This is a genomic window from Nitratireductor sp. (assembly GCF_017794765.1).
Taxonomy (GTDB): domain Bacteria; phylum Pseudomonadota; class Alphaproteobacteria; order Rhizobiales; family Rhizobiaceae; genus Nitratireductor.
In genome coordinates, this window is the sequence record NZ_CP051236.1 from 2393217 (window position 1) to 2623902 (window position 230686).

Annotated in this window: 214 protein-coding genes, 2 tRNA genes and 1 pseudogene (2 of these 217 only partly in view); 121 read left to right on the forward strand and 96 right to left on the reverse strand. The window is 60.0% G+C overall.

Annotation, left to right across the window (positions count from 1 at the left end; genetic code table 11):
• On the forward strand, positions 1–1413 hold the 3' portion of the coding sequence (locus tag HF949_RS11340) for an NAD-dependent succinate-semialdehyde dehydrogenase (protein ID WP_292895314.1). It extends 45 nt beyond the left edge of the window; 1413 of the gene's 1458 nt are visible here — the last part of the coding sequence; the start codon falls outside the window, past its left edge; it ends in the stop codon at positions 1411–1413.
• Positions 1414–1773: 360 nt separating this feature from the next.
• On the opposite strand, the gene HF949_RS11345 is transcribed toward HF949_RS11340, so the two are convergent.
• The gene (locus tag HF949_RS11345) at positions 1774–2652 is read right to left on the reverse strand and encodes a LysR substrate-binding domain-containing protein (protein ID WP_292895317.1); all 879 of its coding nucleotides are present in this window, start codon (positions 2650–2652) and stop codon (positions 1774–1776) included.
• A gap of 97 nt (positions 2653–2749) precedes the next feature.
• Here HF949_RS11345 and HF949_RS11350 point away from each other — a divergent pair, with 97 nt between their 5' ends.
• The 4 genes and pseudogenes from HF949_RS11350 (at position 2750) to HF949_RS11360 (ending at position 5612) form a co-directional block, all read left to right on the forward strand.
• On the forward strand, positions 2750–3454 hold the full coding sequence (locus tag HF949_RS11350) for an SDR family oxidoreductase (protein ID WP_292895320.1): 705 nt from the start codon (positions 2750–2752) through the stop codon (positions 3452–3454).
• Positions 3455–3494: 40 nt separating this feature from the next.
• Positions 3495–3623: pseudogene (locus HF949_RS17620) on the forward strand (DUF6552 family protein); the annotation flags it as partial.
• 305 nt (positions 3624–3928) lie between these two features.
• A complete protein-coding gene (locus HF949_RS11355; protein ID WP_292895323.1) occupies positions 3929–4384 on the forward strand; it encodes a FixH family protein in 456 nt (151 codons plus the stop codon).
• A 1-nt stretch (position 4385) separates the two neighbouring features.
• Positions 4386–5612: a cytochrome-c peroxidase gene (locus tag HF949_RS11360; RefSeq protein ID WP_292895326.1), complete on the forward strand. Its 1227-nt coding sequence runs from the start codon at positions 4386–4388 to the stop codon at positions 5610–5612.
• Here the strand turns inward: HF949_RS11360 and HF949_RS11365 are convergent.
• Positions 5599–6051 (reverse strand): Lrp/AsnC family transcriptional regulator, encoded by a 453-nt coding sequence (locus HF949_RS11365; protein ID WP_292895329.1) that lies wholly within the window; start codon positions 6049–6051, stop codon positions 5599–5601. The two genes, HF949_RS11360 and HF949_RS11365, sit on opposite strands and share 14 nt — an antisense overlap.
• Positions 6052–6210: 159 nt before the next feature.
• Between HF949_RS11365 and putA the strand changes: the two genes are divergently transcribed.
• Positions 6211–9825 carry a bifunctional proline dehydrogenase/L-glutamate gamma-semialdehyde dehydrogenase PutA gene (gene putA, locus HF949_RS11370; protein WP_292895332.1) on the forward strand — a complete coding sequence of 1205 codons (3615 nt, stop codon included), beginning with the start codon at positions 6211–6213 and terminating at the stop codon, positions 9823–9825.
• 47 nt (positions 9826–9872) lie between these two features.
• Here the strand turns inward: putA and HF949_RS11375 are convergent, their stop codons facing one another.
• Genes HF949_RS11375 through HF949_RS11400 form a run of 6 tightly spaced genes read right to left on the reverse strand, consistent with a single transcriptional unit; the run spans position 9873 to position 14787 of the window.
• On the reverse strand, positions 9873–10772 hold the full coding sequence (locus HF949_RS11375) for a cell envelope integrity protein TolA (RefSeq protein WP_292895335.1): 900 nt from the start codon (positions 10770–10772) through the stop codon (positions 9873–9875).
• A gap of 2 nt (positions 10773–10774) precedes the next feature.
• On the reverse strand, positions 10775–11185 hold the full coding sequence (locus tag HF949_RS11380) for an ExbD/TolR family protein (protein ID WP_292895338.1): 411 nt from the start codon (positions 11183–11185) through the stop codon (positions 10775–10777).
• Positions 11186–11190: 5 nt separating this feature from the next.
• Positions 11191–11580: a biopolymer transporter ExbD gene (locus HF949_RS11385; protein ID WP_292895341.1), complete on the reverse strand. Its 390-nt coding sequence runs from the start codon at positions 11578–11580 to the stop codon at positions 11191–11193.
• Positions 11570–12277 (reverse strand): MotA/TolQ/ExbB proton channel family protein, encoded by a 708-nt coding sequence (locus tag HF949_RS11390; protein WP_292895344.1) that lies wholly within the window; start codon positions 12275–12277, stop codon positions 11570–11572. Before HF949_RS11390 ends, HF949_RS11385 begins: the two co-directional genes overlap by 11 nt.
• A gap of 31 nt (positions 12278–12308) precedes the next feature.
• Complete coding sequence (locus tag HF949_RS11395) at positions 12309–12770, reverse strand: hypothetical protein (protein WP_292895347.1); 462 nt, start codon at positions 12768–12770, stop codon at positions 12309–12311.
• 1 nt (position 12771) lies between these two features.
• Positions 12772–14787 carry a TonB-dependent hemoglobin/transferrin/lactoferrin family receptor gene (locus HF949_RS11400; protein ID WP_292895350.1) on the reverse strand — a complete coding sequence of 672 codons (2016 nt, stop codon included), beginning with the start codon at positions 14785–14787 and terminating at the stop codon, positions 12772–12774.
• Positions 14788–15048: 261 nt separating this feature from the next.
• Here HF949_RS11400 and hemP point away from each other — a divergent pair, with 261 nt between their 5' ends.
• The 5 genes from hemP (at position 15049) to HF949_RS11425 (ending at position 19261) form a co-directional block, all read left to right on the forward strand.
• Positions 15049–15249, forward strand: a complete 201-nt coding sequence (gene hemP / locus HF949_RS11405; RefSeq protein WP_007006809.1) for a hemin uptake protein HemP — start codon at positions 15049–15051, stop codon at positions 15247–15249.
• 9 nt (positions 15250–15258) lie between these two features.
• Positions 15259–16317, forward strand: a complete 1059-nt coding sequence (locus HF949_RS11410; protein WP_292895356.1) for a hemin-degrading factor — start codon at positions 15259–15261, stop codon at positions 16315–16317.
• A gap of 115 nt (positions 16318–16432) precedes the next feature.
• A complete protein-coding gene (locus tag HF949_RS11415; protein WP_292895358.1) occupies positions 16433–17347 on the forward strand; it encodes a heme/hemin ABC transporter substrate-binding protein in 915 nt (304 codons plus the stop codon).
• A gap of 1 nt (position 17348) precedes the next feature.
• Complete coding sequence (locus HF949_RS11420) at positions 17349–18449, forward strand: FecCD family ABC transporter permease (protein WP_292895360.1); 1101 nt, start codon at positions 17349–17351, stop codon at positions 18447–18449.
• Complete coding sequence (locus tag HF949_RS11425) at positions 18449–19261, forward strand: heme ABC transporter ATP-binding protein (RefSeq protein WP_292895362.1); 813 nt, start codon at positions 18449–18451, stop codon at positions 19259–19261. Before HF949_RS11420 ends, HF949_RS11425 begins: the two co-directional genes overlap by 1 nt.
• A 35-nt stretch (positions 19262–19296) precedes the next feature.
• On the opposite strand, the gene rirA is transcribed toward HF949_RS11425, so the two are convergent.
• The gene (gene rirA, locus HF949_RS11430) at positions 19297–19758 is read right to left on the reverse strand and encodes an iron-responsive transcriptional regulator RirA (RefSeq protein ID WP_292895364.1); all 462 of its coding nucleotides are present in this window, start codon (positions 19756–19758) and stop codon (positions 19297–19299) included.
• Positions 19759–20034: 276 nt separating this feature from the next.
• On the opposite strand from rirA, the gene HF949_RS11435 reads away from it, so the two are divergent.
• Positions 20035–20499 (forward strand): MaoC family dehydratase, encoded by a 465-nt coding sequence (locus HF949_RS11435; protein WP_292895366.1) that lies wholly within the window; start codon positions 20035–20037, stop codon positions 20497–20499.
• A gap of 17 nt (positions 20500–20516) precedes the next feature.
• Here the strand turns inward: HF949_RS11435 and maiA are convergent, their stop codons facing one another.
• The 7 genes from maiA to eutB all read right to left on the reverse strand — a co-directional run bounded on the left by maiA (position 20517) and on the right by eutB (position 27477).
• Positions 20517–21167, reverse strand: coding sequence for a maleylacetoacetate isomerase (gene maiA, locus HF949_RS11440; RefSeq protein ID WP_292895368.1), 651 nt, complete (start codon positions 21165–21167; stop codon positions 20517–20519).
• A gap of 1 nt (position 21168) precedes the next feature.
• Positions 21169–21864, reverse strand: a complete 696-nt coding sequence (locus tag HF949_RS11445) for a fumarylacetoacetate hydrolase family protein (protein ID WP_292895370.1) — start codon at positions 21862–21864, stop codon at positions 21169–21171.
• An 81-nt stretch (positions 21865–21945) separates the two neighbouring features.
• Entirely contained in the window at positions 21946–23319 is a 1374-nt protein-coding gene (locus HF949_RS11450; RefSeq protein ID WP_292900139.1) for an aspartate aminotransferase family protein, read from the reverse strand.
• Positions 23320–23363: 44 nt separating this feature from the next.
• The gene (locus HF949_RS11455) at positions 23364–24848 is read right to left on the reverse strand and encodes an NAD-dependent succinate-semialdehyde dehydrogenase (protein WP_292895372.1); all 1485 of its coding nucleotides are present in this window, start codon (positions 24846–24848) and stop codon (positions 23364–23366) included.
• A 127-nt stretch (positions 24849–24975) separates the two neighbouring features.
• On the reverse strand, positions 24976–25470 hold the full coding sequence (locus tag HF949_RS11460; RefSeq protein WP_292895374.1) for an Lrp/AsnC family transcriptional regulator: 495 nt from the start codon (positions 25468–25470) through the stop codon (positions 24976–24978).
• 2 nt (positions 25471–25472) lie between these two features.
• Positions 25473–26465, reverse strand: a complete 993-nt coding sequence (locus HF949_RS11465) for a cyclodeaminase (RefSeq protein WP_292895376.1) — start codon at positions 26463–26465, stop codon at positions 25473–25475.
• Positions 26455–27477 (reverse strand): hydroxyectoine utilization dehydratase EutB, encoded by a 1023-nt coding sequence (gene eutB, locus HF949_RS11470; protein WP_292895378.1) that lies wholly within the window; start codon positions 27475–27477, stop codon positions 26455–26457. The genes HF949_RS11465 and eutB overlap by 11 nt, the downstream gene beginning before the upstream one ends.
• A gap of 221 nt (positions 27478–27698) precedes the next feature.
• Between eutB and doeA the strand changes: the two genes are divergently transcribed.
• Genes doeA through HF949_RS11485 form a run of 3 tightly spaced genes read left to right on the forward strand, consistent with a single transcriptional unit; the run spans position 27699 to position 30762 of the window.
• Complete coding sequence (gene doeA, locus HF949_RS11475) at positions 27699–28883, forward strand: ectoine hydrolase DoeA (RefSeq protein WP_292895380.1); 1185 nt, start codon at positions 27699–27701, stop codon at positions 28881–28883.
• Between the two features lie 3 nt (positions 28884–28886).
• A complete protein-coding gene (argE, locus tag HF949_RS11480) occupies positions 28887–30050 on the forward strand; it encodes an acetylornithine deacetylase (protein ID WP_292895382.1) in 1164 nt (387 codons plus the stop codon).
• 19 nt (positions 30051–30069) lie between these two features.
• A complete protein-coding gene (locus HF949_RS11485; RefSeq protein WP_292895384.1) occupies positions 30070–30762 on the forward strand; it encodes a GntR family transcriptional regulator in 693 nt (230 codons plus the stop codon).
• Here HF949_RS11485 and HF949_RS11490 read toward each other — a convergent pair.
• From HF949_RS11490 to HF949_RS11515, 6 genes are all read right to left on the reverse strand, one after another.
• Positions 30759–31658: a carbohydrate kinase family protein gene (locus tag HF949_RS11490; protein ID WP_292895386.1), complete on the reverse strand. Its 900-nt coding sequence runs from the start codon at positions 31656–31658 to the stop codon at positions 30759–30761. The two genes, HF949_RS11485 and HF949_RS11490, sit on opposite strands and share 4 nt — an antisense overlap.
• Positions 31655–32713: an ABC transporter ATP-binding protein gene (locus HF949_RS11495; RefSeq protein ID WP_292895388.1), complete on the reverse strand. Its 1059-nt coding sequence runs from the start codon at positions 32711–32713 to the stop codon at positions 31655–31657. The genes HF949_RS11490 and HF949_RS11495 overlap by 4 nt, the downstream gene beginning before the upstream one ends.
• A gap of 4 nt (positions 32714–32717) precedes the next feature.
• A complete protein-coding gene (argH, locus tag HF949_RS11500; protein WP_292895390.1) occupies positions 32718–34205 on the reverse strand; it encodes an argininosuccinate lyase in 1488 nt (495 codons plus the stop codon).
• Positions 34206–34212: 7 nt separating this feature from the next.
• Positions 34213–35016: a carbohydrate ABC transporter permease gene (locus HF949_RS11505; RefSeq protein WP_425286767.1), complete on the reverse strand. Its 804-nt coding sequence runs from the start codon at positions 35014–35016 to the stop codon at positions 34213–34215.
• A gap of 79 nt (positions 35017–35095) precedes the next feature.
• On the reverse strand, positions 35096–35989 hold the full coding sequence (locus HF949_RS11510; protein ID WP_292895395.1) for a carbohydrate ABC transporter permease: 894 nt from the start codon (positions 35987–35989) through the stop codon (positions 35096–35098).
• 54 nt (positions 35990–36043) lie between these two features.
• Positions 36044–37309, reverse strand: coding sequence for an extracellular solute-binding protein (locus tag HF949_RS11515; protein ID WP_292895397.1), 1266 nt, complete (start codon positions 37307–37309; stop codon positions 36044–36046).
• A gap of 148 nt (positions 37310–37457) precedes the next feature.
• On the opposite strand from HF949_RS11515, the gene HF949_RS11520 reads away from it, so the two are divergent.
• From HF949_RS11520 to HF949_RS11530, 3 genes are read left to right on the forward strand one after another with little or no spacing between them, the layout of a single operon-like run.
• Positions 37458–38657: an ROK family transcriptional regulator gene (locus HF949_RS11520; RefSeq protein WP_292895399.1), complete on the forward strand. Its 1200-nt coding sequence runs from the start codon at positions 37458–37460 to the stop codon at positions 38655–38657.
• A gap of 19 nt (positions 38658–38676) precedes the next feature.
• Positions 38677–41031 (forward strand): PIG-L family deacetylase, encoded by a 2355-nt coding sequence (locus tag HF949_RS11525; protein WP_292895401.1) that lies wholly within the window; start codon positions 38677–38679, stop codon positions 41029–41031.
• A complete protein-coding gene (locus HF949_RS11530; protein ID WP_292895403.1) occupies positions 41028–41915 on the forward strand; it encodes a DMT family transporter in 888 nt (295 codons plus the stop codon). Before HF949_RS11525 ends, HF949_RS11530 begins: the two co-directional genes overlap by 4 nt.
• A gap of 13 nt (positions 41916–41928) precedes the next feature.
• Here the strand turns inward: HF949_RS11530 and HF949_RS11535 are convergent, their stop codons facing one another.
• The 3 genes from HF949_RS11535 to HF949_RS11545 all read right to left on the reverse strand — a co-directional run bounded on the left by HF949_RS11535 (position 41929) and on the right by HF949_RS11545 (position 44969).
• A complete protein-coding gene (locus HF949_RS11535) occupies positions 41929–43464 on the reverse strand; it encodes a tripartite tricarboxylate transporter permease (RefSeq protein WP_292895405.1) in 1536 nt (511 codons plus the stop codon).
• Positions 43465–43479: 15 nt separating this feature from the next.
• Positions 43480–43911 carry a tripartite tricarboxylate transporter TctB family protein gene (locus HF949_RS11540; RefSeq protein ID WP_292895406.1) on the reverse strand — a complete coding sequence of 144 codons (432 nt, stop codon included), beginning with the start codon at positions 43909–43911 and terminating at the stop codon, positions 43480–43482.
• Positions 43912–43994: 83 nt separating this feature from the next.
• Positions 43995–44969, reverse strand: coding sequence for a Bug family tripartite tricarboxylate transporter substrate binding protein (locus tag HF949_RS11545; RefSeq protein ID WP_292895408.1), 975 nt, complete (start codon positions 44967–44969; stop codon positions 43995–43997).
• 168 nt (positions 44970–45137) lie between these two features.
• Between HF949_RS11545 and HF949_RS11550 the strand changes: the two genes are divergently transcribed.
• The 7 genes from HF949_RS11550 to HF949_RS11580 all read left to right on the forward strand — a co-directional run bounded on the left by HF949_RS11550 (position 45138) and on the right by HF949_RS11580 (position 55132).
• Positions 45138–45815, forward strand: a complete 678-nt coding sequence (locus HF949_RS11550; RefSeq protein WP_292895410.1) for a response regulator transcription factor — start codon at positions 45138–45140, stop codon at positions 45813–45815.
• On the forward strand, positions 45815–47224 hold the full coding sequence (locus HF949_RS11555; RefSeq protein ID WP_292895412.1) for a sensor histidine kinase: 1410 nt from the start codon (positions 45815–45817) through the stop codon (positions 47222–47224). The genes HF949_RS11550 and HF949_RS11555 overlap by 1 nt, the downstream gene beginning before the upstream one ends.
• Entirely contained in the window at positions 47221–48303 is a 1083-nt protein-coding gene (locus tag HF949_RS11560; RefSeq protein ID WP_292895414.1) for an ABC transporter substrate-binding protein, read from the forward strand. The genes HF949_RS11555 and HF949_RS11560 overlap by 4 nt, the downstream gene beginning before the upstream one ends.
• A 73-nt stretch (positions 48304–48376) precedes the next feature.
• On the forward strand, positions 48377–49777 hold the full coding sequence (locus HF949_RS11565) for a sigma-54-dependent transcriptional regulator (RefSeq protein ID WP_292895416.1): 1401 nt from the start codon (positions 48377–48379) through the stop codon (positions 49775–49777).
• Entirely contained in the window at positions 49770–51788 is a 2019-nt protein-coding gene (locus tag HF949_RS11570; RefSeq protein ID WP_292895418.1) for an ATP-binding protein, read from the forward strand. The genes HF949_RS11565 and HF949_RS11570 overlap by 8 nt, the downstream gene beginning before the upstream one ends.
• A 265-nt stretch (positions 51789–52053) precedes the next feature.
• Entirely contained in the window at positions 52054–53706 is a 1653-nt protein-coding gene (locus HF949_RS11575; RefSeq protein WP_292895420.1) for an OFA family MFS transporter, read from the forward strand.
• A 196-nt stretch (positions 53707–53902) separates the two neighbouring features.
• Positions 53903–55132, forward strand: coding sequence for an NAD(P)/FAD-dependent oxidoreductase (locus tag HF949_RS11580; protein WP_292900141.1), 1230 nt, complete (start codon positions 53903–53905; stop codon positions 55130–55132).
• A gap of 318 nt (positions 55133–55450) precedes the next feature.
• Here HF949_RS11580 and HF949_RS11585 read toward each other — a convergent pair whose 3' ends face one another.
• Positions 55451–56617 (reverse strand): MFS transporter, encoded by a 1167-nt coding sequence (locus HF949_RS11585; protein WP_292895422.1) that lies wholly within the window; start codon positions 56615–56617, stop codon positions 55451–55453.
• An 87-nt stretch (positions 56618–56704) separates the two neighbouring features.
• Here HF949_RS11585 and HF949_RS11590 point away from each other — a divergent pair, with 87 nt between their 5' ends.
• Positions 56705–58054, forward strand: a complete 1350-nt coding sequence (locus HF949_RS11590) for an aminotransferase-like domain-containing protein (RefSeq protein WP_292895424.1) — start codon at positions 56705–56707, stop codon at positions 58052–58054.
• 238 nt (positions 58055–58292) lie between these two features.
• Here the strand turns inward: HF949_RS11590 and HF949_RS11595 are convergent, their stop codons facing one another.
• Positions 58293–58910: a glutathione S-transferase gene (locus HF949_RS11595; RefSeq protein ID WP_292895426.1), complete on the reverse strand. Its 618-nt coding sequence runs from the start codon at positions 58908–58910 to the stop codon at positions 58293–58295.
• Complete coding sequence (locus tag HF949_RS11600) at positions 58911–59648, reverse strand: GntR family transcriptional regulator (RefSeq protein ID WP_292895428.1); 738 nt, start codon at positions 59646–59648, stop codon at positions 58911–58913.
• 176 nt (positions 59649–59824) lie between these two features.
• Here HF949_RS11600 and HF949_RS11605 point away from each other — a divergent pair, with 176 nt between their 5' ends.
• From HF949_RS11605 to HF949_RS11645, 9 genes are all read left to right on the forward strand, one after another.
• Complete coding sequence (locus HF949_RS11605) at positions 59825–60583, forward strand: SDR family NAD(P)-dependent oxidoreductase (RefSeq protein WP_292895430.1); 759 nt, start codon at positions 59825–59827, stop codon at positions 60581–60583.
• Between the two features lies 1 nt (position 60584).
• On the forward strand, positions 60585–61091 hold the full coding sequence (locus HF949_RS11610) for a TRAP transporter small permease subunit (protein WP_292895432.1): 507 nt from the start codon (positions 60585–60587) through the stop codon (positions 61089–61091).
• Between the two features lie 8 nt (positions 61092–61099).
• Positions 61100–62401 carry a TRAP transporter large permease gene (locus HF949_RS11615; RefSeq protein ID WP_292895434.1) on the forward strand — a complete coding sequence of 434 codons (1302 nt, stop codon included), beginning with the start codon at positions 61100–61102 and terminating at the stop codon, positions 62399–62401.
• Between the two features lie 47 nt (positions 62402–62448).
• The gene (locus tag HF949_RS11620) at positions 62449–63570 is read left to right on the forward strand and encodes a C4-dicarboxylate TRAP transporter substrate-binding protein (RefSeq protein ID WP_292895436.1); all 1122 of its coding nucleotides are present in this window, start codon (positions 62449–62451) and stop codon (positions 63568–63570) included.
• 78 nt (positions 63571–63648) lie between these two features.
• Positions 63649–64371, forward strand: a complete 723-nt coding sequence (locus HF949_RS11625) for an SDR family NAD(P)-dependent oxidoreductase (protein WP_292895438.1) — start codon at positions 63649–63651, stop codon at positions 64369–64371.
• A gap of 1 nt (position 64372) precedes the next feature.
• Positions 64373–65143 (forward strand): SDR family NAD(P)-dependent oxidoreductase, encoded by a 771-nt coding sequence (locus tag HF949_RS11630; RefSeq protein ID WP_292895440.1) that lies wholly within the window; start codon positions 64373–64375, stop codon positions 65141–65143.
• A gap of 5 nt (positions 65144–65148) precedes the next feature.
• On the forward strand, positions 65149–66873 hold the full coding sequence (locus tag HF949_RS11635; protein WP_292895441.1) for an FAD-dependent oxidoreductase: 1725 nt from the start codon (positions 65149–65151) through the stop codon (positions 66871–66873).
• A gap of 642 nt (positions 66874–67515) precedes the next feature.
• The gene (dusA, locus tag HF949_RS11640; RefSeq protein ID WP_441338366.1) at positions 67516–68541 is read left to right on the forward strand and encodes a tRNA dihydrouridine(20/20a) synthase DusA; all 1026 of its coding nucleotides are present in this window, start codon (positions 67516–67518) and stop codon (positions 68539–68541) included.
• Between the two features lie 86 nt (positions 68542–68627).
• A complete protein-coding gene (locus tag HF949_RS11645) occupies positions 68628–69449 on the forward strand; it encodes a sulfite exporter TauE/SafE family protein (protein ID WP_292895445.1) in 822 nt (273 codons plus the stop codon).
• 189 nt (positions 69450–69638) lie between these two features.
• On the opposite strand, the gene HF949_RS11650 is transcribed toward HF949_RS11645, so the two are convergent.
• From HF949_RS11650 to HF949_RS11685, 8 genes are all read right to left on the reverse strand, one after another.
• Complete coding sequence (locus HF949_RS11650; protein WP_292900143.1) at positions 69639–70379, reverse strand: NUDIX hydrolase; 741 nt, start codon at positions 70377–70379, stop codon at positions 69639–69641.
• A gap of 30 nt (positions 70380–70409) precedes the next feature.
• On the reverse strand, positions 70410–70856 hold the full coding sequence (locus HF949_RS11655) for a DUF983 domain-containing protein (protein ID WP_292895447.1): 447 nt from the start codon (positions 70854–70856) through the stop codon (positions 70410–70412).
• Positions 70856–73180 (reverse strand): ribonuclease R, encoded by a 2325-nt coding sequence (gene rnr / locus HF949_RS11660; RefSeq protein WP_292895449.1) that lies wholly within the window; start codon positions 73178–73180, stop codon positions 70856–70858. Before rnr ends, HF949_RS11655 begins: the two co-directional genes overlap by 1 nt.
• A 4-nt stretch (positions 73181–73184) precedes the next feature.
• A complete protein-coding gene (topA, locus tag HF949_RS11665; RefSeq protein ID WP_292895451.1) occupies positions 73185–75806 on the reverse strand; it encodes a type I DNA topoisomerase in 2622 nt (873 codons plus the stop codon).
• 474 nt (positions 75807–76280) lie between these two features.
• Complete coding sequence (gene dprA / locus HF949_RS11670) at positions 76281–77411, reverse strand: DNA-processing protein DprA (RefSeq protein ID WP_292895453.1); 1131 nt, start codon at positions 77409–77411, stop codon at positions 76281–76283.
• Positions 77411–78025, reverse strand: a complete 615-nt coding sequence (plsY, locus tag HF949_RS11675) for a glycerol-3-phosphate 1-O-acyltransferase PlsY (protein ID WP_292895455.1) — start codon at positions 78023–78025, stop codon at positions 77411–77413. Before plsY ends, dprA begins: the two co-directional genes overlap by 1 nt.
• A gap of 29 nt (positions 78026–78054) precedes the next feature.
• Entirely contained in the window at positions 78055–79341 is a 1287-nt protein-coding gene (locus tag HF949_RS11680) for a dihydroorotase (protein ID WP_292895457.1), read from the reverse strand.
• Positions 79338–80300, reverse strand: coding sequence for an aspartate carbamoyltransferase catalytic subunit (locus tag HF949_RS11685; protein WP_292895459.1), 963 nt, complete (start codon positions 80298–80300; stop codon positions 79338–79340). Before HF949_RS11685 ends, HF949_RS11680 begins: the two co-directional genes overlap by 4 nt.
• A gap of 203 nt (positions 80301–80503) precedes the next feature.
• On the opposite strand from HF949_RS11685, the gene HF949_RS11690 reads away from it, so the two are divergent.
• Entirely contained in the window at positions 80504–82132 is a 1629-nt protein-coding gene (locus HF949_RS11690; RefSeq protein ID WP_292895461.1) for an acyl-CoA dehydrogenase family protein, read from the forward strand.
• Here HF949_RS11690 and HF949_RS11695 read toward each other — a convergent pair.
• Positions 82114–83052 (reverse strand): AEC family transporter, encoded by a 939-nt coding sequence (locus HF949_RS11695; RefSeq protein ID WP_292895463.1) that lies wholly within the window; start codon positions 83050–83052, stop codon positions 82114–82116. The genes HF949_RS11690 and HF949_RS11695 overlap by 19 nt on opposite strands.
• A 163-nt stretch (positions 83053–83215) precedes the next feature.
• Here HF949_RS11695 and HF949_RS11700 point away from each other — a divergent pair, with 163 nt between their 5' ends.
• Together HF949_RS11700 and HF949_RS11705 are read left to right on the forward strand one after the other, a co-directional pair.
• Positions 83216–83788, forward strand: a complete 573-nt coding sequence (locus HF949_RS11700; RefSeq protein WP_292895465.1) for a hypothetical protein — start codon at positions 83216–83218, stop codon at positions 83786–83788.
• Positions 83788–84120 (forward strand): DUF6105 family protein, encoded by a 333-nt coding sequence (locus tag HF949_RS11705; protein WP_292895467.1) that lies wholly within the window; start codon positions 83788–83790, stop codon positions 84118–84120. Before HF949_RS11700 ends, HF949_RS11705 begins: the two co-directional genes overlap by 1 nt.
• Here the strand turns inward: HF949_RS11705 and ruvX are convergent.
• Entirely contained in the window at positions 84066–84551 is a 486-nt protein-coding gene (gene ruvX / locus HF949_RS11710; protein ID WP_292895469.1) for a Holliday junction resolvase RuvX, read from the reverse strand. The genes HF949_RS11705 and ruvX overlap by 55 nt on opposite strands.
• A 124-nt stretch (positions 84552–84675) precedes the next feature.
• On the opposite strand from ruvX, the gene HF949_RS11715 reads away from it, so the two are divergent.
• The 4 genes from HF949_RS11715 to HF949_RS11730 all read left to right on the forward strand — a co-directional run bounded on the left by HF949_RS11715 (position 84676) and on the right by HF949_RS11730 (position 88155).
• Complete coding sequence (locus HF949_RS11715; protein WP_292895471.1) at positions 84676–85383, forward strand: metal-dependent hydrolase; 708 nt, start codon at positions 84676–84678, stop codon at positions 85381–85383.
• A gap of 92 nt (positions 85384–85475) precedes the next feature.
• Positions 85476–85763, forward strand: a complete 288-nt coding sequence (gene gatC / locus HF949_RS11720; RefSeq protein WP_292895473.1) for an Asp-tRNA(Asn)/Glu-tRNA(Gln) amidotransferase subunit GatC — start codon at positions 85476–85478, stop codon at positions 85761–85763.
• A gap of 60 nt (positions 85764–85823) precedes the next feature.
• Positions 85824–87305: an Asp-tRNA(Asn)/Glu-tRNA(Gln) amidotransferase subunit GatA gene (gene gatA, locus HF949_RS11725; protein WP_292895475.1), complete on the forward strand. Its 1482-nt coding sequence runs from the start codon at positions 85824–85826 to the stop codon at positions 87303–87305.
• 40 nt (positions 87306–87345) lie between these two features.
• Positions 87346–88155 (forward strand): YdcF family protein, encoded by an 810-nt coding sequence (locus HF949_RS11730; RefSeq protein WP_292895477.1) that lies wholly within the window; start codon positions 87346–87348, stop codon positions 88153–88155.
• Between the two features lie 204 nt (positions 88156–88359).
• Here HF949_RS11730 and HF949_RS11735 read toward each other — a convergent pair whose 3' ends face one another.
• Positions 88360–88686, reverse strand: coding sequence for a hypothetical protein (locus HF949_RS11735; protein ID WP_292900289.1), 327 nt, complete (start codon positions 88684–88686; stop codon positions 88360–88362).
• Between the two features lie 60 nt (positions 88687–88746).
• Here HF949_RS11735 and HF949_RS11740 point away from each other — a divergent pair, with 60 nt between their 5' ends.
• From HF949_RS11740 to HF949_RS11755, 4 genes are all read left to right on the forward strand, one after another.
• A complete protein-coding gene (locus HF949_RS11740) occupies positions 88747–90147 on the forward strand; it encodes an L-serine ammonia-lyase (protein ID WP_292895479.1) in 1401 nt (466 codons plus the stop codon).
• A 71-nt stretch (positions 90148–90218) separates the two neighbouring features.
• Positions 90219–90653, forward strand: coding sequence for a DUF1489 family protein (locus tag HF949_RS11745; RefSeq protein WP_292895480.1), 435 nt, complete (start codon positions 90219–90221; stop codon positions 90651–90653).
• A 66-nt stretch (positions 90654–90719) separates the two neighbouring features.
• Positions 90720–91457: a VWA domain-containing protein gene (locus HF949_RS11750; RefSeq protein ID WP_292895482.1), complete on the forward strand. Its 738-nt coding sequence runs from the start codon at positions 90720–90722 to the stop codon at positions 91455–91457.
• On the forward strand, positions 91454–92149 hold the full coding sequence (locus HF949_RS11755) for a DnaJ domain-containing protein (protein WP_292895484.1): 696 nt from the start codon (positions 91454–91456) through the stop codon (positions 92147–92149). The genes HF949_RS11750 and HF949_RS11755 overlap by 4 nt, the downstream gene beginning before the upstream one ends.
• A 47-nt stretch (positions 92150–92196) precedes the next feature.
• Here HF949_RS11755 and HF949_RS11760 read toward each other — a convergent pair whose 3' ends face one another.
• Entirely contained in the window at positions 92197–93558 is a 1362-nt protein-coding gene (locus tag HF949_RS11760; RefSeq protein ID WP_292895486.1) for a D-alanyl-D-alanine carboxypeptidase family protein, read from the reverse strand.
• A gap of 352 nt (positions 93559–93910) precedes the next feature.
• Between HF949_RS11760 and clpS the strand changes: the two genes are divergently transcribed.
• The 4 genes from clpS to HF949_RS11780 all read left to right on the forward strand — a co-directional run bounded on the left by clpS (position 93911) and on the right by HF949_RS11780 (position 97914).
• Positions 93911–94240 carry an ATP-dependent Clp protease adapter ClpS gene (gene clpS / locus HF949_RS11765; RefSeq protein WP_229448042.1) on the forward strand — a complete coding sequence of 110 codons (330 nt, stop codon included), beginning with the start codon at positions 93911–93913 and terminating at the stop codon, positions 94238–94240.
• 8 nt (positions 94241–94248) lie between these two features.
• Positions 94249–96708 (forward strand): ATP-dependent Clp protease ATP-binding subunit ClpA, encoded by a 2460-nt coding sequence (gene clpA, locus HF949_RS11770; RefSeq protein WP_292895488.1) that lies wholly within the window; start codon positions 94249–94251, stop codon positions 96706–96708.
• Between the two features lie 109 nt (positions 96709–96817).
• Complete coding sequence (locus HF949_RS11775; protein WP_292895490.1) at positions 96818–97567, forward strand: AzlC family ABC transporter permease; 750 nt, start codon at positions 96818–96820, stop codon at positions 97565–97567.
• Positions 97564–97914, forward strand: coding sequence for an AzlD domain-containing protein (locus HF949_RS11780; RefSeq protein ID WP_292895492.1), 351 nt, complete (start codon positions 97564–97566; stop codon positions 97912–97914). The genes HF949_RS11775 and HF949_RS11780 overlap by 4 nt, the downstream gene beginning before the upstream one ends.
• A gap of 27 nt (positions 97915–97941) precedes the next feature.
• Here HF949_RS11780 and HF949_RS11785 read toward each other — a convergent pair whose 3' ends face one another.
• Positions 97942–98367, reverse strand: coding sequence for an HIT family protein (locus tag HF949_RS11785; RefSeq protein ID WP_292895493.1), 426 nt, complete (start codon positions 98365–98367; stop codon positions 97942–97944).
• A gap of 122 nt (positions 98368–98489) precedes the next feature.
• On the opposite strand from HF949_RS11785, the gene HF949_RS11790 reads away from it, so the two are divergent.
• Positions 98490–98819 carry a DMT family transporter gene (locus HF949_RS11790; protein WP_292895495.1) on the forward strand — a complete coding sequence of 110 codons (330 nt, stop codon included), beginning with the start codon at positions 98490–98492 and terminating at the stop codon, positions 98817–98819.
• A 6-nt stretch (positions 98820–98825) separates the two neighbouring features.
• On the opposite strand, the gene HF949_RS11795 is transcribed toward HF949_RS11790, so the two are convergent.
• From HF949_RS11795 to HF949_RS11805, 3 genes are all read right to left on the reverse strand, one after another.
• Complete coding sequence (locus HF949_RS11795; protein ID WP_292900145.1) at positions 98826–99998, reverse strand: GNAT family N-acetyltransferase; 1173 nt, start codon at positions 99996–99998, stop codon at positions 98826–98828.
• 83 nt (positions 99999–100081) lie between these two features.
• On the reverse strand, positions 100082–100792 hold the full coding sequence (locus tag HF949_RS11800) for a glycerophosphodiester phosphodiesterase (protein WP_292895497.1): 711 nt from the start codon (positions 100790–100792) through the stop codon (positions 100082–100084).
• On the reverse strand, positions 100792–101259 hold the full coding sequence (locus HF949_RS11805) for a RidA family protein (protein WP_292895499.1): 468 nt from the start codon (positions 101257–101259) through the stop codon (positions 100792–100794). Before HF949_RS11805 ends, HF949_RS11800 begins: the two co-directional genes overlap by 1 nt.
• Before the next feature lie 228 nt (positions 101260–101487).
• On the opposite strand from HF949_RS11805, the gene HF949_RS11810 reads away from it, so the two are divergent.
• The 14 genes from HF949_RS11810 (at position 101488) to lpxB (ending at position 115831) form a co-directional block, all read left to right on the forward strand.
• Complete coding sequence (locus tag HF949_RS11810) at positions 101488–102321, forward strand: cell envelope integrity EipB family protein (protein ID WP_292895501.1); 834 nt, start codon at positions 101488–101490, stop codon at positions 102319–102321.
• 162 nt (positions 102322–102483) lie between these two features.
• Positions 102484–103278 carry a 30S ribosomal protein S2 gene (gene rpsB / locus HF949_RS11815; RefSeq protein ID WP_292895503.1) on the forward strand — a complete coding sequence of 265 codons (795 nt, stop codon included), beginning with the start codon at positions 102484–102486 and terminating at the stop codon, positions 103276–103278.
• A 205-nt stretch (positions 103279–103483) separates the two neighbouring features.
• The gene (gene tsf, locus HF949_RS11820) at positions 103484–104407 is read left to right on the forward strand and encodes a translation elongation factor Ts (protein WP_292900147.1); all 924 of its coding nucleotides are present in this window, start codon (positions 103484–103486) and stop codon (positions 104405–104407) included.
• 91 nt (positions 104408–104498) lie between these two features.
• Positions 104499–105245: a UMP kinase gene (gene pyrH, locus HF949_RS11825; RefSeq protein ID WP_292895505.1), complete on the forward strand. Its 747-nt coding sequence runs from the start codon at positions 104499–104501 to the stop codon at positions 105243–105245.
• 12 nt (positions 105246–105257) lie between these two features.
• Positions 105258–105818: a ribosome recycling factor gene (frr, locus tag HF949_RS11830; RefSeq protein WP_292900148.1), complete on the forward strand. Its 561-nt coding sequence runs from the start codon at positions 105258–105260 to the stop codon at positions 105816–105818.
• A gap of 39 nt (positions 105819–105857) precedes the next feature.
• Positions 105858–106574 carry an isoprenyl transferase gene (locus tag HF949_RS11835; protein WP_292895507.1) on the forward strand — a complete coding sequence of 239 codons (717 nt, stop codon included), beginning with the start codon at positions 105858–105860 and terminating at the stop codon, positions 106572–106574.
• Positions 106575–106594: 20 nt separating this feature from the next.
• Entirely contained in the window at positions 106595–107434 is an 840-nt protein-coding gene (locus HF949_RS11840) for a phosphatidate cytidylyltransferase (RefSeq protein WP_292895509.1), read from the forward strand.
• Positions 107435–107627: 193 nt separating this feature from the next.
• Positions 107628–108767 (forward strand): RIP metalloprotease RseP, encoded by a 1140-nt coding sequence (gene rseP / locus HF949_RS11845; protein WP_292895511.1) that lies wholly within the window; start codon positions 107628–107630, stop codon positions 108765–108767.
• 215 nt (positions 108768–108982) lie between these two features.
• A complete protein-coding gene (bamA, locus tag HF949_RS11850) occupies positions 108983–111352 on the forward strand; it encodes an outer membrane protein assembly factor BamA (protein ID WP_292895513.1) in 2370 nt (789 codons plus the stop codon).
• A 65-nt stretch (positions 111353–111417) separates the two neighbouring features.
• Positions 111418–112479 carry a UDP-3-O-(3-hydroxymyristoyl)glucosamine N-acyltransferase gene (gene lpxD / locus HF949_RS11855; RefSeq protein WP_292895515.1) on the forward strand — a complete coding sequence of 354 codons (1062 nt, stop codon included), beginning with the start codon at positions 111418–111420 and terminating at the stop codon, positions 112477–112479.
• Positions 112472–112942 carry a 3-hydroxyacyl-ACP dehydratase FabZ gene (gene fabZ / locus HF949_RS11860; RefSeq protein WP_292895517.1) on the forward strand — a complete coding sequence of 157 codons (471 nt, stop codon included), beginning with the start codon at positions 112472–112474 and terminating at the stop codon, positions 112940–112942. The genes lpxD and fabZ overlap by 8 nt, the downstream gene beginning before the upstream one ends.
• Before the next feature lie 10 nt (positions 112943–112952).
• Positions 112953–113783, forward strand: coding sequence for an acyl-ACP--UDP-N-acetylglucosamine O-acyltransferase (lpxA, locus tag HF949_RS11865; protein ID WP_292895519.1), 831 nt, complete (start codon positions 112953–112955; stop codon positions 113781–113783).
• Entirely contained in the window at positions 113767–114666 is a 900-nt protein-coding gene (locus HF949_RS11870) for an LpxI family protein (RefSeq protein ID WP_292895521.1), read from the forward strand. The genes lpxA and HF949_RS11870 overlap by 17 nt, the downstream gene beginning before the upstream one ends.
• Positions 114656–115831 (forward strand): lipid-A-disaccharide synthase, encoded by a 1176-nt coding sequence (gene lpxB, locus HF949_RS11875; RefSeq protein WP_292895523.1) that lies wholly within the window; start codon positions 114656–114658, stop codon positions 115829–115831. Before HF949_RS11870 ends, lpxB begins: the two co-directional genes overlap by 11 nt.
• Positions 115832–115895: 64 nt before the next feature.
• Here lpxB and gltA read toward each other — a convergent pair whose 3' ends face one another.
• Both gltA and gltX read right to left on the reverse strand, forming a co-directional pair.
• Entirely contained in the window at positions 115896–117191 is a 1296-nt protein-coding gene (gene gltA, locus HF949_RS11880; protein WP_292895525.1) for a citrate synthase, read from the reverse strand.
• Between the two features lie 195 nt (positions 117192–117386).
• Positions 117387–118808 carry a glutamate--tRNA ligase gene (gltX, locus tag HF949_RS11885; protein WP_292895527.1) on the reverse strand — a complete coding sequence of 474 codons (1422 nt, stop codon included), beginning with the start codon at positions 118806–118808 and terminating at the stop codon, positions 117387–117389.
• 130 nt (positions 118809–118938) lie between these two features.
• Between gltX and HF949_RS11890 the strand changes: the two genes are divergently transcribed.
• Positions 118939–121359, forward strand: a complete 2421-nt coding sequence (locus HF949_RS11890) for a ComEC/Rec2 family competence protein (RefSeq protein WP_292895529.1) — start codon at positions 118939–118941, stop codon at positions 121357–121359.
• 105 nt (positions 121360–121464) lie between these two features.
• Here the strand turns inward: HF949_RS11890 and HF949_RS11895 are convergent, their stop codons facing one another.
• On the reverse strand, positions 121465–122265 hold the full coding sequence (locus HF949_RS11895; RefSeq protein ID WP_292895531.1) for a DUF72 domain-containing protein: 801 nt from the start codon (positions 122263–122265) through the stop codon (positions 121465–121467).
• 7 nt (positions 122266–122272) lie between these two features.
• Positions 122273–125197 carry an excinuclease ABC subunit UvrA gene (gene uvrA, locus HF949_RS11900; protein WP_292895533.1) on the reverse strand — a complete coding sequence of 975 codons (2925 nt, stop codon included), beginning with the start codon at positions 125195–125197 and terminating at the stop codon, positions 122273–122275.
• Between the two features lie 991 nt (positions 125198–126188).
• On the opposite strand from uvrA, the gene HF949_RS11905 reads away from it, so the two are divergent.
• Together HF949_RS11905 and HF949_RS11910 are read left to right on the forward strand one after the other, a co-directional pair.
• On the forward strand, positions 126189–126680 hold the full coding sequence (locus HF949_RS11905) for a single-stranded DNA-binding protein (RefSeq protein ID WP_292895535.1): 492 nt from the start codon (positions 126189–126191) through the stop codon (positions 126678–126680).
• 29 nt (positions 126681–126709) lie between these two features.
• Positions 126710–127123 carry a hypothetical protein gene (locus HF949_RS11910; protein WP_292895537.1) on the forward strand — a complete coding sequence of 138 codons (414 nt, stop codon included), beginning with the start codon at positions 126710–126712 and terminating at the stop codon, positions 127121–127123.
• 134 nt (positions 127124–127257) lie between these two features.
• On the opposite strand, the gene HF949_RS11915 is transcribed toward HF949_RS11910, so the two are convergent.
• From HF949_RS11915 to HF949_RS11935, 5 genes are read right to left on the reverse strand one after another with little or no spacing between them, the layout of a single operon-like run.
• Positions 127258–128466 carry a molybdopterin molybdotransferase MoeA gene (locus HF949_RS11915; protein ID WP_292895539.1) on the reverse strand — a complete coding sequence of 403 codons (1209 nt, stop codon included), beginning with the start codon at positions 128464–128466 and terminating at the stop codon, positions 127258–127260.
• On the reverse strand, positions 128463–128963 hold the full coding sequence (moaC, locus tag HF949_RS11920; RefSeq protein ID WP_292895541.1) for a cyclic pyranopterin monophosphate synthase MoaC: 501 nt from the start codon (positions 128961–128963) through the stop codon (positions 128463–128465). The genes HF949_RS11915 and moaC overlap by 4 nt, the downstream gene beginning before the upstream one ends.
• Positions 128964–128966: 3 nt before the next feature.
• On the reverse strand, positions 128967–129782 hold the full coding sequence (gene trpC / locus HF949_RS11925) for an indole-3-glycerol phosphate synthase TrpC (protein ID WP_292895543.1): 816 nt from the start codon (positions 129780–129782) through the stop codon (positions 128967–128969).
• Entirely contained in the window at positions 129779–130816 is a 1038-nt protein-coding gene (gene trpD / locus HF949_RS11930; protein ID WP_292895545.1) for an anthranilate phosphoribosyltransferase, read from the reverse strand. Before trpD ends, trpC begins: the two co-directional genes overlap by 4 nt.
• An 8-nt stretch (positions 130817–130824) precedes the next feature.
• Positions 130825–132711 (reverse strand): peptidylprolyl isomerase, encoded by a 1887-nt coding sequence (locus HF949_RS11935; protein WP_292895547.1) that lies wholly within the window; start codon positions 132709–132711, stop codon positions 130825–130827.
• Between the two features lie 175 nt (positions 132712–132886).
• Here HF949_RS11935 and tpiA point away from each other — a divergent pair, with 175 nt between their 5' ends.
• The 16 genes from tpiA to HF949_RS12015 all read left to right on the forward strand — a co-directional run bounded on the left by tpiA (position 132887) and on the right by HF949_RS12015 (position 148220).
• The gene (tpiA, locus tag HF949_RS11940; protein WP_292895549.1) at positions 132887–133633 is read left to right on the forward strand and encodes a triose-phosphate isomerase; all 747 of its coding nucleotides are present in this window, start codon (positions 132887–132889) and stop codon (positions 133631–133633) included.
• 257 nt (positions 133634–133890) lie between these two features.
• Positions 133891–134277 carry a preprotein translocase subunit SecG gene (gene secG / locus HF949_RS11945; protein WP_292895551.1) on the forward strand — a complete coding sequence of 129 codons (387 nt, stop codon included), beginning with the start codon at positions 133891–133893 and terminating at the stop codon, positions 134275–134277.
• A gap of 136 nt (positions 134278–134413) precedes the next feature.
• Positions 134414–136051, forward strand: coding sequence for a CTP synthase (locus HF949_RS11950; protein ID WP_292895553.1), 1638 nt, complete (start codon positions 134414–134416; stop codon positions 136049–136051).
• Between the two features lie 87 nt (positions 136052–136138).
• The gene (locus tag HF949_RS11955; RefSeq protein ID WP_292895555.1) at positions 136139–137044 is read left to right on the forward strand and encodes a VOC family protein; all 906 of its coding nucleotides are present in this window, start codon (positions 136139–136141) and stop codon (positions 137042–137044) included.
• Positions 137041–137871, forward strand: a complete 831-nt coding sequence (kdsA, locus tag HF949_RS11960) for a 3-deoxy-8-phosphooctulonate synthase (RefSeq protein ID WP_292895557.1) — start codon at positions 137041–137043, stop codon at positions 137869–137871. Before HF949_RS11955 ends, kdsA begins: the two co-directional genes overlap by 4 nt.
• Before the next feature lie 106 nt (positions 137872–137977).
• Positions 137978–139252 carry a phosphopyruvate hydratase gene (eno, locus tag HF949_RS11965; protein ID WP_292895559.1) on the forward strand — a complete coding sequence of 425 codons (1275 nt, stop codon included), beginning with the start codon at positions 137978–137980 and terminating at the stop codon, positions 139250–139252.
• A 76-nt stretch (positions 139253–139328) separates the two neighbouring features.
• Positions 139329–139649 carry an FtsB family cell division protein gene (locus HF949_RS11970; RefSeq protein WP_292895561.1) on the forward strand — a complete coding sequence of 107 codons (321 nt, stop codon included), beginning with the start codon at positions 139329–139331 and terminating at the stop codon, positions 139647–139649.
• Between the two features lie 210 nt (positions 139650–139859).
• On the forward strand, positions 139860–140921 hold the full coding sequence (pdhA, locus tag HF949_RS11975; RefSeq protein ID WP_292895563.1) for a pyruvate dehydrogenase (acetyl-transferring) E1 component subunit alpha: 1062 nt from the start codon (positions 139860–139862) through the stop codon (positions 140919–140921).
• Positions 140922–140973: 52 nt separating this feature from the next.
• Positions 140974–142329, forward strand: a complete 1356-nt coding sequence (locus tag HF949_RS11980) for a pyruvate dehydrogenase complex E1 component subunit beta (protein WP_441338405.1) — start codon at positions 140974–140976, stop codon at positions 142327–142329.
• Positions 142330–142341: 12 nt separating this feature from the next.
• Positions 142342–143667: a pyruvate dehydrogenase complex dihydrolipoamide acetyltransferase gene (locus HF949_RS11985; protein ID WP_292895567.1), complete on the forward strand. Its 1326-nt coding sequence runs from the start codon at positions 142342–142344 to the stop codon at positions 143665–143667.
• A 33-nt stretch (positions 143668–143700) separates the two neighbouring features.
• Entirely contained in the window at positions 143701–144339 is a 639-nt protein-coding gene (locus HF949_RS11990; protein WP_292900150.1) for an SGNH/GDSL hydrolase family protein, read from the forward strand.
• A 16-nt stretch (positions 144340–144355) separates the two neighbouring features.
• Positions 144356–144907, forward strand: coding sequence for an HdeD family acid-resistance protein (locus HF949_RS11995; protein ID WP_292895569.1), 552 nt, complete (start codon positions 144356–144358; stop codon positions 144905–144907).
• Positions 144908–144976: 69 nt separating this feature from the next.
• Positions 144977–146422: a dihydrolipoyl dehydrogenase gene (lpdA, locus tag HF949_RS12000; protein WP_292895571.1), complete on the forward strand. Its 1446-nt coding sequence runs from the start codon at positions 144977–144979 to the stop codon at positions 146420–146422.
• Between the two features lie 73 nt (positions 146423–146495).
• Positions 146496–146780: a GlsB/YeaQ/YmgE family stress response membrane protein gene (locus tag HF949_RS12005; protein WP_292900152.1), complete on the forward strand. Its 285-nt coding sequence runs from the start codon at positions 146496–146498 to the stop codon at positions 146778–146780.
• A gap of 7 nt (positions 146781–146787) precedes the next feature.
• Entirely contained in the window at positions 146788–147765 is a 978-nt protein-coding gene (gene lipA / locus HF949_RS12010) for a lipoyl synthase (protein ID WP_292895573.1), read from the forward strand.
• Positions 147765–148220, forward strand: coding sequence for a type II toxin-antitoxin system RatA family toxin (locus HF949_RS12015; protein WP_292895575.1), 456 nt, complete (start codon positions 147765–147767; stop codon positions 148218–148220). The genes lipA and HF949_RS12015 overlap by 1 nt, the downstream gene beginning before the upstream one ends.
• On the opposite strand, the gene HF949_RS12020 is transcribed toward HF949_RS12015, so the two are convergent.
• Complete coding sequence (locus HF949_RS12020) at positions 148217–148708, reverse strand: CinA family protein (protein ID WP_292895577.1); 492 nt, start codon at positions 148706–148708, stop codon at positions 148217–148219. The two genes, HF949_RS12015 and HF949_RS12020, sit on opposite strands and share 4 nt — an antisense overlap.
• Positions 148705–149952, reverse strand: a complete 1248-nt coding sequence (locus HF949_RS12025; RefSeq protein WP_292895579.1) for a bifunctional 2-C-methyl-D-erythritol 4-phosphate cytidylyltransferase/2-C-methyl-D-erythritol 2,4-cyclodiphosphate synthase — start codon at positions 149950–149952, stop codon at positions 148705–148707. The genes HF949_RS12020 and HF949_RS12025 overlap by 4 nt, the downstream gene beginning before the upstream one ends.
• Before the next feature lie 145 nt (positions 149953–150097).
• Between HF949_RS12025 and dusB the strand changes: the two genes are divergently transcribed.
• From dusB to hflX, 9 genes are all read left to right on the forward strand, one after another.
• On the forward strand, positions 150098–151096 hold the full coding sequence (dusB, locus tag HF949_RS12030) for a tRNA dihydrouridine synthase DusB (RefSeq protein WP_292895581.1): 999 nt from the start codon (positions 150098–150100) through the stop codon (positions 151094–151096).
• Positions 151093–152241: a two-component system sensor histidine kinase NtrB gene (locus HF949_RS12035; RefSeq protein ID WP_292895583.1), complete on the forward strand. Its 1149-nt coding sequence runs from the start codon at positions 151093–151095 to the stop codon at positions 152239–152241. The genes dusB and HF949_RS12035 overlap by 4 nt, the downstream gene beginning before the upstream one ends.
• Complete coding sequence (gene ntrC / locus HF949_RS12040) at positions 152238–153680, forward strand: nitrogen regulation protein NR(I) (protein ID WP_292895585.1); 1443 nt, start codon at positions 152238–152240, stop codon at positions 153678–153680. The genes HF949_RS12035 and ntrC overlap by 4 nt, the downstream gene beginning before the upstream one ends.
• A gap of 160 nt (positions 153681–153840) precedes the next feature.
• The gene (locus HF949_RS12045) at positions 153841–156093 is read left to right on the forward strand and encodes a sensor histidine kinase NtrY-like (RefSeq protein ID WP_292895587.1); all 2253 of its coding nucleotides are present in this window, start codon (positions 153841–153843) and stop codon (positions 156091–156093) included.
• A 3-nt stretch (positions 156094–156096) separates the two neighbouring features.
• Positions 156097–157458, forward strand: a complete 1362-nt coding sequence (ntrX, locus tag HF949_RS12050; protein ID WP_292895589.1) for a nitrogen assimilation response regulator NtrX — start codon at positions 156097–156099, stop codon at positions 157456–157458.
• Between the two features lie 208 nt (positions 157459–157666).
• A complete protein-coding gene (gene trkA, locus HF949_RS12055; protein WP_223020646.1) occupies positions 157667–159043 on the forward strand; it encodes a Trk system potassium transporter TrkA in 1377 nt (458 codons plus the stop codon).
• A 96-nt stretch (positions 159044–159139) separates the two neighbouring features.
• Positions 159140–160006, forward strand: coding sequence for a D-amino-acid transaminase (locus HF949_RS12060; RefSeq protein WP_292895593.1), 867 nt, complete (start codon positions 159140–159142; stop codon positions 160004–160006).
• Positions 160007–160154: 148 nt separating this feature from the next.
• Complete coding sequence (gene hfq / locus HF949_RS12065) at positions 160155–160403, forward strand: RNA chaperone Hfq (protein ID WP_007007454.1); 249 nt, start codon at positions 160155–160157, stop codon at positions 160401–160403.
• The gene (gene hflX, locus HF949_RS12070; RefSeq protein WP_292895599.1) at positions 160404–161780 is read left to right on the forward strand and encodes a GTPase HflX; all 1377 of its coding nucleotides are present in this window, start codon (positions 160404–160406) and stop codon (positions 161778–161780) included. It abuts the gene before it with no gap.
• A 44-nt stretch (positions 161781–161824) separates the two neighbouring features.
• Here the strand turns inward: hflX and mazG are convergent, their stop codons facing one another.
• Positions 161825–162646: a nucleoside triphosphate pyrophosphohydrolase gene (gene mazG / locus HF949_RS12075; protein ID WP_292895601.1), complete on the reverse strand. Its 822-nt coding sequence runs from the start codon at positions 162644–162646 to the stop codon at positions 161825–161827.
• Positions 162647–162764: 118 nt separating this feature from the next.
• Positions 162765–163811, reverse strand: a complete 1047-nt coding sequence (locus HF949_RS12080; protein ID WP_292895603.1) for a dipeptidase — start codon at positions 163809–163811, stop codon at positions 162765–162767.
• Positions 163812–164430: 619 nt separating this feature from the next.
• On the opposite strand from HF949_RS12080, the gene HF949_RS12085 reads away from it, so the two are divergent.
• Both HF949_RS12085 and HF949_RS12090 read left to right on the forward strand, forming a co-directional pair.
• Positions 164431–164694 carry a hypothetical protein gene (locus tag HF949_RS12085; protein WP_292895605.1) on the forward strand — a complete coding sequence of 88 codons (264 nt, stop codon included), beginning with the start codon at positions 164431–164433 and terminating at the stop codon, positions 164692–164694.
• Positions 164695–164991: 297 nt separating this feature from the next.
• Entirely contained in the window at positions 164992–165252 is a 261-nt protein-coding gene (locus tag HF949_RS12090; protein WP_404933077.1) for a DUF1488 domain-containing protein, read from the forward strand.
• A 13-nt stretch (positions 165253–165265) separates the two neighbouring features.
• Here the strand turns inward: HF949_RS12090 and HF949_RS12095 are convergent, their stop codons facing one another.
• Both HF949_RS12095 and HF949_RS12100 read right to left on the reverse strand, forming a co-directional pair.
• Entirely contained in the window at positions 165266–165604 is a 339-nt protein-coding gene (locus tag HF949_RS12095; protein ID WP_292895607.1) for a hypothetical protein, read from the reverse strand.
• A 437-nt stretch (positions 165605–166041) separates the two neighbouring features.
• Positions 166042–166224, reverse strand: coding sequence for a hypothetical protein (locus HF949_RS12100; protein WP_292895609.1), 183 nt, complete (start codon positions 166222–166224; stop codon positions 166042–166044).
• A gap of 482 nt (positions 166225–166706) precedes the next feature.
• Between HF949_RS12100 and HF949_RS12105 the strand changes: the two genes are divergently transcribed.
• From HF949_RS12105 to HF949_RS12190, 18 genes are all read left to right on the forward strand, one after another.
• Positions 166707–166913, forward strand: a complete 207-nt coding sequence (locus HF949_RS12105; RefSeq protein WP_292895611.1) for a cold-shock protein — start codon at positions 166707–166709, stop codon at positions 166911–166913.
• 282 nt (positions 166914–167195) lie between these two features.
• A tRNA-Ser gene (locus HF949_RS12110) sits at positions 167196–167285 on the forward strand.
• Between the two features lie 91 nt (positions 167286–167376).
• Positions 167377–167580: a hypothetical protein gene (locus HF949_RS12115; RefSeq protein ID WP_292895613.1), complete on the forward strand. Its 204-nt coding sequence runs from the start codon at positions 167377–167379 to the stop codon at positions 167578–167580.
• A 227-nt stretch (positions 167581–167807) separates the two neighbouring features.
• Complete coding sequence (locus HF949_RS12120) at positions 167808–168533, forward strand: FadR/GntR family transcriptional regulator (protein ID WP_292895615.1); 726 nt, start codon at positions 167808–167810, stop codon at positions 168531–168533.
• A gap of 45 nt (positions 168534–168578) precedes the next feature.
• Positions 168579–169541, forward strand: coding sequence for a Bug family tripartite tricarboxylate transporter substrate binding protein (locus HF949_RS12125; RefSeq protein WP_292895617.1), 963 nt, complete (start codon positions 168579–168581; stop codon positions 169539–169541).
• A 23-nt stretch (positions 169542–169564) separates the two neighbouring features.
• Positions 169565–170032, forward strand: coding sequence for a tripartite tricarboxylate transporter TctB family protein (locus tag HF949_RS12130; RefSeq protein WP_292895619.1), 468 nt, complete (start codon positions 169565–169567; stop codon positions 170030–170032).
• Complete coding sequence (locus tag HF949_RS12135; protein WP_292895621.1) at positions 170032–171540, forward strand: tripartite tricarboxylate transporter permease; 1509 nt, start codon at positions 170032–170034, stop codon at positions 171538–171540. Before HF949_RS12130 ends, HF949_RS12135 begins: the two co-directional genes overlap by 1 nt.
• Positions 171541–171544: 4 nt before the next feature.
• The gene (locus HF949_RS12140) at positions 171545–172249 is read left to right on the forward strand and encodes an SDR family NAD(P)-dependent oxidoreductase (protein WP_292895623.1); all 705 of its coding nucleotides are present in this window, start codon (positions 171545–171547) and stop codon (positions 172247–172249) included.
• Positions 172250–172263: 14 nt separating this feature from the next.
• Complete coding sequence (locus HF949_RS12145; RefSeq protein ID WP_292895625.1) at positions 172264–172959, forward strand: RraA family protein; 696 nt, start codon at positions 172264–172266, stop codon at positions 172957–172959.
• Positions 172960–173003: 44 nt separating this feature from the next.
• Positions 173004–173498, forward strand: coding sequence for a 2,4'-dihydroxyacetophenone dioxygenase family protein (locus HF949_RS12150; RefSeq protein WP_292895627.1), 495 nt, complete (start codon positions 173004–173006; stop codon positions 173496–173498).
• A 354-nt stretch (positions 173499–173852) separates the two neighbouring features.
• A complete protein-coding gene (locus HF949_RS12155; RefSeq protein ID WP_292895629.1) occupies positions 173853–175094 on the forward strand; it encodes a septal ring lytic transglycosylase RlpA family protein in 1242 nt (413 codons plus the stop codon).
• A gap of 156 nt (positions 175095–175250) precedes the next feature.
• Positions 175251–176354 carry a D-alanyl-D-alanine carboxypeptidase family protein gene (locus HF949_RS12160; RefSeq protein ID WP_292895631.1) on the forward strand — a complete coding sequence of 368 codons (1104 nt, stop codon included), beginning with the start codon at positions 175251–175253 and terminating at the stop codon, positions 176352–176354.
• Between the two features lie 125 nt (positions 176355–176479).
• Positions 176480–177145 (forward strand): dTMP kinase, encoded by a 666-nt coding sequence (gene tmk / locus HF949_RS12165; RefSeq protein ID WP_292895633.1) that lies wholly within the window; start codon positions 176480–176482, stop codon positions 177143–177145.
• The gene (locus HF949_RS12170; RefSeq protein WP_292895635.1) at positions 177145–178188 is read left to right on the forward strand and encodes a DNA polymerase III subunit delta'; all 1044 of its coding nucleotides are present in this window, start codon (positions 177145–177147) and stop codon (positions 178186–178188) included. The genes tmk and HF949_RS12170 overlap by 1 nt, the downstream gene beginning before the upstream one ends.
• A gap of 83 nt (positions 178189–178271) precedes the next feature.
• Complete coding sequence (gene metG / locus HF949_RS12175) at positions 178272–179831, forward strand: methionine--tRNA ligase (protein WP_292895637.1); 1560 nt, start codon at positions 178272–178274, stop codon at positions 179829–179831.
• Positions 179832–179836: 5 nt separating this feature from the next.
• Positions 179837–180625, forward strand: coding sequence for a TatD family hydrolase (locus HF949_RS12180; RefSeq protein ID WP_292895639.1), 789 nt, complete (start codon positions 179837–179839; stop codon positions 180623–180625).
• The gene (locus HF949_RS12185; protein WP_292895641.1) at positions 180622–181446 is read left to right on the forward strand and encodes an MBL fold metallo-hydrolase; all 825 of its coding nucleotides are present in this window, start codon (positions 180622–180624) and stop codon (positions 181444–181446) included. Before HF949_RS12180 ends, HF949_RS12185 begins: the two co-directional genes overlap by 4 nt.
• On the forward strand, positions 181443–181913 hold the full coding sequence (locus HF949_RS12190; RefSeq protein ID WP_292895643.1) for a YbaK/EbsC family protein: 471 nt from the start codon (positions 181443–181445) through the stop codon (positions 181911–181913). Before HF949_RS12185 ends, HF949_RS12190 begins: the two co-directional genes overlap by 4 nt.
• 214 nt (positions 181914–182127) lie before the next feature.
• Here HF949_RS12190 and HF949_RS12195 read toward each other — a convergent pair whose 3' ends face one another.
• The 6 genes from HF949_RS12195 to HF949_RS12220 all read right to left on the reverse strand — a co-directional run bounded on the left by HF949_RS12195 (position 182128) and on the right by HF949_RS12220 (position 188298).
• Positions 182128–183042 (reverse strand): aldose 1-epimerase, encoded by a 915-nt coding sequence (locus HF949_RS12195; protein WP_292895645.1) that lies wholly within the window; start codon positions 183040–183042, stop codon positions 182128–182130.
• A 63-nt stretch (positions 183043–183105) separates the two neighbouring features.
• Complete coding sequence (locus HF949_RS12200; protein WP_292895647.1) at positions 183106–184425, reverse strand: HlyD family type I secretion periplasmic adaptor subunit; 1320 nt, start codon at positions 184423–184425, stop codon at positions 183106–183108.
• On the reverse strand, positions 184412–186094 hold the full coding sequence (locus tag HF949_RS12205; protein WP_292895649.1) for a peptidase domain-containing ABC transporter: 1683 nt from the start codon (positions 186092–186094) through the stop codon (positions 184412–184414). The genes HF949_RS12200 and HF949_RS12205 overlap by 14 nt, the downstream gene beginning before the upstream one ends.
• Before the next feature lie 114 nt (positions 186095–186208).
• Positions 186209–186442, reverse strand: coding sequence for a hypothetical protein (locus tag HF949_RS12210; RefSeq protein ID WP_292895651.1), 234 nt, complete (start codon positions 186440–186442; stop codon positions 186209–186211).
• 162 nt (positions 186443–186604) lie between these two features.
• Complete coding sequence (locus tag HF949_RS12215; protein ID WP_292895653.1) at positions 186605–187027, reverse strand: toxin-activating lysine-acyltransferase; 423 nt, start codon at positions 187025–187027, stop codon at positions 186605–186607.
• Positions 187027–188298 carry a hypothetical protein gene (locus HF949_RS12220; protein WP_292895654.1) on the reverse strand — a complete coding sequence of 424 codons (1272 nt, stop codon included), beginning with the start codon at positions 188296–188298 and terminating at the stop codon, positions 187027–187029. The genes HF949_RS12215 and HF949_RS12220 overlap by 1 nt, the downstream gene beginning before the upstream one ends.
• Before the next feature lie 163 nt (positions 188299–188461).
• On the opposite strand from HF949_RS12220, the gene speD reads away from it, so the two are divergent.
• Both speD and speE read left to right on the forward strand, forming a co-directional pair.
• On the forward strand, positions 188462–188941 hold the full coding sequence (speD, locus tag HF949_RS12225; RefSeq protein WP_292895655.1) for an adenosylmethionine decarboxylase: 480 nt from the start codon (positions 188462–188464) through the stop codon (positions 188939–188941).
• Positions 188938–189801: a polyamine aminopropyltransferase gene (gene speE, locus HF949_RS12230; RefSeq protein ID WP_292895656.1), complete on the forward strand. Its 864-nt coding sequence runs from the start codon at positions 188938–188940 to the stop codon at positions 189799–189801. Before speD ends, speE begins: the two co-directional genes overlap by 4 nt.
• Positions 189802–189833: 32 nt before the next feature.
• On the opposite strand, the gene HF949_RS12235 is transcribed toward speE, so the two are convergent.
• The 8 genes from HF949_RS12235 to HF949_RS12270 form a co-directional block, all read right to left on the reverse strand.
• On the reverse strand, positions 189834–190469 hold the full coding sequence (locus HF949_RS12235; protein ID WP_292895658.1) for a glutathione S-transferase family protein: 636 nt from the start codon (positions 190467–190469) through the stop codon (positions 189834–189836).
• Between the two features lie 140 nt (positions 190470–190609).
• Entirely contained in the window at positions 190610–191686 is a 1077-nt protein-coding gene (locus HF949_RS12240; RefSeq protein ID WP_292895660.1) for a BMP family ABC transporter substrate-binding protein, read from the reverse strand.
• A 33-nt stretch (positions 191687–191719) separates the two neighbouring features.
• Positions 191720–192634: an ABC transporter permease gene (locus HF949_RS12245; protein WP_292895662.1), complete on the reverse strand. Its 915-nt coding sequence runs from the start codon at positions 192632–192634 to the stop codon at positions 191720–191722.
• A complete protein-coding gene (locus tag HF949_RS12250; protein WP_292900156.1) occupies positions 192627–193724 on the reverse strand; it encodes an ABC transporter permease in 1098 nt (365 codons plus the stop codon). Before HF949_RS12250 ends, HF949_RS12245 begins: the two co-directional genes overlap by 8 nt.
• Entirely contained in the window at positions 193724–195310 is a 1587-nt protein-coding gene (locus tag HF949_RS12255) for an ABC transporter ATP-binding protein (protein ID WP_441338406.1), read from the reverse strand. The genes HF949_RS12250 and HF949_RS12255 overlap by 1 nt, the downstream gene beginning before the upstream one ends.
• Positions 195311–195410: 100 nt before the next feature.
• Positions 195411–196136 carry a phosphatidylcholine synthase gene (pcsA, locus tag HF949_RS12260; RefSeq protein ID WP_292895666.1) on the reverse strand — a complete coding sequence of 242 codons (726 nt, stop codon included), beginning with the start codon at positions 196134–196136 and terminating at the stop codon, positions 195411–195413.
• 9 nt (positions 196137–196145) lie between these two features.
• Positions 196146–196760 (reverse strand): DUF1326 domain-containing protein, encoded by a 615-nt coding sequence (locus HF949_RS12265; protein WP_292895668.1) that lies wholly within the window; start codon positions 196758–196760, stop codon positions 196146–196148.
• A 16-nt stretch (positions 196761–196776) separates the two neighbouring features.
• Positions 196777–197667: a DUF2182 domain-containing protein gene (locus tag HF949_RS12270; RefSeq protein WP_292895670.1), complete on the reverse strand. Its 891-nt coding sequence runs from the start codon at positions 197665–197667 to the stop codon at positions 196777–196779.
• Between the two features lie 115 nt (positions 197668–197782).
• Between HF949_RS12270 and HF949_RS12275 the strand changes: the two genes are divergently transcribed.
• Entirely contained in the window at positions 197783–199012 is a 1230-nt protein-coding gene (locus HF949_RS12275; protein ID WP_292895672.1) for a UbiH/UbiF family hydroxylase, read from the forward strand.
• Here the strand turns inward: HF949_RS12275 and HF949_RS12280 are convergent.
• Entirely contained in the window at positions 198975–199937 is a 963-nt protein-coding gene (locus tag HF949_RS12280) for an AEC family transporter (protein ID WP_292895674.1), read from the reverse strand. The genes HF949_RS12275 and HF949_RS12280 overlap by 38 nt on opposite strands.
• A 163-nt stretch (positions 199938–200100) precedes the next feature.
• On the opposite strand from HF949_RS12280, the gene hspQ reads away from it, so the two are divergent.
• Positions 200101–200433 (forward strand): heat shock protein HspQ, encoded by a 333-nt coding sequence (gene hspQ, locus HF949_RS12285; RefSeq protein WP_007009885.1) that lies wholly within the window; start codon positions 200101–200103, stop codon positions 200431–200433.
• 74 nt (positions 200434–200507) lie between these two features.
• Here hspQ and HF949_RS12290 read toward each other — a convergent pair whose 3' ends face one another.
• Positions 200508–201134 carry an invasion associated locus B family protein gene (locus tag HF949_RS12290; protein WP_292895679.1) on the reverse strand — a complete coding sequence of 209 codons (627 nt, stop codon included), beginning with the start codon at positions 201132–201134 and terminating at the stop codon, positions 200508–200510.
• Between the two features lie 274 nt (positions 201135–201408).
• Between HF949_RS12290 and HF949_RS12295 the strand changes: the two genes are divergently transcribed.
• Positions 201409–203241, forward strand: coding sequence for an extracellular solute-binding protein (locus HF949_RS12295; protein ID WP_441338407.1), 1833 nt, complete (start codon positions 201409–201411; stop codon positions 203239–203241).
• 10 nt (positions 203242–203251) lie between these two features.
• Positions 203252–203929, forward strand: a complete 678-nt coding sequence (locus tag HF949_RS12300; protein WP_292895681.1) for a DsbA family oxidoreductase — start codon at positions 203252–203254, stop codon at positions 203927–203929.
• Between the two features lie 30 nt (positions 203930–203959).
• Here HF949_RS12300 and mfd read toward each other — a convergent pair whose 3' ends face one another.
• Positions 203960–207463 carry a transcription-repair coupling factor gene (gene mfd / locus HF949_RS12305; RefSeq protein ID WP_292895683.1) on the reverse strand — a complete coding sequence of 1168 codons (3504 nt, stop codon included), beginning with the start codon at positions 207461–207463 and terminating at the stop codon, positions 203960–203962.
• A 12-nt stretch (positions 207464–207475) separates the two neighbouring features.
• Positions 207476–207754: a succinate dehydrogenase assembly factor 2 gene (locus tag HF949_RS12310; protein ID WP_292895685.1), complete on the reverse strand. Its 279-nt coding sequence runs from the start codon at positions 207752–207754 to the stop codon at positions 207476–207478.
• A 107-nt stretch (positions 207755–207861) separates the two neighbouring features.
• On the opposite strand from HF949_RS12310, the gene recG reads away from it, so the two are divergent.
• The gene (recG, locus tag HF949_RS12315; RefSeq protein ID WP_292895687.1) at positions 207862–209970 is read left to right on the forward strand and encodes an ATP-dependent DNA helicase RecG; all 2109 of its coding nucleotides are present in this window, start codon (positions 207862–207864) and stop codon (positions 209968–209970) included.
• Here recG and HF949_RS12320 read toward each other — a convergent pair.
• The 14 genes from HF949_RS12320 to HF949_RS12385 all read right to left on the reverse strand — a co-directional run bounded on the left by HF949_RS12320 (position 209922) and on the right by HF949_RS12385 (position 225303).
• On the reverse strand, positions 209922–210626 hold the full coding sequence (locus HF949_RS12320; RefSeq protein ID WP_292900160.1) for a DUF502 domain-containing protein: 705 nt from the start codon (positions 210624–210626) through the stop codon (positions 209922–209924). The genes recG and HF949_RS12320 overlap by 49 nt on opposite strands.
• Positions 210627–210747: 121 nt before the next feature.
• Positions 210748–212571 (reverse strand): glutamine--fructose-6-phosphate transaminase (isomerizing), encoded by a 1824-nt coding sequence (glmS, locus tag HF949_RS12325; RefSeq protein WP_292895689.1) that lies wholly within the window; start codon positions 212569–212571, stop codon positions 210748–210750.
• Between the two features lie 137 nt (positions 212572–212708).
• The gene (gene glmU, locus HF949_RS12330; protein WP_292895691.1) at positions 212709–214070 is read right to left on the reverse strand and encodes a bifunctional UDP-N-acetylglucosamine diphosphorylase/glucosamine-1-phosphate N-acetyltransferase GlmU; all 1362 of its coding nucleotides are present in this window, start codon (positions 214068–214070) and stop codon (positions 212709–212711) included.
• Positions 214071–214142: 72 nt separating this feature from the next.
• Positions 214143–214901: a cytochrome c biogenesis CcdA family protein gene (locus HF949_RS12335; protein ID WP_404933051.1), complete on the reverse strand. Its 759-nt coding sequence runs from the start codon at positions 214899–214901 to the stop codon at positions 214143–214145.
• 171 nt (positions 214902–215072) lie between these two features.
• Positions 215073–215148 (reverse strand) — tRNA-Lys (locus HF949_RS12340).
• A 131-nt stretch (positions 215149–215279) separates the two neighbouring features.
• Positions 215280–216773, reverse strand: coding sequence for a glycerol kinase GlpK (glpK, locus tag HF949_RS12345; protein WP_292895695.1), 1494 nt, complete (start codon positions 216771–216773; stop codon positions 215280–215282).
• Positions 216774–216872: 99 nt separating this feature from the next.
• Entirely contained in the window at positions 216873–218603 is a 1731-nt protein-coding gene (locus HF949_RS12350) for an ABC transporter substrate-binding protein (RefSeq protein ID WP_292895697.1), read from the reverse strand.
• Between the two features lie 127 nt (positions 218604–218730).
• Complete coding sequence (locus tag HF949_RS12355; RefSeq protein WP_441338408.1) at positions 218731–219024, reverse strand: DUF2160 domain-containing protein; 294 nt, start codon at positions 219022–219024, stop codon at positions 218731–218733.
• Positions 219025–219034: 10 nt separating this feature from the next.
• Positions 219035–219835, reverse strand: coding sequence for a carbohydrate ABC transporter permease (locus tag HF949_RS12360; RefSeq protein ID WP_229446853.1), 801 nt, complete (start codon positions 219833–219835; stop codon positions 219035–219037).
• Positions 219832–220695, reverse strand: a complete 864-nt coding sequence (locus HF949_RS12365; RefSeq protein WP_292895703.1) for a carbohydrate ABC transporter permease — start codon at positions 220693–220695, stop codon at positions 219832–219834. The genes HF949_RS12360 and HF949_RS12365 overlap by 4 nt, the downstream gene beginning before the upstream one ends.
• Positions 220692–221783: an ABC transporter ATP-binding protein gene (locus tag HF949_RS12370; protein ID WP_292895705.1), complete on the reverse strand. Its 1092-nt coding sequence runs from the start codon at positions 221781–221783 to the stop codon at positions 220692–220694. Before HF949_RS12370 ends, HF949_RS12365 begins: the two co-directional genes overlap by 4 nt.
• 9 nt (positions 221784–221792) lie before the next feature.
• Complete coding sequence (locus HF949_RS12375) at positions 221793–222875, reverse strand: ABC transporter ATP-binding protein (RefSeq protein ID WP_292895706.1); 1083 nt, start codon at positions 222873–222875, stop codon at positions 221793–221795.
• The gene (gene glpD / locus HF949_RS12380) at positions 222868–224427 is read right to left on the reverse strand and encodes a glycerol-3-phosphate dehydrogenase (protein WP_292895708.1); all 1560 of its coding nucleotides are present in this window, start codon (positions 224425–224427) and stop codon (positions 222868–222870) included. The genes HF949_RS12375 and glpD overlap by 8 nt, the downstream gene beginning before the upstream one ends.
• A gap of 102 nt (positions 224428–224529) precedes the next feature.
• Complete coding sequence (locus HF949_RS12385; protein WP_292895710.1) at positions 224530–225303, reverse strand: DeoR/GlpR family DNA-binding transcription regulator; 774 nt, start codon at positions 225301–225303, stop codon at positions 224530–224532.
• A gap of 217 nt (positions 225304–225520) precedes the next feature.
• On the opposite strand from HF949_RS12385, the gene HF949_RS12390 reads away from it, so the two are divergent.
• Entirely contained in the window at positions 225521–225937 is a 417-nt protein-coding gene (locus HF949_RS12390) for a DUF4864 domain-containing protein (protein WP_292895712.1), read from the forward strand.
• Positions 225938–225972: 35 nt separating this feature from the next.
• Here HF949_RS12390 and HF949_RS12395 read toward each other — a convergent pair whose 3' ends face one another.
• The 5 genes from HF949_RS12395 to tgt all read right to left on the reverse strand — a co-directional run.
• The gene (locus HF949_RS12395; protein WP_292895713.1) at positions 225973–226701 is read right to left on the reverse strand and encodes a proteasome-type protease; all 729 of its coding nucleotides are present in this window, start codon (positions 226699–226701) and stop codon (positions 225973–225975) included.
• A 35-nt stretch (positions 226702–226736) separates the two neighbouring features.
• Positions 226737–227531 carry a transglutaminase family protein gene (locus HF949_RS12400; protein WP_292895715.1) on the reverse strand — a complete coding sequence of 265 codons (795 nt, stop codon included), beginning with the start codon at positions 227529–227531 and terminating at the stop codon, positions 226737–226739.
• Positions 227532–227541: 10 nt separating this feature from the next.
• Positions 227542–228483: an alpha-E domain-containing protein gene (locus HF949_RS12405; protein ID WP_292895717.1), complete on the reverse strand. Its 942-nt coding sequence runs from the start codon at positions 228481–228483 to the stop codon at positions 227542–227544.
• An 11-nt stretch (positions 228484–228494) separates the two neighbouring features.
• Positions 228495–229904 carry a circularly permuted type 2 ATP-grasp protein gene (locus HF949_RS12410; RefSeq protein WP_292895719.1) on the reverse strand — a complete coding sequence of 470 codons (1410 nt, stop codon included), beginning with the start codon at positions 229902–229904 and terminating at the stop codon, positions 228495–228497.
• Positions 229905–230055: 151 nt separating this feature from the next.
• A protein-coding gene (gene tgt / locus HF949_RS12415; protein WP_292895721.1) for a tRNA guanosine(34) transglycosylase Tgt crosses the window boundary here: on the reverse strand, positions 230056–230686 show its 3' portion. It continues 500 nt past the right edge of the window; only the last 631 of its 1131 coding nucleotides appear in the window; the start codon falls outside the window, past its right edge — the gene reads right to left on this strand; the stop codon is at positions 230056–230058.

Genomic DNA, 230686 nt, shown 5'->3' on the forward strand with positions numbered 1-230686 from the left:
GACGGAGCCTGGGTGAAGGCGGATTCGGGTCAGACCATTGATGTCGTCAATCCCGCCAATGGCCAGACGATCGGCACCGTGCCACGGGCAGGCACGGCCGAAACCCGGCGTGCCATCGAGGCCGCCGACGTCGCTTTCCGTTCCTGGAAAAGAACCTCCGCTGACCATCGTGCCAAGCTTCTGCGCAAACTGCATGATGCCATTATGGACAATCAGGACGCACTTGCCGAACTCCTGGTGATGGAGCAGGGCAAGTCCCTTGCCGAGGCCAAGGGCGAGGTGGGCATGTCGGCTGCCTACATTCTCTGGTACGCCGAAGAGGGACGCCGGGTCTATGGCGATGTGGTGCCTTCGCCCTGGGCGGACCGACGCATTCTGGTGACCAAGGAACCGGTCGGGGTCATCGGCGCGATCACGCCATGGAATTTTCCGTCCTCAATGCTGGCGCGCAAGCTCGGCCCGGCACTTGCATCCGGCTGTACTGCCGTTGCCAAACCCGCTTCGCAGACACCGTATTCCGGGCTCGCCTGGGGTGTTTTGTGCGAAGAGGCGGGGTTTCCAAAAGGTGTCGTGAACATCGTCACCGGCGCGGCTTCTGAAATCGGCGATGAGCTTTGCGAGAACCCGCTTGTCCGCAAGATCACGTTCACCGGTTCCACCGAGGTGGGAAAGACGCTGATCAAAAAGACGGCGGGGACGGTGAAGAAGGTGTCCATGGAATTGGGCGGAAACGCACCTTTCATCGTTTTCGACGACGCGGATATCGACCGCGCTGTCGAAGGTGCGATTGCAGCCAAGTACCGCAACTCCGGCCAGACCTGCGTCTGTACCAACCGGTTCTTCGTGCAGGCGGGCATCTACGACACGTTTGTAGAGAAGCTCTCGGCCGCTGCCGAAAAGCTGAAAGTAGGGTCGGGCCTTGAGGAAGGAACCCAGCAGGGGCCACTGATCGATGAGAAGGCGATCGAGAAGGTCGAGGAGCTCATTGCGGACGCCACCAGCAAGGGAGCCAAGGTCACTGCCGGCGGCGCGCGCCATCCACTGGGAGGCTCATTCTTCCAGCCGACCGTGATCTCCAACGCAACGCCCGACATGCGCTTTATGCAGGAAGAGATTTTCGGTCCCGTCGCGCCGGTGTTCCGGTTCGAGACGGAAGAAGAGGCAATCAATCTTGCCAACGACACCGTGTTTGGTCTTGCCTGCTATTTCTACACCGGCGATCTGGGACGGGCCTTCCGCGTTATGGAAGGGCTGAAATACGGCCTGGTCGGGGTAAACGAGGGCATTATCACCACGGTCGAAGCGCCGTTTGGCGGCCTCAAGGAATCGGGCCTCGGCAAGGAAGGCGGACATCAGGGCATCGAAGATTATCTCGATACAAAATATGTCTGCATCGGCGGATTGGGGCTCTAGGGGCAGGGGGCACGGATTGCTCCGGAAGATGATACATTGATGCGAGGCGATGCGAGGCAGGCCGCTGGCACGGGTGTCTGTGCACAGCGGTCATGTCCGCCTGCGATGCGCCGCCATTTCTGCAACTTTGTGAACATGTTCTCGGTCCACTCACGCTGCTCGAAGGGGGCGTTTGAAGAACGGCCCGGTGGGTTTCGTTCTTTCGGAGGTCGTGTTCACGCATTGTTTTATGCGGACCATCGGACGCGTGTTTGAACTCACTGCTGTCGTTGCCTCTTTTGCTGATGCGAATGACCGATTTGCGGGACCTAGTTGCCTTGCGTCTCGATGATTTGTGTGTCCGCTACCAGTTTAAAGACGTCAGGCATCTTCAGCGGAGCGCGTCTTTAACCACGACATGACCTCACTCACGGGCCGGTTGTACTTTGCGGTGCGAGGGATGAGGACGTAGAAGTCATTTCCGCTGGCCTCCCACATCTTACCAACCTCGACCAAACGACCGGCTTCAAGGTCTTGCGCCACCAGAAATCGACTGACCAAGGCCACACCCTGACCGGCGATGGCTGCATCCACTGCGAGAGAGGTCTGACTCAAGCGAAGACCGCGAGGCGATTGGTCTTGCACGCCCAAGAACGCAAGATAACTTGGCCATAGGTCGTGAGTATCGTGGATCTTCGGCTGTTTGGACAGAGCTTCAGGATCGAGCGGATGACTGCCGAGGCCTGCAAGCTTTGGCGAAGCAACCGCTATCAGTGTCTGCTTGAAAAGCAAAGTCACGTCCAACGACGCGCCAAATGGCGGCGATCCCTGCCGTACCGCAAGGTCGATCCCATCGCTGTGAAAGCTTGAAACTTTGTCGGTGGCCATGATCCGTAGATCGATATCCGGGTGCGTTGCCGTGAAGTCTGGAAGATTTGGAATCAGCCATTTTGCGGCGAACGTTGGGGTTACGCTGACGACGACTTTGTTGGGCTCCGGCTTCAACTCGGCGGTTGCCGCGCGAAGATCCGCGAAGACCCCTGCAATCCGGCTGTGAAAGCTGCGTCCGACCGATGTGAACACCAAGCCCTTCGGCACACGTTCGAACAAGATGACATCCAGATGGGCCTCGAGTTGGCGAACCTGTTGCGCAACGGCCCCTTGTGTGACGCCCAGCTCATCGGCAGCGGCGCGGAAACTGAGGCGACGACCTGCTGCATCAAATGCGCGCAAGCTGTTGAGAGGAGGAAGGTCAGTCATTGCACAATAGTAATTCTACAGGTTCAAAACAGCAAACCTGAATCGAAATCGCTCCAAATACATGCCATTTCTCCAGAAATCATAGAGGATTTCAATCATGGCAGTAGAAAAAGTGGCGCTGATAACGGCTGGAGGCAGCGGTATGGGTGCAGATGCAGCACGAAGGTTGGCCGCAGATGGGTTCAAGGTCGGCATCCTCTCATCGTCAGGCAAGGGCGAAGCGCTCGGTGCAAAGTTAGGCGGTTTTGGGGTGACCGGCTCCAATCTTGATGGCGAAGCCCTGACCGCGTTGATCGAGGGTGCTAAGGATCGCTGGGGCCGTGTTGATGTATTGGTGAACTCGGCGGGCCACGGGCCGAAGGGCCCGGTTCTGGAGATCAGTGATGAAGACTGGCATCACGGCATGGAAGTCTACTTGATGAATGTGATCCGACCGGCACGGCTCATCACACCACTGATGGAAGCGCAGGGTGGCGGAGCGATCATCAACATCTCAACCTTCGCGGCGTTTGAGCCCGACCCGCTCTTTCCAACATCGGGCGTCTTTCGGGCAGGGCTGGCAGCCTTCGCAAAGCTTTACTCAGATAAGTATGCGCCACAAAACATCCGTATGAACAACGTGCTTCCTGGCTTCATAGATAGTCTTCCCGAAACAGAAGATCGCAAGGCGCGCATTCCAATGGGCCGTTATGGCTATGCATCGGAAGTGTCTTCGCTGATTTCATGGCTCGCCTCTGAAGATGGAGGCTATATGACAGGCCAAAACCTGCGCATAGACGGGGGGCTGACTCGGGCCGTCTGAAATCATCGCCTGTGAATCATAGCGCGATCGCCCTGCTTTTGCGGTCAACTGGGGCGCATCTGCCGTTCAGATCATGGGATACACCGCGACAGGGTTTGGTTGGACTCCCGGGAACCTTTACCTTTTTCCTGTCGGTGTTGTGGGATGGTTCGCCGTCGGAGCACTATAGGATGACAAGGCGTTAATGCTTATCCATCTTGTAGCGCCCGGCGCGATGATTGGTGGGATGACGAGTAACTGACACGCGAGAATAGTCATTCGAGGAGAGCGCAATATTGTGCAGTTTTGGCCTCGGACTCGTCATGCGGCATCGTTGAGATCAAGGGGCTTGACCCCGATCCTCTATCCCGAGCAATAAACACCGTCAGCAACATGCCGGTTTTCCTTGGCTTTTTTAATGATGGGACAGAGTTCCTATGGCACCGGGTGGCGGCTGGGGGTTAAGTAGTGCACCTGACGAGTCGGAGGGACCAGATGCCGTTTCAGGACAAAACCGGGTCGAGGCGTTTCGTGCTTGCGAGTGTCGGGCTTCTAATGGCGGTTGCCGCAATCTATGCGGCTTACCGGCTCTTCACGCCACCCGCACCCGAAATCGACGTCGCCTACAACACGGTGAGTAGGGACGGTTTCTACCAGGTCATGTTCGAGACCGAAGCCCAGCCCATACCCGTACATGAAACCCATGACTGGGTGGTGACGATCACCACACCTGACGGCACGCCGGTCAACGATGCCTCCATATCGATCGATGGCGGTATGCCGGCCCACGGCCACGGTTTGCCGACAGAGCCGCAGATGGCGGAAGCTCTTGGAGATGGGCAATATCGTGTGGAGGGGATGCGCTTCAACATGGGCGGGCACTGGGAAATCCGAATTGGGATCTCGGCCGATCCGGGGCTCGATGAGGCGGTTTTCAATCTGGATCTGTGACATGAAGGCAGCACGCCGCCATGTTGCAATCGGCGCGCTGTGCGGTTTTCTTGCGTTGTCCGCCTGCGACGCGACTGCGCTGAGCGAGGACGAGAAGGCGAAGATCGCATCTCTTTCAATCGATGCGCTGGGGCCCGTGCCACCTGCACCGGGAAATCGCTTTGCGGATGATCCGCGGGCAGCAGATTTTGGCAGACTGCTCTTTTTCGATGAAGGGCTCAGCGAGAGCGGAACCATCTCCTGTGCCACATGTCATATTCCCGATCAGCAGTTTCAGGACGGCCGCCCGCGCGGTTTCGGAACGGATGAGACCGACCGACGAACGATGCCTCTGGAGGGGGCTGCATGGAATATCTGGCAGTTCTGGGACGGGAGGCGTGACAGTCTTTGGGCGCAGGCGCTCACACCTCTGGAGGACCTGCGGGAACATGCCGGAAACCGCACCGCCCATGTCCGTTATATCGCGGAAGCCCATGCGGATTCGTATGCGGAAATATTCGGAGCGCTGCCCGATATCTCCGGAATTCCGGAAAACGCCAGTCCGGTGGGAGGCGAAACCGAACGCGCAAACTGGGACGCGATGACCCCAACCCAGAAAGACGGGGTGAACCGGGTGTTTGCCAATATTGGCAAGGCAATTGCTGCCTTCGAACGCACGCTGATACCCACCGAAACCCGCTTCGACCGGTTTGCGAGGGCGGTTGCGGCGGGGAGCGAGCAGACAGGGGATGCGGCCTTCAGTGATCTGGAACTCGAGGGACTTCGGCTCTTCATCGGCAAGGCCAATTGTCTTGAATGCCACAACGGGCCGCGTTTCACGGACGACCACTTTCACAACACGGGTGTTCCACCTGTCGCAGGACTGCCGGAGGATCTGGGGCGGGCAGCAGGCATCGTTGCAGTGCAATCCGACCCGTTCAACTGTCTGGGGCGCTATAGCGACGCGATGCCCGATGCATGCGATGCCCTGCGTTTCATGAAACGCGATGCGACCGCGATGGAGCGCGCGTACAAGACACCCTCGCTGCGTGGTGTGGCAGGCCGACCGCCCTATATGCATGCCGGGCAGATCGCTACGCTTGAGGCGGTGATCGACCACTACAGCAGCGCACCCGCCGCGGCCTCGGGGCAGAGCGAAATTCGCGGCGTGGTGTTCACGGACCGCGGGCGGCAGGCGCTGATTGCCTTCCTCAATACGCTGGACACGACGCCCGTTAGCGATCCTTGACCGTTTCCATGGTCACGAAGGTCGAGGTGCGGGCGACATGGGGCAGGGCGGAGATACGCTCGCCCAGCACCTTGCGATAGCTCGAAATATCGCGCGTCCGCACCTTGAGCAGGTAGTCGAAGCCGGCGGCCGTCATGTGACATTGCTCGATCTCGGGCACGGCAAGAACCGCTTTGTTGAAGGCGGCAAGTGCGGATGAACGCGTGTCTTCCAACTCTACCTGAACAAAAGCAATATGGCCTTCGCCGATGCGTGCGCGATCAATGATTGCCGAGTAGCCACGAATATAGCCTTCCTTCTCCAGACGGCGCAGCCGGGCCTGAACCGGGGTCTTTGAAAGACCGACCCGGCGCGCAAGCTCGGCGATGGAAAGTCGGCCATCCCTGGTCAGGGCGTCGAGGATATTTCGGTCGATGCGGTCAACACGTTCTGTTTCCATATGAAATGCAGCTCTCAAGGTCCGATATTCGAAGGAAAGATAGCCCATATGACCTAAATAGAGCAATAGATTAGCCCGAATGGCCAAAGTCCCTGTGTTATGATCGCTGCGCTGAGGCGGTAGGAGCGCCGTAAGTGCCATTCCATAATCGAGGACATCATGCAGAAGAATGCGCCGCAAAAACTGCGAGAAGAAATCAGGGCTCACTACCTGGTCGATGAAGCGGAGGCGCTGCGGAGGCTGGTCGCCCTGGCCGACCTGTCGCACGAAGACAGAGACCGGATCTCGGCCAATGCAGCCGAACTGGTGCGGGCGGTGCGCTCTTCAAGCGACATGCACATGATGGAAGCGTTTCTCTCCGAATATGGCCTTTCGACCCAGGAAGGCGTGGCGCTGATGTGTCTGGCGGAGGCGCTGCTGCGCGTGCCTGACGCCGAGACGATGGACGATTTGATCCGCGACAAGATCGCGCCGCATGACTGGTCCGCTCATTCGGGTGAATCGGCATCGATCTTTGTGAATGCTTCGACCTGGGCGCTGATGCTGACGGGGCGTGTTCTGGACGATGAGGGAGACGGTGTTGAAGCGATCCTGCGCGGGCTGGTGCGCCGCATGGGTGAACCCGTGATCCGCACTGCCGTGTCGCGCGCGATGCGTGAGATGGGCGAGCAGTTCGTGCTTGGCCGAACCATCGAGGAAGCGATGAAGCGCGGCCGCTCCATGGTCGAAAAGGGCTACACCTACTCCTATGACATGCTTGGTGAGGCGGCCCGTACGGAAGCGGACGCGCTGCGCTATCACAAGGCCTACGCGGACGCCATCGCTGCTCTGAAACGCCACTCCAACCAGGACGATATTCGCGAGAATCCGGGTATTTCCGTAAAACTCTCCGCGCTTCATCCACGCTATGAGGCAACGCAGAAAGCACGCATGCTGCCGGTGATGATCGAGCGGCTGAAGAGCCTTGCCCTGGCGGCGCGGGACGCACGCATGGGCCTCAATATCGACGCAGAAGAGGCGGACCGCCTCGACCTCTCGCTCGACGTGATCGAAGCGGTTTTGGCCGATGAGGACCTTGCCGGCTGGGACGGGTTCGGTGTGGTGGTGCAGGCATATGGGCCACGCGCACCATTTGTTCTGGACTGGCTCCACGCGCTTGCAGAGCGGCTTGACCGGCGGATCATGGTGCGACTGGTCAAAGGCGCCTACTGGGACACCGAGATCAAACGTGCTCAGGTGATGGGGCTGGACGGCTTCCCGGTTTTCACGCGCAAGGTCAACACGGATGTGAGCTACATCGCCTGCGCACGTAAACTCCTGGGGATGACGGATCGCATCTACCCGCAATTCGCTACGCACAACGCCCATACGGCGGCTGCCATTCTCGCGATGGCCTCTGACAAGTCGCTTTTTGAATTTCAGCGCCTGCATGGGATGGGCGAAGCGCTGCACGAGACCGTGCGCAAGCGTGAAGGGACGCGCTGCCGCATCTATGCGCCTGTGGGTGCGCACCAGGATCTGCTTGCTTATCTCGTTCGCAGACTGCTCGAAAACGGGGCCAACTCCTCCTTTGTGCACCAGATCGTCGACGAAGATGTGAGCGCGGAAGTAATTGCCGCCGATCCCCTTGCAGCTGTGGAAAAGCCCCTGAATGCGGCCAATCCGGCCATCGAACGCCCTTCGGAGATTTTCGGCCCGAGCCGGAAGAACGCCAGGGGCTGGGACATCACGGACCCGGTGACCATGCTCGAGCTTGATGCAGCCCGGGGGCCGTTTGCCGCACCGCATCAATGGGAAGCGCGCTCCATCACCCCTGCAAAGGGAAAGGGAGACACGCGAAAAGTGATCAATCCGGCGCGGCTCTCCGAAACCGTGGGTACGGTTCGCGATGCCACGCGGGAGCAGGCAAGTGAGGCGGTGGACGTCGCATTGCAGGCGCAGCCCGGCTGGGCGAAAACGCCGGTGGCAGAGCGCGGCAGAATTTTGCGCCATATCGCCGATCTCTACGAGAAGCACGCAGCGGAGTTCTTCGCGCTTGCCACGCGCGAGGCCGGCAAATCACTTGCCGACGGCATCGCTGAGGTCCGCGAGGCGGTGGATTTTCTGCGCTACTACGCCCGCGAAGCCGAACATGTTGAGAAGGACACGCGGGCGAGGGGCGTGATCGTGTGCATTTCGCCGTGGAACTTCCCGCTCGCAATCTTTACCGGACAGATCGCAGCGGCACTCGTGACGGGCAATGCGGTCATTGCAAAGCCGGCCGAACAGACATCGCTAATTGCGGCCCGCGCCGTTGCAGTGATGCATGAGGCGGGCGTGCCGGCCCAAGTGCTGCAGCTTCTGATTGGTGATGGTCCGACAGTCGGTGGCCCCCTGACCGCTGATCCGCGCATTGCCGGCGTATGTTTCACCGGCTCGACGGAGGTTGCGCGGCTCATCGAGCGGCAACTTGCCGACAATGCCGGACCTGAGGCCATGCTGATCGCGGAGACCGGCGGGCTCAACGCGATGATCGTCGATTCCACCGCGCTCCCCGAGCAGGCCGTGCGCGACATAGTCGCCTCCGCCTTCCAGAGTGCCGGTCAACGCTGCTCGGCCCTGCGCATGCTCTATGTGCAGAAGGATGTGGAAGATCGGGTCCTCGAGATGCTGAAGGGCGCCATGCAGGCTCTCAGCATCGGCGATCCATGGGAGGTTTCGACCGATGTCGGTCCGGTGATCGACGATGAAGCACGCGAGACGATCAAAACCTATGCGCAGCGTATGACGGACAATGGTCGCCTCATCGCGGCGCTCGATGTGCCGGATGGCGGGCGTTTCGTGGCGCCGGCTGCCTTCAAAGTGTCTGGAATCCAGGAACTGGAGCGTGAAATCTTCGGGCCCATACTGCATGTGGCCGCTTTTGAGGCGGATGATATCGACAAAGTTATTTCCGATGTCAACGCAAAGGGTTATGGCCTGACGTTTGGGCTACACACGCGCATTGACGCGCGCGCTCAGCATGTGATCGATCGCGTGCACGCGGGCAACATCTACGTGAACCGAAATCAGATCGGCGCCGTCGTCGGCTCTCAACCCTTCGGCGGTGAGGGGCTTTCGGGTACAGGGCCGAAAGCGGGTGGCCCGCACTATCTGCGCCGTTTCCGGCGTGGTGCGGAGATTGAACAGGTAAAGCCTTCAGGGGCCGTGCTGGCTGCCGACGCGGTGAACCGCCTCCTGCCTGCAGTGGACACCAGGTGGACAGCGCGCGCGGACAGGCTCCCGGTCCTGCGCAAGCTCCTGCGTGGCAGGGCACAGGAAGCGATGGCAGCCTCGGCGGCGCTGGATCAGGGGCCTCTCGATCTGCCGGGGCCGACGGGCGAGGCCAACACGCTGATGTTGACACCACGTGGCCGTGCGCTCTGTCTCGGTGCAGATGAAGAGGTCCTGCTGGCGCAGGTCGTGCAGGCACTGTCGGCCGGAAACGCAGTGCTTGCAGTGCACCCGGAAGCGCGACGCATTCTCAAGCCGCTGCTGGGGCAGGGGCTTCCGCTGGAGGGCGCTGACGGCACGGTTTCTCCTGAAATCCTGACCGCTCTTGCCGTTGATCTGGTGGCCGCCAATGGCGAAGCTGAATGGCTGACGACCCTGCGCCGGACGCTTGCCGCGCGGGAAGGGGCGATTGTTCCTTTGATCGTGGAGCCGATCTACCCGGCGGCCTTTGCACATGAACGCGCCATCTGTGTCGACACGACGGCGGCCGGCGGCAATGCGAGCCTTTTGGCTTCGGTATAGGCTGAAAATTCACCGCGCAGCCCGGCGGCTGCGCGGACCGTGTGGGATCAGCGGCGAAACGCCAATGGCACAGTGAAGCCCCAGCTTGAGCGGCCCGCTTCTGCCGGTATCCGGGGGAAGGGAGCTGCGCGACGCACCGTCTCGAGAGCGGCCTGATCGAGGACGTTCGACCCGGAACTGCTAACAATGCGAATGCCGCTCACCGAACCATTCTGCGCGACCGTGAAGCGCACACGCACCTCGCCCTTCAGCCGCTGGCGTTTTGCTGCGCTGGGATAGCGAAGGGAACGCCGCAGTTTGGAGACAACCTTGCCGGGATAGTTGGAGACGCGCGCATTACCACTTTGCGTGGCACGCGCGACCTGTCGGCCCTTGGAGGCCTTTCCGGCGTGCTGCTTTCCCGACGCCGTTCCACGGCGCGCATCCTGAGTGTCGCGACCCTTTGAGCCGGCGCTGCGCTGTTTAGGCGGTGCCGTTTTGGCCTTGCGGACCGGCTTTTTCTCGATCTTTGGTTTGGGCGGCGGCGTGTAGGCGGGGCGGGGCGTTGGAACCGGTGCTTCCGACAGGGCTGCCACAATCTGCGCGCTCTCGACCGGTTCGACAGCCTCTGCTGTCTCTGCCTCCGTCACCTCGGCAACGGGTTGCTCCGCCTCCACGACCGGGGCCGGGGCTTCGTCAACCACGGTTTCGACCGGTGCCTCGGGCGGCACCTCTCTTGCCGTTTCGGGCTGAACCGGCTCTGTCTCCGGCTGCGATACCGGCACGATTTCCTCGGTTGTTTTACCGGCGGCAACCATATCGGCAAAGGCGTTGCCGGCGATCGCGATCTCCGTGGAGCCGCCACCGGCGATCTCGACATCTGTCGGGCGGCTCATCACATAGACTGCCGCCCCCGCGTGAAGGCTTAACGATACGGCCAGCGCCACGGCCCATTTCCATGCCCGCATTTTCATTCTGCCGCACGTTCCGTGATGATGCTGATCCTGCTGGCACCAGCCGCCTTGAGGGCGCCGACAATGTCGACGAGTTTGGTGGCCGGCAGATTGCGGTCCGCTGCCACCTTGATCTCGAGTTGTCTTGCAGCCTCTTCACCAAGGGTTTCTGCGCGCGCGAGCATGAAACCCTGTGCATCGGTAATCCTACCGCGCAGGCGAATCTCACCCTCTTCGGTGACGAACAGCGCATTCGGCGGCTCTGACGGATTGGCCTCGACGGTGGAAATCAGGCTGACATCATTGTCGAGCGGCGGCGTCAGCGTGCCGGCAACGAGGAAAAAGATCAGCATCAGGAAGACGATGTTGATCAGAGCGATCGTGCTTTCCCGCTGGCGGAGCTGCGTCGGACGGGCAAGGCGGAGCATGGAAATTACCTCGCGACGGAAAGGTTGAGTTCGGTGTTGCGGCGAATGTTTTCCACCGCCTCAACCAGCTGTTGGGATGTGAGCTCGCCGCGCACCAGGAGAACGGCGGTTTCCGCGCCGGCTTCCTTCAGGCGTGCGAGTTCGACGATGGCTGCCTCTTCGGCGAGCATCCGGCCATTGACGCGCCAGCCCGCCGGATCATCAACGCGGATCAGCACGTCTGGCGACTTGCCGCCAGTGGATGCCGAGGCCGGGCCGCCGGAAATCTCCACCCTTGCGAAGCGCGTGAAGGTCGAGGTGAGCATGAAGAAGAGCAATAGCAGGAAGATCACATCAATCAGCGATGTGAGCGACAGAGGCCTTCTCTTCCTGACTGCTGCGACGTCAATGCGCATGGGTTTCACCTGTCACCGGCCGCGGTGATCCGGCTTCTTCCGAGGCTGCGCGTGCCTCTGCTTTTTCAATTGATGCGTGGGAAAGGACTGTCGCCGTCATCGTTTCAATGGCGACACGCTCGTTCTCGATACGCGTCTCGAACCAGGTAAGAAGAAGTGAAACCGGCATGGCAACGGCAAGGCCGCAAGCCGTTGTCAGGAGCGCAACCCAGATACCGCCGGCCAGCAGTGACGGGTCTACCGAATTTCCGGCTTCCTGGAGCTTCTGGAAGGCTTCGATCATGCCAAGAACGGTGCCGAACAGACCAAGCAGAGGCGCCACCTGGGCGATCGCGTCCAGCGCGCGAAACCCACGTTGCAGATCATGCAGACGACCAAGCGCCAGGCGGCTGATTTCGTCTTCTATAGCGCCCCTGTCCGCCTTTGCAGCGGCAAGGCGCATGGTGGTTGCAAGGGTTTCCTCCAGCGGTGAGCGGGCATTGGCAAGCATGGACCGCGCCTCTCCCTGATTGTGGTGAAACCAGGCATGGAGCGCGCGGTTGGAACGCCCGTGCCGACCGACGCGTTCGCGCTGAAACTGCGCGAACTTCAGAAGGATCAGCGCCACGGCGAAGACCGACAGAACGAGCAGGATCGCGACGACCGGGCCGCCGAGCTTGAGAAAGGAGCCTATGGAAGAGATGACGCCGTCGAACATTGGGGCATTCCTGTCGGTTTATGTCTGGAGATTATTTGCCGAATGTGACTGAGCCGCGGCTGGTGGCTTCTAGCCGCGCGATACAGTCTCCAGGTTCAATCCCGTCGCCCTCGCAGGCCGAAGCGTCGTTGATGAGAACGCGGCCGATCTCATCGCAATCGGCTTCGGCCAGATCGAAACGGCGCACCTTGGTTTTCTCGCTGGGCAGGTCCTGAAAATCGAGGATGAGAAGCCGGTCAACGAGACCTTCCCTGGTGAAGAGGGCAATTTCATAGGCTGCCTTGGCAATATCCTTTCCCATCGCATTCTCGACCACGAATGCAATGCGACAGCCCTTTTCGCTTTTCTGGAGAGCGTTAAGCTCGAGCCTGATCGAACCGGCGACAGCGTCCTGCGCAGCCCCCGGCAAGGTCATTGCCAGGGGGGCGACCATCGCCGCCACGATACGGGCGGCGACGGACATATGAGCCAGAAGCGATAATCGAGATGACATCTTATCCTCCAAAACGCACGGTTGCACCGAGCTTTACGGTCAGACCAGGCTGCGCATGCATGCCATCGGAGACGTCGGCTATCGGCAGCACGTACCGCTTATCGAAAAGGTTGTCGACGCGGAAATCAAACCGGAGGTTTTCGTTGGGTTGATAGTTGGCGTAGAGATTCACCAGGGTATAATCTTCTGCAAAGGTCGATCCGCTGGGTGTCTTGTTGAACTCGACTTCGCCACCGAGTGTCAGGCGGCGTTCGAGGAAACGCATCCCTCCATCGAGCGTCACGCTGGCCGAAGGTATGGTCGTAAGGTCGGAGCGCACGCCGTCCCGGTCTGTCTGGTGTCCGTCAATGATGGAAATTCCCAGGCCTGCAAAGTAGCGCCCGGCGTCGTAGCGACTCTCCAGTTCAAATCCCTGAATCTCTGCAGCATAGACGTTCTGATACTGCGCACACATGGTGTGCCCGAGACTGGCGCACTCACTGCCCGGAATTGCCGGGAAGGTGGGTATCGTGATGTAGTCGTCGATATCGTTATGGAAATAGGCTGCCTTGATCCGGAGTGTATCCTCGGCATTGAAGAGGCCGTCAGCCTTGTAGTTCACCCCGGCTTCCCACGTCTTCCCTGTTTCGGGCTTCAAATCGGGATTTGGCAGGAATGCGAAGCTGAAGCCAGGGAACGAGTGCCCACCGGTGATATACGCCTCGGAAGTGTTGGGTGCCCGATAACCTTCGGAATAAGAGCCGTAGATCTGAAGGCCGGACAGGGCCCCCTCGTTGAACGGCGAAACACCGACACTGAGACGAGGAGAGAAACGGTCGCCAGAGCTTTTCTCAGAAGCCTCAAGCTCGTAGGAATCGTATCTTACACCAGCAACGATCTCGAGCCAGTCATAGGAAAGTTTGTCCTGCACATAGGCCCCCCACACACGTCTTGTGCCGGTTGGATTGTAGCTGTCCGATCCGCCAGAAGCCGCGCTGGAGGTGAAATCGTCATAGACCCAGTCGCCGCCGACGGTCAGTTCATGGGCAAACATCCCGGTATCGAAGTAGGATGTGTTCCAGATGTCGAAACTGGTCGTTCGCAAGTCGTAAGCGGATGTGCCGGGGCGAGAGCCTGTGTCAGTCTGGGTCAGATCTATATTGTTGACGGCAGCCTTGACATTGAGGTTCAGCCACTTCTCTTCGGCGTCGGACAGCTTGAACTCACCCGTGAATGTGTCGCTGTCGAGCAGATAGTCTCGCGTTTCGGTCGAAGACCAGTCATCGCGAGACCCGGTCCAGCCCAGTGTCAGTTCGCTGTTCTCGGTCGGTCTGATGGTTCCTTTGAGGTGGCCACTCAGCACGTCAAAGCCTGAATTGTCGACGCGCGTCCCGTCACCATCCTTGTAGTCGCCATAGTCGCGCCAAACGATGTTGCCGAGAATGGACGCAGCTTCGTTGAAGCGATAGGCGCCGATCGCGCTGGTGGTCCAGCCGGAACCGTTCGATTCATAGCGACCCGTAAGCGACAGGGCGTAATTCTCGTCATCACGCAGGAAGTCATCCGGTTTTTTTGTCTCGAAATAGACAACGCCGCCAATCGCGCCCGATCCGAACGTGTTTGCGCTCGGTCCGCGAATAACGTCCACCTGCTGGATGAGCATTGGGTCGAGCCAGAACATGCGGGAGACGTCGTGACCGGCCTTGTGGAAGTTCTGACGTGCGCCATCCACGATGACAGAGACGCGGCCGGCGTCCTGAAGGCCGCGGATGTTGATGTTGCTGACCGCCGGGCGGCCATCCGAGTAGACCGTGATCCCTGGAACACCGAAAAAGACGTCGTTGGCGTTGGTTGCCATACGGCGGTCGAGCTCTTCGCCGCTGATCTGGCTTACCGAAGCCATGGTTTCCAGAGCGCTTTCGCCGGTTCTGCTAACCACCGTTATGCGGTCGAGAAGGGTGACCCTGCCCGATGCCTCCGACAAAACCACCGGCGTTTCCTCCGCGCCGGCGTTCACCGCAAGGACCAGTGTCGCCATTGACGTTCCGCACAGCAGACCAAGGCTCGTGTATCGCGTGTAATTCCGCATATTCCAGATTCTCCAGCAATCAAACACAGCAAATGGCCGGCTGGCGCTGGCTTGCCGACGATTATCCGGCTAGGAAATTTATCTTGATAATTCCACTCCGGTATTGCGGTGGCTATAAAATATGATAATAAAAGTCAAGAAAGCGAATGGCAGAAAACATGCTGTCGATGTGAGCCCAAGCCAGTGACATGAAAATGGAGGTTCTTTCCAATGAAGACCTATTTGTCGATCGACCCGCGCGGACAGGCAGACATACAGCATCTGGCCGTCAGGCAAGGTGGCGTTACGCCTGACCGGACAATTTCCAGCACGGATCTGTTCGGAGGTCGCCGCGAAATCGGGATCGAGCATCATGGCGCGTATTACCGCCTGAAGATCACCCGTCAGGGAAAGCTGATTCTCAACAAATAGGTTTGTGGAATGAATGTTCATACAGCACGCGCGCCCGAGGCGATCAGGCGCGCCCGTGATGAAAACCCCAAAATGCGCGAGCGGGACCTGGCCGAGATGCTGGGCATTTCGGAAGCAGAATTGCTTGCCGCGCATGTGGGCCATGGCGTGACCCGTATCGAGCCGCGCGTCTCCGACCTTCTTCCGGCCCTTGAAACCGTCGGCGAGGTCATGGCTCTGACCCGAAATGAGAGCGCCGTTCATGAAAAGGTCGGTGTTTACGAGAAAATCACTGTTGGCGCGCAGCACGCACTTGTTCTGGGGCGCGACATTGATCTGCGAATTTTTCCCTCCCGCTGGTCGTTTGGCTTTGCGGTGGAAAAGCGCGATGGCGATGATGTCCGGCGCAGCCTGCAGTTTTTCGACAAGGCCGGTAATGCCGTGCACAAGGTGCATTTGAGGCCGAAATCGAACCTCTACGCCTATCAGAAGCTGGTCGAAGTCCTTCTTCATCCCGATCAGCAGGCTCCGCTCGATATTCAGGCCGATAAGATCGTGGAGGAGATCGCCACCGACGAACTGCCGGCGGCGGATGTCCTGCGCGAACGCTGGAGCGCAATGACGGATGTGCATCAGCTCTTTAACATTCTGCGCAAGTTGAACCTGACGCGTCATCAGGCCGTTCACCTGATCGGTGAGGACTATGCCTGGCGATTGCAGGAGGATGCCCTGACGCAGATGCTGCATGCATCGGTCCGCGACGCCGTGCCGATCATGTGTTTCGTCGGCAGCAGCGGTTGCATCCAGATTCATACTGGCGTGATCGAGACAGTGAAGCCGATGGGGCCATGGATCAACATTCTCGATCCAGGCTTCAATCTCCATCTGCGAACCGACCACGTGAAGGAACTGTGGGCCGTCCGCAAGCCGACCAGGGACGGACACGTCACGTCGATCGAGGCTTATGGAGCGGATGGGCAGTTGATCGCCCAATTCTTCGGAGAGCGCCTCGAAGGCCATGCCGAGCGAACGGATTGGCGCTCCATGGTTGAAGGTTTGCCGCGGCTCGAATGCCGGCAGGTGGCCTGAGTGTAATTTTGGGGAAGGGGAGCGTGGCTCTCCATTCCCTTTTGGCGAACTCAGAAATTGGGATGGTCTCGTGCATTACGAAAAACAGCCAAGGATCCAGACAAGATGGCGGGCCATGCGTGAAGCGCTTTCGTCAATGACGCGAAGAGGGCTGGGGCGGCTGGCGGTGACTACACTTGCTGCTCTAGGCGCAGCTTTCACGCCGGCCACCGCAGACGAGGCAGTGGGGCCATTTGCCGATGCCTCGAAGCTGGTGGCGGTTGGTGGTGCCATAACCGAGATCATCTACAGCCTTGGCGAAGAGGAGAGGCTCGTTGCTCGGGACACGACCAGCACCTATCCACCAGAAGCGAAGAAACTGCCTGACATCGGTTACCTGCGCGCGCTCTCACCTGAGGGGGTGCTCTCCGTGGGGCCAAGCGCTATTCTGGCCATGGAGGGAAGTGGCCCGGTCGAGACCATGGATGCGCTCAGGACATCCCGCATCCCCGTGGTCATGGTGCCGGAGGGCTATGACCGGGACGCGATCCTGCGCAAGATTCGCGTGGTTGGAGCGGCGTTGAACGTGGAAGCAAAGGCAGAAGCGCTCGCCAGTCAGGTGCAGGCGGATCTCGACGCCGCCCAGAGGGAAGCGCAAACGCAAGCTGATGGAAAGCGTGTGCTCTTTGTGCTCAGCATGCAGGGCGGCCGGGTCATGGCTGCAGGCAAGAACACTGCCGCAGACGGGATCATCCGCATGGCGGGAGCTGAGAACGCGATGGACAGGTTCTCCGGCTATCGTCAGGTTTCGGCGGAAGCAGTGATCTCGGCTGCACCCGATGTGGTCCTGATGATGGCCCGGGGTGGCGCGGATCATCTTGCGTCTGAAGATGTTCTTTCCCACCCTGCGATTGCCAGCACGCCCGCCGGTGAGAACAGGGCACTGATTCGAATGGACGGATCCTATCTGCTGGGTTTTGGACCGCGAACCGCGGAAGCGGTGCGTGATCTCGCTCGCGCTTTGCAGCGGACGGAAACGGTAACCGACTGAGATGGCGTTACGTGACGATGTCGCATCCGCGCCCGGTTGGCGGTGGCAGGCCGTGGCGGGCGGTGACCGTTCGGCGCGGGCACGGGCGGTAATCCTGGCCCTTGTGGTGCTTTATGCGCTTTTGTTCGTCTTCAGTCTTGGATGGGGCGCATCCGAAACATCCTTGTGGGTTGTGCTGTCGGAATGGCTGGGCGGCGGGGCAGATGCCCTTTCACTGCGCGATCGTGTGGTGATCGGCGACATTCGGCTGCCGCGTGTGGTTCTTGGAAGCCTGATCGGCGCTTCGCTGGCGGTTTCCGGCGCTGTCATGCAGGGCCTGTTTCGCAATCCGCTGGCTGACCCGGGTATTGTCGGTGTCGGCTCCGGAGCCGGGCTAGGTGCCATAATTGTCATCGTTCTCGGCAACACGGTGCTGGCACCGGTAGTCGGCATGTTTGGAATTTACGCACTGCCGCTGGCCGCCTTCTGTGGCGGGGTCGTGTCGACCCTGCTTCTTTACCGGGTGGCAACGCGGCGTGGCCAGACCTCCATCGCCACCATGCTTCTGGCCGGCATTGCGCTCGGCGCATTGGCGGGCGCCTTGTCGGGCATTTTCGTCTATGTCGCCGACGATCAGGAGCTGCGAGACCTGACATTCTGGGGGCTCGGCTCGCTGGCAGGAGCAAGCTGGACCAAGATCTGGGCCGCGGGACCGATCATTCTTGCAGCTCTGGGGGCAGCGCCATTTCTGGCGCGTGGACTTGATGCCATGGTTTTGGGGGAGGCGACAGCGCACCATCTTGGCGTGCGCGTCCAGCGGGTAAAGAATTGTGCGATTCTGGCCGTAGCGGCCGCAACAGGGGCTTCGGTTGCGGTGGCCGGCAGCATCGGTTTCGTCGGCATCGTCGTGCCGCATCTCCTGCGCCTGACCATCGGTCCCGAACATCGTTACCTTCTGCCAGCCTCAGCGCTTCTGGGGGCGGTGCTTCTGCTGGTGGCCGATGCGATCAGTCGCGTTGTCGTGGCACCCGCCGAACTCCCTATCGGCATTGTAACGGCGACACTGGGTGCCCCGTTCTTCCTTTGGATATTGTTGCGCCAGAGAGGGATTCTGGATCTGTGATGGCGATAGAGGTCGATAATCTTTCAGTGCGGGTAGGACGCAAGCCGATACTCCGCAATGTGTCGCTGTCGGTAAAGCCCGGTACCGTGACGGCGATCGTTGGTCCCAACGGATCGGGCAAGACCACATTTCTGAAGGCCATCTCCGGCGATCTTCCCTTTGAAGGCGAGGTGCTGATCAATGGGGAAGCACTGCAAGGCATGGAGCCTTGGCAGGCTGCCGCGCATCGGGCCGTCCTGCCGCAGGCAAGCGCGCTCGCGTTTCCCTATACAGTGCGTGAAGTGGTGAAACTGGGGCTTCTGGGCGGGCGGTCAGGAGCGAGCCCGGCCGAGCAGAGAAAACTTCCCGAGATGGCGTTGGAGCGCGTTGACCTTTCAGGGTTTGCCGGACGCTTTTATCAGGAGCTTTCGGGCGGGGAGCAGCAGCGCGTCCAGCTCGCACGCGTCCTTTGCCAGGTCTGGAGGCCGGTGCTCGACGGCAGACCGCGCTACCTTCTGCTTGACGAGCCGGTTTCAAGCCTCGACATCAAGCACCAGCTCATCATCATGGACATTGCGGCAGGGTTCGCAGCCTCCGGCGGTGGTGTGCTCGCGGTTCTACACGATCTTAATCTTACGGCGCGCTTCGCCGATCAGGTAGCAATGATGCACCGCGGGACGGTGGTTGCGGCGGGAACGCCTGCCGATGTCTTCAACGACGGGCTTGTGTCCGATGTCTTTGAGTGCCGAATTCAGGTGGGTGTGCCGCCTGCCGAAAATCGGCCCTATGTATTGCCGCAATCCGCGCAGATCCCGTCGCGACATCCGTTTTGACGAAGGGACTGCAGTGTGGGACGACCTTCCGGATTCTAGCGCGCGGCAGCACGCTCGGGTAAATCATCAAGGCCAAGACGTAATCGCATATCCGGCCTGGCCACCGCGAGATCGCTGATTGTGTAGCCGGCCAGAACCTCGAAGAAGGCGTTCAGGGCTTTGCGCAGCGCTTCATTCAGGCCGCAGCTCTCGACAAGCGGGCAGTCGGCGTCGTCATTCTCGAAGCACTCAGCCATTGCGAAATTGTCTTCCGTCACCCGAACCACGTCGAACAAGGTTATCTCCTCGGCCGGCTTTGCAAGACGAACGCCACCATGGCGCCCCCGCACGGTTTCGACAAAGCCGTGCTCGACGAGTGGCTGCAGGATCTTGAACAGGAAAAGATCGGATAGGGAGTATGCTTCGGCGATGTCGGAGATGCGGCTGAGCCGGCCTTCATTGGCGGCGCAATACATCAGAATCCGGATCGCATAATTGGTTTGTCGCGTTAGGCGCATAACAGTCCTTTCACATATCGTTCCCGCAATATGGCTTATTGTTTAGAATAATTCCAGAGTGACTCGGCTCAAATCTGATAATGTCGATCAACTTTATGCTGATGAAGGCCTTCATCGCAATTTTGCCTTGCGCCAAGCCCTCCTTGTTATTTGTGCTGCAATGCACAATATTCGGGGTCATTATGGGAAGCGGTCCGCGATGGAACCAGCGTCGAAGCCGCTTTTCCAGCGACTATCGGGATTTGCACGCGAAATTATCTCAGAAAGGCCGGGCCCATGAACGCGCATGTGTTGGAAGCGGAGATCGGCGGGGCTCCCACAATCTCCGAGTGGGTGGTCGTGGACCAGTCGATGATCGACCGTTTCGCCGACTGCACCAACGATCACCAGTGGATACATGTGGACCGCGAGCGTACAGAGCGCGAAAGCCCGTTTGGCAAGCCCGTGGCGCACGGCTTCCTCACGCTCTCGCTTTTATCGAGCCTGTCTTACGATTGCGGCGCGTGGCCGGTGCATCTGGGCACAATCATCAATTACGGGCTCGACCGGCTGCGCTTTCTGGCGCCGGTCAAGGCCGGTAGCCGCGTGCGGCTGCGCAGCACGCTAAAGGGCATCGAGGAAAAGGCGCCGGGCCGGCTTCTCATTCGCCATCACGGCGAGGTGGAAATCGAGGGCGAGGAAACGCCCGCACTTGCCGCTGAAACCATCATCATGCTGATTCTGGAGGAAAAGGCCGCCTGAGCGGCCTTCCGGTTGAATTATTCCGCGTCGGGCTGGTTCATCGGCGCGGCCTTCCGGAACGCTTCAAGTTCCATGCAGGCGTCGTTGATACGCTGGATGACGGGAAAGGGCGCCATGTCGACGTCGAAGCGCTTGTTGTTCGCCACCTGTGCAACGAGGCAGATATCGGCCATGGTCGGCGCATCGCCGTGGCAGAAGACGCCGGTCTGCGGGCTCTCGGTCAGCATCCTTTCAAGCGGTTCGAACGTGGCGTTCACCCAGTGGCGGAACCATGCGCCGACTTCCGCATCGTCTGCGCCGTAACGCTCCTTCAGCGCGTTCAGAATGCGCAGATTGTTCACCGGATGGATTTCACAGGCGATCATCTGGGAGAGCATGCGAACCCGCGCGCGCCCAGGCGCATCGGCAGGCAGGAGCGGGGGCTCGGGCGCCGTCTCGTCCAGAAACTCCATGATCGCCATGGACTGCGCGATCATCGTACCGTCGCTCCACACAAGCGCCGGAACGAGGCCCTGCGGGTTGACCGAGAGATAGGCCTCACCGCGATGCTCGCCGTGGCGCAGATGATGCGCGGCATAGCGATAGTCGATGCCCTTCATGGCAAGCGCGATGCGTACCCTGAAGGAGGTGGAGGAGCGGAAATAGTTGTGCAGGACGATGTCGCTCATCTCACGCCTCGCCAATGGTGATGGCGATCTCGCCGATCCCGTCAACACCGCCTTCCACCTTATCGCCCGGCTGAAGCGCGCCAACGCCGGCGGGTGTTCCGGTGTAGATCAGATCGCCGGCCTTAAGCTCCATGGCCTGGCTGCAGAGCGCGATCACGTCGGCCACAGGCCAGATCAGTTCGTCAAGGTTGCCTTCCTGCCTGATCTCGCCGTTGACGGCGAGCCAGACACGGCCTTCGGAAGGGTGGTCGGTCTCGGCAATGGGCACGATGGGGCCGCAGGGGGACGAGCGGTCGAACGCCTTGCCCCAGTCCCACGGGCGCCCCTTCTTCTTGGCTTCTCCCTGAAGATCACGGCGCGTTAGATCGAGCCCGACCGCATAGCCGTAGACGTGGTCGAGTGCATGGGCCGGATCGATGTCGCTGCCGCCCTTGCCGATCGCGACGACCATTTCGATCTCGTGGTGCAGGTCTTTTGTCAGGCTTGGATAAGGGATGACGGTATCCGTATCGACCACCGCATCTGCCGGCTTGGTGAAGAAGAACGGCGGCTCGCGCTCCGGCTCATGGCCCATTTCGCGGGCGTGGGCGGCATAGTTGCGCCCCACGCAGAAGATGCGCCGCACGGGAAAGCGTGCCTCGGAGCCGGCAACGGCAACAGACGGCTGGTTGGCGGGCGGAAAAACGAAATCGGCCATGAAAGTCTCCCAGATAACTGCGCAGGAAGAGATGGCCGAATTGACGCTCCGGGGCAAGGCCCCGAAGCGCCGGAGATTGGGTCAGGCCTTGAAAACGCTCTTCACGGCCTTGGCGGTCGCATCGACAATCGTGTCTGCCTCTTCGCGCGTCAGGCAGAGCGGGGGCGCGAAGCCCAGAATGTCGCCCTGCGGCATGGCGCGGCCGATGACGCCCTGTTCGAGAAGGGCAGCGGCCATCTGCGGACCGATCTTCTCGGAAGCGTCGAAGAAGGTGCGGTCCTCACGCTCTTTCACGAACTCGACGGCACACAGCATGCCTTCGCCGCGCACTTCCCCGACATGGACATGGTCGCCGATGGCGTTACGCATCGCGTTGACGAAGTAAGCGCCCGTCTCGCCGGCATTCTTGACGAGGCCGAGCTTGTCGACCAGCTCGAGATTGGCGATGCCGGCTGCCGCACCGATCGGGTGGGCCGAATAGGTCCAGCCATGGCCGATGGGGCCGTTTTCGTCCGTGCCGCGCTCGAGCACTTCCCACATCTTCTTGCCGACGATGGAGCCGGAAAGCGGCGCATAGGCCGAGGTAAGGCCCTTGGCGATGGTGATGAGATCGGGTTCCATGTCGTAGTGGATGGAGCCGAACATGGAGCCGAGGCGTCCAAAACCGGTCACCACCTCGTCGGCGACGAGCAGGATGTCGTTTCTGCGCAGAACCTTCTGGATCGCGGCCCAGTATCCGGCCGGCGGCGGCACGATGCCACCCGTGCCAAGAACGGGCTCGCCGATGAAGGCGGCGATGGTGTCCGCGCCCTCGCGCTCGATCAGCGCTTCAAGCTCGGCCACGCAATGGGCGGTGAACGCTTCCTCGCTCATGGAATGGTCCGGGCGGCGGTAGTAATAGGGCGCTTCGGTGTGGACCACCTGGGCCAGCGGCAGGTCGAACTTCTTGTGGAACAGCTCAAGCCCGGTCAGCGAGCCGGTCATCAGGCCGGAGCCGTGATAGCCGCGCCAGCGCGAGATGATCTTCTTCTTCTCGGGGCGGCCGAGAATGTTGTTGTAGTACCAGATCAGCTTGACGTTGGTCTCGTTGGCATCTGAGCCGCCGAGGCCGAAATAGACCTTGGACATGTTCTCTGGCGCGCGGTCGATGATCATCTTGGCGAGCTTGATGGAGGCTTCCGTGCCGTGGCCCACATAGGCGTGGTAATAGGCAAGCTCCCGGGCCTGCTCGGCAATGGCGTCGGCGATCTCGGTGCGGCCATAGCCGACATTGACGCAATAAAGGCCGGCAAAGGCGTCGAGCAGCTTCTTGCCGTCGCGATCCTCGATATAGACGCCGTTGCCGCCGGTCACGATGCGGTTTGCGCTTTCGCCACGCGCATGCTGGGCCAGATGGGTCGAGGGATGGAAGAAGGCCTCGCGGTCCCACTGGTCGAGTTGGTCGTTCTTCAACAGCATGTCACTCTCCTGTTCGTCTCAAACTGTGTATTCAGCGCTGCTCAACCGACGTCGCGGCAGACATATTTGATGTTGGTGAAGGCTTCCAGCCCATGGCGGGAGCCCTCGCGCTCAAGGCCGGCCTGTTTGACCCCGCCAAAGGGGATGGGCGCGCCGGTGATCTTGGTGCGGTTCACGGCCACCATGCCGAATTCGAGACCGCGCGAAAAGCGGGCGATGCGACCGGGGTCCTGCGTGTGCAGATAGGCGGCGAGGCCGGTTTCGGTGTCGTTCGCCTTTTCGAGCACGTCCGTTTCGTCGTCGAAGGGGGTGAAGGCGGCAATCGGGCCGAAGGTTTCTTCACGGAAGATGAGTGCCGTTTCGGGCACGTCGGCCAGAACCGTAGGTTCGAAGAAGGTTGGGCCGTGCCGCGACACCTTTCCGCCCGTTACCAGACGTGCGCCTTTTGCCAATGCATCTTCCACCTGTTGGGTCTGTTTGGCGACGGCGCGCTCATGGATGAGCGGGCCGATATCGGGATCGGTAAGGCCGTTGCCGACCGTCAGGGCCTCGACCCTGCGTGTGAATGCCGCGACGAAGGCGTCGTAGATGGGGCGCTCAATATAGAAGCGGTTGGCGGCAAGGCAGTCCTGCCCGGAGGTAGCGAACTTGGCCGAAATGGCGCTCTCGACCGCATGGTCCAGATCGCAATCGGCAAAGGCGATGAAGGGCGCATGGCCGCCAAGCTCCATGACGAGGCGTTTGACCGTGGGGGCGGACTGCGCGTAGAGCAGGCGGCCGATCTCGGTGGAGCCGGTGAAGGAAAGGGCGCGCACATGTCTGGAAGACGTCATCGCGCCAACCACTTCGGCGGCCTTGCCGGTGAGCACGTTGAAGACTCCGGCCGGCACGCCGGCGCGCTCGGCGAGTTCTGCAAGGGCGAGCGCGGAGAATGGTGTCTCGGAAGACGGGTGTGCGACCACGGTGCAGCCGGCGGCAAGTGCCGCCGCCGCCTTGCGGGTGAGCATGGCGGAGGGGAAGTTCCAGGGCGTGACGAGGGCCGCGACGCCCACCGGCTCACGCGAAACCTGCATGTCGGCGCCCGGCAGGTGCGAAGCGACGCTTTCGACCGAAACGCGCTTGGCTTCTTCGGCATAGAAGGAGACGAAGGAGGCGGCGTAGTCGATCTCGCCACGGGCTTCCGAGAGCGGCTTGCCCTGTTCGAGAACCATGAGATGGGCGAGGTCCTCCTTGGCGGCGACGATCAGATCGTGCCAGCGCATCAGGATTTGCGCGCGCTCCTGCGGCAGAAGGGCCGCCCAGCCGGGAAACGCCGCATGAGCCGCTTCGATGGTTTCATCAACCTGCTCTGCGGTGAGTGCCGGAACGCAGCCGAGCCGCGCGCCATCCGCGGGATTGTAGACATCCACCACCGGGTCGCCGGGAGCGGCGATCCAGTGGCCGTTCGCATAGGCGTATTCGCGGAACAGGCGCGGATCGGCGAGATCGGAAAGGGCGGTTTTCTGAAGGGCTGCAAATGCGGACATCGGCTTTCTCCCAAGCGGATTTCCAGTGTTCGGTTCGACTGGAATCATGCTGCCCGAGCTGCCAAATTTTCCGACGATCTCGGCGTGGGCTGCCGACGTTTCTTCTGAACTTCGCGGCCCGCGCCCGCTATTCCTTCTGCGGATCGGCGTTCACCAGAACGCCGAGGGGAAGTGCGCCGGGCTGTTTCACGGGCTTGGTGACGATGTAGGTGAAATAGCGGGCAAGTCCCACATTCATCTCAAGAAGCCGGTCGACCAGCCGCTGATAGGTGTCGATGTCGCGGGCGATGATCTGCAGGATATAGTCGAAACCGCCGCCAACAGCCCAGCAGCCGGCGATTTCATCGATGTTCTGCACGCTGCGCTCGAATCGCTGAAAGTCTTCCGCGCGGTGGCCGGCAAGCTCCGCCGCCATGAAGACGGCGATGTGCGGAGCGAGTTTCGCCAGCGCCACTTCGGCTCGGTAGCCGGTGATGATGCCCGCCTTTTCAAGGCGTTTGAGCCGCTCCCAGCAGGGGGCGGGCGTGAGATTCACGCGTTCGGCCAGCGCCGCCTTGGAGATGCGGCCTTCCTTTTGCAGGATACCGAGAATTTTGAGATCGCGATCGTCGAGCTTGAGCATGATCAGCTCTGGATCGTCGTACCGGCCCCCGCTGTCAAGGCCCGGGCGCGCGCAAAAGTGGCGATGGCCGTGTCCTGCGCGCCCGTTCCGGTGAGATCGCAGATGGTGATCTGGTCATCGCCGGTGCGGCCGGTTCTGGCGCCGGAAACGATGTCGCCGAGTTCGGGTGGCGTGTTGTCATGCCATACGCCGGCGCCGATGGCGGCTGCCAGTTCACCGAGTTTCTCGCACTGGCTCACCCGGTCGGCAACATAGAGATCGGCGCGGGCAAGGGCCGTCGGCTCGATCTCGTTCTTGCCTTCCTGATCGGAGCCCATGGCGGTGATGTGGAGGCCGGAATGCAGCCAGTCGGCCTTGAGAACAGGTTCTCGTGCCGGGGTGGTGGTGACCACAAGCTTGCTTTCGGCAACGAGGCGGGCCGGGTCCGTCTCGGCTTTTGCGTCGATGCCAAGGCTCTCGGCCAGATCGGCGGCGCAGGCCTTTGCCTTGTCCGCGTCGCGGCCCCAGACGAGAAGGCGGGAGAAAGGACGCACCTGATGGGCGGCGATCATTTGCAGCCGGGCCTGCACGCCGGTGCCCATGACGCCGGCGGTCTCGACCGTCGAAGGTGCAAGATGGCGGGCGGCAACCGCGCCGGCGGCAGCCGTGCGCACATCGGTGAGAAAGCCGTTATCGAGCAGAAGCGCTTCCACGAGCCCGGTTTTCGCCGAAAACAGGATCATGAGGCCATTGAGGCTCGGCAGGCCAATCTTCGGATTGTCGAAGAAACCGGGGCTGACCTTGATGGCGAACCCGTCGAAGCCGGGGATATAGGCCGTCTTCACATCCACTTCGCCATGCACCTGCGGAATGTCCATGGAGAGGATGGGCGGCATGATGACCGCGCCGGAGGCGAGCGCGCAGAAGGCTTCTTCCACCACGTCGATGGCTTCGAGGTCGAGCCGGACGGCCTTGCGCAGATCGGCTTCGGTCAGGACAAGAATGTCATGCGGCATGGGGCGCTCCCTTGATGATCGTGTCGCCGAGCGCGACATCGCGGCCGCAGACAATGTCGGTGAAGATCTGCATGTCGACATTGCGGCCGGTGATGAGCGTGGCGGTGGGGCCGGGCCTGCTGGCGATCTTGCCGGCCATGAGGGCGGCAGCACCGACGGCGCTCGCCCCTTCGCACACCAGACGGTCTTCGAAATAGTGGGCCTGCATGGCGCGATAGATCTCTTCCTCGGTGACAAGCACGACATCGTCGAGGAAATCGCGGCAGAGCGCCAAGGAATGGCGGTTATCGAGCCCGATGCCGCCGCCGAGCGAATCGGCAAGGCTTGCCACTTCGGTGACGGCGACAGGTTTTCCTGCGGCAAGCGAGGCGTGCATGGCCGCACCCCGCTCCATGGTGATGCCTATGACACGGATGGAAGGCTTGATCGTCTTCAGCGCGAACGCGATGCCGCCGGCGAGCCCTCCGCCCGACAGCGGAATGAGAACGGTTTCGAGATCCGGACGCTGCTCCAGAAGCTCCAGCCCGATCGTGCCCTGACCGGCGATGACCGCGAGGTCATCAAAAGGAGAGACTTCGCAAAAGCCCTCGTCATCGGCGAGGCGGCGGCTTTCGACCTGTGCCTCGTCCTGGCTTGCGCCGATGATGCGGGCTTCGGCACCAAGCGCCCTGATGCCGGCGATTTTCGCCTCCGGCACCAGCTTCGACATGCAGATGACGGCGCGCAGGCCACGCGCGCGTGCTGCATGGGCGACGGCGCGGCCATGATTGCCGGTCGAGCAGCAGGTGACGCCGGTGGCGTCGTCCGGCAGGGTGAGGACCGCATTGGCGGCACCGCGCAGCTTGAAGGCGCCGCTTGCCTGCCCGATTTCGAGCTTGAGGAGGACGTCATCACCGGTAAGACGGCTGAGAAAGGGCGACGGCGGGAGAGGCGTGTTGAGCGATGCAATGTCCCTGATCCGCCGGCGGGCAGCCAGAATATCTGCCAGCGCGAGCGTTGCCCTGTGGCTCATGAAAATCTCCCGGATTGTCTGCGAGGCAGCGCGATGGTGCTGATTTGTACACAACATCGTTGGATCGGGAATAGAAGTAGCGACATTCGATGTCGTTTTCCTGCGATTCACCGGATCGAAAATGTGGTGATGGATTAGTTGTACACAATATTGCATTGCCTTTCCGGTGTACGGTTTCGCCGGATGCACAAGCGTTCGGTTTTTGCTCTTTTGGAGGAACCATGCCAGCAACCGAAATGCCCTTCAGCGCGCAGGAATATGCCGCTCGCCTCGAAAAGACCCGCAACGCCATGGAGGCGAAGGGTATCGACGTTCTGTTCGTGGAAGATCCCTCCAATATGGCCTGGCTGACGGGTTATGATGGCTGGTCGTTCTATGTTCATCAGGGCGTGATCGTCTTCAAGGATGCCGATCCGCTCTGGTGGGGCCGCGCCATGGACGGGAACGGCGCCGTGCGCACCGTCTACATGGATGACGACCGGGTGCTGCGCTATCCAGACCACTATGTGCAGGCCAACACGCTGCATCCGATGCAGCATCTGGCCGAAATTTTGCGCGCCCATGGCTTTGGCAACAAGCGGATAGGCGTGGAGCTGGAGAACTACTATTTCTCCGCCAAGGCCTATCTGGTGCTGAAGGAAGAACTGCCCAACGCGACCTTTGTCGATGCGACGGCGCTGGTGAACTGGCAGCGCGCCGTGAAATCGGAAGAGGAGATCGTCTTCATGCGCCGCGCGGCGCGGATTTCGGAAAAGATGATCGACGGCATTGTCGAGCGCATCGAGCCGGGTCTGAAGAAAAACGATCTGGTGGCCGAGATCTATGCGGACGCGATCCGCGGGGTGGATGACGACTGGGGCGAATATCCGGCCATCGTGCCGCTTCTGCCGACCGGCTCCGATGCCGCTGCACCGCACCTGACCTGGGACGGGCGGCGTTTCGAGCAGGGGCATGCGACCTTCTTCGAGATCGCCGGCTGCTATCGCCGCTATCACGCGCCGCTCTGCCGCACCGTCTTTCTCGGCACGCCGCCGCAGCACATGCTGGATGCGGAAAAAGCGCTGGTGGAAGGCATCGAGGCCGGGCTTGAGATCGCGCGGCCGGGCAACCGCGCAGGCCAGATCGCCGATGCGCTCTATGGCGCGCTGGAGCGGGCCGGCATCACGCGGGACGGGCGCTGCGGTTATCCGATCGGCATTTCCTATCCGCCAGACTGGGGCGAGCGCACAATCTCGCTGCGCCGCGAGGACGAGACAATTCTGGAAGCGGGCATGACGTTCCATTTCATGCCGGGCCTGTGGATGGCCGACTGGGGGCTGGAAATCACTGAAAGCATCCTGATCACGGAAGATGGCCCGGCCGAGGCGCTTTGCCGCCGCCCGCGCGAACTGATCGTGAAGAACTGATCCATGCGATCCGAAACGCTGGACAACACGACGCGCATCCTGTCCGATCTGGTGGGGTTTCCCACCATTTCGGCGGACAGCAATCTGGAAATGATCGCCTATGCAAGCGAGCTTTTGAGCGCGCTTGGTGCAAGGCTTTCAATGACGCTGGACGAGAGCGGGAACAAGGCAAACCTGTTTGCCACGCTGGGGCCCGAAGGGGATGGCGGCATCGTACTTTCGGGCCATTCCGATGTGGTACCCGTTGATGGGCAGGAGTGGACGAGCGATCCCTTTGCCATGCGTGAGGCAGATGGCAGGCTTTATGGCCGCGGCACCTGTGACATGAAGGGGTTCATCGCCTGCACGCTCGCCATGGCGCCGCACTTTGCCGAGCTGGACCTGAAACGGCCGCTGCATTTCGCCCTCACCTATGACGAGGAGGTGGGGTGTTTTGGCGCGCGCGCGCTCGTGGAGGAACTGGAGCGGACCGAACTCCGGCCCTCCGTCGCCATCATTGGCGAGCCGACCATGATGCGCATCATCGAAGGCCATAAGGGGTGTTTTGAATACACGACCGAGTTTCGCGGGCTTGCCGGTCATGCCTCTTCGCCCGAACGCGGCGTCAATGCGGTTGAATATGCGGTGCGCTATATTTCGCGGCTCATGGCGCTGGCCGAGGAGCTGAAGACGCGCGCGCCGAAGGGCAACCGGTTCGACCCGCCCTGGACGACGCTCCAGGTGGGCACGATCTCGGGCGGTGCGGCGCGCAATGTGATCGCCGACCACTGCTCCGTGGAATGGGAAATGCGCCCGGTGCGCAATGAGGATGCGGATTTTGTGAAAGACCGCATCCGCGCTTTTGTCGAATCCGAGCTGAAACCGGCTATGCAGGCGGTTTTTGAGGGTTCCGACATCGTCACCCATGTAATCGGCGAAGTGGACGGGCTGGAGCCGGTGACCGAATCCGAAGCACGGCAGATCGTTTCGGAGCTTACCGGCCTTACCGAGGCGGAAGTGGTGGCGTTCGGCACGGAGGCGGGGCTCTTCCAGAAAACCGGAATTTCCTCCGTCATCTGCGGGCCGGGCTCCATCGAGCAGGCGCACAAGGCAGACGAGTTCGTCTCGCTGGAACAGCTCGATGAATGTCTTGGCATGCTTGAACGGCTGAGCAGGAAGGTGAGCTGACCGCGATGGAGCCAGAGCGATGACAGGCGAGGCGCGCGCGCGGTTCGAGCGGATCTACACGCTTTTGCGCGAACGCATCTGCCTGCTCGACTATCCGCCGGGCATGCGGCTGCGCGAAGAGGACCTCGCCGAGGAATTCGACACCAGCCGCACACCGATCCGCCGGGTTCTCGCACGGCTCGAAGACGAAGGCTATCTGCGCTCGGTCCATGGCGTGGGCACCATCGTCACGGATATCGACATCGCCTCGCTGGAACAGGTCTATCGCCTGCGTGTGGAGCTTTCCGAACTGATCGGCAAGCTTTCACCGGCAGAGCCCGATGAAGACGCCAAACGCGCCTTCTCTGCCATGAAGACGCGCTGCGAGGCTTTGGTGAGAACGCCCAGCCAGCGCGCCTTCGCGCAGCTCAATATGGATTTTTTCCATCTCCTCATGACACTGACGGAGAACGAACCGCTGCAGGAGTTTTCCGAAAGGCTCTATTATCAGACGACGAGGATCTGGCTGAAACGTGCCGCCGGCGAGGATGGCACGGAAGAAACGCTTGCCAGCGAGATTGGCTTTTTCCTGCGCGAAGTCTCCGACATTGCCGCTGCCGTGGCCTGCGGGGCGCTCGAAAGCGTCGGGCAGATACGCCGCGCCCATGTGGCCATGAGTTTTGCTCGCCTTAAGGCAAGGGCCGGCGAAGAGGTGGAGGCAGCCTCTCTCTAGGAGGCCGCCTTTACCAGTGCGCTCATATCGGGCAGGTCAGTTGCCCCGCCAACCCGCATGACGGCTTCCGCCCCGCAGCGATTGCCTGCTTCAAGGCATTGTTCAAGCGGTTTGCCGGAAAGCCAGGCATCGATGAAACCGGCATTGAACGCGTCTCCGGCGCCCGTGGAATCGATTACATTGACAGGCTGAGTCGGCATTGAAACCGTGTTTTCGGCGCTGATAGCCATGGAACCTTCCGGCCCGCGCTTGACGACAGTGAGCGGCGCGGGCGGCTTTTTGCCGGGGGCAATGGCAAGACGCTGCGCCTCTGTCTCGTTGGGCAGGAATATGTCCACGGCACCGATCAGTGCGGCGAGATCGTCTCTGGCCAGAACCGCATCGTCCCAGGAACAGTCGAGCGAGATGGAAAGCCCGGCGGCGCGCGCCTGTTCGAGCAGGAAAGGAGCTTCCACCAGAGTGGCGAGTTCGCCGATGTGGAGATGGGCAAAGTCGCCGCTGGCGATGGCTGCCGCAAATGTCTCCGGCACGGCCGGACCGGCGCGGCGCGTCAGGAAGGCGCGTTCTGTGCCCGATGTCATGGCAACGGTGATCTGCGGATCGAGTGTATCGGGCATGGCTTGCGAGGCTGAAAGATCGACGCCGCTGGCCTCAAGCTCCGCCATTAGTGCGGCGGCGAATGGCCCGGAGGGCAATGCCGAGGCAAGACCGACAGGACGACCGAGAGCTGCGACATAGGCAGCCGTAATGAACGCGCCGCCGCCCGGCTTGATCGACAGGCCGCCGGCGAAGACCTCTTCGCCAAGTGTCGGCATCTTCGGCAGTTCGGTGAAAATGAGATCGCAATAAAGCCGGCCCACGCTCAGAACGCGGCCTGACCGGTTGGGTTGCTTCACGGCAGCGCCTCCCCGGATTTGGCGTCAAACAGGTGCATTTCGCCGGCCTTCGCCGTCAGCTTGACCGTGTCGCCGGCTTTCGGCGGCTCACGGCCGGAAGCCTTTGCGATCACCTCATGGCCGTTGACGCCGACATAGACCAGCGTGTCCGCGCCAAGCGGCTCCACGATGTTGACCGTGCCGGAGAAGAGCCCCTTGCCACCGGTCACGACAAGATCGTCAGGCCGAACACCGAGAATTACGTCGGCGCCTTCGGGGGCACTGCGTTCGGGCAGATCGATGCCGAGCCCATCACCGAGCTTCACGCCTTTTCCGGCCCAGTTACCCGGCAGCATGTTCATGGATGGTGCGCCGATGAACTGGGCGACGAAGGTGTTGGCCGGCTTGTGATAGACGTCGAGCGGCGTGCCGACCTGCTGGATATAGCCATCCTTCATGATCACGATCCGGTCGGCCATGGTCATGGCTTCCACCTGATCGTGCGTCACGAAAATGATCGTGTTTCCAACACGTTGGTGCAGCTTCTTGATTTCAAGCCGCATCTGGGTGCGCAGTTGCGCATCGAGGTTGGAGAGTGGCTCGTCGAAGAGGAAGACGGCGGGATCGCGCACCATGGCACGGCCGATGGCGACGCGCTGGCGCTGCCCGCCCGAGAGCTGGTTGGGCCGGCGCTCGAGAAGATCGGTCATGCCGAGAATGGCGGCCACCTCGTCAATGCGCTTGTCCTTCGCCTCTTTAGAGAGCTTCGATGTGCGCAGGCCGAAGCCGATGTTCTTGCGCACCGACATGTGCGGATAGATGGCGTAGTTCTGGAACACCATGGCGATGTCGCGCTCCTTGGGCTCCAGATTGTTGACGAGGCGCTCGCCGATGTGGATTTCGCCGCCGCTGATCTCCTCAAGGCCGGCGATCATGCGCAGGGTCGTGGATTTGCCGCAGCCGGACGGGCCGACGAAGACGACGAATTCACCATCGGCCACGTCGAGATTGATGCCGTGAAGCACCTCGACCTTGCCGTAGGATTTGACGAGATTGCGAAGGGACAAGGTGGCCAAGGGTCTACTCCTGCAAGAGAGCGCCGAAGGCGGCATCGAGCGCGGCTCCGGCTTTTTCGGCGCGGGCAAGGTCCGCTGCCTGTTGTTCTGAAAGGCGTGTGAGGGTGGCGCGATAGGTTTGAAGCGCCTCGTTCATGGCGTCGGGTGCAGGGCCGCCGAAACGCTCGCGCACCGCCACGAAATGGCGCGCGCTGACGGCCTCGCCATAGGCTGCGCGGTCGAGTGTGCTGTCGCGCCCGGTCAGTTCCCTGAAGGCCTTAGAGAAGGCGTCATGACCTTCGCCGAGTGGTTTGCCGGCGGTAATCACGGCACGGGCCGTGGCGGCGGCGATCTCATGCGCCTGCCGGAAGGACAGGTTTTCGCGGCGCACCAGCGTATCGGCGAGTTCCGTCACGGTGATGCAGGCGGCGTCGATGTTTCTGGCCACGCGCTCGCCGTCGATGGAAACGGCGCTGATCAGGGCTGCCAGAAGGTCGAGCACGCGTGCGCCGCTCTGGAAGGCCGCGTAACCGGCCACCTGAACCTCGCCCTCGCTGTCGTTCATGTCGGTGAAGGGCGTGTTGTGCATCGTGTTGACGACCGCATCGGCGCGACCGCAGGTCATCGACGCCAGATGGCGCAGATGCTCGATGGGCACGGGATTGCGCTTCTGCGGCATAATGGATGAAATCTGCACGAGACTGCCGGGCACGTGGAGCTGTCCCACCTCGAAGGCTGACCAGAACTGCATGTCCTGGATGAGGCGGCCAAGGTGCAGGAAGGTGAGCTTCATCGCGCTGTAGAGGCCGGTGACATAGTCAACCGAGGCGATGCAGCCATAGGAATTGCGCAGCGGCTCGGAAAAGCCCAGCAGATCGGCCATGCGGGCGCGGTCGATGGGAAAGCCGCTGGTGGTGATCGCGGCAGCGCCCATCGGGCAATGGTCGATATTGGCGCGGGCCGCCTGCAGGCGCTCGATGTCGCGCAGAAGCACCTCGGTTGCAGCCGACAGATAGTGCCCGAAGGTGGAGGGTTGGGCCGGCTGGCCGTGTGTGTAGGCAACGATCAGCGTGTCGCGCTCGGCTTCGGCCTTGGCGATGAGGGCTGAAGCCAACGCGTGCGCCTTGCCGATCAGCGTGTCGGCATGGTGCTTCAATGTGAGTTTGAAGACCGTGTGGTCCATGTCATTGCGCGAGCGGGCCGTGTGCAACATGCCGGCGAGATCCGGGCCAAGCCGTTTTTTGAGCTCCGCCTCGACGAGGAAGAAATAGTCTTCCACCTCGCCGGTATAGGTGAGGGCATCGACATCGACCGTTTCGTCAATATCGACGAGCGCACCGGCAATGCGGGCGGCATCTTCGTGGGCGAGAATGCCGCTCTCCGTAAGCATCACCAGATGCGCACGGTTGATGGCGCGGAACGCACCCACATAGTTGGCCTTCACGCCTTCAAAGAGCGGCGCGAGCACCGTGTCCTTATAGACGGGGTGAGGGAATTTCTCGTTGAGGCTCATCGTGCGCTTATCCCTTGAGGCCGGCCATGACAACGCCGCGAATGATGAAGCGCTGGAAGATGAGGAAGACGACCAGCGTCGGCAGTGTGGAGATGGCCGCACCCGTCATGATCAGTTCCCAGGCCACATCCACCTCGTCGCCGAAGCTCGAAAGCCCGACCGGCAGCGTGTACATCTCCACCGAATTGGTGACGATCAGTGGCCAGATGAAGGCGGTCCAGTTGCCGAGGAAAACGAAGATCGCGAGGGCTGCAAGCGCCGGACGCACGAGCGGCATGGCCACCTGCCACCAGATCTGGAATTCGTTCAGCCCGTCGATGCGTGCAGCTTCCAGGAAATCGTCGGGAACGGTCTCGAAAAACTGCTTCATGAGGAAGGTGCCGAAGGCGGTCATGACGCCTGGGAACATGATGCCCCAATAGGTGTCGAGCCAGCCAAAACTCTTGCTCATGAGATACCACGGGATGACCAGCATCTCGGTCGGGATCATGAGCGTGGAGAGAATGGCGATGAAGACCAGGTAGCGGCCGGGAAACCTGAATTTGCACAGCGCATAGCCCACCAGCGCGTCGAAGAAGACGGCGGATGCGGTGGTGACGATGGAAATCACCAGCGAGTTGACGAACCAGCGGTAGAAGCGTCCGTCTTCGAGGACATAGGTGTAGTTCTCGATCGTCGGCTCTTCCGGGATCAGGTTGAGATTGTAGACCTCGAAGGGAAATTTCAGCGAGGTGGAGACCATGAACACGATGGGCATGATCATGAGAATGCCGCCGCCGAACAGTAGCGCCCAGCGGATGAACTGGCCCATATTGCGCCGGGAGTTGCGTGAAGATCCGGAAAAAAGCGCGTCGGTGGAAGGCTTTACGGCGATGTCCTGGCTGGCCATGTCAGCTATCCTTCAAAAGTCGAAGCTGGATCAGGCTGACGACCAGCAGAATGGTGAAGAGCACGACGGTCTGCGCTGCCGCATAGCCCATGTTGAAGCCGTTGAATGCGGTATCGTAGATCAGAAGCACCAGCGGCTTGGTGGAGTTGAGCGGCCCGCCCGGATTGTTGGTGGTCATGTTGAACACCTGATCGAAGATCCGCAGGAAGCCGATCGAGGAAAAGACCACGAGAAACACGATGGTGGGTTTTAGAAGCGGGATGGTAATCTCGCTCAGCACCGTCCAGGTGGAGACGCCGTCTATGCGTGCGGCTTCATAATAGCTCTGCGGAATGGCGCGCAGCCCGGCCATGAAGATGATGACCTGAAAGCCGAGACCGGCCCAGACGGCGCAGGCCAGAACCGAGGGCAGGGCGTTGGTGGTCGAGCTCAGGAATTCGATCTGGCTGATGCCGAAGCTCGCCAGGAAATTGTTGAACACGCCGATGGGGACCGGTTGGTAGAACCAGCGCCACACCCAGGCCATGGCCACGGCACTTGTCATGAAGGGCAGGAAGTAGAGTGCACGGATGGTGCCGTGCATGAAACGCACCTTGTCGAGGTGATAGGCGATGATGAAGGACAGGACGAGGCTGATCGGTGTGCCCAGGATCAGATACAGGAAGGTGTTTTTGAACACTTTCCAGAAAACCGGATCGCTGAACAGCTTTGCGTAGTTTTCAAGCCCCACATATTTCCGGTCGCCAAGCAGGTTCCATTCCTGAAAGGACAGAACGAAGGCATTGGCTGTCGGATAAAACCGGATGACGACGTAGAAGAGAACCGGCAGGGCAAGGAAGATCCAGGCCCAGACGATCTGCTTCTGCGAGATGGTGAGATTGTTGTAAAAGCGCATGGCCCCGTCCCGAAATTTCGTTGGACGTCCGGCGGGCCGGACGCCCGAAAGGCCTTATTTCTTGTAATATTCGTCGAGGACTTTCTGCTCCTCCTCGGCGGCCTGCGCGACGCTCTCTTCAAGCGCCTGACCCTGCAGCTCGATGCGCTGCATCATGTCCACCATGGCCTGGCGCTGGGCGCTCTCATTGGCGAAGACCGTGGTCTTTGCGTATTCCAGACCCTTGATGAAGGGACCGTAGACCGGGTGGTTGATGTTCTCGTCGGTCATGGCGGCGGACGGCTTTGCGGGCAATTCGCCGACGGTCTCAAGCCAGATCTGCATGGCCTCGTCGGAGGTGAGATACTCCATGAACTTGACGGCGGCATCGAACTTCTCGCCTTCCGCCTTCGAGGTGATCGCGTTCACCCAGTAGGAGGAATAGTTCGACTTGGTGCCATCGGGACCGGCGGGAAGCTCGGCCACACCCCATTTGAGGCCGCGCACGCTTTCAAGCGCGCCGATGCGGAATGAACCGTCAATGTGCATGCCGGCGCGGCCCGCCTTGAAGGCGGCCTGCGGCTCATCCATGAAGGCAGCCTTGGTCACGCCATGCTTGGCCTGCAAATCATTATAGAAACCAAAGGCTTTCAGCCCGGCCTCGTTGTTGTAGTTGACCTTTTTGTAGTCATCCAGATAGGGCTCGCCGCCGAACTGGCGGATCAGCACTTCACGAATCCAGTGGTGGTCCTGCGCGGTCATGCCCGTGGTCAGGCCCACGGCTGTCAGATTGCCTGCACCATCCTTCTTGGTAAGCTTTTTGGCGGTTTCGACAAGCTCGTCGAGATTGGCAGGCGGGTTCTCGATGCCGGCTTCCTCGAACATGCGTTCATTGTAGAACAGCGCCAGCGAGCGCACGGCGGTGGGCAGCGCCCAGTAACTGTCGCCCATTCGCATGGCCTTGACCATGGGGAAGAACTCTTCCTCGATCTTTTCCGGCGGGAAGGTGTCGGCGGGCAGCGGCTGGATCAGCTCGGCTTCCACATAATCGTTAAGCCAGCCATAGAAGAGCTGGACGACGTCGGGGCCCTGACCGGCCGGAATGGCAGCGGCTACCTTGGTGCGATAGCTGTCATAGGGAAAATGCGTCATCTTGACGGTGATGTCGGGATTGGCTGCCTCGAAATTCTCGATCAGCTTGTCCATCGCATCGACGCGGGCTTCGAAGAAATACTGCCAGTACTCGATCTCGACCGCAGAAGCGCCTCCTGCTCCAGCAGCCATGGTCATGGCCGCAGTTGCGGCACCCAGCATGAAGGTCCGTAGTCTGTTGAGTTTCATTCTGCTTGCTCCCTTTGATCGCTGCCCGGAGCGTACCCGGCCAGCCTGTCACCCTCTGTTCACCCGTCTCCACGAGGCGGCATGTCCATTCATCGACGATTAACTCAATCAAGTTGAATATTCAAGTTAGTTGAATTAATAAGCGAATATGAAGATCAACAACCCCCGTCGCATTGTAGGATCGAATGCTGAACGCACCCGGCTTCACAACCGTCAGGTGGTGCTTGGGCATGTGCGTGAGCGGCAGCCCGTCGGGCGGGCGGAGATCGCACGCATATCGGGGCTGTCCACGCAGGCCGTGAGCAACATCATTGCCGAACTGGAAGAAGACAGACTTCTGATTGAAGCCGGGCGACAGTCGGAGGGACGGGGTTTGCCGGTACTGAAATACCGGCTCAATGCAGACGGCGCGGTGGCGCTCGGCATCGAGGTCAGGCCGGACGCGATGTTCGGCGCGCTGGTAAACCTCGAGGGTGAGACGCTGTTTACCACCCGCGAAGCGTTGCCGGACAACGCACCGTCCACGGTTGTTTCGGTTGCACGACGAATTCGTTCCAGCGCGCTCGACGGACGATGCGAAAAGACGCAGAAAATTCTGGGTGCTGGTGTCGTGATGCCGGGCCCTTTCGGCAAGGTTGGTATTTCCGGCGCAGGCCAGTCCGCACTTCACGGCTGGGAAGATAGCGATCCCGTTGCCGTGTTCGAAGACGCCCTAGACATGCCGGTGGTGGTGGAAAACGATGCGACCGCTGCCGCCGTGGCGGAGCGCGTGCGCGGCGTCGCAACAGGACTGCGCACTTTCTGCTTTCTCTATTTCGGGGCAGGGCTGGGGCTTGGCGTGGTCGCCGAGGGCGAGGTCCAGCGCGGAGCATTCGGCAATGCCGGCGAGATCGGCCATGTCATAGTCCGCCCTGGGGGGCGGATTTGCGCCTGCGGCAATCATGGATGCCTCGAAACCTATGCAAGCCGCATCGCTGCGCGCGCCAAGCTCGCAGGCGCCGGCATCGAGATAGGCAGTGCCTCGGACATCGAAAACCTTTACAGGGCAGGCAGCGGGCCATTGATGGAGTGGATCGAGGAGGCGGCCGGCCCGCTTTCGCAGGCGGTTGGCCTGATCGAGAATCTTTTCGATCCTGAAACCGTTATCCTGGGCGGCGCGATGCCGGACGCGGTTCTCGACCATCTCATTGCCGCGCTTGATCTTCCCGGCGGCTCCGTCGCCGCGCGGGCAGAGCGGGTTACACCAAGAGTCCAGCGGGGCGCCTGCGGACGTCTTACCGCCGCGCTTGGCGGGGCTGCACTCGTCATCCACGACACCGTCACACCGCGCATTGCCGCAAAAACATGATTCTCCGGGAGGTTCACAAATGCCCGTTTCCGATCAGGAGCGTATTGCCACACAGATGCGCAATCCGCTCATTGTCAGGCTCTGGCAGGCTCTTGCGCCACTGAAATCCTGCGTCTCCTTCATGAATACGGGCGCGCATCCCGACGACGAGACGTCGGAAATGCTTGCGGCTTTGGCCCTGCGCGATGGCATTTCGCTCTCCTTTGCCTGCGCAAACCGCGGCGAGGGCGGGCAGAACGCCATCGGCTCGGAGGTGACACACGATCTGGGCGTAGTACGCACGGCGGAAATGGAGCGCGCCGCCGATGTGCTGAACCTCAATCTCTACTGGCTGTCGGAAACGCCCGACGACACGATCTTCGATTTCGGGTTCTCGAAACGCGGCACCGAGACTCTTGAAAAATGGGGACGCGAGCGCACGCTCAAACGCTTTGTCGAGATCATCCGCACCGAGCGACCGGACATCATCTGCCCCACATTCCTGGATGTCCCTGGCCAGCACGGGCATCACCGGGCGATGACCGAGCTTGCCCATGACGTGATGAGCGCTGCCGCCGACCCGACATTCCCGGACGTGGATCTGCCGGTGTGGCAGGTGAAAAAGCTATATCTACCGGCGTGGTCGGGGGCAGGTGACAATTACGACGATGATTTGCCGCCGCCCAGCGCCACGCTGACGGTCAAGGGTACCGGACAAGACCCGGTAACCGGGTGGAGCTGGGCGCAGATCGGTGAGCAGTCGCGGGCTTTCCATCTGACACAGGGCATGGGCCGCTGGGTGCCACACGGTGAAGAGCGCGACTGGCCGCTGCATCTGGTGCGTTCCGAGGTGAATGGGCCGGATAACCGGATCACGGACGGGCTGCCTGCAACGCTGGCTGATCTGGCTTCCTTTGCCGGAGCACCAGAAATCGCCGCCCATCTGGACGAGGCACAGGCGGCCTGCGAGGCTGCGTTCGAGGCATTTCCGGATATGGGAGAGGTGGCGCGTCAGGCAGCCTTGGCCCTCAAGGCGGTGCGCGTCGCCCGCGATGCCTGCCCTGACAATGCACGTGAAGAGGTTGAACACCGCCTCGCGGCAAAGGAAGTGCAGCTTTCCCACGTCATGCGGATTGCCAGTGGCGTGGAGGTGCGCGCCTGGTTTGAACGCGATGTCCTGCGGCCTGGTGACAGTGTCGCGCTGACGATTGAAAGCTCCGGGCCGGTTTCAGATGTATCGCCGGTTCTGCCGAAGGGCTGGCGCTTTGCGGATGGCGTTGTGCAGGTGCCGGTGGATGCCGAAAGTACGGATTGTTATCCGGCCTTCTATCGCCCCGGCGTGGCGCGCCTGCCGGCCATCCGGGTCGGAGTGACCGTCGATGGGGTTTCTTCTGAGACGCTGTTGCCACTCGAACGAGAACCGGTCGTGCTTCCTGCACGGTCAGCGACACTTTCTCCCGACCGCGCGTTGATCAATGCGGCGGCAGCCACCCGCCAGATCGAGCTGCGTGTTTCGGGGCTTTTTCCGCAGTCGGCAAAAGCGGGGCTGGAACTGCCGTCCGGGTGGTCGGCGACACCGGTTTCCGGCGGTTTTCTTGTGGAGTCGCCGCAAGACATAGCGCCTGGCCTCTACAATCTTTCCTTGGAGATTGACGGGGCGCCGGCCGAAACTGCCAAACATATTGCCTATCCACATATAGGTGAACGTGCTCGCACATTTCCTGCGCAATTGTCGGTACGTGTTCTGGACGTGGCACTGCCGGATGTGCGGGTGGGCTATGTCGGTGGCGGCAACGACCGGGTGGGACACTGGCTGCAGGCGATGGGGCTTGATGCGACCGAATTGGCGGACAGCGACCTTACGGAAGAAGGCCTGAAAAACATCGACACAATGGTGGTGGGCATCTTTGCCATGCGTGCGCGACCGGCGCTCAAAAATGCCATGCCGCTCGTGCATCGCTGGGTGGAGAAAGGTGGCAATCTCGTCACCCTCTATCACCGCCCCTGGGACGACTGGGATCCGGCAACCGTGCCGCCGCGCCGGCTGGAGATCGGCAAGCCGTCACTGCGCTGGCGCGTGACCGACGAGAATGCGCAGGTAACGCACCTCCTGCCCGGGCATTCACTGCTCAACACGCCAAACTGCATCACGGATGAGGACTGGCAGGACTGGCACAAGGAGCGCGGGCTCTATTTTGCCAGAAGCTGGGATGACGCATATGAGCCGCTTCTCTCCATGGCCGATCCCGACGAGGCACCGCATGAGGGCTCGCTCCTTTCGGCGCGGATCGGCAAGGGGCGGCACACGCATGTGGCGCTCATTCTGCATCACCAGATGGAGAAGCTTGTGCCGGGCGCGTTCCGCCTGATGGCGAACCTTGTGGCGCGGCCGTGAACGCAGGCGCTACGGCAAAGGACAATCTGCGCGCCGGCGCCTGGCTTCTGGCGGATATGGGCCTCAACATCTGGGCCATATCCATCGTCAAGGCGCTGGGCGCGGGCTATCCGCCGTGGCAACTCGTTTTTCTCCGGGCGCTGGTCGGGTTCTGCCTGATCCTGCCGTGGCTGGCGCGTCAGCGGCAGGTTCTGCGGTCGATCGACCGCGTTCCGCTGCACCTGTTCAGGGTGTTCCTGTCGGCCGTGGCGCTGACGGGCGGCTTCTACGCCGTCGCGCATCTGCCGCTGGCGCTCTACATGACCATGAATTTCACGCGGCCCGTTGTTCTGGTGGCGCTCTCGGCCCTGATCCTGCGCGAAGCGGTTTCAGGCTCGCGCTGGCTGGCGGCGGGGCTTGGCCTCGTGGGCGCGTTCATTGCCGCGAGTCCGGGCAATGTGCCGTGGACGCCGGCACTTCTGGCTGCACTAGCTGCCGTGTTGGCGGGGACGGGGGCGATCATTGTCACAAGACAGCTCAAGGGTACGCCGCCGGTCGTCATGATGCTGTTTTACACAGGTGGGCTTGCGCTTATCACCGCTTTTCCGGCGCTCTCCGGCTGGCAGCCGGTCGCGGCGGGGCACTGGCCGTTTCTTCTGGCGGTGGGCGTATTTTCGCAAGCTGCGCAATTCTGCTTTCTGCGCGCCCACTGGCTGGGCGATGCCGGGTTTCTGGGACCGCTTGGCTACTCGAGCCTCATTCTGTCCGGGGTTGTCGGCTATGTCTTCTTCGATGAAATCCCCAGTCTCAACACGGTGATCGGTGCGTTCATCATCGTGCTTGCCACGGGGTTCCTCACATTGAGAACGGCGCGGCTCAGGAGCCACGCCGCCTCGGGAAGCTGAAAGGCAATTCAGCTCAGTCTGGGTCCGAACCTTCGGCGATGGCCTCGTCCGCGATCTTCGGACGGAAGTATCGCCCGACGATGAGCGGCAGGACAAAGCCGACAATGGCGAAGGTCCAGAGGCCGATGGCCAGCCACGAGTTGAACAGCATCGTCCAGTCGCCATCATGGATGGTCATGGCGCGGCGCAGGTTCTTTTCCATCTGGTCGCCCAGCAACACACCGAGAATGATCGGCACCAGCGGGACGTCGAGCTTGCGCAGGACCCAGCCCATCACGCCGAAGATAACCATCACCACCAGATCGAAGGTCGAGCCGGAAATGCCGTAAATGCCGACGAAGGAGATCATGGCCACGGCGGGCATAAGATAGCGGGTCGGGATCAGAAGCACCCGCACGAAGAGTGAGACCAGCGGCAGGTTCATGGCCAGAAGCATGATGTTGCCGATGAAGAGTGCCGCGATCAGGCCCCAGACCACATCCGGGTTCTGCTGGAAGAGCAGGGGGCCGGGCGTGATGTTGAGCGCAAGCAGCATGGCAAGCAGCACGGCCGTCGTGCCGGAACCGGGTACGCCGAGCGCGAGCATCGGCACGAGCGCGCCGCCGGCGGCCGAATTGTTGCCGGCTTCAGGTGCTGCCACGCCGCGTGGGTCGCCCTTTCCGAACGTGCCCTTGCGATCGGAGATGCGCTTTTCGAACGTGTAGGAGATGAACGAGCCGAGCGAGGCGCCGGCCCCCGGCAGGACGCCTGCGATGAAGCCGAAGATCGTCGACCGGCCCATGGCGGGCAGTGTTTCACGCACCATCTTCCATGGTGGAACGATGCGGCCCACTTTTACCACCTTGTCGTCGGCGCCGCTGCCGGCACGGTGCTCCAGAAAGATGAAAACTTCCGAGAGAGCGAAAAGGCCGACAATGGCGACGAGGAAGTCGATCCCGTCGTATAAATGCACTTCACCGAAGGAAAAGCGCGGAACGCCGGTCTGACCGTCAACGCCGATGGTGGCTATGCCGAGACCGATGACGGCAGCGAGCGCTGCTTTAGCCTGATTGCGGCTGGCAATGCCGCCGAGCGTTGCAAAGGCGAGAACGAAGAGAGCGAAATATTCCGCCGGGCCGAACAAAAGCGCGACCTTGACGAGCTGCGGCGCCAGAAAGACCAGCCCCCAAGTGGCGAAAAACGCGCCGATGAAGGAGGCAAGGCCGGAGATCGCGAGCGCCTCGCCGGCTTTGCCGGCCTTCGCCATCGGGTGGCCGTCGAGCGTTGTCATCAGCGCCGGTTCATCGCCCGGGATGTTGAGCAGGATCGACGAGATGCGCCCGCCATACATGGCGCCATAATAGACGCTGGTCAGCAGGATGAGGGCCGGTGTGGCGGGAAGGCCGAGCGTGAAGGCGAGCGGAATGAGGATTGCAACGCCGTTTGAAGGGCCAAGACCCGGCAACGCGCCGATGATGGTGCCGAGAAAGCACCCTATCAGCGCCAGCATAAGGTTCTGCCAGGTGAGCGCGACGGCAAACCCGTCCGCGAGTGATGCCAGTGTGTCCATATTGGGCCTCCCGCCTCAGAAGCCCCAGGGGCCGCGTGCCAGCGACAGCCCCAGGACGAGATGGAAAATGACGTAGATGCCGACGGCGATCAGCACGCCGGCGATGATGGCCGAAACCGGGCTGGAGCCAAGACGCCATGAGAGATAGCTTGCCGCAACCGCGGTGCAGGCGACAAAGCCGTACTCCTTGAGAAAAAGCGCATAGGCCACCATGACGGCAGTGGCCATGCCTATCTCGAAAAGGCGCGCGAAGGTCGGCCATTCGGGTTCGGTGTCCGGCTTGAGGACGATGATCGTGCTGGAAATAGCAAGCACGGTGCCGATCATGAATGGAAAGGCCTTTGGTCCGAACGGATCGGAAATGAAGCTCAGCTCGATCTGCGTTGCCTGCCAGATATAGAAGACAGCGAGAAGGAAGCCGAAGACCCCGAAGATACGGTCGCTCATGACGGACACGCTCCCCTGATTGTTCTCGATACAATTCGGGCCTGCAGGATGCTCCCGGCAGGCCCGAGCGAGTTTTCCGGTGGTTACTTCACGATGCCGATCTGCTTCGAGAGATCGGTGATGGAATCGATGGATTCCTTCACGAAGGCCTGGAACTCGTCGCCCTGAAGGTCGAGCGGAGCGAGACCGTTCTGAGCCATGATCTCTTTCCACTCGTCGGATGCATAGACCTTGCTGACGGCATTGACCCAGTAGTCATAGGCTTCATCCGACATTTCACCGGGCGCATAGAAACCGCGCCAGTTGGCACCGATCACGTCGATGCCCTGTTCGCGTGCCGTGGGGAAGGACGAGAAATCGCCTTCAAGGCGTTCCGGTGCAAGGACGGCAATCACCTTGATGTCGCCCGAATCGACAAATCCCTTGGCTTCCGATGCGTCACCGGTAAAGGCCTGAACAGAGCCGGCCAGAAGCTGGGTAACCGCCTCGCCACCACCATCAAACGCAACGTATTTCACCTGACGGACATCCTCGACACCGGCCTTGGATGCAGCGATCAGCACTTTGAGATGATCCCAGCCACCGACGGCCGAGCCGCCCGCAACCGAAACCGAGGAGGGATCTGTCTTGATCTTCTCCATGAGCTCGGGGAGCGTGTTGATCGGCGAATCCTTGGCAACCGCGATCACCCCGTAATCGGCACCGACCGAACCGATCCAGCGCACCTGATCCATGGTGTTGCCCGGAAACGCACCCTGCGCGAGGCGCGTGGCCGTGGCCGAAGAGGCTGCAACAATAAGGTTGTTTTCGGAGTTTCGCTTGCCGACCACTTCAGCAAAGGCGACGCCACCGCCGCCGCCGGCAATGTTGGAAACCTGCATCGTGCCGGGCACGAGGTCGAGATCCTGCAAGGTCTTGCCCACCTGGCGGCAGGTGAAATCCCAGCCGCCGCCGGGATTGGCGGGCGCAATGCATTCGGTGTTGTTGGGCTCAAACGCAAAGGCCGACAGGCTGGATGCGAGCGTGAAGACGGCCGCTAGGCCGAGCAGCTTTTTCATAGATTTTCCTCCTCCCGAGCGGGCGCGCCACGAAAGAGCGCCACCTGTCTCGATCTTTTTGATACCGCCGACCTCCCAGTGGACGGAACGGTTTGTCAGGAGATTGTTCTCATGACGAAGGAGAGCCTATAGGGTGACCCTGTCAACAAGCTGTCATTGTCCGGAAAAATGCATTTCCTGATTGTCGAAGATACGCGCGATGTCGCGGAAGCCATTGAGAGGCGGCTGGAGAAGTCCGGCCATGTGAGCGATCGCGCCGAAACGCTCGAGGATGCCGAACACTTCGTGGCCATGGCCCATCACGATCTGATCGTGCTCGACATCAACCTGCCGGATGGATCGGGAATTGCTTTCCTGAAGAAACTGCGTGCGGCCGGAAACCGCGTTCCGGTTCTGGTTCTGACAGCACGCCTTGCCGCGAACGACAAGATCGATGCGCTTGATCTGGGCGCCGACGACTACATGATCAAGCCATTCGATCTGGGCGAACTGGAAGCGCGAATTCGCGCCATCGTCCGCCGGCGCAGCGGCGATGCCGACCGCACATTGTCTGTTGGCAAGCTGACCTTTGACATGGCCGCCCGGCGGGTCCTGATCGACGGGGAACCATGCGAACTGACGCGGCGCGAGCAGACCCTTCTGGAAATTTTTCTGACGAACCGCGACCGTGTGCTTGAAAAAGAAGATCTTCTGACCCGGCTGTTCGGCCACGACGAGGAGCGCAACCCGAATGCGGTCGAGCTCTATGTCGGTCGCCTCAGGCGAAAGATCGAGGGATCCGGTCTTGAAATCCGGACATTGCGCGGCCTTGGCTATCAGGCGGTTTCGATGGAATCGGGAACGTGATGGGGCACCCCGTACGTCAGGCCTTGCCCGGCCGCAGCCTTTCAATCGTCTACCGTTTGACGATCTCGCTCACGCTGGTGCTGACGCTGGCCGTGGCCGCCACGATCTGGGCAGCTTATGGTTATGGCCGACAGGCGGCCAATGAGGCATTTGACCGGCTCCTGCAGGGGGCCGCGCTGCAGATCGCGGAGCGCATCTTTGTTGTCGAAGGCGAGGTGCGTGTCGATATACCCGTGTCGGCTTTCGAACTCCTGTCGCTCGCCAAGGATGAACGCGTGTTCTACCGCGTTACGCAGCCCGACGGCACCACACTCACCGGATACGAGGATTTCCCGCTGCCTGACGCGGCCACCATCCCGGAAGGCGGCTACACCTACGAAGTCCAGTTCGGGGGCGAGCGGGTCCGCGCACTCGTCATGCTGCGCCGGCTCGCGGAACGGGCGGTGAGCGGCGACATCCATATCATCGTGGCGCACACGACCGGAAGCCGTGAGCAACTGGCGCGCAGCATGGTCACCCAGGCAGTTGCCGTTATCGCCGGTGCCGGTCTTGCAATCCTGATCCTGGCGCTGCTTGCCATGCGCTATGCCATGCGCCCGCTCGAACGCATTCAAACAGCGATCCTGGAACGTGATCCGCTCGATCTCTCGCCATTCTCCATGCACGCGCCGGACGAGGTTTCGGCGCTGGTTGCCGCGATCAACCGCTTCATGGGCAGGCTCGACCGCCGTGTGCGTGCCATGCAGGATTACGTCGCCGATTCCGCCCACCAGATCCGCACTTCCATCACCGCGTTGAGAGCGCATAGCGAACTCGCCCTGGACGAAGACGATCCACAGCGCCTGAAGACGCTGCATCGCCGCATTCGCAGCCGCGCGATCGGCCTGAACCGTCTGACCGATCAGCTTCTGAGCCACGCGCTCGTGACGCATCGCGCCGACACCGCTCCGCTCGAGCCGCTGGATCTGCGCCGCATTGCCGTTGGCGCAGAGCGCGACTTTGTGCAAATCGCAGGCGGGCGCAAACCGCGCATAAGGCTCGATCTGCCGGAGGAACCCGTGATGGTTCGTGGCGATGCGTTCAGCCTGCGTGAAGCGATCAAGAACCTGTTGAACAACGCGCATGCGCACGGAAAGCCGCCCATCGATCTCGTGGTCACCGTGGGCGACGACCGGGCGCGCATTGCGGTTACCGATGCGGGCGAGGGGCTGCCTGTCAGCGACGCCAGCGAAATCGGGCATCGTTTTGCAATCAATCCCAACAAGCCGGAAAGCGCCGGGCTGGGGCTCGCCATCGTCCGGGAGGTCGCTGAGTTTCACCACGGCCGCATCACGCTGGATCGTGAGGAGCGGGGCTTCACCATCAGCCTTGATCTGCCGCTCGCCCGGGAAGGAACAAAAGCATCATGAGACGCCTGATTTTCGGACTGTGTCTGTTGGCAGCATGGATTGTGCCGCCATCGGCCATGGCGGAAGACACGCGGTTCGACGCATCCGGTGAAGAAGCCGAAACGCTTGTTATCGGCAGTGTCACCGATCTTGTCTTCATAGAACCGCTGATCCGCGAGTTTCAGCGCACCAACCCTTCCACTGCGGTCATCTATCGGCAAATGACCAGTCTGGATCTTTACGCCGCCGTCGCCGATGCTTGTGAAAAGGGAGAATTTTTCGCTGACACCGTCATTTCGTCGGCCATTCCCGAGCAGGTACGGCTTGTCAATGACGGATGCTCGGAGCCATTCCGCTTCAGCCTGCCGCCCGATCTGCCCGACTGGGCGTCATGGCGCAATGAACTCGTCGGTCTTACCTACGAGCCGGCCGTCATCGTGTATGACCGTGAAGGACTGAAGCCGGAAGAAGTTCCGCGCAACCGCTTCGAGCTGGTCGATCTTCTGCGTCAGACCGAGCGTTTTCGAGGCCGCATCGGCACCTACGACATCGAGAGCTCCGGTGTCGGCTATATCTTCGCTTTCGAGGACGCCTCGCAGGCCTCCACATGGGGGCGGCTGCTCGAGAGCCTTGGTCAGAACCGCGCGCGACTCTTCTGTTGCAGCTCCGAGGTGATCGACGGTGTTCGCACCGGCCGGCTCGTGCTTGGCTACAATGTTCTGGGATCCTATGCGCTTGCCCGGCAGGAGGAGGACCCGCGCATCGGCATCATCTTCCCTTCCGATTACACACTGGCATTGTCGCGTGCGGCTCTTGTTTCGCGCCACGCCCGCAACAAGCGCGCCGCCAATGCGCTGATCGCGCTTGCGCTGACCGATACGGGGCAGCGCCTCCTCTCGGGCCCGTCCCGTCTTTTTTCGTCGCTCAACGGTCCGGCCATGCTCAATCGCATCGACACGGGAGCCGGCCCCTCGGCTGAAGAGGCTGCGTTCAGGCCGATTGCGCTTTCCCCGGCGCTGCTGGTCGGGCTCGACCAGGCAAAGCGGAAGGCATTTCTGGATCAGTGGCGCAAATCCTTCCAGTTGGGCGGCGGGGAGTAGGGGAAACCCTATTTGATTTCCACGGAAGCTTGGCTAATCATGCGGCTCCACACCGGAGGGGGATCGGGAGGATATGGCGAGCGGACAGGCGGCAAGAGCACCACGCAACACGGCGGCGGATCCGGAATTCGGCCCATGGCTGGCTCAGGCCTCCATTCTCGTGATCGACGATGAGCCGGGCATGAGAAACTTTCTTTCGCGGACGCTCGGCCCCCGCTGCAATCGGCTCGACGAGGCCGCCGACACCGAGGAGGCATCGCGCAAGCTCGACACCAACCATTACGATGTGGTGATCCTCGACAACATCATGCCAGGCAAGAATGGCGTTGACTGGCTGGCCGAGCAGCGCGCTATCGGCTTTTTCTCCAATGCCATTTTGATGACGGCCTACGCGGATCTGGAGACTGCTATTCAGGCGCTGCGCGCCGGTGCTGTGGATTTCATTCTGAAACCCTTCCGCTCCAACCAGCTTTTGAACGCGGTGGCGCGTTGTCTCGACCAGATGCGGCTCCAGCGCGAAAACTATGTGTTGCGTTATGAACTGAAATCGACCTCCGATCACGTGCTCCTGCGTGACAAGCTGATCGGTGGATCCAAAACGATCAGCGACGTGCGGGAGACGATTGCCCGCGTTGCGCCGCTGCCGACCTCGGTGCTTCTGACGGGCCAGTCCGGTACTGGCAAGGAGGTTGCTGCGCGCTCTCTCCATTCACTGTCGGACCGGGCTCACAAGCCCTTCGTGCCCGTGAACTGCGCTGCCATTCCACCCGACATGATCGAGACCGAGTTGTTCGGCCATCTCAGGGGTGCCTTCACCGGCGCGGAGGCGGCACGCGAAGGGCTTTTCATGCATGCGCAGGGCGGAACCCTGTTTCTCGACGAGATCGGCGAGTTGCCGCCAGCCACGCAGAGCAAGCTTCTGCGCGTGCTCGAGGACCGGCGCATCCGGCCTGTGGGATCGGAACGCGAAATTCCTGTCGACCTGCGTTTTGTTTTTGCAACCAACGCCGAACTCGAAAAACTGGTGGAAGCCGGCCAGTTTCGCGCCGATCTGTTCTTCCGCATCAACGTGATGCAGATCCATCTGCCCCCGCTCAGGGATCGTGGCGAGGATGTGCAGGAACTTGCCGACCTGTTCATGACCAAGCTCTCTCAACAGCTTGGAATGCCCAAAGTGCCCATTGGGGCGGATGCACGAGCTGCCCTTGCGAGTTATGGGTGGCCTGGCAATGTACGTGAATTGCGCAATCTCATAGAGCGGACACTGATTCTCGGCCGTTTCCCGCACGATTTCGGCGGTGGGATCCGAGCCGTGCCCGACAGCGTCGAGGGTGGGGAAAGTCTTGCCGATATCGAGCGTCGCCACATACTTGCCGTGCTGAACCGGCTGGGCGGCGACCGGGAGGCTGCCGCGCGCCAGCTCGGCATTTCCCGCAAGACGATCGACCGCAAATGTGCCGTCTGGAATGTCTGACCGATTAGATCCTGACCGGCGCGGGGGGCAAGGGCGGTCGGTCCGTTTTCGCCTCCTCGTGATCGCGCTTTTACCCACGCTTGTGATCCTGCCTCTGCTTCTGGGCATGGCAGTCTATCGGTGGAACGCGAAGTTCGATGCCGCGCTGATCTCCAAGGTCAATGGCGACCTGACGATTGCCCATCAATATTTCGCACGATTGCTGGAAAACACTGGCGAACGCATCACGGCGCTGGGCCGCTCGGCACGTTTTCGCGATGTCGTGGAGGCTGGCGGAGGCGGTCTGGAAGCGCTCCTGGAAGAACATCGCCGCGCACTCAATCTCGACTTTGTGTATCTGATCCCTGCAGATGGCAGCGTTGTGACATCGGCGCCGAAGCTTGCAGGCGTTCCGCGCTCCGACTGGCCGATCATCGAGGCAGCACTTTCGGGAGAAGCGTCCACAGGGATCGACATATTTTCCGAGGATGAACTGGCTTCAATCGCGCCGGTGCTGGCTACGCGCGCCCGGCTGGAGCTGGTGCCCACGGCCAATGCCGTGCCCACGGACCGCGCAGCCGAAACGCGCGGCATGGTCGTTCATTCGGCAACGCCGGTGCGCTTGCCCGGAGGGCGTCCCGCTGCCCTTGTCGGCGGCAGTCTCCTGAACCGGAACCTCGAATTCATCGACACGATCAACGATCTCGTCTATCGGGAGGCGAGCCTGCCAGAGGGAAGCCAGGGAACCGCAACGCTCTTCCTCGACGATGTGCGCATCAGCACGAATGTCCGGCTCTTCGAGGGGCGCAGGGCGCTCGGCACGCGCGTGTCGAGTATCGTGCGTTCTGCGGTGCTCGGCGAGGGGCGCGTCTGGCTCGACAGCGCTTTTGTTGTCAATGACTGGTATATCTCCGCCTATGAGCCGATCACCGACAGCTTCGGCAAGCGTGTCGGGATGCTTTATGTCGGCTTTCTGGAAGCACCCTTCACGGAAGCCAAATACGCAACGCTGTTGACAATCGCTGTTGCGTTTCTGGCGATCACGGCTCTGAGCGTTCCATTGTTCCTGCGCTGGGCGCGTTCGATCTTCAAGCCGCTGGAGCGCATGGCAGGCACCATCTCCGAGGTGGAAGGCGGGGATCTGGGAGCGCGCACGGGCATTCATGGCGTCGATGATGAAATCGGCCGGGTGGCGCAGCATCTCGATCTGCTTCTGGAGCGATTGCAGGAGCGCGACAGGCAATTGCGCGCCTGGAACGAGGAACTGAACGCCCGGGTGGAGGAGCGCACACGCGAACTGCGGCTCGCAAACCGGCAATTGGAGGCCACCACCCGTCAACTCATCATGTCGGAAAAGCTGGCGGCCATTGGCGAAATCACCGCCGGTGTGGCGCATGAAATCAACAATCCGATTGCCGTAATCCAGGGCAATCTTGAAGTGGTGCGTCAGGTGATGGGTGAGCGCGCCGACGAGGCGCGAACCGAGTTCCGGTTGCTTGACGAACAGGTCCACCGGATCAGCCAGATCGTGACCAAGCTACTTCAGTTTGCCAAGCCGGAAGAATATGCGGGTTTTCTGGAGCGTCATTCCCCAAAAGACGTGATCACGGACACGCTGCCGCTCGTTCAGCATCTTCTCAACAAGGCGGAAATCGCCGTCACGCAGGATCATCTGGCGACCCGGCTTGTCTTGATGAACCGGACTGAACTCCAGCAGGTGCTCGTGAACTTGATCGTAAACGCCATTCACGCCATGCCCGATGGGGGAGTGCTTTCAATCGTCAGCCGTGATGAGGATCCTGAAGGCAGGCAGGGGCTCGTTATCGAGATCACCGACACCGGTGTCGGCATGACACCCGACATGCTGGAGAAGATCTTTGATCCATTCTTCACCACCAAGCGACGGGAAGGAACCGGTCTAGGTCTGTCGATCAGCCAGACCCTGATCAGCCGTCAGGGCGGCAAGATCTCGGTCGAAAGCAGACCGGGCAAGGGAACCCGCTTCACGATCTGGCTACCCGAAGCCCGTTGAACGCGCCGGACAAAATGTCCTGACGTTTTGGACAAATTGTCCATTTCGGCAACCGCGCAGCCGATAAGTATCTGAAATCCTTGGTGCGTGCTTACTGGCACGAGCGTTGCTTATCTCAAGTCGAGGTAAGAGGAGGACGCTATCGACATCCGGGTCCCGACCCGGAAGTGCCTGTCGCGGAGGGCGGCAGGCCACATCAATCGGGATCATCACATGTTTAACCAGCAGGACGGCTGCCGGCACACCCGGCAGGAGGAGGAGACTTATGTCCGCAGCAAGTGAAACATTATCCGGCGCCCCGGAAGGCGGCATACTCGAGAGGGAGAGGATCATCGCCCAGCCGGGCTTTAACCGCTGGCTGGTGCCACCGGCTGCCCTCGCGATTCATCTGTGCATCGGCATGGCCTATGGTTTCAGCGTGTTCTGGCTGCCGCTGACGCAGGCCATCGGCATTTCCCAGCGTGTCGTGTGCGAAGACATGACGCTTGTCAGTGCGCTGTTCACCACGAGCTGTGACTGGCGGGTTTCGGATCTGGGCTGGATTTACACGCTCTTCTTCGTGCTGCTCGGTTCGGCTGCGGCGATCTGGGGTGGCTGGCTCGAAAGAGCGGGCCCGCGCAAGGCGGGTGTGGTCGCAGCCTTCTGCTGGTGCGGCGGCATCGCCGTTGCCGCCATTGGCGTGATGTTTCATCAGCTCTGGCTGATGTGGCTTGGCGCCGGCGTGATCGGCGGCATCGGGCTGGGGCTTGGTTACATCTCGCCCGTCTCGACCCTGATCAAATGGTTTCCGGACCGGCGCGGCATGGCGACGGGCATGGCGATCATGGGCTTTGGCGGCGGCGCCATGATCGGCGCGCCTTTGGCCGATATGCTGATGAACACGTTCAAAACCGCCAGTTCCGTTGGTGTCTGGCAGACCTTTCTGATCATGGCAGCCATCTATTTCGTCTTCATGATGGGCGGCGCGTTCGGCTATCGCATTCCGCCTGCGGGCTGGCGTCCGGAGGGTTGGACGCCCCCGGAGAAGAGTGCGAAGTCGATGATCACTTCGCGACATGTCCATCTGCGTGACGCCCACAGGACAAAACAGTTCTGGCTGATATGGGCTGTGCTCACGCTCAATGTTTCGGCCGGAATCGGCGTTATCGGCATGGCTTCGCCCATGCTTCAGGAGATTTTCGGCGGACGGCTGCTCGGATTGCCGGAGCTGACCTTCAACGAGCTCGATGCGTCGCAAAAATCTGCCATTGCCGCGATTGCTGCGGGGTTTGCCGGTCTCCTTTCGCTGTTCAACATCGGCGGTCGCTTCTTCTGGGCCTCGCTGTCGGACAAGATCGGGCGCAAGAACACCTATTACGCGTTCTTCCTGATCGGCATCGTGCTCTATGCGCTGGCGCCTTCTGCAGCCCATATGGGCAGCCAGGTCCTCTTCGTTTTGATGTTCGGCATCATCCTGTCCATGTATGGGGGAGGTTTCGCCACAGTGCCGGCCTATCTCGCTGACATTTTTGGAACGCAGTTCGTTGGTGCGATACATGGCCGGCTGCTGACGGCGTGGGCGACAGCCGGCATCATCGGCCCAGTGGTGGTGAACTACATACGCGAGGCGCAGCTCAATGCGGGCATTCCGCGCGAGCAGGTCTACGACTTTACGATGTACATCCTGGCCGGAATGCTGCTTCTCGGCCTGATCTGCAACATGCTCGTCAAGCCACTTTCGGAGAAATGGTACATGCCGGAGGAAGAAGTCGCCAGGCTCCAGGCAAAGTCTGCGGCAGCCGATGCCGGCCCGACCGGCTCTTTCGGCATCGGCAAGGGCGGGTTCGATGGCAAGACGCTGGCCGCCTGGGCCGTCGTCGGCATCCCCATTCTTTGGGGTGTCTGGATAACGCTGCAAAAGACCGCGGCCCTGTTCTAGACAGGGTTGTTGCAGCGCGCCCTCCGGCATGAGCCCCGCCGGAGGGCAAAACTATGCGATACTCCAAATCAATGTGAGGAGGAGGAGGTGGTGGTGGTGGTGGTGGCGGAGTGCCCGGCCCGGGCTTGCTCAAGGAGCCAACGCTCACTATGTCGTGCCTTGGTATTCTGGGATCGCTCGAGGCGGGAGACAGACACTGGACGGGCACATCATCATCATCGGCGCTGGCCACGCGGGCGTGCAGGCCGCATCGAGCCTGCGCGAGGAAGGCTTTGACGGGCGGCTAACGCTTGTTTCGGAAGATCCCGAACTGCCCTACCATAAACCACCGCTCTCGAAAGCTTTTCTGAAGGCCGCCGATGCGGAGCCTCAGATCCTGCGGGCGCAGGCGTTCTATGAAACCCATAATATCGAGTTGCTTACAGGCGTTCGTGCCACGGCCATCGATCAGGGTGCCCGAACGCTGACGCTGGACGATGGCAGGCAGCTTGAATGGAGCAAGCTCCTGCTTGCGACAGGCGCCCAACCCCGCCGGCTGTCGGTGCCGGGTTCTGGACTCGAGGGCATTTTTTATCTGCGTGACTGCGCCGATGCCCGTCTGCTGCGCGATGCCCTGGCATCCGCACAGAACGTCGTTGTGGTCGGCGGCGGCTTTATCGGGCTTGAGGTGGCTGCTACAGCCATCATTGCGGGAAAGAATGTAACCGTTCTTGAAACGGCCGAACGCATCCTCGGTCGCGCCGTGAGCAAACCCGTTGCAGACCATATGCATGGCTATCATGAGGGCCTCGGCGTCAGAATAATGACCAATACCGGTGTCGAGCGGCTCGATGGCGAGGATGGCAGACTACGTGCCGTGATGACATCCTCGGGCCAGGCGCTTCCCGCTGATCTGGTGTTGGTGGGAATCGGAGCACTGCCGGACACCTCACTGGCCGAATCGACCGGCCTTGTCTGCGACAACGGTATTCATGTGGATGCTTCCTGCCGCACCAGCGCCAATGACATCTATGCCATCGGCGATTGTGTTTCCTTCCCGCAGGGCGGCTCGGGGCGCAGGTTGCGCCTCGAATCGGTCCAGAACGCCACCGACCAGGCGCGTATCGCCGCAAAGTCCATGCTCGGCAAGGATGCAGTCCACGATGCGGTACCATGGTTCTGGTCCGATCAGGGCGAGCGCAAGCTGCAGATGGCGGGGCTTTCCTTCAGCGTGGACGCTGAGGTGATCACTGGCGATCCTGAGAGTGGTGCCTTTGCCGTTTATCTCTATGCGGGCGGTCGACTTGTTGCTGTGGAAACCGTCAATCGCCCGGGCGAACACGTGATGGCGCGGCGGATGCTGGCCGCAGGATTCTCCCCATCCGTGGACGTGGTGCTTGAAGGCGCTGCAGCGCTGAAGGCAGCGATGATGACCGCCACGCGTTGAACGAAGCTGTTGAAGCGCCCCCGAAGTCCTGACCTCCCTGCAAACCGGAACGGGTAAACAGGTCGATCCTCGATTGATTTGAGACGTCTGCAATCTGCAGGAGCGAGAAACGCCACGGGTCTGTGTGGGCAGCAAGACACGGTGAGTGCGGCTTCTTCTTTGGAATGCGTATGGCGGGTCGGATCCTGAGACCGGGCTCTCCAGATATTTGAAGCACCCGAAGAAGCCATCGAATGGTGCGTTTTCCCAGCAGTTGCGACAATCAGAATGGGTGTACGATCAACATATTTCGCCGATCTGGCGTCCGGAAGCGCAATGTCATCCGGCATCCAGGGCGACGGCGGGTGAAACACCCGTCCTTTTCCACGTGATGACGATGATCGCGGTGACCGCGATCTGGAGGGTTGCAAAAATTACCATTGCCAGGAACAGACCGAGCATGTCTGCCAGTGCGCCGCTGGCGATAACCGGCAGGGAAAACCCGAAATATGCATACACGAACAATCCCGCTGTAGCCCGCGCCCTGTCATCCGGTGCACGTAGCGAAACCTCTGCCAGTGCAGCCAGATAGGTAAAGCCATAGCTTGCAGCGCTGGTGATGCATGTGCCAGCGAGAACGAATGCCAAAACCTTGAAAAATACTCCGGCGAGGAGGACGAGGAAGCCGAGTGGGATCAAAACGAATCCCAGAGCAAGCGCATCGCCATTGGTCATGCGTCGGGCAATCGGCTGACAAAGGAAACCCACGAAGATCGCCAGAAAGATGACGAGTCCCGTCCATCCGCCAAGGTCGTTAGCGGCAAGTTCCAGCGGAACGACCGCGATTGTCATCCCGGTTGTGGACCAGGCCAGCGCCATTGCTGCCCCAAATACCCAAGTGCCGGAGGGGAAGACAGGCAGGCGCAGAAGGGAAACGGGTTTGGCGCTGTCAACCCGAGGCAGCCCGAGGGCAATCACGGCAAGGACGGGAGCTGCCACAAAGAGTACGATGTAGCTGGCTGGCAGAAGCGTTGGTCCTTGCAGTCCAAGACTGATACCTGTCGCCAAAGCGCCCCCTCCAAAGCCAAGCGATGTGGCGGAAGTGACGACGAGTGCGCCACCTTTCGCGCGATCCTGGCCTAGAATTTCTGTCATGTAGGCGGCCCCGCTGGTCGTCGCGAGAGCGGTCCCGATCCCCAGCAGGAAACGCGCGACCACAAGACTTGTCCAGCTAGGTGCCTGCACGAGAAGTGCTGTTGCGACAGCGCCCAGTATCAAAGCCAGGGCGATGGGGCCCCGTCGTCCTATCCTGTCCGAGAGCCCGCCGAGTAGCAACAGGGTCGGCATAAGACCTCCGACATAGGCCGCGAACGCGGCCGTCACAGCCGTCGCTCCGACATCACTTTCCGCCGCGTAGGCATCATAGAGCGGAGCCTGAAGGTTTACGGCGAACGTCACCGTGAAGAGACCAGCGGCAAGAAGGCAAGCTGACATGTTTCTGGACATCGGGGGCCTCAAGAATTCAATCGGGATTGCTATGCCATGAGGAAATTAGTATGACAATTTTTAAATTGTACTGGATACATTCGGGATATGGGAAAACCTCGATACATTCGCCTCGCCGACATGCTTTCGAATGCGATTCAGGATGGCAAGCTGGCTCCGGGTACGAAGCTTCCGACACATCGCGCGTTTGCAGAGCAGTTCAAGGTGGCACTTGCCACGGCGACGCGGGCTTACGGCGAGTTGGAGCGCAGGGGCTTGATTGTCGGCGAAGCCGGGCGCGGCACGTTCGTGCGGGATCTGGCTTTGCCACCCGCGCTTGGGGTCCGGCAGATCGCCAACGATGACCTCATCGACCTGGTTTTCAACATGCCAGGTGACGCAGCCGATGCAGATAAGTTGCGATCGGGCCTAAGGCGGCTTGCCGCGAGTGGCGACCTGGAGGCGATGCTACGCTACCAGCCGCACGGCGGGCGAAGGCACGAGCGCCGGATCATCGCCGAAAGCCTTTCGCCGACCCTTGGACCGGTCGACCCCGAAAGCCTTCTCGTCACGTCCGGTGGCCAGCACGGGCTGGCGATACTCGCTCTCGGGCTTTTTCGGCGCGGGGAACGGATCGCACTCGACACCCTGACCTATCCAGGTTTCAAATCCATTGCCGCGTTGCAGGGGCTCGAACTCGTTCCGGTCGACGGGAAGGGCGGCGTGATGGATCCAGAAGATCTGCAACGACAATGTCGTGAACGAAAAGTGCGCTGCGTCTATCTGATGCCAACAGTTCACAACCCCCTGGGATCGGTCATGAATGAGGAGACGCGCCTGCGCCTGATTGAGGTTGCACGTGAGAACGACCTGCTGATCATCGAGGATGCGGCGTATGCTTTTCTGGAGCCGGACCCTCCGGCCAGTCTCCTCTCCCTCGCGCCGGAGCGAACGTTTCACGTTGGGAGCTTTTCCAAGAATCTCGCGACAGGGCTACGCCTGGGCTATGTGATCGCCCCTGCGCTGTACACAGACCGACTGCTCGAAGCCATCCGGGCGACCACCTGGAATGCCCCGGCGCTTATCTCCGGTCTTGCCACGGGCTGGATAGAAGATGGCACGCTCGCCAGCTCTCAAATGGCTCGGCGGCGTGATGGCGCAGAGCGCCAGAAGCTTTGCCACAGCGTTTTGAATAGGTCGGCCATTCTTTCTCATCGCAACGCAGGCTTCGCCTGGTTGCCGTTGGAAAAGGGTGCTCGGGCCGAGCCAGTTGTTTCGCGCCTGAAGGAGCATGGCATTTTGGCTTCCAGTGCGGAGCCATTTGCGACGACAGTTGCAGTGCCGCAGGCGTTGCGGCTCGCCTTCGGTGGCATTCCAATGCATGAGCTGGAGGGAGTATTTCAGTTGGTTCGAGAAGTCATCGAGGGAGTTCCGCATGCTGCAGGAATGCTCGAGTAGCGGGCATCTGTGCGGGTGCGGCGATCCGAGCTGGTCCACGGAGGCAACAGCCTGGCGAGGTTCGGCAGTCCGAACCCGCCTTCGTCGAAGACTGCGTTAACGGCTCTTCGTCATCAAACCAGACGCTCGGCGACAAACCAGCTGTCTCCAATGGCTTGCCGGCTATATCCACTTGTATCCGCCACAAGCGAGACAGTACCCAATGCGCGACAACTAACGGTGCCCCGACGATTGGCCATTACTCTGGCATTGTCGCTTTCATCGACGGGCGGCATGAGAATTCAGCAAACCAAGCCGCAAGGTCTGCGCGATCTTTCCTCCATGGTTTGTCGGCAAAGCGAAAGTCGAGGTAGCCCAGTGCACATGCGACAGCGATACTGCCAAGCGTAGGTGCGCCGGTGAGGTGTGGCAACCAACGTTTCTGTAGGTCGTCCAGGCCGCTGTCGACCTTCTCCATCTGACTGTCGTGCCAAAGTTGCCAGTAAAATTCGGAAGGACGCAGCACCGATTCGTAACGGCACAGGAGGGCCGCATCGAGGATGGAATCGGCGAGGGCTTCGAGCGTCATCGCCTGGAAACGTTTGGCGGGGTCTTCCGGCAGCAGCGGCATCGCGCCTGACATCGAATCGACATAGGCGCAGATCACCCGGCTGTCAAACAGCGCGGTGCCATCGTCGAGCAGTGCGGTGGGCACCTTGCCGGACGGGTTCTCACGAACGATGACCGGGTCGCGTTTCACCGGCCAGGCGTTGGAGGGCAGCTTCTCAAGCTGGTCCGCGATGCCCTTTTCATGGGCGGCGACGAATACCTTCCGGACAAAAGGGGATGCGGGCGAGAAGAATACGCGAAGTGTCATTTACTGGTCTTTCTGGCAAGTATTGGCAGTTGGAGGCGAAAAAGCGAGTTTCCTGAAGGTCTCCTCAGGGTCGTTGCGGAGACGATCAACGAGTGCCTCTCCGGCATATTGGACATGTTCGTGCATGATGGCGGCGGCGCGTTCGCCGTCGCTGTTTCGGAGTGCTCGGGCGATGCGGTGGTGATCGTCATGCGAGCGCTGGATCAGGGCGAAATCGTCCGCCTCCCACAGGATGATGCGATCAGAGACCAGCGGAACATTGTGGGTCCTGCCGACGAATTCGTGTAGCCAGGGATTCTGGGCCGCGTTGATGATCGTGTCGTGGAACCGGACATTGAACTGGCGATACTCGGGAAGATCCGCCACATCGAGCGAACCTGAAGACAGGATACGGTCGCCGATCGTCACGAGGCGGTCCAGTTCCTCGATGGTCGCATTGTCGATTCCACACCGCACCGCTGCCCGGCAGGCCATGGCTTCCAGTCCGGCGCGGATCTCGAAAACTTTGATGATGCTGTCGACAGAGAAAGACTTCACCCGGTAGCCCCGGTTCTCCTCGTAGCTCAGCAAGCCGTCCTGCGTGAGCGTCGCCATCGCCGTGCGCAGCGGCGTGCGTGAAATGCCCAGTAGCTCCGATAGGTGGTTCTGGCGTACCGGCTGCCCAGGATGCAACTGACCGGAGAGGATCATCTCCCTCAGGGCGGCGGTCGCTTCGCCCGCTGCGGTTTTTCCTTTCAAGACAGCACCCTTCTCCCATCGATTTGTTGTCCGGATCATGCCTCCAAGAGACCCATTCTGCAACTGGCCACACGCAATAAATGGATACAATTTAGCGGTATTTGAGAAATTATATTGACAAAAATCGCATTATTGGACTCAATCTAGGCTCCGAGGGCGAATGGGAGGAGTTTGGCTTGTCGGGCTTGGCGTTGGTAACCGGTGCAGCGGGTGGAATCGGGCGGGCGGTTTGTGATCGTCTGGCATGCGACGGATTCACCGTTATCGCGTGCGATCTGGATGAGGAAAGGGTCGGCGATCTCGCCGCGCGGCTGCCGTCCGGCCCGCATTTAGCGCGAAAGCTGGACGTCACCGACGAGGTGGCCATCCACAAGACCTTCGGCGATATCGAACGCGAATATGGGCCGATCCACGTCGTCGTTGCCGCTGCGGGCATTCTGATCCTCGACGAGAATGGCGCCCGCCGTCCGATCACCGAGCTGTCAACCGAGGAGTGGCAGAAAACGCAGGCGGTCAACAGCACCGGCACTTTCTTCCTCCTGCGCGAATTCCTTCGCCTGCGCGAGGCAAACCCGGTCGAAGGTGCTCGCTTTATCGGTTTTTCATCGGTCGCCGCCCAGTTGGGCGGCTACCGATCGAGTTCCGCCTATATCGCCAGCAAGAGTGCCGTGCTCGGCCTCGTGAAAGCCGCCGCCCGTGAGGGGGCAGCGATCGGCGTCGCGGTCAACGCGGTCGCGCCGGGTCTGATCAACGCGCCGATGCTGCGCCTCTCGCTGAACGAGGCCGATGACGCGGCGGTGGCGCAGTCCATCCCGCAAGGCCGCATCGGAACGCCGGAGGACGTCGCGGGCGCGGTGTCATTCCTGGCGGGTCCGGACAGCGCCTACATCACCGGCGGTGTCATTGACGTCAATGGCGGCTACCGGATGCAGTGACATGCAATTAACCCGATTCATAAGCCACTTGCTTGCCGGCCTGGCCGCGCTCGCGCTGTTCTTGATGATGCTGCACGTCACAGCCGACGTGCTCGGCAAATATCTGCTCAACCGACCGATCCCTGGCACTGCGGAAGTGGTTGCCAGCTATTACATGGTCGCGGCGGTCTTCCTGCCACTCGCCTGGGTAGAGGTGCGCCAGGGCTCTATCGTCATGGAGCTGCTCTACGCTCTCTTGCCGAATACGCTGAAGCGCTGGGTCTATTTGCTGGCAACGCTTCTATCCGGCGTCTTCTACGGCGGCCTCGCCTGGCTGTCCTGGGGGATCGCGGTCCAGTCCTGGAAGATCGGCGAAGTTGTTGAAGGTACCTGGCGCGTCGTCATCTGGCCGACCAAGTTCCTGCTGCCAATCGGCCTGGCGCTTGCATGTATTGTCATGGCCATCCGTCTCATCGAGATTCTCGCGGGGCGCGTCGCGCCACATGCCGAGATCGAAGACCCGGCATAGGTGTCGCCATGGATCGTCTGGACATAGGTCTGATAGGCATCGCAGCGACGCTCATCGCGATCGGCCTTCGTATTCCCATCGGCGTCGCCATGGGGCTGACCTCGTTCATCGGGATCTGGGCCATGATGGGACCGATGCCGGCCATCGGTATCTCCAAGGCCATTCCCTATGAATTGATCGGCGACTGGAATCTCTCCGCTGTCCCGATGTTTCTGCTGATGGGCTACATCGCCTCCGGCGCCCGGCTGACATCTGGCCTGTTCAATGCGGCACGGGTCTTCCTCAACCGCCTGCCGGGCGGGCTGGCGACGGCGAGCATCGCATCCAGCGCGCTGTTCGCCTCGGCCAGCGGCTCTTCAGTCGCAACCGCGGCTGCCTTTTCGCGTATCGCCGTACCGGAGATGCTGAAGGCCGGATACGCGCCCTCGCTCGCCTCCGGCTCAGTTGCTGCGGCGGGCACGCTGGGCTCGCTGATCCCGCCGAGCGTTTTGCTGATCGTCTACGGGCTGATGATGGATGTCTCCATCGCCGCGCTTTTCCTCGCCGCACTGATCCCGGGTATCCTCTCGGGCCTGGTATTCGCCGGCATGATCACGATCCGTTGCATGCTCAACCCGTCGCTCGCGCCGCGCCTCGACACGCAGACGACATGGCGCGAGAAGCTCGCGTTGGTGCGCGAGACATGGCCGCTGCCAGTGCTGATTGCCGGCGTTCTCGGCGGCATCTTCTCCGGTATCTTCACGGCGACCGAAGCCGGCGCGATAGGGGCCTTCCTGGCCTGCGCGATCGCGATGATCCGCGGCACGCTGAGCGTGAAAACGCTAACGCACGCGCTGATCGACACCGCGCAGAGCACGTCGACGATCTTCATCATCGTTGTTGGCGCCGCGCTGTTCTCGCGCTTCCTTGCCCTGTCGACCCTGCCGGTATGGGTGTCGCAGCAACTGGCCGGCTTGGACGCGACAACCGTGATCATCCTGATCTGCATCCTCTACCTGGTCCTCGGATGCTTTCTCGAAAGCATCTCGATCCTGCTGCTCACCATCCCGGTTCTGGCATCGATCATCCACGGTCTCGACATCAACGCGATCTGGTTCGGCGTACTGGCGGTAAAGTTGCTCGAGACGGGGCTGATTMCCCCGCCGGTCGGCATGAATGTCTATGTCATCCGGTCGAGCCTTGGCGACAGCATACCGCTGGGCACCATCTTCAAGGGCGTCTCGTGGTTCATCCTCGCTGACGCTTTCACTATCGTTCTACTCGTGGCCTTTCCGATCATCACACTCTGGCTGCCCGGGCTTTCTGGGTGAGGAGAACACAATACCCGGTTCGCCGGATCTTCAACTGGAGGAGTTAAATGAAGAAGCTGACGACATCCCTCATGGCCCTGGCCGTCACCGCTCAGGCGGCTCCGGTCTTGGCCGACACCTACCTGGCGACCAACTGGTTGACGCCGGTGCATATCCTGAACGAGCAGCCCTATCAGAAATTCGCCGAGGACATCGCGGAGGCGTCCGGCGGCGAGATCACCTTCGAGGTCTATTCGAGTGGGGCTCTGGTGCCGGCCAAGTCTACGATGCAGGGCATTCGCGACAACGTCGCCCAACTCGGCGTAGTCTATCCGGGCTACACCCCGTCCGAACTGCCGGTCAACAATGTACTCAACGACCTCGTTTTCACCGCCAGCGATGCAATGGCGGCGGCGCTGGCCTACACCGAGGTGGGCATCACGAATGCCCAGTTGAGTGACGAGTGGAAAGCCAATGGCGGCATTTTCGTTGGTGGTTACTCGACCCCGGTCTACAACTTCATGTGCATGGAGCCGCTGGTCTCGCTCGAAGATGCCAAGGGTCGCAAGATCCGCACGGCGGGCGGTGCGCAGACTGCATGGGTTGAAGCGATTGGCGGCGTTCCGGTCTCCGTGCCGATCGGCGACGTTTATTCCGGTCTAAGCCGCGGCTCGCTGGACTGCACCATGTCCGATCCGACCAACCTCGACAAGGGCAACAAGTTCTGGGAGGTGGCTAAGAGCGTCACGATGCTGCCGATGGGCGTTGTGATGGGCGCGACCTATGTACTGAACCCGAGCTTCTGGCAGGGTCTTGAAATCGAACAGCGCAAGGTACTGCTGGACACGATGGCCCTTGGTCTTGCGCGCACGCAGGTCACGTATGCGGCCGACGTGGCGGCAGCCCTGGAGGGTTCGCGCGAACGCGGCCTGTCGATTGACGAGCCGGGCACGGATCTTGCTGAAAAGCTTGCCTCGTTCCAGGCGGACTTCATCGATGCCCTGCCGCAGAAGTCCGTGGATGATCGCGGAATTGCCGATCCGTCGGGCTTGATAGAGGATTTCCTCGCAGCGGAGAAAGCCTGGAAGGAGCGTCTTTCCGGCATCGACCAGACCGATCCGGAAGCCGTCGCCAGTCTGATCCGCGAGCATGTCTACGGCAAGATCGATCTGGAAGCTTTCGGCCAGTAACGGGTACGGCACGAAACCGCCCGGGCCGCAGCGATCCTCCGGCCCGGGCATTTGCTGCCGCGAAAACGGAGAAGCGAGATGAAATCCATCGTGACCGGCGGCGGAGCCGGCATTGGCTTGGCAATCGCTAAGGCGCTGGCACGCGCGGGAGACGATGTCCTGATAGTCGATCTTGCGGGCGACAAGGCGCGCGATGCTGCCAAGATTCTGGTCGCGGCGGGCCTGAAGGCGGAGGCCGTAGAGGCTGACATCACCGACGAGCAGGCGCTCGCCGACATCGTCTCGCAAGCCGGGCGGGTTCGCCGGCTGGTGAACAATGCTGGCATTTTTAACGTAAAGCCTTTCGATACACTCGACGCAGAGGACTTCCGCGGCATGTACGAGGTGAACCTCGTCGCGATGTTTAAGCTCTGCCAGTTGGCGACCCGGGCCATGGGTGAGGGCAGTGCCATAGTCAACATCGCGTCGCGCGCCATGCTCGGTGCGAAAGAGTACATCCATTATGCATCCTCGAAGGCGGCGGTCGCGGGCTTTACCCGCTCGCTTGCGCTCGAGCTTGCCCCGAAAGGTATCACCGTGAACGCCGTCGCCCCGGGCGTGATCGAAACGGACATGCTGAAGGCGCGGCCTGAAGGCGATCTCGAAGCCCTCCGCGGCATGCAGCCCGGCGGGAATCTTGGCAAACCGGAAGACATCGCCGAGGCGGTGGCGTTCCTGAGCTCTCCGAAGGCCCGCTTCATCAGCGGCCAGGTCCTGGTCGTCGACGGCGGCCGGTCGCTCGGCGGAGCGCTGGGAGGCTGAGATGAAGTCATTCGACGGACGGACAGCGATCGTGACTGGCGCGGCATCGGGCATCGGGCGTGCGACCGCGCTGCTGCTTGCTGACCGGGGCGCCAATGTCTTGGCGGTCGATCGCGATGACCAGCTGCTCGGCACCCTGGAAGGCAGGCTGGGCCGTCGGGGCAGGACCCTGCTCACCGACGTGACCGACATTGCACTGGAAGAAAAACTCAAGGCGGCGTTGGCATCGATACCCGCACCTCTGTCTGTGCTGATCAACAATGCAGGCATCGGCGGCGGAGATCGCCTCGACCGGACGGGCGTGGACGATCTGCGCCACATGCTGGAAATCAACCTCGTTTCGCTGTTCCGCATGTGCCAGCTCGGTGTCGACCTGATGCGCGGCAAAGGCGGGGCGATCGTCAATGTGGCCTCGATCTATGCCGAAATCGGAGCGACCAGGAGCGCGGCATACTCGACCTCGAAGGGCGCGGTGGCGACGCTGACACGGCAGATTGCGACCGACTTCGGCCCCGAGGGCATACGCATCAACGCGGTCGCGCCGGGGCTTATCGAGACGCCGATGACGAAGGATCGTATCCATACGGAGAAATGGCGTCACGAGATTTTCGTCGAGCAATCACCGCTGCGCCGGGTCGGTCAGCCCGAGGAGGTGGCATCGGCGATCCTGTTCCTCGCTGGCCCCGATGCCGGGTTCATCAGCGGCGAGGTGCTCCGCGTCGATGGCGGTTGGGCCGTCGGACGTTATCCGCGTCCGGAGGAAGCGGTTTGAATACGGTGAAATCTGAATCTGCTTGCAACGAGGAATTCGATCTCGTCATTATCGGGTCCGGCGCGGCCGGCATGGCCGCCGCGCTGACTGCCCATGAGCTTGGCCTGACGGTCGCGATCTTCGAAAAGGATGCGCAGTTCGGCGGTTCTACCGCGGTTTCCGGCGGCGCCATCTGGATACCCGACAACCCCAAGATGCGCGCGGCGGGCATGTCCGACAGCAGAGAGGATGCGCTGCGCTACATAGCCGGTGAAGTCGGTAACGCAATGAACACGGAAGTGGTGAATGCCTTTCTCAAGAACGGGCCAGAGATGGTCGAGTTCATGGAGACGCACACCGACCTGCAGTTCGAGCACCGCGAATACTCCCCGGACTACCATCCCGACAGTCCGGGCGCCGCTATGGGCGGACGCGTTCTTGATGCCCGCACGTTTGACGGCAGATTACTGGGGGATCATTTCAGGCGTTTAAAAGACCCGATCGACGAGTTCACGGTTCTCGGCGGCATGCTTCTCAACCGCATCGATATCGGTCACTTCATGAATTTGACGCGAAGGCCGACCTCCGCCCTGCATGCCCTGAGGCTCCTTGCGCGCCATCTGCGGGACCGTTTGACATATCATCGCGGAACGCGGCTTGTGCTTGGTCAGGCGGTCGCGGGCCGTCTGGCCTATTCGGTGCTCAAGCGCAACATCGGGATCCGGACGGGCGTCGCGCTCGACCAACTGCTTTACAAGAATGGCCGTGTCACGGGTTTCGCGGCCGATGACGGAACGGAATTCCGCGCCCGTGTTGGCGTAGTCCTGGCGACTGGTGGCTTTCCGGCTTCGCAGACCATGCGCCGAGAGGTTATGGCCCATGTACGGGAAGGATCAGCGCATTACTCGATGTCGCCCAAACCCGCGACCGGCGACGGAATCCGCGCGGCACAGGCGGTTGGGGCGGATTTCCGCAGGTCCAACAAGAATGCTGCCTTTTGGGCACCCGTCTCGCTGATCCCCGCTCAGGGCGGTCATAGGCCCTTTCCGCATCTCTTCCTCGATCGGGCCAAACCGGGCCTGATCGCGATCGACAATACCGGTCGCCGCTTTGTCAACGAGGCATCTTCCTATCATGATTTTGTCAGCGGAATGCTCGCGAGCGGCGTGCACGAGGCCTGGCTGGTCTGTGACCATGCCAATTTGCGGAAATACGGGTTCGGCGCTGTTCGGCCGTTTCCGGCTTCCTACCGGCCGCATATTCGTTCGGGTTATTTAAAGCGTGCGGCTTCTCTCGGCGAACTGGCCTCGCTGTGTGGTGTACCGGAACAGGCACTGGCCGAGACGGTGGACCACTATAATCGCGATGCCACGGTCGGAACCGACAGTGCATTCGGGAAGGGCAATACCGCCTACCAGACCTATCTCGGCGACCCGGACAACAAGCCAAATCCCTGCTTACGGCCGCTCAAAGCGCCATATTACGCGATCCGGATCTATCCTGGCGATATCGGCACATCAATGGGCCTTTCCGTGAATGCCGATGCCCAGGTTCTTGACACCGACGGCAGCGCAGTGCCAGGGCTTTATGCCTGCGGAAACGACATGAACTCGGTCATGGGCGGCGCCTATCCGGGCGCCGGGATTACGCTCGGCCCCGCCCTGACTTTTGGCTACATTGCGGGGTGCCACGCGGCCAGGGCTGCTCTTAAACTTCACACCCGCGGCGATGATGGGAAACGCCGTGGCTGAGCGAAGGTTGACAACTCCGAATACCTGCTACTGGCAATTGGCAGTACTTTGGAAGAGTGCGTTTCTGCGTATATCCAACCGGCGGTCTTTTGAATCCAGAGAGCGAGAACAGAAACTTGTTGTTAGAAATATCATAGTGATTTCAATGGTTTAATTTTGCGGCGATATTTTTTCCGGCACAGCCGCATTGGTAGAAGAAAGCACCAGAGAACAAGGCGTTATCCAGCAGCTTGTTGAGTTCTTGAGAGGCGGTCACCGATCGACCTGAGCACTTGTGCCTTCGACCGCCCGACCTCCTTGATGGCGCCTTGCGTGTCGATGATCTTTGCTAGCCTCGGGTTGGCGACCCTGATTTCGTCGATGGTGCCAGGCTTTGCGAGCTCACACTCCCTTTTCTCATCCAGACCGCCGCGGCGGGACGTCTGTCAAAAGTCTCCGTCTGGTGATAGATTGCGCCATCCCGCATAACCCGCACTCGCGCCACGTAGCCGACGCTGCCGTCTTGCACTTGCGCGCGGTAATTGTGCCCACTATCGCTCCCTTGTTCGGTTCACGGGGATGCAATTTGGTACATTGTGCCAAATCCAGCTCCGAAGCAGGTGGAACTGGTACAAAACGAATGTGAGAAAGACGGAGAAGAAGGTGCCGCAAGGTCCTGATAAAAATGAAACAAATTGGTGCCTAAAGAAATCGGTGTTCGCCGTTGCGCCGATGATCGACTGGACGGACCGCCATTGCCGCTATTTCCATCGGCAACTTACGGGCCTGGCGCTTCTCTATACCGAGATGATTGTTGCCGACGCTGCCATTCACGGCGATCGTGAGCGCCTGCTCGGCTTTGACGGGAGCGAACACCCCGTTGCACTTCAGCTTGGGGGATCCGATCCTGAAAAACTCGCCCGAGCTGCCGAGATCGGGGCTGGCTTTGGGTATGACGAGATCAATCTCAATGTCGGTTGCCCATCGGACCGGGTCCAGTCGGGAACCTTCGGCGCCTGTTTGATGAAAACGCCGGACGTCGTGGCGGCGGGTGTTGCGGCGATGAAGGCACGGGTTTCCGTACCGGTGACGGTCAAGTGCCGGATCGGCGTGGACGACCAGGATACCGAAACGGCGCTTGATGCACTTGCCGATGCGGCTTGGTCAGCGGGAGCCGATGCGCTTTGGGTGCATGCCCGCAAAGCCTGGTTACAGGGGTTGAGCCCCAAGGAGAACCGGGAGATTCCGCCGCTGGATTACGATCGTGTCTATCGCCTCAAACATGGGAATCCGGACCGCTTCATCGGTATCAATGGCGGCATTGTTACCCTCGAAGAGGCGCGCCGGCATCTTGAGCATGTGGATGGCGTGATGCTGGGGCGGGCGGCCTATCAGAATCCGGCGCTGTTGGCGGATGTCGATGCCTTTCTCGAAGGGGTATCGTCGCAGCCGGTAGACTTTGACGCGCTGATTGAAACTATGGCCGACTATGCCGATCAGCATATCGCGCGGGGCGGCCGGCTGTCGCATGTGACAAGACACATGATCGGCCTGTTTCACGGATTTGACGGTGCACGCCGCTATAGGCAGATCCTTTCAAGCAAGGCCACAAGGCCGGGGGCGGGAGGGGATGTCCTGCGTGAGGCATTTGCGGCCGTTGACCTCACTACAAAACGCGATGCGGCCTGAGAACGATCCCGAGACAAATGGAAATTGCATTTGGCCCGCATCAACGCTAGCTAGGCGACGCTGCGTCGGGTCTGAGAGGGGGCGTCATGAACCTGCCCATGGGCGAAATCGCCATGTTTTCTGCTGCACTGGCGGCGGCGGGCGTCGTGGCAGGCATCCTCGCCGGTCTTTTCGGCATAGGCGGCGGTGCGATCCTGGTCCCCGTTTTTTATCAGGTGTTTGGACTTGTTGGCGTGGATGAGGCGGTGCGCATGCACCTGTCCGTCGGCACGTCGCTTGCCATCATCGTGCCGACCTCCCTGCGCTCCTTCCGCGCGCATTATCTGCGGGGCGCGGTGGACATGGATCTGTTGCGCAGCTTCGTCATTGCCGTGCCGACTGGTGTTGTCCTGGCATCGCTTGTCGCGGCTCATGTGTCCAGCAGCGGGTTGCGGGCGATCTTCGCGGTGATTGCCTGTCTGGTGGGTATCCGGCTGCTTTTGAACCGGCAGACCTGGCATCTTGGAACCAAGATTCCGGGCAATCCAGCCCGTTCACTGGTGGGAGCGTTGATCGGTTTCCTCTCCACGTTGATGGGCATTGGCGGCGGTGTTTTGAACAACACCTTCATGACGCTGTTCAACCGTCCCATGCACCAGGCCGTGGCGACCTCGTCGGGGGTGGGCGTGTTGATCTCGATCCCTGGTCTCTTCGGCTATGTCTGGGCCGGATGGGGCGAGCCGCTGCTGCCGGTGGCCTCCACCGGCTATGTGAACTGGATTGCCGTCCTGCTCATCATACCGATCACGCTCCTCGTGGCACCGCTCGGTGTGCGGATCGCCCATGCGCTCGACAAGAGGAAGCTCGAAACGGCGTTCGGCATTTTCATGATTATCGTGGCCGCCCGTTTTGGCTGGAGTCTGCTTTAGGCTAGGTCGCCACTCCTTTATCTCAATGTTTCGCTTGATCGGTTGCTGCAATGCCTGTGCGTGGTTCGTCAAGCTCACCATGAGGGAGGGTTTCACCGGGCTTTATCTGGAGCAGCGGCAGAGAGGCATTGTTCGCTAGCGCCACCGTCCCTCATGGTGAGCTTGTCGAACCACGCACCAGTCCTGACCCTAGATCAGCTTCCGCTCAAAGCGGTTGTAGCGCATGGAATAGAAGGGTACGGGCGCTCCCGGCTTGAGCTCCGGATCAACCTTGAGACGCTGTTCCAGATCATCGAGGATCGTGCAGGTGATGAGCGGAACCTCGGTTTCCTTGGCTTCGGGAATGGAAAGCCATACCAGCTCCTCCAGCTCGTGGGTCGGGCCGCCATCGGGCAGTTCCACCGCCACATCGTCACGCCACGCGGCCAGAAACCGGGTGTCGAAGCGGCGCACACGACCGGGCGGCGTGATCGCACGGGCGATGTAACGCAGGCCGGAGAGCGAGGGGCAGACGCCGTTTGTGGCAAAGCCCTGCCAGTCTTTTGCCGTGGTGGAGAAAGGGCCTTTCTCGCCGATCAGCAGACCGGCTTCCTCATAGGTTTCGCGAATGGCCGACATGGCGACGGCGCGTGCCCGCGCCGGTGTCGCACGTGATCCGGTGCCGATCAGCCGGCGCTCTTCGTCAGGGTGCAGGCCCGCGGCCACGGGAATGCGGCCATCGGCGGGATCGGTACGCCCTCCCGGAAACACGAAGCGGCCGGGCATGAAAGCGTGTTTGCGATGGCGACGTCCCATCAAAACGCGCACTTCGTCACCGCTTCGGTCAAGCAGGATGAGCGTCGCCGCATCCCGTGGCCGCATGGGCTTGCCGCCGAGCGAAAAATCCTTTGCCTCAGCGCGATCGACGGCGGCCTTGTCGAGACCATCCATGCGATTGGGGCGCTCGCTCATGGCCTTCTCCTAAGAATGTTTTTCCAGTTCCGGGTGTGTGTCTGCCGGTTCGTCTTCATCGCCGAACCCGTGCATGTAATAGGCCCATTGGAGCCCGACGATCGAACCCTTGATGGGGCCGATCAGAAGGAGAGACATAATCAGCGTGACCGGCACCCAGATCGAAAGATGCACCCAGCCCGGCCAATCGGTGAACGCCTCCATCCCCATGAACGCGCCGACAACGACGTGGCCGACGATGAAGATCACCAGATATGCGGGCAGGTCATCGGCGCGGTGATGGTGGAATTCCTCGCCGCATGCAGGGCATTTGTCCGCGGTTTTCAGATAGGCGCGAAAAAGTTTCCCTTCGCCGCAATTGGGGCAGCGTCCCATGAAGCCGCGTTTCATGGCCTCCACAAGCGGGCGTTCAGGCTTCTTTTCAGTTGCTGCGCCGCCGTAGATATTCTCTTCCATTATCGTCTCCTGCCCTGCGAGGCGCGGCGGCTCTTACCCGAGGTGCGGCCTGGGCGACCCCTGGCCTTGTGAAACGATTTCATCGACCCCGGCAGTTTCTCGGGCTTGCTCAGCATTTCAAACCGCATGGCGCCGGCCAGCGGCGCAATTTCGACGAGCCGCACCGACACGCTGTCACCAAGCTGAAAGCCGCGCCCACTGCGCTCACCCACCATGGCATGCCGTGCTTCGTCATAGATATAGTACTCGTCTCCCAGTGTGGAGACAGGCACAAAGCCATCGGCACCGTATTGCGGCAACTGGACAAAAAGTCCCGCCTTGGCCACGCCGGAGATGCGGGCATCGAACTCTTCGCCCAGACGACCCGACAGATGCTCGGCCACAAGCCGGTCAACCGTGTCGCGCTCGGCGGCCATGGCGCGGCGCTCCGTTGCCGAGATGAGAGCAGCCGTTTCTTCCAGCCGGGATTCCTCGTCCTGTGTCAGCCCGTCCTTGCCAAGCCCGAGAGCCGCAATCAGCGCGCGATGGACGATCAGATCCGCATAGCGGCGGATGGGCGAGGTGAAATGAGCGTAGCGACGTAGGTTCAAACCGAAATGGCCAAGGTTTTCAGGTGCGTATACTGCCTGGCTCTGCGAGCGCAGCACGACTTCGTTGACCAGTTGCTCGTGTTCCGTGTCACGCACGCGGGCGAGGATCGCGTTGAACTGGGCGGGCTTGAGCTGCGCCCCTCGCGCGAGCGAGATCTCGAAGGTGCGCAGAAATTCGCGCAGGGCTTCCTGCTTGGCAAGCGATGGGGCGTCGTGGACGCGGTAGACGAGCGCCTGACGCTTGGCCTCAAGTGTCTCGGCCGCAGCCACATTGGCCTGCACCATGAATTCTTCGATCAATTTGTGCGCATCGAGACGCGGCGGTACGACCACGCGATCGACAGTGCCGTCCTCCTTCAGGAGGATCTTGCGCTCAGGCAGGTCGAGTTCCAGCGGCTGACGGTCATCGCGCCCGCGTTTCAGGACGGCGTAGGCCGCCCAGAGCGGCTTGAGGATGTGGTCAAGAAGCGGGCCGGTCTTGTCGTCCGGTTCCCCGTCGATGGCCTTCTGAGCCTGCTGATAGGAGAGTTTCGCCGCCGAGCGCATAATGACACGATGGAAGCTGTGGCCGACCTTCCGCCCCGACGCAGAAAAACGCATGCGTACGGCAAGCGCAGGGCGCGGTTCGCCCTCGCGCAAGGAGCACAGATCGTTGGAAATGCGCTCCGGCAGCATCGGAACGACACGGTCCGGAAAATAGACGGAATTGCCGCGTTTCAGGGCCTCCCGGTCGAGTGCGGAACCCTGCCGCACATAATGTGCCACATCGGCAATGGCGACCGTGGCGATGAAGCCACCCGGGTTTTTCCCGTCCGGATCAGGCTCAGCCATGACCGCATCGTCGTGGTCCTTGGCGTCGGCCGGGTCGATGGTGATGAGCGGCAGGTCGCGCCAGTCTTCGCGGCCTGAAAGCGTGACGGGCTTTGCGGCTTCCGCCTCGGCGATCACCCCTTCGGGGAAGATATGTGGAATCTCGTGCGCGTGAATGGCGATCATGGAGACCGCCTTTTCGCTGGAAAGCGAACCGATGACCGAAATCACCTTGCCGCGCGCGGGGCCGTAGCGCCCGCCGGAAATGGGCTCGATCTCCACCAGATCGCCATCCTGCGCGTCGTTCAGATCGTTGCCGTCAATCACGAGTTCGCGCTGGGTGCGCTCGACGGGCTCGATGCGAAACACGCCATCCTTCGACTTGCGGATGACGCCAAGAATGCTCTGCCGCCGCTTTTCGAAGACCTTCATCACGCGGCCCGTATAGGCGGGACCTTCACCATTATCCGTGGGGAAAACGCGGGCCAGCACGCGGTCGCCAATGCCAGCAGGCTTGCCGCCCTTTTGAGTGCGGATTTCCACGAGGGGCAGGGGGCCTTCCCCTTCATCCTGATCCTCGCGCTCGGCGGGCCTTGCCAGAAGCGCGCCGGCGGCGTCGCGCGAGAATATGTCGAGCACTACCACATGAGGCAGCGCGCCCGGACGAAGAAGGCGCTTGCGCGTTTTCTTCAAAAGTCCCTCGTCCTGAAGGTCACGCAGAATATCCTTCAGCCAGATACGGTCGCCGCCCTTGAGACCGAACGCCTTGGCGATGTCGCGCTTCGACGTGCGATCAGGATTGTCCTTGATAAAGCGCAGCACTTCGTCGCGACTGGGCAATGCCGAACCGGACGACCCTTTGGCCGCTTGTGTGCTGGCCGACCGGGCCTTCGATTTCGACTTGCCGGAGATGCTGCGCGCCAAGGCGTTATTCCTCTTTCCTGGCTGCGGTCTTTTTCTTTGCCCCGGTGGTCTTCTTGGCCGTGGTCGCCTTCTTGGCCGGCGCTTTCTTCTTCGCCGCCGGCTTCTTCTTGCCGCCCTTGGATGCTTTGGCCGCGATCAGTTCGAGCGCTTCCTCGAGCGTCACGTCCATCGGGTCCTTGCCCTTGGGAAGGGTCGCGTTGACCTTGCCGTGATTGACATAGGGGCCGTAGCGCCCGTCGCGGACGGTGATCTTGCCGCCCCCGTCGGGGTGATCGCCAAGCTCCTTGAGAGCTGTCGGCGTCGAACGTCCGCGCCCGCCCTTGGCCTGTTTCTCCGCAATCACCGTGACGGCGCGGTTCAGCCCGATGGAGAACACATCCTCGACGCTTTCCAGATTGGCATAAGCGCCGTCATGCAGCAGGAAGGGGCCGTAGCGTCCAATGCCGGCGGAGATCATCTTGCCGGATTCAGGATGCTGGCCGACATCACGCGGCAGCGACAGAAGCGCAAGCGCCTTCTCGATGTCGATGGATTCGGGCGCCCAGCCCTTCGGCAGCCCGGCCCGCTTGGCTTCCTTGCCTTCACCACGCTGGATATAGGGACCGAACCGGCCGGAGCGCAGCGTGATCTCCTCTTCGGTGTGCGGGTCCTTGCCGAGCACCTTGTCGCCGTCGAGACCGTTTTCACCATTCTCGCCATTGCCCGCCTCCCCGAACTGGCGGGTAAACCCGCACTCGGGATAGTTGGAACAGCCGACGAACGCACCGTGGCGACCGAGCTTGAGAGAGAGCTGGCCGCTCCCGCAGCGCGGACAGGCGCGCGGATCGCTGCCGTCTTCCTTGGCGGGGAAGGCGAGCGGGGCCAGTTCCTCGTTGAGCGCATCGAGAACATTGGTGACACGAAGTTCCTTGATCTCGTCCACATGGCCCGAGAAATCCTGCCAGAAATCACGCAGAACCTCCTTCCATGAAAGCTGGCCATCGGAAATCTTGTCGAGCTTTTCTTCAAGATCTGCGGTGAAGTCGTATTCCACATAGCGTTCGAAGAAATTTTCCAGAAATGCCGTGACCAGCCGGCCCTTGGCCTGCGGCATGAGCTTGCGCTTCTCGATCGTCACATAGTCACGATCCTCAAGCGTCTTGAGCGTCGCCGCATAGGTAGAGGGGCGGCCGATGCCGAGCTCTTCCATCTTCTTGATGAGCGAGGCTTCCGAATAGCGCGGCGGCGGCTCGGTCGTGTGCTTGGTGGCGTCGATCTTTTCGCGCGTCTGCATCTCGCCTTCGTGAATTTCAGGCAGGCGGCGGCTTTCCTCATCCTCGGCGTTTTCGTCCTTGTCGATTGCATAGGCGGCAAGGAAACCCTCAAACCGGATGACCGATCCGACGGCACGCAGCCCGGCATTGCGAGCCCCGTTCTCGGCAACGATCTCGACCGTCGTACGCTCAATCTCGGCAGGCTGCATCTGGCTGGCGATGGCACGTTTCCAGATTATTTCGTAGAGACGAGCCTGATCCGCATCGAGATAACGGCGCACCTGATCGGGCGTGCGGGAGAAATCCGTCGGGCGGATGGCTTCGTGCGCTTCCTGCGCATTCTTGGCCTTCACCGAATAAAAGCGCGGCTTCTCGGGCAGATAGCGCTCGCCGAACTCGGCGCCGATCGCCTTGCGCGCCTGATCGAGCGCCTCAGGCGCCATCTGAACGCCGTCGGTACGCATATAGGTGATCAGACCTGCCGTCTCACCACCGATGTCAATGCCTTCGTAGAGGCGCTGCGCCACCTGCATGGTGCGCGAGGCACCGAAGCCGAGACGCGAGGACGCGGCCTGTTGCAGGGTCGACGTGGTGAAGGGCGGCGCGGGGTTGCGACGCGTGGGCTTCGCCTCGACGGAGACTGCTCTGAAGGAAGCGCCCTCAAGCATCGCAGTGATGTCGTCGGCCTGCTCCTGGCTCTTGATATCGAGCTTCTGCAGTTTTTTACCGTCGATGGTCGTCAGGCGCGCTTCAAAACTCTCCTGGCGCGGCGTGGAGAGCTTTGCTGCAATCTGCCAGTAATCCTCGCGGATGAAGCGCTCGATCTCCGCCTCGCGGTCGCAGACGAGGCGCAGCGCTACCGATTGGACGCGGCCCGCCGAGCGCGCTCCAGGCAGCTTCCGCCACAGGACGGGCGAAAGTGTAAAACCAACCAGATAATCAAGTGCGCGGCGCGCAAGATAGGCATCGACGAGCGGCGCATCGAGTTCACGAGGATGGGCCAGTGCGTCGAGCACGGCCTTCTTGGTGATGGCGTTGAAGACAACGCGCTGCACCGGCTTGTCCTTGAGAACCTTTTTCTGCCTCAGAACTTCCAGCACATGCCAGGAAATCGCCTCTCCCTCGCGGTCGGGGTCGGTGGCGAGTATCAGCGTATCGGCATCCTTCACAGCCTTGGCGATGTCGCTTAGTCGCTTGGAGGAGGGGCTGTCCACGCTCCACGACATGGCGAAATCCTCGTCAGGACGCACCGAGCCATCCTTGGGTGGAAGGTCGCGGACATGGCCGAACGAAGCCAGAACCTTGTAGTTCGAACCCAGATATTTGTTGATGGTTTTCGCCTTGGCCGGCGACTCGACGATAACGAGATCCATAAGCTTTCAGATTTCCCCGCAGGCGTCCGGCATCTGGCGGCGCCTCGCAATTTGAACGAATCCAGCCTCGTCACATGGCCGTGCTTTGCCGTGCGGTCAAGGGTCAACGGGAATTTCGTCCGCTGGAAAGGGTCTGTGGACAGTTTTTGTTTATCGTAAATTTTCCGTTTATTTGTTTATAATGGTGTGTATACTTCATCTGGGTCCTAATGGAGAATGATCGGGGACGGCGGATATCGGGCAACACCAGGGGTGCCGCGCGCTGGAAGGGAGTGTCGGCGAATGGGCGAACATTGTGGTGGGGGCCGAACCGACGCACTTGATTATATGCAGGCAATGCTCGGTCAGTTGCGAACCATGGCGCTTGCGGAGCGATGTGACCTGCTCGCATACATGATTGAGATGGCGTATCTTGAGGCCGGCGACATTATTCGCGGCGACCAGCCCTGTCGTTTTCAGGGGAATGCGAGGGGGCTAGATGTTCCCGGGAAGAAGCGAGACCGCGCTTCCTGAATGCCGCTCAAGCCGACCGGCAAGATCAAGCTCGAGCAGAATGGTGAGAACCTGTGAGGGATGAAGGCCGGTATGGCGGATAATATCGTCTGTCAGCACGGGGGTGGGGCCCAGTGCCTGAGTGATTTTATCACGGTCGCTATCGCTGGGAGGCGGAGCCGCCGAGACAGGCGAGGGTTCTTCAAGGCTTTCTGTTCTCGGCAGCGGTTTCTCCAACAGGGGAATTATCTGCGAAACGATGTCATCGGTTTCGGTGACCAGGATCGCACCGTCTTTCAGGAGCGCATTCGTGCCGCCCGCGCGTGGATCGTAAGGTGATCCCGGTACGGCGAAGACAAGCCGTCCCATCTCTCCGGCCAGCCGAGCGCTTATGAGAGAACCGGAGCGCTTTGCCGCTTCGACCACCACAAGACCAAAGGCGAGACCCGCGACCAGGCGGTTACGGCGGGGAAAATCGCGCGCCCGCGGCACCCAGCCGAACGGCATTTCGCTCAGCACGGTTCCCCGTTCCGCAATTTCCTCAAAAAGCGTGAGATTTTCGGGCGGGTAGGGGCGATCAAGACCGCCGGCAAGCGCAGCGATGGTGCCACTGTCGAGGCTGCCCTGGTGGACCGCGGCATCGATCCCGCGGGCAAGTCCCGACGCGACGGAGAAGCCGGCCTTTCCGAGGTCGGCCGCCAGTTGCCTTGCCATCTTTATGCCGGTGAGTGATGCGTTGCGCGCTCCGACCAGTGCGATTGTCGGCCTGAGTGCAACGGAAAGATCCCCCTTCATCGCGAGCAGTGGGGGCGGCTGGTCCATACGGCGCATTAACGGGGGATACTCAGGTTCCCCGACAGCGACGAAACTGGCGCCCAGGCGTCTTGCTTCTTCCAGTTCCCGCTCCACATCCGCGAGGGAGGCGATAACGATACGCCGCGTCGCTCCGCCGCGAGCCGCAAGCTCCGGCAACATCTTTAGCGCGGTTTCGGCCGAACCGAAGTGATTGACGAGTTGGCGGAAAGTGACCGGGCCGACATTCTCGCTGCGTAGTAGCTGCAACCAGGCGAGGCGCTGACGGTCGCTAAGCCGAGCGCCTTCGCCAGCACTCATCACCCCTTGCCCCCGATGCGTGTTTCAGTCCCCGCCATCAAACGCGATATGTTTGTGCGGTGCTTGATAAACACGATCGCGCTCATCAACACAAAGAGTTCAGCCACCTGAACATAGTCCAGCAGGTAAAGTCCGACCGGAACGGCGAGCGCGGCGACTAGCGCCGAAAGCGACGAATACCGCGTGACGAAGGCCACGGTGAGCCAGACCGCGGCGAAAATGATGGCACCCGGCCAGGCGAGCGCAATCAGGACGCCGAGATAGGTTGCCACTCCCTTGCCGCCACGGAAGCCTAGCCAGACAGGAAAGAGATGGCCGAGAAACGCGCCAAGCCCTGCCGCGATTGCCTGATCGGGGCCATAAAGACCGGCAAGCAAAACGGCAGCCGTGCCTTTGAGTGCATCGCCAAGGAGCGTAAGGGCAGCGAGTTTCTTGTTGCCTGTGCGGAGCACATTGGTTGCACCGATATTGCCCGAACCGATCTTGCGGACATCGCCAAGACCGGCGAGGCGTGTAACGATCAAGCCGAACGGAATGGATCCGAGCAGATAACCGAACAAGAGCGCTGCGGCGAGATAGGGCAGCGCAATCTGCCAACTGATGGGATCCGGCATCTGGTTCTCTCCCTCGAACCTTCTTTCGCTCAGGCCGTGAATACTGTGCGGCCTGCAACCATTGTTTGCAAGACCCGACCCTGCATACGTGCGCCCTCAAAGCATGTGTTCTTCGACAGCGATCGAATGTCTGCCTCGCGTACGATCCACGGCGCGCCGAGATCCACCAGTGCAAGATCAGCGTCCGCACCCGGCTTGAGTGTGCCGCCGGGAAGCCCGAACAATCGCGCTGGTGCGGTGGACAGACACTCGATGAGGCGCATCAGTGACAGGTCGCCATTGTGATAAAGGCGCAATGATGCTGCCAGCAATGTCTCGAGACCGATGGCACCGGCTTCGGCTTCGGCAAACGGTAGGCGCTTTGTGTCCACGTCCTGCGGGTCGTGCGAGGAAACGATAATATCGACAACCCCGGTTTTCAGTGCCTCCACCATGGCGACCCGGTCATCTTCTGTGCGCAAGGGCGGCGAAAGCCGGAAGAATGTGCGGTAATCGCCGATGTCGTTTTCGTTCAGCGTCAAATGGTTGATCGAGATGCCTGCGCTGACATCCGCTCCTTCATTCTTGGCCCGTGCGATGGCCGCTGCCGACATTGCGGTGGAGATTTTCGCGGCGTGGTAGCGGCCTCCGGTCAGGGTGGCGAGCATCAGGTCCCGGCTGAGCGGTATGGTTTCAGCCTCGCGCGGAATGCCGGGAAGCCCGAGCCAGCTCGCGAAAAGTCCCTCATTCATCACGCCTGAGGAGGCCAGATGCGGATCCTGTGTCTCGTGGGCTATGGTAATGCCCAGATCGCGGGCGTAGGTGAGGGCACGCCGCATCACCAGTGCGTTGTCGATTGTCGAACGCCCCTCGGTAAGCATCACGGCCCCGGCTTCGTGCAAAAGCCCAAACTCCGAAAGCTCCTTTCCCGCAAACCCCTTGGTTACGGATGCAGCAGGAAACACGTTGATGGTCGCCGTATCGCGTGCGGTGCGTTTGACGAACTCCACCAGAGCCACATCGTCGATCACCGGGGAGGTATCGGGCATCATGATGACGGACGTCACGCCGCCTGCTGCTGCGGCCCGGCTTGCTGAGGCGATGGTTTCACGGTGTTCCGCGCCGGGCTCACCTATGAACACGCGCGAATCCACCAGACCGGGGATGACAGCGTGCCCCTGGCAATCGACGATTTCAGCGTTTTCAGGGGTGCCCTGATTATGGGCATCGGCACCTGCGGCAAGGATTTTGCCGTCGGCGACGATGACCGAACCGTTTTCGTCTATGTCACGCGAGGGATCGACAACACGAGCGTTCTGAAAGACGGTCGCGCTCATGTCATGTCTCCCTCGGTGTCACGTCTTGGGTCAAGCAACGCTTCCATCACGGCCATCCGCACGGCAACGCCCATTTCCACCTGTTCCTGAATCAGACTTTGCGGTCCGTCTGCGATCTCGGAGGCGATTTCGACTCCTCGATTCATGGGGCCCGGATGCATTACCAGCACATCATCCCTGGCTACCTTCAGCTTTTCCGAATCCAGGCCGAAATGGCGGAAATACTCCCGTACCGAGGGAATGAGCGATCCTGCCATTCGTTCGCGCTGCAATCGGAGCATCATCACAATATCCGCTCCCTTCAGGCCCTCGTCCATCCTCGTGAAGGGTTCCACTCCCATCTGGCCGATGCCGGCGGGAAGAAGCGTCGAGGGTGCAACGACCCGCACCCGCGCGCCCATGGCGTTCAGCAAAACGATGTTCGAGCGCGCCACGCGTGAATGCAGAACGTCACCGCAGATCGCCACGGTCAGCCCGCCAATGCGGCCTTTCGCGCGACGTATCGTAAGTGCATCGAGCAGAGCCTGTGTCGGGTGTTCATGAGCGCCGTCGCCCGCATTGACGACTGAGCATGAAACCTTCTGGGCGAGGAGCGCCGCAGCGCCGGCCGCAGCGTGCCGGATCACCAGAATATCCGGCCGCATGGCGTTCAGCGTGATCGCAGTGTCAAGCAGCGTCTCGCCCTTCTTGGTCGAAGAGCTTGCGACGGACATGTTCATGACATCCGCGCCGAGCCGCTTGCCAGCCAGTTCGAACGAAGACTGGGTCCGTGTGGAGGCTTCGTAGAAAAGGTTGATATGTGTACGGCCGCGCAGCGCGGCAGTCTTCTTCTCCTGCCGCCTTGAAATCGCAACGGCCGCATCGGCACGGTCGAGAAGTGTTTCGATGTCGAGGGGCGACAGCCCCTTGATGCCAAGCAGGTGGCGGTGTGGGTAAAGTGGGAAAGAGGCGTTTGTCATCTCAAGAGCCTGCTATAGGCTGCCGCCAGAACCGCTGCAAGCGCGCATCGCGTGCCGAACCCGTCTACCGGGCACAAATAACAGCTTTTGTGTTTTTGTGGGTCATCAAGCTTTCATCGATTGGCAAGGTGTGCTTGCCACTATGGGTCGTTGAGCGTGCGTTGATTCCCGACGCGCTGCTTTTGTTGTGATAGAGTGAAGCCGTGACGCATGAAGTAACCAACCAGTCGCCTCCGATCGCCGGCACCAATGCCTGGCGCAGCGATCCCTTGCTGATGCAGGTGGCAGAGCGGTTCTCAGAACCTGTGCGCAAGGAACTCGATACGCTTGGGCGTTTCGTGCGTAATCAGGAGGCACTTGATCTGGCCCGTCTGGCCAATGCCGAAACGCCTCAGCTCAGAACCCATGACCGGTATGGAAACCGGCTCGATCTCGTCGAATATCATCCCGCATATCACGCATTGATGCGTCGCTCCGCCGCCAACGGGCTCCATTCCTCCATCTGGGAGAAGACGGAATCCGAGGCAGGACATCGCCATCAGATACGTGCTGCGCGCTTTTATCTGACGGCACAACTCGAATGCGGTCATCTATGCCCGCTGACCATGACCAATGCCTCGCTTGCGGCATTGATGGCGGACAACACGCTGTTTCGCCGCTGGGCGCCACGCGTGGCCGTCCGCAAATACGATCATTCGAACAAGCCAGTGGCGCAGAAAAACGGCATCACCATAGGCATGGGGATGACCGAAAAGCAGGGCGGAACCGATGTGCGCGCAAACACCACGCGGGCCGAACGCCTTGAAGGAAAGATCTATCGTCTGACGGGCCACAAATGGTTCCTGTCTGCGCCAATGTCCGACGCTTTTCTGGTGCTGGCGCAGGCCGATCAGGGGTTGTCCTGTTTTCTGGTGCCGCGGGTGCTGGAGGACGGCGCCGGAAACGGCCTGCATTTCCAGCGTCTCAAGGAAAAGCTCGGCAATCGCTCGAATGCCTCATCAGAGGTGGAATTCCACGGCACAATGGGTGAACTGGTCGGCGAGCCGGGTGGTGGCATCCGCACCATCATGGACATGGTGACGCTGACGCGGCTCGACTGTGCACTGGGCTCGGCGGGCATGATGCGTGCGGCACTGGCGGAAGCCGTGCATCACACGCGCCACCGTAAGGCTTTCGGCTCGCGGCTCATCGAGCAGCCGCTGATGATGCGGGTGCTTGCCGACATGGCCCTTGACGTCGCGGCGGCAACGGCGCTTTCGATGCGGCTCGCCCGTTCCTTTGACGAGGCCGCCGACAGCCGCGGTGATGCGGCCTTCGCCCGCGTCATGACGCCGGTGGTCAAATACTGGGTCTGCAAGCTGGCGCCCGCCGTCACCTATGAGGCGATGGAGTGCCTGGGCGGCAATGGCTATGTCGAGGAGGCCCCGCTCGCCCGTCACTACCGTGAAGCCCCGGTCAACGCGATCTGGGAAGGCTCCGGCAACGTGATGGGACTTGACGTTTTGCGCGTCCTCGAGCGCAATGCCGGGCTTTTTGACGATGTGCTTGGGATGATTGGCAGAGACCTTGGCGAAAAAGGCGGCGCAACGCTGGAGGTTCTGGCCGCCGCTGCGCGCGTGTGTCAGACGGATGAGGGGTCGGCCCGCATCCTGACCGAACAGCTCGCCCTGGCGGCAGCCGCAGCCGAGTTGAAACGCATGGGTGCCGGAAGGGTTGCCGATGCCTTCATCGAGACGCGTCTTGCCGGCCAGTGGCGCAGCACTTACGGAATGCTGGATGCGCGGCACGATGCGGCCTCCATCCTCGATGTGCTTTATCCGGACGCGAGCTGAGCGACAACCGTTAGAACAAGCGGCATCGTGAAGAAGGCGAGCGCTGTCTGCAGCGTGGTTATACTCGCGTAAAGTGGTGCATCACCACCGAGTTGACGTGCGAGAAGATAGCCATTCATGGCGGTGGGAACCGCCGCACAGAGCGCCAGGTAGTCGAGCGCCGGTCCAGTGACGCCAAAACCGAGCGCCATCGAAATCATGAGCGCCGGAAAGAAGATCAGTTTCAGAAAGGCGGAGGTCCACAGGGCTACCGGTGCGCCCAGGAAATCGCCGGGACGCAGGCTGGCGCCAATGGTCAAAAGCCCCATCCCGAGCGCAGCGCGACCGACCAGATCAAGCGTCTGGTTCAAAGGCGGGTAGAGTCCGAAGGGCATGAACCGCAGAACCACCGCACCCGCCGCCGCCAGAACCATCGGGTTTCGGACCACGTCCAGAAGGACCCTTGACCACGGTGCGCTGCGGTCCGCAAACCGTGTGACCACGAACACCGAGGCGATGTTGATGGGGATGATGATCGTCGCCATCACAAGTGCGACCACGGCTGCACCTTCGGGAGGAAAGAGCTTCTGCGCGACCGCCAGCGCCATGAAGCCGTTCCAGCGTACCGCAGTCTGGAAGAGCGAAGAATACTGACTGTGCCTGATCAATCCGCTTGCTTTCAGCAGGGGCCATATGGCCAGCACGAGAAGGATCATCACGAGGACCGAGACCATCAGAGCCCCAAGCAGGGCGTCCAGCCGGAGTTTTGAGAAGTCCGCATTGGCAATGGTGATGAAAAGCAGCGCCGGGTACAGGAACCAGTAGCAAAGCTGCTCCAGTCCCGGCCACGTTTCGTCCCTGATAAGCGGTGTCCGGCGCAGCGCGTTTCCCGCAATGATGACCAGGAAAATCGGCAGGGTGCTTTCGAAAATGGCGAACATGGGAAACCGGGAAGAGAAGGGATCTTATTGCTAATGACCGGCCGCAGGTCTGTAAAGCCGGAGCCCCACTCTCCGCGCCTGTGAAAGTTAACCTTAATGATTGGTAACCGTTGCAGGGAGATTTGCGGCGGTTCAGTGTGACTTTTATCCGGGAACGAGAGTCATGAACCGCACATTTTCTATCCTTCTGTCTGTCTACTGGGCCGTCATTTTCGGTCTGGCCGCCTGGTCAGCCGCGCAGGCCGAAGGCATTATCGTGCCCGCTGGCGCTCTGGGTGCTGAGACCGCCTGGCAAGCAACAACATTCTTCGGCCATTTGGGTATTGTGCTGGGCAACGCGCTGGTGGCCGCGCTTTTCACGTGGACGCTCTTTGTGTCTGTGCTTGAAAATGGAGACCGGCACGAGACGGCAAACGTTGCCGGACTGGCCTGCGCCGCTGCATTGGTCATGCTGCTTGTCGACGTGTTTCATGCAGGGCTTTCCTCAAATGCAACCGCGTTCTCGCCCTCGACCGCCACAACGATGAAATTCCTCGCTGTTCTGGCGTCTCATCTGGTGATGCGGCGGGAGGAGGGGATCGCGGAACAGGAAAAAACCGTACCGGCCGCAGCGCCCATGTCCCGGGTCTCGACACTGCAGATTATTGATGCCGCTCACGAAGCCATGGCGTGGCGTGTTGCCCGCAGGCAGCGGCTGCGTTTCTCGCCGCCCGCCAACGATCATCGGAGCCCGTAATGCGTTATCTTCTGATTTTCTGGGCGCTCCCGCTCGGCCTGTTCTGGGGATGGTATGGACTGTCCTATCATGACATCAACTTCGGCCTCGGCTTTTTCAGCCGGGAGATGAATGACCTGCTGTTTCGGATTTACGGCAACATTCTGGGCATCGACCCGACCATTATTCCAGGCATGGTAGCCCGGGCCTGCGTGCTCGACAGCTTCATCCTTCTGGCCATCATCGCGTTCCGGCGCCGGCGCGCCCTGTGGACTTGGTTCAAAGAGAAACGGGCGGCTTATCGTGTGGATGAGGCGGGCCCGGAAGCGCGCAACCTGTCGAGTGCGCCCTGAAGAATGAAGGCGGCAGCGGCCGAATCGATCCGCTCGGCCCGTTTTTTCCGTGACACATCCATCTCCAGAAGGGCTCGCTCCGCAGCGACCGTCGACATGCGTTCGTCCCAGAAGGCGACGGGAAGGTCGGTAAGCCGCTCGAAATTGCGGATAAAGGCGCGCGTCGACTGCGCACGCGGTCCTTCGCTTCCGTCCATGTTCACCGGCAGGCCGATGACAATCCCGCCCACATTGTCGCGCTCGAAAGCCGCAATCAGTGCTTCGGAATCCTGTGTGAACTTCCTGCGCATGATCACCTGCCGTGGTGTGGCAAGGGACAGGCCTCGATCGGAGACTGAAAGCCCTATGGTTCTGGTGCCGAGATCGAGGCCGGCCAGTGTCTGGCCTGCTTCGAGAAAAGCGGGGAGTTCCTGCAGGTCAACCACTGACAAAACCATCTTCTCCGATTAGGACTGAGGGATCGTTTTAGCGCTGCACCGGTTACACGGAAAGCTGCCGATGTGCGATAGCCGCCATCGAGTGCGCTGCGCGACAGAGACAATGGAGGACAATCGCATGGAGCTGACCTGGTACGGCCATTCGGCATTTCGCGTGGATGCGGGTGACGCACACATCCTGATCGATCCGTTTTTCAGCGGCAACCCCTCCTGGAGCGGTGGATGGGAAGGCCCGTCCGATGGCGTGACCCATGTGTTGCTCACCCACGGCCATGACGATCATATCGGCGATGCGGTCGATATTCTGAAAAGCACCGGAGCGATGCTGGTCGCCAATTTCGAGATCTGCATGTTTCTTGTGGGTAAAGGTGTCGACCAGAGCCGGATCAACCCCGGCAACCATGGGGGCACGGTCGATTGCGGCGGTTTCACCACCACCTTTGTCAACGCGCAGCATTCCTCATCTTCTTCGGGCGAGGGCGGTGCGAACACCTATCTGGGCAATCCTGCAGGCCTGGTGCTTCATTTCCCCGATGAAAAGACGCTCTATCATATGGGCGACACCGATATTTTTAGCGATATGGCGCTGATTCATGAGTTGCATCAGCCCGAAATCGGTCTTGTACCCGTCGGCGACCGCTTCACCATGGGGGGCGCTGTGGCTGCTCTTGCCTGCCGTCGCTACTTCAAGTTCGAGACGGTTCTGCCCTGTCATTTTGGCTCGTTCCCGATCATCGATCAAACGGCGCAGAAATTCATCGACGGAATGGAAGGATCGGGCGTGAACGTACCGACGCTCAAAGTCGGCGAGAGCATAACCCTTTAGCAAATCCGGTGCGTCGGAGCGCGTTGGCGGTTGCACGCCGCCCGCGTGCCGATTATAGCCGGGGCGCAGCCAATAAGCGCCTGGAGAAAACCATGTCCGTGGACATCGATACCGTGAAGCGTGTTGCGCGCCTTTCCCGCATTGCCGTTGACGAGGCCGATGCCGAGCGCATGACGGGTGAACTCAATGCCATTCTCGGTTTCGTCGAGCAGTTGAATGAAGTGAATGTGGAGGGCGTCGAGCCGATGACCTCCGTCATTCCGATGGCGATGAAGAAGCGTCAGGACGGCGTGACCGACGGCAACAAGGCTGACGATATCGTCGCCAATGCGCCGGCCTCGGAAGACAATTTCTTCGTCGTGCCCAAAGTGGTCGAATAAGAACGCCCCGCTTCCCAACCCATTTGCCCTGACGGGCCGCCGGATTTTCACGGATCTTCCATGACAGAGCTCACCAAACTCACAATAGCCGAAGCGCGCGAGAAGCTGGCCACAAAGGCCTTCACCGCCACCGAGCTGACCGAGGCCTATCTTTCGGCCATCGATACAGCCAACGAAAAGCTCAACGCCTATGTGGCTGTCACACATGACAAGGCACGCGCCATGGCAAAGGCGAGTGACGAAAAGTTTGCAAAAGGCGAAGCCGGTCCCCTGGAAGGCATTCCGCTCGGCATCAAGGACCTGTTTGCAACGCAGGACGTTCACACCCAGGCAGCAAGCCACATCCTTGACGGGTTCAAGCCCAAATACGAATCCACCGTCACGGCCAATTTGTGGGCGGATGGCGCGGTGATGCTCGGCAAGCTCAACATGGATGAGTTTGCGATGGGATCGTCCAACGAAACCTCCTATTACGGGCCGGTCATCAATCCCTGGCGCGCCGAAGGCTCCAATGCCGATCTCGTTCCAGGCGGTTCGTCGGGTGGGTCTGCCGCCGCTGTGGCCGCCTTCCTGTGTGCGGGTGCCACCGCAACGGACACGGGCGGGTCGATCCGCCAGCCCGCCGCCTTCACCGGAACGGTCGGCATCAAACCTACCTATGGCCGCTGCTCGCGCTGGGGCACGGTGGCCTTCGCCTCCTCACTTGATCAGGCAGGGCCGATTGCGCGCGACGTCCGCGACGCGGCAATTCTCTTGAAATCGATGGCCTCTGTGGACGACAAGGACACCACCTCCGTCGACCTGCCGGTGCCGGATTACGAAGCTGCCATTGGCCAGTCGGTCAAAGGCCTGAAGATCGGCATCCCGCGTGAATACCGTCTCGACGGCATGCCGGAGGAAATCGAAGCGCTCTGGAAGAAGGGCATTGACTGGATGCGCGATGCGGGCGCGGAGATCGTCGATATCTCCCTGCCGCACACCAAGTACGCGCTGCCGGCCTACTATATCGTTGCGCCTGCCGAAGCCTCGTCAAACCTGGCGCGCTATGATGGCGTACGCTACGGCCTGCGCGTGCCCGGCAGGGACATTGCCGACATGTATGAGCAGACCCGTGCGGCCGGTTTTGGCCGCGAGGTCAAGCGCCGCATCATGATCGGCACCTACGTGCTGTCTGCGGGCTATTACGATGCCTATTATCTCAGGGCACAGAAGGTGCGCACGCTTATCAAGCGCGACTTCGAGCAGGTGTTCGATCAGGGCGTCGATGCCATCCTGACGCCAGCTACACCTTCGGCGGCCTTCGGCATCGCGGATCAGGATATGGCGTCCGATCCGGTAAAGATGTATCTCAACGACATCTTCACCGTCACGGTGAACATGGCGGGCTTGCCCGGGATTGCCGTACCGGCCGGCCTCGACCCAAAAGGCCTTCCGCTCGGCCTCCAACTCATAGGCAAGCCGTTTGACGAAGAGACACTGTTCCGTACGGCGCATGTGATCGAACAGGCCGCGGGGCGTTTTGCACCGAACAGGTGGTGGTAGTCATCATGGTGCGGCTTTGTTCTAAAACAGGGGCCGCGCCATGTTCCACCTCGTTTCCGCAATAGGCTGGCTGTTCCTTCAGCCCCTCAGCCTTGTTGCGATCCTTATCGCAGTGTCGCTTCTCACCGCATTTTTCGGTTGGCGCCGCCTGTCCATGGCGGCGGGCGGCCTGTCCTTTCTGGTGCTTGTTCTTTCAGCATGGACGACGCTCGGTGCACTGGTGCTCGGGCCCCTTGAAGATCGTTTTCAGAAGCCCGTACCTATACCTGTTTCCGTCGATGGCATCATTGTTCTCGGCGGCGGACTGGAAGGCTCCATCAACATGGCGCGGGGCGGCCATGAGCTAAACTCCAGTGGGGATCGCTTTGTCGAAGTCGCGATCCTCGCGCGCCGGTTTCCGCAGGCTAAGATCCTGATCTCTGGAGGGCAGGGCGCTGTCTTTCTGGCCGGAGAGGGCGATGCGGACACCGCACCGCGTCTCTTGACCGCGCTTGGCGTGGCTGCAGACCGCCTTGTTCTGGAAAACCGTTCGCGCGACACCTATGAAAACGCCGTTTTCTCCAGAAAACTGGTTGAGCCGGCCGCAGGCGAGACCTGGCTTCTCGTCACCTCCGCCTTTCACATGCCACGCGCTGTCGGTGTGTTCCGAAAAGCCGGACTTCCGGTAACGCCCTGGCCGGTGGATTACAAAACGGCCGGCAACGAAACGCCGGGCCTGGCTGAAGACAACGCACTTGATTCCCTGCGGAACACGACCCTTGGCATACGTGAGTGGATCGGCCTAATGGCCTATCGAGTAGCTGGCAGAACGGATGAGCTATTTCCGGGGCCAAAGCCTTCCGCGCCGTGAGTCGAGTGCCTTTCAGGGCGAGAGATGGTGCATTGCAGCAAAAATGTCCGCATTTTGCCACACCTGTTGAAAATTCCTTTACCGGCACAAGTCCCTGATTATGCTGATAAACCCTCTTTTTCCGGGGTTTTACAACAGTTCTCTGGTCGCGATTTCGCCGTTTTTGGACTTGCGGAAGCCTACGCGGAGGAGTATCTCCCGCGGTCACAGATCGGCGATCGGGATTATCCCGCTCGGAGATTGAATTAAGAAAAACGGGATATGCATGGACGATAGCGTTGAGAGATCCTGCTGGGGCGTAACCGCCAAAGCAGTGATCGGGCTTGCGGGAATCATCTTTCTGGCATGGCTCTTGATTGGCGCCGAAACGGCAGCGGTCGTAGCAACGGCAAGCTGAACTACCAGCAAAACCGCACAACATCGGTTCTTTAAAGTCACAGGGCGCAGCACAATCGCTGCGCCCTTTGCTTGTTTGGGGAAATCGCCTACATCATGCGGTGTCGCGGTCGTGTCAGCGCGCTCCTTCTCCATCGTTGGGGGGCTTGCACACCGCGGGAGTTCCTCGTCTGGCCACATCCGGAGCCTTCGCCCATGTTCCTTTCCGTTTTCGACCTGTTCAAGATCGGCATCGGACCCTCCAGTTCGCACACGATGGGGCCCATGACGGCGGCGGAGCGGTTTCTGGCCGAGGTCGCCGGCGATGACTGGCCGCGCCCGACCGGCAGTGTCGTGCACCGGCTGGGTGTCAGCCTGCATGGCTCCCTTGCCTTTACCGGTGTGGGCCACGGCACGGACCGGGCCGTAATACTGGGACTTGCAGGTTACAATCCTCTGACGGTCGATCCTGATCGCATGGATGAACAGCTCGCGAGGATTGCAGCCGAGAAGATGGTCCGGCCTGAAGGGCATCAGCCATACCAGTTCGATCCGCAAAGCGACCTCGTGCTCGACAAGAAAGTGGCTCTCCCCGGTCATGCGAATGGCATGGCATTCAATGCTTATGACGCGGATGGCAGGCTCCTTTTGAGACGCATCTATTACTCCGTCGGCGGCGGTTTCGTTGTTTCCGAGGAAGAGTTGCAGACACTAAAGAGCGATGCAGGCAAGCCTGAGGCCGGCAATGTGCCGTTCGCCTTCGCGAGCGCTCGCGAAATGCTGGCCATGGCTGCCGAAAGCGGATTATCGATCGCCGAGATGAAGCGGGCGAACGAAGAAGCACATATGACCCGGGCGGAGCTCGATTCCGGTCTGGACCGCATCTGGCAGGCCATGGACGCGTGCATTGAACGCGGCCTTTCGCAGGACGGCATCATGCCCGGCGGCCTGAATGTGCGCCGTCGTGCGCGGCAGCTGCATGACAGGCTGGATGAAGACTGGCGTCAAAATCGCCCCAATCCCCTTGCGGCGAACGACTGGCTTTCCGTTTTCGCCATGGCCGTGAATGAGGAAAACGCCAGCGGCGGCCGCGTGGTGACTGCACCCACCAATGGGGCGGCGGGCGTGGTGCCTGCGGTCATGCGTTACTGGCAGAAGTTTCATGTCGATGCCGATGCCAACGGTATCCGCGATTTCCTTCTGACGGCAGCCGCGATCGGTGGCATTGTCAAGCATAACGCGTCCATATCCGGAGCGGAGGTCGGTTGCCAGGGCGAAGTCGGCTCGGCTTCCGCCATGGCGGCAGCGGGCTTTGCCGCCGTGCTGGGTGGTACACCCGAACAGGTGGAGAACGCCGCTGAGATCGCGCTCGAACACCACCTGGGCATGACCTGCGACCCAGTCGCAGGGCTCGTCCAGGTCCCCTGCATCGAGCGCAATGCTCTCGGCTCGGTCAAGGCTGTTACGGCCGCTTCTCTCGCGGTCAAGGGCGATGGGAAGCATTTTGTTTCGCTTGATGCTGCAGTGGAAACGATGCGGCAGACCGGCGTGGACATGAACGAGCGCTACAAGGAAACGAGCCTGGGCGGACTGGCGGTCAACGTCGTGGAATGCTGAATATTTCTCAACGCTGTGGAGAGCCGGCCATCGAGCTTGACCTCGGCAGGGCAGCGCCCGACATTTGAACAATGGCACTCAACCTGATCAAATTGTGCGTCGGCTGCGAAAGCGTCGAGCAGTTGCAGGACTGGATCGTGCTTCGCTTGCGGGAAAAGCAGGCACGCGGCGAGCCGGCTGAGCAGTTTCACACCACGCGCATGGTGCCAAAGCGTGTCGAAGAGCTGACCGAAGGCGGATCTCTATATTGGGTGATCAAAGGCACGGTTCAGTGCCGTCAAAGACTTTTGGACATTCGGCCGTTCCGTGATGCAGAAGGTGTGTCGCGCTGTCATCTGGTGCTGGAGCCCAAATTGGTGCGCACGCAGTTTCAGCCACGCCGTGCCTTCCAGGGTTGGCGATATCTCGAGCCAAAGGACGCGCCACAGGATCTCGGCAGCGCCGGAGATGATGCGGAAATGCCTCTGGAACTGCGCCGCGAACTGACAGAACTCGGCTTGCTGTAGCGCCCGATCTGGCGCAGGCTTACGATGAGCCTTGCAACCAGTTCGAGGACGCCCATCTTTCTTCCTATGAGCGAAAAGAAAATGCCCGCGCCGCGTCGCGCAGAGACAAAGCCCGCCGACACCCGATCACCATCGGGAGCCATTGATGCATTCGTGCGGCAGGCGCGCGCACTTGCGCCGCTGCGCGGTCCCGGCAGCGGACGGCTCATTCTTGCGCTGGACGCGACAATGAGCCGGCAGCCCACCTGGGATCTTGCCTGCAAACTTCAGGCCGAGATGTTCGATGCCGTGGGCAAAGCGGGCTCACTCAATGTCCAGCTCGTTTACTTCCGGGGTTTTGGCGAAAGCCGCGCCTCGCGTTTCGTGCGTGATACCGAAGCTTTGAAAACGCTCATGACCAGGATTGACTGCCGTGGCGGCCACACGCAGATCGGCAAGGTTCTGGCGCACGCTCTCAAGGAAACCGCACGCGAGAAGGTAAACGCGCTCGTCTATATTGGCGACGCCATGGAAGAGAGCGTCGACGATCTATCGGACAAGGCCGGGCGTCTTGGCCTGAGCGGCGTGCCGGTTTTCGTCTTTCAGGAAGGGCAGGATCCGATTGCTGAACGGGCATTCCGCGAGATCGCCCGTCTGTCGAAGGGGGCATGGTTTCGCTTCGATTCGCGGTCCGCGGCCGAACTCGGCAGACTGCTGTCCGCCGTCGCGGTGTATGCGACGGGCGGTCTCAAGGCACTCCGCGACCGGAACAGACCCGAGGATCGCAGGATGCTGGAACATCTGCGCGATAACAAAGACCGATGAGCTTCCCGTTCTTCTTCTTCGCGCTCTTGTTGCTACTGACTTTGGGCAGCTTCGCGCTCTTGAATGCAAACCCGAAGCGGGTGGCCAACACTTTGCGGATGGCCGGTCCGGCTTTGCTGGCGCTTGCCGGTGTCATCATGCTTTTCGCCGGCAGGGCAGGGATCGGGGGAATGTTGATTTCTGCTGCGGCCGCCTGGTTCGGTTCCGCGCGTTTGAAGATGGGACAGAAAAAGAAGCCTGGCCAGAGCTCTACGGTGCGTTCGGCAGCGCTCGAAATGGAGCTCGATCACGATAGTGGAACATTGTCCGGGGTGGTTCTGGCCGGCCGGCACGAAGGGCGCCGGCTCGCAGAGATGACACTGGAGGAGCTGCTTTCGCTCTATACGGAGCTTGAAAGCGATGAAGAGAGCCTAAGGCTTCTGGAAACCTATCTTGACAGCGAATTCCCCACCTGGCGCGATGGCGCGCAACCGAATGGCGACCGGGGGGAGGGAGTTGCGTCGGGCACGGGCCCCATGACCGAGGAGGAGGCCTATGAGGTCCTTGGTCTTGAAAGAGGTGCGTCCGTTGCGCAGATCAGAGAGGCTCACCGCCGCCTGATGCAGCGCCTGCATCCCGACATGGGAGGTACCTCGTCTCTTGCTGCCCGCATCAACGAGGCCCGCGACGTTTTGCTGTCCGCTCATGAGTGAGTTCCCGGTACGCGCTACACTATCCTGACTCATCAAAAACTCCGGTCTTACTGCTGCACGGCGTAGCAGGAGATGCTCTTCTTCTTAAGCGACGCGCAGGCCCCCCAGGCGTCGGACTTGCTCGCGAACCCGACAAAACGGGCGCGGTGGTAGGTCACACCACCCTTCTCGAAGGTCTCGGTGATCGGCACGGCGCTTGCGAGCACTGCTCCTGCCTTTTTTTCTGTTTCGGCAAGGAACATCAGCGCTTCATCCTCGCTGGGCATCGAGGCAACCTGAATGACCCAGCCACCGATGGATCCCGCGCCCTGCGCTTCTGGCGCCGTAGAAGCCGTCGGCATGGGATCGACGGCAGCGACCGGAGCGCTCGGGCGTGGCGCGGAGGCGCTGACCACAGTTGCGGCCTTAATCGGCTGCTCGGGCGCATAAGCAGTAAGCGTTTCCACTTCGGGCCGTTCGGTCGGCAGTGGAACCTGTCTGCCAGGGATCATTGCAGCGAGCGCGGTGCGGGCACCACCGGGAGCCTTGGCGATCAGCATGCGATCACGTCCGGTCGACCCCTGGTTCAGGTAGCGTTCGATAAGATCTGCCATGTGCGCATCGCGGCTGCGTGACGTGCGGCCGCCCATGACCACGGCAACGATGCTGCGGCCATTCGCCTGCACGGAGCTGGCAAGATTGAAACCGGAAGCACGGGTATAACCAGTCTTGATTCCATCGACACCCTTGACCCGCCCAAGCAGGCGATTGTGGTTGCCGTAGCGACGCTTCTTGTAGGTGAAGGACCTGGTCTGGAAGTAGCTGTAATATTGCGGATAATGCTCGCGCAGGGCGATACTGAGCTTGGCCATGTCGCGCGCGGTTGTCTTCTGCTGGCTGTTGGGCAGACCATGCGCGTTCTTGAACGTGGTACGGGACATGCCGAGCTGTCGCGCCTTCGCTGTCATCATTGAAGCGAACTTGGCTTCCGACCCGCCGAGAAACTCGGCCACGGCGGTCGCAGCATCATTTGCCGAACGGGTCACCAGCGCCCGAATGGCCTGGTCCACAGTCAGGCTGTCTCCGGGACGCAGCGCGATGTTGGTCGGTGGCTCGGCCGCTGCGTTCCGCGACACGGGAATGCGGGTATCCTTGCTGATGCGGCCTGTCGAAAGTGCCTCGAAGATCATGTAGGCGGTCATCATCTTCGTCAGCGAGGCAGGATACCGTGGAGCATCGGCATTTGATTCATAGAGAACCTTGCCGGTCTTCGCATCCATGACGATGCCAGCATATTTGGCGTTCGCAGAAGCCTGTTCTGCCGCGCCCAGCATGACGATACCGGAAATGAAAAGTGCAGTGAGAATCTTGCCTGAGAGCCGCACAAGATTCGCTCTACCCAACAACGCCTGACGCACGATTACACCCATTTGCATCTGGTTTCAGGCCGCGAGGCATCCCCACTCGCAGGCCCATTTCCCATCACCCTATCGGCGGCGGCGTTACCAATCCGTTTATGGTGAGCTATTCGTTGACGGAATTTCTTAACATTGACTCGAAATCGAATGATTGACCGGCCCGGATGCCGGTTGGAATGAATGTCTGAACCATCCAGGTTGATGATGGCGTAGTTTTGAACGCAAAACCCCTTCACCCATATTGTCAGGAACGGATAAGGGCTTAAAATTGTCGGAAGGGTACCTACATGTCCCACGTAAGGGCTCGGCATAGGGAATGGAATTTTTGAATATCGGTGAAGCCATGCAGCACGACGTCTGGCGAATGCAGGATGGCGAGAAAGATGGTGACAGTTCCGATCGCGGAACTGCGGTCATCACGCGTACGAAAACCAAGACGAAGAAACCGAGCCTCTATCGTGTATTGTTGCTGAATGACGATTACACCCCGATGGAGTTCGTCATTCATGTGCTTGAGCGCTTCTTCAAGAAGGATCGCGAAGCCGCGACCAGAATTATGCTGCACGTACACAATCACGGTGTTGGTGAATGTGGCGTGTTCACGTTTGAAGTGGCTGAGACCAAGGTAACGCAGGTGATGGACTTCTCCCGACAACACCAGCACCCGCTTCAATGCGTGATGGAAAAGAAATGAGGTACTGAATGCCGGCTTTTTCCCAAGGCTTGGAGCGGGCACTGCATCAGGCGCTTACGTTCGCCAATGAGCGCCACCATGAGTATGCAACGCTCGAGCATTTGCTTCTTGCGCTGATCGACGATTCGGACGCCGCAGCCGTGATGCGCGCCTGCAATGTCGACCTGGATGCGCTCAAGGAGACAGTGATCAAATACATTGACGGCGAGCTCGACAACCTTGTCACGGGCTACGATGAGGATTCCAAGCCGACTGCCGGGTTTCAGCGCGTTATCCAGCGCGCCGTCATCCATGTGCAATCGTCGGGACGCGAAGAAGTGTCGGGCGCCAATGTGCTCGTCGCGATCTTTGCCGAACGCGAGAGCCATGCAGCCTATTTTCTGCAGGAACAGCAGATGACGCGTTACGACGCGGTCAATTATATCAGTCACGGCATCGCCAAACGGCCTGGCGGGTCGGAGGCAAGAACGCCGCGTGGTGCAGAAGACGAGGAGTCCGGCGCACCTGGTGCAGAGGCTGAAGACGGCAACAAGAAGAAGCAGGCGCAGGATGCGCTTACGGCCTATTGTGTCAATCTCAACGAGAAGGCGCGGGCCGGGCGCATCGATCCGCTGATCGGGCGCGCGCCCGAAATCAATCGTACGATTCAGGTGCTTTGCCGCCGCTCCAAGAACAATCCGCTCTATGTTGGGGATCCCGGCGTCGGCAAGACGGCGATTGCCGAAGGGCTCGCCAAGCGCATCGTCGAGGGGGATGTGCCGGATGTGCTGGCAGACGCCACCATTTTCGCGCTCGATATGGGTTCGCTTTTGGCGGGCACCCGGTATCGCGGCGATTTTGAGGAACGTCTGAAGCAGGTTGTGAAGGAGCTGGAGGATTTTCCCGGTGCGGTCCTTTTCATTGATGAAATCCACACCGTGATTGGCGCCGGTGCGACTTCTGGCGGCGCAATGGATGCATCCAATCTCTTGAAACCCGCATTATCGTCCGGCGCGATCCGCTGTATCGGCTCGACCACCTATAAGGAGTTCCGCCAGTTCTTCGAGAAGGATCGCGCTCTGGTGCGTCGGTTCCAGAAGATCGACGTCAGCGAACCGACGGTTGAGGATGCGATCGAGATCATGAAGGGTCTGAAACCCTATTTCGAGGACTTCCACAAGGTTCGCTACACGAACGAAGCGGTGAAGGCCGCGGTCGAACTATCGGCGCGCTACATCAACGATCGCAAACTGCCAGACAAGGCGATCGACGTGTTGGACGAGACCGGTGCTTCGCAGAAGCTGCTTCCGGAAGCGAAACGCCGCAAGACGATCAACGTCAAGGAGATCGAGGCCACGATCGCTACCATGGCCCGCATTCCTCCGAAAACCGTTTCGGCCGATGACGAGAAGGTTCTGGCGACGCTTGAGGACGAACTGAAGCGTGTCGTTTACGGACAGGATGCCGCCATCACCGCGCTTTCTTCTGCGATCAAATTGGCGCGTGCCGGTCTGAGAGAGCCCGAAAAGCCGATCGGCTCCTATCTGTTCTCGGGCCCCACGGGTGTTGGCAAGACCGAGGTCGCCAAACAGCTTGCTGCATCGCTTGGCGTCGAATTGTTGCGATTCGATATGTCGGAATACATGGAGCGCCATACGGTTTCACGCCTGATCGGTGCCCCGCCGGGTTACGTCGGTTTCGATCAGGGTGGCCTGCTGACCGACGGTGTCGATCAGCATCCGCATTGCGTGCTTCTCCTCGATGAGATCGAGAAGGCGCACCCGGATCTTTTCAACATCCTCCTGCAGGTGATGGATCACGGCAAGCTCACCGATCACAATGGCAAGAGCATCGATTTCCGCAATGTGATCCTGATCATGACGACCAATGCGGGTGCAGCCGATCTCGCCAAGCCGGCCATCGGTTTCGGATCGTCGAAACGCGAAGGCGACGATATGGAGGCAATCAACCGCCTCTTCACGCCGGAATTCCGCAACCGCCTCGACGCCGTTATCCCGTTCGGCTCTCTGCCGGTTCCGGTCATCCATCAGGTTGTGCAGAAATTCGTCATGCAGCTTGAGGCGCAGCTCGCCGAGCGCCGCGTTACCTTTGACCTGTCGGAGGAGGCGGTCGCCTGGTTGGCGGACAAGGGTTACGACGAGCGGATGGGCGCACGCCCACTTGGCCGCGTCATACAGGAGCACATCAAGAAGCCCTTGGCTGAGGAGGTGCTTTTCGGCCGCCTCAAGAAGGGCGGTACGGTACGGGTTACGGTCGCAGAGGATGATGTTGGTGAGAGCGGTCTGAAACTCGATGCGGTCCCTGACGATGCTCCAATCAAGCCCCGCGACGAGGTGCCGGCCAGAAAAAAGGCAAAACCCGCTGCCAGGAAAACCCGCAAGCCCAAAGCGGCGGCGAAACCCAAGGCACAGAAGCCGAAGGAACCACCCAAGCGCAGCCTGGTGCCGCAATTGCCGCGTAAGGGTTGATGATCGGGCGCAGGCCTGAAGTGGACCAATTTCGAAGGCGTGGGTGTCCCAAGCACCCACGCCTTCGTCGTATCGCACGCCGCGTCATGCTGTGCTAGGTCGTGCGCCGATGAATGAGAACACGACAGCCGAATCAGGCAGCGAAGAAAGCCACATCAGCTGGTATCTGCGGGGGGTGCGCCGCTGCTTCTCGGTTCCCGGCCTGGTGCTTGTGAGCGCCTTTGTGGGTTTTGCCGGCCTTGCACGCGAGGCCGGGCTTACCTTGCCGCAGACTGTTTTCATGACTGGTGTTGTTTGGGCATTGCCAGCACAGGTGGTGCTGATCGGCGCGATGATCGCCGGCAACAGCCTCATTGCTGCAGCCTTCGCCGTCGCGCTTTCCTCGGTACGTCTGGCTCCGATGGTTGTTGCCTTGACCCCGGAGATGCGCGGGCCGCGTACCCGGAAATGGGTGCTGTACGCTCTTTCACACTTCGTGGCGATTACTTCATGGGTTCTCGCCATGGAGAGTTTCAGGAATGTGCCGAGGGATCTCAGAACGGCCTATTACACCGGTATCGGAACCACGCTTGTGCTGGTGAATATGGGTGTGGTGGCGACCGTTTTCCTTCTTGCCGAAAGTCTGCCGGTGCAAGTGACGGCAGCGCTTTTCTTCCTGACGCCGATTTACTTCCTGACATCTCTCTGGGGCTCGGCGCGTGAACGGGCAGGGCACGTGGCGATGGTTCTGGGACTGCTCAGCGGACCGGTGTTTCACTTGCTGCTGCCCGGTTTCGACCTTCTTGCCGCAGGCTGCATTGCCGGTGGCGCCGCCTATGTCTGGCACCGCACGCGTCTGAAACGAGGGACAGGCAAGTGAGTTTCGACGCGCTCGATACCTGGTGGTGGCCCTATCTGTTCATTCTTCTTGCCGGTTGGCTTGCAACCGATACCTGGCGCTACCTGGGTGTCTATCTCGGCGGCAAGATGTCTGATGAATCCGACATCCTCGTCTTCGTGCGCTGTATCGCGACCGCCCTCGTGGCTGCCGTGATCGCCAATCTCATCGTGTTTCCTTCCGGCGCGCTCGCCGATTCTTCCCTTGCGCTGCGGGTGGGGGCGGCCATCGCAGGATTTGCCGCCTACCTCCTGTCACGAAAACAAATTCTCGCCGGGATCGCCGTCGCCGAAGCTGTTCTTCTGATCGGGCTTTACCTGATCGGCTGATGACTGCCGCTCCTGTGGCGATCTCCCCTAGAGCTGGGCGCGGATTTTCTCCGCCTGCTCTGCAAGAACGGCATGATCCGCCATCTCGCCGGTGTGCGGGCGCAGGGCAACCCCGTCAAAGCGCGGAATGATGTGGACGTGAAGATGGAACACGACCTGGCCCCCCGCCTGCTCGTTGAACTGCTGAATGGTCACGCCATCTGCGTTGAAGGCAGCTTTTGTCGCGCGCGCAAGTTTCTGCACGGTGCGCATCACGGCCGCAAGACTGTCTTCCTCGACGTCGAGGATATTTCGCGCGGGTCTTTTAGGGATCACCAGACAATGGCCATCGCCACGCGGCATGATATCCATTAACGCGAATGTTTCGTCGTCTTCATAGAGCTTGTGAGAGGGAAGTTCGCCACGCAGAATTTTGGCGAAAACGTTGTCCTTGTCATAGGCGGCACTGGTCATGGGAACCTCTCGTCTCGGGCAATTGCGGCGGCATTTTTCTGCGCTAATGTCCGTGCCGTCAACTCCTGACACAGGCCGATTCGCCGGGGTTTTCCAAGCCGGGTTTTTAAAAGGTGCAGAGCGTGACCTATCTTTATCTGATCGTTGCCATTCTTTTCGAGGTGGTTGCGACAACCGCACTTAAGCAGACGGAAGGGTTCACGCGCCTCGCACCTTCACTGGTCACGCTCATCGGCTATGCGGTTGCCTTCTTTTTCCTCTCGTTGACACTGCGCACCATGTCGGTCGGCATCGTTTATGCGTTATGGTCAGGCGCCGGGATCGTGTTCATCACCGCCATCGGCTGGCTGTGGTTTCAGCAGGCGCTCGATGTGCCGGCACTCCTGGGCGTTGGTCTCATCATTGCTGGTGTACTGGTGATCAATCTCTTCTCGAAATCCGTCATGCACTGATCAGGCTCAGCCTTTGCGAAACGGCGTGTGCGCTTCCAGAACGCGTTGGATTTCTGCCACGTCGCGCCGCTCCATCTCCAGATATTGTGCCACCGCGCGACGCAGGCCGGGATGGGGAATGAAATGGGCCGACCGCGTGGTGACCGGCTCGTAGCCGCGCGCGAGCTTGTGCTCGCCCTGTGCCCCGGCTTCCACCCGCCTCAGCCCGCGCGCAATGGCAAACTCGATCGCCTGATGATAGCAGACCTCGAAATGCAGAAAGGGGTGGTGTTCGATGCACCCCCAGTTTCGACCGAACAACGTGTCTGAGCCAATGAAGTTGATGGCGCCGGCAATGTAGCGCCCATTCCTTCGCGCCATGACCAGGAGGATGTCGTCGGCCATGCGTTCGCCGATCAGCGAAAAGAAGCGGCGGTTGAGATAGGGCCGGCCCCACTTGCGATTTCCCGTGTCCGTGTAGAATTTAAAAAAATCGTCCCATACGGCCTCGGTAAGGTCACGGCCTGTCAGCCAATCGATCCCGATCGCGTTTTCGACAGCGGTGCGACGCTCCTTTTTAAGGGCCTTGCGTTTGCGTGAAGCGAGTGTGTCGAGAAAATCATCATAGGTGCGGTAGTCGCGGTTGAAAAAATGGAACTGCTGGTCGGTTCGCAAGAGAAACCCTGCGCATTTGAGCGCCGCGATGTCGTCGCCGGTTGCAAAGGTCACATGGGCCGATGAAATGCCGAGCCTCTCCGTCAGCGTCCTGATCCCTTCGGCGAGCGCCTGCCGAACGGTTTCCAGAGGCGCGCCGTCGCGAACCAGAAGGCGGGGACCGCCCGCAGGGGTGAAAGGTATTGAAATCTGCAGTTTTGGATAATACCGGCCGCCGGCACGTTCGAAAGCATCTGCCCAGCCGTGGTCGAAAACATATTCTCCCTGGCTGTGCGATTTGAGGTAACACGGAACCGCGCCGAGCAGGGTGCCCTCGCTGGACCGCAGAAGCAGGTGCTGACCCAGCCATCCGCTTTCGCGCACAGCACACCCGCTGTCTTCCAGGCTAGAAAGAAAGGCGTGGGACACGAAGGGGTTGTAGGAGGTTTCCGCCGCGTCCCGGCGAGCTCCGGTAAGTGGCGCCCAGTCGGCTTCCGGCACATCGGCGAGCGACGGCGAAACCGTTAGCGTCACTTCGCCCGACATGGACGCATCCGTTTTTGCTTTCGTCATAGGTTTAACTAAGCGCGCATGGGGAGCGCTTCAAGAGGTCCGCCACGCGGCGGCGGTCAGGGCGTGAACCCTTCGAACGTCATCTGATCGGCGTATGCAAAGGTACGTTTGATGGCCTCCGGATCGCGCACCGTCCACGTGATGACAGGCATGGAAAGGCGCTCGCGCACGAAGGTGACAAACGGGTTCGGCAATTCATCCACTGCGTATGATACGAAGGAAATATCATGCGCCAGCATGGAAAAATGTCCCTCCATCGCTGCTGGGGAAGGCCCCTCCGCCGTCAGCCCGCGTGGCAGATGGGGAGCAAAATGTGCGAGCTGGCGGACGAGGCGGTGATCAAAAGACATCAGGGCGACCGAGCCGGAATACCCCCGCAGTGCTTCAGTCACGTTGGCGACAAGTGCATCGTCATGCCCTTCTGCGCCCTTCAGCTCGATCACCACCGGAACACGCCCCGCCACCAGTGTGAGCATCTCGCGCAGCGTTGGCACATGATCGGCGGTGTCGCCGACCTTTAATGCGCCCATCTCGATCGCCAGTTTTCCTGCGATCGTTCCATCCTGCCCTGTCAGTCGACGCAGCGCATGATCGTGGAAGACCATGGGAACACCGTCAGATGATAGATGCACGTCACATTCGATGGAATAACCGGCACTAGCGGCTGCCTCAAACGCCGAAAGCGTGTTTTCCCAGCGCGCATGGTTCATGTCATGCAGACCGCGATGCGCTATGGGGCGTGCGGTCAGCCAGTCCAGAACGGGCATTATTCGGCGACCTCGATAATGGCGTCTATTTCGACCGGCGCATTCATGGGCAAGGAAGCCATGCCGACAGCAGCGCGCGCGTGGCGTCCGCGATCTCCAAGAGCGGCCACAAGGAAATCCGAAGCACCGTTGGCGACGAGATGCTGGTCGGTAAAATCCGGGGTCGAGGCCACATAGACGGAAATGCGGACCACACGCTTGATCCGTTCCAGATCGCCAAGGGCTGCCCGTGCCTGTGCGAGCACATTAACCGTACACCATTTGGCTGCCAGCTTGCCGGCCTCGGTTCCCAGTTCACGTCCAAGAAGCCCCATCGCCATCAGCTTGCCGTCCTTGATGGGAAGCTGTCCGGAGGTCATCAGCAACGATCCGGTCTGCACAAAGGGCACGTAATTAGCCACAGGCGCTGCCGCTTCGGGCAGTTCGACACCCAGTTCCAGCAATCTTTTCTCGATTTCACGTGCCATATTGGTCTCCCGGCATTTCAATGTGTGTCACCACGGCAAATCCGTAGCAGACAAAACTAAACGTCAGTTGCGACACTTTCGCAATCATATCCACACTGAGGGGGAATGTGCCGCAGGGGGAGAGGTTGCATATTTGCCACGCTTCCGCCACGACTCTCGTTCAAACGGAACCATCCAGACGGTCACGATGTGCTCCGACCGTAAAATGCCGAATACCGGAGGTCGTTCATGCGCTCATTGCGCCTTTTTGCCTTGGCCCTGTTTTCTGTTCCGGTCGCTGGGGCAAGCCTCGCTCAGGCGGCGCCGAAATTGCTGCCGCATCGGGCCATTTATGACCTCTCACTGGAGCAGGCGAGCGATCGATCGGGCATAAACGGCATTTCCGGGCGCATGGTCTACGAGTTCGCCGGGTCGGTCTGCGAGGGGTACACCACCACCTTTCGTTTCGTCATGCGTCTGGAAACGGATGATGCATCGCGGCTTTCGGACCAGCAGACCACCACCTATGAGGATGGTGAGGGAAAGGTCTTCCAGTTCGTCAACAAGATGTATCTCGACAACATGCTGGACCGGGAGGTGAAGGGTGTCGCCCGTCTGGAAGAGGGCGAGACGCTGGTGGAGCTGTCCAGGCCTGAACGTCGCAGCGAGAAGCTCGAGCGGACACAGTTTCCCGTACGGCACATGAAAGAAGTGTTGGCAAAGGCCGAATCCGGCGGCGGCTTCTATCAGACCACGCTCTACGACAGCTCCGAAGATGCTGATCGGGTGATGATGACCTCGGTAACGATCGGCAAGGCGAAACCAATTGAGAAAAACGACCCGGAGCGATCGGCCGCCGCTCGGCTCGAGAACCAGTCCTACTGGCCGGTAAGCATTGCCTATTTCGATCCAACCGAGGAGCGTGGCGAGGCTTTGCCCGATTACGAGATAAGTTTTTTACTGCATGAGAGCGGCGTCACGCGAAGCCTCGAGATGAACTATGATGAGTTTTCGATTCGCGGCCAGCTTGTCGATCTGACGATGTTCGATGAGACGAAAGACGGGGCCGATTGCACCAAATAGGCCCATTTGCCGGCCAAACGCTTGCATTATGCGCCATAAGCTTCTATATGCGCGCGCATTCCACACACGGATCTTGGTTCCGGTCGGGAGACATCCGACCAGCGCCTCCGGTGGCGGTTTCCGCCTGACGGTCCGTGGAGGTTCAACCGGAAAGGATAACGAATGGCACTGCCCGATATCAGCATGCGCCAGCTTCTGGAAGCTGGTGTTCACTTTGGTCACCAGACCCACCGCTGGAACCCGAAGATGTCCAACTACATCTTTGGTGCCCGCAACAATGTTCACATCATCGACCTCAGCCAGACCGTGCCGCTGATGCACCAGGCGCTGAAGACCGTCTCAGACACCGTCGCCAAGGGCGGCCGTATTCTGTTCGTTGGCACCAAGCGTCAGGCGTCCGAGATCGTTGCCGATTCTGCCAGGCGTTCGGCACAGTATTATGTGAATGCCCGTTGGCTCGGCGGCATGCTGACCAACTGGAAAACGATCTCCAACTCGATCCAGCGTTTGCGCAAGCTCGACGAACTGCTCGCAGCCGATGCTCAGGGCTTCACCAAAAAGGAGCGCCTGAATCTGGAGCGCGAGCGTGAGAAGCTCGACCGTGCTCTCGGGGGTATTCGCGACATGGGTTCCACGCCGGACCTGATGTTCGTGATCGACACCAACAAGGAAGCGATTGCCGTGCAGGAGGCCAAGCGTCTTGGCATTCCGGTGGTCGCAATCGTCGATTCGAACTGCGATCCGGATGTCGTCGACTACCCGATTCCGGGCAACGACGATGCGGCGCGTGCTATCGCTCTTTATTGCGATCTCGTAGCCAAGGCAGCGATCGACGGCATTGAGCGCCAGCAGGGCGCCCTTGGCCTTGATATCGGCGAGGCCGTCGAGGCTCCTGCAGAGCCGACCCTCGACGATGAAGCCGCAACGCCGGCAACAGAAGAAAACAAGGACGCCTAACCAGCGCCGTTCCGAAAATGTGGGGCTGATTCCCTGCAACGGCCGCGCGGCAGACAACAGGCTTCGCGGCCGTTTTTGTTAGAGCAATTCCAGGAATGCTGCAGATCGGCTTTCCGTCCGGAGTTGCATGAAAACAACGAGATAGAGCGTTTTCGCGTTTCAGCGAAAAGCGGAGATGCTCAACAAGATTGATGAAGAGGCGACGATGAGCATTACAGCAGCAATGGTCAAGGAACTGCGCGAGAAGAGCGGCGCAGGCATGATGGACTGCAAGACGGCCCTGACCGAGAACAATGGCGACATGGAAGCAGCCATGGACTGGCTGCGCAAGAAGGGCATTGCCAAGGCCGACAAGAAGGCTGGCCGCACGGCAGCCGAGGGCCTGATCGGCGTTGCATCCGACGCGAACAGTGCTGTCGTCGTCGAGGTCAATTCCGAGACCGACTTCGTTGCCCGCAATGATGCTTTCCAGGCACTGGTGAGCAACATCGCTACCGTCGCTCTCGGTACGGACGGCTCGATCGAGACAGTTTCCTCCGCAACTTACCCCGCCACGGGAAAGTCTGTAGCCGACACGGTAAAGGACGCCATCGGCACGATCGGCGAGAACATGACGCTGCGCCGTTCGGCCAGGCTGTCCGTCGAAAATGGTGCAGTTGCAAGCTATGTCCACAATGCCGTGACCGACGGTCTTGGCAAGCTCGGTGTGCTGGTGGCCATCGAGACCACGGGCAATGCCGACGCGGCCCGTGCTTTCGGCCGTCAGGTCGCCATGCATGTGGCAGCGACCAATCCGCTGGCTCTGACCGAAGCCGATGTCGATCCGGCAGCCGTTGCCCGTGAGAAGGACATCTTCTCCGACCAGGCTCGTCAGTCGGGCAAGCCGGAGAACATCATTGAGAAAATGGTCGAAGGCCGTCTGCGCAAGTTCTTCGAGGAGGTTGTTCTCCTGAAGCAGGCTTTCGTGATGAACCCGGACCTTACCGTCGAGAAAGCGCTTGCCGAAGCCGAAAAGGAAATCGGCGCGCCGGCAAAGATCGTGAGCTTCGTCYGTTTCGCGCTTGGTGAAGGCATCGAGCGTGAGGAGACCGACTTCGCGGCTGAAGTGGCTGCTGCCGTCAAGTCCTGAGACCGGCGAATAGCTGTTTGAAGACGAAGGGCGCCGCGTGACAACGCGGCGCCCTTCGTGTAACGCAGGGTCAAATTTGGAGACTTTGAAGATGACTGAGAAACGCTACCGGCGCGTTGTCCTGAAAGCATCCGGCGAGGCCCTGATGGGCGAGCAGGGGTTCGGCATCGATGTGTCTGTGGTGGACCGCATCGCCCGCGATATTCTGGAAGCGCGCAGGTTGGGCGTCGAAGTCGGAGTCGTTATCGGCGGGGGCAACATCTTCCGGGGCGTTGCAGTGGCCTCCAAGGGCGGCGACCGGGTAACGGGCGATCACATGGGCATGCTCGCCACCGTCATCAATTCTCTGGCGCTGCGCACTTCTCTGGTGAAGATGGGTGTCGATGCCGTGGTCATGTCAGCCATTGCCATGCCCGAGCTCTGCGAGAGCTTCTCACAGCGCCAGGCCACGAGCTACATGAATGCAGGCAAGGTGGTGATTTTCGCAGGCGGCACCGGCAATCCGTTTTTCACAACGGATTCGGCGGCAGCACTCAGGGCGGCGGAGATCGGCGCGGATGCGCTCTTCAAGGGAACACAGGTCGACGGTGTCTATTCCGCCGATCCGCGCAAGGATCCGAATGCGACGCGCTACGAGCGACTCAGTCACGCTCAGGTGATCAGAGATGGCCTGGCCATCATGGATACTGCTGCGATTGCTCTTGCGCGCGAGAACCACATTCCGATAATCGTTTTCTCGATTCATGAAGAGGGCGGGTTCAACGCCATCTTGAAAGGCGGCGGACATTGCACCATCGTGTCCGATGACGCCGAACCAGAACAGCGTGCCGGTGCGTAAGGAGATTTGATGATGGCCGACGGCGTTGATTTTAAAGACCTAAAGCGGCGTATGGACGGGGCGACGAGTGCCTTCCAGCACGACTTGGCTTCGCTGAGGACGGGCCGGGCTTCCGCCAATCTTCTCGACCCGATTCAGGTGGAGGCCTATGGCTCGGCGATGCCGATCAACCAGGTTGCGACGGTTTCTGTACCGGAGCCGCGCATGATCTCGGTCGCGGTCTGGGATCAGAGCATGATCAACGCCGTGGACAGGGCCATCCGCGAATCGAATCTCGGTTTCAACCCGATCATGGACGGATCGACGCTGCGTATTCCCTTGCCTGAGCTCAATGAGGAGCGTCGCAAGGAACTCGTCAAGATCGCGCATCAATACGCGGAAAACGCGAAGGTTGCGGCACGTCACGTGCGCCGCGACGGCATGGAGCACCTCAAAAAGGCCGAAAAGGATGGCGACATAAGCCAGGATGAGCTGCACGCGCAGTCCGATCAGGTGCAAAAGATGACGGATGAGACGATTTCGGCCATCGATAAGCTGCTCGCCGCCAAGGAAGCCGAAATCATGCAGGTTTAGCCACTGCAGCGTGCTCACGAGGCGAGGGGAGAGTAGCATTTGAAGCCGGCGCACATAGCCATAATCATGGATGGAAACGGTCGCTGGGCCGAAGCGCGGGGCCTCCCGCGCCGGGCCGGGCACCGCGCCGGTGTGGAAGCGCTGCGCAGCGCCGTGCGTTCGGCTGGCGAACTGGGCATTAATTGGCTCACCGTCTACGCTTTTTCGTCGGAAAACTGGTCGCGGCCGCCTTCTGAGGTCAACGACCTCATGGGGCTTTTGCGCCTGTTCATTCGCCGCGATCTTGCCGAGCTGCATCAGAACGGTGTTCGCGTGCGCATCATCGGCGACAGGGAGAACCTTGAAAAGGACATCAGGTCGCTGTTGCTGGAGGCGGAAAATCTCACGGCGGAGAACACCAGAATGAACCTGGTGATCGCCTTCAACTACGGCGCTCGCGACGAGATTTTGAGGGCTGCGAAAGCACTGATGCATGACGTGCAATCGGGCCGACTGGAGGCCGATGCGGTCGATCTGGAAGCTTTCGGTGGTTACCTCGATACCGCCGGCATTCCCGATCCGGATCTGATCATCAGAACAAGCGGTGAGCAGCGTCTGTCGAACTTTCTCCTTTGGCAGGCCGCTTATGCCGAGTTCGTTTTTCTGCCCTGTCATTGGCCGGATTTCGGTCGCGCGGATCTTGAAACTGCCATCACCACCTTCAATGCCCGCGAACGCCGCTTTGGCGGCGTCGGAGCGCGCGAAGCCGTCCTATGAACGGGCGTGGCGAGGGAGAAATGCCGGCGCCCCGCCGCCCGCGAAGCAATCTGCAATTGCGTATCATTTCGGCGGTCGTTCTAGGCTTCGCCGTTCTGCTGATTACCTATTTTGGCGGTTTGCCTTTTCGCCTGATGGGCGCGGCCATGGCCGGCGCGATTTTCTATGAATGGTGCGCCATGCGCCCGGAGCGAGGCGCCAGCATGCACACCGTTCTCGGTGGTACATTGCTTGCTGCGGTCATGACGTTGATGGTTTTCGACCAGTCGGCTTCGATGCTGTTTCTTGGTCTGGCGGCCGCACTTTTCATCCTCGCAATGCACGGCTGGGCATCCAGAACCGGCTTTGGAATGGTTGCAGGGCTTGCCTATGCAGCCGCGCCCACATTGGCGCTTGTTCATCTAAGGGCCGATGACCGGTCGGGGCTGTTTGCGATCCTGTTTCTGTTCGCAGTCGTCTGGACAACGGACATCATGGCCTATTTTACCGGCCGAACCCTAGGTGGGGCGAAGCTTGCCCCCTCCATCTCCCCGGGGAAGACATGGAGCGGCGCGGTCGGCGGCACGGTTTTCGCCGTGCTTGCAGGCGGCGCATTCGCACTCCATGAGAGTGCGGCTTATGGCACTGTGTTGATTGCCCTTATCGCACTTGTCCTGGCGGTGATATCGCAGATTGGCGATCTGTTCGAATCGGCCCTGAAGCGCCGCAGTGGCGTAAAGGATTCCAGCAATCTCATTCCCGGCCATGGCGGGGTGATGGACCGGGTGGACGGGCTCATGGCGGCGGCCCTTGCCCTTTATCTTCTGGCGGCGCTGTTGGGCGGAGGAGACTACCCGGCTCACGCTCTTTTCAGGTTTTAGGAACCCGGAACCATTTGCCTTGGATCTGCCGCGATGGCATGGAGTGTGGGTAAGCCGGGATTCGGGAGGCTCTTTGGGGCACGTGTCCGCGTTAACCGGAAACTTATTGGAACAATGCGGCAGACCTTCTGAAAGTCCCGATAGTTTTTCCAGATTGAAACACTGAAGCAAACCGCGATCGAGTGAGACTGACGTGATCGACTTTATGACTTCCATTTTCAGCACGAACGGCCTTTTGGTCGGAACGATCATCCCGTTCCTGTTCGTTCTGACTGTGGTCGTGTTCGTTCATGAAATGGGACACTATCTCGTCGGCCGCTGGTGCGGCATTGGGGTGAAGGCGTTCTCGATCGGTTTTGGCCCTGAGCTCTTCGGGTTCAACGACCGGCACGGCACACGCTGGAAACTGTCGGCAATCCCCCTCGGGGGGTATGTGAAGTTCACCGGCGACATGTCGGTGACCAGCACGCCCGACCCCGAATCAACCGAGCATCTGTCGCCCGACGAGTTGCGTGTGGCCTTCCACACCCAGCCTGTATGGAAGCGTGCGGCGACGGTGTTCGCCGGTCCATTCTTCAATTTTCTTCTCACCATAGCCGTGTTCGCGGTCATGTTTGCTGGCTTCGGTCGGTATGTCATGGAGCCGATGGTCGCCGAAGTGCGCCCTGACACTCCCGCCGCTGTCGCCGGGTTTCAGCCGGGGGACCGGTTTGTTTCGGTCGACGGAAGCCAGGTGCGCACCTTTGGCGATGTCCAGCGCATCGTTTCGGGCCGCGCAGGCGATGAATTGGCGTTCATTGTTCGCCGGGGCGAAGAGGAAGTGGTCCTGAAAGCCACGCCTGAGCTTCTCGAACAGAAGGATGCCCTGGGCAACACAGTGCGGATTGGCGTGATCGGTGTCGTCAACGATCAGGAGATGGGCCAGCCCCGCCTGATCGAGTTCGGTCCCATCGAGGCGCTCGGTGAAGCGGTGCGTGAAACCGGCTATGTGATCTACCGCACCGGCCAGTTTCTCAAGCGCTTCGTGGCCGGTCGGGAAGATCGATGCCAGCTTGGCGGGCCGGTCAAGATCGCGGACATGGCCGGAAAAGCGGCTCAACTCGGGTTCGAATGGCTGGTGCAACTTGTTGCATTATTGTCAGTCGGGATAGGCGTTCTTAATCTTTTGCCCATTCCCCCCCTTGATGGCGGGCATCTGGTGTTCTACGCCATAGAAGCTGTGATGCGCCGTCCCGTGTCCGAGAAGGTCATGGACGCGGTTTACCGTGTTGGTCTGTTCGCCGTTCTCGCATTCATGGGGTTTGTTTTTTGGAACGACCTGTTTGGATGCTAGGGAGGCGCGGGAAGGCAAAATGTGTAAAAATTGAGACGATATTTACCATGGCTTTGATTTTGGCGTGACGCGAATGCCACTAAGCGGTGGTTCGTAAACGCAAATTAACCAGAAGGCTTGCGTGTAGGAAAAATCTGGCTATTAGGTTAGCTGCTTTGCAAGATTGTTCCTATTTCTCGCTGCGGGGACAAAGAGAATAGAGGTTTTCAAGCCCAATGAAGGCATCTTCGAGCTTTAAGAACGCCGTTTCGGCAGTGGCCCTCTCGGCGGGGTTGGCGATGACGGGGACGATCGCCGTCGAGCTGGCCACGATGGAGGCGGCGCATGCTGCCACGGTCAGCCGAATCGAGGTGCGTGGAAACCGTCGCGTCGACGCGGAAACCATTCGCAATTACATCAACATCCGCCCGGGGCGTTCCTTCTCGCAGGACGATGTCAACGACGCCGTCAAGCGGCTCTTCGCCACCGGCCTTTTTGCGGATGTGTCGATCAGTCAGTCGGGCGGGGCGCTGGTCGTCACTGTCGACGAGTACTCGATCGTCAATCAGGTGATCTTCCAGGGCAACAAGAAGATCAAGGACGCGAATCTGGCGCGCGCCGTACAGCTGCAGCCTCGCAAGTCCTTCTCCAATCAGGCGCTTCAGGCTGATGAGGAGACCATCCGCGAAGCCTATCGTCGCATTGGTCGCGACGACGCGACCGTCAGCGGACGCACCCAGGAACTCGAGGATGGCCGCGTCAATGTCATCTTCGAGGTGCAGGAAGGTGGACGCACGAAGATTGCCGCGATCAATTTCGTCGGCAACAATGCATTCCGCGATGGCCGTCTGAAAGACGTGATTTCGACGAAGCAGTCGAACTTCCTTTCCTTCCTGCTGCGCAATGACATCTATGATGACAACCGTCTGCGCGCGGACGAGGAAACGCTGCGTCGTTTCTATTACAATCGCGGCTATGCGGATTTCCGTGTTATTTCCTCGACTGCCGATCTCGACGAGACCGAGAACGCTTACACCCTGACCTTTACCGTGGAAGAGGGCGAGCGCTATCGCTTTGGCAATATCGATGTCGAGAGCACGATCTCCGGCATTGATCCGGAAACCCTGCGTTCGCAGATCGAGACCCGTCAGGGCAGTGTCTACAGCGCCAAGAATGTCGAAGATTCCATTATCGCCCTGACCGAGCATGTCGCTGGCATGGGCTATGCGTTTGCGCAGGTCACGCCCCGTGGCAACCGCAATTTCGAAACCCGTGAGATCGATGTCGTCTATTCGATCGATGAGGGACCGCGCGCCTACATTCAGCGCATCGAAATCCGCGGCAACCAGCGTACGCGCGACTATGTCATCCGCCGTGAGTTCGACCTGAGCGAAGGCGATGCCTTCAACCAGGTGCTGGTGCAGCGTGCCAAGCGCCGTCTTGAAGCGCTGAACTTCTTCCAGACGGTCAATATCTCGACCGTTCCGGGGTCGCAGCCCGATCAGGTCATTCTGGTCGTTGATGTGGTTGAGAAATCGACCGGTGAATTCTCCATCGGTGCTGGCTACTCAACCAGCGGTGGGGTCGACAGCAGCGGCGGTTTCTCCGTGGAAGGCTCTGTCACGGAGCGCAACTTCCTGGGCCGCGGCCAGTATGTTCGCGTAGCCGCAGGCGGCGGCAAGGATTCGCGCGACTATTCGTTCTCGTTCACCGAGCCATATTTCCTCGGTCGCCGCATCTCGGCCGGTTTCGATGTTTATCGCCGCACCCGCAAGTTCGACGACAAGTATGAGCGCGACACGACAGGTGCGACGGTTCGCTTCGGTCTTCCGATCACCGAGGCACTGTCCACGCAGCTTGCCTACAACCTCTCTCAGGAGGAATATACGGGCATCGGCAGCTGTGACGCTAATCCGATTGACCCGACGAAATGTAATCTTGCACAAGCTTTGATCGAAGCGATCGGTCAGGAGAAGTGGATCAAGTCGTCGGTCAGCGGTTCGCTGATCTACAACACGATCGACGATATGAAGAACCCGCATTCGGGTCTTTATGCGAACCTGACGCTCGAGGTTGCCGGTCTCGGTGGTGATGCCAAGTTCGTGAAGGCAACCGCGCGCGGCACCTATTATCACACCTTGTCGGAAGAGCTTGACCTGGTCGGCCTCTTCACGGTGGGAGCCGGCCACATTCAGGCGCTTGATGGCGACCTGCGCGTCTTCGACCATTTCTCGAGCAGCGACCGCATCATTCGCGGCTTTGACTACAACGGCATTGGCCCTTATCAGAACTCCTCCGGTTCGGGCATCGATCACGTCGGCGGCACGACCTATTTCAATGCCTCCGCGGAAGCGCAGTTCCCGTTCCCGATCCTGCCCGAAAGCTTCGGTCTTCGTGGCGCGGTCTTTGCCGATGCCGCCACGCTTTACGGCAGCGATGTTGCCGGGGCGATCGGAACCGATATGCAGTGGCGCGCTTCGGTCGGCGCCGGCCTGATCTGGGCGTCGCCCTTCGGTCCGCTGCGTGTTGATTATGCCTACCCCGTCCTGAAGGAAGAATCCGACGACGTGGAGCATTTCAACTTCGGTATCTCGACACGCTTCTAACGGCCGCGTGTTGCTGAAGCAGTTCCGTTTAGCCCGGGCCCTTTGGGTCCGGGCGAAAGGTTTCCATGAAGGACCCTGATTTTTTTCCTCCCGCACGCCGCATTACGGCAGGCGAGGTTGCCTCGCTGACGGGAGCCGAGCTCGCTCGCCCCGAGTTGGCGGAGGTTATGATCGAGGGCGTTGCTGCCGCATCTGACGGCGGTGCCGGCATGCTGGTTTTTATTGAGGGCAAGCGCAACGCCGAGCTCGTGCGCAACACGACGGCCGCTGCTGTCTTGTGCAAGCGCGAGGCGGCGGGGCATTGTCCGGAAACCGTGGCGGTGCTTATCGCCGATAAGCCGCAGGCGGCCTTTGCGCAGATAGCGCGCCTTCTCTTCCCTCAGGCCATGAGCCCCGGAACGATGACCGGAGAGACCGGAATTTCCAACCGGGCGAGCGTCGCGGCCGATGCCGTTCTCGAGGATGGCGTGATCGTGGAACCCGGTGCCGTCATCGGAAGAGGCGTCATGATCGGCCGTGGGACGATCATTGCCCCCAACGCCGTGATCGGAACCTCGACCCGGATCGGCCGGGACAGCTATGTGGGGCCCGGCGCTTCGGTGCAATGCGCCATGGTCGGCGACCGTGTCATTCTTCACGCTGGCGTCCGGATCGGCCAGGATGGGTTCGGCTATTTGCCAGGTGCCAGGGGGCTTGAAAAGCTGCCGCAGATCGGCCGCGTCGTCATTCAGGATGATGTCGAGATCGGCGCCAACACCACAGTGGACCGCGGCGCTCTCGTTGATACGGTTATCGGGCAGGGGACGAAGATCGATAACCTGGTGCAGGTGGCGCACAATGTTCGCATCGGCCGAAGCTGCATCATCGCCGGAAACTGTGGCCTTTCGGGATCCGTGACGCTCGGCGATTTCGTCATGCTGGGTGGCAGGGTCGGCATTGCTGATCATATCAATATTGGTACCGGTGCGCAGCTTGCCGCATCCAGCGGCGTCATGAACGACGTGCCGCCGGGCGAGCGTTGGGCCGGTTCTCCCGCCCAGCCGATACGCGAGGCCTTTCGCGAGCTGGCTGCCCTGCGGGGGCTGGTAGACGGGAAGAGAAAGAAGATGAGGGACGGGGATGAGTGACACCGCTTCGACCACGCTTGAAAGCCTGGATATCATGGATCTGATGCGGTTACTTCCGCATCGTTATCCTTTTCTTCTGGTCGACAGGATCATCGAGATTGATGGCGACCGTTCCGCCATCGGCATCAAGAATGTCACCATGAACGAGCCTCATTTCACGGGGCATTTTCCGACGCAACCGGTGATGCCGGGCGTCCTGATCGTTGAGGCGATGGCGCAGACTGCTGGCGCGATCTGCATCAACAATGCCGGCGACGACAGTCCCTCACTGGTCTATTTCATGACCATCGATAACGCGAAGTTCCGCAAGCCGGTGGTTCCCGGCGACCGTCTTGAGATCCATGTGACCAAGGTTAAACAACGCGGGAACATCTGGAAGTTTGATTGCGTCGCCAAGGTGGACGAGGCCAAGGTTGCCGAGGCCGTCATTTCGGCGATGATGTCTGTGGAACAGGCGAGCTGACGGGAATTTCATGCCGCGCGACACTGTCATTCACCCTTCGGCTGTCATTGAACCTGGCGCAGAACTGGGCCAGGGGGTTCGTATCGGACCTTTTTGCCACGTATCTTCAGGCGCCCGGCTGCACGATGACGTGGAACTGATCGGCCACGTGACCATCATGGGCGACACGACACTTGGCGAGGCATGCCAGGTCTATCCGCAGGCCGTTCTTGGTGCCCCCCCGCAAAACTTCAAGCACAAGGGTGGCAAGAGCACGCTCGAGGTCGGGGCGCACTGCGTTATCCGCGAAGGGGTGACTTTTCATGCCGGCACGGACACCAGTCGCGGAAAGACCAGGGTCGGTTCGCACGGCCTCTTCATGGCCTACTCGCATGTGGCCCACGACAGCGATGTGGGCAATCATGTCACCATGGCGAATTATGCCGGCCTCGGCGGTCATGCCGAGATTGGCGATCATGTGATCATTTCGGGCTATGCCGCAGTCCATCAGTTCGTGCGGATTGGCCATCACGCATTTTTGGGCGGCTTTGCCGCCGTGGTGGGCGATGTCATCCCCTACGGAATGGCGGTGGGGGATCGCGCATGTCTGCGCGGTCTCAATCTCATCGGTCTCAAACGCTCCGGCATGCCGCGAGAGGATATTGCAGCCCTGAGGAAGGCCTACAGGATGCTCTTCGCGGAGGGTAATTCGCTGGATGAGAACGCCCGCGCTGTCCGCAGCGCCTATCCCTCTTCACAGCTGATCGGCGATATTGTTGCCTTTGTTGGTGGCCGGGACAAGCGTCACTTCACCCTCCCGGCGCGTGGCAGAGGCGCCTCCGAGGATGATGATACAGGCTGATAAACAACCGGTTCTGCCGGAGGCCTCCCGCATCGCGGTTGTGGCCGGCAGCGGAGCACTGCCACGGGATGTGGTCCGCACTCTCGTTAAGGGCGGGCACAGGCCGATTGTCATTGCCATTGAAGGTGAAGCAGACTGGCTCGGTGGCGAGAATGTCGCCGAGTTCGACCTTTGGCCAGCCCCCGCCGAACGCTTGGCATTGTTCCTGCCAAAGCTGCAACGCGCCGGCGTGACGCATCTCGTGCTTGCCGGAGGCGTGAGCCGCCGGCCGCCCATTGTGAAAGTCAGGTTGGGATGGGACGTTTTTCGCGCTCTTCCCAAACTCGTGACCGCTTACGCGAAAGGGGACGACGGGCTCCTGCGCGCCGTGATAGCGTATATAGAATCCAGGGGAATTCGCGTGTTGGGCGCGCATGAGATTGCGCCGGAGCTTCTCGCGCCGGAAGGTGTAATGACCCGCATCAGCCCGAAAGCATCGGACAGAATGGATCTGCAGGCCGCCTATGAGGCAGCCCGGGTGATCGGTTCGCTCGACATCGGTCAGGCGGCGATCGCTGTGGGCGGCCGGGCTGTGGCTCTGGAAGGGATTGAAGGAACTGCAGGGTTGCTTGAGCGTATGCAAGGCATGCGCCACCATGGTCGCCTTGCGGGAAAGACGGGTGGAGCACTTGTGAAATGCGCCAAGCCGGATCAGGAAAAACGCGCCGACATGCCGACCATCGGCCCTGACACGATAAAGGCGGCACATGCTGCCGGGCTCGCCGGTGTCGGGGTCGAGGCCGGACGCTCGCTGATTCTTGATTATGCGACCACGGTCAGACTGGCAGACGAGCACGGCCTGTTCGTGATCGGACTTGATCCGGAGGCGAAGGATGAACGCTGATCGCCGCCCTTTGAGGATTGCCATTATCGCCGGTGAGGAATCCGGGGATCTTCTGGGGGCAGACCTCATAGAGGCGCTGAGCAGGATGAGCGGGGCGAATGTCGAGCTTATGGGGGTTGGGGGGCGAGGACTCATCGCGCACGGTCTGGACTCGATTTTTGATGCCCAAGAAATCGCCCTGATGGGGATCAGCGCCATTGTGCGCGACCTGCCCAGACTAATACGCCGCATCGGCCAGACGGCAAAGGCCATTGCTGACGCAGAGCCCGACTGCCTGATCACCATCGACAGTCCGGAGTTCAGCCTCCGCGTCGCAAAGAAGGTGCGCGCGCTCGCACCCTCCATCCCGATTATCCACTACGTGTGTCCAAGCGTTTGGGCGTGGCGGCCGGGAAGGGCGCCTGCCATGCGCCCGCATGTCGACGAGGTTCTCTGCCTTTTGCCGTTCGAACCGGCGGAACTGGAACGGCTCGGCGGCCCGACCGGCACCTTCGTGGGCCATCGCCTGGCAAGCGAGCCGAATATTCTGGCTGCGGCGCAGGCGCATCTGTCAGGGGCGGCCAAAGCGTCTGACGGGCAGCGGTCCCTGCTTCTCCTGCCTGGATCACGCCGTGGCGAGGTCTCGCGTCTTCTCCAGCCTTTTGGAGAAACCGTGCGCCACCTTCATGACGCCGGTCACGACTTCCGTGTGGTGATGCCCACCGTTCCGCACGTTTCGTCCATGATCGAGGCTGCGGTGAAGGACTGGCCCCAAAAACCCGAGATCATCCTCGATCACGAGCGCAAATGGCAGGCCTTCGCCGAGGCAGATGCAGCACTGGCGTGTTCAGGAACCGTCTCTCTGGAGCTGGCTCTCGCGCGCGTGCCGACGATCCTTTGCTACAAGACGGATTTCGCGGCGCGCGCGCTCATTCCGCTGATCACGGTGTGGTCTGCGGCCCTGCCGAATCTGATCGCCGGTTGGCCGGTCGTGCCTGAACATTTCAATCAATATATCCGGCCGTCATATCTCGCCCGTCAGGTCACGACATTGTGGGACGAAAAGCCCGCGCGCGCCGCACAGATGTCCGGTTTCCAGGAAATCGCCGACGCTCTGGCTACAGAAAGACCCTCCGGCGAGATCGCCGCGCAGGTGGTGCTCCGGCACATCGCACGCGCCGCCTGAACCAGACCCGCATAAAAAAAAGCCCCGCCTATGACAGCGGGGCATTTTTGTCGTCGATCAGAGCTTAGCGCTTGGCGATCGGCACATAGTCGCGCTGGGTTGCGCCCGTGTAGAGCTGGCGCGGGCGACCGATCTTCTGCTTCGGATCCTCAATCATCTCTTTCCACTGGGCGATCCAGCCGACGGTGCGCGCGAGCGCAAAAAGCACCGTGAACATGGTGGTGGGGAAACCCAGTGCCTTCAGCGTGATGCCGGAATAGAAGTCGATGTTCGGGTATAGCTTCTTCTCGATGAAGTACTCATCTGTCAGCGCGATACGCTCCAGCTCCATGGCGATGTCGAGCTGCGGATCGTCCTTGATGCCCAGTTCGCTTAACACCTCGTGGCAGGTCTTCTGCATGATCTTCGCGCGCGGGTCGTAGTTCTTGTAGACCCGGTGGCCAAAGCCCATGAGGCGGAATGGATCGTTCTTGTCCTTGGCGCGATCAATGAACTCGGGAATGCGATCGACCGAACCGATTTCGTCCAGCATGTTGAGCGCCGCCTCGTTTGCGCCCCCATGGGCAGGGCCCCACAGGCAGGCGATGCCAGCGGCGATGCAGGCAAACGGATTGGCGCCGGAAGAGCCGGCCAGACGCACCGTCGAGGTGGAAGCGTTCTGCTCGTGGTCGGCATGCAGGATGAAAATCCGCTCCATGGCGCGCGCCAGAACCGGGTTCACCTTGTATTCCTCGCACGGGACCGAGAAGCACATGTGCAGGAAGTTCGCCGCATAGCCGAGGTCGTTCTTCGGATAAACGAAGGGCTGCCCGACGTGATACTTGTAGGCCATCGCCGCAATGGTCGGCATTTTCGCGATCATGCGCAGGCTAGCCACCATGCGCTGATGCGGGTCGGAAATATCCGTGGAATCGTGATAGAATGCCGACATGGCGCCCACCACACCGCACATAACCGCCATCGGGTGCGCGTCACGGCGAAAACCGGTGAAGAAGCGATTCATCTGCTCATGCACCATTGTGTGGTGCGTCACGCGGTAGTCGAAATCCTCCTTCTGCGCCTTGGTTGGCAGTTCGCCATAAAGCAGCAGATAGCAGGTCTCCAGAAAATCGCCGTGCTCGGCCAGTTGCTCAATCGGATAGCCGCGGTGGAGAAGGATGCCTTCATCGCCGTCAATATAGGTGATCTTCGATTCGCAGCTTGCCGTGGAGGTGAAGCCCGGATCGTAAGTGAACATCCCGGTGTCTTTGTAGAGCGAGGTGATGTTGACGACATCCGGGCCCACGCTACCCTTCAAAATCTCGAATTCGTGCCCGTTTTCCTGGCCGCCAATTTCCAGCTTCGCAGTTGGTTTGGTCATCGCAATCACCTCTCACTTCAAGGAACTTGGCGCCAGAAAACTGTCGCCCAAACAATATTGCCGGCGGTCGAGCGCGCGAAATAGCTAACGCATTTCCCCCGTGGTGCCAAGCGCGTGCAGCATCTGAATATTGCAGTGCAGCACACCCCTGGTGATCAAACCCAGTCCGCAAGCCTGATCCTCTGCGGGACGAAGCTAGGCAGCCTGATCGCGGATTCGCGCCAAACTCTCCTCTCGCCCAAGAACGGAAAGAACATCGAAGATGCCTGGCGATGTGGTGCGCCCGACGAGCGCTGCCCTCAACGGTTGGGCGACTTTGCCAAGCTTGCGTTCGGTCTGTTCCGCGAAAGCGCGGACAGCTGCTTCGATATTCGCAAGGGTCCAATCGTCGACATTTTGCAATACGGGAAGAATTTCCGCAAGCAGTTGACGCGCATTCTCATCCAGCAGCTGATCGGCTTTTTCATCGATTGAGAGCGGTCTTTCCGCGAACAGAAAGCCCGCGCTATCAACAAGTTCAACCAAGGTTTTGGCGCGCTCTTTCAAGCCCGGAAGAGCCTGTAAAAACTGGTCTTTCCGCGTCTCGTCCAGAGCGTCGAGGAGTGCTTTTCCTCCTTCGAGATACGGCAGTGTATCGATCAGAATGTCGAGCAACCTTGCATCGTCCATCTGCCGCATATGCACGCCGTTGAGCGCTTCCAGCTTCTGGAAGTCGAAGCGTGCGGCGCCCTTGTTCACGTCGGTGATGTCGAACCAGCGAATCATGTCTTCGTCGGACATGATCTCGTCGTCTCCATGGCTCCAGCCCAATCGTGCCAGATAGTTGCGCAAGGCCGAGGGAAGGTAACCCATCTCCCTATAAGCCTCGACGCCCAGCGCGCCATGCCGTTTGGAGAGTTTCGCGCCGTCTGGCCCATGAATAAGCGGGATATGGGCCATCACCGGCACCTCCCAGCCCATGGCCCTGTAGATCACTGTCTGGCGTGCGGCATTGGTCAGATGATCGTCGCCGCGGATGATGTGTGTGACGCCCATATCATGGTCGTCCACCACCACGGCATGCATGTATGTGGGGGATCCATCGGAACGCAGGATAATGAAATCGTCGAGATCCTTGTTGGGAAAGCGCACCATGCCCTGCACCTGATCCTCGACGACGGTTTCCCCGTCTTGCGGTGTCTTGATACGGATGACCGGCTTGATCCCTTCAGGAGCCTCCGACGGATCACGGTCACGCCAGGTACCGTCATAGCGGGGTGGGCGCCCCTCGGCGCGCGCCTTCTCACGCATCGCTTCCAGCTCTTCGGGCGAGCTGTAGCAGTAGTAGGCTTCTCCCTTGGCAACGAGCTCCTCCGCGACCGCGCGGTGCCGGTCTGCCCGCGCAAACTGGGAGACAGGCTCGCCATCGCAATCGAGTCCGAGCCAGGCAAGCCCGTCGAGGATTGCGGCGGTGGCCTCTTCGGTCGAACGCTGCCGGTCGGTGTCTTCGATGCGCAACAGCATTTTCCCGCCGGTATGGCGCGCATAAAGCCAGTTGAATAGGGCCGTTCGCGCACCGCCGATGTGCAAATATCCGGTGGGTGAGGGCGCAAAGCGCGTGACGACGGGTCTGCTCATGAATCTATCCCGGGATTTGATGCGGTCTCACGGCCTTTTGAAAGGTATGCGATACCGCAGGTGGTCTTTGGCTGGCTGTCATGTAGCATAGAACGGTCGGGGCGCAAGCATGGCACGGGGAGGCCAGGCGATGGGGGGCGAACTGGCGGTTGCAGAGAGCGACGAGCGGGCCCAGTTCGCTGTCGGCGCGCAAACGCCGGAAGCTGAAGACGCAACACAGAGCATTGGAGTGTGGCCGGCGCGCCCCGTGTATGCGCCGGTTGCAGCACGAAAGCTCGTTTTGCTCGCCCCGCTCTGGCAGACGTGGAGTGCAGGGATACACGCTGCACTCTCGCAGGAATCATCTAGAGGCACGCTGTTCCTTTGGCTCCCTGTCCTGCTTGGCGGCGGCGCACTTGCATATTTCGCATTGCCGGTCGAACCGCCAGCCTATGCTGTCGTCAGCGGTCTGCTCGCGCTCACCCTTGTGGCTTTCCTGGCGTCGGGAAAACCTGTTCTTCGTGTCGCCGCCCTTGCCGCATTGATCGTTCTTCTCGGGCTTTCATGCGCGAAGGTCGAAACCTGGCGGGCCGCCACACCCATGCTCGGTGCCGACGTGACGACGCGGCTTACGGCCCGCGTGGTCAGCATTGAGCCGCGAGCGAACGGGCGCTCTCGTTTGACCGTGGATGTGGTTGCCACCGAACGCCCGCACTTGCGCTATGCGCCGGAGCGCGCGCGTTTGTCGGCACGCTCCATCCCAGACGGATTGAGCCCGGGCGATGGAGTTCAGGGCCTCGTGCGCCTCATGACACCCTCGGGTCCGGTGCGCCCGCACGCCTACGATTTTTCGTTTGAGAGCTATTTTGACGGCCTCGGGGCTGTGGGCTTTTTCATGCGGGAGCCGGAGCGTGTCGAGATCGACCGGCCATTCGGAAGAGCGAAGTGGGCTTTATCCACGCTCCAGGGATTGCGGGAGTCTCTTGCCGAGAGACTTCGCAGCCGGGTGGGAGGAGCGGAAGGAGAGGTGGCTGCGGCGCTGATTACCGGGATGAGAGGGGGCATACCGGAACATTACAATGAAGATCTGCGTCGGGCCGGATTGGCGCATGTTCTTGCCATTTCGGGGCTGCACATGGCACTCGCGGCCTTCACGATAATTGGCGCTGCAAGGCTGGGCTTCGCGTTGTTCCCCGGTTTTTCTTCGCGTCATCCGGTGCGCAAATACGCAGCGGCTGTCGCCCTGCTTGTCTGTTTCTTCTATTTGCTCGTCTCCGGTGGCGGTGTGGCGGCTCAGCGCAGCTTTCTCATGCTCGCGGTCATGCTCCTGGCCCTGTTGTTCGATCGCGCTGCTTTAACCATGCGCAACCTGGCTGTTGCGGCCCTGATCGTGATTGTCACGACGCCCCACGAAGTCGTGGGACCGGGCTTCCAGATGTCTTTTTCGGCAACTGCGGCACTCATCGCCGGCTATGCGGCGTGGAATGCGCACCGCGCCAAACGGCTCTCCCGAAAACCGTATGTGGAGCGGAAAGGCACTGCGAGGCTCGTCCATCTCATCTTCATCTCTATCGGCGGTATCGCGCTCACATCGCTGATCGCCGGGACAGCGACAACCCTCTATGGTGTGTGGCATTTCCAGCGGGCATCGCCACTTGCTCTTGGAGCCAACCTGGCGGCAATGCCCGTGGTTTCTCTGGTGGTGATGCCTTCGGCCGTGGCGGCGATAGCCACAATGCCGCTCAACCTTGATGGATGGCCATTGGCCTTGATGGGGTGGGGTATCTCGACGGTCATGGGCATCGCCCGGTGGTTTTCTGAGCAAACCCCCTTCGATGCGACCGGCGCGATACCACTCTCCGCCACGCTGAGCCTGACCGCTGCGCTTGCAATCCTCACCATGACAACGACCAGACTGCGGTTGGCTGCGCTGCCCTTTCTTGTGTTGGGGCTCATCCTCGTTTCAGCGCGCGGTCTGCCTGATGTTTTCGTATCCGAAGATGCGCGACTGGTGGCTGTGCGCGCGCACGATGGCGCCCTTACAGTCAACCGCAAGAGACCCAACGCGTTTTCTCTGGAAAACTGGCTGCGAGCTGCCGGAACAGAAGCAGTCCGCAAACCGGAAGTGTTGAGAGGAGCGGGGACGGCCGCGCTCCTCGCCCGGGCGACGACAAATCACTTTCTGTGCAACGATGCTTTCTGCGTGCTGCGCCATGAACGTGGAGCGATCATTGCGCATGTGATGAAAACCGAGCTGCCCACGTCCCGCCTGCTTCTTCATGAACTGTGTGGGGCCACGGATCTCATCGTCATCAATGATGCGCGTATCGATCGACCGTGTAAGGCCGGTCGTGCACAAACAATCACGGCGCGTACCCTGGCTCGACGGGGGAGCGCCGAGATACGGTTAGGACACAATGGTTCTGATCCGTCCCTGATCAGGATTGCTTTTGCGATCAGTGAACCCTATCGACCATGGCATGAGCAGCGCCAGTTTTCACGCGCCGCTCGCGGCCTGGGACCATACAAACGCACCCGGAAAACTTCCGGGAAACCCGATAAAAACTCGTAAAAAAAACCGAGCCTTAAGTCAAAGATCAAAGGCTTTTATTTAGCCCGCGCCCCGACCTGTGACCGGTCGCGCCAAGACTTAAAGAACGGCACTGCCCACGGTGAGCTAGCCCGCACGCTCCATGAATGCTCTGGCGGCATGCGGCGCGCGGATCTTTCCTTCATGGATGAAATAGACGAACACATCTCGCGGCTCTCTCTCCGGCGTGAAGGCCTGGTCCATGAGAGGCAGGTCGTCTGGCTGGCCGCCCTCGGCCCAAAGCTTCGCGCGCTTGACCCATGCATCAAGCTCTGTGGGAGCATAAGCTGTCGGAATATCGTCCTCGCCGCGCTGAAGACGGGCATAAACGAAATCACCGGTCACATCGGCGACTTCCGGATATGTGTTGTGATGCGCATAGCAGATCGCGGCACCATACTTGCGCACGAGTTGAGGAAACTCCGGCGTACAGAAGGTCTCGTTGCGCACTTCCAGAACGTGTCGGAGCCGAACCCCGTCGCGCTCGGATGGTAGAAGCTGCAGAAATCCCTCAAAATCCTCCGGGTCGAACTTTTTGGTAGGAGCGAACTGCCAGACGAGCGGGCCGAGCTTCTCCCCGATCTCGGAAATGCCTGAGCCAAGAAATTTCTCAAGAGATTCAGATGCTTCCGAAAGCACCTTACGGTTCGTCACAAAGCGGTTGCCTTTGAGTGAAAACACAAACCCTTCCGGCGCCTCACTCGCCCATTTGGCATAGGTCGCCGGTTTCTGGCTGCCGTAATAGGTGCCGTTCACCTCGATCGTTGGCACCTGTCGTGAGGCATATTCGAGCTGCCGCTTCTTTGGCAGGTCATCCGGGTAGAATGTTCCTTCCCAAGGCTGAAACGTCCAGCCGCCCATGCCCGCGCGAATGGTGCCAGTAGTCATGGGTCTCTTACTCCGCTGCCTGTGCCTTGCCCGCAGGCCGGCGCTCGAGAAGTTCTTTGAGGAATTTGCCGGTGTAGCTGCGCGGTTCCGCCATGATGTCGTCTATGGAGCCCGAGGCAACCAGTTCGCCGCCGCCATCGCCGCCCTCCGGTCCAAGATCGAGAATCCAGTCGGCGGTCTTGATGACTTCCAGATTGTGTTCGATCACGACGACCGTGTTGCCCTGATCGACCAGCTCATGCAGCACTTCAAGCAGCTTTGCCACATCATGAAAATGGAGGCCGGTGGTGGGCTCGTCCAGAATGTAGAGCGTGCGTCCAGTGGCCCGTTTCGAGAGCTCCTTGGCGAGCTTGATGCGCTGCGCCTCACCGCCCGAAAGGGTCGTGGCCTGCTGCCCGATATGGATATAGCCGAGGCCGACACGGGCCAGGGTGACCAGCTTGTCGCGAACGGCGGGCACGGCTGCGAAAAATTCCACCCCTTCGTCCACCGTCATTTCCAGCACGTCGGCAATAGACTTGCCCTTGAAGGTCACTTCCAGTGTTTCGCGATTGTAGCGCTTGCCGTGGCAGACATCGCAGGTCACGTAAACATCCGGCAGAAAGTGCATCTCGATCTTGATCACGCCGTCACCCTGGCAGGCCTCGCAGCGACCGCCCTTGACGTTGAACGAAAAGCGTCCGGGCTGGTAGCCACGCGCCTTTGCTTCGGGCAGGCCCGCAAACCAGTCACGGATTGGCGTGAACGCACCGGTATAGGTTGCCGGGTTGGAGCGCGGGGTCCGTCCGATCGGCGACTGATCGATGTCGATCACCTTGTCGAGATGTTCCAGGCCTTCGATCCTGTCGTGTTCGGCGGGCTGTTCCCGTGACCCCATGATCCGCCGAGACGCGGCTTTGAAAACCGTCTCGATGAGAAGTGTCGACTTGCCGCCGCCCGAAACGCCGGTGACGCAGGCAAACGTGCCGAGCGGCACTTCCGCCGTCACGTCCTTCAAATTGTTTCCACGCGCCCCCACCACGCGGATACGCCGCTTCTTGGGGATTTCCCGGCGCTGCTCGGGCATCTTGATCCCCATCGCACCGGTCAGATACTTGCCGGTGACGGAGGCCGGGTTGGCCATGATGTCGCGCGGGGTTCCTTCGGCGATGATCTGTCCGCCATGAACGCCGGCCGCCGGCCCGATGTCGACCACGTGGTCCGCCGTCAGAATTGCATCCTCGTCATGCTCGACCACGATCACCGTGTTGCCGAGGTCACGCAAATGCCTGAGTGTTGCCAGAAGCCGGTCATTGTCGCGCTGATGCAGGCCGATGGACGGTTCGTCAAGCACGTAGAGAACCCCCGTCAGACCCGAGCCGATCTGCGAGGCAAGCCGGATGCGCTGGCTCTCGCCGCCTGACAGCGTGCCCGAATTGCGCGACAGCGTCAGATAGTCGAGCCCCACATCGTTGAGAAAGCGCAGCCGCTCGCGGATTTCCTTCAGGATACGAACCGCGATCTCGTTCTGCTTGTCGTTGAGACGTTTTGGCAGATCCTCGAACCATGCACCCGCTTTGCGGATCGACATTTCTGTGACCTGACCGATATGCAGACCGTCGATTTTCACGGCCAGCGCCTCGGGTTTCAGGCGGTGGCCGCCACAGGCCGGGCAGGGGTGGGCCGACATGTAGCGCTCGATCTCCTCGCGCATCCAGGCCGATTCCGTCTCCTTCCAGCGACGCTGGAGATTGACCACCACACCCTCAAACGGCTTCGTGGTGCGATAGCTGCGCAGGCCGTCATCATAATCGAAAACGATCTTCTTCGACCCCGTGCCGTTCAGGATCGCATCCTGTCCCTCCGCCGGCAGGTCGCGCCAGCGGTCGCCGACCTTGAAGCCATATTCACGGCCAAGCGCCTCCAGCGTCTGCAGATAATAGGGCGAGGTCGATTTTGCCCAGGGCGCGATCGCGCCTTCGCGCAGGATCGCATTGTCGTCCGGAACCACCAGGTTCGGATCGATGGCGCGCTGGCTGCCGAGCCCGTCGCAGGTGGGGCAGGCGCCCGCCGGATTGTTGAACGAAAACAGACGCGGCTCGATCTCCGGGATCGTGAAACCTGATACGGGACAGGCGAACTTTTCCGAAAAGACGACCCGCTCATGCGTCTCGTTCTTTGACTTGTTCGCCCCACCGCCCCTGGCCGTTGCCTCGTCGGAAAGCGGCTTGTCGGCAAACTCGGCAATTGCCAGTCCTTCGGCAAGCTTCAGACAGGTCTCAAGCGAGTCGGCAAGGCGTGTCGCCAGGTCATCGCGTACCACGACGCGGTCAACCACCACGTCGATGTCGTGCTTGTATTTCTTGTCGAGCGCCGGCACCTCGGCAATTTCGTAGAACGTGCCGTCCACCTTGACGCGTTGAAACCCCTTCTTCTGGAGCTCGGCCATTTCCTTGCGATATTCGCCTTTGCGCCCGCGCACGATGGGGGCGAGAATATAAAGCCGCGTGCCTTCCTCAAGCGCCATCACCCGGTCGACCATCTGGCTGACCGTCTGGCTTTCGATGGGCAGGCCGGTTGCCGGTGAATAGGGCACGCCCACCCGCGCGAAAAGCAGGCGCATATAGTCATAGATCTCCGTCACCGTACCAACGGTGGAGCGGGGGTTCTTCGACGTTGTCTTCTGTTCGATGGAAATCGCTGGTGAAAGCCCGTCGATCTGATCCACATCCGGCTTCTGCATCATTTCCAGGAACTGACGCGCATAGGCCGAAAGGCTCTCCACATAGCGCCGCTGCCCCTCGGCATAGATCGTATCGAAGGCGAGCGACGACTTTCCCGAACCCGAAAGGCCCGTCATGACGATCAGCTTCTCGCGCGGCAGGTCGAGATCGACATTCTTCAGATTGTGCTCACGCGCGCCGCGGATGGTAATGAATTTGTGTTCTGGCATGCCCCGTCGCTGCCTGTTTTGAGAAACTGGATCGGCCGGCCGCATGCCGGTCTGTGCATCATGTAGGAAGCGGCATGCAAATGTCGACATCCGGGCCAGAATGACATCGTGCCGACAGCGCTCCGCCGCGCGCGTCCGAGCCGCTCTCCGAAATGCTCCCCAATATGCTCAGAAGCATGCTCAAGACGCAGACAAACACGCATCCTCCCTTTAACACGCGTCGCCCGGCCCACCGCAAGCAAAAAGAACAAAAAACGAACGCTCTCCTGACAATTCTGACAGATCTGCGTCCGGCGTTACACAGATCACATTTCAGGGCGCTGCAGGGCATCTGCTTGACCATAGGAGCCTGAAGGCGCAGTATATTTTAGTCAGCGCTCGCGGTTTGGGTGCTCCGCGGAGATGCCGGTGGGCATATCTGCAAGCATGGGCCGCTTGAGCGGGCTGATGCCGAGCAATTGGCGAAACGCGAAGAAGGAGGAAGGCATGACTCCACCTGACCGATCCACCGGGCTTCGCCTCGGTCGCGAAGCCACAGCCGGCTGATCGGTTCGCGACACATTCGCCGCCTGGCGCGGAAAAATGTGTTTCGATACCGGTCCATGGCGAATGGCGTTTCTGGAGAACGCAATCGCCGGCAGGCACGACAACGCTGGCGGCTGGCTGCCCCCCGAAAACTGAATCTATTTGAAGACAGGGGTGTGATACTTCCCTGCCTTATGACACCGGTAAACCATTCCCGGTATGGAGGGTCTGAAGACCCGGAGCCCCGTGCGACCAACAGGCGGCGGGGCTTTCTCCATGAGATCGTTCCCTTTATCTAGGATCCAGTTCCACTGAACAGGCGGCATTGACGCTGTCGCATGAATGTGAACATAATAGGAACAAATGAGCTGTGGACGAGAGGCGGGGCACTGCAGGCGGGGAGCGCGCGGCAGACCGGCTTGCGATAAAGTGCGCGGCAGATTTCGGACAAGCGTGGAGAAGCGTTATGGCGGGCAGCGTCAACAAGGTCATTCTGGTGGGAAATCTGGGTGCTGATCCCGAGATCCGCCGGCTCAATTCCGGCGATCCGGTGGTCAATATGCGCATTGCGACCTCCGAAACGTGGCGCGATCGCCAGTCGGGTGAGCGCCGCGAGCGCACCGAATGGCACAATGTTGTGATCTTCAACGACAACCTCGCCAAGGTGGCCGAGCAATATCTGAAAAAGGGCGCGAAGGTTTATATCGAGGGCCAGCTTCAGACGCGTAAATGGACTGACCAGAATGGTCAGGAACGCTACACGACTGAAGTTGTGTTGCAGAAATTCCGCGGCGAGTTGCAGATGCTCGACACGCGTGGACAGGGTGGCGACAATCAGGTCGGCTATAGCGGCGGCGGCAGCCGCGGTTCTGATTTCGGCCAGTCAGGCCCGGCCGATAGCGGCGGTGGCGGCGGTGGCGGCTACTCACAGAACCTGGACGACGAAATCCCGTTCTGATCGGATACTTTGATATGTGGAGACCCGGCATGGCCAGCCCGCACCATGGAGCCAGACATGGTTTTCGGGCGGGCGGTGCAGGCTCCTTTATGTTCGCGCTTATGTTCGCATCGACAGCGTTCGCTGGTGAAGCGGACGTCGTAAATGTCAACGTCCTCGCCGAATCAGCCGGAACCTATAGTTTTGAGGTTACCGTCGTGCATTCCGATGAAGGTTGGGAACACTATGCAGACCGATGGGATGTGCTCGACGATGCCGGCAATATCCTTGGCTCGCGCAAACTTCTGCACCCGCATGTCAACGAGCAGCCATTCACCCGGAGCTTGTCCGGCATTGCGCTGCCGGGTGGTCTCACGCATGTCACCGTCCGAGCCCATGACGCGGTTCACGGATATGGCGGCAAGGAGATGAAGGTCTCCATTCCTGGTCGAACAGGGCAATAAAACCCCATATATTCCGCGCCCGTCGGGTGTTGTGCGCCTTCATTCCCCCCCCCCAAAAAAAACCAGTCACCGGAAGAGAGGCTCCCCACGCCTTGCGTCCTTCCAAGAGGAACACGTTCGCTCCGGGCCGGAAATCAGCCAAGCATCAGCACTCGGCAACGCGAGCCCGCTTCGGCAGCCGGCGCCCCGGGTTCCCGGACGATAAGGGCATTGGCCGCGGCCAGTGTCGTGAGCATGGAAGAATCTTGCACGGGAAACGGCGTTGCGATCAGCCCTTCCGGGCCGGCAGCGACAGAAGCGCGAATATAATCGCGGCGCTCGTCATTCTCACGCAGCGCCGTCGCCAGAACTGCCGCGCGCAAATCGGGTGTGTGGTTGCGCTGCCCCAACCGGGCAACAAGCGGACGCAGAAAGAGATGCGCACAGACCAGGCTTGAGACAGGGTTGCCAGGCAGGCCGAGAACGCGCATCTCTCCAAGCTTGCCAAACATCAATGGCTTGCCCGGGCGCATGGCAATCTTCCAGAAGTCGAGCGACATACCAGCGTCGAGCAGGGACTGCCGTACCAGGTCGCGGGCACCGACCGAAGCTCCGCCAAGGGTGACCAGGACGTGCGCCCCGGCATCTGCAGCTTTTCGCACAGCGGCTGAAATTGCAGCTGTGTCGTCGCTCACAATACCCAGATCGAGGATTCTGGCACCTTCGTTCTTCGCCAGTGCTCCAATCGCAAAACCGTTCGAAGCGACAATCTGATCCGGACCGCAAGTCTCTCCCGGTCTCACCAGTTCGTCACCCGTGGCGATGATCGCAACCAGTGGGCGCCCGGTTACAGAAAGAAACGCATGGCCAGCGGCAGCGGCCAGGCCAATACCGGCGGGCCCAAGCCGGCGCCCCTGCTCAAGGACAGTGTCACCTTCCTGGAAGTCAAGCCCGGCTTTGCGGATGTGGCGGCCGATCGCCACCGCGCTCGTTGCTTCGATAAAGTCATCGCCCAGAGAGGTGGCGTTCTCTTGTATCAGAATGGTGTCGGCGCCTTCAGGCACCGGAGCACCTGTAAAAATCCGCACGGCCTCGCCGGCGCCAACAACTCCAGGAAACCGGTTTCCTGCAGCCGATTCCCCAACCACACGCAACCGCACGGCACGCGGGGTTTGGACATCCTTCGCCCGCACCGCATAGCCGTCCATGGCGGAGGCATGAAAGGGTGGTTGCGTGCGCATCGCCGAAAGCGGGGTGGCCAGAACACGACCGTCGGCCTCTTCGATGGGTACGCGCTCACCAGGCAGCGCCTTTACGCCGTCGAGAATGCGCTCCAGCGCCTCGTCTACCGGCAAGAGGGTCATTCAGAAAGCTCCGGAGCCCGCCAGTCGCCCGACTTCCCGCCGGTCTTTTCCAGAAGGCGAATGTTGCTGATCGTCATGCCCTTATCGAGCGCCTTCGCCATGTCGTAGATCGTCAGGCAGGAAACGGAGACTGCTGTCAGCGCTTCCATCTCCACGCCCGTCTGACCGGTGACCCTGACGCGGGCACGCACTTTCAGGCCGGGGAGGGCAGTATCGGGTTCAATCTCGACCACCACTTTTGAAAGGGCCAGAGGATGGCATAGGGGGATCAGGTCAGATGTTTTCTTTGCGCCCATAATGCCGGCGATGCGCGCAGTGGCCAGCACATCGCCTTTCTTCGCATTGCCTGAAAGAATGGCTTCAAGCGTCTGCGCCTGCATGAGCACAACGCCTTCGGCGACAGCTTCCCGGCTTGTCTCCTGCTTGCCGCTGACATCCACCATATGCGCTTCGCCGGAAGCGCCGATATGCGTCAGCTTCCCGGTTTCGCCGCTCATCGGTCAGTCCGCCTGATTGGCCGCATCGAGGCCCAACAGAACCCGCGTTGCTGCAGCGACATCATCCTGACGCATCAGGCTTTCGCCAACCAGAAAAGTGTTCATACCCGCACGCGCCAGGCGACGGCAGTCTTCATTGGTAAAGATGCCGCTTTCGCCGACCACGAGCCGGTCTGCGGGTACAAGCGGAGCGAGGCGCTCACTGGTCTGGAGGGAGGTTTCGAAAGTGCGGAGATTGCGGTTGTTGATGCCGATGAGCCGCGAGGACAGTTTGAGCGAACGCTCAAGTTCCTCTTCATCATGCACTTCTATCAGGCAGTCCATACCGAGTTCGAGCGCGGTGTTTTCGAGGGCGTGCGCTTCATCGTCGGATACGCTGGCCATGATGATCAGGATCGCGTCAGCACCCCAGCAGCGCGCCTCATACACCTGATAGGGCTCAAACAGGAAGTCCTTGCGCAGCGCCGGCAATCCACATGCGGAGCGCGCTGCTTCCAGAAAAGCCGGCGCCCCCTGAAAGGATGGGCCGTCAGTCAGCACCGATAGGCAGGAAGCGCCACCTTCCTCATAAGCTGCGGCAAGCCGGGGAGGATCAAAATCGGCGCGGATGAGTCCGCGTGAAGGGCTGGCCTTCTTGATTTCGGCGATCAGACCGAACCGTCCCGCCGCCTGTTTCTGGAACAACGCGTCAGCGAAACCGCGCGGCGCTTCCACATCACGTGTTTTGGCCACAAGCTCGGGCAGGGGCACAACGGACTTGGCGGCTGCAATCTCCTCGCGCTTGTAGGTTTCGATCTTGCGCAGGATATCGGTCGTCATTGCTCGTGGCCACCCTGGGGGGCTCCCCTGTTCGAAACGTCGATCAGTTGGTTCAAGGTGGTGAGTGCGTGCCCTTGATCAAGCGATTCAGCAGCCAGCGCAATTCCATCCTTCAGCGTCTTTACACGCCCCGCCACCACCAGCGCGGCACCGGAATTCAACAGGCAGATGTCACGGTAGGCGTTCTTCTCACCTTCGAGTACCGCTTTCAGCGCTTTCGCGTTGTAAGCTGCTTCGCCGCCTTTCAGATCGGCCATGGTAACCCGCTTGAGACCAACGTCTTCGGGCGTGAGTTCGAAATGGCGGATTTCACCGTTTTCCAGGGCTGCAACCTGTGTTGTTCCGGCGGTTGTCATTTCGTCAAGGCCCGCACCGTGGACGACCCAAGCGGCTTCCGTGCCCAATTGCTTGAGCACATTGGCGATCGGAGCTACCCATTCCGCAGAAAACACTCCGATCAACTGGCGTCGGACACCGGCCGGATTGGAAAGCGGTCCAAGAAGGTTGAAGATCGTGCGGGTTCCAAGTTCAACCCGCGACGGCCCCACATGCCGCATGGCAGAGTGATGTGCAGGCGCAAACATGAAGCCGAGCCCTGCCTCGTTGATGCAGTCGGCAATCCCCGGTGGGGTCAGCTCGATATTGATGCCGAGGGCGGCCAGCGTGTCAGCCGCACCCGAGCGCGATGAGAGCGCCCTGTTTCCGTGCTTCGCCACCGGGACCCCGGCACCCGCAACAATGAAGGCGGAACAGGTGGACACATTGTAGGAACCGGAAGCATCCCCCCCGGTGCCAACGATGTCCACCGCGTCGTCAGGCGCGGAAACCGGCAGCATCTTGTCGCGCATGGTTGCCACTGCACCGGAAATCTCTTCCACGGTTTCCCCACGCACCCGCAAAGCCATCAGAAAGCCACCGATCTGGCTTGGCGTTGCATCACCCGACATCATGATGCCGAAAGCCTGCCGCGCCTCGTCAAAGCTCAAAGGTGCACCGGAAGCGACCTTTGCGATGTATGACTTGAAAGCGTTCATCGCAGGCCTCAGAAGCTCAGTGCTTCCTGCATGGCGGCCCGGTTCACCGTTACCGGATATTTGCCTTGCAGGCGCGCTACCATCTGGTCGAGCAGATCATCGGCAAGCGCTGATCGCATGGCGGCCCGCTGATTGTCGGAAACGCTTTCGGCGGTTGCACTGGCGGGCTCGAACACTTCCGTCACCTTGAACAGGAACTGACCATCCCCTGCAGGATTGGTAAAAACGCCTGTTCCGTTGCGTGGGACGGAGAACACCGCAGCGACACCAGCCTGTCCCAGATCGGCGTCGTTGGCGTTGCGCTTGAGACCGCGCTTGATCTGTTTTTCCTGGCCGATTTCCTCTGCGATTTCGTCCAGAGAAGCACCTTCCTCAAGTCGCTTGGCGAACTGAGACGCACGTTCGGCCAGAAGCCGGTCCGTCTCGGCCTTCCGCCAGTCCTGCGTAACCTGGTCGCGCACTTCATCCAGCGAGCGGTCTCTTTCAGGGGTGATGCCCTCGACCTCATAGAAGACAAATCCATTTCCGCCCATGGAGAGAGGGGCGTTTTCAATGCCGGAATCGCTTTCGAACACCTCACGCAGAAGTTCAGCCGAAACGGGGAGATCGCCAACGATCGAGCCGTCGGGACGGCGGGCGCTGGCGTCAATGGCTTCAATCGTGCGCATGGAAAGTCTTAGCCTTTCCGCAGCTTCCGCCATCGATGCGCCACCGGCGCGCGCGTCTTCATAGGCATCATGCACGTCAAGCAGAACCCGGGCAGCCTCTTCCAGCGCCAAGTCCTGACGAAGCTCGCTTTCAACTTCGCTGAGTGGCTGCACGACCTCCGGCTGGACCTCTGAGACAGAAACGATCACGGGGCCAAAAGCACCGTCGATCACATCGCTGAACTGGTTTGCGTCCAGAGAGAACGCTGCTTCAGCCACGGCATCATCTGCCACTTCACTACGGGACAGGGTGCCGAGGGCGGTGTCTGCGCTGCTCTTGCCCGCCGATGATGCGACTTCCGTGAAACTCTTGCCGTCCAGCAGGTCTTTCAGCGCCGCTTCAGCTGCAGCGCGGTCGGCAAACACGATCTGGTCAATCGTGCGCTTTTCCGGTGTCGTGAATCGATCGCGGAGGTCTTCATAGGCCTTCTGCACCTGCGCGTCCGAAATGGCCTCGGGATCGGCGATGTCGGAGGGCTCGAGCTTGACATAGCTGAACTTGCGGTATTCGGGAGCCGCGTAGTTGTCCTTGCGCTCGTCGAACCATGCCTGCAAAGCGGCATCATCAGGATCCGCTACCGGCTCCACAAGAGAGCGCGGCACCGCGAGATATTCGACGGTGCGATCTTCACCGCGATAGAGCGCAAGATTCTTGAACAGCTCATCCGGAACACTCATGCCGTCCGTCGCAGCTTCGACGATCTGCTGGCGGATGGCCACCTGCTCGCGGTTCTTCAGATAGTCTTCCGGGCGCATGCCGATCTGGCGCAGCACGAAATCAAACTGTTGCCGGTCGAACCGACCGTCAGGTCCGCGAAACGCGGGATCGTCCGCGGTCAGCTGGGCAAGCTTGTCTCCGGAAAGGCCAAGGCCGAGGCGGCGTGCCTCTTCGTCCAGAAGGGCGCCGGCGGCGAGCTGCTGCAGCACCTGGTCATCCAGACCGAAGGCAACAGCCTGCTCGCGTGTCACGCGTGTGCCAAGTTGCTGCGACAGCGCATTGATCTGTCGATCATAGGCGAGACGGAAGTCCAGCATAGAAACGGAGGAATCTCCGGCTGACAGGACGTTGCGGGATTGGTCGTTCAGAACCTGTCCGGAGATGCCCCAGACAGCGAAGCTCACGACAAGAAGGCCCAGGAGCAGCTTGGCGATCCAGGTGGAGGCGGCATTTCTCAGACTGTCGAGCATGGCTTTTCCGAAGTTCCTTGGTGTGTTTGGGGTAGTGTTCCCAACGAAGCGCAATAGCGTCCCAGACGCCAAGTGTCGATAGCGGAGTGGGAATTGCCACCCCAATTGCTTTTGCATCAGCCCGTGTTTTTGCTAGGGAAGCTCCCGAGTTTGTTTTTGTTGAGGACATCGACCCATGACGCCCGGAATTCGCCCTCTGATCGCTGGAAACTGGAAAATGAACGGCATGAGCGCCGATATCGGCGAGCTGAAGGCAATGGCTGAGGGGGCGTTTGGCGGCGCCGATGCTCTGATCTGTGTTCCCGCCACCCTCATGACGCGGGCGCGGGAGGCGCTGGATGGCAGGGTTCACCTTGGTGGGCAGGATTGCCACACCGCCGCATCCGGCGCGCATACGGGGGACATTTCTGCAGAAATGCTGGCGGATGCGGGTGCGACCCATGTCCTGGTCGGCCATTCGGAACGCCGTACCGATCACGGCGAGACCGACGCCCTCGTGTCCGACAAGGCGGAAGCTGCCTGGCGTGCCGGACTGACGGCGGTGATCTGTATCGGCGAGACAAAGGCGCAGCGCGAAGCGGGCGAAACGCTTTCGGTTCTCTCACGGCAAATTCTCGGGTCCGTTCCCAAAGGCGCACAGGCGAAAAACACGGTGGTTGCGTACGAACCTGTCTGGGCCATCGGGACCGGCTTGACGCCAACGGTTGAGGACGTTGCTGAAGCACACAGGCACATTCGTGGCGAACTGGAAAAGCTTTTGGGAGAAGAGGCCGGGACGATGCGGCTTCTTTATGGAGGGTCGGTCAAACCGGGCAACGCGACGGAACTGCTTTCGGTCGAGCACGTGGATGGCGCGCTCGTCGGCGGGGCGAGCCTGAAGGCGGTGGATTTTCTTGCGATTGCCGCCGCGTGTCCGGTTTGAGAGAACAGAAAACGCTTGCGTTGTCACCGCAAGCGCCTATGTGAGGGTGGGTTTGACGGGAATTCGGGAATTCCGGCGGGTTTGACCGAAAACCGTCACAAACGCCTTGAAAACGGTGCATTCTGTCCCGTTTTCTGGAAAAACACTCAGGTACCAGGATACGGATTTCTGCCGGTCTTGGAAAATCGGCAAAAGCCGTGTAATGAGCCGCGTCCGCACAGAGGCGGACGCTTCGAGCCGGAGAGCCGGAAGGAAACATGCAGACCGTTATCATCGTCATTCATCTGATCGTCGTGGTCGCGCTGGTTGGCGTCGTCCTCATGCAACGCTCCGAGGGTGGCGGGCTTGGCATCGGCGGCGGTTCCGGTTTCATGTCCGCACGCGGCGCTGCCAATGCCCTGACGCGCACGACGGCCATTCTGGCGGCAGCGTTCTTCGCGACGTCTCTCGCTCTGTCTCTGATCGCCCGTTACGGCGCGAGCCCCACGGATATCCTGGATCGCATCCCCGCCGGCAGCGAGCAGACGGAAGGTTCGGGCGGCGTTCTTGACCAGCTGGGCGGTGCGGGCGCTTCCGCGCCTACCGAAGAACCTACGGTTCCGGCTGACGCTGAGCCTGCAGATCAGGTTCCCACGGGGCAGTAAGCCCGGTTCGCGAGGTTGACCGGTCGCTTCGACAGCGGCCGGCTTTGCCAATCGCAGAACTTATTCACCGCGGTGCGCAAAAAGATTTGCGTCTCGTTATTTTTTGCTGGCGGAATCGCCTGTGTCCGGTTAAGCGATGAGTCCCATGGCGCGATATGTTTTCATAACCGGCGGCGTGGTCTCCTCCCTCGGAAAAGGCATTGCAGCAGCAGCCCTTGGCGCGCTGTTACAGGCCCGTGGGTACCGCGTTCGCATCCGTAAACTCGATCCCTACCTGAATGTTGATCCGGGCACGATGTCGCCCTATCAGCATGGTGAGGTTTTCGTCACCGACGACGGTGCCGAGACAGACCTGGACCTTGGCCACTATGAGCGCTTTACCGGGCGTTCGGCCAACAAGCAGGACAACATCACCACAGGCCGGATCTACCAGAACATTCTGGAAAAAGAGCGTCGTGGCGACTATCTGGGCGCCACGGTGCAGGTGATCCCGCACGTTACCGACGAGATCAAGCAGTTCGTCCTCGAAGGCAATGACGATTACGATTTCGTTCTGTGCGAAATAGGCGGAACCGTCGGCGACATCGAGGCGATGCCGTTCCTTGAGGCGATTCGCCAGCTCGGCAATGAACTGCCGCGCGGCAACGCGGTCTATGTGCATCTTACCTTGATGCCCTGGATTCCGGCAGCCGGCGAACTCAAGACCAAGCCGACGCAGCATTCGGTCAAGGAACTGCGCTCCATCGGCATTGCTCCCGACATTCTTCTGGTGCGCGCGGACCGGGAAATCCCCGCGGAAGAACGGCGCAAGCTGTCGCTCTTCTGCAATGTACGCGAATCAGCCGTGATTCAGGCGCTGGACGTGGCGCATATCTACGACGTGCCGCTCGCCTATCACCGGGAGGGGCTTGATTCGGAAGTGCTGGCCGCGTTCGGCATTGATCCTGCCCCCAAGCCGCGTATGGAGCGCTGGGACGAGGTGGCGGACCGGATCCACAATCCCGAAGGCCAGGTGACGATCGCCGTCGTCGGCAAATACACCGGGCTGAAGGATGCCTACAAATCGCTGATCGAGGCCCTGTCGCATGGCGGCATGGCAAATCGGGTACGCGTGAAGCTCGAATGGATCGAGGCGGAAATCTTCGAGAAGGAAGATCCGGCTCCGTGGCTTGAGAAGGTTCATGGCATCCTGGTGCCGGGCGGCTTCGGAGAGCGCGGCGCGGAAGGCAAGATTCTCGCCGCCAAGTTCGCACGCGAGCGCAAGGTGCCGTATTTCGGCATCTGCTTTGGCATGCAGATGGCCTGCATCGAGGCTGCCCGTTCGCTGGCAGGTATTGAAAATGCCTCGTCAACCGAGTTCGGCCCGACCAGCGAACCGGTCGTCGGCCTGATGACCGAGTGGCTCAAGGGCAATATGCTGGAGAAGCGCACGGCCTCCGGCGATCTCGGCGGAACCATGCGCCTCGGCGCTTACGATTCGAAACTTGTCGAAGGCTCCAAGATCGCGGCGATCTATGGTTCGGAAGAGATTTCCGAGCGTCACCGCCATCGCTATGAGGTCAACATCGGCTATCGTCAGAAGCTCGAAGAGTGTGGGCTTGTATTTGCAGGTCTGTCTCCCGACGGTGTGCTTCCCGAGACGGTTGAATATCCCGATCATCCCTGGTTCATCGGTGTGCAGTATCACCCCGAGCTCAAAAGCCGGCCCTTTGAGCCGCATCCGCTCTTTGCTTCCTTCATCGAAGCAGCTGTAGAGCAGTCGCGTCTCGTTTGATATTCTCACCCCGCCGCCGCAGCGGGGTGATCTTTCTTCACCGGTGGAGCACTTGCAAAGCGCCGGGGCTTGGGGCACATGCGGTGCATGGTTTCTGAAAACGACGTGACTTCCTCGCGCAATCTCGACCATTGTGTGTTGCCAACCGCTCATCTGGCGGTTGCGCGAGAGCGTTTAAAGACGCTCGGTTTTACCGTCGCACCCGATGCCGCCCATCCCTTTGGAACCGGTAATTGCTGCGTGTTTTTCAAGGACGGCTCCTATCTGGAACCGTTGAGCCGCGTCGATCCGAAGGTAGCACGCGAGGCCGAAGAAGCGGGCAACGTCTTCGTCAAGCGCGACCAAGAATTTCGGAAGGTGTTCGGCGACGAGGGCTTCTCCGCCGTTGTTCTTGGTACCGATGACGCCGACGAGGATCACGAGCGCTTTGTGGATGGCGGAATTTCGGCTGGCGACCCGCTTTCCTTTTCGCGTCCGTTCCGCGATGCTTCGGGAAAGGAGGCGACCGCATCATTTCGGCTTGCCTTCGCCGCCCCAAAGGATGCTGACGGGCATTTCTTCTTCACCTGCCAGCGTGTGAACCTGCCTTCGGGCGGGCGCGGCGCGCTGGAAACGCATCTAAATGGCGTTACCGGCACCGCGCGCATCATCCTGCTCGCCGCAAGCCCCGAAACGCATGCAGGATTTCTGAAGCGGTTCTCCGGCGCATCCCCTGAACCCGTTCAGGGGGACGGGCTCGATCTGCCACTAGGGAATGCGGTTTTGACCGTGATGACACTGGAACGCTACAAGGCCGATCTTGGCCTCGACCGTGCGGCTCCGCACGGCCAGCTCGATCTCGCGGCGATTGTCTTCCAATGTCCGGATATTGCCGGATTGCGGTCACACCTTTCCATGCAGGCTGTTCTGTACGCCGAAGACGACGGTCGCATCATCGTGCCGCCGGCAGCCGGGCAGGGCGCAGTTTTTGTCTTTGAGGAGTCTTCCCCATGAAACCCAATCCGCGTGTGACTGTCGGAAAGGTCGTGTTCGGCAATGACGCGCCGCTGGCGCTGATCGCCGGCCCCTGCCAGATGGAAACGCGTGAGCACGCTTTCGACATGGCAGGCGCACTCAAGGAAATGACGGACGAACTGGGCATCGGGCTCGTCTACAAGAGCAGCTTCGACAAGGCCAACCGGACGTCGCTCTCGGGAAAACGCGGGGCGGGGCTGGATGCGGCCATGCCGATCTTCGCCGACATCCGCAAGGAATTCGATGTCCCGGTGATTACGGACGTTCACACCGAGGAGCAGTGCCGGGTCGTCGCCGAAGTGGTCGATGTACTCCAGATCCCGGCATTTCTGTGCCGCCAGACCGATCTCCTGATCGCCGCAGCAAAAACCGGCAAGGTGGTGAATGTGAAAAAGGGGCAGTTTCTGGCTCCCTGGGACATGGAAAACGTGATCGCCAAGGTGACGGATTCGGGCAATCCAAATGTGATGGCGACCGAGCGGGGTACCTCGTTCGGATACAACACGCTTGTTTCGGACATGCGCGGCCTGCCGCAGATGGCGGCTATGGGCGCACCGGTTATCTTCGATGCGACGCATTCGGTCGCCCAGCCCGGAGGCCGTGGAGGTTCGTCTGGCGGTCAGCGAGAATTTGTGGAAACGCTTGCGCGCGCTGCGGTTGCGGTGGGTGTCGCTGGCGTTTTCATGGAAACACATCAGGATCCCGACAATGCGCCTTCGGACGGGCCCAACATGGTGCCGCTCCACGAGATGAAAGGGCTTCTTGAGCGCCTGATGGCGTTCGATCGCATTGCCAAGGCGAACTGAGACCGGGCGCGACATTGAGTTTTCGTCCGCCTGCGTTATGAAAAGCGCGAACATACCCTCCCGGTGACGGGCGCCGGGGACAACCTTCAGATCAGAGAGAGCTAAAATGACTGCCATTCTCGACATTGTCGGACGCGAAATACTGGACAGCCGGGGCAACCCCACCGTCGAGGTCGATGTGGTTCTGGAAGACGGTTCGATGGGGCGTGCCGCAGTGCCTTCGGGCGCATCGACCGGTGCTCATGAGGCCGTGGAACTGCGCGATGGCGGCAAGCGCTATCTCGGAAAGGGTGTCGAGCAGGCAGTCGATGCCATCAATGGCGAGATCTTCGAGACCCTGAGCGGGCTTGAAGCTGAAAATCAGATGCAGATCGACCAGGCGATGATCGATCTGGACGGCACCCCCAACAAGGGCCGTCTTGGCGCAAATGCGATCCTCGGCGTTTCGCTGGCGGTTGCAAAGGCGGCCGCCGAAGCCTCCAATCTCCCGCTTTACCGCTATGTGGGCGGCGCTTCCGCGCATGTCCTGCCTGTACCGATGATGAACATAGTCAATGGCGGCGCCCATGCCGACAACCCGATCGATTTCCAGGAATTCATGGTGATGCCCATCGGCGCATCCTCGATCCGCGAGGCCGTGCGCTGGGGCTCGGAAATCTTCCACACACTGAAAGCAGGGCTGAAGGATGCCGGCCACAACACCAATGTGGGCGATGAGGGCGGCTTTGCGCCGAACCTGAAAAGCGCCGAAGACGCACTGGATTTCGTTCTCGCCTCCATCGAGAAGGCCGGCTACAAGCCGGGAGAGGACGTGGCCATTGCACTCGACTGTGCTGCCACCGAGTTCTTCAAGGAAGGCAAATACGTCTACGAAGGCGAAGGCCAGACGCGCGACGGCAAGGCGCAGGCCGAGTATCTTGCAAAGCTCGTCGGCAACTATCCGATCATTTCCATCGAAGACGGCATGTCGGAAGACGATTTCGAGGGCTGGAAGATCCTCACCGACCTGGTTGGCGACAAAGCCCAACTCGTTGGCGACGATCTGTTCGTCACCAACTCGGCGCGCCTGCGCGATGGCATCAAGATGGGGATCGGCAACTCGATTCTGGTGAAGGTGAACCAGATCGGCACGCTGACTGAAACGCTCGACGCGGTGGAGACAGCGCACAAGGCCGGCTACACGGCAGTCATGTCGCACCGTTCTGGCGAAACCGAGGATTCGACCATTTCGGATCTGGCCGTTGCCACCAATTGCGGGCAGATCAAGACCGGTTCGCTGGCGCGCTCGGATCGCACGGCGAAGTACAATCAGCTCATCCGCATCGAGGAAGAGCTCGGCCCGCAGGCGCGCTACGCGGGAAAATCGATCCTGCGCGGATAAAGTCTTCAGGTGACCGTAGGGAAATAACGGTCCTTTAAGCAACATATGGTCACATGCGGGAGAAGGGTTTTTCCGCATGTGGACACGTCATCACAAACGCCGCAACACTGGCCGTCTGATCGTTCCGACGATCACGGGGCTTTTTCTCGCCTATTTTGGCTTTCACGCCTATCACGGCGATTATGGCATATACTCGAAATACAGGCTTGAGACACGGATCGCCGAAGCGCAGGCCCGGCTTGATGAACTTGTCGCCAAGCGCAAGGAGCTTGAGCACAGGGTTGCTCTGGTGAACGATGGCAGTCTTGAAAAGGATATGCTCGACGAACAGGCGCGTCGTGCGCTCAATCTGGCGCGAGAAAATGAGGTCATTATCCTCATTGGCGCTGATCGTTGAATTAACTGAATTTCACTTAATCAACAATAATATGTGAAAATCCAATCGTTTAGCTGCATGGCAGCTATGCGGATTTTGAATGGCCGAATTTTGCTCCACGTGCTAGCTTCATCTACCATAAGCGGGAGATGACGGGAGGCTCACGGCGCAACCAATGCCTGACTCTACCGTTGCACAAATTCCCCGGAATGTCAGCTAGGGAGTAGAGGCATGGCGCGAGCCGCAAGCAAGACAAGTGCCGCAAGGTCACGCTCGACCAAGAAAGGGGCGTCAGGGAGTGCTGTTCAGGCACCCAAGCCACCCAAGCCGGAAGATTTTGACAAGGAACAGGAGCTTCACGCCTATCGTGAAATGCTTCTGATCCGTCGTTTCGAGGAAAAGGCCGGCCAGCTCTATGGCATGGGCCTGATCGGCGGTTTCTGTCACCTTTATATTGGCCAGGAGGCCGTGGTCGTCGGCATGCAGATGAGCATGAAGGACGGCGACCAGGTGATTACCGGTTATCGCGATCATGGACACATGCTCGCAACGGGCATGGAAGCGCGCGGCGTGATGGCCGAGCTTACGGGGCGCCGCAACGGCTACTCCAAGGGCAAGGGCGGCTCCATGCACATGTTCTCCAAGGAGAAGAAATTTTACGGCGGTCACGGCATTGTCGGCGCGCAGGTGCCGCTTGGCACCGGGCTCGCCTTCGCCAACCGCTATCGGGGCGATGACAGCGTTTCGATCACCTATTTCGGCGATGGCGCTGCCAATCAGGGCCAGGTCTATGAGAGCTTCAACATGGCCTCGCTGTGGAAGCTTCCGGTGGTCTACATCATCGAGAATAACCGCTATGCCATGGGCACGGCCGTGGCGCGCTCCTCGGCGGAGACCGATTTCTCCCATCGCGGTCTTTCCTTCAAGATCCCGGGCATTCAGGTGGATGGCATGGATGTGCGCGCGGTCAAGGCCGCCGGCGATCTGGCCGTGGAATGGTGCCGTTCGGGCAAGGGGCCGATCATTCTGGAAATGCAGACCTATCGCTATCGCGGCCATTCCATGTCGGATCCTGCCAAATACCGCTCCAAGGATGAAGTGCAGAAAATGCGCTCCGAACATGATCCCATCGAGCAGGTGAAGCAGCGTCTGGTGGCGAACAAATGGGCTGACGAAGACGAACTGAAGGCCATCGACAAGGAGGTGCGCGAGATCGTCGGTGATTCGGCCGAATTCGCGCAGACGGATCCGGAACCGGATGTATCCGAACTCTACACCGACATTCTGCTTTGAGGGGAGGGCCGACATGCCAACCGAAATTCTCATGCCCGCGCTCTCTCCGACCATGGAAGAGGGCAATCTTTCCAAATGGATCAAGAAGGAAGGCGATGCCGTCGCGCCCGGTGACGTGATCGCCGAGATCGAAACCGACAAGGCGACCATGGAAGTGGAAGCCGTGGACGAAGGCACGCTCGGCAAGATCCTGATCGCCGAAGGCACCGAAGGCGTGAAGGTCAATACCGCCATTGCGCTTCTTCTGGGTGAAGGCGAAAGCGAGGCCGATCTCGACAAGACAGCCTCGAAGCCTGCCTCCGATGCATCGGGAGACGAAACGGCAAAGACGGAAACGGAAGAAAAACCCTCCGGCGGCGCTTCGGTCCCTGCTGCACCTGAAATTAAAATCGCCGCCGATCCGGACATTCCCGAGGGCACGGAGATGGTTTCGACCACCGTGCGCGAAGCCCTGCGCGATGCCATGGCGGAGGAAATGCGCCGCGATGGCGATGTTTTCGTCATGGGTGAAGAGGTGGCCGAATATCAGGGCGCCTACAAGGTGACCCAGGGGCTGCTTCAGGAGTTCGGCGACAAGCGCGTGGTCGACACGCCGATCACCGAGCACGGCTTTGCCGGCGTCGGCGTTGGTGCGGCCTTTGCCGGGCTGAAGCCGATCGTCGAATTCATGACGTTCAACTTCGCCATGCAGGCGATTGACCAGATCGTGAACTCCGCAGCCAAGACGCTCTATATGGCCGGCGGCCAGATGGGTGCGCCCATCGTGTTCCGCGGACCGAACGGGGCGGCTGCCCGCGTGGCCGCACAGCATTCGCAGTGCTATGCGGCCTGGTACGGCCATATCCCGGGGCTCAAGGTGGTGATGCCTTATACGGCAGCGGACGCGAAGGGGCTTTTGAAGGCCGCGATCCGCGATCCGAACCCGGTGATCTTCCTTGAAAACGAGATTCTCTACGGTCAGAGCTTTGACGTTCCGATGATGGATGATTTCGTGCTGCCCATCGGCAAGGCGCGCATCCACAAGGAAGGCAAGGACGCCACCATCGTTTCCTTCGGCATCGGCATGACCTATGCGGTCAAGGCGGCGGAAGAACTGGCGGGCGAGGGCATCGATGTGGAGGTGATCGACCTGCGCACGATCCGCCCGATGGATCTCGATACGGTGATCGAATCCGTCAAGAAGACCAACCGTCTGGTGACGGTCGAGGAAGGGTTCCCGCAGTCTTCGGTCGGCGCGCATATCGCCAGCCAGGTGATGCAGCGGGCGTTTGACTATCTCGATGCGCCGGTGATCACGGTTGCTGGCAAGGATGTGCCGATGCCTTATGCGGCGAACCTTGAAAAGCTGGCGCTGCCGAATGTCGCCGAAGTGGTCGAGGCGGTGAAAGCCGTTTCCTATCGCAGCTAAGGGGAGGACACCATGCCGATCAAAGTCACCATGCCTGCCCTTTCGCCAACGATGGAAGAGGGCAATCTCGCCAAATGGATGGTCAAGGAGGGCGACAGCGTTGCTCCAGGCGACGTGATTGCCGAGATCGAGACCGACAAGGCGACCATGGAAGTGGAAGCGGTGGACGAGGGCACCGTCGCAAAGCTGGTGGTGCCGGAAGGCACCGAAGGCGTGAAGGTGAATGCGCTGATCGCGGTTCTGGCCGAGGAGGGCGAGGATGCCAATGCGGCGGCGAAAGCTGCCGAGAGCGGTTCCGACTCCAAGCCTGAACCCAAGTCTGAAAAGCCTGCAAAGGAAGAAGCGCCCGCTGCCAAATCCGAGGCAAAGCCTGCGGAAGCGAAAGCGGCGCCGGCAGGCGATGGCGAGCGTGTGTTTGCCTCCCCGCTCGCCCGCCGTCTGGCGAAGGAAGCCGGGCTCGATCTTTCGGCCATTTCGGGCTCCGGTCCGAAGGGCCGGATCGTCAAGGCCGATGTGGAAGCGGCTGAAAAGGATGGTGGCGCGAAAGCAGCCGCCGCAGCTTCTGCCGCTCCGTCCGCTCAGCCGGCCATGTCCGACGATCAGGTGATGAAACTGTTCGAGGAGGGCTCCTACGAGCTCATCCCGCATGACAGCATGCGCAAGACCATCGCCCGCCGACTGGTTGAGGCGAAATCCACCGTCCCGCATTTCTACCTGACGCTCGACTGCGAGATCGACGCGCTTCTGGCGCTGCGCAAGCAGCTCAACGAGGCCGCGCCGAAGGTGAAGGGTGAGAATGGCGAGAAGCCGGCTTACAAGCTGTCGGTCAACGACATGGTCATCAAGGCGCACGCAAAAGCGCTCGCCATGGTGCCGGAGGCGAATGTCTCCTGGACCGAGAGCGCCATGGTGAAACACAAAAACGCCGATGTGGGCGTTGCCGTGTCGATCCCCGGCGGCCTGATCACGCCGATCATCCGCCGCGCCGACGAGAAGACGCTGTCGGCGATTTCCAACGAGATGAAGGATCTGGCCACGCGGGCGCGCTCGCGCAAGCTGAAGGCGGAAGAGTATCAGGGCGGCAACACGGCCGTTTCCAATCTCGGCATGTTCGGCATCAAGGACTTCGCCGCCGTCATCAACCCGCCGCATGCGACGATCCTTGCGGTGGGTGCTGGCGAGCAGCGGCCCGTGGTGAAGGATGGCGAGGTGAAGGTTGCAACGGTGATGTCGGTGACGCTTTCGACCGATCACCGCGCGGTGGACGGTGCGCTCGGCGCCGAACTTCTCGCGGCCTTCAGGAAGGTCATCGAAAACCCGCTGACGATGCTGATATAGGGACCGTATGGACTGCTACCCCGGGGGCAAATGATGAAGACCATCCTGTGCTTTGGCGATTCGCTGACATGGGGGTATGACCCTGACGGCCCCGGGCGGCACGCCCATGACGTTCGCTGGCCGAGCGTTCTTGAAGCGGAACTTGGCGGCACGGCACGCGTGGTTGCCGAAGGGCTGAATGGCCGAACTACGGTTTTCGACGACTTCGCCTCGGGCGCCGACCGTAATGGCGCACGCGTTCTGCCCACGCTCCTGACCAGCCATGCGCCGCTCGATCTGGTTGTCATCATGCTGGGCACCAACGACATGAAGCCCTTCATTTGCGGCCACGCATTTGGAGCCAAACAGGGCATGCAGCGCCTGATCGACATAGTGCGCGGGCATGACTATCCGATGGGAGAACCGGCACCGAAGGTCCTCATCATGTCGCCTCCGCCGGCCTGTGAAACGCCTGATCCCGATTTCGCGGCTTTGTTTGAGAGCGCTCGTATCGAATCGGCCAAGCTGGCCACCCTCTATGCATCGCTCGCCAGGGAAACCGGTACGGGCTTTTTCGATGCCGCTTCTGTTGCACGCACAAGCCCGCTTGACGGCGTTCACCTGGACGCGGAAAACACGAGCTCCATTGGCCGGGGGCTCGCCCCGGTCGTGAGAGACATGCTTGGACTTTGAAAAAGGAGGGTTGAGCATGGCCAACACTTTGGGAAATGAAAGCGTACATGCGTCGTGGGGATGGCTGGCACTGCTTGGAGCAGTCTCTTTGATTGGCGGCATTCTGGCGCTTGCCAATCCGTTCGCCGCAACCATGACGGCAGCGATACTCGCGGCCTGGACTTTCGTTCTGTTTGGCGTGCTCCAGATCGTGCAGGCCTTCCGTGTTCGTGGCTGGGGCGGCTTTTTGTGGGCACTTCTGCTCGGGGCGCTGACGCTTGCCGTGGGCATATCGATCATCGTCAAACCGGCCGCGGGGATCATATCGCTTACCATTCTGGTCGCGATCATGTTTTTGGTGCTCGGTGTGGTGAAGATCATGTATGCGTTCGCATTCCGGCCGCTCTCCGGCTGGGGGTGGGTGCTCTTTTCAGGCATCGTCTCGCTGCTGCTTGGTGTGATGATACTGGCGGACATGCCATGGGCTGCAGCGACCATCCTGGGCATTCTGCTCGCCGTGGAACTGCTTTCCAACGGCGTGTTTCTATTGCTCATCGCTTTTGGTCTGCGCGGGGCTGCGCGGACCTGAAAACTCTCGGGGCGCGGCCGTTCCAAAGCTGCGCCCGGACAATGATACGACGACAAGGAGAAACCAGCTGTGGCTGAAAATTACGACGTTATCATCATAGGATCGGGACCCGGCGGCTATGTCACCGCCGTCCGTGCTGCACAGCTTGGTTTAAAAACGGCAATCGTGGAGCGCGAGCATCTGGGCGGCATCTGCCTGAACTGGGGCTGTATCCCGACAAAGGCTCTGCTGCGTTCGGCCGAGATCAAGCATTATGCCGAAAACGGCAAGGATTACGGACTGACCATTGAAGGCAAGATTTCGGCCGATGTGGACGCCGTTGTGGACCGTTCGCGCAAGGTGTCCCAGCGCCTGAATGGCGGTGTCGGATTCCTGATGAAAAAGAACAAGATTGATGTGATCTGGGGCGAGGCGAAGCTTTCCAAGCCGGGTGAGGTGGTCGTTTCCGAGCCTTCGAAAAAGGCGATGCAACCGCAGCCACCCATGCCGAAGAACACCAAGGGTGCCGGCACCTACAAGGCGAAGCACATCATTGTCGCCACGGGCGCGCGCCCGCGCGTTCTGCCGGGTATTGAGCCCGATGGCGACAAGATCTGGACCTATTTCGAGGCAATGGTTCCCAAGACGATGCCGAAATCGCTGGTCGTGATGGGTTCCGGCGCCATTGGCATGGAGTTCGCCTCCTTCTACCGCACCATGGGTGCGGAGGTGACCGTGGTAGAGCTGATGCCGCAGATCCTGCCGATTGAGGATGCTGAGGTCTCCAAGTTCGCAAAGCGCCAGTTCGAAAAGCAGGGCATCAAGTTCAAGCTTGAGGCCAAGGTTGCGAAGGTCGAGAAGAGCAGGGACGGGATCACCGCCCATGTGGAGACCAAGGACGGCAAGGTTGAGAAGATTTCGGCCGAAAAGCTGATTTCCGCCGTTGGCGTGCAGGGCAATATCGAAAATCTCGGCCTCGAATCGCTTGGTGTGAAGACGGATCGCGGCTGCGTGGTCGTTGACGGATACGGGCGCACGAACGTCGACGGCATCTATGCGATCGGTGATGTGGCAGGCCCGCCCATGCTGGCGCACAAGGCCGAGCATGAGGGCGTGATCTGCATCGAAAAGATCGCCGGTGTGCCTGGCGTGCATGCTCTCGACAAGGGGCTCATTCCGGGCTGTACCTATTGCCATCCGCAGGTTGCCTCCGTCGGAATGACGGAAGCGAAAGCCAAGGAAGCCGGTCGCGACATCCGGGTTGGCCGCTACCAGTTCGTCGCCAACGGCAAGGCGATTGCCCTTGGCGAGGATCAGGGCTTCATCAAGACGATCTTCGACAAGAAGACGGGTGAGCTTCTGGGCGCGCACATGATCGGCGCGGAAGTGACCGAGCTGATCCAGGGCTTTGTCGTTGCGATGAACCTTGAGACCACGGAAGAAGAGCTGATGCACACCGTCTTCCCGCATCCGACCCTTTCGGAGATGATGAAGGAAAGTGTGCTGGACGCCTATGGGCGCACGCTCAACGCCTAAAACGGGCTGAACCCCTGTTTCCCCCGCACCAACTGGACTATATGCGGGGGAACTTTGAACGAGGAGCAGGATGATGGAAGAAAGCTACGGTCTTCTGGGCATGCCCGGCGTCGGCTTTTTCGGCCTTCTCGTGATCGGTTTTCTGGCCGGTTACGTGGCCGAGAAAACGATGAACCGCGAGCATGGGTTCTTCACCAACATCCTTGTCGGCATTGCCGGTTCCTTTGTCGGTGGAACGCTTGCCGGCCTTGTCGGAATTTCGTTCTACGGTTTTCTGGGCAATCTGGTGATCGCCATTGTTGGCGCGATCCTGATCCTCTGGGTATTCGGACGCTCGTCTTCCAGCCGGGCGCGATAGGACAAACATGGTCACGATTCTCGATACTGTCACTGCCAAGCCGCGTCCGCGGCACCCTGAAAAGGCGCACCGGCCCGATCAGGAAGTGCTACGCAAGCCCAAATGGATCCGGGTCAAGGCACCGACCTCGCAGGGCTATCTGGAGACCCGCGAGATTGTGAAGTCCAACAAGCTCGTGACCGTGTGCGAGGAGGCCGGCTGCCCGAATATCGGCGAATGCTGGGACAAGAAGCACGCGACCTTCATGATCCTCGGGGAGATTTGCACTCGCGCCTGTGCCTTCTGCAATGTCGCGACCGGCATTCCCGGCCCAGTGGACATCAACGAGCCGGAGAACGTCGCCAAGGCCGTGCGCGAGATGGCGCTCAAGCATGTGGTTATCACATCGGTCGACCGGGACGATCTCGCCGATGGCGGTGCGCAGCACTTTGCCGACGTGATCGGCGCGATCCGCGCGGCATCGCCCGAAACGACCATTGAGATCCTGACACCGGATTTCCTGCGCAAGGACGGTGCACTGGAAATCGTGGTTGCGGCAAAACCCGATGTGTTCAACCACAATCTGGAGACTGTTCCGGGCAACTATCTGAAGGTGCGCCCCGGCGCGCGCTATTTCCATTCGCTGCGCCTTCTCCAGCAGGTGAAAGAGCTGGATCCGACCATGTTCACCAAATCCGGGATCATGGTGGGGCTTGGCGAGGAGCGCAACGAAGTATTGCAGCTCATGGACGATCTGCGCTCGGCCAATGTCGACTTCATGACCATCGGCCAGTATCTGCAGCCGACGCGCAAGCACCATCCGGTGAAAAAATTCGTCACGCCCGAAGAATTCAAGTCCTATGAAACTGTGGCTTACACGAAGGGCTTCCTCATGGTGTCGTCGAGCCCTCTGACACGCTCCTCTCACCATGCGGGCGAGGATTTCGCCAAGCTGAAGGCAGCGCGTGATGCGCGCCTGAACGCTGTGGGTCCTGCTGCGAACTGATGCCGAAATTCGAGACCGTGCGCCGGGTGGCGCACACGCCTGAAGACATGTTTGCGCTGGTCGCGGATGTGGAGAAATATCCCGAGTTCGTACCCATGTGCGAGGCACTGACCGTACGCACTCGAAAGGAACGTGACGGGGTGACGCTTCTGGTCGCCGACATGACGGTTGGTTACAAGGCGCTGCGCGAGACATTTACGAGCCAGGTCACGCTCAAGCCGCAGGAAGCGGCGATCGATGTCCGCTACGTCGATGGGCCTTTTCGCTTTCTGAAGAACGAATGGCGCTTTGAGCCGGCCGGTGAGGCCGAATGCGACATCCACTTCTTTATCGAATATGAATTCAAGAGCCGCATGCTCGGCGCGGTCATGGGCGCCATGTTCGATCGCGCGTTCCGCATGTTTTCCGAAGCCTTCGAGCGCCGTGCCGATGTGGTCTACGGAGCAGCCGCTTAAGCGTTCTTCAGGGATGAAAGCACCAGATTCAGCGCCATTTCCACAGTGGAAGAGCGAACGGCTGCGCGATCCTGACCAGAGAAGATGTGCGATTGTGCAGTGGGCGGACGTCCCTCAAGCGCCAGACCGAACCAGACGAGGCCAACCGGCTTCTCCTCCGAGCCCCCATCGGGCCCGGCAATGCCGGTGACGGCAACCGCCACGCCTGCGCGCGAGCGATCAAGCGCGCCGGAGGCCATTTCGAGAGCAGTCTCTTCCGAAACGGCACCATGGGTGGCGAGTGTTTCGGGCAGGACGCCGAGCATGTCCATCTTGGCTTCGTTGGAATAGGTGACGTAGCCGCGATCGACGACAGTGGATGAGCCTGCGATGTCGGTGAGGGCTGCGGCGATCATGCCGCCGGTGCAGGATTCGGCGGTGGCCAGCATGATGCCGCGCGCTTTGCAGGCGGAAAGAACCGCGCGGGCGCGTTCCTCGTATTCGCTCATGCCGGCACCTCGCCGGGATAGATCACACTGGCCGTTGCAATGGCCGCTATGCCTTCCTCGCGACCAATGAAACCCATTTTTTCGTTGGTGGTGGCCTTGATGGAGATGCGGTGCGGCGCGATGCCGAGCATGGCGGAGAGTGCTGCCGTCATGGCTTCCCGGTGGGGGCCGACTTTTGGTGCTTCGCAAATGATTGTGACATCGGCATTGGCGATGCGTCCGCCCGCCTCGCGCACGATGCGGGCCGCATGTTCGAGGAAAATGTGCGAGGCAGCACCCTTCCACTGCGGGTCCGAAGGGGGAAAATGCGTGCCGATGTCACCGGCGCCACAGGTGGCAAGCAGCGCGTCAGTGAGTGCGTGCAGGCCGACATCGGCATCCGAATGGCCGGCGAGACGCTTCGTGTGTGGGATGCTGACACCGCACAGAATGACGGCATCGCCATCGGTGAAGGTGTGGACATCATAGCCATTGCCGGTACGCACATCGGGGAATGCGGTCGGGCGGTTCAGGCGCTCATCGGCCAGAGCAATGTCGCGCGCCCAGGTGAGCTTGATGTTGTCGACGGCGCCGGCAACCAGGCGAACGGGAATCTTTGCCCATTCGGCGATCGACGCGTCGTCGGTGAAATCCTCGCGACCGAGCTTGTGCGCGCGCTCATGGGCCGCAGCGATCAGCGCGAAAGGAAAGCCCTGCGGGGTCTGGGCGGCATGTAGATCGTGACGCGGCACGGTTTCGGCGATGAACCCCGCGGGGCCGGCCCGTTTGACCGTGTCGGCGACGGGCAGGGCGGGCAACGCGCCCTGACCCTCCTCCACCGTGTTGATTATCCGGTCGATCAGCTCCCGGTCGATGAACGGACGCACACCATCGTGAATCAGGACGGTCTGGGGGGCGGGATCGTAGAGCGCAAGCAGGGCGAGCCGCGTGGAGGCCTGCCTTGAATGACCGCCATGGATCGCCTGGACACGCTGACTGGAAAGCCCGGCTATCGCCTCCGCAAAGAGAGCCTCGTCATCGGGATGGATCGCGACAACGATGCGCCCGATACGGGGATCGGAGAGGAAGGTCTCAAGCGTGTGACGCAGAACCGGCTTGCCACCGATCAGGCGATATTGCTTGGGTCCCTCGGTGGATTGGCCTGCGCGCTCGCCCCGGCCTGCGGCGACGATGACGGCAGCGACTTCTCCCGCCGAACGCGGTGCCACGGGGTTCGTCTCGGCAAGGGTCTCGGATTGGTGCATCTGCTTGTCCATAGGGCAGACGCATAATAAGACACGCCGCGAAAGGCCAGCCGAATTTGCATGCCACCTATTCCGCGCGAATTGTGTGTTGCAGGCCGGGCTTGAAGTGGCTAAATAATGAGCACAAACAAAAGGTGCTTTAATTTTGTGCATCTCATCCACTGAATTTCTTTCGACACCGCTCACGATCGGATCCGTGACGATCCGCAACCGGGTGTTTCTGGCGCCGATGTCGGGCGTGACCGATCTTGCCTTTCGTGCGCGGGCCCATGCGCATGGAGCCGGCCTTGTGGTGTCCGAAATGGTGGCGAGCGGCGAGCTCGCGCGCGGAAAAGCCGAATCGGCCCGCCGTCTGCGCCGTCCGGAGGTGGACGTGCACATGGTGCAGCTTGCGGGCAGGGAGGCGCGCTGGATGGTCGAAGGCGCGCGGATCGCGGAAGCTGAAGGCGCCGATATCATCGACATCAATATGGGTTGCCCCGCCAAGAAGGTGACGGGCGGTTACTCCGGCTCTGCGCTGATGCGTGAACCCGACCATGCGCTGAGCCTGATCGAGGCGGTTGTCGCGGCGGTACGGGTGCCCGTTACGGTGAAGATGCGGCTTGGATGGGACGAGAATGCGCTGAACGCTCCGGACATCGCCAGCCGTGCCGAGGACGCAGGCGTTGCAATGGTCACGGTACACGGACGCACACGCTGCCAGTTCTACAAGGGCAAGGCGGACTGGCGGGCCATTTCGGCGGTGAAGGACGCCGTCGGCATCCCGGTCGTGGCCAATGGCGACGTGACCACGCCAGAGGATGCTGCGGGCATCCTGGCCGCATCCGGTGCGGATGCGGTGATGGTCGGCCGTGCGCATTACGGCGCGCCGTGGACGGCCGGAGCGGTTGCTGCCAATGCCGAACGCCGGCCTGAAAACCTCGCCGACTATGTGATCGATCATTACGAGGCGATGCTCGCCCTTTACGGCATCGAGCATGGCACACGGCACGCGCGCAAACATCTTGGCTGGTACATGGACCGGCATCTTGGCGAGATCGATGCAGAAAGCCGCAAGGCGATCATGACGGGGACCGATCATCGCGAGGTCTCGCGCCTTCTGCGCGGGCTTTTTCGCAGACACGAGGAGCGTCTGGCCGCATGAACAGACAGGAGGAGCCCACACGCATGGAGATCGGCCCCGCCAGTCTTCTCCTGAACACGCTGAGGCATCCGATGGTGATGATCGACCGCGATGGTTTCATGGTCGAGGTCAATGCGGAAGCGGAGGACTTCTTTCGCTCGGGCGCCTCCATCCTTGCCCGCAGCCGGCTGGAAGATTTCGTTCCCTTCGGGAGCCCCTTGATTGCGCTTGTGGAACAGGTGCGCGAGCAGCGTGTGGCCATCAATGAATATCGCGTCGACATTTCCTCGCCGCGGCTGGGGGCGGAGCGCATGGTGGATATCCATGCAGCACCTGTTTCGGAAGTGCCGGGCGCGGTCGCGCTTCTTCTGCAGGAACGCTCCATGGCCGACAAGATCGACCGGCAGATGGTGCATCGTGGGGCAGCCCGGTCGGTAACGGGATTGGCAGCCATGCTCGCCCATGAGATCAAGAACCCGCTTTCGGGCATTCGCGGTGCCGCACAATTGCTCGAACACGCGGTTTCCGACGAAGACCGGGCGCTGACACGCCTCATCACCGAGGAGACGGACCGGATCGTCGCGCTGGTGGATCGCATGGAAGTGTTCTCAGACGAACGCCCGGTGGAGCGCGACCCGATCAACATTCACCTGGTGCTTGATCACGTCAAGGCGGTCGCCAAAAGCGGCTTTGCCCGCAAGGTGAGTATTGTCGAGGACTACGATCCCTCCCTGCCGCCCGTATGGGCAAACCGTGATCAGTTGATCCAGGTGTTCCTGAACCTGGTGAAGAACGCCGCTGAAGCGATCGGCGACAGGGACGATGGCGAGATAAGGCTGACGACCGCGTTCCGGCCGGGTATTCGTCTGTCAGTTCCGGGCTCACCGGATCGTGTGGCCTTGCCGCTGGAATTCTGCGTTCATGACAATGGGCCGGGGATTCCCGAGGACCTGCGCCAAATCATCTTCGATCCTTTTGTGACTTCCAAACAGAATGGCTCCGGTCTGGGGCTCGCGCTGGTCGCCAAGATCGTCGGTGCGCATGGCGGCGTCATCGAGTGCGAATCGTCCGGCCAGCGCGGCACGGTTTTCCGCATCCTGATGCCTGCCTGGCGCGAAGCGCGCCGCAAGGATGTCCTTGTCAATGAAAAGGATACGCCCGCATGACCAGCATTCTCGTCGCCGACGACGACGCAGCCATCCGCACTGTGCTCAATCAGGCACTTTCACGCGCGGGTCACGACGTGCGGGTGACCTCGAACGTGGAGACGCTCTGGCGCTGGGTTTCTGCGGGCGAGGGGGATCTGGTGATCACTGATGTGGTGATGCCCGACGGCAATGCCTTCGACCTGCTGCCGCGAATCCGCAAGGCCCGTCCCGACCTCCCGGTCGTTGCCATGAGCGCGCAAAATACGTTCATGACCGCGATCCGGGCCTCGGAAGTGGGGGCCTATGAGTATCTGCCTAAGCCTTTCGACCTGACAGAACTCGTCAACATCGTCGGACGCGCGCTCTCGGAACCGAAATCGAATCAGAAGGAGAGCGCGAGCGCTGAAGCGCCCGACGCCCTGCCTCTCATCGGTCGTTCGGCTGCCATGCAGGAAATCTATCGCCTGCTGGCGCGCATGATGCAGACCGACCTCACTGTTATGATCAGTGGAGAGTCCGGCACTGGCAAGGAACTGGTGGCGCGAGCGCTTCATGAGTATGGCCGCAGGCGAAAGGGGCCCTTTGTGGCGATCAACATGGCCGCCATCCCGCGCGACCTCATCGAATCCGAGCTCTTCGGACATGAAAAAGGAGCATTTACCGGTGCGCAGGCGCGCTCCTTCGGTCGCTTCGAACAGGCGGAAGGCGGAACGCTCTTTCTAGACGAGATCGGCGACATGCCAATGGAGGCACAAACACGCCTCCTTCGCGTGCTGCAGCAGGGGGAGTATACGACCGTCGGCGGGCGCACCCCGATCCGGACCGATGTGCGCATCGTGGCTGCCACCAACAAGGACCCCAGAATGCTGATCGATCAGGGGCTTTTCCGCGAGGATCTGTTTTATCGGCTCAATGTGGTGCCGCTGCGTCTGCCTCCGTTGCGTGAGCGGGCCGAGGATATACCCGATCTCGTGCGGCACTTTTTTGCGCGGGCCGAGCAGGAAGGATTGCAGGCCAAGCGCATTGGATCGGACGGGCTCGACCGGCTTAAAAATTATCGCTGGCCGGGCAATGTGCGTGAACTGGAAAACCTGGTGCGGCGCCTGGCGGCTCTTTATCCGCAGGATGAAATCTCTGCCGAGATCATTGAACAGGAGTTGCGCGCCGCTGGTGCTTTGCGGGTAAGCCAGCAGGAAGCGCTTCTCGAAGAAACAACACTGACGCAGGCCGTCGAGCAGCATCTTCAACGCTATTTCGGGCAGTTCGGCGACCAGCTTCCACCGGCCGGGCTGTATCAGCGGGTCCTTTCCGACGTCGAACAGCCGCTCCTGATCGCTGCACTTACGGCTACCGGTGGAAACCAGCTGAAGGCCGCAGATCTCCTCGGGCTCAACCGCAACACCCTTCGTAAGAAGATTCGCGACTATGGAATCAACATCTATCGTGGCGCTGGCTAACAACGCGGGAAAACTCGCCCGCTGACTGTTCTCCGATCCCGCAGATCCCCATTTTGCCCCAGCAATGCCGCAATGTTGGGAAATGCAACTGTTGCCAGCGGGTGACAGTCGTTGCATATGTGCAACATTCGGGCGGTGCTGGAGAGCAGAAGCGGGAGTTATGGTAAGCTTGTCTGAAAGTTCGCCGACGCAGCCTTTTGTTGCGGCTTCGCCTGTGCGGCGTGGGCGTTCGGCCACGTTTTATGTCGGCGTCGCGGCAGCACTCGGTGCACTTCTGACGGCCGCAGTCTCTTTCACGGTGCTTCTGGGGCTGACGCCTTTTACACCGGATGAGCAGACAACGCTTCTCCTAATCACGGTGAATTTCGCCTTCATCATGCTTTTGTTCGGGCTGATCGTCCTCGAGGGCCTGCGCATCTACAAATCGCGGAAAGGCCAGAGGGCGGCGTCTCGCCTGCACGTGCGCATCATCGCGATGTTCTCTCTGGTGGCGGCGATACCCGCGATCCTTGTGGCGGTAATCGCCTCGGTCACGCTTGAACTCGGCCTTGACCGATGGTTCGAACTCCGCACGAAGGTAATCGTCTATTCCTCGCTCTCGATCGCCGATGCCTATGTGCAGCAGAATGCGCGAAGCCTGCAGGGCACGACGGAGAGCATGGGTGTTCGGCTTGATCAGGCGCGCACGCTGTACAATCTCGACCGATATGGCTTCCGCGATTTCATGACGCGCCAAGCCATGCTCCGCGGGCTGGCGGATGCCGAACTGGTCCGCGAAGACGGTTCTGTGATCATGAGCGCGCAGATGGTGGAAGATATTCCGCTGCCGCGTCCCGGAAGCAAGGCGATGGAAATCGCCAACAGCTCCCAGATCGCCTTCAATGAAATTGGCGGGACCAATCTGGTGACTGCTGTCTACAAACTTCAGGATATCCCCGACGCCTATCTTTATACCGGCGCGCTGCTGGATCCCGAGGTCTTGAAAGCACGACAGATCGTACGCACCAACACGGATGAGTACCGTTCTCTCGAAGGAAATCGCGGCAACACACAAATCGCTTTTGCGCTGTTGTATCTCGTCGTGACACTGGCGATCGTCCTTGCAGCGATCTGGACAGGCATCGCTGTTGCGGACCGCCTGGTGCGTCCGATACGCCAGTTGATTGGCGCGGCAGGAGCGGTGTCCACCGGTGATCTCGACGTCACCGTTCCCGTACGATCCTCCGACGGCGATGTCGGTCTCCTCGGCGACACGTTCAACAAGATGACGCAACAGCTCAAATCGCAGCGCGATCAGCTCATCGCCGCCAAGGACGTGATTGACGAGCGGCGCCGCTTCACCGAGGCGGTGCTGTCCGGCGTCAGTGCGGGCGTTATCGGTGTGGAGGCGGACGGTTCGGTTGCCATGGTCAACCGCTCCGCCGAGGCTATGCTCGACATTTCTGCGCACGAAGCGGTGAACAGGAATCTCTCGGCTGTTCTGCCGCATCTCGGGCGCGTGTTCGAGACCGGGCGCAAGACGGGCCGACCCGTCTACCGCGAACAGGCTACTTTCTTTCGGGGGGGATCGGAACGTACCTTCAACATCCAGATCACGACGGAAGAGGGTGTCAACGAGGACGATGAGCATTCCTACGTGGTAACGGTCGACGACATCACTGATTTGATGCAGGCACAACGATCAATGGCCTGGGCGGATGTCGCACGGCGCATTGCTCATGAGATCAAAAACCCGCTGACTCCGATCCAGTTGTCTGCCGAGCGCATCCGCCGCAGGTTCGGGAAGGTAATCGAACAGGACAGGGAGATCTTCGATCAGTGTACCGATACGATCATCCGGCAAGTCGGTGATATCGGACGAATGGTCGATGAGTTCTCGGCTTTTGCGCGGATGCCAAAGCCGGACATCCAGCACCTCGATCTGAGGGAACCGCTGCGCGAGGCTTCATTTCTGGTGGAGGTCGCCCGCAACGAGATCAGCTTTGAACGACATATCTCGGAGACCCCGCTAATGGGGCGTTTCGACGCTCGTTTGATGGGCCAGGCCTTCGGGAACGTGATCAAGAACGCCGCAGAGGCGATCGACGCCGCCGAACGAAACAATGGTCAGCCGGGTGCGATCCGTATCAATGCGGGCATGAACGGCCGCTTTATCCAGGTTGAAGTGATCGACAATGGCAAGGGATTGCCGCGGGAAAACCGCCAGCGTCTGCTCGAACCCTATATGACCACGCGCGAAAAGGGGACGGGCCTTGGCCTGGCCATCGTGAAAAAGATCATCGAGGATCACGGGGGGCGGCTGGAACTGCACGACGCACCGGCTGATTTCCATGACGGCATCGGCGCGATGATCCGCATCATACTTCCCGCCGCCGGAGACGCCGGTGGCACCGCTGAGACGACAAGAAGGTAGAAAATGGCTTCCGACATTCTGATCGTAGACGACGAGGAAGACATCCGTGAACTCGTTGCCGGCATTCTGAGCGACGAAGGCCATGAGACGCGAACCGCTCACGACAGCGACAGTGCGCTCGCCTCGATCTCGGAACGGGTTCCACGCCTCATCCTGCTCGATATCTGGCTACAGGGATCCAAGCTGGACGGACTGGCGCTGCTCGACAAGATCAAGGAACTGCACCCCCACGTTCCTGTTGTCATGATTTCCGGTCACGGCACAATCGAAACCGCGGTTTCGGCGATCAAGCGCGGTGCCTATGATTTCATCGAGAAACCGTTCAAGACCGACCGGATGATCCTGATCTGCGAGCGGGCACTGGAGATTTCCAAGCTCAAGCGCGAGATGAGCGATCTGAAGAAGCGGAGCGGCGCCTCATACGATCTCGTTGGCGAGTCCGCGGCACTAAACCATTTGCGCCAGACGATCGAGCGTGTCGCCCCCTCCAACAGCCGGATCATGCTGACAGGACCGTCCGGCTCAGGCAAGGAACTGGTCGCCAGGGCAATCCATGCCGCCTCACCACGCAGCAATGGACCATTCGTGACGCTGAACGCCGCAGCCATTACGCCTGAGCGTATGGAGATCGAGTTGTTCGGCACCGAATCCGACGGTGGCGAGAGAAAGGTGGGAGCCCTTGAGGAAGCTCACGGCGGCGTCCTCTATCTCGATGAAGTGGCTGACATGCCGCTCGGCACGCAGAGCAAGATCCTGCGTGTTCTCGTGGACCAGCAGTTCGAGCGCGTTGGTGGCACACGACGGGTGAGGGTGGACGTACGCATCATCTCATCCACGGCGCAGAATATTGAATCCCTGATCGCCGAGGGCCGCTTCCGCGAAGATCTGTTCCACCGTCTCGCCGTGGTGCCGGTGGTTGTGCCGCCCCTGGCGGATCGACGCGAGGACATCCCCCTGCTTGTCGATCATTTCATGCAGCAGATCGGTGAGCAGGCGGGCATCAAGCCGCGTCCGCTGGGCAATGATGCGATGGCCGTTCTCCAGGCGCACAACTGGCCGGGCAATGTCCGCCAGCTACGCAACAATATCGAGCGGCTGATGATCCTGACGCGGGGTGACGGGCCGGACACACCGATCACCGCAGACCTGTTGCCAGCAGAAATCGGCGATGTCATGCCGCGTCTGCCGACGCAGTCGGACCAGCACATCATGGCCCTGCCATTGCGCGAGGCACGCGAACTCTTCGAGAAGGAGTATCTGCTTGCCCAGATCAACCGCTTTGGCGGAAACATTTCGCGCACGGCAGAATTCGTGGGCATGGAACGCTCTGCGCTTCATCGCAAACTGAAATCTCTGGGCGTTTAGACCCTGCCTTATCCAGGTGTTTTCATGTCACTGGAAAAGCGCTAGTGGTTTGTTCGCGCCCTTTGCCTCCGTCCGGAACGAGCCCGGAGGGAAAGGGCGAAGATCAGAACCGCCGCCGGATACCCCACAATTCCGGCGGGGCCTCTCAGGTTTTAGCAGGAGCCTTGCAGACCCGTCATTCGGTCATTGTTGAGGCAGGGAACAGGCGATGAAAGTCATTATTTGCGGCGCGGGGCAGGTCGGTTTCGGTATCGCGGAACGGTTGGCGGCAGAGCAGAACGACGTGTCCGTGATCGATACATCGCCGGAGTTGATTCGCGCCGTTCGCGATACGCTCGACGTGCGTGGCTTTGTCGGCCATGGCGCACATCCCGACGTGCTCGCCTCTGCCGGCGCAAGCGAAGCCGACATGATCATCGCCGTGACCCTGTTCGACGAGGTGAACATGGTCGCCTGCCAGGTCGCGCATTCGCTTTTCAATGTGCCGACCAAAATCGCGCGCATTCGCTCGCAGTCATATCTGCAATCGCACTATATGGACCTGTTCTCGCGCGATCATCTGCCCATCGACGTGATCATCTCGCCGGAAGTGGAAGTTGGCGAAATGGTGATGCGCCGCATCGCACTGCCCGGTGCGACAGATGTGGTGAGCTTCGCCGACGACAAGGTATCGATGGTAGCGATCGAATGCCTCGAGGAATGTCCGGTCATCAACACGCCGCTGGCACAGCTGACGGAACTCTTCCCCGACTTGCCATCGACCGTGGTGGGCGTCTCACGCGAGGGCAAGCTGTTCATCCCGCATTCGGGCGATCAGCTCATTGCCGGTGATCTGGCCTATGTGGTGACAACCAAGGATCAGGTGCGACGCACGCTTGGTCTCTTTGGGCATGAGGAGCGCGAGGCGACGCGCATCGTCATCGCCGGTGGCGGCAACATCGGCCTCTATGTCTCGCGCGCCATGGAAAAGAAACAGAGCCGCACCAAGGTCAAGGTGATCGAGAACACGCGCGAACGCGCAGTTGCGCTGGCCGACAAGCTGCGTCGCACCGTTGTTCTGCATGGAAGCGCACTTGACCAAAAGCTGCTTCTGGAAGCCGATATTCAGCATGCCGACCTGATGGTGGCGCTGACCAATGACGATCAGGTCAACATCCTGTCGAGCGTGATTGCCAAGCGTCTCGGGTGCCGCTCCAATCTGGTTCTGATCAACAATCCGACCTATCACGATTTTGCCAAAACGCTGGGGATTGACGCGCATGTGAACCCGCGCTCCGTGACAATATCCAAGGTTCTTCAGCATGTCAGACGCGGCCGCATTCGCGCCGTCCACAACATTCAGCGTGGCGCAGCCGAGGTCATCGAGGCCGAGGCCCTGGAAACATCGCCGCTTGTCGGTCCGCCGCTCAGCGAGGTGGAGTTCCCCGATGGAATGCGCATCGGCGCGGTCTATCGCGACGGTGCGGTGATCAAGCCGAGCGGGTCTCTGAAGATCAAGCCGAAGGACCGGGTGGTGATCTTTGCACTCGAAAGTGCGGTCCGTCAGGTTGAACAGATGTTCCGTGTCAGCCTGGAGTTCTTCTGAGCTGCTTGAAAAAGCTCCCGCAGAGCGGCAAAACAAACCATTCTTTTTTGCGGCGACGATTCCAGCCGGCAGATTTCATCAGACGGAGAGTGTGACATGCCACGCATTGCTTATGTGAACGGGCGTTATGCGAATCACGGTGACGCGATGGTTCACGTGGAAGATCGTGGTTATCAGCTCGCTGACGGCGTCTACGAGGTGTGCGAGATTTCCCGTGGTTTCATCATCGACATGAAGGGGCATCTTGACCGGCTCGACCGTTCGCTGCGTGAGCTTCGCATGGACTGGCCAGTCGAGCGCAAGGCGCTGGAATTCATCATGCGCGAAGTTATCCGCCGCAACCATGTGCGCAATGGCATGGTCTATCTGCAGGTGACGCGCGGCGTGGCCCCGCGTGACCACGCTTTCCCCACCACGCCGGTTCGCTCCGCCCTGGTGGTGACGGCAAAGCGCATGGATCCGAACGCCGCGGCAAAGAAGGCCGAAAAGGGCATGACGGTCATCACCGTGCCGGAAAACCGCTGGGAACGCGTGGATATCAAGACCATCGGTCTTTTGCCGAACGTTCTGGCACGCCAGGCCGCGGTCGATGCCGGTGCGCAGGAAGCGTGGTTTGTGGATCCGGACGGAACGGTCAAGGAAGGCGCATCGACCAATGCATGGATCGTTACCAGGGACGGACATCTGGTGACCCGTCCGGCCGATTTCGGCATTTTGCGCGGAATAACCAGGGCCACCGTGATGAAGGTCGCCGACGATCTCGGGCTCAGGGTCGAGGAGCGTGCTTTTTCAGTCGAAGAAGCGCAGAACGCCCGCGAAGCGTTTGTGACGAGTGCCACGAGCGTCGTGATGCCGGTGGTCAACATCGATGGGAAACCGGTGGCCAACGGACATCCCGGCAGTGTCGCCCGCTCCCTGCGGGACGCGTTTTTTGCGATTGCGGAAAAAAGTCCTAGCTGTTAACCAACGCGCATGATGATGCGGCTCGGTGCAACCGATGAACATAGGCATCAATTGATCATGCAGTCCCTGTCACAGACTTTCTTGACAGGAGCGTGTCATATTTGCGCTACTGGCTGCCCTGAGGCAGCGAATGGGTGAAAGACCAAAAATGGCGGAACGAACTCAAAACCTGCAGGACCTGTTCCTGAATACCGTTCGCAAGAGCAAGAACCCTCTGACGATCTTCCTCATCAACGGTGTCAAACTGACAGGCATTGTTACTTCATTTGATAATTTCTGCGTGCTCCTGCGCCGCGACGGACATTCGCAGCTTGTCTACAAGCATGCGATCTCGACGATCATGCCGAGCCAGCCCGTTCAGCTTTACGACGCCGAGGAAAGCAATCGGGACTCCTGATTGACCGAAAAACGCAAGCCAGACGAAGCAGCGCGCGACGGCGATCGGTCGACTTTTGGTCCCGACTCCACGCGAGCCGCCGTCATCACGCCTGTCCTCCCGTCGGAGCGCCGTGCCACCGAGAGTGGTGCGGCTTCTTCGCGCGCGTCTGAAGCACGCCATGAAGAGGCGATCGGTCTTACGGAAGCGATCGACCTCGATGTGGTTTTTGCCGAGATCGTGAGTGTGCACACACCTCGGCCTGCGACATTGCTCGGCACGGGCAAACTGGAAGAGATCGCTGCGCGGGTGGAAGAGCAGGCGGTGGAAGTGGTGATCATCGATCATCCACTCACACCGGTCCAGCAGCGCAACCTCGAAAAGGCGCTCAAGGCCAAGGTTTTGGACAGAACGGGGCTGATCCTGGAGATTTTCGGGCGCCGCGCGCGTACCAAGGAAGGACGGCTTCAGGTCGATCTGGCCCATCTGGAATATCAACGCGGCCGCCTGGTCCGCAGCTGGACCCACCTGGAGCGGCAGCGCGGCGGCGGCGGCTTCATGGGTGGTCCGGGTGAGACACAGATCGAAGCGGACAGACGCCAGCTCCAGGAGCGCATCATGCGCCTGAAGAAGGATCTGGAACAGGTCCGGCGCACGCGCGATCTGCATCGTGCAAAACGAAGGAAGGTACCGTTCCCCATCGTTGCCATCGTCGGCTACACCAATGCTGGCAAGTCGACGCTGTTCAACCGGCTCACCGGGGCAAGCGTGATGGCAGAAGACATGCTCTTTGCCACGCTGGATCCTACCCTTCGCCGGGTACAGCTTCCTCACGGCACGACGGTTATTCTTTCGGACACGGTCGGCTTCATCTCCGATCTGCCGACCCATCTTGTCGCTGCGTTCCGCGCAACGCTGGAAGAGGTGATCGAAGCGGATCTGATCGTACATCTCCGGGATATCGCTGATCCCGATACGGCAGCTCAGGCTATGGATGTCGAGGCCATTCTCGGCGACCTGGGTGTGGACGCCGCGGACCGGACACGCGTTCTGGAGGTCTGGAACAAGATTGACAGGCTTGATCCGGAACGACGCCGGGCCCTGTTGGAGGGTATGCGCGCCGACGACGCCCCGCTGGCAATCTCCGCGATCACGGGAGAGGGCATTCCCGATCTCCTGGCGTTGATCGAGGAGCATATTTCCGGACAGATTGTCTTGACCTCGATCGATCTTGCACCGGAACGGATGTCACTCCTGGACTGGGTCTATCGCAATGGTGACGTCGTCGAGCGCACGAACAATGACGATGGAAGCATCTCACTGAAAGTACGGATGACGGAAGCGGCAAAGCAGGACATGCAGGAGCAGCTTTCCGGAAACAAGCCCTCCCGGCATTAGATGCGTCAACGCGTGGTAGCCCTGGTGCTTTAACGGCAGCCCCTTCAGCGGGCTGCAGTCTTAGCGCGCTGCCAAAGCGTTTCCATTTCCTGCAGCTCCGCCTCCTCCAGTGAACGCCCGGCATTTTTGAGTTCACTTTCCACAAAGTCGAAGCGCTTGCGGAACTTGTCATTTGTGTGGGCGAGGGCGGCTTCCGCATCATAACCCAGATGGCGTCCCAGATTGACCACGGCAAACAGAAGATCACCATACTCCTCTGCCGCGTGAGCGTCATCCTGCTCCTTCAGGGCTTCACGCAGCTCACCGATCTCCTCCTCGATCTTGTCGAGGACCGGACCGTTCTCGCCCCAGTCAAAACCGACGCGGGCGGCGCGTTGTTGAAGTTTGTGAGCACGCATAAGGGCGGGCAGGGCACGTGGGACATCATCCAGATAGGCCGCAGACTCCTCAGGGTTGCCATTCTGCAAACGCCGCGCAACACGCTCGGCCTTTTCCTGTGCCTTGATCTCATTCCACATGCCTTTCGCCATCCCGCGGCTCCGCGCCTCGGCATCACCGAACACGTGGGGGTGACGACGGATCATCTTGCGGGTGATCGCCTCGACCACATCCCCGAAATCGAAATGACCTTCTTCCTCTGCCATGCGTGCGTGGAATACGACCTGCAACAGAAGGTCCCCCAGTTCCTCGCGCAGGTCGTCTAGATCATTGCGTTCGATCGCGTCAGCGACCTCGTAGGCCTCCTCGATCGTGTAGGGTGCGATGGAAGCGAAGTCCTGCTCCACGTCCCACGGACAACCGGTCTGTGGGGTGCGAAGTGCTTTCATGATTTCGAGGAGTCTTGCGATATCCCTTGAGGGCTGCATCTTGTGTTCCCGTATTCTGAGCATTCCGTTTATCGTTGACACGCGAAAACGCTCCGACTGACTGTTGTTGCGCATTCGGCATGAAAAATTGACGTCCATCCCCTGGAATTGCCCCGCCTCATCCGATCGTGCGTTCGAGCACGCGCAGCCAGTTGCGCCAGGCGATTTTCTCGATCAACTCCTCTCCATAGCCATGCACGCGCATGGCCTCGATCAGTTTCGGCAGGCCGGTAACGTCTCCGATTGACCGCGGCACGAGTGCGCCATCGAAATCGGATCCGAGCGCCACACCCCCTTCACCAAGTGCCTCAAGCATCGCGTCAAGGTGCTTGAGGAGAATGTCGAGACCCGTATTGGCGTTGGTGTCTCCGTCGGGCCGCAGAAAGCTGACAGAGAAATTGAGACCTGCCAGACCACCTGTCTCACGGATCGCGGACATCTGCCAATCCGTCAGATTGCGGGACTGGGGACAGATGGCATGAACGTTCGAATGGCTGGCGACAAGCGGCGCATCGCTGATCGCCTGAACGTCACGAAACCCCTTTTCGTTGAGATGGGAGAGATCGACCAGAATGCCAAGCCGATTGCACTTGCGCACAAGCGCCTTGCCGGCCTCGCTTAAACTCTCGCCGATGTCAGGAGAGGAGGGAAAGCGGAACGGAACGCCATGACCGAAAATGTTGGAACGGCTCCAAACCGGTCCGAGCGAACGCAAACCGGCAGCATAGAGAACGTCTATCAGGTCAAGATCGGGCCCCACCGCTTCCGCGCCTTCGATATGGAATACGGCGGCCAAAGTGTCCGAGGCCATCGCCTGACGAATTGAACTCGCATTGCGGCATATGGCCAGGCGGCCCTCAGATGCACGTTCAAGACGCTGCAGCAATGCAGCCATGGCGAGCGTAGAGGTCAGCGCATCCGACTGCCCAAGCTGAGGAAAGGTTACATCCTGCGGACGTTTTCCGTTCACTTTCATGTTTGAAAGCGGCGGTGGAAAAATCGCGAAGAGCCCGCCCGCCAGACCTCCCTTTCGGGCTCGCGGAAGATCCACGTGCCCGCCATCCATTCCCTGCAGGAAAAGTTGTTCGGCATCCCGCCGTCCGCTCTGATAAAGTCTCAGAAGCGCGTCATTGTGACCGTCGAAAACGGGAGTCATGTCTGCCATGAAAAAGCTGCCTGTTGGCGCGCGTGCGCCGGTGAGTCTGCACCTCATTTTTAAGCATGCCCGGCATGGGAAGCAAATCGCTGGCTCTTCTCCCTGGAGGGGCCTGCAACCAAGGCCCCGGCATCACTCGCGCCATCCTGAATGAAACGAGCTGCCGGCAAGCCGGGGTTGCTCGCAAAAGCGCCAGACCGCGACCGGTGAAATGGTCGAGCGTTTGGAAGCCCGGAATTGACATTCGGTCAACCACGCAGGCCTTGTTGTGTGCTGTCTCATTTAATCGTTTTGCTTCAGAGCACTGGTGGTGCTTTTTTGTTGCCAGCCAATTCTTCAGGCGCTCCCGCCGGATTTTTTGGTCAACCCGACTGGAAAGCTCCCCGACTGGAGCTGCATACCAGGCGAAAGGGCGCCTCATTTCGAACTCAATGCAGGTAGACCATCAACATCAGGCGCTGCTGACGCCGCAGGTTGTTTTACGCTGCCTTCCAGTTACAAAGTCGGCCAGCGGCCCGGGAAACGCTCTGCAGGCGAATGGCTATCTCGCCCAAATCAGAAAACTCCTGGATTACGTCACGAAAGAACGGTCGAGCAGGAAGGCGCTCCTCCCGTAGGGAATGCAGCCATGCTTACACGCACAATCAGGTACACAGTTCGGTTTCAGGGGAGTTTTCTTCTGGGTGGCTTCGATCAGCAATTGCCGGCTGGCGAATATCAGGTTGAACGAGACGAAGAGATTATAGAGGGGTTGTCCTGGCTCGCTTGGCGAGGTGTATCGACCTTTATTCACCTGCCGGCTGTCGGCACGGAAACCCTCAAAAGCCAGATGAAGCAGATCGACCCCAGAGAACTCGAAGATGCGCTCGATAGAGATCGGAAACTGTCATGACACGCAGACCCGAAACAAGGTCTCCGCCGGACGACCTTGATACCTGGGAGAACGAGGGCGGGAAGATTGCCCCCGAAAGGCCCGACGCTGCTTTTGTTCGCAGGGTTGAAGCGGACCATGCCGGCATCGTCGGCAAGCTTTTCCAAGGTGCGGCGACAGCCAGAAAATTTCGCGCTGGTCTGGAGCGCCATAAGAACGTGAGCTGGCTTCCATCTCTAAAAAGCTGCTGATCGCGCGGTTTCATTCGGGCAATGGCTGGCATGGGTATGGCTCACACCTCTCGCAACGAAAGATGGAATGATGGTGCTGGATTTTCCAAACAAGGCCAGAAGCTATGACAGAAACAGACGATGCGTCCGCTTCCTCGGGTATGATGGATTGTTTGAAGTATCTTTTTTTGTTCAGGCCAACGCACTCGTCTCGACAGAGAACGGGATAAACGAGGGTGAACTTCTACAGGTCTTTGATGGCGCTCGTGGGACTGTCTACGATGCTGCCAGAAAGGTTTACGCACGCGGTCGCCAAGCGGCATACCTGGTCACCGCGAAGGACTTCTGAACCACGTGGTGGGTCAATGTCGGATTGTTTTCCCGCTCAGCATTTTCAGCGCAGCGGCGCCAAGGGAACGCGGACTGCGCCACACCGACGTCCTCATCGACTTCCCGGTAAGACCGACTGGTCTCTTCTGTCGTTGATTGTTCCGGATCATGAGGTCTGTTGCGACGATGCGCGACAGGCCAATCGCAGGAACTTCTGCCTGCAGGGCAGGGACGCCGGTGAAGACGTGATAGACTGTCCAGGTGCCGTCGACCTCGATACGCCGCCCGTATTGAGTGGTCTCTACCTCTTGGGAACCGGCCGGAGTTAGCCGTGGCAGACAATTTTGTTCAATGCCCGGATCAACATGCATCTCGGATATCCTGTTGCGCGAGAGACTGAAGCGCCGGCGCGCCACGTGGCACCGCCGTCTGATCCTGAGTTTACCAAGTAATGCTGATCAGAACGATGTATGCGAACCATGCACAAATCGAGATCATGATGCCGATGGCAACGAACCACGCCGTCTCTGATAGGATAAGGTGAATTGTTTTCATGAATTACGATGCGCCTGTTTCGCGCAAAAGTCGAGCTACAAGATTTTTTTCTTGCCATCCGGCAAGAAAAGGCCCATACGGTTCCAATCAGATGCTGGTCTGGTGCGGAACGTCCTGCAAGATGTGCGGTGAGGTTCTCCGGTGAACGGCTCTGGATTTGACCTGCAAGACTGTGTGGTGACCATGAAGGTACCGGCACCCGCGTAAGTCTCAGGAACGAAGGGAAGCGGGCTCTGGCCCGCTTTTTTGTTGCCTAGCGTGCACTGTCCTTGATCGCCGCGAGCTCAGCGGCAATCCGTGCCCGCTTCAGGCGCTCGGTTTTCTCACGACGCTCCGTGTCTTCATGCTGCAGGATTTTCCTGGCATTGGTGTTCGTCTCTTCAGCCCGCCGTTCCGATATCGATTGCCTGGCAGGGAGGGCCGAGACGGATTTCATTTTTCGCTTTTCCGGGCGCCGTAGGCCTGCTGTTCCTTCCGGCGGCGCTTCAGGTAGCCGGGAAGGGGGACCGTCACGTTGACCACTCTCCGGTAATCGGTTCCCATTGGCATCAAATCGCTGGCGCGCCGCGCTCATCCATTTATCGCGGAGATCCCAACTCTCGTCGGCCCAACTGCGTCCATTGCTGTCAGTGTAGAGCTTGCGGGCCAGATTTTCGAGATCAGAAGTCATTGACCAGCATAGGCACTGTCAGCCGATAATTGCCAACCATTTCTTTCGTAATCCGGCTGAGAACGAGTGGGCCTTGAATAAGCCATACTCCGGGCACAATCTCGCCTGATCGTTATTAGGGCCTGGCTTGGCTTCGGGCGGCGTCAACCAAACTCGACCCGCCATTCTCGTTCCTGAAATCGATATTTGTTGCGTCCTGCTGATTGCGGGGCGTGTTCTTCTGGTCGAGATTATAAAGGATCGCCACCATGCCAACGGGCAAAGTAAAATTCTTCAATGGTCAAAAAGGCTTTGGTTTCATCGAGCGCGACGATGGTGAGAGCGACGTATTCGTTCACATCAGCGCACTGGACCGGGCTGGACTGGGAGGCCTGGTTGAAGGTCAGTCCCTGACGTTTGATCTTGAGCAGGACAATCGCGGACGCGCGTCTGCTGCAAATCTGCAGGTAAACTGATCGCTTCTGCGATTTGGGGGAGGCCCGGTTGGCGAATTGCTTTCCGGGCCTTCGCACAACGCTCCAGAGCCTGGCCCGCCGTCGTAAGCCTGAGGCACAGTCGCCCAGTCATTATGGCACCTCATCCTGCGGACGCAGCCCTGATGCATCGTAACAGGTTGACGCCGCAATACGAGGCGCGGTAAAGGCGAAGCCGTAAAAGGCATTCGGTAGCAAAGTGATCGCATCGCTCTGACCAGGCGATACTGCTGTTCCAAAAAAAAGCTAACGAAATCAATGCCCGGAGGGATGGCCGAGCGGTTGAAGGCACCGGTCTTGAAAACCGGCAGGCGGGTGACCGTCTCGTGGGTTCGAATCCCACTCCCTCCGCCATTATCCTTTGCCGGGATTTCTCATATCTATCAGATAATTTAACAACATCATGCCTTTAAGGTAATGTCGCCTTACCGAAATCGAGGATGTGGTGGCGGTCAAGATGGCGCCGTTCAACCGTTATCGGACGCTCGACGCGGTGCGCGCGGTGATCGACGCGCGAGCGGAAAATCGTATTGCACTCTACACCGGCAATGACGATCGCATCGTCTCCGATTTGATGACGAAGTTCGCATTTAAGCGCGACAACGCTCCCGCACATTGGCTTTGCGCAATCTCGGCTTCATGCCTGTAGAATTCGCACAACGCGCCCGAGCCGGCTCCCGCAGCAGCAAACAAACGTCGCGCTGAGGGCGATCATCCTAACAGATTTGCCCGCACCTGCCGGGCCCCAAAACCTCGCCTCCCGCAACATTCTCCCCGGGAGATGGCAGCCATCAAGCCACGGCTACCCATAAGCCCCCTTGACAGAATTTGAGATTCAAGGCTCATTGATCCTACCAATGACGGCAGGGAGGAGCCATGACGTCGCGGGTTGGGTCGCAATGGAGGTCGGGAGCCTTCATCACGGCAGAGGCCATCGGTCAGGCAATTGTTGAGGGAGAGTTTTCGGAGGGGCAACGTCTGCCGCTGGAGGCCGAACTCGCATCACGCTTTGCGGTTTCTCGAAATACGCTTCGAGAGGCAATGAAGCTGCTTGCGGCCAAATCGATGGTGGCCATTGCGCCGCGCCGGGGAACCGTGGTTCTACCGCGGGCAGAATGGAATGTGCTTGATCCCGATGTGATCGACTGGTTCGGCGCACTGTTTCGCGCCGACTCCGATTTCATGGAGGAACTTGTCCAGACACGCCAGACGATCGAGCCGGCGGCAGCCTTCGAGGCAGCCCGTTCAGCAGCTCCGAACCAGGTCGAAGCGATCGCCGCGGCCTATCGTGACATGGAAGAGCAACGCGGCAGCGGCAGCACCGCAGAACAGGTCAGGGTCGACGTCGCTTTCCATCTTGCTGTGGCAGATGCAGCGAACAATCGCTTCATTCAGTCCATCATTCGCTCGATCATCCACGCGGTGCGCGCCAATTTCGAGGCGCTCATCGAACAGCCGGGAAATTTCGAGGGCAATCTCAAGAACCACCGGCTCGTCTACGAAGCCATCGCCGCACACGACCCGGATCAGGCTCGCTCCGCCATGGAGCGGCTGCTCGAGCAGAGCCTGTCCGACACGAAGGAGCTTTTCGGTTCAGCGTGAACCGACAATCGGCATTGAGGAATGCCAATCAACGGAGGAGAAGCAATGAAATACGCAACCTTAACGACGCTGCTTGCAGCGACCGTGGCCTTCGCCGGCCCGGCGTTTGCAGAATACCCGGAGCGTCCCATTACGCTAGTTGTTCCGTGGTCCGCCGGCGGCGGCACCGATGCCGTCGGGCGCATGCTCGCCAAAGGCCTGCAGGATGTACTCGGCACACCGGTCAACGTGGTCAACCGCACCGGGGCCGGCGGTATTGTGGGACATACGGCGATGATCGACGCCGATCCGGACGGTTACACGCTTGGGCTCGCTACTGCGGAACTGACCACCTATGCCGCGATCGGCACGTCTGAAGCGTCCCCGGCCGATGTGACACCGATTGCCCTGGTCAACTTCGACGCGTCCGCCTTCAACGTACGCGCCGATAGCGAGTGGGAAGATGCAGGCCAGGCGCTCGAGGCTATCAAAGCCAATCCGGGCAAGTTCAAAGCTTCCGGTTTCCCCGTTGGCGCTGCATATCATCTGGCATTCGCCGGTTTCCTGAATGACAACGGCGTCGACCCGACCGCTTTGACCGTTGTGCCCAGCCAGGGCGCTGCTCCCGGCTTTCAGGAACTGGTTTCGGGAGGCGTGGCTGTCGTTCCTTCCTCCCTGCCGGAAGCAGCATCCATGCGCGATGCGGGTCTTGTGAAGACGCTCGCCGTCCTGGCGGATGAGCGCCTTGCTTCCTACCCCGATGTACCAACCGCCAAGGAAGCCGTGGGCACCGCCTCGGTTGGTGGCACCTGGCGCGGTGTTGTCGGGCCAAAGGGACTCGACGCAGACATCGCCGGCAAGGTCGAGGCAGCGCTCGACAAGGTCTATCAGAGCGCAGAGTTTCAGGAGTTCATGAGCAGCCGCGGTTTCGGCGTGCGGTGGCTCCCTGCAGATGAGTTCGGCACCTTCATGGAGAATGCCTCCAAGAGCAACGCCGAAGTCATCGAGAAGCTTGGCCTGAAGCAGTAACCTTAAATGGGGAGGCCTGGATCATGCGTATGAACGACGCCGTGACGGGAGGCGTTTTCGTCCTCCTGTCGGCACTCATTCTATTTGCCGCTCGCGGCTTCCCCACTTTGCCGGACCAACCCTACGGGCCCGGCACGTTTCCCACCATTATTGCGGCTGTGATGATGGTGTGCGGACTTGCGCTGATCTGGAGCGGCGTTCGCAGCCACGCGCCGCTTCTTGTCGTGGCTGACTGGATGCGCGGTTCGGCCACATTTCATCGCATGGCCTGGGTCCCGGGTTTTGTGATCGCCTATACATATCTCAGCAAGCCGATCGGGTTTCCGCTTCTGGTGCCGGTGCTGCTTGGCGCATTCCTGACCGTCACGACGGGGAGGCCACTGCGTGCGGCCATCATCGCCTTGCTCGGCACCGCCGCTCTCTGGCTGCTGTTTGCCTATCTCCTGCGTGTGCCGCTGCCGCTCGGCCTTCTGACCGAGGTGATCTACTGATGGATGCCGTTCTGACAGCCTTTGGCGAGGTCCTTCAGCCGCAGGTCTTCTTCATCATCGTGGCCGCCTCCGCCTACGGTCTGATGATCGGCTCGATCCCCGGGCTGACCGCGACCATGGGCACCGCACTGCTCGTCCCGATCACTTTTTTTCTCGATCCGATCCCTGCCATCGGCGCCATTGTCGCAGCCACAACGATGGCGATTTTTGCCGGCGATATTCCCGGCGCGCTCCTGCGAATACCCGGCACACCCGCGTCAGCGGCCTATACGGATGAATCCTATCGCATGCGCGAGAAAGGGCAGGTAGAGCTGGCGCTGGGCGTGAACATGCTGTGCTCCACCATTGGCGGCCTTGTCGGTGTTGCCGTCCTCATTCTCGCGGCACCGCAGATTGCGGCGGTTTCGCTCGGCTTTTCGAGCTACGAGTATTTCTGGCTGGCTCTGCTTGGACTGTCCTGCGCCATATTCGTTTCCAGCAGCTCACCGGTCAAAGGCGTTCTCTCGCTGTGCATCGGCCTGATGCTGTCCACGATTGGCATCGATGTGGTGATGGGTGTCAAGCGCTTCACGTTCGGCGATACCGAACTGATCGGCGGCGTGTCCATCATCCCTGTTCTTATCGGCATGTTCGCCATCACCGAGATCCTGCGCAAGGTCGCGCGCCCCTCGCGCTTGCCTGCGCCGCCGCCAGTACGACTTGGCGCCATGGTGTCGGGTGTTGGCAGCACCATCTGGCGTTTCAAGGGCGGGGTCGTGCGTTCTTCCTTGCTCGGCAGCGTCATAGGCGCCCTGCCCGGAGCAGGCGCCGACATCGCAGCGTGGATTGCCTACGCGCTTTCCAAAAAATTCTCCCGTTCTCCCGAAAAGTTCGGCACCGGCTATCCCGAGGGCATTGTCAGCGCGTCAAGCGCCAACAACGCAGCACTGTCAGGGGCCTATGTACCAAGCCTTGTCTTCGGCATTCCCGGCGACACGATCACCGCGATCCTGATCGGCGTCCTCCTGATGAAGGGCATCACGCCCGGACCGATGGTTTTCGTAATGGACACCGGGTTGGTGAACGCCATTTTCGCGGTTTTCATCATTGCGAACCTGCTTATGCTGCCGCTCGGTCTGGCGGCAGTTTACGGCTCGCGCCGTCTGCTCAGCATCCCACAGGACGTTCTCTTTCCAATCATCCTTCTGTTTTGTGTCATCGGTGCCTTTGCCGCCAACAACACGCTTTTTGATGTGTGGGTCATGCTGGTTGTCGGCCTCATCGCCTTTGTTCTGGAGGAGAATGATTTTCCGCTGGCACCCATGATCCTGGCGCTGATCCTCGGACAATTGGTCGAGGAAAACTTCATGAAGTCGATCATCAAGGCGGACGGACAGCTGACGGAGTTTTTTGCGCGCCCCATCGGCGGAACGCTGGGCGTGCTGACACTGGCGATCTGGGCGCTGCTGATCGGTATGTCGCTTTACAGGGCAACCCGTGCGCGCCGTGCTGAAACAACTGGAGAGTGAACACATGACGAGAACTGTTGTCGTGGTCGGTGGATCAAGTGGCATCGGCTGCGCCATCGCCGCAGGATTCTCAGGCGAGGAGGGCACACGTGTTGTTGCCACGGGCCACGAAGACGGCGTATTCGCCAGCCTGCCGGAGAATGTCGAGCGGGCAGTGCTCGATGTGCGGGATGCCGACGCAGTTGCCGCATTCTTCTCCGGCTTCGGGCGCCTTGATGTACTGATCAATTGCGCCGGGATCATCCGGCGCAACGGAGCGGAGTTCCGCCAAAAGGATTTCGCAGATGTGCTGGACATCAACCTCAACGGCACGCAGCGCTGTTGCGAGGCTGCCCATAAAGCGCTCAAGGCCGCCGGTGGCTGCATCATCAACACCGCATCCATGCTCACCTATTTTGGCAGCGCCACCTCACCGGCCTACGCCGCGTCCAAGGGTGGTGTGGCGCAGCTCACCAAGTCGCTGGCCATTGCCTGGGCAGCCGACGGCATCCGCGTCAACGCAATCGCCCCAGGCTGGATCGCCACCGACCTGACGCGGGCGCTGACTGAAGACGCAGCACGCAGCGAACAGATTCTGTCGCGCACACCCATGAAACGCTGGGGCAGGCCGGATGATCTGGCTGGCCCCGCCCGTTTTCTCGCATCTCCCGAAGCTGCCTTCGTCACCGGCGTCATCCTGCCTGTCGATGGTGGCTATTCGGCCTCTTGAAGAAGGATCCCCTGATGAACAAAACCTACGCCAACGACACGGAAATGTTCGCGCTGATGCGCGAGCGGCTTTTTACCGCTGTGCTCGGCGACATTCTCGATGAGATGGGCCTGCAAAACCAGTTCCTTCCGGCTGGCATCGCACCGCTGAAGCAGAAAATGGTCATGGTCGGTCGCGCCATGCCGGTTCTCGAAGCCGACGTGTTCGGAAAAGGGGGAGACGAGGCACGCGGTCCGCTCGCTCACAAGCCCTTTGGACTCATGCTTGAGGCACTGGACGATCTCAAGCAGGGAGAGGTCTATGTCGCCACTGGTGCATCACTGCGTTACGCGCTTTGGGGCGAGCTCATGGCGACAAGGGCCGGCTTCCTGAAAGCGGCCGGCGCCGTGCTCGACGGTTACGTGCGTGATGCCGACGGCATCGAAGCGCTCGGCTTCCCGACGTTTTGCCGTGGCGTTTATGCGCAGGATCAGGGTCCGCGCGGCAAGGTCATCGATTTCCGTTCGCCGGTTCAGATCGAGGGCATCAGGGTGGAGCCCGGCGCGCTTGTCTTCGGCGACCGCGAGGGTGTCCTCATCATCCCGCGCGATGCCGAGGACGAGGTGGTGCGCCGCTCGCTCGAAAAGGCCGAGACGGAAAACCGGGTCGGGAACGCGATCCGCGAAGGCATGCCCGCCGTCGAGGCGTTCGAAACGTTTGGCGTCATGTAAGCGAGGTAGTGACAGAAATGGCTCAGAGCGAAGACGAAAAGAGAATGCCATATCAACTGCCCATGCCACCGGAGGCGGGTAGTGACATCGTGGTTCCCAGCGTCATTCCGGAAGACGACCGGGTGTGGGTTCCGCAGGCCGAGCAGGTATGGTTTCGGCCGCTTTGCCTCAATGCTTCGCAGGGTTACTGGGTGAACCTTCTGAAGGTGCGCAAGGCGGGTGTTCTGGCCCGCCACCGCCATCCCAACCCTGTGCACGGCTATGTGATCAAGGGACGATGGCACTATCTCGAGCATGACTGGGTGGCCGAAGAGGGAGGCTATGTCTATGAGCCGCCGGGCGAAACCCATACGCTCGTTGTGCCCGAGGACGTCGAAGAGATGATCACGCTCTTTCAGGTGAACGGGGTGATGTATTACGTCGATCCCTGGGGCAGACATGAGGGGTTCGAGGACGTTTTCACGAAGATCGAAATGTGTCGTAAACACTATGAAAAGGTAGGATTGGGAAGCGATTTCGTCGATCAGTTCATCCGTTAGAAAGCGAAATGAAGCTTTTGATATTGCTTGATTAATTGAATCTGATGCCTGTTCGACTGGCTCGCTCGCAGAGCCTTTCGGCAGGCAACGCCCCTCGTGGGCGGGCTCGCCAGGTGTCGTGTCTGTCGCTACCGTAAACCTCATCCATGAAATGTCGCCACAGACCGCAATTTTGACGAATTGCCCCTTTGCTGCCACAAATGATTAACAGCTTGCTAAGGTATTTCGGGTCAGGGTGCGGAGGGCATCCTGTACTGTTGAAGACTGGAACGCCGTGATTCCGGTTATTTTTGATGAGTGGGGATATCTCGCGACCATGAACGAGATTTCGATGCCTGGGGGAGATGCGGGCGCATGAGTTTTCCGATTGCCGCGCGCCGCATATCAAGCCGACGCTTATCATCCGGCATTGCCATGGCTGCTTGTGCAGTGTTGCTTTCCGCATGCAACTCCACAACGCCGAAGGTTGCGGTCAGCAAAAGCAAATCCAAAGAATACTTCGCAGAATCCGAATATGGCGTGAAAGCCAGTCCGCGTATTTCCACAAAATCCTCCAATCTGCGCCGGGGCGGGGGGCGATATCAGGTCGGAAAGCCCTACCAAATCAAGGGAAAGTGGTACCATCCCAAGGAAGATCCCGACTATGAGAAGGTCGGTGCAGCTTCCTGGTATGGTGACGCGTTTCATGGCCGGCTGACAGCCAATGGCGAAATCTATGACATGACGCATCTGACAGCCGCGCATCCAACGATGCCGCTGCCCAGCTATGCGCGCGTAACCAATATGAACAACGGCAGTTCGGTTCTCGTGCGAGTGAACGACCGCGGGCCTTTCGCGCACAACCGGATCATCGATCTGTCTAAACGTGCCGCACAACTTCTCGATTACCAGAGCGCCGGCGTGGCTCAGGTTAAGGTCGAGTATGTGGGTCCCGCTCCGCTGGAAGGCCGTGACGACGAATATCTGATGGCATCCTACAGGCCAGGCGGCGTCGCGCCCGATCCTTCCGATGGTCTGGCCACCGGTGTGATGGTGGCCATGAATGGTCCCACACCGACAGCGACACTTCCAGGCGTGAGGGCCGCCGATGCCTTTGCCAGCCAGCCCGGCCTGACACCACCCACACCGATTGCGGCATCATCAGCGTTTGAATTGCCTAGTTCGGGGCCGATCGTGCCGGATCGTCCGCGCACGGCGCCGCTCGAGGCGGTTCCGCAGGATGTGGCGGCACTTTCCTATGCAGACCAGCGTGTCAGCGCTGCAGCAGGCGCCTTTGACAGCGTCCTGAAAGACAATGCGCTGCGTTCACAAGACGTCACACGCTGGTGGCGGCAGAAAAACGTAACGCTTCAATCCGAGCTTCCCAAGGATGCCGGCACGTTTGTGAGCGTGGGTGTCTGGAGGGAGCGGGCAGAAGCCGAGCTGCGGGCACGGGAACTGGCAGCCTACGGCAAGACGCAGATTGAAACCGTATACGATGAAGCAGATGAAGTGCATTACGCGTTGAAAGTCACCCCCAGTGGGCAGTCGCTTGTGGACACGCTTCTGCAGGCAGCCTGGGCGAGCGGCGCGGATGACGCATTCATCGTGCGATAGCCACGATACAGACCGCCGCCGGCGGTTGATTTTAAGGCTCTCATACCGCTAGTTTCAGGAGCTATTCCTGCGCTAGGGGGCGTTGTCTTGTTTGCCGCGTATAAAAGAACACTTGTTTTTGCCTGCTGCCTTCTGCTGCTGGGAAGCCAGGCAGTTATGGCCCAGCTTTTCGAAACCCGTGCAGCACAGGCTTATCTGGTCGAGGCAGAGACCGGAACGGTGCTTTTCTCGAAGAATCCCGACGAGCGCATACCGCCTGCCTCACTAGCTAAACTGATGACGATGGAAGTCGTCTTCAACGCCATCAAGAGCGGGCGGCTTTCGCTGAGCGACGAATTTTATGTCAGTGAGCATGCCTGGCGGACCGGCGGAGCGGTGTCCGGCACCTCCACCATGTTCGCTGAAATCAAGTCCTCCGTGCCGCTCGAAGCGTTGATCCAGGGCGTGATTGTCCAGTCTGCCAACGACGGTTGCATCATCATCGCCGAGGGAATGGCCGGTTCGGAAGAGAACTTCGCCCAGTTGATGACCGAGCGGGCGAGAAAGATCGGCTTGAGAGACTCGGTCTTTGTGAATGCGACGGGCCTGCCCGCCGAAGGGCAGTATGTCACGATGCGGGACCTGGTTACGCTGGCGATGCATCTGCAGCGGGAGTATCCGGAGTTCTACAAATACTATTCTCAGGAATCCTTCACCTGGAACAAGATTCTGCAACGCAACCGCAATCCGCTTCTGCGCATGGATATCGGGGCCGAAGGTCTCAAGACCGGGTTCACGGAAGCGTCCGGCTATGCAATCGTTGGTGCGGTGAACCGGAACGGGCGCCGCTTGTTTGCCGCCATGAGCGGACTTTCAAGCGAAAGCGAACGGGCGGAGGAAGCCCGCAAGCTGCTGGATTGGGGCATTCGTGCCTTTGAAAAGATCGAGCTTTTCAAAGCCGGCGAAACAATTGGCCGGGTTTCGGTTTTCGGAGGTGACAAGCCCGAGCTGGCCGTGCGAGCCGAGGGGCCGATCGCCATTTTTCGCCCCATCACCAATGCAGACCGCTTGCGTGCGCGCATCGTTTATCAGGGCCCGATCCCGGCTCCCGTGGAAGAGGGCGACCGGGTTGGTACGCTCAAGGTCTGGATCGGCGATACGCTGAGCCAGGAGACGCCTCTCTATGCGGCAGAACGTGTCGGAAAAGGAGGGCTTCCAGACCGGGCGCTTGACGCTGTGGGTGAATTGTTGATCGGCTGGCTACGCAAATACCGCTCCTGACAGGGGCTCGGTTCAAACAGCCGTTTACACAACGCATATCAGCATGGACCTTCACCAGACGAAGGCCTAAGTAGGTTTCGGTCGGCAATGACGCCGCGCGCAATTTGGAAGAGGAACAACATCTCTTGTCTCGCGGATTCTTCATTACATTCGAGGGGGGCGAGGGGGCTGGAAAATCGACTCAGATCACGCAGCTTGCGGCCAGTCTGCGAGAGCAGGGGCACGATGTCATGATCACGCGTGAGCCCGGCGGCTCTTCGGGGGCAGAAGCGGTTCGGCATGTTCTCCTGTCGGGGGCGGCTGAGCCGTTTGGGCCGGCGATGGAGGCCATTCTTTTCGCGGCAGCACGTTCCGACCATGTAGAGCAGGTCATCCGCCCGGCGATCGAACGGGGAACTATCGTTCTGTGCGACCGTTTTTTGGATTCCTCGCGAGTCTACCAGGGCGTAACAGGCAATCTCGATCGCGATTTCATGCAAAGTCTTGAGCGTGTCACGGTCAATGACATGGTGCCGGATCTGACGCTCATCCTCGACATCGACCCTGAGGAGGGGCTGCGGCGGGCCAATGCAAGACGTGGAACCGAAGCGCCGGATCGCTTCGAGAAGGAAGCGCTCGCCACGCACCGCCGCCGAAGAAAAGCGTTTCTCGAAATCGCCAAGGCGGAACCGGAGCGCTGTGTGGTGATCGACGCAGCGATGCCCGCCGACAGGGTCACCACTGCCGTTCAGCGGGCCGTTCAACAGGCCATGGCCAAGTCCCAGATGCGCGGTGCAAGGAGCGAGGCCTGATGTTTGAACGCACCGCGCCGGAACGCTTCGATACATTGCCGGAAATCCCAGAGCCCTCGGAAAATCCGCTGCTGGTCGGTCATCAACGGGTGGCCGACATGCTGGCCGGCGCCTACCGGGCGGGTAAACTGCATCACGGGCTTCTTTTTGCCGGTCCTCCCGGCATAGGGAAGGCAACACTCGCCTTTCATCTTGCCAATCATCTTTTTGCCTATCCACGAGCGGAAGATGCACCAGAGCACCTGTCTGTGCCCGATCCCAAATCGCAGGCTTTCCGACTGATCGCGCAGGATGCACATCCCTCGCTGCTGCATCTGACGCGGCCTTTCGTGGAACGGGACAAGAAGTTCAAGACCGTCATCACAGTGGATGAAATCCGCCGCATCCAGCGGTTTTTGTCCCTGACGCCGCATGATGGCGGGTACCGGGTCGTGATCGTCGATCCGGCAGACGACCTCAACATCAGTGCTGCCAACGCACTTCTGAAGAGCCTTGAGGAACCGCCTCCGCGAACGGTCTTCATTTTGATCACCCATTCGGCTGGGCGGCTCCTTCCCACAATCCGCTCGCGCTGCCAGATCGTACGCCTTCAACCGCTTGCGGCAGCGGATCTTGCAGGACTGTTGCGCTCGTTGGGCACCGCCGATGGCGGCAGCGATGAGGAGATCGCTGCACGAGCGCAAGGCAGTGTGCGCAACGCGATTCTTCTTTCGCAGTTCGGCGGCGCCGAAATTGCCGATGTTCTGCACAAACTGGTCTCGGGACGCAATTTCGACGCCGCCGAAGCGCTGCGTCTCGGCGAAGCCGTCAGCGGACGCGAGCGGGACGTTCAATTCTCGATCTTCAACCGAACGGTGCTCGACATGATCAATCAGTTCGCTACAGCGCGAGCCGAAGCCGGGGACACGCGGGGCGCTGCGGCGGCAGCCGACCTCTGGGACGAGATAAACACGGCAATCCGCGATGCGGAAACATTCAATCTCGACCGCAAGCAGCATGCCTCCGGCATTGCCGCGAAGCTTAATGCCGCATTCAACGCATGAAGACGTCCGTTGGGCTGGCATGAGCATGCGTGATGCGCTATCTGGGCGTCATCTAGCAATTTGTTTTCTGGACGTTCTTCCCAATGGCTCGCGATAAGTTTTACATCACCACGCCCATTTTCTATCCCAACGGCAAACCCCATATCGGGCATGCCTATACGGTGATCGCGACAGATGCGATGGCGCGTTTCCAGCGGCTTGATGGCAAGGATGTGTTCTTCCTGACCGGCACCGACGAGCACGGGCTGAAGATGCAGCAGACCGCGGACAAGGAGGGCATCACACCCCAGGCGCTCGCCGACCGCAACACAGCCGTTTTCCGGGACATGATTGCCGCGCTGGGCGGCTCCAATGACCAGTTCATCCGCACCACCGAGGAACGGCACCATCGCGCCTGCCAGGCGATCTGGAAAAAGATGGCCGACAATGGCGACATCTATCTGGATCGCTATTCTGGCTGGTACTCCGTACGGCAGGAAGCCTATTTCGACGAAAGCGAAACGACGGTCGGCGAGGATGGCGTACGCCGAGAACCTCTGGGTTCCCCCGTGGAATGGAACGAGGAGGAAACCTATTTTTTCCGTCTTTCCGCCTATCAGGACAAGCTGCTCGCCCATTACGAGGCCAATCCAGAATTTATCGGTCCGGCCGAACGCCGCAACGAAGTGATGAGCTTCGTGCGCTCGGGCCTGAAAGATCTCTCGATATCGCGCTCGACATTCAACTGGGGCGTTCCCGTGCCTGGCGACGAAAAGCATGTGATGTATGTGTGGGTCGACGCGCTCACCAACTACATCACCGCTACAGGCTATCCCGACACGAATGCCGAGCGCTGGTCCTTTTGGCCGGCGAATGTGCACGTGATCGGGAAGGATATCGTGCGATTTCATGCCGTCTACTGGCCGGCATTCCTGATGTCAGCGGGCATAGAGCTGCCCAAACGCGTCTACGCTCATGGCTTCCTGTTCAACCGCGGGGAGAAAATGTCCAAATCAGTCGGCAACGTGGTCGATCCCTTCGCACTGATCGAGCATTACGGGCTCGATGCGGTGCGGTATTTCTTCCTGCGCGAAGTGCCGTTTGGCCAGGATGGCAGCTACAGCCATGATGCCATCGTCAACCGCACCAACGCTGATCTGGCGAATGATCTGGGCAATCTTGCCCAGCGCTCGCTTTCGATGATTGCCAAGAATTGCGGCGGTGCTGTGCCCGAGAAGGGCACGCCTGGCGAGGAGGACCTGACCATTCTGAAGCGCGCTGGCGAGGCGCTCGAAACGGCGCGCACGGCCATGGAGACCCAGGCTCTGCATCAGGCGCTCGCTGCGATTTTCAACGTGGTGGCCGAGGCAAATCGCTATTTCGCAGGGCAGGAACCCTGGGCGCTAAAGAAAACGGACCCTGCGCGTATGCAGTCCGTCCTTTATACGACCGCCGAGCTGGTGCGTCGTGTGGCCATCCTCTGCCAGCCCTTCATACCGGGTTCGGCCGAGAAGCTGCTCGACCTTCTGGCCGTCGACAAAGACGCGCGTTCGTTTGCCCATCTTGGAGAGGCAAACGCCCTGGTGTCCGGCACCGCCCTACCGGCTCCGCAGCCGGTCTTCCCACGCTATGTCGAACCCAAGGCGGACGGTGAGGGGGCCTGATATAGATGCTGGTCGACAGCCATTGCCATCTGGATTTTCCCGATTTCGAGGAGGATCGGGCGGGTTTCATCGAGCGTGCTGGTGAAGCCGGCGTCGGCCTCATGGTGACGATATCGACCCGCGTGCGTCAGTTTGACCGCATTCGGGCGATAGCCGAGGCGCATGAGAACGTCTTTTGTTCCGTTGGCACTCATCCGCACAATGCGGATGAGGAGCTGGACGTGACAGCCGACGAACTTGTTCAGCTTGCCGGCCATCGCAAGGTGGTCGCCATAGGTGAAGCCGGACTCGACTATTTCTATGACAAGGCTCCGCGCGACGCCCAGGCTCAGGGCTTTCGCACGCATATCGAGGCGGCTCGCCAGACAGGTTTGCCGCTCGTCATTCATGCGCGCAATGCCGATGACGACATGATCGCCATTCTCAAGGACGAAACAGGGAAGGGGGCCTTTCCCTTCATTCTGCACTGTTTTTCTTCCGGCGCTTCCCTTGCCAAAGCAGGCGTCGAGCTGGGTGGCTATATCTCGTTCTCGGGTATTCTGACGTTCCGCAATTCGCAGGAATTGCGCGACATAGCCAAAACTGTGCCGCGCGACCGGCTGCTAGTCGAGACCGATGCGCCGTATCTTGCGCCCGTACCCAGACGCGGCAAGCGCAATGAGCCAGCTTTTGTTGCGCATACGGCGCATGTCCTGGCCGAAACCATCGGTCTTTCCGACGAAGAAACGGCTCGCCTGACAACGGAGAACTTTTTCCGGCTGTTCACGAAAGTGCCACGGGACGCCTTGCGGTGAACGATGTTTTGCGCCTGACCATTCTGGGATGCGGTTCGTCGCCGGGAACGCCACGGATCACCGGAGACTGGGGCGCCTGTAATCCTGACAATCCAAGAAACCGGCGCCGCCGCTGCGCTGCAATGGTCGAACGCATCTCCAAGAACGGCGGCACCACGCGTGTTGTGATCGACACGGGACCGGATTTCCGGGAGCAGATGATTTCTGCCGGCGTCGACAGGCTGGATGCGGCCGTCTACACCCATCCTCACGCAGATCACATACACGGTATCGACGATCTTCGCGGTTATGTCCTCAACCAACGCCATCTGATGGATGTCTATGCGGACAAGCCGACACTGGAGCGTCTGAACGAAGCCTTTGGCTATTGCTTCGAAACGCCGCCGGGCAGCAATTATCCGCCGATCCTGAAGGCATGTCCCATCAGTCATGAGGCGGAATTCTCCATTCAGGGCGCTGGCGGTAAAATCTCATTTATTCCGCTGCCTCAGATACATGGCGATATTCTTTCACTTGGATATCGCGTTGGCGGCTTCGCCTATTGTCCTGACGTCAGCGCGTTTCCAGACGACACTCCGGCGCTGATTTCAGGCGCCGACACATTGATCATCGATGCACTGCAGTATCGTCCGCACCCGAGCCATTTTTCGCTTGATGAAGCGCTGGACTGGATTGAGCGTCTCGCACCAAGACGCGCGGTGCTGACACATATGCATATACCGCTCGACTATGAGACCGTGTTGCGGGAGACGCCGGACCATGTGGAACCGGCTTTTGACGGCATGGTGCTCGAATTGCCCATTGAGGAGGACATGGAATGAGCAAGAGCATCAAACGCGTGCAGCAAGCGGCAGAATCTGCCGGGCTGACAATCGAAATCAAACGGATGGGCGAATCCACGCGAACCGCCGAAGAAGCCGCAAGCCAATGTGGCTGCAGCGTCGCGCAGATCGTGAAATCCCTGATTTTTCAGGGCGAACAGAGCCAGAAGCTTTATCTGTTCCTGGTTTCGGGCAGCCGTCAGTTGAACACCGCCAAGGCAGCGGCGCTGGTCGGTGAAACCTTGAGGCGCGCGGATCCGCGGCATATTCGAGATGTAACAGGTTTCGCGATCGGAGGCGTGTCACCACTCGGGCAGCCCGATGAGGTTGCGCGCTTTGGGGACGAGAGCCTTCTGGCGTTCGATGTGGTGTGGGCGGCGGCAGGAGCTCACGACGCGGTATTTTCCGCAGAGCCGGCCGCGCTTTTCAACGCCGCAGGCGTGGAGAAAGCCGATATCGCGCAATAAACGAGCAGTCGGACGGCTGAAGCCATGCATATTAAGTTCCATAATCTATCTTATGCGATCTCTTGACGGATCGGGGTAGGTTCAAGGTTGAAGCACGACATGCGAATGAAACCAACGTGTTGGCTTGCGAAATTAGGCCGCAATCAAGCGCCCTGCTCACAGCTGCGCATCGCGGCTCCCGAAACGGGCCTTCCGGAAATGTGATCAGATTTACCTACGCAATTTCTTCCACCGTCAGGCGCATGCTGCCCGCCAACGTCTCGCCTTGAGCAAGACGACGAAGGCCACCGAGATCGGCGTGATGAAAACCGTTTGCCGTATGAGACATCGGCTCAAAACAGACAAACTCGAAATCAGGCGGCGGTGAAAAGAGCATATATCGTGAGAAGATCGGGTCTGCATCGATGGTCGCCCCAAGCCCGAGCTCGGGCCAGTTCAGCCTGGCCCGGCAGTCCCATCCTTCAAAACAGTTGTTGAGCCCATGATCAGGCAGGAGCCGCGGCTCTGAAAAATCTACTGTTTCGGGCAGCGGCAGGTTCTCGTCCGGAACGTGGTAATCATCTTCCGTCCACCAGGACAGCGCGTGCGCCTGCAGGGTCATCCGGGGCGTTCGGGGAAAATATGGATGCAGGCCAAGGCCGAACGGCATGGCGCCCCCGCCCCTGTTCTCCACCTCGATCCACATCGTCAGACAATTACGGTCAAGCGTAAACCGCTGCGCCGCCCTATAGGTGTAAGGAGAGCATGAACTCCCCTCATGATGCATCTCAAGTGCAACGGAACAAGCAGTCCGCTCCATCACGCTCCAGTCGCTCTTCCAGCCCTCGCCGTGGATGTAGAATGGGGGTACGTCATTGGGTTCGAACGTATAGGTTTGACCTTCATAGTCGAATGTATTCCCGCCAACCCGGTTGGAAAAAGGCACCATCGGGAAACATGCCGTATCCGTCGGTCCGAACGCATCCTTCTCGCCCGCAAACGGCCGCATGAACGGCTGTCCATTACGATGATATCCGTCCAGAAGCACACCAAAGCGTGGTGACACCCGCACACGCAAATCCGTGCTTTCCAAAAAAATCGTACCGTCCGGCATTGTTCCCCCAAACATCTCACAGCCCGGGCCAAGCAATACAACAAGCCTGTCTGCGAAACCATCCGCCCAAGTGTCGGGAGAGTGATTTGAGAGGTCCGGTCAGCGCTCTCCCAGACTTTGGCTGAACTGAGCCGTGATTGGCGCCAGAAAATAGCTGATCAAACGGCGTTCCCCGGTGATCGCATCGACGCTGCCGGTCATTCCCGGTCGCAGGGCAAGACTGCCTGTCGGGGTTTGCAGCGCATCACCGTCGGGTCTCATGCGCACGACGAACCCCCAGCGGGCACCGCCTCCAACTTCAATCGAATCGCTCGCAATGTCGGTGATCGTAGCCATCATCGCACCAAATCGTTCGGCGGGGTAAGCATCAAGACGGATGCGTGCCTTTTGCCCCGTCTCAAGGAAGCCGCTGTCTTCATTCGAAAAAAGGGCTTCAAATTCGAGCGGGCTGTCCTTCGGCACCACCCGCAGCAAATCCTGTCCGGCCTGAACAACACCTCCAACGGTCGTTATGGCGAGCTGCTCGACCGTTCCCGATAGGGGAGCGCGCAGTTGCGCTGCCGCGACCCGCTCCTCCAGAGTCCTGCGCTCCTGGCTCAACGCGGCCAAACGCGCATCAGTCTTGTCCCGCTTCTGCATAACTCTGTTGTAGTTCGCGCTGAAGAGCCCTGCCCGCTCAGCTTTCAAGACAGATGCCTCCGCTTTCGTTTTCGCAATCTGCCGCTCGACGACGTCTCTTTCGCTGCGAAGATCATCATAGGCTGAACGAACCTTCAAATAGGCCTCGCGTGAAGAAATGCCGCGTTTCATGAGTTTCTCAGCGGCCTGAAGCCGCTCCTCCTGCACGGCGAGTGCAGTGTCTGCCTGGGCAATCCTGCCCAGGAGCACGTCCAGGGCCTTTTGATTGACATCCAGGCGAGCATCGGCCGCCGCCAGCCCATCGGCAAAGTCCCTGAGCTCGGCATCAAGAAGGCGCGTCTGCATGGCCTCGTCACTGTCGTCTTCAGCCAAAGGCGGAAGGACATGCCCGTCAGGTTCTCCCGTGGTTTTCCCATCGCGCATTTCAACCAGTTCCGACAGAAAAATGGCGAGCCGGACTTTCTCGCGTTTCAGCCGGGTCGCCTCTTCAAGCAGTGTCGCGAGTTGCGCTTCATCTGAGGTGGCGTCAAGCGTGAGCAACAGTTCACCCTGCTTCACACTGACACCATCGCGCACGAGGATCCCCGTAACCGAGCCGGGATATTCGGCTTGCACCACCTGGACCCTGTCAAGCGGAACGAGCCGGACAGACCCACGGGCGGTCACCTCGACACGCAGCAAACAGGCGGCGATGAGACCGATGATGAAGACGGCCGTACTGATGAACACGGTAAGATGCAGTGTCGGTGAGGCGGCGCCCGATTTGTCAAACACACGCATGATTGGTTCCCGCAGCAAAGTCGATGATCCGATCACGGTGCGCAAAAACATCCGGACGGTGGGTAATCACGATGACCGTCATCTTTTCGCGGAGCTGCATCAACGCACTGACCATTCGATGTTGTGTTGCTTCATCGAGCGCGCTGGTCGGTTCGTCGAGTACGAGAACGGAAGGACCTTGAAGTACGGCGCGAGCGATGGCGACGCGTTGCTTCTGCCCGCCAGACAAGGCATTCCCCTGCTCTCCCACTGGCGTATCGAGCCCGAGCGGCAATCGGTCAACAAAATCATCGGCGGCCGCGACCGCCAGCGCATCCCGCAGCGTCGCGTCGGTGGCGTTTGCGCATCGCAGCTGCAGATTTTCGCGGAGCGTCCCCGAAAAGAGATAGGGTTCCTGAGGAACATAAACGATCCGGGAGCGAACGCTCTCCGGTTCGAAGTCGCCGAGATCCTCGCCCCCAAAACAGATCGCTCCGGCCTGCGGCTTCTCCAGACCGGCTGCCAGGCGCCCGAATGTCGATTTCCCTACCCCTGATGGCCCGACCACAAGGGTGCATGTGTGTGGCTCCACAACAAGGTCGACACTGTCCAGGACCGGCTGCTGATCGATGGCATAGGAGAAGGAGACGGAGCGGAACTCCAGCCGGGGTTCGAGCCCGTTCGGGAGCCGTTTTTTCTCACCGAATGGCTCACGCTCACTGCTCAGGATGTCGCCCAATCGCTGACGCGAGACACGAAGATTTTGCCAGTCCTGCCACAGTTTTGAGAAGCCCGCGATCGGCGCGGCGACCTTTTCTGCAATGAGCTGGAATGCGATGAGTTGTCCCAGTGTCAGTTCGCCGGCGAACACCTGCTGCGCCCCGACATAGATTACCCCGATGAAAACGCCTTTTTCACATATCATGGCCAGTTGGCCGCTGACGGCATTCATCGTGTAGACCCCGCGCGCCGCCTGCAGTGTTCTGGATAGCGTTTGACGCAGACGCCCCAACATCGCGGTCTCCGCAGTCAGGGCCTTCACCGCTGTCATCCCGGTGAGGTTCTCAACCAGCCGAGCCTGATGGCGAGCGCCCGTATCGAACTGCACACGCAGGCGTTTTCGGAGCACAGGGCCAAAGCACAGATACAAAGCCGCCTGAAGTGGGAGAGCCACGGCCACGACGAGAGTCAGCTTTCCGGAGATCGAGAGCAGGACCGCGACGTAGAGAAAAGTGAAGAACAGATCCAGTGAAGCGCCGGTTGTCAGACCAACCAGAAATGCCCGGATTGTGTCCGTCTCTCCGATCCGCGACAGAGTTTCTCCCACCGGCCATTTCCGAAAATGCCGCAGTGGCAGCCGGAAGAGATGATCAAACAACCGCGTTCCCAGTTCCAGGGTCAGACGGTTTGCAACTGAAACGCCCAAAAAAGCTGCAAGCAGATTGAAGCAGACCTGGAACGCGTTGGCGCCAACCATGACAATGATGATGACGATCAGGGATGCTTCACGCTGGAACGGCAACACCCGATCAATCACCACCTGGAACACGAAGGGTTCCAAAAGCCCGATCAGCCGCACACAGACGGCCAGGAACGTGAGCTCTGCATACAACGGAATATGCTTGCGCAGCGTCGTTAGGAACCACGACAGGGGTACACCCTGTTCGTTCGGCGGCAATCGTATCGTCATAGTGGAACCTGTCGAGCGGGGCATCCGCAGCCGGGACCGTGGTTCTTCCACGGCCCCGACCTTTTCAGTGCCGGCAATTCGGCTCTGACTTACATTTTCAGAAATGGCCTGGGATCAGGCCACCGCGCTTTCGATGGCACCGCCGATGAGGCCACCAACGGTGTTTCCAACCGTGCCACCGAGCTCGGCGCCCGGCACGCTTCCGAAATACCCACCAATGGCGCCGCCGACGAGAGAACCGACAGCCGCACCGACAGTGTGGCCCAGACTATCGGCTTCCTCACCGCCGCCGCCGAAGCTGACCGGTGCGTCAATACCAGGGTTATCAATCTGAAAATCTTCAAACATTTCCAATATCCCTATTTCAAATGTACTTTTGAGTATGAAGCCGGATAACCGGCGGTTTGACCGGCGAATAATGTTCGCCGGCATGCACCCGACATGGAAAGCATCGGGGGCATTCCTTCGAAGCCGAAGCCGCCCGAACGGCTCTCGGCTCGCATGTTCGATTTAGGCAGTGCTCTTCCAGTGTTTGACGCTGCGAAGCGCACCATCGGCGTGTCTGCGCACACTGGTCGCGCGGCGGCCGGGAAAAATATTCCTTCTCAGATCGGAGATGATTTCCCGAGCCGTGCCATAGGGGGCAAGAAAATCGTTAAAGAACAGACGGTCACCGCATCGCCACTCATGGAAAGCCAGTGCGCGCCCTGTTTCAAGGATGCTTTGCTCCGTATCCAGGTCGATAAACGCCCAACTGGCAAGACCGGTGGGCAGGCCGTCCGGGGTGAGATAAAATCGTGCCTGACCGAGATGCAGCGGCGGCAGGATCTCCACTTCAAGATAGCGCTTTACCGGGAAATCCCGGTGGTTTTCGGAGCGCGCCAGGAGTTCCAACGCGTACCCGACACCCGAATATAGATCAATCGGCGACATCACACAGGCCCTCCTGTAACGTGCCCAGATTTTGGACGACGGAATTCAGCCGCCACCTGCGGGCAATGGCTTTCAAAGGAAGTGAGAAGGTCTGCAAGCCTTTGGGTCGTTGCGATCCGGCGCTCGAACCGAAAAGGTTCGCCCTCTTCGCCACGCTGCCAGAGGACATATCCGAGCGGCACCTGTTGACGATCGAGTGCCAGAAAGACCCTGCGTCCCTGCATACACTCGAGAAGGCGCGCATATCTCACACCGATGGCTTCATCGAAGGCGCCTGCCTCCGGATCCTGCAGGTCCAGCAACAGAAGCCCGCCGATCTGGCGGTAGAGACTGGCGACACTTCCGTCTGTATCGCCAAGCGCTGGCAGAACGTATCGCTGCGGAAGAATGCTCGGACGATCAAGAATGTCGGTTAGGAGTGAAGGTGCCTGCGCACCGCTTTTGAAGAGCGAAGCGATCTCGCTACCGGTCCACTCCTGCACAACCGCCTGCGCCAGAAGCCGGGCTATCGGGTAATTCCAGGCGTAGTCGTAAGCTTCCCCTCCGCACTCCAGTGCCCCGACGAGCGAGAGGAGATTTTTTCCGAGATAGCCGGAATTGTCGGCCATCCATGCAGTTTCCATCAGTGGCGATAATGAGGGCTGATGTTCGCGAATCCACCCCAGGAGCAGTCGCTCCCCCACAAAAGCGCACAGTTCGCGAGCCATTGGCGGCATCGTGGTGCTGCCCGAAGCGACAATTTGCAGGGCATGAGAGAATTCGTGCGTGACGGTGAGAATATCCGAAGCAGTCCCCCGGTAGGGACAATTCACGAGGGGTAAGCTCTTTCGCCCCCGGTCATAGGTGAAAGCACGGCCTCCCCCACCCTCCTGAACCTCAAAACTCTTCGGCACACGCGTTTCGACAGTTCGAATCAACCTGGATAATTCGGGGACCCCTGCCGCAAGCGCCCGCGCCGCCATCTCCCAGGCCACCTCTCCGGGCACGTCGAGATGTTTTTCTCCGGCTTCCGCCCCCACCCCGATCAAAAAAATCGGAAGCGGGCGATCCACCAGATTGCGTCGAAGAACGGCCGCATCTAAACTATTCGCGCATAACCAATCGGATAAAATATCATTCATGAAACTATACAATGTATATTGATTTTCGAAATGCGTTACATGGTCAATATACATGACATTAGATTTACTAAAACTGTGAGATTTGTGAAATTTTGACCTCTTATATATTGATACAGAACCGGCAATATTATAAAATCCATCGTATATCATATGAAAGTATTTTGAGACTGGAACGCTCCGCAAACCGCCACGGGAATGAATATGCCTTCTGAATGTCGCGCGTGATTGTGCTTGCGTCCCCAGTTTCGTTGCATATATACGGGCCACATTCCTGAATGATCAGGTTGAGCATCTGCTGGTTGGAGAGGACGCCATGTCTCAAGACGCCCTTTTCCAATTGGGGATGGATTCAGTTGTACTGAACACCGCCCAAAAGGAAGAAAGCACCACCGCGCAGGCCGCATCTGCGGTTTGCGACGACAAGGATCACTTTATCGAGAAGGACGGCGTTCTTTGCGCCGGCTCTCATTTTATCGTGGATCTGTTCGAGGCCGAACGCCTGGACGATCTGCCGTTCATCAAGAAGACGCTGATCGACTGCGTGAACGCAGCCGGCGCGACTCTTTTGCATATCCACTTGCACCCGTTCGAGCCGAATGGCGGGATAAGCGGCGTTGCTGTGCTGGCCGAAAGTCATATTTCGATTCATTCCTGGCCGGAGAGGCAATATGCAGCACTGGACATTTTCATGTGCGGTGACGCGCAACCGGAACGGTGTATTGACGTGCTGAAGAAAGCATTCGCTCCTGGCCGTATGGATGTGAACGAGCTGCTGCGGGGACGAAACGCGTGAGCGATCGAAAAACCATATCGGAAACCCTCCATGACGGCATCGGTATGGTTTTCGATGTCGACGAGGTGCTTTACGAGGAAGGAACGGGACACCATCAGCTGTCGCTGATCCAGAACCCGGTCTTCGGAAAAGTTCTCGTTCTCGACGGCGCGGTGCAGGTCACCAGCCGGGACGAGTTCATCTATCATGAGATGCTGGCGCACGTACCGCTCGCTGCTCATGAAAACCCCGCCGATGTTCTCATCATCGGCGGCGGCGACTGCGGTTTGGCGGAAGAAGTGCTGAAGCACAAGCGCGTCGGCACCCTCACCCAGGTGGAAATCGATGTCTCGGTGCTCGATTTCTCGCGTGAGCATTTCGCCGATTTCAATGCGCCAGTCTTTGAAGATCCCCGTTTCCAGGTAGAGATTGCCGACGGCGCGGTTTTTGCGGCGGAAACCGATAAGCGTTTCGACGTAATACTCGTCGATTCCACCGATCCCACAGGTCCGGGCGCGGTGTTGTTCACCACCGATTTTTACCGGAATCTGAAGCGCATCCTGCGCCCGGGAGGCATCGTCGTGTCCCAGAACGGTGTTCCCTTCCTTCAGCCTGAGGAGTTTTCCAAGGCGATGAAGGGCCTTTCTTCGGTATTCGAGACAGCGAGCTGTTACCTCGTTTCAGTACCCACCTATTTCGGCGGGCACATGACGTTGGGCTGGTCGAGCGACGATCCGAAAGCACTTTCGGTCAGTGAGGCGACGCTCACGGAACGGATGGCGGGGATCGAGACCCGTTATTACACACCGGCGCATCATCGGGCGGCTTTTGCCCTTCCACGTTTCATTGAAACGCTCCTTGAGGACGCCGTAAATACGTGAGAGATGGGCCTGACGGCCCATTTTTTCTTCTCTCAGCTCCCCTGCCCGGAAAAGAACGGTACGCTGGCAGCCAGTTCCATATCCAACTGCTGTGCCTTGCGATAGGCAGGTCGTGTTTCCACGCGTGCGAGATAATCCTTGAAAACCGGCTTCTCAGGCAGGGCGCGCAGGATGTTCATGGTGTAATTGATTCCGGATGCGAGCTGCGTGTCGGCGGCGGTAAAACGCTCTCCTGCGGCAAAAGGCTGGTTCTCAAGCCGGCGTTCGATATAGGCGAGCATATCGGCAAAAGTGCCGAACGGATATTCGTTGCTCGCGTATTTCAGTTTCTGCACTTGAGCGCAGATCGCCGGGTCAAAGACCGCATCACAATATACCAGCGCTGTCAGATAGGCCGCACGGTCAGGATCGTTCATCGCAGGCGCCAGTCCGGCCTGTGAAAACCTGTCGGCCAGGTAAATGGTTATGGCCGCGCGCTCGGTCACAACCTGCCCGTCATGAACAATAGCGGGAACCTTCTTGCTGGGTTGAATGGAACGGTAGCTCTCGGGCACACCTCCGCGCGCACGGATGTCGATCATCTCCAGTTCGTAAGGGATCTGCAACTCCTCAAGGAGCCAGAGAATACTGGAAGAGCGCGACCAGGGTGCATGGTAGAAAATCAACATCGGATATCCCTCTTTGTATGTGGCCCGACCTTACCACCCTGCTGCTGACAGGAGACTGTCAGCAGATTGCCCCGTTCGATCTGTTAGATTCAAAAAAGGCGGCCGAAGCCGCCTTTTCGCTCAAACAACGGTGAGCCGCCTCAGTTCGGCAGCTTGTCGTCGATGCCCTTGATGTAGAAATTCATGCTAAGGACTTCTCCGTCAGGTGCCGCCTGTCCTTCTTCAAGCCAGAGCGTGCCATCCTGCTTGTAGACAGGACCGGTAAAGGGGTTGAAGCCCTCATCCTTGATCTTTGCCTCGATTTCCTCGGCAGCCGCCTTAACATCGTCGGGCATGTTCGTGTACGGCGCCATGACGACGTGGCCATCCTTCATCCCGCCCCAGACATCGTTCTGCTCCCAGGTACCGTCCATGACCGCCTGAACGCGCTCGATATAGTATGGGCCCCAGTCATCCACGATCGAGGTGAGCTGCGTTTCCGGCGCGAACTTGATCATGTCGGATGCCTGGCCAAACCCTTTGATGCCGCGCTCTGCTGCCACCTGAAGAGGTGCGGTGGAATCGGTGTGCTGGGTGATGATGTCGACGCCCTGGTCAAGCAGCGCCTTGGCGGCGTCGGCTTCCTTGCCGGCATCAAACCAGGTGTTGGCCCAGACGATCTTCACCTGAAAATCCGGATTGACCGACTGCGCACCGAGCATGAAGGCATTGATGCCCATGACCACTTCGGGGATCGGGAAAGAGGCGATATAGCCGGCTACGCCCTTCTCGGACATTTTCGCAGCGATTACGCCCTGAACGTAGCGCCCCTCGTGGAAGCGCGAGTTAAAGGTGGCGACATTTGGGTGATCGCGCTTGAAGCCGGTGGCATGCTCGAACTTGATGTCCGGGAACTTGGCGGCAACCTTCTGTACCGGATCCATGAAACCAAAGGACGTTGCGAAAATGATATCGCACCCCGAGCGGGCAAAACGCTCGAGCGCGCGCTCGGCATCCGCGCCTTCCGGGACGCTTTCAAGATAGGCTGTCTCGACCTTGTCGCCGAAATGCTCCTCCACATCAAGCAGGCCCTGATGGTGCTGGTAGGAATAGCCGAAATCGCCGATGGGGCCGACATAGATCCAGCAGGCCTTGGTCTTGTCCTGCGCGGCGACGGGCGCGGCGCCAAAGGCGATGGCCGCAGTGGTAGCGGCAAGTGCCAGAACGAGTTTTTTCATTTTGACGTCCTCTCTGTTGACTGAGTGCAGGGCTTATCTGGCAGGCACAAAAGGCCGGCCGAGGCATGCGGGCGTGTTGACCATTGTCAGTCGCCGGTTTCGCGAGATTAGTACAAGAACGGCGATAGTCGCCAGATAGGGCAACGCGGACAGGAACTGTGAAGGCACGGAAACACCGATCACCTGTGCATGCAGCTGGCCGATTGAGACAGCGCCGAAGAGATAGGCTCCCGCCAGCACACGCCATGGGCGCCACGATGCAAAGACGACCAGCGCCAGCGCAATCCAGCCGCGACCGGCTGTCATGTTCTCGATCCACTGCGGCGTGTAGACCAGCGAGAGATACGCGCCCGCGAGCCCGGCGCATGCTCCGCCGAAGACAACCGCCGCATAGCGCACCGCAATCACCCTGATGCCGAGCGCGTGGGCGGAATCGTGATTGTCCCCCACCGACCGCAGTGTAAGGCCGGCACGTGTGCTGAAAAGAAAATAGCTGACGCCAATTACGAGCAGGATCGAGATGTAGAAAAGCGGAGCCTGAGCGAAAAGGAAACGCCCGATCACGGGCAGATCGGACAGGACGGGAATAACCAGCGGGGCCATCTTGACACCCGGCAACCCGATAAAGGCCTCGCCGATCATGCCCGAAACACCGAGCCCCAGCAGCGTCAGCGCCAGACCCGTTGCCACCTGATTCGTAACGAGCGACAGCGTCAGAAACCCGAAGAGAAGCGCAAAGGCCGCACCGACCAGAATGGCCGCGAAGACACCGAGCCAGGGGGATCCCGTGGTAATGGCGACGCCGAAGCCGGTCACGGCGCCCATCACCATCATGCCTTCCACGCCGAGATTGAGAACACCGGAGCGCTCCACCACCAGTTCGCCGATGGCGGCGATCAGAAGCGGCGTTGCTGCGGTGGCGATGGTGATCAGAACGGACTCAAGCATTTCTGGCGGCCTCCCCGCCCCGCACCGCGCGCCCGGCGAGCCGGATTCTGTAGTGGATAAGAGTGTCGCAGCCAAGCACGAAGAAGAGCAGCATGCCCTGGAACGCTCGAGCCGCCTTGTCTGAAAGACCGAGTGAGATCTGCGCGGCCTCGCCCCCGAGATAGGAAAGAGCCAAAACGAAGCCGGCCGCCACGATGCCCAGCGGGTTTAGTCGACCGAGAAACGCTACAATGATCGCGGTAAAACCATAGCCCGGCGAAATGGAGGGCTGAAGCTGGCCGATGGCGCCTGCGACCTCCGAGATACCGGCAAGGCCGGCCAGGCCTCCGGAGATCAGAAAGGCCATCATGACCATCCGCGAAGAGCTAAAGCCGGCAAAGCGCCCTGCCCTCGGACTTTGGCCCAGAACGCGGATCTCAAATCCCTTGCGGGTCTTGCGCAGCACGAACCACAGGATCACGGCTGCCAGAACGGCAAAGACGATGCCCCAGTTGGCCCTGCCCGCCGATGGCATCAGTTCGGGCAGAACGGCAAAAACATGAAAGTCTCGCGTCTCGGGAAAGTTCATGCCGCCGGGGTCGCGCCAGGGACCGCGCACGATCCAGTCCAGGAAGAGCTGGGCCACATAAACCAGCATAAGGCTGGTCAAGATTTCATTGGTGTTGAAGCGGGCCTTCAGAAAAGCCGGAACGGCTGCATAGGCAGCACCACCGGCCAGGCCCATGGCGAGCATCAGCGGCAGAACGAGCCAGTTCTGAAAATCTGGAAACACCACGGGCAGGATGCTGCCGGCAATTGCGCCTGCGATGAACTGCCCTTCGGCGCCGATGTTCCAGTTGTTTGACAGGAAACAGACCGACAGCCCAACGGCGATGAGGATCAGCGGTGCGGCCTTGATCGCCAGTTCATGCAGCGACCATGTCTCGCGCAGTGGGTCGATGAAATAATAATACAGCGCATCGATCGGGCTTTTGCCCAGTATGGAGAACATGATCGCACCGGCGATCATGGTAAGCACCAGCGCGATCAATGGCGAGATGGCGCTGAACAGAACGGAGTGCTGCGGGCGCTTGACGAGTTCCAGGCGCATCATGCGGTCTCCGTGTTTTCAGGCAGGCCTGAGCGTTCGGGCTCCGCACCGCCCATCAGGAGGCCGATCTTCTCAAAACTTGCCTCGGCAATCGGCATCGGCGCCGATAGACGTCCATCATGCATGACGGCTACGGTATCGCAGATTTCGAACAACTCATCGAGATCCTGAGAGATGACCAGAACCGCCGAACCCGAGCGCGCAAGATCGATCAACGCCTGCCGGATACGCGCAGCTGCACCGGCGTCCACGCCCCATGTGGGCTGGTTCACGACGATGACTGCAGGCTGGCGATCAAGTTCGCGGCCAATGATGAACTTTTGCAGATTGCCACCGGAAAGGGCCGAGGCCTCGGGATCCACCCCGCTTTTGCGGACATCCATGGCCTTGACGATGCGGGAAGCAGCCTTCGCCAGAGCACCCGCGCGCACCGTACCGAACATCCCGACGAGCGCGCGCTTATCGGTGACATGGCGCGACAGAAAAAGGTTCTCGGATAGGCGCATCTGGGGCGCAGCGCCATGACCCAGCCGCTCTTCCGGCACAAAGGCCGCTCCAAGCAGGCGGCGACCGGAAATACCCGTTCGCCCTGCATTCGTACCGCGGATGCGAATGGCATCGGCCTTGTCCTGAAGCACCTCACCGGACAGCGCCTCGAACAATTCCCCCTGCCCGTTGCCCGCAACGCCCGCTATGCCCATGACCGCGCCGGCACGAACTTCGAGACTGATACCTCGCAGGGGCATCGCGAAAGGATTAGCGGCCGGCCGATTAAGCGCCTTGACTTCCAGAAGTGCCTCACCCTTACGATCCAGGCTTCCGGTTCGCCGGACCGTATCGACATCGTCCCCGACCATCATTTTGGCGAGTGAGGCGGCCGTTTCCTGCCTCGGGTCGCAATGGGACACCACCTTGCCATGACGCAGCACGGTCGCACGATCGCAAAGCCGCTTCACCTCTTCGAGCCGGTGGGAAATGTAGAGGATCGACTTCCCCTCGTCACGCAGGGTTTCCAGCGTTTCAAAGAGCCGATCGGCTTCTTGCGGGGTGAGAACGGAAGTGGGTTCGTCGAGGATGATGAGATCCGGCTTTTGCAGCAGGCAGCGGATAATCTCGATGCGCTGCCGCTCGCCGACCGAAAGATCGCCCACATGGGCAAAAGGATCGAGCGGGAGGCCATAGGCCTTGGAAAGTTCGCGCGCCCGTTCCGCCACCTGCAGGATAGGCGTCTTGTCATCCAGCGACAGCATGATGTTTTCAGCAGCCGTCAGCGCTTCAAACAGCGAAAAATGTTGGAACACCATGCCGATGCCGAGACCACGAGCCTCGCCCGGCGACTGGATGGAAACCGGCTTTCCCTTCCAGCGAATGTCGCCCGCGGCCGGTTCCAGCGCCCCGAACAGCATTTTCACCAGCGTCGACTTGCCGGCACCATTCTCGCCGAGAAGCGCGTGAATCTCACCCCTGCCGATAGAAAGGTCGATCGCATCGCAGGCTCTCAACGCCCCGAATATCTTTGTCAGCCCACGAACTTCGAGAAGCTCGCCGCCCTTGCCTTCGTGTGAATGATCCACGCCGGCTCCCATTTCGGACATTTTTATTTGTTCCCAACTCGATCATAGGCAGACGACTTTGCAGCGCATTAGAGCCGCGTTGCTTGAAAGAGATTCAAATGCGACCGCCCTATTACCCTTTACGCCCTTTGCCCAGATTCGGCCAAGCCTGCATGATCCCACCGATGACAAAGAGGTAAAGGCCAGTCGCGGCAATACCAATCCGCACCAGCGGATACGCATCGAGATTCTGAACCAGTCCGACAATGCCCAAACCACACCAGGCGAAAAAAACCGAAAGATTGAGTGCGCGCAACCGCTGCACACGAACAGGATGAAGAAAGAAAACCGGCAGGAAGGTCGTGACGGCGGAGATCAGCACCACGGCGAATGCGACATACTCACCTGGCTCGACCACAAACAGGGTAAAAACGACCATGTTCCAGACGACGGGAAAACCCTTGAAGAAGTTTTCCCGCGTTTTCATGCCTGTGTCGGCGTAATAGATCGCACTGGTGACAACGATGATAGCCGCCGACAAAAAGGATAGTCCCTCGCCCATAAAGCCGCTCTGGTAGAGCGCAAAGGCAGGAATGAGCACATAGGTGACGTAATCGATGATGTTGTCGAGCATATCACCCGACCATGTGGGCAGAACCTGCTTCACATCGAGCTTGCGTGCTATCGGGCCATCGATGCCGTCCACGAACAGCGCGAAACCGAGCCACCAGAACATGGCTACCCAGCGTTCCTCGCTGGCCGCCACCAGCGACAGGAATGCCAGAAATGAACCTGACGCCGTCAGGAGGTGAACGGAAAACGCCTTGGCTTGCGGGGCCGTTACTTTCTTGGTCTTCATGCTCTGTGCCTAAGGTCCGCGCCAGTCGAGCGGGCATATTTCCGCCGAACGCCCGGCAAAATTCCAGTTGCGTCCAAAGGCACGCATACGGCTCTTCTCAGACCGCGCGACCGTGATTTCCGGCGCGATCCAGTATTGTGAATTGGTGATCACGGTATCGCCATCGGAATCCTTGCCGGCAATGGGCGTGATCGCACCGTCGATGATCTTCGGAATCTGGAAAATTCGGGTCTTCCCATCGGTTTCATAGTGAACCGGCGCGCGTTGTATGCCCAGAAACTGACCGACGAGAATGGACAAAAGCCCGGTCGTTCCGCCCGCCTTGCCCGAAAAGATCCTGCCGATCGCCTTTTCGGCATAGATCGAGGCCCGCTCATCGAGAAAGATGCCGGCGGTCCAGTTGCCACGGCTCATATAGCCGGGAATTTCCATCACCAGACCGAGATTGATGCCTGAGAGATCCGTTTCGCCGTAATGCCCCTGATCGATCCGAAAACCGGCCCAGGTCTGGCAGTATCCTTCCGTGGGAGGGTGGTTGCCCAGCGAGAGCACGCAGGGACAGAACACGGTGCAATTGCACGACAGCACCAGCTCGCCTTTCAGCGCCCAGTCTTTCATTCCCATGGCGTCTGCCCCTCTTCTAGAATGAGATTACAAGAAGCGCGAGCGCCCACACAAGCAGGAGCCCGCCTGAAACGCGTGTGAAAACACGACTATGACCAGATTTTTCCACCATGGTGAATACACCCAGAAGCGCCATCCAGAACACATTCATAAGGCCAACGGCAAACATGACCAGCATCAGCGCCCAGCAGCAGCCAAGGCACCATGCGCCCTGCTCGAGCCCGAGACGATAGATCGATGCCGGCCGCATACTCCAGCGCCCGAACAGAGTGGCGAAAGGATTGCGACACTTGACGAGGCAGGCCTCCTTGAGGTCAGAAAACTGATAAAGCCCGGCAACTGCAAGAACGATAGCACCAGCAAGACCGCCCCATGGAGAGAGTGCTGAACCGCCGGGCAACAACCAGGAAACGACGAGCGCCGTAGTGGCGAAACCGAGTGACGCGGCAAGCCATACGGAGAGGTAACCAGCCACGAGCACAAATGGGTGCACTACACGCTCGCCCTTGCGGGCCGCAGTGTCAGCGATCTCGCAATAGGTGCGCAGCAGCGGACCTGCCGACGGCAGCATCATGGAAAACGCCATGAGAAACCACATGAACGTCAACACTAGGAAGGCCATCCAACCGCCGCCGGCGCCCACCGGGACAAGGCAAAGGGCCAGAAATGCCTCGAAGGAGGATGGCAGTACCAAATCTGGAAAGAGCTGGAGCCAGCCGGCACCCGGCCCCGCCGCCCGTGGGTCAGCCACCGCCAGCCGCATTCCCATCAGCGCAAGTGCAACCCAAGCAGTTGCTAAGGCTACAAGGAGTGCGGCAAGCGAGAGCGGATATGCGTGACGCGCGGTGCGGTAGACCGTGCGCCGGGAACCGGTCAGAGCGGTCAGGTCCTCATGCTCGCTGCTCATGTCGGCCCTCATGAAACTGACTGGGTTCTTTCGCCGCGTTGAAGCTTGCACCGAACCGCCCCATCATGACAAAGACAGGAAACGATCCTGGCGATCAAGACAGAAACTGAACTGGATGGAAGCAGTGGGCGATCAAGAGCGCAAAATTATCGTCGCTGGAACAGGGCCAGCCGGCCTGATCGCCGCCTTGATGCTGGCACATCACGGCCACGCCGTGACGCTGGTGGGCCCCCTCCCTGAGGGGCGCGACCGGAGAACCGTTGCGCTGATGCGCCCGTCACTTGATGCGATCGGGCCGCTCGGCGTCCTTGACGGACTCTTGCCGGAGACCGCACCGCTGCGCGCCATGAGGCTTGTGGACGCTACGGGGCGTCTGGTGCGCAGCCCCACCGTGACGTTTCACGCCGGAGAGATCGGCGAAGATTTTTTTGGCTTGAACATCCCAAATGCGCGCCTGACGGAAGAGCTTTCAAAGACGGCGAAGGCCTCACCATCGATTGAATGGCACGAAAGCCTTGTTGAAACATGGGCGTGCGAAAGCGACCACGTGATTGCCAGGCTTGCCAACGGTGTGCAACTCGCAGCAAAACTAGTCGTCGCGGCTGACGGGCGCAGCTCGCCGGCGCGCGAGGCTGCCGCTATTTCTGCAAAGACACGCGCCTTGCCGCAGGCCGCCCTCGTGCTGAACTTCGAACATGCCCGTCAGCACGGCTTCGTTTCAACGGAGCTTCACACAACGAGCGGCCCATGCACGCAGGTTCCCCTTCCCGGAATGCGGTCCAGCCTTGTCTGGGTGCTTCGTCCCGAGGACGCGGAACGGATGAACAGCCTCGGCGACGAGGAATTGTCGCTCCGGATCGAGGAGCGGTTTTCATCGATGCTGGGTCGCGTCGCCGTGGAGCCTGGGCGCCAGATCTATCCGCTGAGCACGCTGATGCCGTCGCGTTTCGGGCAGAACCGGGTCGCGCTCGTCGGCGAAGCCGCTCATGTGTTCCCGCCCATTTCGGCACAGGGGCTCAATCTTGGTATTCGGGACGTGGAGGATCTCGTTGCAATGGCCAACGCGTTTCCCGACGATCCAGGCACCGCCGGTGCGTTAAGCCGCTATCATGCTGCACGGCGTCCGGACGTTCTGGCTCGCAGCAACTCTGTCAATCTGCTGAACGCTTCGCTTCTGTCGGGATTTCTGCCGGCACAGATTGCCCGTAGCGCAGGCCTTTCTATCATTGGAAGCATTCCGCCGCTGCGGGCCCTCTTCATGCGCGAAGGCATGCGGCCCGGCAGCGGTTTTTCCGCACTCCTTCCGTTCAGGGGAAAAGATCCGGTGGCAGAATCCCGTTCGTGATGGCGTAAAGCAATGCGGTGACAGTCCCCACCGAAACAAGCGTGGTGATGAGCACGCTCGCCGATGCGCGCTCCATCCACACACCGTATTGCTGGCTGATGACGAAGACGTTGGTGGCTGTGGGGAGCGAAGCCAAAAGCACGGCTGAAAACACCCAGCTTTCCGAGAAATCGCCGATCCAGCTCAGCATGAGGTAGCAGATCGCCGGGTGGAGAACGAGCTTGAGACCGACAATGGCGCCCACCTCGTGCGGCACACGCTTTAGCGGCCGGAGCGCAAGGCTGACCCCCATGGCGAACAGCGCGCACGGCGCCGCCGCGGAAGCGAGATAAGCAAGCAGACGCTCGACCGGCAACGGAGGCACGAAATGGAGAGCCGCCGCCGCTACCCCCGCCGCAGTCGCGACGATGAACGGGTGCAGCACGATCTTGCGCACCACTTCGAGAGCGAGCCGGCCCGGTTTCTCACGGTTACCGCCCGAGATCGCCATCATCATGGGGGCTACCGCAAAGTGGATCATGTTCTCGAAACAGAAGATCAGCGCGACGGGAACCGCCGCCTCTTCCCCGAAGGCAAGCAGCGCCAGGCCAGGCCCCATATAGCCGATATTGCCGTAGCTGGCGGCAAGCCCCTTGATGGTGCTTTCGGCGATCGAACTGCGGCTGATCAGCAGTGAGCCTGCGAACATGATGCCGAAGACAATATAGGTCGAGGCCACCGCACCGAGAATATAGCCCCACTCCGTCAGGCGCTCGATGGGTGTTTTGGCAAGAAGCTGGAAAAACAGCGCCGGGAGCGCCACATAAATAACGAAGGTGTTCATCCAGCCGAGCGCATCGGCCGGATGCGGTTTCAGCCGGGCAACGGCGTAACCGATGAAAATCAGTCCGAAAAACGGCAGAACAAGTCCTGCGACACTGGTCATGGCCCATCCCTGTTTGGGCCACCGCCCGGTTCACCGATCCGCGAAAACGGCGGGAAAACGCATCGCCCATGCGTGCCGGCTAGCCCGCAAGCGCCCTGTCCGTCAAGACTGCGGGATTGAATTGTCACCGCTGCTGCGCCACATAGGAAGCCAGAGGTACATTATGCAAACTATTGGAACTGCAAAATTTCGCATTGGCCAGGTCGTCCGCCACCGGGTGTTCGACTTCCGTGGCGTGATTTTCGATGTCGACCCGGAATTCAACAACACCGAAGCCTGGTATCAGGCGATCCCCGAGGAAGTGCGTCCACGCAAGGATCAGCCCTTCTACCATCTTCTCGCCGAGAACGAGGAGACGGAGTATGTGGCCTATGTTTCGGAGCAGAATCTGATGCCCGATGAATCCGGCGTGCCTGTCCGCCACCCGCAACTGGCGGAATTCTTCGTGGAAACCGGTGACGGCCACTACGAGCCCCGCGAGCGCATGCATCACTGACTTTTTTTGAAGCGCATATGAAAACAGGGCCGCGAAGGCCCTGTTTTTTTAGAGATTCCGAAGGAGAATGAAAATTATTCAGCCTTCTTCGCCTTCTCCTGCGCTTCGCGCAGCTTCTCGGTAAATTCTTCGTTGTTCTTGTTGACGAAGTCCTGAAGCTTCTTCTGGCGATCCTCGATGTCGGACTGCGGCAGCGGGTCACCGTCATAGGCATTGGTGAAGCCGGAGAGCGTCATCTTGATCGGGTTGGGCTGGTTCTGGAAGTTGACGGATGTGAGCGTCAGTTCCGAGCCGCGCTTGAAGGAGGCGACGAGCTGATCGGTCAGCGGTGCTTCCGCAATGCAGCGATCCGGCAGGCAGATGGCATAGTCGATCTTTTGCGTCTGGCCACCGTCGATCTGCAGGCCGATGCCGGGAGGCACCATGCGACCGGTCGGCACGGTGATCTGGAAAACCTTGCGGTTTACCTTGCCCTTCACCTCGATGAGGCTGACGCCGGTGATCATCTGGCCGGTTTCTGCCACGAGAACATTCTGCACGTTGCAGATATCCACGTCTTCCTGTTTGGTGCAGGCCTTGAACCAGCCCTGCGGCGGCTGCTGCTGTTGCGCGGCGGCGACACCAACTCCGCTTGCGGCCACACAGGCGGCGCCGGCAAGGGCGAACAGGGTGCGGATTGCTTTCGCGTTCAGGCTTTTCATATGGCTCAGTTCCTCTAAATGCACAGCGCCAGAATATCGATCCATGCGTCACCTGTTGTTAAAATGCGGCGACAGCATGACCCTTGGCCGCGTGTTACACCGCCATGCGGTACGAATCCAGCCCGTCAAAGCATTTCGCTGGACTTTGTGACAAGGTGCGGCAAACATCACACGATCCGCCGGATGCCCCGGAAAACGCACGCGGTGTGTTACGCTCCCCGGCGAATCATGAATCCGCATGGATCCACTTGAGTTCCCCGCCAAAGGTGCGTCGATGTTTGCAGCCCTCAAAATCCTTCGTTTCACAATTTCTGCCAGCCTGATCGCATCCGGTGTCGCCCTGGCGCAAGCTGAACCGATGCACGGCGTCGCCATGCACGGAACACCGGAACTGCCGGCTGATTTCAAACATTTCACCTACGTCAATCCCGATGCGCCAAAAGGCGGAGACGTCACCTATTGTGTGGTCGGATCGTTCGACAATCTGAATCCGTTCATCCTGAAAAGCATGCGCACCACGGCGCGGGGCGTGATCGACACGATTTTTGGCAATCTGGTGTTCGAACCGCTCATGATGCGCTCGGCTGACGAGCCCTTCTCTCTCTATGGGCTTCTCGCCGAAAGCGTGGAGATGGACGAATCCCGCAGCTATGCGGAGTTCAACCTGAATCCGGATGCCAGTTGGTCCGATGGCGAGCCCGTCACGCCCGAGGATGTGATCTTCACCTATGAAGCCTACACGGAAAAAGGGCGGCCACCCTATTCCAGCCGGATGGCCAAGATCGAAAAGATCGAGAAAACAGGCGACCACAGCGTACGCTTCACCTTCAACGACAAGGCGGATCGAGAGTTTCCGCTGATCATCGCGATGACGCCGATCATTCCGGCTCATGCCTTCGACATCGAAACCTTCGATCAGACGACGCTGAAACCGGTCATTGGCAGCGGCGCCTATCGCATCTCGGAAGTCGAACCCGGCCGCCGCATCGTTTTTACCCGGAACCCGGATTATTGGGGTGAAAACATCCCGTCAAAACGGGGCTTCGACAATTTCGACAAGGTCACGATCGAATATTTCCTGAACGCCAATTCGATGATTGAGGCGTTCAAGAAGGGGATTTGTTCGGTCTATGCCGAGTCCGATCCGGTCCGCCGCCAGCACGGCATCGACTTTCCGGCCGCGCGCGAGGGCAAGGTTGTCAGCGAAACCTTTACCAATGGCGTGCCGCCGGCAGTCACGGGATTTTTCTTCAACACCAGACGCGAGAAATTTTCCGACCCGAAGGTGCGCCGTGCCCTGTCCAAACTCTACGATTTCGGCTGGGTCAACACGAACGTGTTGCGTGGCGAATACGAACGTACGCTAAGCTACTGGCAGGGCTCTCACCTTTCGGCGCTTGGGAGACCCGCGGATGAGCGCGAGCGCACCCTTCTTGAACCCTATGCCGACCGGGTGACGCCCGAGGTTATGGACGGCACCTATGGGAAGGCCGAGATGGGCGGCGATCCGATCGGACGCAATGAAATGCGTGAAGCGCTGAAAATGCTGAAGGAGGCCGGATACAGTCTCGAAGGCAACGCTCTGGTGAATGCCGAGGGCGAGGCCCTTACCTTCGAAATCCTCGTCACGTCCGAGGAAGGTGAGAAACTGGCCGCCGTTTTCCAGCGCGCACTGAGGAAGATCGGCATCGGTGTATCGATCCGACTGCTTGACGATTCACAGGCGCAGCAACGCAAACAGCGCTATGATTTCGATGTGATCATTGCATCGGTAGGCTTTTCCGGTTCGCTGTCACCCGGCATCGAGCAGATCAACCGCTGGGGATCTTCCGCCGCAGAGGCCGAGGGCAGTTTCAACCTGTCGGGCGCTGCCGACCCGGCAATCGACGCCATGATCGACGCGATGCTGAACGCGCGCAACATGGACGATTACGCTGCAGCCGTACGCGCGCTCGACCGGCTTTTGATGTCGGGTGCCTATGTCGTGCCGATGCAGCACGACAGCGACGAGTGGGTGGCTTACTGGAACGATCTGGCACACCCGGAAAAAACACCACTCTACGGATACAAACTGCAGACCTGGTGGCACAAACCAGACGCAGATTAAGGCAAAGACCATGTCTCTTCCCGTAACCATCGATGTCGTATCCGACGTTGTTTGCCCATGGTGCTATGTGGGGCGCGCGCGCCTGCAGAAAGCGCTGGAAGTCGTGCCCGAACTGGCTGTCGATATCCGTTGGCGGCCCTTTCAACTCGACCCCACCATACCTTCGGGAGGCAAGAGCCGTCAGGCATATCTGACGGGAAAATTCGGGGACGAAGAACGCATCCGTCAGATGCATGAGCAACTCAGCACTGTCGGGGCGGCGGAAGGGATAGATTTCAATTTCGAAGCCATTGAGATCTCTCCGAACACGCTCAACGCACATCGGGTGATCCGATGGGCTGCGACCGCCGAACCGGGTGTTCAGGATTTGCTGGTTGGACGTCTTTTCGCGCTCTATTTCGAAGAAGGCGCGGATATCGGAGGCTCCGCCGTGCTCGTCCAGGCTGCACGGGATGCGGGCATGGATGCTGCCGTGGTCGAAACGCTGTTGGCAACCGATGCTGACAAGGCAGAGGTGGAACAGGAGATCGCCACGGCTCAGCAGATGGGAGTGACCGGAGTACCCTGCTTCCTCCTTGAAGGCCGCTACGCGGTGGTCGGGGCACAGGAATCGGCCACACTTGCCGATGCCATCCGGCAGGTCGCCCAGGCCAAGGCCGACGGCACTCTCGGCGAAGGCCAGGACTAAGACAAGTCCGTCATAAAGCAGAGCTTTCCCTCAGGCTGCCTTTTTCTCGGTCAGCCGCACAAGCTGCGTCATGATAACGGCGGAACCTGCAAGACGTTTTTCAGGCGTCGGCCAGTCGCGAATGAAAACGATGCTCTGGTCGGGCCGGATTTTTGCCAGCGTACCCTGTTCGCCAATGAAGCGTACGAGCCCCACCGGCTCGGGAAATTCCTGATTGCGGAAATGCACCACAGCTCCCTTGGGGCCGGCATCGAGCTTTTCCACATTGGCCTTGCGGCACAGAGCCTTGATGAAAACGATCTTCAAGAGGTGTTCCACCTCCTGAGGCAGCGGGCCGAAACGGTCAATGAGTTCCGCACCGAAGGCATCAATCTCTTCGGGCGATTCCAACTCTGCGATGCGGCGGTAGAGGCCGAGCCGCAACTGCAGGTCTGAAACATATGATTCCGGAATCATGACGGCAGTGCCGACCGTGATCTGCGGCGACCAGCCGGTATCGACCGCCTCGTCCGATCCCTTCAGTTCGGCAACCGCTTCTTCCAGCATTTGCTGGTAAAGTTCGTAGCCAACTTCCTTGACGTGACCGGACTGTTCTTCGCCCAAAATATTACCGGCGCCGCGAATGTCGAGATCGTGGCTTGCAAGCTGGAAGCCCGCGCCAAGCGTATCGAGCGACTGGAGCACCTTGAGCCGCCGTTCAGCGGTTGATGTGAGCGTCCGGTTGGGTGGCAGGGTAAAGAGCGCATAGGCCCTCACCTTGGAGCGCCCCACGCGCCCACGCAACTGATAGAGCTGCGAAAGGCCGAAGATATCAGCGCGGTGCACAATCAGCGTGTTCGCTGTCGGGATATCGAGGCCAGATTCCACGATTGTGGTGGACAGGAGAACATCATATTGCCCGTCATAGAAGGCGTTCATGATGTCATCGAGTTCGCCGGGCGGTAATTGCCCGTGGGCCGTGGCCACTTTCAGTTCCGGCACATGTTCTTCAAGGAACGCGCGCACCTCCGCCAGGTCCGAAATGCGCGGAACGACGTAAAAGCTCTGCCCGCCGCGATAACGCTCGCGCAGAAGCGTCTCGCGGATGACGAGCGGATCGACTGGTGAGATAAAGCTGCGCACTGCCATGCGATCCACGGGCGCCGTAGTAATGAGCGACAGCTCTCGCACGCCCGTCAACGCCAATTGCAGGGTGCGCGGTATCGGCGTTGCTGACAGTGTGAGCACGTGAATATCGGATTTCAGCTCCTTCAGCCGCTCCTTGTGCCTCACGCCGAAGTGCTGCTCTTCATCGATGATAAGAAGACCGAGATTCTTGAACGAAACAGAACTACCCAGAAGTGCATGAGTGCCCACCACGATGTCGACCGTACCGTCGGCAATGCCTTTCTTGGTTTCTGAAAGCTCCTTCGTGCCGACTAGGCGCGATGCCTGCCGGACGCGCAGCGGAAGGCCGGCAAAACGGTCGCGGAACGTCTTGAAATGCTGGCGGGCGAGCAGTGTCGTTGGCACCACCACAGCCACCTGCAGCCCCTCCATCGCAGCGACAAAGGCAGCGCGCAGCGCAACTTCCGTCTTGCCGAAACCCACATCGCCGCAGATCAGGCGGTCCATGGGACGACCCGACCCCAGATCGTCGATCACGGCGTCAATGGCCGCCTGCTGATCATCCGTTTCCTCATAGGGAAAGCGCGCGGCAAATTCGCCATAAAGCCCTTCTGGCGGAGAAAGCCTGACTCCGGGACGCATCTCGCGCTCAGCGGCGATGCGGATAAGATGCCCCGCCATCTCCAGAAGCTTTTTCTTCAGCTTGGCCTTGCGCGACTGCCAGGCCACACCGCCAAGCTTGTCGAGCATGGTGTCAGGCCCATCGGAGCCGTAGCGGGACAGAAGCTCGATATTCTCGACCGGCAGGAACAGCCGGTCATCACCGGCATAGCGCAGCTCAAGGCAGTCATGCGGCGCGCCCATCGCCTCAATGGTCTTGAGACCGATGAAACGGCCAATGCCGTGGTCGGCATGAACGACGATGTCGCCGGCCGAAAGTGCGGCCACCTCAGAGATGAAATCCGAGGCTTTTTTGCGTTTTTTGGCGCGACGCACCAGTCGGTCGCCCAGAATGTCCTGTTCACCAATGATGGCAAGGTCAGCCGTTTCAAAGCCAGCCTCCAGCGGCAGAACGCCGATACCTGCCGTTTCAGGCGCAAGTTTTTCCAGTTCTGCCAGTGTGTCGATGCGAGCGACATTGCCGAGATTGTGTTCGGCAAGGATCTGTGACAGCCGTTCGGCAGAGCCTTCGCTCCATCCCGCAATCATCACACGCTTGCCATTGGCGCGGAGCGCTCCGATATGCTTGACCGCGTGATCGAACACATTAGCTTTGGGGTCGGCGCGCTCCTCGGCAAAACTGCGCCCGGCCTCTGCGCCCGCATGGTAGATGCGCGCCTTGCTGGTCTCTGGCGTTGCAAAGGGCGTAAAGTGAATCACGCGCCTTTCGGCTGCAGCCGCATTTATTTCGTTCGGATCGAGATAGAGCGTCTCGGGCGGAACCGGCTTGTAAGGCACGGCGCCACCGAGCTCCGTGCCTTCCATCTGCGTACGGCGGGCCTCATAGTGATCGACAATCAGCGCATGCCGTTCGCCAAGCGCCTCTTCAGCAAGATGGTCGAACACGATGGGCGCTTCGGGCAAATAGTCGAGCACGCTGTCAAGCCGCTCGTGGAACAGTGGCAGCCAGTGCTCCATTCCGGCAAAACGCCGCCCCTCGCTGACTGCGCTGTAAAGCGCGTCATCGCGCGAGGGAGCGCCGAAGGTCTCGATATAGTTGCGGCGAAACCGGCTTATGACCTCAGGAGAAAGCGTGATCTCGCTCATGGCCTGAAGCGAGACTTCCTTGCGCTGGCCGGTGGTGCGCTGGGTGGCGATGTCGAATGCGCGGATCGATTCGAGCGTATCGCCGAAGAAATCGAGGCGCAGCGCTTCTTCCCATCCGGGCGCAAAGAGATCGAGAATGCCGCCGCGCACCGCATACTCCCCCACATCGCGCACGGTGGAAACGCGTTCGAAACCACTTGTTTCAAGCCGCGCCGTCAGCGCCGTCATGTCGACCTGATTGCCCGGCCGGGCACAAAAGCCCTGTGCTCCGATCTGGTCTGCAGGTGGCATGCGCTGCAACAGCGCATTGGCGCTGACAATCACTGCCGCACGGTGTGGATTTTTGCGTAGCTCCGCCATCGCTCCCATCGCGGCGAGCCTGCGCGCTGCGGCATCGGCGCCGGGCGACACCCGGTCATAGGGCAGGCAGTCCCACGCCGGAAGATCAAGGACCGGCAGACCGGGTTCCACGAAGCGGAGCGTATCGACGAGCGATGGCAGACGCTGCCCGTCACGCAGGACGAAGATGATCGGCCCGTCAGGCGCCACCTCACGCGCAGCGGCGGCCAGGGCGAATGCTTCAAACCCGTCCGCAACGCCGTCGACGGTAACAGCGCCAGCACCCGCACGCGGCAGTTTCAAAGCTTTGATGAGTTTCATCGACGTCCTGCCTCAGCGTCCCTGCGATGCGATGATGCGGCCCCACAACGGCGTGTCATATTCTGGCGGCACCGGAAGTTCACCCGTGACCCACTTGAAGAGATTGGTATCCGGCACGTTCAAAATGGCTTCGAACTGATCCATTTCATCGTCGCTGAGCCGGTCGATTTCGGCATCTGCAAACCCACCCAGAACGAGGTCCATCTCGCGCATGCCACGGCGCCAGGAGCGCACGAGCGCACGTCGGCGGCGCGGGTCGAGATCGTGGCTGGAACGGGTGGTGCCTGTCATGGTTTCGCTTTCATGCTCTGCAGCGGTCGGTCGCCCGGGCGGATATAGCGTGTGCATGAGCGTCTGTCAGCCTTGCGTCGGCGAATTTGACCCTTAATCATGACAGTATGCGTCCTACACTGCTCGATCCCCTTTTTGCTCCCGTGACTGCGCTCGATGGCGTTGGCGCGAAACTCGCCGATCTTCTGGCAAACATCGCCCCCGGCGATGCGGCCGGGCGTGAACTTCGCGTCGGCGACCTGCTCTTCGTGCTGCCGCACTCGCTCATCGACCGGCGCAATCGCCCTGGCATTGCCAATGCGCAGGAGGGAGCGATCGTCACGCTGGATCTGACGGTGGGGCGGCATCACCCCTCTCCCCCCGGACGCAGGAATGTGCCCTATCGGGTCTTCGCCTTCGACGAAACGGGAGAGATCGCCCTCACCTTCTTCCATGCGCGGACGCCGTGGATCGAGAAAATACTTCCGGAAGGCGAAAAGGTTTTGGTGAGCGGTCGGATGGAATGGTTCAACGGCCGCGCGTCCATGGTGCACCCCGATTTCGTCGTTCCGAAGGCTGACGCTCACACGTTGCCAATGCTGGAACCGGTGTATCCGCTGACCGCCGGTCTTTCGGCAAAAGTATTGCGCCGGGCCATCACACAAGCGCTGGAACGTCTGCCAGATCTACCCGAGTGGCAGGATGAGAGCTTTCTGTCACGAAACCGGATGCCGTCGTTCAATGATGCGCTGAAAACGCTTCACCATCCGCAGGCACTGGAGGACGTTCAGCCCGAAAGTTCCGCCTGGCGGCGTATCGCCTATGATGAATTTCTCGCAGGGCAGCTTTCGCTCGCGCTGGTGCGTGCAAAGGTGAAACGCCTTTCCGGCCGACCACTGAATGGCGACGGGCGTTTTGAAACAAGCATCCGCCGAGCATTGCCCTATTCGCTGACGGCCGCGCAGGAAGACGCTGTACGCGACATCCTCAGGGATCTGGCCAGCGATGAGCGCATGGTGCGCCTGCTGCAGGGGGATGTGGGTGCAGGCAAAACCGTTGTGGCACTCCTCGCCATGGCCCGCGCTGCCGAGGCGGGCGGGCAGTCGGCTCTCATGGCACCGACCGAAATTCTTGCCCGCCAGCATGCAGCGACCATCACGCCCCTGGCAGAGGCCGCTGGCCTGAGCGTTGCAATCCTGACTGGACGTGAAAAGGGACGGGAGCGCCAGCGCATTCTGGAAGAGATCGCGTCCGGAGCGGTCGATTTCGTGATCGGCACGCATGCGCTTTTTCAGGAAACAGTACAATTCAGGGATCTCGCGCTCGCCGTCGTCGACGAGCAGCATCGCTTTGGCGTGCATCAGCGTCTGGCCATGACGGCCAAGGGTAATGCACCCGACATGCTTGTCATGACGGCTACTCCGATCCCCCGGACACTCGTGCTCTCCGCTTTCGGTGACATGGATGTTTCCCGCCTGACAGAAAAGCCCGCCGGCAGACAGCCGATCCGAACCGTCACACTGCCGGTAGAGCGTCTTCCGCAATTGGTGGACCGGATCAGAAGAGCGCTCTCAGAAGGCCAGAAGGTATACTGGATCTGCCCGCTCGTGGAGGAATCCGAAGAACTTGAACTGATGTCTGCAGAGGACCGTCACGCTTCGCTGCAGAAGGTGTTCGGAGACAGGGTCGGTCTCATTCACGGACGTATGAAAGCCAGCGACAAAGATGATGCAATGCGTGCCTTCAAGGACGGGCGGACACGCATTCTTGTCGGCACCACCGTGGTTGAGGTGGGCGTGGATGTGCCCGACGCGACGATCATCGTGGTCGAACACGCCGAACGGTTCGGTCTGGCGCAACTGCATCAGTTGCGCGGACGTGTGGGGCGCGGTGCGCTCGCCTCCTCCTGCGTTCTCGTCTACAAGGGGCCGCTCGGGGAGACAGCAACCCGCAGGCTCGAAGTAATGCGGGAAACGGAAGACGGTTTCCTCATTGCGGAAGAAGATCTCAAATTGCGCGGTGAAGGCGATCTTCTGGGGACGAAGCAGTCAGGGACGCCGGGATTTCGCGTCGCCCGGATCGAGGCCCATGTGGACCTTTTGCAGGCCGCCCGCGACGATGCGCGGTTAATCCTGTCACGCGATCCGGATCTCCAATCCCCACGTGGCGAAGCGCTGAGGCTTCTCCTTTATTTGTTCGGACGCGACGAGGCGATTCGCTTGCTGCGGGCGGGCTGAGCGGCTTTCGCCTTCGCCTCGGCGGCAAGCGTCTCTGTCTTTGCCTGATATTCCGGTGCCACAAGACCAGCCGAAATGACAAGCTTGGCCCCCTCCTCCACCGTCATTTTCAGCTCAATCACATCCTTCTTTGGCACGAATAAAAGGTAACCGGAGGTCGGGTTGGGTGTCGTGGGCAGGAAGACTGCGATTGTCTGTCCCATATCGTCATCGATCTTCGCCTGGACCTCGCCTCGCGTTTCGGTGGCGATGAAGACAAGCGCCCAAAGCCCCTTCCGGGGGTATTCAATGAGGCCGACTTTCTTGAAAGTGTCCGATCTTTCCGAAAGCACGGTTTCAAGGATTTGCTTCAGACCGCGGTAAACACTGCGCACCAGGGGCATGCGCCCCAGGATTTTCTCGCCGGTGGCGATGATTGTGCGCCCAATGAAATTCGCTGTAAGAAACCCGATCAGCGTGATCAGGACGAGAGCGACAATCAACCCGAAACCCGGAACCGCAAATGGCAGATAATTGTCAGGGTTATAGCGGAAGGGAATATAGGGTTTGACCCAGGAATCCACCCAGCCGATCATCGACCAGGCGAGATAGGCGGTAATCGCCAGGGGCGCGGTGACTATGAAGCCCGTGAGAAAGTAGTTGCGCAGGCGAGTCATCATGATGCGGAAACGGGCCTCGAATGTGATGGATTAAGGAAGAACAGCCCGGTGGACATTACGCCACCAGGCTGAACAATAGAATAGGAATTCGGGCCGCTGTATGACAGCCCCTTGCCTGCTATTCGACCGTAACGGATTTTGCCAGATTGCGGGGCTGGTCCACATCCGTCCCCATGATGACGGCCGTGTGGTAGGCCAGCATCTGGATCGGCAATGCGTAGACGATCGGCGCGACGAACTCAGGAACATCCGGCAAAACCACTGTTTCCAGAGCATCGAGCGTTGCGTTTTTCGCGCCTTTCTCATCCGTGATCAGAATGATGCGACCACCGCGCGCGGCGACCTCCTGCATGTTGGAAACGGTTTTCTCGAAAATACGATCATGTGGAGCGATCACGATCACCGGCATCTGTTCGTCGATCAGCGCGATCGGGCCATGCTTCAATTCGCCGGCTGCGTAACCCTCGGCGTGAATGTAGGAGATTTCCTTGAGCTTCAGCGCACCTTCCAGCGCCAGCGGGTAATTTGTGTCGCGGCCGAGATAAAGCACATGACGCACATGTGAGAGCTCGCGCGCGACTTTCTCGATGCTCGCGCTCAGCTTGAGCGCCTGCGACGCAAACCGCGGTGCTTCGGAAAGCTGGCGCACAAGCGTCTTTTCTTCGTCTGCGGTGATTGTGCCGCGCGCCCTGGCTGCCCTGAGCGTCAACGCTGCAAGAACGCTGAGCTGACAGGTAAATGCCTTGGTGGAGGCAACGCCGATTTCCGGGCCGGCGAGCGTCGGGAAAATGCCGTCGCTTTCACGCGCTATGGTCGATTCCCGCACATTGACGATAGCCGAGATCGGAATGCCCTCTCCCCGGCAATAGCGCAGCGAAGCAAGCGTATCGGCCGTCTCGCCGGATTGCGAGATGAAGAGTGCCGCGCTGTTCTTCGGCAGCGGCATTTCGCGATAGCGGAACTCGGAGGCAATGTCGATATCGACCGGCAGACGTGCATAGCGCTCCAGCCAGTACTTGCCGATCAATCCGGCCAGGTAGGCCGTGCCGCAGGCTGAAATCGCCAGACGCTCGATCTTCGCAAAGTCGAAGGGCAGATCGAATTCCGCCACTCCCCCCTCGGCGAAGTTGAGATAATGGGCGAGCGTGTGGGAAATGACTTCCGGCTGTTCATGGATTTCCTTTTCCATGAAATGCCGGTGATTGCCCTTGTCGACGAGAAGGCTGGTGCCGACGGACTGCTGACGCGCGCGTTCGACCGGCTGGCCATCCATGCCAAAGATCTCCATGCCCCCACGGCGCACGACCACCCAGTCGCCATCCTCCAGGTAGGTGATGGTGTTTGTGAAAGGCGCAAGCGCGATGGCATCGGAACCAAGATACATCTCCCCCTCGCCGTGGCCGACCGCAAGCGGGGGACCATTGCGAGCGCCGACAATCATGTCTTCGTCACCGCGGAACATGATCGCCAGGGCAAAGGCACCGCGCAGACGCTTCAGCGCCGCGAAGGCCGCGTCCTGCGGCACAGATCCGTTTTTCAGTTCGCTCGCAACGAGATGTGCAACGACCTCCGTATCGGTCTGCGAAGAAAACGAGACACCATCGGCTTTCAACTCGTCGCGCAATTCCGCGAAATTTTCGATGATCCCATTGTGAACGACGGCCACGTCGCCGGCGAAATGCGGATGCGCGTTGGTCTCGTTGGGAACGCCATGGGTTGCCCAGCGCGTGTGGCCGATGCCAATCAGGCCCCCAAGGGGATCCTCCCCCAGCCTCTTCTCGAGGTTCACCAGCTTGCCCTCGGCGCGGCGTCGATCGAGCCTGCCATTATCAAGGGTTGCGACGCCGGCGGAATCATATCCGCGATACTCAAGTCGCTTCAGCGCGTCGACGATGAGCGGCGCCACCGGCGTCTGCCCGACAATGCCCACAATTCCACACATATGGCTGTCTCAGCCTCCCACCAAACGGTCGATCCCCGATTCACGCAGTTCTTCTAGGACGCGGAAGAAGAGGATGAAAATCAACAAGTCTTTCACTTCGTATCAAGCCAGAAAGGCTGCTTTGCGATGCCCCTGCCTCATGTCTTTGAGCGACGCGCCTTGAGCCCCGCCAACCGGTCGCGCAGACGCTTTCCCAGCCCCTCCCGGTTGGACTGTCGGGCACGGCCAAAAGCCAGCGCGTCGGCGGGCACGGACTCTGTGATCACGCTGCCCGACGCCACATAGGCGCCCGCACCGATAGTGACCGGTGCAACCAGAGATGAATTGGTCCCGACGAACGCCCCAGGTTCAATATCGGTGAAATGTTTTGAGAAACCGTCATAATTGCAGGTGATGGTGCCTGCACCCAGATTGGCCTTCGCCCCCACGCGCGCATCACCCACATAGGACAGATGCGGGATCTTGGCACCCGGTTCCACGCGCGCTTTCTTGATCTCGACGAAATTGCCAACCTTCGCGCCATCCATGATCTCGGCTCCCGGACGCAAGCGCGCGAAGGGGCCAATAGAGGCGCCCGTATCGACACGGGCTTCCTCAAGATGAGAATTGGCTTTGAGGGTGACGTTCTCTCCGATCGTCACACCAGGACCGAAGAAAACATTCGGCTCGATGACCGTGTCGCGACCGATGACGGTGTCATGCGAAAAATAGACGGTTTCGGGTGCGATCAGGGTCACACCGTCAAGCATCACCGCGTTGCGGCGACGCTGTTGCCAGATTGCTTCTGCTGCAGCAAGTTCGGCGCGATTGTTGATGCCGAGCGCGCTTTCATAGTCGGCCTCGATCGCGCGCACCGTCAATCCTTGCGCGGTTGCGATCTCGACGATGTCCGTCAGGTAATATTCGCCCTTGGCGTTGTCGTTACCAATGGCCTCTAGAAGTTTGAGTGCCTGGTTTCCTGCAATCCCCATTGCACCGCCATTGCAGAAGGTGATGCAACGCTCCTCGTCGGTACAGTCCTTCTCTTCGCGGATTGCAATCAATGCCTCGCCATCTTCGATCAGCCGCCCATAGCCGGTGGGCTGCTCGGTGCGAAATCCCATGACGACAACGTCTACACCATCCGAAAGCCCCGCGCGCAGCGCCTCAAGAGCCTCTAGCGAGATAAGCGGTGTATCGCCAAAGGTGACGAGAACATCGTCGTAACCGCGGGCAATCGCAGCGCGTGCCGCCAGCACTGCGTGACCAGTGCCCAGCCGCTCCGATTGAACGAATGTCTCGGCACCGGGAGCAAAGCCTTCGGCTGCACGTGTCACCGCCTCGGCGCCATGCCCCACAACCAGCGCCTTGTCGCCGGCACCCGCTGCATCGAGCGCCCGGGTCACATGGCCTAGCATCTCCAGCCCGGCAATTCTGTGCAGCACTTTTGGCGTGGCGCTTTTCATGCGCGTGCCCTCGCCCGCTGCGAGAATAACCGAAAGGCAGGTGCGTTCGCTCATGGATTGATGCCCGTAATGCTTTTGACGATTCGTCTTTTCTTAGCATCCTGCCCTTACGGCACCAATCCACTCTCAGCCGAGTTTACCAAGCGCTGGAAAGGTTTCAAGAAGCCAGAAGGCCATGGATTGCATGCCGCCGGTTAAGAAAAGAACACCGGCCAGCACAAGCAAACCACCCATCACCTTCTCCACACGCCCCAGATGCATGCGGAAGCGGGAAAGGAATCGCATGAAGCTTCCTGAGAACAGCGCTGCGAGAAGAAAGGGCACACCAAGGCCCAGTGAGTAGACCGCCAGAAGCAATGCGCCATCGGCCACGGTTTCGCGCCCACCAGCCAGTGTCAGGATCGGGCCGAGCACCGGACCGATGCACGGCGTCCATCCGAATGCGAAGGCCAGCCCCATCACATAAGCGCCGATTTTGGTAGCCGGTTTTCCGCCCGCCTGTATGCGCGCCTCGCGCGACAGGAACGGAATGCGCAACACACCAAGGAAATTGAGCCCCATGATGATAATGACGATGCCCGCTACGATGGCGAGTTCCTGCTGCCATGTCCGCAGGACGGCGCCAATGGTAGACGCGCCGGCCCCCAAAAGCACAAAGACCGTGGTGAAGCCAAGCACGAATGAAAGAGATGCGGAGAAGAGCGCAAAGCGCGTGGTGTTCGTGGAGGAAGGACTGGCCTTGCCAGCCCCCTCACCCTGGAACTGCTCAACCGAAACGCCGGCCATGTAGCACAGATAAGGCGGGACGAGCGGCAACACGCAGGGTGAAAGAAATGACAGTGCTCCAGCACCCGCCGCGCTTAAATATCCGACATCAATCGCCATGCTTCGTCTCAAACTGAAAGCGCTAACCCGCGCGTCTTTGAATGCGTACCCCCCTATAAGCAGACGCACTCACACACGCCAATCACCTTTGCGTGGCATACCGTCGCGATGGATGCCCTGCATCACATCGGGGTGCGGAATGATACTTTCAATCTGGATAGTGAAATTTTTTGGTGAGCGCGCAGGGGCTCGAACCCTGGACCTACTGATTAAAAGTCAGTTGCTCTACCAACTGAGCTACGCGCTCCCGCCGGGTTCGAAGGAACCCCGGAAATTGCGGCGGAACATAGAGAGGGGCTTATCTGCGGTCAACCGGAAAAAAGCGTCTTTCGCCCGACTTTTTTGTTCCCGTGTCAAAGCGCCCTGTCCACAAGGGATTCACGTCGTGCTAAGCGTCCTGCGCACCGCATCACGCCAGCCCTTCAGCCTGTTCTCGCGTTCGGCAGCATCCATCTGCGGGCAGAACTGACGGTCAAGCTTCCAGCCGGCAGCGAATTCCCGGGCGCCAGGCCAGACACCGGCCCGCGATCCCGCAAGCCATGCAGCACCCAGAGCCGTGGTTTCGAGTTGAGTCGGCCTGTCGACCGGAGCGTCCAGCATGTCGGCCAGGAATTGCAGCATCCAGTCGCTGGCAACCATGCCGCCATCGACCCGCAGCACCGTATCGCTCGCCCCGTCCTGCCAGTCCTTGCGCATGGCATCGAGCAGGTCGCGTGTCTGGTATGCGACCGATTCGAGCGTTGCGCGTGCGAATTCAGCCGGGCCCGAATTGCGTGTCAGGCCGTAGATCGCCCCGCGCGCTTCCGCATCCCAGTGCGGGGCCCCAAGCCCGACAAAGGCAGGAACGAGATAAAGCTGCTGCGTACGGTCTGCTTTGGCGGCCAGAGCGCCCGAATCGGCAGCCTTGCCGATGATCTTCAACCCGTCGCGCAGCCACTGGACGGCAGCACCGGCAACAAAGATCGAGCCTTCAAGCGCGTAGGTCGTCTCGCCATTCAACCGGTATGCAATGGTGGTGAGGAGACGGTTTTTGGAGGACACCATCGTCTGCCCGGTGTTGAGCACGGCAAAGCAACCGGTGCCATAGGTTGCCTTGAGCATGCCAGGCTCGAAACAGGCCTGACCGATGACGGCTGCCTGCTGGTCGCCGGCAACGCCGAGAATCGGTATCGCCGCGCCGAATAGCTTCTTCTCGGTGACGCCAAAATTGTCCGCACTGTCCTTCACCTCGGGCAAGAGTGCCTTCGGCACACGCAAAATTTTCAGGAGTTCGTCATCCCAGGCATTGGTCTCGATGTTGAACAAAAGCGTGCGCGAGGCATTCGTGGCGTCCGTGACATGCGCCCTGCCGCCCGTCAGCCGCCAGATCAGAAACGTGTCGATGGTGCCGGCAAGGAGTTCGCCCTTTTCCGCCCGTTCACGCGCCCCCTCAACCTCATCAAGGATCCAGGCGAGTTTGGTTCCGGAAAAATAGGGATCGAGAAGCAGGCCGGTTTTTTGCGTGAAGGTTTTCTCCAGATCATCCGCCTTCAGCTTTTCGCACATGGGGGCCGTGCGACGGTCCTGCCAGACAATGGCGTTGTGGATCGGCTTGCCGGTTTCGCGGTCCCACACAACGATGGTTTCGCGCTGATTGGTGATCCCGATGGCTGCCACATCAGACGCTTCCAGCTTCGCCTTGCGCAGGGCGCTGCGCGCGGTCGACACAACACCCTTCCAGATGTCTTCGGGATCGTGCTCCACCCAGCCAGAATTCGGGTAGTGCTGCTGAAATTCCTTCTGCCCGGTCGCCACCGGCTTCATTGAAGCATCAAACACGATTGCCCGGCTGGATGTCGTGCCCTGGTCTATCGCCAATACAAAACCGCTCATTGGTCCTCCGGATCGGTCTGAAGCTCTTTGGCAAACGGGGAGCCGGGCGTGCCGGCTCCCCGTCCATTTTGATGCCATTCAGGCGTGTTGCAACCGGCTCTACTGCCAGCGCTTGACGATTTCCTCGTAAACGATGGTCTCGCCCTGGGGCTTTTCGTTTTCGAGTTTGGCTTTTGCGCCGCCCTTACCGATCCACTCGGACGGATCCTTTTCCTCGTTCAAGCGTGGACCGCAACCGCCATAGACATTGGCGCTTTCGTCAGCGGCCTGCATACGGGCCATGGTGATATCCATTTCACCGGCCAGTCGATCCATCGCCTCCTGCGGGGTGAAGGCGCCGGAATTCACGTCGCCGATCTGCTGCCACCAGATCTGGGCGAGCTTTGGATAGTCCGGCACATTGACGCCCGTGTCCGTCCACAGAACCCGATCCGGCGAGCGATAGAACTCGACGAGACCGCCGAGCTTCGGAGAGCGCTCGGTGAAGGATTCGTGATTCACCGTGGAATCTCGAATGATCGTGAGACCGACATGGCTCTTCTTCACGTCCACCGTTTTCGAGGTGACGAACTGGGCGTAGAGCCAGGCCGCCTTGCGACGATCGACGGGTGTGGACTTGAACAGCGTCCAGGAGCCCACATCCTGATAGCCGAGCTTCATGCCCTCTTCCCAGTAGGGGCCATGCGGTGACGGTGCCATCTTCCAGAGCAGATTGCCTTCGTCATCGACGGTGTTGTTGCCCTCGCTCTTCGGCTTCACCATATCGGCAGTGAAGGCGGTGTACCAGAATATCTGCTGGGCGACGTTGCCCTGGCTGAGCGCCGGCAGCGACTGGTAGAAGTCGAGGTCGGCGGCACCGGGCGGCGCATACTGGCGCAGCCACTCATCCCATTTGCGGATGGCGTAGACGGCGGCAGGTCCATTTGCGGCACCACCACGGCTAACGGAGGCGCCGGCAGGGTTGCACGACCCCTCCTCCATGCGGATGCCCCATTCATCGATCGGGCGGCCATTGGGCAGGCCTTTGGAACCGGCACCGGCCATGGAGAGCCAGGCATCGGTCATGCGCCAGCCGAGATCCGGTGCCCGCTTGCCGTAATCCATGTGACCGTAAACACGAACGCCGTCGATTTCCTTTACGTCATTGGTGAAGAAATCAGCGATGTCCTCATAGGCCGACCAGTTGACTGGAACGCCCAGCTCGTAACCGTATTTCTCCTTGAATTTCTCTTTAATTTCAGGACGATCGAACCAGTCTTTCCGGAACCAGTAGAGATTGGCGAACTGCTGATCAGGCAGTTGCCAGAGCTTGCCGTCCGGTCCCGTAGCAGAGGCGACGCCGATAAAATCCTCAAGATCGAGGGTCGGAGACGTGACGTCTGCACCCTCGCCTTCCATCCAGTCGGTGAGGTTGACTGCACTTTGCAGGCGCGAATGCGTGCCCACGAGGTCTGCATCGTTGACATAGGCATCATAGAGGTTGCGGTTGGTCTGCATCTGGGTCTGTACGGCCTGCACCACCTCGCCTTCGCCCAGAAGCTGGTGGTTGACCTTGATGCCCGTGATCTCCTGAAATGCCCTGGTCAGCGTTTCGGACTCGTAGGAATGGGTAGGGATGGTCTCGGAGAGTACGTTGATCTCCATTCCCTGAAACGGTTCCGCTGCCTTGATGAACCATTCCATTTCCGCCAGCTGCTCCTCACGGCTGAGAGAGGAAGGCTGGAATTCACTGTCGATCCACTTTTCCGCAGCCGCCATGTCCGCCATCGCCTGGCCGGGCAGCCAGAGCAAGGCAAGCGCTGCGACAGAAGTCTTCAAATGCGCTTTCATTTCAAACTCCTCCTCCTGTTTCCACATTCACGGTGTGAACATGGTCTGGCGGTTGTAGAGCCCGTTTCGAGACCCCTGTCCGCCGGTTCGCGGGACGCCTTGCGCCCCGCTTTGCTTTGTCCGGGACCTACACCCAGCGGAAGACCGCGTAGGCATAGACCAGAGACAAAATCGTGCCGCCCCAAAGCGGCATGTCGGACAACCCAAGCCATCCCAGGTGGATAAAGGCGCTGCCCAGCAATGAGATGAAAAGACGGTCGCCCCTTGTGGTGTCGAGACCAAGAACGCCGTGCCGTGGCCCGCCTCCAGGGCTTGCCCACTCCCAGATCGTCATGGCGCACAGAAACGCGAAGATGACGAGGAAGAATGCGGCCGTCTGCCACGTCCAGGCCATCCATGTGAGATCGAGCCAATGGGGCATCATTTTCTCCCTACACGCGCCCGAGGGCAAAGCCCTTGGCGATGTAATTGCGTACGAACCAGATCACGATCGCGCCCGGGATGATCGTCAACACGCCGGCAGCCGCCAGAAGGCCCAGCTCGTAACCGGATGTGCTGGCGGTGCGGGTCATCACGGCGGCGATCGGCTTGGCGGCGACGGAGGTCAGTGTCTTGGCCAGAAGCAGTTCCACCCATGAGAACATGAAGCAGAAAAAGGCCGTGACCCCGATACCCGACGCGATCAGCGGCATGAAGATCTTCACGAAGAAGCGCGGAAACGAATATCCGTCGATATAGGCCGTCTCGTCGATCTCCTTGGGCACGCCAGACATGAAGCCTTCGAGGATCCAGACCGCCAGCGGAATGTTGAAGAGGCAATGCGCGAGCGCCACGGCCCAGGGCGTATCGAACAGGCCGACGGCGGAATAAAGCTGATAGAACGGAAGGGCGAAAACCGCCGGCGGCGCCATTCGATTGGTCAGAAGCCAGAAGAACAGGTGCTTGTCACCCAGAAAACGATAGCGCGAGAACGCATAGGCAGCAGGTAGCGCGAAGGCGACAGAAATCACAGTGTTTATAAGAACATAACTGATGGAGCTGATGTAACCGTTGTACCAGACGGGATTGGTGAGAATCTCCACATAACTGTCGATGGTGAAGTTCTTCGGCCAAGGGCTAAAGCCACCAAGTATCTCGTTGGTCGTCTTGAACGACATGTTCACGAGCCAGTAGATCGGCAGAAGCAGGAAGATGATGTAGAGCGTTGGAACGAGCCAGCGGGTCACTCTCATTGGTCTTCTCCCCGGGTCATCAGCGTGTAGAAGATCCAGCTCACCAGAAGTGTCATCAGAAAATAGATGATGCTCATGGCGGCAGCGATGCCGAGATTGAACTCACCAAGCGCCGCCTTCACCAGATCGATGGACAGGAAGGTCGTGGCATTGCCCGGCCCACCGCCGGTCAAGACGAAGGGCTCGGTGTAGATCATAAAGGAATCCATGAAGCGCAGGAGAATTGCGATCGTCAGAACGCGGTTCATCTTGGGCAGCTGGATGTAACGGAAGACCGACCAGCGCGACGCGCCATCGATCTTGGCTGCCTGGTAATAAGCCTCCGGGATGGAACGCAGGCCCGCGTAGGCCAGCAGCACCACGAGAGACGTCCAGTGCCAGACATCCATCAGGACCACCGTGAACCAGGCGGAGATGGGCTGGCGAGTAAAATTGTAGGGGATGCCGAGTGCATTGAGCCCATAGCCGAGAAGGCCGATATCCGGCAGGGCCATGATATTCCACATGGCGCCCACCACATTCCACGGGATGAGCAGCGGCAGTGCCATCAGCACGAGGCAGACCGACACCCAGGGGCCAGAACGGGGCATGGTGAGAGCGATGGCAACACCAAGCGGCACCTCGATGAGCAGGATGATCCCAGTGAAGAGAAACTGCCGGAACAGCGAGGCATGAAAACGCTCGGAAGTGAGCACGTCCTCATACCATTTCGTTCCCTCGAAGAAGAACAGATTGTTGCCGAAGGTTTCCTGTACCGAGTAGTTCACAACGGTCATCAGTGGGATGATGGCATTAAAGGCCACCAGCAACAGGACCGGCAGGACGAGAAACCAGGCGCGGTTGTTCCATGTCTTGGTCATGCCGCCCCTCCCTGACGCGCGGAGACTGGATCAACGCGCCATGAATCCGCATAAATGTTGACACCTGCGGGATCGAAACTGATGTGTGGTTCGCCTGGCAGGGCAGCACCTTCGGGAACGATCGCCGCCACGGTCTCTCCCTCGACGGTCGCATGAACGATCTTGCGCCGCCCGGTATCTTCCACGCGCACGATCTTAGCGGGGATGCCCTTTTCGCCAATACGCACATACTCCGGACGCACACCCAGCTCCATCCTCGCATCCCGCATTTCCGGGATCTGCCCTTCCAGAGCGATGGAATGGTCGCCGATATGAGCGCCCTGCCCGTCGATCCGGACGGGAAGAACATTCATGCCCGGAGAGCCTATGAAATAGCCGACAAAGGTGTGGTTGGGGCGCTCAAAAAGCTCTTCCGGCGTGCCGATCTGAACAATCTCGCCCTCATTCATGACCACGACCTGATCGGCGAAGGTGAGCGCCTCGGTCTGATCATGGGTGACATAGACCATGGTGAAGGCAAAACGCCGGTGCAGTTCCTTCAACTGAGAGCGCAACACCCATTTCATATGCGGGTCGATCACCGTCAGCGGCTCGTCGAAGAGAATGGCGCTCACATCGGAGCGAACCAGCCCGCGGCCGAGCGCGATCTTCTGTTTGTCGTCGGCGGTCAGACCCTTGGCTTTCTGATCGGCCCGGTCTGCCAGATCGATCATGGTGAGCGTCTCGCGCACCCGCCGTTCGATCTCGTCGGCCGCAACGCCGCGATTGCGCAGGGGAAAGGCAAGATTCTGGTAGACCGTCATCGTGTCGTAAACGACCGGAAACTGGAACACCTGCGCGATATTGCGGGCTTCGGTGGACAGGTCCGTCACATTCTGCCCATCGAACAGTATCTCGCCCTCCGTCGGACGCAGGAGGCCCGAAATGATGTTCAAAAGCGTGGTCTTGCCGCAACCCGATGGACCGAGCAACGCATAGGCCCCGCCATCGTCAAACGTGTGGTGGACCCGCTTCAGGGCATAATCGTCATCGCTCGCAGGGTTGGGCAGATAGGCGTGGCGGATGTTGTTGAGATCAATTCGCGCCATTCCCGCCTCCTATGCAGCCCGGCTGTTGCCGGTCGTGACACGCCGGTTCGCCTTATCGAACACCAGCATGTGGCGCGTATCGATGAACACATCGACGGTTTCGCCCACCTCCAGACGGTGAATGCCCTCTTCCAGCATCACCCATCGGTGGCCCGCGAAATCAAGATGAACGAAACTTTCAGACCCGGTGATTTCGGTCACCGACACACTGGCACGAACACAAACTGCATTGGGCTCGCGAGGCGCAAGAGAAAGGTGATGCGGCTGGAAGCCAAGCGTGTACGGACCGTCGGGCGCACTTTCGTGGCCCTGCGGCACAGGCAACTGAACAGTATTGTCGAGTGAAAAATGTCCGCCCGCCTTTGACACCGAAACCGTATTCAAAGGTGGGTCGGAGAAGGTGCGCGCGGTCACGAGATCGACCGGTTTGCGGAACACGTCGATGGTTGGCCCGAACTGCGTCAACCGGCCCTGGCTGAGGGTCGCGGTATTTCCACCAAGAAGCAGCGCTTCGCTGGGCTCGGTGGTGGCGTAGACGAAGATGGCGCCGGACGCTGCAAATATCTTCGGCAATTCGGCACGCAGCTCTTCTCGAAGCTTGTAATCCAGATTGGCCAGCGGTTCATCCAGAAGCACGAGACGCGCTTCCTTGACCATGGCGCGGGCCAGCGCCGTGCGCTGCTGCTGACCGCCGGAAAGCTCCAGCGGCGTCCGACCCAGATGCGGTGTCAGGTGCAGAAGACCGGCGGCCTGCCGTACCTTCTCCTCGATGACCCGTTTTTCCAAGCCCGCGACACGCAGCGGGGATGCGATGTTTTCGTAAACCGACATCGCCGGATAGTTGATGAACTGCTGGTAGACCATGGCGACGCTGCGCTTCTGGACGGGGATGCCGGTAACATCCTCTCCTTCCATCCAAACACTTCCGGATGTGGGCCGATCGAGCCCGGCCATGAGCCGCATCAGGCTGGTTTTGCCAGCAAGCGTCGGTCCGAGCAGCACATTGAGTGAGCCCGGCTCCAGCCGCAGCGAAACATCATCTATGTGCGTTTCGCCGGAAACGACCTTTGAAACATTGCGCAGTTCAAGCATGTCCTCCCCCAGCGTTGGCCGCCTGGTCTTGCATTCCCGAAATCTCACGCATGTAATTGTCGACTTCTGCCGCCTCCTCCGGCGTCAGCCGCAAACCGCGCTTGGTTCTGCGCCAAAGCACATCCTCCCCACTGACCGCCCATTCATGAGCGGCCAGATAGCGCAATTCAGTTTCGTAAAGATCGACGCCGAAATGCCGTCCGAGATCGCCCAGCGATTGAGCATCCCCGAGAATCTCTCGGGCACAGAGGCCGTAAAGCCTGACTAGCCGGGCCGCATGATGACGATCGAGAAACGCGTAGTCGCGCAGCAGCGCTTCTACCTGCGCTTCATAACCGTCAAAAGCGAACTCGCCACCCGGTAGCGTGGCCGAATGGGTCCATGGTCGACCTTTTGCGCCGATGGATTCGGCGATTTTCTCCAGCGCAGATTCAGCCAGCTTGCGATAAGTCGTTATCTTGCCGCCGAACACATGCACCATGGGCGCCCCACCCCGCGCAGTCTCCGATTTCAGCACATAATCCCGCGTAGCTTCCTGCGCTTTCGAGGCGCCGTCATCAAACAGCGGACGCACGCCGGAATACGTCCACACGATATCGTCGCGTCTTACCGGTTCGGCAAAATACTCGCTGGCGGCAGCGCACAGATAATCGATCTCGCTGTCGCTGATCGCGACCTCCCTGGGGTCGCCTTCATAGTCCTGATCGGTGGTACCAATGAGCGTGAATTCGCCCTCATAGGGTATGGCAAAGATGATCCGCCCATCGGCGTTCTGGAAGAAATAGGCGCGAGGATCGTCGAACTTTCCCCGAACAACGATGTGACTGCCCTTCACCAGACGCACATTTTGAACGTCATTCTGACCGAGCACCCCCGAAATGACATGATCGACCCACGGGCCGGCGGCATTGACGAGGTAGCGCGCACGCACTGTTTCTTTCTCACCCGTCAAAAGGTTCTGAATCCGGATTTTCCAGATACCGTTTTCGTCTTCTGCTGAAACCACGCGTGTGCGCACCCGCACATCGGCACCCCGGTCGGCAGCGTCCCGGGCATTGAGTACGACAAAGCGGGCATCGTTGACCCAGCAATCGGAATACTCGAACGCCCGGCGATAGGACTCTTTTAGCGGCTCTCCGGCCGCATCGGTGCGCATGTCGAGCGTGCGGGTCTTGGGAAGCAGCTTCCTTCCGCCGATATGATCATAGATAAAAAGCCCGATGCGGATGAGCCAGGCCGGCCGCAGGCCCTTGTGCAAGGGCAGAACGAAACGCATGGGCCAGATGATGTGCGGCGCGTTGCGCCACAGTATCTCACGCTCCATCAGAGCTTCGCGAACGAGACGAAACTCGTAATATTCGAGATAGCGCAGCCCGCCGTGAATGAGCTTGGTAGAGCCTGATGAGGTCCCGCTCGCCAGGTCGTTCATTTCCGCCAGAAACACGGAGTACCCACGCCCGACAGCATCGCGGGCGATGCCGCATCCATTGATCCCGCCGCCAATGACGAACACGTCGAAAATCTCGGAACGGGCGAACTTGGAAGCGGGCACGCGTTTCTCCCCTGCCTCTCGGATCACAGGAAACTTTCCTGCCTTGGAGATAAAAGAATTATTTCGAAAGAAAAATGAATGTCAAACGAAAATCATTATTCGTTAACATTCTGTCTCGATCAACCGGACACCCACCTCTTCGCAGAGCCCCCGCATGGCCGGCAGAGGGCAACGGTCCGTGATGAATGTGTCGACCTGGGACAAGTGACCGATCCGAACCGGCGCACCACGTTCGAACTTGGTGGAATCCGAAACCAGGATCACGTGCCGCGCATTGGCGATGATGGCCTGCGCCACCTTCACCTCGCGAAAATCGAAATCGTAGAGCGCGCCATCCGGATCGATGGAAGAGACACCAATGACCGCGTAGTCGACCTTGAACTGACGGATGAAATCAACCGCAGCTTCGCCAACGATCCCGCCATCCGATCCGCGCACCACACCACCGGCAATGATGACTTCGAACGAAGGAAAAACCCGCATCCTATTGGCAACATTTATATTATTTGTGATGACCATGAGACCTTCATGATCAAGAAGCGCATCACTTACGGCCTCAGTGGTGGTACCGATATTCACAAAAAGCGACGCTCTGTCGGGGATGATCCGCGCCGCTGCCTGGCCTATCGCCCGTTTTTCCTCCGAGGCGATTTTGCGCCGCGCTTCATATTCCATGTTTTCTATCCCGGAAGGCAGGAGGGCTCCGCCGTGAATCCGGGTCAGGAGGCGTCGATCGCAAAGCTCGTTGAGATCACGCCGTATCGTCTGCGGTGTCACACCGAATTGTTCGGCTAAATCGTCGACCAGAACGCGGCCATGCTCCTTTGCCTGCTCGAGGATTTCTGCCAGCCGTGGCGTCAAGAAGGAAGGGTTCATCGGGATCTCAATGTTCGTTTTGGCAATTTAATTCTAAAAACGAAAATAGAGCAAGGTCTCTGCGACCCCAATCGCCCCCAAAACACATTGCAGTCATAGCGGCCGTCATCACGCGTGAAACCATTCCCGCGCGCACCTCGTGACTTCAAACCGGACTGAAATGCGGGACTGTCTCAATGAAAAAGTCGGTCACGCTCAGAAATGGGAGAACCGCAAAATGAAAAACTTTCTGCCGACCATCACGCTGACACTGCTTGCACCTGTTTTCGCTTTCGCAGGCGAAGCAGAAATCCGCGCGGCGCAATCCTCCATCAGAAACCAGATCGAAGCCTTTCGGGCCGGCGACGATGCGCGGGCCTACACCTATGCCGCACCGAATATCAGGGAGCTCTTTCCGACGGTCGACCGGTTCATGGAGATGGTCACACGTGGCTATCAACCGGTCTACCGTCCCCGCAGCTTAACTTTCGGCAAAGCGATCGAACCGGATGCAACAACCGTTGTCCAGCGCGTACTGACGACCGGCCCGAACGGCAAAAGCCATGAGGCAGTCTACACATTGAAACGACAGCCCGACGGCACCTATCGGATCTCAGCTGTCAGCTTGAGAGAGGCAGCAGACTTCGCGATCTGACGTGCGCAAAAACATGAGCCGGGTTGCCGGACACGTTAGCGCTTGAAATCAGGGAGACTCTTGAAAGCCCTCTTCAAAGCGTCGGACCAGCCCTCCGAGATTTCCCGCAGATAGGGATCGTCGGCTTCGATACGCTTTTCGTAGCCGATGCGGAATGTGTCGTTCTTATAGTATAAAAGATCGATTGGCAGGCCGACGGACAGGTTGGACTTCAGCGTGGAATCGAAGGAAACCAACAGGAGCTTCACCGTTTCCTCCAGGCTCATGGCCGGATCGAACGCACGCACCAGAATGGGTTTGCCATATTTGGTCTCGCCAATCTGGAAGAACGGCGTATCGGCGCTCACCTCGATGAAATTCCCCTCCGGGTAAATCAGGAACAGGCGCGGTGCCATGCCGCGGATCTGGCCGCCGAGGATGAAGGAGGCACCGAAAGCGTCAGCACTCTGTCCGACGGGCGCCGACTGACGGATAACTTCCTTAACCGTATCACCGACCAGACGGGCCGCCTGATACATGGACGGCGTTTCGATCATGGACGGGGTTCGTTCATCGGGCGCCTTGGTGCGCTCGTCGAGCAGGCTGACCACGGCCTGCGTGGTTGCCAGATTACCCGCCGAAAGCAGCACCAAAACGCGGTCGTCCGGCTTTTGCCAGCAATGCATCTTGCGAAAGGTGGAAATGTTGTCCACGCCGGCATTCGTCCGCGTGTCCGACATGAACACCAGGCCATGCTGCGTTTTCAGCCCGACGCAATAGGTCATCTGGACCGTGCCTCATTCAGATTCGTTCAGAAAGACTACTGCTCCACCGTGATCTGAACCGCAAGCTCTTCCTGAGCCTGGCCGATCCGGATCCCCATCACAGGCATCGCATCGCGGTAGTCACGGCCCGTAGCAACGCGGACATAACGGTCGTCTGCCGAAATTCCGTTGGAGCAGTCAAAGGCCACCCACCCGAGCCCCTCTAGATGCGCCTCGGCCCAGGCGTGGCTCGCGGCCTGATCATCACTGTCATCCATCCGCAGATACCCGCTTACATACCGCGCCGGAAAGCCCATCAGTCGAGCAGACGTCAGAAAAATATGCGTATGATCCTGGCAGACGCCTTCACCATTTTCGATTGCATCCTCCGCCGTGGTGGCTGCATCCGTCACCCCGACCCGATAGGCAACACGCTCGCGCACCTCACTCATAAGCGCGTGCAGACGTTCTACATCCGTGGCGCCTGTGATATCCCGCACGAGTGCTGATACGCCACGTCCAACTGTGCAAAGGGCGGTCTGCTGCTCAAATAGCCATAGCGGAGCGAGCCCCTGGTGTTTGCCCGTGACGCCTGCAGTGTCACGGGTTTCCACGACACCCGATGCTTCGAGCGTAATCGTGTTCTGCCCGCCTTCTATGCTCACCAGCCGCGTGTCATTCCCGAACCCGTCGATGAATTGCGCTTCCTGTGTTGCGCCTTCAGTATTCAGCGACCACTCGAGCACGTCCTGGGTCGGGCCACTTTGAGGGCACAACCGAAGGCGCTGCAACGCATAGGAAAGAGGCGCATCATAGCGATATTCCGTGCGGTGCGTGATTTTCAGACGCATCGGACTGCCCTCAGTAGAAGCGGAAATCTGTCGCGATCTGATTGCCCAAAGCGGCATTATCGCGGATGAAATCGCTCAGGAATTCGTGCAAGCCTTCATCGAATATATCCGAAACTGCGGCCGTTTTCAGTTTCTCGTACTTGGCATCAGCCATCTCGTTGCAACGTTGTCGCACACCATATTCATCTGCCAGATAGCCCAAAGAATCGCAGATTTGCCGGTAACAAAACGCCAGGGAGCGCGGCATACGCCGGTTCAATATCAGATAATCGGCGATGTTCGCCGGATTGAAATCGCCTTCATGGGTCCAGCGGTATGACCGCAAGGCAGAAACCGAACGCAAGATCGTTTGCCACTGGATGTTATCGAGTGGGGAACCGACCCAAGCAGCTGATGGCAGCAGCACATAGTATTTGACATCGAGTATGCGGGAAGTGTTGTCGGCGCGTTCGATCATCGTACCCATTTGCGCGAAATCGAAGATCTCGTTGCGCAACATGGTGCCCTGAAATGCACCGCGTATAAGTGCGGTTTCGCGTTTGACCGCATCGAGAACGGCAGGCAGGTCCTGCTCGTCCACTCGGCGCTTTAGCATGCGATGCATGGCCATCCACGCTTCGTTGACACTCTCCCAAGTTTCCCGCGTCAGTGCGGTTCTCACCATCCGTGCATTCATGCGCGCCGTATCCATGCAGGACAGTACGCTCGAAGGGTTCGCCGTGTCCCGGAGCAGGAAATTTGTAACCGTGGCCGTATCGAACGTATCATTGTCCTGTTCGAACAAATCACGCACACCAGCGCTCGTGAGAACCGAGGCCCATTCGTCGGATGAGGCGCTTGTCTGCGTCAACGCCAGCCTCAGCCCGGTGTCGACCAGACGCGCCATATTCTCCGCCCGCTCGATGTAACGGGCCATCCAGTAAAGACCGTTGGCTGAACGTCCAAGAAGCATGTCAGCGCGCCCTAATCATCGAGAACCCAGGTATCCTTGGTGCCACCCCCTTGGGAGGAGTTGACCACGAGTGATCCCTTCTTCAATGCCACTCTCGTAAGTCCACCCGGTACGATCCGTATGCGATCCGACACGAGGACGAAGGGACGCAGATCCACATGGCGTGGCGCCAGCCCCTTGCTGGTCAGGATCGGACAGGTGGAGAGCGACAGCGTCGGCTGGGCGATGTAGTTTTTCGGGCGGGCCTTCAGTTTCTTTGCAAAAGCCGTCCTCTCCTTCTTCGAGGCCGCCGGTCCCACGAGCATGCCGTAACCACCGGATCCGTGGACTTCCTTGACCACCAGTTCGTCAAGATGCTCCAGAACATAAGCAAGGCTGTCCGGCTCTGAGCAGCGCCAGGTGGGCACATTGGGCAAAATCGCCTTGCGCCCTGTATAAAACTCCACAATATCGGGCATATAGGAATAGATCGCCTTGTCGTCGCATATCCCGGTCCCCGGAGCATTCGCAATGGTGATCTTGCCGGCGCGATAGACATCCATGATGCCCGGCACACCAAGGACCGAATCCGGCCGGAAGGTCAGCGGGTCGAGATAGTCGTCGTCAATCCTGCGATAGAGAACATCAATACGCCTGTAGCCCTGTGTGGTCCGCATGGCCACATGGCCGTCCACCACGCGGAGATCCGATCCCTCCACCAGTTCCACGCCCATCTGGTCGGCGAGGAAAGCGTGCTCGAAATAGGCTGAATTGAAGCTACCGGGCGTCAGAACGGCAATGGTAGGCTTTCCATCGCAAAGTTCCGGTTTAACGCAGGCGAGAGAATCGCGCAGGAGCTGCGGGTAGTTCTCAACCGGCCTCACCTTCACCTGCTGAAACAGCTCGGGAAAGAGCTGCATCATGGTCTCCCGGTTTTCCAGCATATAGGAGACCCCGGAAGGGGTGCGGGCATTGTCTTCCAGAACGAAGAAATCGTTTTCACCTGTGCGCACAATGTCGACACCGGTGATGTGGGTGTAGACCCCTCCAGGTGGTTTTACGCCGATCATTTCCGGCAAGAACGCCTCATTGCCGGAGATGATTTCGCGGGGTATGCGCCCCGCACGCAGAATTTCCTGTCGATGATAGATGTCTTCGAGAAACGCATTGAGCGCCTGAACACGCTGCTCGATACCCTGGACCAGCCGGCGCCATTCCTTGCCGGAAATTATGCGTGGAACAATGTCGAACGGGATCAGCCGCTCCGCCGCCTCCTGATCGCCATAAACTGCAAAGGTGATACCGGTTCTGCGGAAAACCCGTTCCGCGTCGCCCGCCTTCTGCTTCAGGCGTTTGGCATCCTGCCGGTCAAACCAGCTCTGGTAATCTTCGTAGGGATCTCGGGCCTGGCCCCCCAGGCGCATCTCGTCAAATGGCGTCAAGAAATGCTCCTCTCAGGAGTATTTCAGCGGGGAAGCCGGAAAAAAGCAAGTTGTTTCTAAATGTTACGACAGCGGGAGCAGAGAACGGAAGACAATGCCCAATTCATACGCTGCAAATGGCCAGTCCTGCTCATTATCTGAGCAAACCTGTTCAAAGCGGCGGAATATCGCCTTCTTCCCAGGCCGTGCGGATTTCCGCTGATCGCTTGGCAAAGCGACCGGTTTCGATGGCGTCGCGGATATCCTGCATGAGAGACTGGTAGTATGCGAGGTTGTTCCAGGTGAGCAACATGCCGGCAAGCGACTCTCCTGCTTTCACCAGATGATGAAGATAGGCACGCGAATAATCCCGCGCAGCCGGGCAAGCGCTCTCTTCATCCAGCGGACGCGTATCCTCGGCATGGCGGGCATTCTTGAGGTTGATCTTGCCGCGCCGTGTGTAGGCAAGTCCATGCCGCCCCGCACGGGTGGGCATCACGCAATCGAACATATCGATGCCGCGCGCAACCGATTTCAAGATGTCGTCTGGGGTTCCAACGCCCATCAGATAGCGCGGTTTTTCGACCGGTAGAACCGGACAGGTGGCCTCGAGCATCTCGAGCATGACCGCCTGCGGTTCACCCACGGCCAGCCCGCCGACGGCATAGCCTTTCAGATCCATTGCAGCGAGAGCCTTCGCCGAACGCTCGCGCAAATGTGGCTTGTCTCCACCCTGGACGATGCCGAACATCGCTTTGCCAGATTGATTACCGAACGCCGACTTGCAGCGTTCCGCCCAGCGC

Excerpts from the sequence above, each read along its gene's own strand:
- HF949_RS11345 (WP_292895317.1), bottom strand. The coding sequence starts at position 2,652 with ATGACTGACCTTCCTCCTCTCAACAGCTTGCGCGCATTTGATGCAGCA.
- HF949_RS11350 (WP_292895320.1), top strand. The coding sequence starts at position 2,750 with ATGGCAGTAGAAAAAGTGGCGCTGATAACGGCTGGAGGCAGCGGTATG.
- HF949_RS11355 (WP_292895323.1), top strand. The coding sequence starts at position 3,929 with ATGCCGTTTCAGGACAAAACCGGGTCGAGGCGTTTCGTGCTTGCGAGT.
- HF949_RS11360 (WP_292895326.1), top strand. The coding sequence starts at position 4,386 with ATGAAGGCAGCACGCCGCCATGTTGCAATCGGCGCGCTGTGCGGTTTT.
- HF949_RS11365 (WP_292895329.1), bottom strand. The coding sequence starts at position 6,051 with ATGGAAACAGAACGTGTTGACCGCATCGACCGAAATATCCTCGACGCC.
- putA (WP_292895332.1), top strand. The coding sequence starts at position 6,211 with ATGCAGAAGAATGCGCCGCAAAAACTGCGAGAAGAAATCAGGGCTCAC.
- HF949_RS11375 (WP_292895335.1), bottom strand. The coding sequence starts at position 10,772 with ATGCGGGCATGGAAATGGGCCGTGGCGCTGGCCGTATCGTTAAGCCTT.
- HF949_RS11380 (WP_292895338.1), bottom strand. The coding sequence starts at position 11,185 with ATGCTCCGCCTTGCCCGTCCGACGCAGCTCCGCCAGCGGGAAAGCACG.
- HF949_RS11385 (WP_292895341.1), bottom strand. The coding sequence starts at position 11,580 with ATGCGCATTGACGTCGCAGCAGTCAGGAAGAGAAGGCCTCTGTCGCTC.
- HF949_RS11390 (WP_292895344.1), bottom strand. The coding sequence starts at position 12,277 with ATGTTCGACGGCGTCATCTCTTCCATAGGCTCCTTTCTCAAGCTCGGC.
- HF949_RS11395 (WP_292895347.1), bottom strand. The coding sequence starts at position 12,770 with ATGTCATCTCGATTATCGCTTCTGGCTCATATGTCCGTCGCCGCCCGT.
- HF949_RS11400 (WP_292895350.1), bottom strand. The coding sequence starts at position 14,787 with ATGGCGACACTGGTCCTTGCGGTGAACGCCGGCGCGGAGGAAACGCCG.
- hemP (WP_007006809.1), top strand. The coding sequence starts at position 15,049 with ATGAAGACCTATTTGTCGATCGACCCGCGCGGACAGGCAGACATACAG.
- HF949_RS11410 (WP_292895356.1), top strand. The coding sequence starts at position 15,259 with ATGAATGTTCATACAGCACGCGCGCCCGAGGCGATCAGGCGCGCCCGT.
- HF949_RS11415 (WP_292895358.1), top strand. The coding sequence starts at position 16,433 with ATGCGTGAAGCGCTTTCGTCAATGACGCGAAGAGGGCTGGGGCGGCTG.
- HF949_RS11420 (WP_292895360.1), top strand. The coding sequence starts at position 17,349 with ATGGCGTTACGTGACGATGTCGCATCCGCGCCCGGTTGGCGGTGGCAG.
- HF949_RS11425 (WP_292895362.1), top strand. The coding sequence starts at position 18,449 with ATGGCGATAGAGGTCGATAATCTTTCAGTGCGGGTAGGACGCAAGCCG.
- rirA (WP_292895364.1), bottom strand. The coding sequence starts at position 19,758 with ATGCGCCTAACGCGACAAACCAATTATGCGATCCGGATTCTGATGTAT.
- HF949_RS11435 (WP_292895366.1), top strand. The coding sequence starts at position 20,035 with ATGAACGCGCATGTGTTGGAAGCGGAGATCGGCGGGGCTCCCACAATC.
- maiA (WP_292895368.1), bottom strand. The coding sequence starts at position 21,167 with ATGAGCGACATCGTCCTGCACAACTATTTCCGCTCCTCCACCTCCTTC.
- HF949_RS11445 (WP_292895370.1), bottom strand. The coding sequence starts at position 21,864 with ATGGCCGATTTCGTTTTTCCGCCCGCCAACCAGCCGTCTGTTGCCGTT.
- HF949_RS11455 (WP_292895372.1), bottom strand. The coding sequence starts at position 24,848 with ATGTCCGCATTTGCAGCCCTTCAGAAAACCGCCCTTTCCGATCTCGCC.
- HF949_RS11460 (WP_292895374.1), bottom strand. The coding sequence starts at position 25,470 with ATGCTCAAGCTCGACGATCGCGATCTCAAAATTCTCGGTATCCTGCAA.
- HF949_RS11465 (WP_292895376.1), bottom strand. The coding sequence starts at position 26,465 with ATGCCGCATGACATTCTTGTCCTGACCGAAGCCGATCTGCGCAAGGCC.
- eutB (WP_292895378.1), bottom strand. The coding sequence starts at position 27,477 with ATGAGCCACAGGGCAACGCTCGCGCTGGCAGATATTCTGGCTGCCCGC.
- doeA (WP_292895380.1), top strand. The coding sequence starts at position 27,699 with ATGCCAGCAACCGAAATGCCCTTCAGCGCGCAGGAATATGCCGCTCGC.
- argE (WP_292895382.1), top strand. The coding sequence starts at position 28,887 with ATGCGATCCGAAACGCTGGACAACACGACGCGCATCCTGTCCGATCTG.
- HF949_RS11485 (WP_292895384.1), top strand. The coding sequence starts at position 30,070 with ATGACAGGCGAGGCGCGCGCGCGGTTCGAGCGGATCTACACGCTTTTG.
- argH (WP_292895390.1), bottom strand. The coding sequence starts at position 34,205 with ATGAGCCTCAACGAGAAATTCCCTCACCCCGTCTATAAGGACACGGTG.
- HF949_RS11505 (WP_425286767.1), bottom strand. The coding sequence starts at position 35,016 with ATGGGCCAGTTCATCCGCTGGGCGCTACTGTTCGGCGGCGGCATTCTC.
- HF949_RS11510 (WP_292895395.1), bottom strand. The coding sequence starts at position 35,989 with ATGCGCTTTTACAACAATCTCACCATCTCGCAGAAGCAGATCGTCTGG.
- HF949_RS11515 (WP_292895397.1), bottom strand. The coding sequence starts at position 37,309 with ATGAAACTCAACAGACTACGGACCTTCATGCTGGGTGCCGCAACTGCG.
- HF949_RS11520 (WP_292895399.1), top strand. The coding sequence starts at position 37,458 with ATGAAGATCAACAACCCCCGTCGCATTGTAGGATCGAATGCTGAACGC.
- HF949_RS11525 (WP_292895401.1), top strand. The coding sequence starts at position 38,677 with ATGCCCGTTTCCGATCAGGAGCGTATTGCCACACAGATGCGCAATCCG.
- HF949_RS11535 (WP_292895405.1), bottom strand. The coding sequence starts at position 43,464 with ATGGACACACTGGCATCACTCGCGGACGGGTTTGCCGTCGCGCTCACC.
- HF949_RS11540 (WP_292895406.1), bottom strand. The coding sequence starts at position 43,911 with ATGAGCGACCGTATCTTCGGGGTCTTCGGCTTCCTTCTCGCTGTCTTC.
- HF949_RS11545 (WP_292895408.1), bottom strand. The coding sequence starts at position 44,969 with ATGAAAAAGCTGCTCGGCCTAGCGGCCGTCTTCACGCTCGCATCCAGC.
- HF949_RS11550 (WP_292895410.1), top strand. The coding sequence starts at position 45,138 with ATGCATTTCCTGATTGTCGAAGATACGCGCGATGTCGCGGAAGCCATT.
- HF949_RS11555 (WP_292895412.1), top strand. The coding sequence starts at position 45,815 with ATGGGGCACCCCGTACGTCAGGCCTTGCCCGGCCGCAGCCTTTCAATC.
- HF949_RS11560 (WP_292895414.1), top strand. The coding sequence starts at position 47,221 with ATGAGACGCCTGATTTTCGGACTGTGTCTGTTGGCAGCATGGATTGTG.
- HF949_RS11565 (WP_292895416.1), top strand. The coding sequence starts at position 48,377 with ATGGCGAGCGGACAGGCGGCAAGAGCACCACGCAACACGGCGGCGGAT.
- HF949_RS11570 (WP_292895418.1), top strand. The coding sequence starts at position 49,770 with ATGTCTGACCGATTAGATCCTGACCGGCGCGGGGGGCAAGGGCGGTCG.
- HF949_RS11575 (WP_292895420.1), top strand. The coding sequence starts at position 52,054 with ATGTCCGCAGCAAGTGAAACATTATCCGGCGCCCCGGAAGGCGGCATA.
- HF949_RS11585 (WP_292895422.1), bottom strand. The coding sequence starts at position 56,617 with ATGTCCAGAAACATGTCAGCTTGCCTTCTTGCCGCTGGTCTCTTCACG.
- HF949_RS11590 (WP_292895424.1), top strand. The coding sequence starts at position 56,705 with ATGGGAAAACCTCGATACATTCGCCTCGCCGACATGCTTTCGAATGCG.
- HF949_RS11595 (WP_292895426.1), bottom strand. The coding sequence starts at position 58,910 with ATGACACTTCGCGTATTCTTCTCGCCCGCATCCCCTTTTGTCCGGAAG.
- HF949_RS11610 (WP_292895432.1), top strand. The coding sequence starts at position 60,585 with ATGCAATTAACCCGATTCATAAGCCACTTGCTTGCCGGCCTGGCCGCG.
- HF949_RS11620 (WP_292895436.1), top strand. The coding sequence starts at position 62,449 with ATGAAGAAGCTGACGACATCCCTCATGGCCCTGGCCGTCACCGCTCAG.
- HF949_RS11625 (WP_292895438.1), top strand. The coding sequence starts at position 63,649 with ATGAAATCCATCGTGACCGGCGGCGGAGCCGGCATTGGCTTGGCAATC.
- HF949_RS11630 (WP_292895440.1), top strand. The coding sequence starts at position 64,373 with ATGAAGTCATTCGACGGACGGACAGCGATCGTGACTGGCGCGGCATCG.
- HF949_RS11645 (WP_292895445.1), top strand. The coding sequence starts at position 68,628 with ATGAACCTGCCCATGGGCGAAATCGCCATGTTTTCTGCTGCACTGGCG.
- HF949_RS11650 (WP_292900143.1), bottom strand. The coding sequence starts at position 70,379 with ATGGATGGTCTCGACAAGGCCGCCGTCGATCGCGCTGAGGCAAAGGAT.
- HF949_RS11655 (WP_292895447.1), bottom strand. The coding sequence starts at position 70,856 with ATGGAAGAGAATATCTACGGCGGCGCAGCAACTGAAAAGAAGCCTGAA.
- topA (WP_292895451.1), bottom strand. The coding sequence starts at position 75,806 with ATGGATCTCGTTATCGTCGAGTCGCCGGCCAAGGCGAAAACCATCAAC.
- dprA (WP_292895453.1), bottom strand. The coding sequence starts at position 77,411 with ATGAGTGCTGGCGAAGGCGCTCGGCTTAGCGACCGTCAGCGCCTCGCC.
- plsY (WP_292895455.1), bottom strand. The coding sequence starts at position 78,025 with ATGCCGGATCCCATCAGTTGGCAGATTGCGCTGCCCTATCTCGCCGCA.
- HF949_RS11680 (WP_292895457.1), bottom strand. The coding sequence starts at position 79,341 with ATGAGCGCGACCGTCTTTCAGAACGCTCGTGTTGTCGATCCCTCGCGT.
- HF949_RS11685 (WP_292895459.1), bottom strand. The coding sequence starts at position 80,300 with ATGACAAACGCCTCTTTCCCACTTTACCCACACCGCCACCTGCTTGGC.
- HF949_RS11695 (WP_292895463.1), bottom strand. The coding sequence starts at position 83,052 with ATGTTCGCCATTTTCGAAAGCACCCTGCCGATTTTCCTGGTCATCATT.
- HF949_RS11700 (WP_292895465.1), top strand. The coding sequence starts at position 83,216 with ATGAACCGCACATTTTCTATCCTTCTGTCTGTCTACTGGGCCGTCATT.
- HF949_RS11705 (WP_292895467.1), top strand. The coding sequence starts at position 83,788 with ATGCGTTATCTTCTGATTTTCTGGGCGCTCCCGCTCGGCCTGTTCTGG.
- HF949_RS11715 (WP_292895471.1), top strand. The coding sequence starts at position 84,676 with ATGGAGCTGACCTGGTACGGCCATTCGGCATTTCGCGTGGATGCGGGT.
- gatC (WP_292895473.1), top strand. The coding sequence starts at position 85,476 with ATGTCCGTGGACATCGATACCGTGAAGCGTGTTGCGCGCCTTTCCCGC.
- gatA (WP_292895475.1), top strand. The coding sequence starts at position 85,824 with ATGACAGAGCTCACCAAACTCACAATAGCCGAAGCGCGCGAGAAGCTG.
- HF949_RS11730 (WP_292895477.1), top strand. The coding sequence starts at position 87,346 with ATGTTCCACCTCGTTTCCGCAATAGGCTGGCTGTTCCTTCAGCCCCTC.
- HF949_RS11735 (WP_292900289.1), bottom strand. The coding sequence starts at position 88,686 with ATGGAGAAGGAGCGCGCTGACACGACCGCGACACCGCATGATGTAGGC.
- HF949_RS11740 (WP_292895479.1), top strand. The coding sequence starts at position 88,747 with ATGTTCCTTTCCGTTTTCGACCTGTTCAAGATCGGCATCGGACCCTCC.
- HF949_RS11745 (WP_292895480.1), top strand. The coding sequence starts at position 90,219 with ATGGCACTCAACCTGATCAAATTGTGCGTCGGCTGCGAAAGCGTCGAG.
- HF949_RS11750 (WP_292895482.1), top strand. The coding sequence starts at position 90,720 with ATGAGCGAAAAGAAAATGCCCGCGCCGCGTCGCGCAGAGACAAAGCCC.
- HF949_RS11755 (WP_292895484.1), top strand. The coding sequence starts at position 91,454 with ATGAGCTTCCCGTTCTTCTTCTTCGCGCTCTTGTTGCTACTGACTTTG.
- HF949_RS11760 (WP_292895486.1), bottom strand. The coding sequence starts at position 93,558 with ATGGGTGTAATCGTGCGTCAGGCGTTGTTGGGTAGAGCGAATCTTGTG.
- clpS (WP_229448042.1), top strand. The coding sequence starts at position 93,911 with ATGCAGGATGGCGAGAAAGATGGTGACAGTTCCGATCGCGGAACTGCG.
- clpA (WP_292895488.1), top strand. The coding sequence starts at position 94,249 with ATGCCGGCTTTTTCCCAAGGCTTGGAGCGGGCACTGCATCAGGCGCTT.
- HF949_RS11775 (WP_292895490.1), top strand. The coding sequence starts at position 96,818 with ATGAATGAGAACACGACAGCCGAATCAGGCAGCGAAGAAAGCCACATC.
- HF949_RS11785 (WP_292895493.1), bottom strand. The coding sequence starts at position 98,367 with ATGACCAGTGCCGCCTATGACAAGGACAACGTTTTCGCCAAAATTCTG.
- HF949_RS11795 (WP_292900145.1), bottom strand. The coding sequence starts at position 99,998 with ATGTCGGGCGAAGTGACGCTAACGGTTTCGCCGTCGCTCGCCGATGTG.
- HF949_RS11800 (WP_292895497.1), bottom strand. The coding sequence starts at position 100,792 with ATGCCCGTTCTGGACTGGCTGACCGCACGCCCCATAGCGCATCGCGGT.
- HF949_RS11805 (WP_292895499.1), bottom strand. The coding sequence starts at position 101,259 with ATGGCACGTGAAATCGAGAAAAGATTGCTGGAACTGGGTGTCGAACTG.
- HF949_RS11810 (WP_292895501.1), top strand. The coding sequence starts at position 101,488 with ATGCGCTCATTGCGCCTTTTTGCCTTGGCCCTGTTTTCTGTTCCGGTC.
- rpsB (WP_292895503.1), top strand. The coding sequence starts at position 102,484 with ATGGCACTGCCCGATATCAGCATGCGCCAGCTTCTGGAAGCTGGTGTT.
- pyrH (WP_292895505.1), top strand. The coding sequence starts at position 104,499 with ATGACTGAGAAACGCTACCGGCGCGTTGTCCTGAAAGCATCCGGCGAG.
- frr (WP_292900148.1), top strand. The coding sequence starts at position 105,258 with ATGGCCGACGGCGTTGATTTTAAAGACCTAAAGCGGCGTATGGACGGG.
- HF949_RS11840 (WP_292895509.1), top strand. The coding sequence starts at position 106,595 with ATGCCGGCGCCCCGCCGCCCGCGAAGCAATCTGCAATTGCGTATCATT.
- bamA (WP_292895513.1), top strand. The coding sequence starts at position 108,983 with ATGAAGGCATCTTCGAGCTTTAAGAACGCCGTTTCGGCAGTGGCCCTC.
- lpxD (WP_292895515.1), top strand. The coding sequence starts at position 111,418 with ATGAAGGACCCTGATTTTTTTCCTCCCGCACGCCGCATTACGGCAGGC.
- fabZ (WP_292895517.1), top strand. The coding sequence starts at position 112,472 with ATGAGTGACACCGCTTCGACCACGCTTGAAAGCCTGGATATCATGGAT.
- lpxA (WP_292895519.1), top strand. The coding sequence starts at position 112,953 with ATGCCGCGCGACACTGTCATTCACCCTTCGGCTGTCATTGAACCTGGC.
- HF949_RS11870 (WP_292895521.1), top strand. The coding sequence starts at position 113,767 with ATGATGATACAGGCTGATAAACAACCGGTTCTGCCGGAGGCCTCCCGC.
- lpxB (WP_292895523.1), top strand. The coding sequence starts at position 114,656 with ATGAACGCTGATCGCCGCCCTTTGAGGATTGCCATTATCGCCGGTGAG.
- gltA (WP_292895525.1), bottom strand. The coding sequence starts at position 117,191 with ATGACCAAACCAACTGCGAAGCTGGAAATTGGCGGCCAGGAAAACGGG.
- gltX (WP_292895527.1), bottom strand. The coding sequence starts at position 118,808 with ATGAGCAGACCCGTCGTCACGCGCTTTGCGCCCTCACCCACCGGATAT.
- HF949_RS11890 (WP_292895529.1), top strand. The coding sequence starts at position 118,939 with ATGGGGGGCGAACTGGCGGTTGCAGAGAGCGACGAGCGGGCCCAGTTC.
- HF949_RS11895 (WP_292895531.1), bottom strand. The coding sequence starts at position 122,265 with ATGACTACTGGCACCATTCGCGCGGGCATGGGCGGCTGGACGTTTCAG.
- uvrA (WP_292895533.1), bottom strand. The coding sequence starts at position 125,197 with ATGCCAGAACACAAATTCATTACCATCCGCGGCGCGCGTGAGCACAAT.
- HF949_RS11905 (WP_292895535.1), top strand. The coding sequence starts at position 126,189 with ATGGCGGGCAGCGTCAACAAGGTCATTCTGGTGGGAAATCTGGGTGCT.
- HF949_RS11910 (WP_292895537.1), top strand. The coding sequence starts at position 126,710 with ATGGCCAGCCCGCACCATGGAGCCAGACATGGTTTTCGGGCGGGCGGT.
- HF949_RS11915 (WP_292895539.1), bottom strand. The coding sequence starts at position 128,466 with ATGACCCTCTTGCCGGTAGACGAGGCGCTGGAGCGCATTCTCGACGGC.
- moaC (WP_292895541.1), bottom strand. The coding sequence starts at position 128,963 with ATGAGCGGCGAAACCGGGAAGCTGACGCATATCGGCGCTTCCGGCGAA.
- trpC (WP_292895543.1), bottom strand. The coding sequence starts at position 129,782 with ATGACGACCGATATCCTGCGCAAGATCGAAACCTACAAGCGCGAGGAG.
- trpD (WP_292895545.1), bottom strand. The coding sequence starts at position 130,816 with ATGAACGCTTTCAAGTCATACATCGCAAAGGTCGCTTCCGGTGCACCT.
- HF949_RS11935 (WP_292895547.1), bottom strand. The coding sequence starts at position 132,711 with ATGCTCGACAGTCTGAGAAATGCCGCCTCCACCTGGATCGCCAAGCTG.
- tpiA (WP_292895549.1), top strand. The coding sequence starts at position 132,887 with ATGACGCCCGGAATTCGCCCTCTGATCGCTGGAAACTGGAAAATGAAC.
- secG (WP_292895551.1), top strand. The coding sequence starts at position 133,891 with ATGCAGACCGTTATCATCGTCATTCATCTGATCGTCGTGGTCGCGCTG.
- HF949_RS11950 (WP_292895553.1), top strand. The coding sequence starts at position 134,414 with ATGAGTCCCATGGCGCGATATGTTTTCATAACCGGCGGCGTGGTCTCC.
- HF949_RS11955 (WP_292895555.1), top strand. The coding sequence starts at position 136,139 with ATGGTTTCTGAAAACGACGTGACTTCCTCGCGCAATCTCGACCATTGT.
- kdsA (WP_292895557.1), top strand. The coding sequence starts at position 137,041 with ATGAAACCCAATCCGCGTGTGACTGTCGGAAAGGTCGTGTTCGGCAAT.
- eno (WP_292895559.1), top strand. The coding sequence starts at position 137,978 with ATGACTGCCATTCTCGACATTGTCGGACGCGAAATACTGGACAGCCGG.
- HF949_RS11970 (WP_292895561.1), top strand. The coding sequence starts at position 139,329 with ATGTGGACACGTCATCACAAACGCCGCAACACTGGCCGTCTGATCGTT.
- pdhA (WP_292895563.1), top strand. The coding sequence starts at position 139,860 with ATGGCGCGAGCCGCAAGCAAGACAAGTGCCGCAAGGTCACGCTCGACC.
- HF949_RS11980 (WP_441338405.1), top strand. The coding sequence starts at position 140,974 with ATGGAAGAGGGCAATCTTTCCAAATGGATCAAGAAGGAAGGCGATGCC.
- HF949_RS11985 (WP_292895567.1), top strand. The coding sequence starts at position 142,342 with ATGCCGATCAAAGTCACCATGCCTGCCCTTTCGCCAACGATGGAAGAG.
- HF949_RS11990 (WP_292900150.1), top strand. The coding sequence starts at position 143,701 with ATGAAGACCATCCTGTGCTTTGGCGATTCGCTGACATGGGGGTATGAC.
- HF949_RS11995 (WP_292895569.1), top strand. The coding sequence starts at position 144,356 with ATGGCCAACACTTTGGGAAATGAAAGCGTACATGCGTCGTGGGGATGG.
- HF949_RS12005 (WP_292900152.1), top strand. The coding sequence starts at position 146,496 with ATGGAAGAAAGCTACGGTCTTCTGGGCATGCCCGGCGTCGGCTTTTTC.
- lipA (WP_292895573.1), top strand. The coding sequence starts at position 146,788 with ATGGTCACGATTCTCGATACTGTCACTGCCAAGCCGCGTCCGCGGCAC.
- HF949_RS12015 (WP_292895575.1), top strand. The coding sequence starts at position 147,765 with ATGCCGAAATTCGAGACCGTGCGCCGGGTGGCGCACACGCCTGAAGAC.
- HF949_RS12020 (WP_292895577.1), bottom strand. The coding sequence starts at position 148,708 with ATGAGCGAATACGAGGAACGCGCCCGCGCGGTTCTTTCCGCCTGCAAA.
- HF949_RS12025 (WP_292895579.1), bottom strand. The coding sequence starts at position 149,952 with ATGCACCAATCCGAGACCCTTGCCGAGACGAACCCCGTGGCACCGCGT.
- HF949_RS12035 (WP_292895583.1), top strand. The coding sequence starts at position 151,093 with ATGAACAGACAGGAGGAGCCCACACGCATGGAGATCGGCCCCGCCAGT.
- ntrC (WP_292895585.1), top strand. The coding sequence starts at position 152,238 with ATGACCAGCATTCTCGTCGCCGACGACGACGCAGCCATCCGCACTGTG.
- HF949_RS12045 (WP_292895587.1), top strand. The coding sequence starts at position 153,841 with ATGGTAAGCTTGTCTGAAAGTTCGCCGACGCAGCCTTTTGTTGCGGCT.
- ntrX (WP_292895589.1), top strand. The coding sequence starts at position 156,097 with ATGGCTTCCGACATTCTGATCGTAGACGACGAGGAAGACATCCGTGAA.
- trkA (WP_223020646.1), top strand. The coding sequence starts at position 157,667 with ATGAAAGTCATTATTTGCGGCGCGGGGCAGGTCGGTTTCGGTATCGCG.
- HF949_RS12060 (WP_292895593.1), top strand. The coding sequence starts at position 159,140 with ATGCCACGCATTGCTTATGTGAACGGGCGTTATGCGAATCACGGTGAC.
- hfq (WP_007007454.1), top strand. The coding sequence starts at position 160,155 with ATGGCGGAACGAACTCAAAACCTGCAGGACCTGTTCCTGAATACCGTT.
- mazG (WP_292895601.1), bottom strand. The coding sequence starts at position 162,646 with ATGCAGCCCTCAAGGGATATCGCAAGACTCCTCGAAATCATGAAAGCA.
- HF949_RS12080 (WP_292895603.1), bottom strand. The coding sequence starts at position 163,811 with ATGGCAGACATGACTCCCGTTTTCGACGGTCACAATGACGCGCTTCTG.
- HF949_RS12085 (WP_292895605.1), top strand. The coding sequence starts at position 164,431 with ATGCTTACACGCACAATCAGGTACACAGTTCGGTTTCAGGGGAGTTTT.
- HF949_RS12090 (WP_404933077.1), top strand. The coding sequence starts at position 164,992 with ATGATGGTGCTGGATTTTCCAAACAAGGCCAGAAGCTATGACAGAAAC.
- HF949_RS12095 (WP_292895607.1), bottom strand. The coding sequence starts at position 165,604 with ATGCATGTTGATCCGGGCATTGAACAAAATTGTCTGCCACGGCTAACT.
- HF949_RS12100 (WP_292895609.1), bottom strand. The coding sequence starts at position 166,224 with ATGAAATCCGTCTCGGCCCTCCCTGCCAGGCAATCGATATCGGAACGG.
- HF949_RS12105 (WP_292895611.1), top strand. The coding sequence starts at position 166,707 with ATGCCAACGGGCAAAGTAAAATTCTTCAATGGTCAAAAAGGCTTTGGT.
- HF949_RS12120 (WP_292895615.1), top strand. The coding sequence starts at position 167,808 with ATGACGTCGCGGGTTGGGTCGCAATGGAGGTCGGGAGCCTTCATCACG.
- HF949_RS12125 (WP_292895617.1), top strand. The coding sequence starts at position 168,579 with ATGAAATACGCAACCTTAACGACGCTGCTTGCAGCGACCGTGGCCTTC.
- HF949_RS12130 (WP_292895619.1), top strand. The coding sequence starts at position 169,565 with ATGCGTATGAACGACGCCGTGACGGGAGGCGTTTTCGTCCTCCTGTCG.
- HF949_RS12135 (WP_292895621.1), top strand. The coding sequence starts at position 170,032 with ATGGATGCCGTTCTGACAGCCTTTGGCGAGGTCCTTCAGCCGCAGGTC.
- HF949_RS12140 (WP_292895623.1), top strand. The coding sequence starts at position 171,545 with ATGACGAGAACTGTTGTCGTGGTCGGTGGATCAAGTGGCATCGGCTGC.
- HF949_RS12145 (WP_292895625.1), top strand. The coding sequence starts at position 172,264 with ATGAACAAAACCTACGCCAACGACACGGAAATGTTCGCGCTGATGCGC.
- HF949_RS12150 (WP_292895627.1), top strand. The coding sequence starts at position 173,004 with ATGCCATATCAACTGCCCATGCCACCGGAGGCGGGTAGTGACATCGTG.
- HF949_RS12155 (WP_292895629.1), top strand. The coding sequence starts at position 173,853 with ATGAGTTTTCCGATTGCCGCGCGCCGCATATCAAGCCGACGCTTATCA.
- HF949_RS12160 (WP_292895631.1), top strand. The coding sequence starts at position 175,251 with ATGGCCCAGCTTTTCGAAACCCGTGCAGCACAGGCTTATCTGGTCGAG.
- HF949_RS12170 (WP_292895635.1), top strand. The coding sequence starts at position 177,145 with ATGTTTGAACGCACCGCGCCGGAACGCTTCGATACATTGCCGGAAATC.
- metG (WP_292895637.1), top strand. The coding sequence starts at position 178,272 with ATGGCTCGCGATAAGTTTTACATCACCACGCCCATTTTCTATCCCAAC.
- HF949_RS12180 (WP_292895639.1), top strand. The coding sequence starts at position 179,837 with ATGCTGGTCGACAGCCATTGCCATCTGGATTTTCCCGATTTCGAGGAG.
- HF949_RS12190 (WP_292895643.1), top strand. The coding sequence starts at position 181,443 with ATGAGCAAGAGCATCAAACGCGTGCAGCAAGCGGCAGAATCTGCCGGG.
- HF949_RS12200 (WP_292895647.1), bottom strand. The coding sequence starts at position 184,425 with ATGCGTGTGTTTGACAAATCGGGCGCCGCCTCACCGACACTGCATCTT.
- HF949_RS12205 (WP_292895649.1), bottom strand. The coding sequence starts at position 186,094 with ATGACGATACGATTGCCGCCGAACGAACAGGGTGTACCCCTGTCGTGG.
- HF949_RS12210 (WP_292895651.1), bottom strand. The coding sequence starts at position 186,442 with ATGTTTGAAGATTTTCAGATTGATAACCCTGGTATTGACGCACCGGTC.
- HF949_RS12215 (WP_292895653.1), bottom strand. The coding sequence starts at position 187,027 with ATGTCGCCGATTGATCTATATTCGGGTGTCGGGTACGCGTTGGAACTC.
- HF949_RS12220 (WP_292895654.1), bottom strand. The coding sequence starts at position 188,298 with ATGATATACGATGGATTTTATAATATTGCCGGTTCTGTATCAATATAT.
- speD (WP_292895655.1), top strand. The coding sequence starts at position 188,462 with ATGTCTCAAGACGCCCTTTTCCAATTGGGGATGGATTCAGTTGTACTG.
- HF949_RS12235 (WP_292895658.1), bottom strand. The coding sequence starts at position 190,469 with ATGTTGATTTTCTACCATGCACCCTGGTCGCGCTCTTCCAGTATTCTC.
- HF949_RS12240 (WP_292895660.1), bottom strand. The coding sequence starts at position 191,686 with ATGAAAAAACTCGTTCTGGCACTTGCCGCTACCACTGCGGCCATCGCC.
- HF949_RS12245 (WP_292895662.1), bottom strand. The coding sequence starts at position 192,634 with ATGCTTGAGTCCGTTCTGATCACCATCGCCACCGCAGCAACGCCGCTT.
- HF949_RS12250 (WP_292900156.1), bottom strand. The coding sequence starts at position 193,724 with ATGCGCCTGGAACTCGTCAAGCGCCCGCAGCACTCCGTTCTGTTCAGC.
- HF949_RS12255 (WP_441338406.1), bottom strand. The coding sequence starts at position 195,310 with ATGGGAGCCGGCGTGGATCATTCACACGAAGGCAAGGGCGGCGAGCTT.
- pcsA (WP_292895666.1), bottom strand. The coding sequence starts at position 196,136 with ATGAAGACCAAGAAAGTAACGGCCCCGCAAGCCAAGGCGTTTTCCGTT.
- HF949_RS12265 (WP_292895668.1), bottom strand. The coding sequence starts at position 196,760 with ATGGGAATGAAAGACTGGGCGCTGAAAGGCGAGCTGGTGCTGTCGTGC.
- HF949_RS12270 (WP_292895670.1), bottom strand. The coding sequence starts at position 197,667 with ATGAGCAGCGAGCATGAGGACCTGACCGCTCTGACCGGTTCCCGGCGC.
- HF949_RS12275 (WP_292895672.1), top strand. The coding sequence starts at position 197,783 with ATGGAAGCAGTGGGCGATCAAGAGCGCAAAATTATCGTCGCTGGAACA.
- HF949_RS12280 (WP_292895674.1), bottom strand. The coding sequence starts at position 199,937 with ATGACCAGTGTCGCAGGACTTGTTCTGCCGTTTTTCGGACTGATTTTC.
- hspQ (WP_007009885.1), top strand. The coding sequence starts at position 200,101 with ATGCAAACTATTGGAACTGCAAAATTTCGCATTGGCCAGGTCGTCCGC.
- HF949_RS12290 (WP_292895679.1), bottom strand. The coding sequence starts at position 201,134 with ATGAAAAGCCTGAACGCGAAAGCAATCCGCACCCTGTTCGCCCTTGCC.
- HF949_RS12295 (WP_441338407.1), top strand. The coding sequence starts at position 201,409 with ATGTTTGCAGCCCTCAAAATCCTTCGTTTCACAATTTCTGCCAGCCTG.
- HF949_RS12300 (WP_292895681.1), top strand. The coding sequence starts at position 203,252 with ATGTCTCTTCCCGTAACCATCGATGTCGTATCCGACGTTGTTTGCCCA.
- mfd (WP_292895683.1), bottom strand. The coding sequence starts at position 207,463 with ATGAAACTCATCAAAGCTTTGAAACTGCCGCGTGCGGGTGCTGGCGCT.
- HF949_RS12310 (WP_292895685.1), bottom strand. The coding sequence starts at position 207,754 with ATGACAGGCACCACCCGTTCCAGCCACGATCTCGACCCGCGCCGCCGA.
- recG (WP_292895687.1), top strand. The coding sequence starts at position 207,862 with ATGCGTCCTACACTGCTCGATCCCCTTTTTGCTCCCGTGACTGCGCTC.
- HF949_RS12320 (WP_292900160.1), bottom strand. The coding sequence starts at position 210,626 with ATGACTCGCCTGCGCAACTACTTTCTCACGGGCTTCATAGTCACCGCG.
- glmS (WP_292895689.1), bottom strand. The coding sequence starts at position 212,571 with ATGTGTGGAATTGTGGGCATTGTCGGGCAGACGCCGGTGGCGCCGCTC.
- glmU (WP_292895691.1), bottom strand. The coding sequence starts at position 214,070 with ATGAGCGAACGCACCTGCCTTTCGGTTATTCTCGCAGCGGGCGAGGGC.
- HF949_RS12335 (WP_404933051.1), bottom strand. The coding sequence starts at position 214,901 with ATGGCGATTGATGTCGGATATTTAAGCGCGGCGGGTGCTGGAGCACTG.
- glpK (WP_292895695.1), bottom strand. The coding sequence starts at position 216,773 with ATGAGCGGTTTTGTATTGGCGATAGACCAGGGCACGACATCCAGCCGG.
- HF949_RS12350 (WP_292895697.1), bottom strand. The coding sequence starts at position 218,603 with ATGAAAGCGCATTTGAAGACTTCTGTCGCAGCGCTTGCCTTGCTCTGG.
- HF949_RS12355 (WP_441338408.1), bottom strand. The coding sequence starts at position 219,024 with ATGCCCCATTGGCTCGATCTCACATGGATGGCCTGGACGTGGCAGACG.
- HF949_RS12360 (WP_229446853.1), bottom strand. The coding sequence starts at position 219,835 with ATGAGAGTGACCCGCTGGCTCGTTCCAACGCTCTACATCATCTTCCTG.
- HF949_RS12365 (WP_292895703.1), bottom strand. The coding sequence starts at position 220,695 with ATGACCAAGACATGGAACAACCGCGCCTGGTTTCTCGTCCTGCCGGTC.
- HF949_RS12370 (WP_292895705.1), bottom strand. The coding sequence starts at position 221,783 with ATGGCGCGAATTGATCTCAACAACATCCGCCACGCCTATCTGCCCAAC.
- HF949_RS12375 (WP_292895706.1), bottom strand. The coding sequence starts at position 222,875 with ATGCTTGAACTGCGCAATGTTTCAAAGGTCGTTTCCGGCGAAACGCAC.
- HF949_RS12385 (WP_292895710.1), bottom strand. The coding sequence starts at position 225,303 with ATGAACCCTTCCTTCTTGACGCCACGGCTGGCAGAAATCCTCGAGCAG.
- HF949_RS12390 (WP_292895712.1), top strand. The coding sequence starts at position 225,521 with ATGAAAAACTTTCTGCCGACCATCACGCTGACACTGCTTGCACCTGTT.
- HF949_RS12395 (WP_292895713.1), bottom strand. The coding sequence starts at position 226,701 with ATGACCTATTGCGTCGGGCTGAAAACGCAGCATGGCCTGGTGTTCATG.
- HF949_RS12400 (WP_292895715.1), bottom strand. The coding sequence starts at position 227,531 with ATGCGTCTGAAAATCACGCACCGCACGGAATATCGCTATGATGCGCCT.
- HF949_RS12405 (WP_292895717.1), bottom strand. The coding sequence starts at position 228,483 with ATGCTTCTTGGACGTTCAGCCAACGGTCTTTACTGGATGGCCCGTTAC.